Source organism: Brenneria uluponensis, assembly GCF_032395385.1.
Taxonomy (GTDB): Bacteria; Pseudomonadota; Gammaproteobacteria; order Enterobacterales; family Enterobacteriaceae; genus Prodigiosinella; species Prodigiosinella aquatilis.
The window spans coordinates 4,838,398-5,069,083 of record NZ_CP135917.1; the positions used below are offsets into that span (position 1 = coordinate 4,838,398).

Here is a 230,686-nt window from a genome sequence, read left to right on the forward strand (position 1 = left end):
GTCACGGGTGTAATCAGATTTGTTGGTCAACACGTCATGAATGGTGAAGGATTCGCTGCCCGGGATATAGCGCAGTTCAGTCCAGGTTTCCAGGTTGGATTTTTTAAAACTGTTTTCTTTCAGCAGACCACGCACCGTAATCTGATGCGGCGCCTTGTCGCTGACGTCCACGATCACTGTAGAAGCCGGCGTGTTCCCCGCGCGGCCATGCAGCGTGTAAATCATGCCATCGCTGGTAACCGGGTGACCCGTCCACTCATAGCCACAACGCACCATCATTTCGTTGAAGCCCTCCAGCCAGCCCAGTCCGTTACGACTTTCCAGATTGATAGTGTTGGGATTAACCACTTCATCCACCGGTGAATCCCAGCCCAGACGGATTTTTTTGCCAATCACATGCAATATATCCATGCCGCGGGTCGGGCTGAGAGTAATCTGCAACCCATTCGGGCTGGTGATGGTAATGATTTTACTGCCTTCCTGACGTCCGCCGTGCAGAACTGTTTGCTCAATGCTGAAGTGCTGATCCTTAATCTTCATGGCATCACTGTTGATATGCCAGTTGCCCTTTTCCACATTGGTTTTAGTATCCGTCAGCACAAAAGTCTGCGCTGAGAGTTGCCAGGAAACCAATGCCAGAGAAATACCCATTGCCAGTAATTTTTTCATCCCATGCGTCCTTTTTGCTGAATTGATTTAGCTTGTGGAAACCAAAGACTACAAATCAGCGCACTTTCAGAATGTGATTGCTATCACCAGACGAGTAACTGCTATTTTTCAAGCTATTATTTCAGATGGCAGTCACAGATTTGTTAGATATATTTAAGTTAATTGCAGCAGAATGGGATATAGATCGGCAAAAGCTGACGCGGATTCAGCTTTTCTATATTCTTCGCCTGATCATGTTTCGCAAGCTATGTATCTGTTCAGCATTTCATGTCGTTTTTTGTGGCAACTTCAGCAAAATGCGGAAGCAGATTATTTTGCCTTCACATTGCACCAATGTGACACAAGCGTTATGGTTGCGGTTTACTCATGTTTCACATTTTATTGACAATCGATGAACTTCTCTCTTTTTGGCCAAAAATTCACCCGCCATTCCGGCATCACTCAACTGATGGATGATCTGAATGATGGATTACGCACGCCCGGCGCCATCATGCTTGGCGGCGGGAATCCGGCACATATTCCAGCAATGGATGATTACTTTCAACACATCTGCCGCGACTTGCTGGCGGAAGGAAAATTAACCGAAGCCTTATGTAATTACGATGGACCACAAGGGAAAGATACGCTGCTGAATGCCCTGGCTGACATGCTGCGCGACGAACAAGGTTGGGACATTAAGCCGCAGAACATTGCCCTGACAAATGGCAGTCAAAGTGCATTTTTCTACTTGTTTAATCTGTTTGCCGGACGTGATGAAAATGGCGGTCTGCGCAAAGTGCTGTTTCCGCTGGCGCCGGAATACATCGGTTATGCAGATTCAGGGCTCGACGAAGACATGTTTGTCTCGGTACGTCCGCAGATTGAACACCTGCCGGAAGGACAATTCAAATACCATGTTGATTTCGAAAAGTTGCACATTACCGATGATATTGGCCTGATCTGCGTATCGCGGCCAACCAACCCTACCGGCAACGTGCTGACCGATGAGGAATTGCGGCATCTGGATAGCCTGGCTCGGCAGCATCAGATTCCACTGCTGATTGATAACGCTTATGGCGTACCGTTCCCCGGTATTATCTTCAGCGACGCTACACCGCTGTGGAATCCGAATATTATCCTGTGCATGAGCCTGTCCAAACTGGGCTTACCCGGCTCCCGTTGCGGCATTGTGATTGCTGCTGAAGCAGTGATTTCCGCCATTGGCAACATGAATGGCATCATCAGTCTGGCGCCCGGTTCGATTGGCCCGACGATTGCCCATGAAATGATTAAACGCGGCGATCTGCTGCGTCTGTCTGAAAATGTTATTCGCCCGTTCTATCAGCAACGCGTTCAGCAGACGATTAACATCATCCGCCGCTATCTGCCCGCCGAGCGTTGCCTGATTCATAAGCCAGAAGGGGCGATCTTTCTGTGGCTCTGGTTTAAGGATCTGCCCATCACCACCGAAGTGTTATACCAGCGACTGAAGCGGCGCGGTGTGTTGATGGTGCCGGGACACTACTTCTTTCCCGGTCTGGGACAGGAGTGGCCGCATGCTCACCAGTGCCTGCGCATGAACTACGTGCCGGAACCGGAAAAAATCGAGCAGGGGATTGCCATTCTGGCGGAGGAAGTGGAGCGGGCGCTGCGGGAAACAGCCGGGTAGTGCCCGAAAACGACGCCACCCTCCCGCGTTTCAGGCCGACGACAACCCCCACGCTGCCCTGCCAAGGCAGAAACGTGGGGTTGCGTTATAGCGATGCTTATCCTCTTCCTGCTACGCCCGCTTTTTCCAGTATCGCGTGCAGCAACACATTGGCGCCAGCCGTGACGTGTTCCGGCGAGGCGTACTCGATTTCGTTATGGCTGATACCGTCCTTGCAGGGGATGAAAATCATGCCGGTGGGTGCCAGCATACTCATATACACCGCATCGTGCCCGGCCCCGGAAACAATATCCTGATGGGAATAGCCTAACGCCTGTGCCGCGTTGCGCACCGCGTCCTTGCACTCAGCATGAAATGGTGCTGCCGGATAGTGGGAAACCTGCGTGATGCTGATATCCAGACCGGTTTCTGCCATCAGTTGGCGGGTGAAATGCTTCAATGCCGCATCCATCAGATCAACCTTCTCATCGTTGATATTGCGAAAATCGATAGAGAATTTCACGCTGCCGGGCACCACATTACGGCTGTTGGGGTACACCTGCACCATCCCAACCGTACCGCGGCCGTGTGGCGAAAAACGTTCCGCAATGGCAATCACTTCCTGCATGATGCGGGTAGAAACCTGTAGTGCATCTTTGCGCAACGCCATCGGCGTCGGCCCAGCGTGAGACTCCTGTCCAGTCACCACACAGTCATACCAACGGATGCCCAACACCGCCTGTACTACGCCGATGGTGATATTTTCATCTTCCAGAATCGGTCCCTGTTCAATGTGCGCTTCAAAATAGGCGCCGATCGGATGATCACCCGGCTCGTTTGGCCCGGCATAGCCAATTTTTTCCAGTTCTTCCCGCACGGTTTTGCCTTCGGTATCTACCGCGGCATAAGCGTGTTCCAGCGAGAAAATCCCGGCGAACACACCAGAACCCATCATCACCGGCACAAAACGGGAGCCTTCTTCATTCGTCCAGAACACCATTTCCACCGGCGCTTCGGTTTCAATCTGCTGGTCATTCAGGGTACGAATCACTTCCAGCGCCGACAGCACGCCAAAGTTACCGTCGAATTTCCCGCCGGTCGGCTGGGTATCAATATGACTGCCGGCCACAATCGGCGACAGCGTATTATTGCGGCCGGGGCGGCGCATAAAGACGTTACCGATTTTGTCTATCTCGACAGAAAGCCCGGCCGCCTGGCCCCAACTCACCACCAGATCGCGCCCCTGACGGTCAAGATCGGTTAACGTCAGGCGGCACACGCCGCCTTTCGGGGTCGCGCCAATCACCGCCAGATCCATCAGTGACTGCCAGAGACGCTCGCCATCAATCCGCAAATCCGAAGTGTTCACCTTGCTTGTTGTTGCTGATAGTACGTCGCTACTCATAACAAATTCCTCATCAGTGAAATGAAGCCTGTCGCTGTTCAAACCATTAACGCGATACACCTTGCGGCGCGTGAGCGCGCTCCCATACCGCCGTCGCGCTGAAATCTGGCCCGAATGCCGGGCGTTTGATGTAACGTCCGGCACCCTCTTTGGCGCGTAGATCGCCATCAACCCATACCACTACGCCCTGACTGACGGTATAGGCGGGAATGCCTTTCACCGTGCGTCCTTCAAACACATTGAAATCGTTTCTGGAGTGATGAGTTTTAGCAGACAGTGTCTTGCTGCCGTCAGGATCCCACAGCACCAGGTCAGCATCCGCGCCAACCGAAACACTGCCTTTGCGCGGATAGATGTTGAACAGCCGCGCCGTATTGGTGGAGGTAATCGCTACAAATTCGCTGGGCGTCAGGCGGCCGCTGTTTACCCCGGCATCCCAAATAACCGCCAGACGTTCTTCCACCCCGCCACAGCCGTTGGGGATCTTGGTGAAGTTGTCGCCGCCCGCCGCTTTCTGGCTGGCGCAGAAGGTACAGTGATCAGTGGCGGTGGTGTGCAACTGACCAGATTGCAGGCCGTGCCACAATACTTCCTGATGCGCTTTCGGCCGGAACGGCGGGCTCATCACATGCGCCGCCGCCTGGTTGAAATCCGGGTCGCGGTACACACTGTCATCAATCACCAGATGCCCGGCCAATACCTCGCCATACACACGCTGTCCGCGGGAACGGGCGCGGGCGATCGCTTCAGCTGACTCCATACAGGAAACGTGCACCACGTAAATCGGTATGCCCATCACATTGGCGATGGCGATGGCACGGTTGGCGGCTTCGCCTTCCACTTCCGGCGGTCGCGACAGCGGGTGTCCTTCCGGCCCGGTGATGCCGCGCTTGAGGATCTCCTGCTGCAACAGGTAAACCATTTCGCCGTTTTCAGCATGCACTGTCGGCATCGCCCCCAGTTCCAGTGAACGACGAAAGCTGTTCATCAGCGTTTCGTCATCACACATGATGGCGTTTTTGTAAGCCATAAAATGCTTGAAGCTGTTCACCCCTTCTTCCTGAACCAGCGTCCCCATATCCCGATGCACACTGTCGCCCCACCAGGTAATCGCCACATGAAAGCTGTAGTCGGACGCCGCCTTTTGCGCCCAACCGCGCCAGTCACGGTAGGCTTCCATCAGTGACTGCTGCGGATTGGGAATGACAAAGTCGATGATGGTGGTTGTCCCGCCCGCCAGCGCGGCGGCAGTACCACTGTAAAAATCATCGACGGTGGTGGTGCCCATAAACGGAAAATTCATGTGCGTGTGTGGATCGATACCACCCGGCATCACGTACAGACCGCTGGCATCCACCACCGCTGCACCGCTTGGCGCATCCCGACCCGCATCCTCGCCTACGGCCACGATAATGCCATCCACACACAGTACGTCGGCCCGGAACTGGCGGTCGGCATTCACGACGATGCCACCTTTAATCAACAGGTTGTGACTCATACTATTCTCCTTCATTTATGCGTGAAGACGAGACTCAAGCGTTGATCGCCGTGGTCGCCATCGGGTTATTGGGATGGGTGGTCCAGTTGGCGTACTCATCGCTCACCACCTTGCCGGTACGCACATCCACTTCACCCGGAGTCAAACTACGCAACGTAATGCAGTTCTCCACCGGGCAGATGGAGACGCACAAATTGCAGCCCACACAATCCTCTTCTCTCACCTCAAAATGGCGCCCGCCGTGTTTCATGCTGGTGATAGCCTGATGCGAAGTGTCTTCACAAGCCAGATGACAACGGCCACACTTGATACACAGCGACTGATCAATCACCGCTTTATCAACATGATTGAGATTGAGATAGCGCCAGTCGGTGACACTGCCGACCGCGCGGCCGCGGAAATCCTCCAGTGTGCGGTAGCCTTTCTCATCCATGTAATTGGACAGGCCGCTTATCATGTCGCGCACAATCGGAAAACCATGCACCATCACGGCGGTACACACCTGCACCGTGCCGCAGCCCAGCGCGATAAACTCCGCCGCATCGCGCCAGGTCGAAATGCCGCCAATGCCGGATATCGGCAATCCGGCCGTTTCCGCATCCCGGGCAATTTCCGCCACCATGTTGAGCGCAATCGGCTTCACCGCCGGGCCGCAATATCCACCGTGAGAACCTTTTCCGCCGGTATTGGGATGAATACTCATCGAATCGAGATCGACGCCCATCACCGAGTTGATGGTGTTAATCAGCGACACTGCATCCGCACCGCCGTGTCTGGCGGCTCGCGCCGGATAACGGATATCGTTGACATTTGGCGTCAGCTTGACGATCACCGGCAAGTGGCAATACTGCTTGCACCAACGGGTGACCATCTCGATATATTCCGGCACCTGCCCCACCGCCGCGCCCATGCCACGTTCACTCATGCCATGCGGGCAACCGAAGTTCAGCTCTATACCGTCGGCACCGGTGGCTTCCACCAACGGCAGGATGGTTTTCCACGCTGCCTCCTCGCACGGCACCATAATCGACACCACAATGGCGCGATCCGGCCAGTTGCGCTTAACGCGGGCAATTTCCTCCAGATTGACGTGCAGCGAACGATCGGTGATCAGCTCAATATTATTCAGGCCCAGCACTCGGCGATCAGCGCCGCGCAAGGTGCTATAACGCGGACCACTAACGTTAACCACATGCGGATCAAGCCCCAGGGTTTTCCACACCACACCACCCCAGCCAGCTTCAAATGCCCGTACCACGTTGTACTCTTTGTCGGTGGGCGGCGCGGACGCCAGCCAAAAAGGGTTTGGGCTTTTGATACCCAGAAAATTCGTGTTGAGATCAGCCATGAGAACGCTCCTGATTGGCCAGTGAAGGCGTATCATTAGCCGCTACCCGTCCGACGACGCTCAGCGCCAATGCTATGGATTTGGCGGCAATCTTGCCCTGGCGCACCGCGTCCACGGTAAGATCCAGTCCGTCCGCACAGCAGTCGCCCCCAGCCCAGACACCCGGTAACGAGGTACGTCCCTGATCGTCTACCAGGATGCGTCCACCTTTGAGCGCCACGGTCCTGCCTGCTGGCACTGCGTCATAAGTCTGGCCGATAGCTTTCAACACCATGTCGGCAGGCAATGTGAAGGTTTCACCACTCGCCACCAGCACACCGTTTTGCTGTTGCATCACCATAAAAGATACGCCGGTAACACAACCCTCTTCGCCATGAATTTCCTGTGGCGCAGACCAGTAACGCAACGTAACACCGCATGTTTTTGCCCACGCCTGTTCATAAGGTGACGCTTTCATCTCCGTTTCACCCCGGCGATACACTATCGTGACCTCGCGGGCACCGAGTTTTTTCGCCTGTACGGCGGCGTCCACCGCGGTCATGCCACCACCAATCACCACCACATTACGACCAACCGCCACCTGGCTGAAACTATCGGACTGACGCAGTTCGGCGATAAAATCTACCGCTTCACGCACACCCGCCAGCGCCGGCTCATCAATCCCCAGGGCGTTAACCCCCGCCAACCCCATACCCAGGAACACCGCGTCATAATCAGTACGCAGTTGCTCCAGCGTGAAGTCCTGCCCCAACCGTTGATTGAGCCGCAGTGCAATACCCCCGACTGACAACAGCCAGGCAATCTCTTGCTGGGCAAAATCATGGGTGGTTTTATAAGTCGCCAGACCGTATTCATTCAATCCACCCGGTTTGGGCTTGGCATCGAACACCACCACGTTATGACCGTTCACCGCCAAACGATGGGCGACAGTTAATCCGGCAGGCCCGGCCCCCACCACCGCTACGGTTTTGCCGCTGTCCGCCGCACGCACAAATAGCGGCTGGCCGGGATTGGCAAAATAGGTATCGGTAGCATGACGCTGCAACAAGCCGATCTGTACCGGCTTGCCATCCTGCGCATTACGCACACAAGCTTGTTCACACAAGGTTTCTGTCGGACAAACGCGAGCACACATTCCGCCCAGCACGTTCTCCTGCAAGATGGCTTCGGCAGCGCCACGCACGTTGTCCTGCGCGATACGGTGAATAAAGCTCGGTACATCAATATCGGCGGGACAGGCGCGGGTGCAGGGGGCGTCAAAGCAGTAGTAGCAACGTTCAGCCTCAATCACCGCCTGAATATGTGTCAGCGCTACAGTGCTGTCGCTGAAGCTACTCAGATAATCCGCCGGGGCCAGCCGACCGCGTTGTATGCCTGGCGCGTCCACGCCCACGGGAATCTGACCTTTCATCACTCAGCCTCCTCTGACGAGACAAAACCGGAGTAACGGAAGCGAAGTCGTGCCTTGTGGCGGTTAACATCGTCAATGCTGCCTTGTTTTCGATTGCTCATAGGTATCTCCTGAACAGGGCCGGAGCGAGGCGTCACCCTACCGCTCAAAAATCCTGACCGATTGGTTAAGTTTTCAGGGATAGAGATGCGATTTATGTGCCATTGTTGCCAATGGCCCAGATCACACAAAAAACAAGGGATTAACTGATCATAATTTTTCATGATGGCTGCGAATTCGTATCTTTTTGGTGCATTTCGCACCACCATTGATGCAAATATGTTCAATGGAAGGTAATTCATGGAGATAAACAGAGCTACCTTATGAAACTTTCGGATAAAAAGGAGACTAACAAAAAAATCTTTCCTTAAATGGCAAAAGTAAATTTTGTATTGTGCGAATTCTAAGAATAATGATCATCGAATGTCTATTGTGCAGAAACTTCTACCGGTGATGACTCAAAATCTGTCTTCCTACACCCCTAATCCAAATTATTTAGGGTATATTATAAAATAAATGTTTCATTTTATTTTATCTTAATTAAAAAAATAAACTTAGAGTTTAATACTTAAAAAATAGCAACAGTAAGATATAAAAAAATAAAATAATATTAACATTACAAGTAAATTGCATAAACATGAATAATAAATTAAAAATAAATTTATTATTTGTTAATAAAACCAATAAGTTAAATAAAAACCATGTCGTTTTATTGTAGCCAGATGTTGGGAAATTAATTTGTAACATAATAATGTATAGCCAAACCACATAAAATTAATTAATTATTTAACCTCTAAAGAAAAATGAGAATAAAATGAAAAAGTATGATGTTATCCTCATCGGAGGAGGAATTGCGGGGCTCATGTCGGCATATAAATTATGTGAAATAGGCCTGTCGGTTGCGTTGGTGGAAAACAAAAAAGTGTTTGCTAGCGGCCCTTCAACCCGCAATGAGGGATGGCTACACCGCGGTACATATCATGCAACATCAATTCTGAAAAGAGAGGAAGCTATACAAGTGGCTAAACGCTGCATATATGGCCATGAATATATTCGCCGTTTTGCACCAGAAGCAATAGGAGACGCAGATAAGCGACCACTGGCGCTGATTAAAGATGAGTCGCGTATTAATGAGGTTTTGTCACGTTGGAATGAAGCTGGTGTTTCATATAGCAACCTGACGCGCGCGCAAGCACAAAACCGCATCCCTGATGCAAATTTTAAAGAGACTGCAGCAATATTTGAAGTAGATGATGTCAGTTTAAACACTCGCTTACTGTATAGGAAATTAATACATCTCTCGTTGAAATCTGGCTGCGATTTTTACTTAGGCTATGATGTTGAAAGTATTAACGGGCAGGAAATCCTACTACGAGATACAGATGGTGAATTGCAACATGTTAGTGCAGAAAGAATTGTCTACTCTTCTGGAATAGGAGCAAAAGGACTATTCGAAAAACATCATGGCATCCATCTCCCCATTCGCTACTGGAAAAGTCATTTAATAATAACTCGCAGGTTATCAGACTTTGGTGTTTTTTATTTGGACGCGCATGAAGCAGCCTTAATGCATCACGGCAACAACAGCATAATAGGATTCAATGAAGACGCTCTTCTTTCAGAAAGTGCAGATTACAATGTAATTCCAGACAGATCTGAAAATATTCGAAAGGGAATAAAAAAATTATTCCCAGACTGGAATGACCCTGATGCTATTAATATTGCCTGCGTTAAGGTTGACCTGCAAAGACCTGAAAATACTAACCGATCGCTTAATGTGGCAATTTCTGAGCCTATACCGGGTCATATCCTGATATTACCGGGTAAAATGACCGAGGCTCCGTATCTGACAGATCTTCTTGTCTCTTATTTACATAATGCAATAGACAATAGGGTTGTATCTATGCGTCCTTGTGACAAATCAAATAGTCTGGAGAAAATAACTTAATGTTTCCTGAAATTTTTGACCAACTCCGGATAAATCATGGTTTTCTGACGTTAGCTCAGATAGCTCAACTTTGTGAGAGAGGAAATATTATATTCGACCCATTATCCACACTTATTTCAGTACATGCTAAAATAGGTACAGGTAACATTTTTTATCCTGGGGTAACAATCATAGGGTCAAGTGAATATGTAATGGAGATAGTTGATAATAATACCTTTCACAGCAACACACTCATTGAGTCATCATTAGGTCCAGTCTCTATAGGGTCAGAGAACCAATTTGGTGAAGGAGGAGTGACAATTAAAGCTAACCGAGATGATGCCATAATTAAAATAGGAAATCGGGGACGTTATCTTGGTGGAGTAGCGGTTTTTGGGGCGACGTTTCTAGGAAGCGGAAGTCAGATACTGGGTTCAATTACAGCAGATGGTTGCCGGCTTGAAGAAGGAAAAAGCTGGAGGGAATATGGGCCAAACGAAAGGGGGGGTTTGCTGAAAGGACACGGTCTTGCGAAAAATGTAACTGTCGGAACGGGAATGGTTATTAATGGTACGGGAACATTTACTGAATCTTTAACAGAGCCACAATCCAACTATCACCCGCTTATGAAACCAGCTCAATAGATACGGTTTTAGAGACTCCTTTATATATGTGGATTTATTATGGTATCGCAGCCGGGTTTATTCTCGGCTTTTATGATTTTTGGACAAAAAAAGCGATGGCCGATAATGGCATTTTTCCGGTTGTATTTTTTTCATCATTTTTTGGTGCTCTTTTCTGGGTGCCGGCATTCATCCCATTCACTTATGCTGGTATGCCTAGAATAAATATTGATGGCATTCATTTTCATGAACAGTTAATCATTTTTGTAAAAAGCACCATGATGACATTATCATGGGTTTTCGCTTACTTTTCTGTGAGGGAACTTCCCATGTCCTTTTCAGGTTCTGTCAGAGCTTCCGGCCCTCTCTGGACACTCGCGGGAGGATCATTGATTTTTGGAGAGTTCCTGACACCCATACAGCTCACTGCTGTAGTCCTATCTGTTATTTGTTATTACTTTCTTTCTCAGATAGGGAAAAAAGAAGGCATAAACACTCTCAGAAGCCTCCCAATGACAATGATGCTCATCGCAACTATTCTTTCTTCGTTCACTACAGTTTATGATAAATTTATCGTTCAACAAATGGGTATGTCAGTTTACACAGTTCAGGCATATAGCGCACTTCATCGTTTTATAATTGCAACAGCATTGCTTGTATTAAGTATCAAATTTAGGCAGGAGAAATATCATTGTAAATGGAGCCTGTATATACCTCTTGTTGGGTTATCATGGGTAATAGCTGAACTAGTCTATTTTTTTGCAATCTCAGATGCCAGTGCGAATGTGACATACTTATCAATTTTTCGAAGAATGAGTTTAGTTGTTGGTTTTATTCTTTCAGCTTTATTTATTGGGGAGAAGTATTTTTTAAAAAAACTTACAATAATTTTGCTTATCGTTTTTTCTGCTGTTCTATTGATATTTAAATTCTAAACTTTAAGGTTAGTGATTCGAAGTTATAGGATCGCTTTTTTAATAAGTAATTTTAAATGACAAATTTTTCTTAATGATCAATCTCCATAGCCCCATCTAATGATAAATAGATGGGGTGCCGTTAACCGAAAAGACTACCTATTACCCAACTTATACCAACGGAACAACGATGGCCCCAGATCTTCGTTTTCTAACGATTTTTCCAATTTATTTCTCAAACGCTAATTCTTAAACAACTGGTTACCACTATTACCTTGTCGCGCGACCAGGTTATCAATATTGTTATGTTATAACATTTAATTTCACTGTTGTTTTTAATGTATTGATCATTAGGGGTTTTAGATGAAAGGCAAGTTTAGCGCAGCATTAACAGTCATCGTTTTAGCTTCCGTTCACACCGGTGAAGCGATGGCGGCATCAACGCCGGTATTGAATGCGGTCGGGGTAGAAAATGAATACGCCGATGTAATTTCACAAATTGGTGGCAAATTTGTTCACGTCACGGCGATTGAAACCGATCCGAACACCGATCCGCATACGTTTGAAGCCAGTCCGAAAATTGCCGCCGAGATAGCCAATGCCGATCTGGTGGTAAAAAATGGGCTCGGTTATGATTCCTGGACGGATAAGTTTCTCTCTGCGGCGCCGAACAAAACGCGTCATGTGATTGACGTGCAACATCTGCTCGGTTTGCCGGATAACACACCAAATCCACACTTGTGGTACAAGCCGATTACCATGCCCGCCGTCGCGAAACAAATCGCTGCCAACCTCAGCGCATCAATGCCTGAACAAAAAGCCTACTTTGAGGCCAACGTTAAAAAATTCGATGCGTCTCTGAAACCCTGGTTCGCCGAACTTGCTGATTTCAAAGCCAAATATAAAGGCAGTGACGTCGCGGTAACCGAGCCGGTCGGCGACTATATGTTACAGGCCGCGGGGGCGCATATCGCTACACCATTTAACCTTGAAGCGGCCATCATGAACGGTACCGATCCGGCACCGCAGGATGTCACCGCACAAAATAATCTATTCAGCAGTCATAAACTTAAGGCCTTTGTTTATAACCAACAGGTTACCGATCCGCTAACCGCATCCTTTCTGAGTCTGGCCAAGAAAAATCACGTTCCGGTGGTCGGTGTATATGAAACCATGCCAACACCGGGTTATACCTATCAGTCGTGGATGATGGCGGAAACCAAAGCGCTGCGCCGTGCAGTGGCAGACCACGTCTCTACCGAAACCCTGCTGGCAAGTAAATAAGATGATACACGCAGGCGACAGCGTTCTGGCTGTCAATAACATCAGCGTTTCTTTCTCCACCAAAAATGTGCTGCAACAGGTAACCTTTAACCTTAAGGCCGGGGAGTTCTGCGGCCTTATTGGTTCTAATGGCTCAGGTAAAACGACGCTGCTACGTACTATTCTCGGCTTTCAACAAGCCAATGAAGGTAGCGTACACATCGATAATCTGACGGGCAGGCAAGGGATAAACGCTGTCGGTTACGTACCGCAGAAGATCTTGTTTGATGCCGAAATACCGCTGCGAGCCAGGGATTTAGTGACTCTGGGCCTCAATGGACATCAACTCGGTTTTGGCTTTCCATCCAGAAAGGTCAGGCAAAAAGTCGATGATATGTTGAAAGAGGTGGGTGCCGAGAGCTTTGCTGACCAACGCATCGGAAATCTTTCTGGTGGTCAGCAGCAGCGTGTGTTGATTGCCCACGCCTTGATTCGCTGTCCCCGGCTTTTATTGCTTGATGAACCTCTGGCTAATCTGGACATGCGCAGCGTGTCGGAGATTGTGGCGCTTTTGCGCCATCTTTGCGTCTCACATCAGGTCACGATACTGCTTTCCGCTCATGATATGAACCCGTTACTTTCCGCCATGGATAGCATCGTCTATTTAGCTAATGGTCGTGCGGCCAGCGGCAAAACTGACGATGTGGTACGTACCGATGTGCTCAGTGAGTTGTATGGCCATCATATTGAAGTGGTCCACGTTCTTGACCGGGTACTGGTGATTGCCGCTAACGGCGCGGCCGCGGCACAGACGGATCAACACTCGGCCGACTGCCATTCGAATGTCTAAATCCTAATGAATTCTTTAATGATGACCATTTTTGAACCGGGCTTTTTTTCCAGTCAACCGGTGCAAACCGCACTGATTATCGGTGGAGGCGCTGCGGTAGTCTCTGGCGTTGTCGGTGTGTTTACCGTGATACGTGGCCAGTCTTTTGCTGGTCACGCACTGGCAGATGTCAGCAGTGCCGGCGGCGCCCTCTCCTTCCTTCTGGGCATTAATCCGTTGGCCGGCCTGCTAGGTATGGCGCTTCTGGCCTCGATGGGGATGGAACTGGTCGATATGCGGCGCGCTCGCGAACGGGATTTAGTCACCGGTATTGTACTGGGCGCCGGTCTCGGCCTTTCGGCACTGTTTTTATATTTCGATGTCACCACCCACAGCACGACCGGTGCGGCAATCAGCGTGATGTTTGGTTCTATGTTTGCTATTCCCCCCTCGATTATTCCGCTGGCATTACTGGTGGGTCTTGGTGCGTTGGCTGTTACAGCCATTCTCTATCGCCCGTTGTTGCTGAGTTCTCTCGACGTTGAACTGGCTGAAATTCACGGCATAAAAACCCGGGTTATCGGGCTACTGTACCTGATCGTTCTCGCGCTGTCGGTGGCACTTTCCTCAATGACCGTCGGTGCCGTGTTATCAACCGCGTTACTGATAGGTCCTGCGGCTACGGCACTGCAACTGGCAAAACGCCCGGCTACCGCTATTTTGATGGCGATTATTATCGGACTGGCCGCAACCTGGGGCGGAATTCTGTTGGCTTACGATAGTTACTACTGGACGCCGGGACACGGCTGGCCGGTGAGTTTTTTTATTGTGGCGTTGATATTCATCCTCTATCTGATCTGTACGCACCTTAAAATCACTAAGGGGAATTAGACATGTTCTCCAGTTTTATGATCAATACCTGGATTGTGGTCACGTTGGTCGCCATTGTGGCCGGGGTTGTCGGATTTTTTGTCGTGCTTCGCGGCGCCTCTTTTGCCGCCCATGCCTTACCTCTCGGCACGTTTCCCGGCGCCGCGTTAGCCGGCCTGTTGGGCATCAATTCGTTTTTCGGCCTGGTAACTTTCGCCGGACTCGGCGTGGTCGGCATCAGCCAGTTGTCGAAAAAGGGTCGTCATGAGGTAGCCACCGCGCTGTCCCTGGTGATGCTCTTGAGTCTGGGAACGTTATTTTTAAGTATGAGCAGCCAATATTCCCAACAGGTTTACTCACTACTTTTTGGTGAAGTGCTTGGCGTAAGCACTGCTGAAATCACCCCCATTGCACTGTTAAGTCTGCTGGTGATCGGCGTGACCATAAAATTGTTCTCACCACTAGTATTAAGCTCAATTTCGCCGGAGCTGGCCGAGGTTAAAGGTGTGTCAGCGCGAAAAATGGAAATTTGGTTTTTGGCTATTCTGGCACTGGCGACAGCGATGTCACTGCCGGTGGTTGGCGCGCTACTGGTTTTTAGCTTAATGATTGCACCGTCGGCAGTAGCACGATCCCTGACCCATCGTCCGGTTCCAGCGGTCATTCTGTCTGTATCTATTTCGTTAGTGACGGTGTGGTTAGCCATCGCGCTGTCTTACGAAACCAACTGGCCGGTTGGCTTTTTCGTCGGAGGTTTTGGAGCGCTTTTTTATGGATTGTCACGGATATGGCGACGGTGGAGGTAATCCCGTTACGCCAGCCCGCAGATCCGAAACACACTGGTCAGCACATGGCGGGTGGCCCGTTCCTGAGCATCAGCCGAACGGGCGGCATCGCCCAGTACAGCGGCAATCTGAATGTCAAAATCAGCGTAGGTCTGGGTCATCGACCAAACAGAAAAAAAGAAATGTGGCGCATCCAACGGTTGCAACCGCCCATCAGCGATCCAGCGATCTAACACGGCGGATTTTTCCACCACCAGCCGCCGCAGCTCGGTTTGCAGCAAATGATGCACCATCGGTGCACCTTGCAGGATTTCATTGGCAAACAGTTTAGACGCCTCCGGGCGCTCAAAACTGAAGCGTATTTTCTGCCGTACATAGCGCTCAATCGCGGTTTTCGGATCGGCTTGTGGATGCAGGTCATCCAATGGAGACAACCAGTCATGCAGAATAGTATCCAGCACCGTGAGATAAAGCGTCTGTTTATTACCGAAGTAGTAATGTAGGTTGGCTTTGGGCAATCCGGCGGCTTCGGCAATCAGCGCCATCGTGGCCCCTTTGAAACCGAAACGGGCAAAAATACGCTCGGCCGCCAACCGGATGATCGCCTCATTATCCTGACGAATGCGGCCTTTTTCGACCTCTTCGACACTTTCCGGTAACAACCGGGATGAAACGGGTATCACATCGCGTTCCTCTGGCACCTTGCTTTTCCACATGACGTTTACCTGCCGTTTGTTGATGACTTTCGCCTTCCCTGGCGCTGTGGTTAATGAGGAATCGTGCTCATGCAATAAATTATTTCGCTGCCGCGTCCCACACCACATGACTCATGGCACTGTCGCCTGGGTCTTTCTTGATAACCGGGCTACCGCCGCCGCTGTTCAACAGCACATCCACCGTGCGGCGATAAGCCGCCGGATCAAGATAACCGATTTTAGGTGTGTTGGCATTGGTGATCAATTTAGCGACGTTTTCCATCTGACGTTGCTGCACCGCTACGGTAGCGGAACCGGAAGCATCTTGCGACACCACAATCTTCGCCGCTTCTTCCGGGTGATTCACCGCCTCATTCCAGCCTTTATAGGACGCTTTGAGGAATTTCGCCATTTTGGCCACGAACGCTTTATCTTTCAGATTCGGCCCCAGCACATACAGGCCGTCTTCCAATGTGGAGACACCCTCATCTTCATATGGGAAAGTCACCAAATCCTCTTTCTTCATGCCAGCGTCAATCAACTGCCAGTATTCGTTATAGTTCATGGTGGAAATACAGGCCGCCTGATTTTGCAATAACGGATCAACGTTAAAGCCCTGTTTCAGCACGTTGATATCGACACCGGGCTTGTAACCCAGCTTGTTCATCCAGTTGAAAAACGGATATTCGTTACCACCAAACCACACCCCGAGTGTTTTACCCTTCAGATCGGCTGGCGTAGTCACACCGCTGGATTTCCTGCACGTCAGCATCATGCCGGAACGGTCAAAAATCTGAGCGATATTCACCAGCGGAACACCCGCTTCTCGCGCCGCCAACGCGTCAGGCATCCAATCGACAATCACATCCGCCGATTTCCCGGCAATCACCTGCACCGGGGAAATATCGGTCCCTCCTGGTTTAATGGTGACATCCAGTCCTTCGTCTTTGTAATAGCCCTTGGCCTGTGCCACGTAATACCCGGCGAACTGGGCCTGCGGCAACCATTTAAGCTGGAGCGTCACCTTCTCGGCAGCCAACGCCTGAACGGTGAAAGTCAGGGACACTGCGGCCAGCAGCAGCCGGCGAAAAACAGAGTGTACTGTCATCTAATGACTCCTCGGGTTAAAGTGAACACCATAATTAATTAACATATTGATAATATTGTTTTTTATAGCAAAAACCTCTTACCGTCGTTATGACACGCCTCGTACCGAGGGGTGCCAGAAATTCATTCTCTTTTCCAGACGAACCAATAAGGCATACACCAGAGAACCCACTACCGACGCCACTACAATCGCCGCCCATACTACCGACATATGCATACGTGCGGCTTCAGTAGAAATACGGAACCCCAGCCCGGCGGTGGGAGAACCAAAAAATTCCGCCACAATCGCGCTGATCAGTGCCAGTGTGGCGTTAACCTTTAATGCGCCAAAAATAAACGGCATGGCTGCGGGCAGGCGCAGCATTAACAGGGTTCGGCGCGGACTGGCGGCATAGCAGTACATTAGCTCCCGTTCCAGCTTGCCGCTGGCCTGCAACCCCGCCAGCGTACTAACCAACGCCGGGAAGAACGTCACCAGCACAATCACCGCCGCTTTGGACGGCCAGTCAAAACCGAACCACATCACCGCAATCGGCGCCACGCCCACCAACGGAACCGTACTGGTGAGATTGGCCAACGGCAGCAAACCCCGTTGCAGGAATGGCAATCTATCGATCAACAGACCAACGACAATCCCCAGTCCACTGCCCAGCAGATAGCCAACCAGCACCGCTTTCAGCACCGTCTGCACCACATCGCCAGCCAGCAACGCCGCACTGTCATACAGCGCCTGTATGATATTGAACGGCGTCGGCAACAGTACCTGCGGCACAGCAAACACCGTCACCAGCAATTGCCAGAAATAGACCACCCACAAACCGAACAGGGTTGCCACGACACTGGCGGGCAATCGGAGATTAGCTATCGCCAGGCGCTGTACACTGACCATCGCCAGCAGTACCTGCGCGGCCAGGACTACCCAGTACGTCGCCCCGGTACTATCGACAGACATCAATAATCCGGCACTACTCAGTACCAGCACCATCAACACCACCAGCCGCCATAGCCTCGCAGAGTCAGACAGCGCCACCAGACAGGCCGCCAACAGCAACGACATTACCGCCAACAACGTCAATGAAGCTGGACCCGGCGCGGATCCCCATTGGCTGAACGCCAGCAGAATCATCAACACTGCGCTGACCAGCATGAAGGTGCCGGAAATCTGTTTTGCTTTCATCACGCCTCCTTACGTCGCCGCATCACCAGTCGCTCGGTCAGACTGACCAATGCGGTCAGCCCCAGCCCCAGCAACGACGCCATCACCAGTGCTGACCAAATCTGCACGGTGTTACCATAGTAAGAACCGGTCAGCAAACGAGCGCCCAACCCGGCCTGCGCCCCGGTTGGCAGTTCCGCCACCATCGTGCCCACCAGCCCACTGGCAATCGCCACCCGGAACGCCGGAAACAGGTACGGCAGCGAAGAAGGCAGCCGCACCAGCCAGAAAGTATCGATACGGCTGGCCGCATAAGTGTGTACCAGCTCCATTTCCATCTTTTGTGGCGCACGCAATCCCTGCACGGTGGCAATGGTGACCGGGAAAAAACACAGGTACATGGCGATGGTGGCTTTCGGCAATAACCCGGTAATGCCCATACTGCCGAGAATAATCAATACGATCGGAGCGATAGCCAGCACCGGCACCGTTTGTGACGCCACAATCCATGGCATCAGCGCTTTATCCAGCGTGCGGGAGTGCACGATACAGATGGCCAGTCCCAACCCCAGCAGTACGCCCATGACAAAACCGGTCAGTGCCGCACTGGCGGTCACCCAGGTGTGCAACAGTAAATTGCGTGGCGACGTGACCGGCCATTGGGTCGTACTGTTCCAGATATCGCTGATAATCTGGTCCGGTGTAGGCAGTACCGGCCGCGGCATCGAAAACGTAGCCATCACCAGATCACGCCAACTCCAGGCGCCTTTCGGCGCCAGCGTGCGTTCAATGGCCCCGGAGGCATTCAACCCTATCGCCAGCAGATACCAGCACAACAGTACCGCCACCACCACCACGCCGATGGGCAACGCGTGATAACGAAATACTTGCATGCGCAGGGACGTATTAGTGTTCATGATGTCCCTCGACCAGCGCCGCCCTCACCTCTTGCGCCAGCCGGATAAACTCCGGCGTATCGCGCAGCGACAGATCCCGCTCATGCGGCAGCGGCGAATCAATGATTTTGACAACCCGACCAGGGCGCGGGGTCATGATGACAATTTTGGTGGAGAGGTAGACCGCTTCCGCAATCGAGTGGGTGACAAACACGATAGTACGCTGTTCGGTGTACCACAGTTGTTGCAACTGCTGGTTGAGGTTATCCCGCGTCAGTTCATCCAGCGCGCCAAACGGTTCATCCATCATCAGGATTTTCGGTTCGAATCCCAGAGCACGGGCAATAGAGACTCGCTGCTGCATCCCACCCGAGAGTTGCCATGGATATTTCTTCTCAAAACCGGTCAAACCGACACGCGCCAGTTGTTCACGAGCAATGGCGTCACACAAGCCCGGCGGACGTCCCTGAATCTGCAATGGCAGCATCACATTGGCCAGTACCGTGCGCCACGGCAGCAACACCGGTGATTGAAAAACATACCCATAAGCACCGGCCTGACGCGCTTCAGACGGCGTCATATCGTTGACCAACAGGTCGCCGGAGGTTATCGGTTCCAGATCGGCGATGGTACGCAGCAGCGTGGTTTTACCGCAACCGGAAGGGCCGATGAAAGAGACGAACTCTCCCTGTCGAACGGTCAGGTTGATATCTTTTAACGCATGTACCGGTTGGTCCGTCGACGGGTAAATCACATTGGCATCGCGCACCACGATCGCGGGTCTGGCCGCCGCTATTGCAGGTTTAAGCGTCACAATGGAGGGTGCATCGGCATACATTAACTGACTCATTACGGTTATCCCCTTCATGTCATTTTTTGACCGAATGGTTAGGTTTCTTGCTATCACTTATGCCATTTCTATGCCAACGTTCATTTTTCACCCAAATCCATAAAAATAACGGACGTTAGCCACCATATAATTCTTTTTTATGGCTAAATTGGTGCAATTAACGACAAGTTTGCTTTTACATGGGGCAAGAAGGTGAGTGTTATTCCCGTACGAATGGGCTCCATGGATCCGACGGCGTCCAACAGCTGTCGATCCCCGCCTGCCGCGGGGATGACCACGGTGCTTCTGCCGTATCACTCCCGCAGAACAACGCAGACTACTTATCGATCATCAGGTCCGCCAACGCCGCATCAATGATCCCCAGACCTTGTTGAATTTCAGCGATGGTGACAGTACAGGGCGGGACGACATGCAAGCGGTTTTCCGCCACGAAGCCGAGCAAACCACGATCCAGCAGGCCTTTTTTCAGCTCCGCCATCAACGCCGCTGACAGTGGTGTTTTGCTGACAGGATCAGAAACCAGTTCCAGCGCATGGAAGACGCCTTTTCCCCGGACATCGCCGATGATGGCGTATTTATCAGCCAGCGTGTGCAATCCCTCCGCCAGCACGCCGTCACCCACCAGTGCGGCATTTTCCACCACATGTTCCTCTTCCATCGCGTCAATAGTGGCCACAATCGCCGCCATTGCCAGTGGATGGCCGGAGTAGGTCAGTCCACCGGGGAACAGCCGATCATCAAAAAAGTGGGCAATGCGTTCAGAAATAATGACCCCACCCGCCGGGACATAACCGGAGTTCACCCCTTTGGCAAAAGTAATCAAATCCGGTACCACGCCGTCATGCTGGAAAGTGAACCAGCGACCGGTGCGGCCAAAACCCGCCATCACCTCATCCATAATCAGCATGATGTTGAATTCCCGCGCCAGCGCCTCCACCCCTTGCAGATAACCAGCGGGCGGCACCAGAATTCCTGCGGTTCCCGGAATGGTTTCCAACAGGATGGCGGCAATGGTGTTTGGTCCTTCACACTCGATAATCCGCCGCAAATAATGTAGCGCCGCCGCACACTCCTGCTGCTCCGTGGTGGCCTGAAATTCACTGCGGTATAAATAAGGGGTAAAGAAATGGACATGGCCGCGAGAGTAGTCGTTTGGCAAACGACGCCAGTCGCCAGTCGCACCAATCGCGCTGCCGGTGTTGCCATGATAGGAACGGTAGCCAGAGAGAATTTTTTCTTTACCGGTAAACAACCGGGCCATGCGGATAGCATTCTCATTGGCATCAGCCCCGGCGTTGGTGAAAAACACCTTGCTGAAGTTTTCCGGTGCGTGCGACACAATGCGCTGCGCCGCTTCACCACGTGCCAGATTGGCGGTCGCCGGAGAAATAGTAGTCAGAATATCCGCCTGCGCTTTAATCGCCGCCACCACTTTTGGATGCTGGAAACCGATATTCACATTCACCAATTGACTACTGAAATCCAGATAAGAGCGGCCTTCATAATCCCACACTCGGCATCCTTCCCCACCTGCGATCACCAGCGGGTTCAACGCGCCCTGCGCCGACCAGGAGTGGAATACATACTGTCTATCCAGTTGACGCACTTCATCGTTGGATCGTACCTGTTTCAACGCCATCTTCTCGTCCTCCTCGTTATCCCGACACCCATAAATGCAGTGGTTATATTGCAGACTAGGAATAAACGCGACAGGAGCGATAGAGCCAGTTAGTGGGGATCGTTGAGCCAGATGGGTGTCACAACAATTTCCGCCAACTGGCCCTGTGCGAACGGTAAACCGGTCCGTAAAGTGAATTTAGCCATGGAAACAGCCACTACCGATAACCGGGCAGAGGCAAAATCAGTATGACGCCTCACAATCGGGGATGTCTGTACAGCACCAAGGGATGAGATAACGGCACGGAAAAATAACGACGGCCAGTTAACCGCACACGATGAGGAAGTTCTTTTATGCAGAATATTGTGTTTATTACCGGCGCGACGTCTGGGTTTGGTCGCGCCGCAGCGCATCACTTTGCCGCACAGGGTTGGTCATTGATCCTGACCGGGCGGCGTGAGGAGCGGCTCAAAGCACTGGCCGATGAACTTTCCACACAGGTGCCGACCCATATTGCCGTACTGGATGTACGCGATGCCCACGCAGTACAGACGCTAGTGGCTGGGCTGCCAAAAACCTTCAAAGCGGTGAAAACACTGGTGAACAACGCCGGGCTGGCACTGTCGCCACAACCCGCGCAGGCGGTAGCGCTGGAAGACTGGCACACCATGATCGATACCAACGTCACCGGGCTGGTCAACGTGACTCACGCGCTGCTGCCAACACTGATTAAAACCGGCAAAGGGGCCAGTATTATTAATATCGGCTCGATTGCCGGACAATGGCCCTATCCTGGCAGCCACGTGTATGGCGCGTCCAAAGCCTTTGTGAAACAGTTCAGCTATAACCTGCGCTGCGATCTGCAAGGCACGGGGGTGCGCGTTACCGACCTGGCCCCCGGCATTGCCGAAACCGAGTTCACGCTGGTACGCACCAAAGGCGATCAATCCGCATCGGATCGGTTGTACCACGGCACCACGCCACTGACGGCGGACGATATCGCTGAACAGATTTTTTATGTCGCCACACTGCCCGACCATATGAACATCAACCGCATTGAAGTAATGCCGGTGCGTCAGGCGTGGTCAGCATTCGCCATTGACCGCGATCCGGTGTAACTCACGTATTGATGTGTTATTCCCCGTGCAGACGAAGAACCCGTTAACCCGATAACATCCACATGGAGCATTATCCCTGGTTTCATAGGGATAATGCTCCATGTGGATATAAACCCAGAACGGCATACGTTCCGGTACATCTTTTGCTTGTTTTCCTGAAGATGATTCAGCACCAGGAGCGGAAGATGATCGATCACTGTCTGCATATTGATTTTGTGGCCAACCGAAGCCTGCAAGAACAGTTGCGTGAAACGCTGATTGCCTCGATTCTGGCTGGCGTATTTCCCGCCGATGAAGCACTGCCGTCGTGTCGTAAGTTGTCCTGTCAGTTGACTATTTCCCGCAATACCGTGGCGCTGGTGTATGAAAGTCTGCTCAACGATGGCTATCTGGTCAGCCGCCCCCGCAGCGGTTATTACCTGCATCCGGATTACCACCAACCGGAAAATTCTGCCGAAGCCTACGCACGTCAGGCGGCAACCAACGACACCCGGCAGGCACCAGAATGGGGCAAACGCCTGAATGTCAGCCCCAGCGACTTCCTGGCCATCATGAAACCGGCGCGGTGGATGGAGTATCCGTATCCCTTTATCTACGGTCAGCCCAATACCCAACTGTTTCCTATCGAACAGTGGCGCGACACGACTCGCCGGGTTACCGGCACCCACCGCGATCACCATTGGCTGTACGACAATATCGATCAGGACGTTTCACTGCTGGTTGAACAGATACGCAAACGCATTTTGCCTAAGCGCGGCATTATCGCCCGTGGTGACGAAATTCTGATTACACTCGGTTCGCAGAACGCGCTCTGTCTGTTGTCACAACTGTTGTTTAACCGTAACACCCGCGTCGCGGTAGAAAATCCGGTATTTCGCGAAGCGATAAACACCTTTTCCTTACAGGGCGCGCAGATTATTCCTCATACGCTGGACAGCGAAGGACTCTGCTTACATGAGATGTCCCGCAACTGCGACTATTTTTACGTGACGCCCAGCCATCAGGCGCCCACCGGTATCCGCATGAGCAACGAACGCCGCACTGCGCTGTTGGAACATGCCAGCCGCTACGATCAGATCATTATCGAGGATGATTACGATTCGGAAGCCAACTTTGACCCCTATCCACGCGCCGCGCTCAAGGCCAGCGATGTGCATAGTCGGGTGATTTATGTCAGTAGTCTGTCGAAATCGCTGTCGCCCGGCCTGCGGCTCGGTTATCTGGTGGCGCCATCGGAACTGATTGATGAACTGCGGGCACTGCGACGGCTGATGTATCGCCATCCGCCCACCAACATCCAGCATCAGATGGCGCACTTTCTGGCTCAGGGCTATTACGAAGCCTATCTGCATCGCTACCGGGAAGACTCCGCCCGCCGTTGGGACAGCCTGAATAACGCGCTCAATCACTGGTTACCGGAATGCCGCCGCATTGAAGGCAGTGAACATGCCAACGCCTTCTGGATCCGGGCCCCGGAAGATATCAACACTCAACAGTTGGCCTGGCGCGCCGCACATGCCGGTGTACTGATTGAACCGGGACAGGCGCATTTTCTTGGCTCACCGATGCCGGGGAACTATTTCCGGCTCGGCTTTCACGCCATCGATATGAAACAAATCGAACCCGGTATCGCCCGATTGGCACAAGCCTTTCACCAGACGGCATCATCCCGCGGACGATGACAGAAGAGAAACGCTTGCACACACGTTTGTTATCAACCGTGCGTGCAGGATGCGGAAGAACGCCCGTTTCAGGTTATCGCCATTTTACAGCGTATAACCCATCACCTGTCGCAGATAGGCACCGGCCCCCAACAGTCCCGGCTGCGGATGCGTGATCATAAATACCGGAATAGCCGCCAGATACGCCTTAAAACGCCCTTTATCTTCAAATGCCACGCGGAAACCGGAATTCTGAAAGAAGTCCATAAAGCGCGGCACAATACCTCCGGCGATATAAACTCCGCCAAAAGCGCCCAGCATTAAGGCCAGATTGCCGCCAAACCGCCCCAGCAAGACGCAGAATAGTGACAACACGCGACGACAATCCACGCAGCTGTTTTCCAACGCCCGCTCAACAATGATTTTTGGCGTCAGCGCGTCCGGCGTGCGGCCATCGATTTTGACAATCGCGCGATAGAGGTTCACCAGACCCGGCCCGGACAGCACCCGCTCAGCCGAGACATGCCCCAGATCTTGCCGCAGGATACACAGAATGGCGTCTTCCTCTTCACTATTGGGCGCGAAATCCGTATGCCCACCTTCACCGGGCAAGCTAATCCATTGCCCATTAACCGGCAACAGATGCGCCACCCCCAACCCCGTCCCGGCACCGTACACCGCCACCGGCTTGCCGGGCAGCGCCGCGTCGCCGCCCATTTGCAATACATCACCCTCGCCCAGCATCGGAATCGCCATGCTGACGGCAGTAAAATCATTGATGACATCCAGACAGTCAAAATCCAGATGTTGCTTCATTTCTGCAATGGAAAAAGCCCAGTTGTGATTAGTCATTTCCACCCAATCCCCGACCACCGGGCAGGCGATAGCGATACAACCGCTTTTAACCATGAGATCGCCATGCTCATCCAGAAAAAGCCGGATAACCGCCTCCAGGCTATCGTGATCCTGAACCGCATATTGTTTACTGTGAGAAATCTTGCCGTTGGCCAATTCACACAGGGCAAAACGCGCATTGGTTCCACCGACATCACCCACCAGCGCATACTGATACATAAATTACCCTCTCCGATTAAAGTGCCACCTGGCTCATGCGGGAATGAAGACAAAAACCGTGCCTGAATCTCATCATATTGTCAGGATCACTGGTCTACAGTGACTCCCCTTATACGCGTGGATTAACGCTCCGGCATATTTTTGTAGATATCGGGCCGCACAAATGTCCAGGCATAGTTTTCCCGATTAATCGGTTGATAGCCGACTTTCTGATACAACCAGGGAGCTGTCGAGGTCAGCAACAATTGGCGGCGCAAGCGTTGTAACTCTGGGTGTGCCAGAGTACAGAGCACCAGCCAACGACCTAACCCCTGGCCCTGAAATGCTGGCAGTACAAACACATCACACAGATAACCAAACGTGGCGAAATCCGTCACCATCCGCGCAAATCCAATCTGTTGCTTCTGCTGGTATAACCCAAAACACAGACTGTTTGCTATTGAAAGACAAACCGTATCCCGGTCGATTCCCGCCGCCCAACTGGATGTCGTCAAATAAGCGTGGATCATATCGCTGTCGAGTTGCTGTTTATCGGTTGAGATGTGGTAATTATCCTTCGTCCACAGTGGTGATGACGCCATAATGTTCCTCTGCCTTTTTAAAAAACATTCGTTGATACCGTGCCGCTTGAATGAGAAAAAATCAATGTTCCTTTGCCATGATCCTGCGTATCTTCATTACAGGATTACAGGCTGGGCGAATGCCGGCCAGAAAGAAAGACAATTCATCTGATTTCAAAAGGAGAAATGCGTGGAGATAACGATACCAGCCGAACTGATTCCTTCCGACCCTCGTTTCGGCTGTGGTCCCTCACTGATTCAGCTTGATGATTTAACCGTGCTGAAAGAAAAAGGCCCGCACTTGCTAGGCACCAGCCATCGTAAAGAGCCGGTTCGGGCGCTATGCCGGGAAATCCAGCAAGGTCTGCGGGATTACCTGTCGGTGCCTGATGATTACAGTGTCGTATTGGGTAACGGTGGCGCGACGGTGCTGTTCGATATGGTCGGGTTGGGGCTGGTTAAAACACGCATTATTCACCACGTTTGCGGCGAGTTCTCTGACAAATGGTTCAAAGCTTCCCATCGCATTCCGTGGATTCACGCGCAAGCACTTCGGGTGGATTATGGTCACGCCCATAGCCAGTTTGCTACTGATGGGGCTGATGTGGTGGCCTGCACGCTGAACGAAACCTCTACCGGCGTGATGAACACCGCACTACCACAAGTAAACGAACAGTGCCTGCTGGCAGTGGACGCCACCAGCGGCGCCGGCCAAATCTCCTGTGATCTGTCGAAGGTCGATGTGTTCTTTTTCTCGCCACAAAAAGTGTTTGCCAGTGAAGGCGGATTGTTTGTCGCCATTCTTTCGCCGAAAGCCAAAGCGCGGATCGCCGAGATCGCCGCTGATCCACAACGCTATATCCCGGTCTTTGCCGACTGGCGTAATGCCCTCAGCAACAGTGAACAGCAACAAACCTACAACACACCGGCGGTAGTGACGCTGTTTCTGTTTGCCGAACAGGTGAAGCGTATGAACGCCATCGGTTTTGCGGCGGTTCAACGTCAGGCCGCCGAAAAAGCGGAACATCTGTATCAGTGGGCGGCAAGCCGCGATGATTTATCCGCTTACGTCGCAGAGCCGGCTAACCGCTCCACTACCGTCGCCGCAATTGATGTGGCAGACCACATTTCAGTGGATAAACTGACCCGCTATCTCGATGCCCAGGGGCTGGTGCATGGTATTGAAGGCTATCGTGCCTTGGGTCGTAACCAGTTACGCATCGCCCTTTTCCACAACATCACGCTCGACGATGTGAAAAAACTCACCGCACTGATCGATTTTCTGATTGAGAGCGGAGAGTTTGAGCACGTGCAACAATAAGCCAACGCCGTCCGGGGGGTTTTATTTACCATGACCCTCGGTCGGTCATATCAGTGTTTACCGGTGCTGGCTCTGATGATCAATTGAGCCGGCAATTCATGGTACGGCTCAACGTCATCACCTTGCAGTACCGCCAACAGTTGTTCCCCTGCCAGTTTACCCATCGCTTCATAAGGTAGCGCGATAGTCGTTAACGGCGGCGAACACACCGCGGAAAGATTGCCGCCGCCAATGCTGGCAATCGCCAGTTGACTGGGAATGGCGATACCGCCGGCATGGCAGGCCATCATGCTGCCGCAGGCCACTTCATCGGTAGTGCAGATCAACACGTCAAGCTCCGGCCAGGTAATGCGAATCTCTGGCAGCAACTGATGTCCGGTGCTGAACGTTGGCGGATGGGGTGTGGTCACAACCCGGTGCGGTGACTGATTCATTCCCAACATTCCGCTATGCCAGCCATTCATGATCTGTTTGAAAATAGTGTTACTGATCTGGGTGCATAACAGCCCTATATGACGAAACCCCGTATCAGCCAACATTCGGATTAGCGCTTTGACGGCCTGGGCATAATCCACCCCGACACTGACTCCGATGGTCTCATGGTTGGCACCACCGACTTCCAGCACCGGCAAACCTGAATTGACCAGTAAGCGACGAGAATCCTCGGCGTTATCAAAATTGAAATGCACCATTGCCGCCGGGTTATAAGAGAGCAGCATCTCAATCAGTTGGCTCTCACCCGCGGAAGAGTGGTTGGCTTCCACCACCATCATGTTATAGCCATACGACTTTAACACCGCCTGCAACGCCCCCGATACGGCGGCACAACCGGGTATCGCAAACGAGGGAACCACCATGATAATCAGCCGAGAGGTTGCTGAAGCCAACCCACTTGCCGCAAGATTAGGAACGTATCCCAGCTCCGCGACGGCCGCTTCGATTTTTTCACGTAACGCGGGCGACACTTTTTCCGGTACCCGTAACGCACGGGATGCCGTCATGGCGCTCACGCCGACCAGACGGGCAATATCGGCCAGGGTACTTTTCCCCGTACTTCGCCGCCGTTTTTCTCTCATCGGTTCTCCTGTGTAAACACCCTGAATAACAACATGATGAAGCTTAAAGGGATTGCTTGCGCGACGCCATGTCAAACGCCACAAAAACCATCGCGGAGGGGCGTGAACGGCCTCTTGGCACTTTCAACGTGCTGAGCCTGTTCATCATTATTGCATTCGTAATGTTAGCGTTAACTTATTTTTTAACATTTTACAATGTTAGCGCTAACTTTGAGAAATGAATCACAGAAAAGGGACTATGTTATCCCCTACATTGGACCCGACAATCAACCGGTTATGAGGTGCTCATGCTTTCCCGCTGGCTTACACCTGAAAAAATCCATGTTGTGGAATCAGTTAACAACTGGCAGGAGGCAATACATCTTGTTGCGGCTCCACTGATGGCAGACAAATGTATTAACCCCGAATACATCGATGCAATTTTCACGTCTCACCAGCAGCAAGGGCCTTATTACGTTCTGGCTCCCGGTTTGGCAATGCCTCACGCCCGGCCAGAGCAAGGCGTATTAAGAAATGGGCTTTCCCTGTTACATATCAATCAGGGAATCAGTTTTGGAACACCAGACAACGACCCGGTGTATGTCGTGATCATGTTGTGTGCCATTTCAGGCAGTGAACACATCGCCATGATTACCCAGCTCGCTGAATTATTCAGCGATGAAACTCGCCTGCAAACATTAATTACCGCCAATACACCAGAAAGCATTCACACCCTATTGGCAAACTGCGATTGATAATAACGAGGAATAACATGAAAAAAATACTTATTGTCTGTGGCAATGGTCTTGGTAGTAGTTTTATTGTCGAGATGAATGTCAAAAAAATAATTATTGAATTAGGCAAAGAGGCCACTGTCAGCCATACCGATTTAACCTCAGCAAAAACGGAGAACGCCGATATTATTCTGGGTGCAAAAGATATTGTCGAACAAATACAAATACCTGGTGCAAAAATATTTGGTCTGACAAACTTATTGGACAATAACAGAATTAAAGAAATATTGTCTGAGCATCTATAACAACCGTCATTAAAAACAGATACCCGCCATCTTTCAGGTTGCAGGTGCGTTATCTTCATTACTTGGTTTCCGCCTTCCTGCATCTCAAGATCTATGCGGTATAATGGAGTCACATATGCTGCAATTTATTATGATGGATGTTCTCGGAACACCCGCAATATTAGTCGGTCTTTTTTCATTGCTGGGGTTAATACTCCAAAAGAAAGCGCTCTCCGATGTTATTTCCGGCACCCTCAAAACCGTTATGGGTTTTGTTATTCTCATCGCCGGCGCGAAGTTAATTGCAACCACGTTGAATATTTTCAGTCAGTTATTTGAACACTCTTTCAATATGCAGGGTGTCGTGCCAAATAATGACGTCATTGCCGCCCTGGCACAGGATAATTTCGGCACAGAAACCGCCATGATCATGGTTTTTGGCATGGCTGTTAATATCATTCTTGCGCGTATTACCCCGCTGAAATACATCTTCCTGACGGGTCACCACACGCTGTATATGGCAGCCTTGCTGGCCGTTATTCTCTCCACCGGAGGCATACATGGCGCGGGGCTAATTATCATTGGGTCACTGATCCTGGGTACCTTAATGGTGGTCAGTCCGGCAATCCTGCAACCGTTTACCCGTAAAATCACCCATTCGGATGATTTGGCACTAGGGCATTTTGGTTCAACCGGATATCTTCTCGCCGCGCTGGTGGGCAAAGTGGTAGGAAAAGGCAGCCCTTCCATTGAGGAGTTGAAAGTCCCGAAGACACTGAACTTTCTGCGTGACTCCTCTGTTGCCATTTCATTGACGATGATGATTCTGTTTATCGTTCTGGTGATCATCGCCGGAAAAGCGTTCACTGAAACGCAGGTAAGCAGCGGACAAAATTACATCGTCTTTGCCATTATCCAGTCCATTACCTTTGCCGCCGGTGTGTATATTATTCTGGCTGGCGTGCGGATGGTGATTTCAGAAATTGTTCCGGCATTCAAAGGGATTGCGGATAAACTGGTTAAAGACGCAAAACCGGCACTGGATTGCCCAACGGTATTTCCCTTCGCCCCCAACGCCGTCATTATTGGCTTTCTGTCCAGCTTTCTGGCCGGGTTAATCAGCATGTTTCTCTGCCCGCTATTTGGGCTTAGCGTCATTGTCCCCGGACTGGTACCCCACTTCTTTTGTGGTGCCACCGCAGGAGTTTACGGCAATATTACCGGTGGCCGACGTGGGGCGGTTATCGGCGCCTTTGCCCAGGGGTTACTGATTTCTTTCCTGCCAGCCATTTTATTACCCCTGATGGGAGAACTGGGATTTGCTGCCACCACCTTTGGTGATGCCGATTTCGGTATTGTCGGCATTATCCTCGGGAAAACCATTGCCTTTTTTCATTAAGCACGTTTCTCCTTCAGACCATCTCCTTGATCCCGTCATGCCTGCGCAAGCAGGCATTCATGATCCTTATATGAGTGATAACCGCTGCTAATAGCCATCAATGCATTAGAAACTTCTCATAAAGCGACAAATAAAATCGATCTTTAGTAAAAACTCGCTCTCTAATTGGTGCTAAGGTAAAAGCGCAATTGAATTATTAAGCGATAAAAATGCAAACATATGCATTTCTTATGGCTGAGTTAAGTCACTTTCAATTTAGTGAGGTTATCTATACCGTGCTAAGAATCCTGCGGACAGTGCCTGACATTAAAAAAAAGTCGGCGACTTCCCACACGCTGAAAGATGATATCTACGGTTTGGCGCTGGGTGTGCTATTTATTGCCGTCGGCCTGAATATGCTGAAACTTTCCGGCATGATTACCGGTGGCATCGCTGGTATTGCGTTGTTGATTTCCTATTTTATATCCCTGCCCATCAGCATTATTTTTATTATTGCCAATATTCCGTTCATGATTTTCTGTTATTTTTCGATGGGTAAGGGCTTTACGCTGAAAACCCTACTCGTCAATATCGCACTCAGTACCCTAACCCAGGCCATTCCTCATCTGATCGTCATCAACTATATCCATCCACTGTTTTCCGCGCTGGTCGGCGGAACATTCATCGGGATGGGGATTCTGTCTCTCGCCAGACATAATGCTTCTGTCGGCGGCACAGGCGCGATCACACTCTGGTTATATAAACGCTTCAATATCAATGCCGGGAAAACCCAGATGCTGCTGGATGTGCTGGTATTTCTGGTGTCACTGGCGAAAATGCCCTCTATGCTGCTGTTCTGGTCAGCCATCAGCGCACTGGCAATGAACGCCATGTTGATGAACTGGCATAAACCGGGACGCTATCAGGGAAATAGCGAAACATCGGAACAAGCAGGCAATAACCCGTCAGAAAATCTCAGTCAGCGTAAATAAACGATATCAGGCCATGTTATGGCTGGCACTTGCTCTTTCAGAAAGGCATAAAGCTTATCGATGTTAGATCTGCGAGGCGTATTTTCTGGCCATACCAGATAATAACCATCACCCGTACTAACTGCCTCATTAAAAGGCGCCATCAACACCCCTTGTTTTAGTGCCTGAAGGCTAAGCACAAGGTCACCCACCGATACACCATGTCCGCTGATGGCAGCCATATTTCCCTGTTCCAACGTGTCAAACACCATACCGCGATGAATATTGATCTTAAGTTCATCACCTGCTCTTTTTAACCAACGCCGCCAGTCTCTACGATCAGGCGAAGGATGAATTAATTCGCACTGATGAAGGTCAGATTTACTATTAAGTGTCAGGGTTGGCGAACATACCGGAATCAGCAACTCTTCAAATAGCCTGGCACTGATCGTGCCTTCACCAAAATGCCCATTCCCCAGCAAAATTGCACAATCATAAGGCTCGTTAGAAAAGTTGATCGTATCGAAGTCCATCCAGACACTGGAGATCTGGACATGAATAGATGAGTTTTCCTCACTAAACGCCGGTAAAATACCCAACAACCAGCGCATTGTTAGTGTGGAAGGGGCCTTTAACCGCAGATCACTGCTGTTACTACGGAAAATCTCACAAGCCTTCTCTAGCGTATGGAATCCTTCCCGCAGTTGTTGTGCCAATATTTTACCTGCTGTGGTTACTTCTACACGAGGCCCGATCCGTATAAAAAGCTGGCAGCCAAAATCTTCTTCCAGTGTTTTGATATGTCGACTGACTGCACTGGGAGTAATTGATAACACCTGCGCTGCCTGGGTAAAGGAAGAGTACCTTGCTGCCTGTTCGAAAGCCCTTAACGCATAAAGTGGAGGAAGCCTCCTGATCATGACAGACTCCAATAATGAGTTTTACTCACAGTAAACGACACTTTTTCCCGTTTTTCAACTTTATCACTTCCTCTGATAATTACCCTACATTGATAAATGTATTACTTAAGGAAAAAGAACGATGGAATTAAAAATTACCGTGGGCAAACTGCATCAACAGTCTGATATTCAGATGATCGCAAGAGATTATCTCCCAGGACAAACGCAAGAAGATTGGTCAATTAAAGCTTATAGTGAATTCAACAATATACTGAATAATGGTCATTTCCCTTGCCTGTTTGGCAGACATGCTTTTAAAAACACATCATTAATATTCACCTTTGTAACACAACAGAATCCGCAGTCAGACCTGATAAACAGTATGATGAATTATACGAAATTCGTCAGGGACGTTCCGGTTAAACAGCGTTTATATAGTCCTTTGGTATTATTTTTCGAAAAAAAAGATTTTCAGTGTCTGGCTCAAGAACATGCATTTGCATGGTCTCAGCTTCAGATGATTCACGATAACGATCCCGCCAACTGGCCGGATAACATACCATCAGAGCCGGATAATCATCTATGGTCATTTTGTTTTAATGGCATCGAACTCTTTATTAATATAAGTTGTCCACATCATCTAAAACTTAAAAGTCGTAATTTGGGTAGTCATATCGTTTTTATTATTAACCCGAGAAAAAACTTCGATATTCTTGCAAGTAACCAAGATGAAAAGGGTATAAAAGTCAGAAAACGAATCAGAAATCGAGTTTGCAATTATAACAACGGTATTGTGCCTGATGAATTGGGATTCTTTGGTAGTTCCCATAATTATGAATGGAGACAATATCAGTTGAACGAACCCGGTGATACTGTCTTGCAACGTTGCCCTCTCGTCATAAAACCCAAAAAAAATAACGAGGAGATCGCGTAATGAATATTCCACTACTGACACTGTATGTGATATCAATTTTTTTGCTAATCATTACTCCGGGCCCGGTTGTAGCGCTTATAATTAATACAACTTCTCGTTGTGGTCATCGGCGCGCCATTCTCACCAGCATTGGCACAAACTGGGCTTCTCTACTGTTAATCGCCATCGCAGCAATGGTCATTGCTGGCGTATTTTCGATCAGTAGAACATTTCTTAATATTATCAGCCTGACAGGTTGCTTATTTCTAGCCTACATTGCACTGCAATCTTTGTATCAGGATTTCAGAAAAAATAATACAACCGAAAACGCAATATCAGATTCAATTCCTTCTGAGCAGACCAACACCGGTTTTATTAAAGGGTTTTTGGTTGGTATATCTAATCCCAAAGATATTATTTTTTTCATCTCATTTTTTCCACAGTTCACCGGTATCACTCGCTCTTTCAGTATCAGTATGGTGGTACTTTCCAGTGTGTGGATAGTTATGGATTTCATGATATTACTTTTTTATATTTTCATCACAAAAGGGACATTTTTCAGCCGAAATAAAAGAAAGGTCTCTATAACGTCATCCATTTTTTTACTATTGATAGCGATAGCCGGTTTTACTTATACCAGTCATGAGCTGCTCTGCTAAAATGGACAACGTTAATTAGCCTCAATATCTTTTCACGGTATCCCTGAGGATTGCATTTTTAGTCCTGCTAATTTTTTGAGATCTCGTTTTTTGATCCCGGACTCAATTCAGTGTCACCCATAAATCAGGGTGCTTCGTCAGGACTGCAATTTCACCCGTCGTAAAAAAGGTCAGGATACCGAAGTACCTGACCTGATGATTGAAACTTCCAGATTTTGATCGCTAGAAAAGCTGCACAAGTAGCTTTTCTACACACCATCACCTCATAGTAACGAACTCTTCTGATGCCGTCGGGTGAATCGCTACGGTGTTATCGAAATCCTGTTTGGTCGCGCCCATTTTCACCGCCACCGCAAAACCTTGCAGCATTTCATCCATGCCAAAGCCGATACCGTGTATGCCGACAATCTTCTCTTCCGGCCCCACACATACCAGTTTCATACGACATGGCTGACGGTGTTGGGTCACGGCGGTATACATCGCCGTAAACGATGATTTGTACACCTTCACCTGATCGCCATACTGCTGGCGCGCCTGTGGCTCGGTCAGGCCTACGGTGCCAATCGGCGGGTGACTGAACACCACAGTCGGAACATTGGTGTAATCCAGATGCTCGTCCGGTTTGTTGTTAAACAGACGTTCAGAGAGACGACGACCTGCGGCAACAGCCACTGGCGTCAGTTCCACCGCGCCAGTATTGTCACCGACAGCATAGATGTTCTGCACATTGGTGTTCTGAAACTTATCCACCGTGATGTAGCCCTGTTCATCCAGCGCAACACCCGCCGCCGCCAGATTCAGCTTATCGGTAGCTGGCTCACGGCCAATCGCCCAGATCAGGCAATCCACTGTATGTTCTGCGCCATTTTCCAACTGTAGCGTCAGGCTGTCATCCGCGTTTTTCACCACCGCTTTGGGAATCGATTCGGTATACAGCGTCGGGCCTTCGGTGTTCATCACTTCCAGCAATGTATCAACAATCAGCGGATCAAACTGACGCAACGGCGCGTGCTTACGTACAAACAGGTGTGTTTCTGCACCCAGAGCATTCAGCACACCGGCAATTTCTACCGCGATATAACCAGCACCCACCACCGCTACGCGTTTCGGCAGCGCTTGCAGCTCAAAAAAACCATCCGAATCGATACCATATTCCACGCCAGGAATATTCGGATGGGTAGGACGTCCACCGGTTGCGATTAAAATATGCTCGGCGGTGATGCGTTCACCATTTACTTCTACGGTGTGTGCATCCACAAAGCGAGCGAACCCCTGAATCACATCAACACTATTTTTACCCAGCACATTGTCGTAAGACTGATGGATCCGGTCGATGTAGGCACTACGATTTTCAAGCAACCGATCCCAGTTGAAATGATTCACCGTCACGTCAAAACCGTAATCCGGGCCATACTGATGAATCGCTTCTGCTATTTGCGCAGCATGCCACATGATTTTCTTCGGCACACACCCGACATTAACGCAGGTGCCGCCCAGATATTTCGCTTCAATCAACGCACATTTCTTCCCATACATGGCCGCACGGTTAATCGAAGCAATACCGCCACTGCCGCCGCCAATGGAAAGGTAGTCGTAATGTTTAGTCATCAAGGGATCCTGCTTATGCAAATAAAAAGTTGCTTAGAGTGTAACGCCAGTGATCGCCTTCTCGCAAAGGCCACTTTTGTTATTGCTGAAATAGGGCAATGCTATCCGCTCCGATATTGAACACTGACAGACGTCGAATTTATGGTCATTTATTCAGGCACTACCCATTCCACCCGCGTATGGCCCGTACCGGCCGGTACCAACACCTGATGCAACCACGGCAGCACACTTTTCATTTGCGCTTCCAGTTTCCATGGCGGATTAATCACGATCATACCGGAGGCTGTCATACCGTGCCGATCGCTATCTGGCAGCACCGCCAGTTCAATTTGCAGGATGTTACGGATACCGCTGGCTTCCAGATCTTTCAGTAGCCGTTTGATATGCTGGCGCAGCACCACCGGGTACCATAACGCATATGTGCCAGTGGCGAAGCGTTTGTGCCCTTCTTTGATCCCTTCCACCACAGCCTGGTAATCGGTTTTCAGCTCATATGGCGGATCAATCAGAATAAAACCACGGCGCGACAGCGGCGGCAATTGGGAGCGCAGTTGCTGATAACCATCGGCCTTGATGACACGGGCGCGAGAATCTTTCTGAAACTCATTACGTAACAGCGGAAAATCACTGGAATGCAGCTCGGTGAGATGAATTTTGTCCTGCTCACGCAGTAACTGACGTGCAATCAGTGGTGAACCGGGGTAATAACGCAACTGACCGCTCGGATTATAAGTACGCACCACGTGCATATAGGGATCGAGCTCGGCGGGAATATCGTCACGCTGCCAGATTTTGGCAATCCCTTCCAGATATTCTCCAGTGCGCTCGGCATGTTCGCTTTTCAACTGGTAGCGTCCAGCACCCGCATGCGTATCCAGATACAGAAAGGGTTTTTCTTTTTCCTTCAGCGCAGTGATGATCAGGCTCTGAACGGTATGCTTCACGACATCGGCATGATTGCCAGCGTGAAAACTGTGACGGTAACTTAACATAGTGGTAATGGCTTTCCGATGACTTGATATAAACAAAACAGAGCCTGCGCGGTCCAGACTGCTGACGAACTCACGAACATACGTACACATCATTCTAATAAAACAAAAAATTCATTTTGAATCAATGCATTAACTACTAAGACAGAAAAGCATTATTGGCACAGTATAAACTGTCGGGTGCACAAAATAACCCGCCAATACCGATATACAGCGCTTTTCCTGAAGTTTTGCGCATTTCCCCGCATTCTAAGGTAAAAACCACCAAAAACATGTGCGGTGTTTCGTCACATGATGGAAGATGCTTTCGGGGTGGCTTTTCAGCCATTGATTTTCACAATCTTTGACCTCATCTTAGTGGTTAATCCGCAAGTTATGTCAGCCTTGTCAGTGACAGGACAAGGAATCATCAACGCTATTCAGGACTGCGCCATGACCAATCCATTACTTACCTCGTTTACCCTGCCGCCTTTCTCCCGGATAAAAACGGAAGATATTGTGCCTGCCATACAGGCCGCACTGGATGACTGCCGTCAGGCGGTGGAGCAGGTTGTCGCACAGTCAGGACCTTTTACCTGGGAAACCCTGTGCCAGCCACTGACTGCAAGTGATGACCGACTGGGACGCCTCTTTTCGCCCGTCAGTCACCTGAACTCGGTCAAAAACAGCCCCGAACTGCGCACTGCCTATGAACAGTGTCTGCCGTTACTCTCTGAATACAGTACCTGGGTAGGCCAGCACGCCGGGTTGTACCGTGCTTACCGCGACCTGCGCGACGGTACACACTACGCGGCACTCAGCGTGGCACAGAAAAAAACCGTGGATAACGCGTTACGCGACTTCGAACTGTCCGGTATCGCCCTGCCCGCCGACCAACAAAAGCGCTACGGTGAAATCACAGCACGTCTGTCCGAATTGGGGTCGCTCTACAGCAACAATGTGCTGGACGCCACTATGGGTTGGTCCAAATTGATCACCGATGTCAGCGAGCTGGAAGGATTGCCGGAAAGCGCGCTGGCAGCAGCCAAAGCGCTAGCGGAGAGCAAAGAACAGGATGGCTGGCTGCTGACGTTGGATATCCCCAGCTATCAGCCCATTATGATGTACTGCGCTAATCAGGCATTGCGTGAAGAGATGTACCGCGCTTACGCCACCCGCGCTTCCGATCAGGGGCCGCATGCCGGTAAGTGGGATAACAGTGAGGTCATGGCCGAGGAACTAGCGCTACGCCACGAACTGGCGCAACTGCTGGGTTTCGAGAGTTTTGCTCATAAATCCCTGGCCACCAAAATGGCGGAAACGCCACAGCAGGTTATCGACTTCCTGACCGATCTGGCCAAACGTGCCCGTCCCCAGGGGGAACAGGAATTGGCGCAACTGCTCGCTTTCGCCAAAGAACATTATGGTGTGGAAGAATTGCAGGCCTGGGACATCGCCTACTACAGCGAGCATCAAAAACAGCACCTTTATTCCATCAGTGACGAACAACTACGCCCTTACTTCCCTGAATCACGCGTACTAAAAGGGTTGTTTGAAGTCGTGAACCGCCTGTATGGCATCCGTGCCGAAGAGCGCATGGACATCGACGTATGGCATCCGGAAGTCCGCTTTTTCGATCTGTTTGATGAAAATGGTGAACTGCGTGGCAGCTTCTATCTCGACCTGTATGCCCGCGAAAACAAACGTGGTGGTGCCTGGATGGATGACTGTGTCGGTCGTCTGCGCAAAGACAACGGCGACATCCAGAAACCAGTGGCATACCTGACCTGCAACTTCAACCGCCCAGTTAACGGTAAACCAGCGCTGTTCACCCATAATGAAGTGACGACGCTGTTCCATGAATTCGGCCACGGGCTGCACCATATGCTGACTCAAATCGATACCGCTGGTGTCGCTGGCATCAACGGTGTGCCATGGGATGCGGTCGAGCTACCGAGTCAGTTTATGGAAAACTGGTGCTGGGAACCTGACGCGCTGGCATTCATCTCTGGTCATTACGAAACCGGAGAACCTCTGCCACAAGCGATGCTGGATAAAATGCTGGCGGCCAAAAACTATCAGGCTGCGCTATTCATCCTGCGTCAGTTGGAATTCGGCCTGTTTGATTTCCGCCTGCATACCGAATACGACCCGGCCAAAGGTGCCCGTATCCTGCCGACACTGGCCGAAATCAAGGCGCAGGTCGCCGTCGTACCCAGCCCAAGCTGGGGCCGTTTCCCGCACGCATTCAGCCACGTGTTTGCCGGTGGTTATGCTGCTGGTTATTACAGCTACCTGTGGGCAGATGTGCTGGCGGCTGATGCCTATTCCCGTTTTGAAGAGGAAGGTATTTTCAACCGCGCTACCGGCCAATCATTCCTGGATAACATCCTGTCTCGTGGTGGTTCGGAAGAACCGATGGAACTGTTTAAACGCTTCCGTGGTCGTGAACCGAAACTGGATGCCATGCTGCACCATTACGGCATTAAAGAGTGAAGATTGGCTTGTTGACCGAAGAGGGTGCCGACAACGGCCCTCTCAACGCATTAGCCGAGCGATGGGGATTAGTTGTCGATCCAAACGCCACAATAGCACTGGTGTTAACGCCACAACGGCTAGAGTTGCGCAAACTGGATGAACCAAAACTTGGGGCAATTTACGTCGATTTTGCCTCAGGAGCCATGACGCACCGCCGTCGCTTTGGCGGTGGCCGCGGCGAAGCGGTTGCCAAGGCGGTAGGGATCAAAAAGAATTACCTGCCGGATGTCGTGGACGCCACCGCCGGACTGGGGCGTGACGCGTTTATATTGGCATCACTGGGTTGCCGTGTGCGCATGGTCGAGCGTAACCCCGTCGTCGCCGCGCTGCTGGATGATGGTTTACAGCGCGGTTATCGGCATCCTGAGATTGGTGGCTGGTTACGTGAACGCCTGACGTTGATCCATGCTTCCAGCGTGACCGCACTGGCCGCCATCACCCCACCGCCTGACGTGGTGTATCTAGACCCAATGTTTCCTCACCGACAAAAAAGCGCGCTGGTGAAAAAAGAGATGCGAGTGTTCCAGACACTGGTCGGCACCGATGACGATGCTGATGCACTACTGGCGCCGGCGCTGGCGCTGGCGAAAAAACGCGTGGTGGTCAAACGCCCTGACTATGCCCCGCCGCTGGCCGGTATTCCGGCACAATCCGCGCTGGAAACCAAAAGCCACCGCTTTGATTTTTATCTGCCACAACCACCTCACCACGAGTGAGGTGACCACGTTTGATAACAAACATTCTGATGCCAACCCCTGCCCCCTTTTACAAGGGCAGGGGTAACACCATGATCTAAATCGGGTTAACGCCGCCCTTGAAAAAAGGGAGGAGGTCATAAATGGCAAAGCGACTAATTTAGTCAGATATCAGAGCGCACGTCGATAGGTCATAGCGGCGAAACCACTGGAATGACACCCAGCGCTGGTGGGCCAGGTATCCCGGGCTGAGGCACAACATTATCATCACACTCGTGACGATTATTTGTAGATCCCCACCGTCGGTGTACCACCCACATAAGCGTAACCGCGGTACATACCTTCACTGTTAAACGGCAAAGCAATATTGCCATAGCGGTCAACGGCAATCAGGCCACCGCTACCACCCAGCGCATGTATTTTTTCCATCACCACCCGCTCTGCTGCCTGCGGCAGTGGCATATTGCCGTATTCCATCAAAGCCGATACGTCATAGGCGGCCACCGTGCGCATAAAGACCTCACCGGTACCAGTACAGGAAACCGCGACAGTCTGGTTGTTAGCATAACAACCCGCGCCGATAATCGGTGAGTCGCCAACACGCCCCACTTGCTTATTGGTCATGCCGCCAGTCGATGTCGCCGCCGCCAGATTGCCCTCAGCATCCAGCGCCACCGCACCGACAGTGCCGAATTTGTGGTTGGGATCGATAGGTTCATCACTGCCTGACGCGCTTTGTCCATCATGATCCAGCACGACTTTGCCCGCGCCTTGCTGGGCATTCAGCAGTTGTTGATAGCGCTCTTCGGTAGAAAAGAATGCCGGTTCCACCATCTCCAACCCTTGCTCACGAGCAAAAGCTTCAGCACCAGCTGCGGTAAACATCACATGCGGACTGCGCTCCAGCACGGCCCGGGCCGCGAGTATCGGGTTACGAACATGACTGACACCAGTAATGGCACCAGCATCCAGTGTGCGACCATCCATCATGCTGGCATCCAGTTCATGCGTACCCGAATGGGTAAACACCGAACCTCTGCCGGCGTTAAATAACGGACACTCTTCCAGTAGACGAACCGCCTCCGTCACCGCGTCCAGCGCCGTACCACTTTGAGCCAGAATCTCCTGACCACGGCTGATAACCGCCAGCAGAGCCGCACGATAACGTTGTTCTTTATCATCGCTCATTGATGAGCGGGTCAGCGCCCCTGCGCCGCCGTGGATCACAATAACCGGTTTCATTGCATTTCTCTTTTTCAACAGATGAGATTATCGCCAAACGTTAATTCTGCGTGGTGGCCAGATAAGAAAAAGCACACAACAGGCTGATAATACCGACCATGGTCTGGCTGGTGTAAGTCACCGTAATCGCATCCTGACGCTGCACGCCGGGGATCAGGCAGAACAGATCCGCCAAAACTGGTTTGGCTACCATCATTTCCAGTTGATACGGTGCCTGTATGCGCGATGTTTTTTCCCGGTGCGCCTTCTGTACCGCTTGTGTGGCGGCGATACGGATAGCCTGGCGGGCCGCTTCCGGGCTGAGGGACTCTGCGGCAGTCTGGGAAATAGCCCGTTTCACGCACACATAATCCGCCGCCGGGTAATAATGTGAAATCCAGTGTTGCAGGGTGTCGTCACCGCTCACCAGCCACAGTGGGGTATTCAGCTCGGCCCCGGCAGCGGCATAAATATCGCTTTCGCCCATGATTTCGCCATTGATTTTTACCCGGTAGAAAGCACGGCCATTAATGGTGTGCGCCAACACACCAAATTCGCCGGCGGCACTGTGATAACCGATGAACATCAGGCCATCGAACGGCTGCTGTTGCAGCCCTTCCACCATGGATAATCCACGCGGTTTGCCCTGTACCAACCGGGCACGTGCATCGATATTCTCTGCACGCAGATTGGTCATCGCTCCATGGCTGTCGGCGACCACCACTTCGGTGGCACCACCGGCAAACGAGCCGTCAATGGCAGCGTTCACTTCTTGTTCCATCAGCCCGCGAGCGAGCTGATATTCCGGATTGCCGGGGCTGCATTGCTCCGGACGCATCACACCGGCAATACCTTCAATATCCGCTGAAATAAAGACTCTCATGACTCGTTCCTTAATCGGGAAAAACCTGTACCAGACGATCCAGCACCTGCGTCAGTGTGGGCCGATAATGTCCGCGAAAACCCGTCACCGCTTCTGCCTGTAGCATGGCATCCAGCACGGCATGTTCAGTCGCATCGGCGGCGGCACTCAGTAAGGGTTCAAGCCGGGCATCATCCGGTGGTTGTGGTATCGATCGGGTAGAAAAAGCCACCGCGATATCACCGGAACCGTGGCCCCAATAGCTACCGAGCCGGCCCAGTCCGGCCCCGGCGCGTTTGGCAATGCGGCTGAGCTGACGCGCATCGAGTGGTGCGTCAGTCGCCATAATAATGATGATCGATCCAGCATCCCGCTGCGGTGTCAGCGCTGGCAGCAGCGGCGCGATAACATCTCCGGCCTGTACACCGTCCAGTGTCAAGGCGGAGAGCGTGCCGAAGTTCGCCAGAACCAGCACGCCCAGCGTGGCGTCAAGATCCGGAATCAGGCGTGACGCAGTACCGATGCCACCTTTCAAGCCGAAGCAGCTCATACCGCGACCAGCACCGACGCTGCCGCGTGCAAACGTTGCAGCAGCATTATTCAATGCGGACTGCGCCATTGATTCCGTCACCGCCAGGGCCTGAATATCGTTCAGCCAACCGTCGTTGCACTCCAGCGCCAGTGGATTAACGGTGGGCAGTTCACGGCCCAGTTCCGAGTTTTTATGAATAGCATCCCGCACCAGCGTGGTAAACAGCGTGCCAACCGACAACGTATTGCCGAGTAGAATAGGAGTTTGCAACTGGCCCAATTCTTCAATCTGTATCAAGCCCACTGGTTTGGCAAAACCGTTGAGTACCGCCGCGCCGCAAGGCAACGGTTGAAGAAACAGATTATCGCCGGACGGAACAATGGCGGTGACACCAGTCTGAATCCCGCCATCCGCCAACGTAACATGACCAACACGCACCCCGGCAACATCGCTGATACTGTTGCCCGGCCCGCTGATACCTCGCGGGGAACCCAGTCGGCGCTCATCGCGCCAGCGTCGCAGCAGTGGAGCCAGTCGTGCCTGTTGGTAGCAAGTCATGTCGATATCTCAGCTTTTCAGTTTTGGATCCAGCGTATCACGCAGCGCATCACCCAGCAGGTTGAACGCCAACACGGTGAAGAAAATCGCCAGACCGGGGAATACGCTGACATGCCACTGTCCGGCCATCATCGAACTGCGGCTCATGGCCAGAATGTTGCCCCATTCCGGCACATCCGGTTCCGGGCCGAGGCCGATAAAACTCAGGCTGGCCGCCGTGATGATGCTGGTGCCAATACGCATGGTGAAATAGACGATCACATTGGACAACGTACCCGGCAAAATATGACGCAACAGGATAATACGATCCGGCGCACCGGCGCAGCGTACGGCCTCCACATAGGCGGCTTGTTTGAGCGACAATGTGGAAGCGCGCACAATACGGGCAAATACCGGTACGCTGAATACCGCCACCGCAATAATCACGTTATTCAGACCTGGCCCGAGGATGGCGACCACCGCAATCGCCAGCAGCATGCCGGGAAAAGCGAATAGCACGTCCGCACCACGCATGATCAACATATCCGCCCAACGGCCGTAGTAGCCGGCCAGCAGACCGAGCACAATGCCCACCAGCATACCCAACGTGACAGAGAAAATACCGATATACAGCGAAATCCGCGCGCCATAAATGATACGACTCAGCACATCGCGCCCCAGATCATCGGTCCCCATCCAGTGGCTGAAAGACGGTGGTGAGGAGAGCGCCATCCAGTCCGAGTCCATCGGGTTATAAGGTGCCAACCAGGGCGCAAAAATCGCCATCAAGACCAGCAGCAGAATAAATCCACCGGAAACCAGCGCCGTCGGATTGCGAATAAAGGCGTGAAAAAAATCGCTCCACGGTGAACGGATAGAGCTTTCGTCAAGAGATACCGCCACAGCGGGCTCAGCAGGAAGATTCATCGCAGCTCCTAACGTAAGCGAATTGCCGGATTGACCACCGCATACAGCAGGTCTACCAGCAGATTAATAAAAATGAACTCAAACACAAATAACATCACCAGCGCCTGAATAACCGGCTGGTCTTGTGTTTTGATTGATTCGATCAGTAACCAGCCGAGTCCCGGCCAGTTGAATACACTTTCCACCACAATCGAACCACCGAGCAGAAAACCAAACTGCAACCCCAGCATGGTGATCACCGGAATCAACGCATTACGCATCACGTGTTTCCAGGTCACCAACCGGTTGCGCAACCCTTTAGCGCGGGCAGTACGCACATAGTCTTCTTGTGTCACTTCCAGAAAGGCGGAGCGGGTGAAACGAGCCATCACAGCCGCCACCGAGGCACCCAGCGTCAACGCGGGCAGAATAATGTCCGATGGGCGGTTGTAACCGCTGACAGAGAACACCCCAAACGGCATGGCAACAAACTGAATCAGCAGCAAGCCGAGCCAGAACGGCGGCATGGAAATCCCGCCTACCGCCATACTCATTAGCGACCAATCCTGCCATTTCCCGCGTTTAAGAGCGGACACCACACCAATCAGCAGACCGAGCACCACCGACCAGGCGAACCCGGCCAGGGCCAGCCACATCGTGGGCATAAAGCCCTTTTCGATCACGCTCAGCACCGGTTGCTGGGTACGATAAGTGACACCCAGATCCCCATGCGCCATACCGCTCAGCCAGTGGATATATTGCTCTGGCAGCGGGTCATTCAGCCCCAGATGTACACGGGCCGCTTCCACCGCTTCAATCGGCGCATCAGGCCCGGCGTAAGTTCGTGCCGGATCTCCCGGCAACAGTTTTATAAAACCGAACACCAACAGGGAGACCACCAGTAACACCGGGATCATTTCCAGCAAACGTCGGACAAAATAAGCAAACATGGCGTTCTCCCTGCGTGATTACTTGAACTCAGCCTGATCGAAGACCAGCGAACCGTCTGCCAGCATGTAAACGCCAGACAGGTTTTTCACTTTACCCACCAGATTGTCCGGTACACCCAGGAATACGATCGGGGCATCTTTCCAGATCAACTTCTGAGCATCGGCGTACGCTGCGGCACGTTTGCTAGCATCAGCGGTAGCCAGTCCGGCCATGATGTCTTTATCCACCGCCGGATTGCTGTAGTAAGACACATTGTAGGCTTTCGGCACCCAGGACTCGGTGGCAAACAGCGGACGCAACGCCCAGTCAGCATCACCGGTAGAAGGCGACCAGCCACCGTAATACATATCAAACGCCGCATCCTTCGGATCCTTCACGCCCCACAGTTTTTCGTTACGGGAGCCAGAATCCATCGGCGTGACCGTTACCTTGATCCCTACCTGCGCCAGTTGCTGTTTGAAGAACTGAGCACTACGCACGTAGTCAGTACGGTTAGTAGTCCACAGGTTCAGCTCCAGTCCCTTGGCATAACCCGCTTCTTTCAGCAATTCTTTCGCTTTGGCCGGGTTATAGGTGTAGTTGGGAGTATGCTGGCTGCTGAAGAACTGGACTCGTGGGGCCATCGCCGAAGACGCTGGCAACCCCATACCGGCAAAACCGACTTTCAGCCAGATGTTACGGTTGATAGCGTAGTTTAATGCCTGGCGTACGCGGACATCTTTCAGCGGGGTGTGTTGGGTATTAAGCGCCAGATAGAACAGATAGATACTGGGATCGCGTTGAATCGCCAGCTTGCTGTCATCGCGTACGGCGCTAACCAGATCAGACGGCAGCGGGTAGATCGCATCCGACTGGCCGGATTTCAATGATGCCACACGGGTAGAGTCTTCCGGACTGGGATAGAAGGTCACGCTGTCTACTTTCGGCCAGCCTTTCTGCCAATAGTGGTTGTACTTCACCAACTTCACGTCTTTGCCCTGTTGCCACTCTTCAAACTTGAACGGTCCGGTTCCTACCGGATGCACGCGCAGTTGAGCTTCATCCGGATACTGCTTCAGTGACGCCGGGCTATGCATAACAGCGGACGGATGTGCCAACGTGTTGATAAACGCACCGAATGACTGATTGAGATCGATTTTCACCTCGGTAGGAGAAAGCACCGTCACACTTTTAATCATCTTGAACAGGCTGTTGCGCTTCAGACCTTTGGTCTGATCAGCCAGGCGATCCAGGTTGACTTTCACCGCCTCGGCGTTAAACGGTGTGCCGTCCTGAAAGGTCACATCTTTACGCAGCGTAATGGTAAACTCGGTAGCATCAGCGTTACCGGTATAGCTTGTTGCCAGGCACGGTATCAGTTTCATCTGGCTATCAAACTGGAACAGCCGCTCGAAAATACCACTTTGCACGGAGTAACTCAGGGTATCGGACGTATCATGTGGGTCGAGTCCGGTGATATCAGCGTACATGGAAATACGAAGATCTTGCGCCTGGGATGCAGCCACCAGACACAATGACAGCCCGAGGGCGACGGCGGATCGGCTAAATAGTAGCTTCATGGTGTCTCTCCTGTAATGTTATGACGTCGTGTTATGCTGTAATATGTTGTTTTATTTATACAATAAATTGCTTACTTCAACTTACGGTCTCGCTTTCGCTCACCCAGTGGTGCGGGGCGACCTGCCGATAGCGAGTTTTTTCCACCACTTCGCCAATCTTACGCAGCGGTGAGGGAATTTCACTGTCATCCAACTGACGCTCATAACGCCGGGTAGGATCCGCCACGGGCACGGAAGCCAGCAGGCGACGGGTATATGAATGCTGTGGGTTGTTAAATACCGACTGGCGCGGCCCGATTTCCACAATCTGTCCGAGGTACATTACCGCCACCCGATTGGCGATGCGTTCAACCACTGCCATGTCATGGGAGATAAAAATCCATGACACGCCGGTTTTCTGTTGCAGCTCCATCATCAGATTGACTACCTGGGCTTGAATGGAAACATCCAATGCCGAGACGGCCTCATCAGCGATGATTATCTGTGGTTGTAGCGCCATAGCGCGGGCAATGGCGATGCGCTGACGCTGACCGCCGGAGAATTCATGCGGGTAGCGACGAGCATGTTCCGGTTGCAGACCGACACTTTTCAGCAACGCCTGTACCTGAGGCGTGGCTTCCTCCAGTGATTTCACCAGCCCGTGCAGCAATAAGGGTTCGGCAATGGTGAAACCCACCGTCAGACGCGGGTTAAGCGAGGCATACGGGTCCTGAAATACCATCTGCATTTTGCGACGCAACGGCTGGAACGCCCGGTCTTTTATGTCGGCAATTTCCTTCCCCTGGAACAACAAACTTTCACTCTCACTGTCTACCAACCGCAGCAATGCCCGGCCAGTGGTGGATTTGCCACAGCCACTTTCGCCGACAATCGCCAACGTTTCCCCCGGCCAGACGGTAAAATCGATCTGTTCCACCGCGTGCACCCGATGGGTGACCGTGGACAGGATGCCAGTGCTTACCGGGTAATAAACTTTCAGTCCGTGGACATCCAGTAGCGGTGGGGTGTCATACTGTGCGGTGATATGATCCTGCTCCGGTTCCGGGTTCTCTTGGCCCAGCAGCGGAAAACGTCGTGGCCACGCATTGTCTTGCATATCCCCCAGGCGAGGCACCGCAGCCAGCAGCGCCTGAGTATAGGCATGCTGTGGGCGCTTAAAAATGGCTTCCACACTTCCCTGCTCGACCACTTCCCCCTGATACATCACCACCACCCGGTCGGCAATTTCTGCCACCACGCCCATATCGTGGGTGATAAACAGCACAGACATGTCGCCCTGCTGTTGTAGATCGCGCAGGATTTGCAGAATGCGGGCCTGTACGGTGACATCCAATGCCGTGGTGGGTTCGTCGGCAATCAATAACTGCGGATCGCAAACCAGCGCCTGCGCAATCATCACCCGCTGACGCATACCACCGGAAAGTGAGTGCGGATAGCTGTCCATCACCCGGTCAACATCCGCAATGCGGACTTTGTGCAGCAACTCGCGGGCTTTTTTATCCGCACTGGCGGCATCACATATCTGGTGGTCGAGTAGCGCTTCGGTGATCTGATCGCCCACTTTCAGCACCGGATTGAGCGAGGTCATCGGCTCCTGAAAAATCATCGACATTTCCCGTCCGCGCAACTGGCGACGAGATTCACTACTCAGATTCAGCAGTGCATGCCGCTGGTTGTCGCGGGCGGTAAAGTGAATATCGCCATGCTCAATCTTGGCAGCCTCAGCCAGCAGTCCCATCACTGTCAGGGAAGTGACAGATTTGCCCGAGCCGCTTTCACCCACTACCGCGACCACTTCACCTTTGTTAACGGTAAAAGAGACATCTTTTAATGCCAGGTGCTTACCGGAACGGCCACTGAAGCTGACGCTCAGGTTTTTGATTTCCAGCACCGGGCGAGGTGCATTCCCGGATGCTGTGGCGGCTACCGGTTCAGTTTGCGTGATATCCGTCATCGTCACTCCGGTTGTGTTGCTCATAGCCAGATACGGCCAAGGTTATAGGTTAGGTATGGCGAACTGTCGGCCGCCAGCCAGATAGGGCCATCCAGATCCACGTGTTCAGCGCAAATAGCCACGGGTAACGCCGCTTCCATCGCCAGCGATGAACCCAACATGCAGCCCATCATCAAACGCAGACCATGCTGTTTGGCTTCTTCCACCATAGCCAGCGCTTCCGTCAGACCACCGCACTTATCCAGCTTGATGTTGATCATGTCATAGCGGCCACGCAGCCCGGCAATATCGCCCCGGTGATGGCAGCTTTCATCGGCGCATACGGGGATGGCGTGAGCGAAATCCGCCAGTGCGGCATCGTTACCGGCAGGCAGGGGTTGTTCCACCATCGCTACATGGTAAGCCGCCAGCGATTTCAGTAATGAATCGAGATCCAAACCGCTCCAGGCCTCATTGGCATCGACAATCAGCGTGGCATTGGGCGCCGCCTGCCGAATCGCCGCCACTTTTTCGAGAATCAGATCACGATCAAGTTTGATTTTCAGCAGCAGCGCGCCACGGGATACCGCATCCTGCGCCATACTCGCCATGTTTGATAGCGTATCGAGACTTAAGGTTTCGGCCGTGATCACTGATTGCGGTGGCTGAATGTTCAGGTATTGCCACAGTGTCTGTTTGCTCAGTGCCGCATTCAGTCGCCACAAAGCGCAGTCCAGTGCATTACGTGCCGAGCCTGGCGGTAACAGGCGTTGCAGGTCATCGATCGTGATACCGTTCTCTACCGCCTGGCGTACTGCTTGCAGCTGCTGGCTGACGCTCTCGGCGGTTTCCTGGTAATGCGCAGTCGGTGTACATTCACCACGTCCGATAAAACCACGTTCTTCCAGCGTAACCCGTATTACCGTCACGGCAGTACGAGTACCACGGGAGATGGAAAAAGGTCGGGCCAGCGGCAGTTCTACCGTTTCAATCTGCATCTGTCGCATCAGCTTATCCCCGGTCTCTCAGCAGTGCGGCGATGTCGTCAATACCAAAACGTATCGGGTCAGTGGCCGGGACACCAAACTGCTGGCTGAGCTGGTCACAGTAATCACGCGCTTCCTGCTCATTGTGGCCGGACGTATTGATGGCAAAACCAGCCAGTTGGACGTCAGGGTTAGTTACCCGTGCGGCTCGCAGGTTGGCTTCTACGCAATCATCCAGACTGACCATCGGCTGATGCGGCAAATGACGCATATGAGGACGGCCCATTTCATGGCACATCACCAGCCAGTGCGGCTGCGCACCGTGAATCAGACCAGTGCTGACACCCGCATAAGACGGGTGAAACAACGAACCCTGTCCTTCGACGATATCCCAGTGATCATCGTCGTTGGCTGGAGACAACGCTTCGGCGGCACCGGCAATAAAATCGGCGATCACCGCATCAATGGCGATACCGTCACCCGCGACCAGAACACCCGTCTGACCGGTAGCGCGGAAATCCGCCTTCATGCCTAACGCACGCATGGCCGCTTCCAGTGCCAGTGAGGTATACATTTTGCCGACGGAGCAATCTGTACCGACCGTCAGTACGCGTTTACCGCTGCGTTTTTTACCGCTACCCACGGTAAGCTCCGGCCGCATGTGGCGAATATCAAACAACTGTACCTGATGCTGATCAGCCAGTTCCTGTAAACCCGGTACGTCAGTCAGGCGCTGATGCAGACCATTGGCGACATTCATACCGGCGGTGATAGCTTCACATACGGTGGCGATCCAGTGCTGAGGAAGAAATCCGCCAGCATTAGCCGTACCCAGGACCAGTGTTTTGGCACCGTGGGCGACAGCGGCCTGAATATCCAGATCGTCCAACCCTAGTGACACAGTGCTGCCCGGCAAACGCAATTGCCCGACACACTGTTCAGGGCGCCAGGAATAAATGCCACGTGCCGTTTTTACCGCTAGCGGATCAGTCACGTCACCAAGGAAAAGCAGGTAAGGTTGAGGAATCAGCATAATGTCTTAATCCGTGATCAAATGAGATTGATAAGACTATTCCACGATGCATCTATACTGACGAATACTTGTTTATGAGTGGGGTATAACCTTGGGCTATACCATATAAACAACTTAACTTATTGTTAAATAATAATTTAATGGGATTATATAACACCAAGTAAATGATGGTGATGCCATAACCATACGTTAATGTTATAGCTGTAAAATCGGATTAAAACAGCGATCAAACCAATATACCCACTAGTTTGAAAGATGGCGGGTTTACGCAGCCCTGATGACTGACATCAATAAAAAACCGTATTAAGCCATGGTGATAAGGTGGATGATATTTAGCAATGCCACTAGCAGCGCGGTAGCCACAATAGCTAACGTAAAAAAACGCGCCATGTGAATGGTCAGCCCGGAGCAAGGATGGTTGGTATGCAGGATAAAACGCAATCGCAGTGCGGACCAGATGTACATGACAAGAGTAACCAGTAGCAGCAGTATACCGGCGACCAGCATGACCATCTGATTTTTCATCGATCCGGCTTTCAGCAGCAATACGCTATTCACCAGCATCAGGAATGCGGTGCGGGACCATGCCAGCCCAGTACGTTCAGGCTGTAGACCCGGATCCCGGGGTGCAGTCAGGTTGTTCACCATTCACCTTGCCTTAAATCAGTAAAATGACCAGTGCCAACATCACCGAAATACCGATAATGCAGCTGGCGATAATAATCAACATCCGGGTATAGGGCAGACTTTTTCCGGTACGCATCGCCAATTCATTGGAAACCCAGCGACGATAGGCCATAAATGCCAGTAGCGCCGAGACAAACGAAAGAAAAATAGCCACACTTTCCCGTACCATTAACGGTGCCAGATTGAGCGCAAACTGATCGATAGCCACTGCGCCAGCCAGAAATGCCATCGCAGTACGGATCCATGCCAGAAAAGTACGTTCATTCGCCAGGGAAAATCGATAATCCGGCGTACTGCCCTGCTGTTGCCAGGGGATTTTCTTGGGCGATATTCTGGTAGTCTGCGGGGAATCACTCATGGTGTTATCGGCAAGCCTGATAGTAGACGATGCGGGCATTCTACACATCATGAACGCGGCGCTCCACAACCGACAGCAATACCCTATGTAACATGGTTGCATAAATTTTCATCTGTCTTGCCGGTAGGCATAGCGCAATGAAGGCCGTATAATGCGCGCCAGTCAATAAACCAGCCGGAGATGAGCCATGCGCCCTGCAGGCCGAAGTGCACAACAAATACGTCCCCTCAAATTAACCCGCAATTACACAAAACATGCCGAAGGTTCGGTGTTGGTGGAATTTGGCGATACCAAAGTCCTGTGTAATGCGACGGTAGAGGAAGGCGTCCCGCGCTTCCTGAAAGGACAGGGACAAGGCTGGGTGACCGCCGAATATGGCATGTTGCCACGCGCAACTCACAGCCGTAATGCCCGTGAAGCGGCAAAAGGCAAACAAGGTGGCCGCACCCTGGAAATCCAGCGTCTGATCGCCCGTTCTCTGCGTGCGGCTATTGATCTCAAACTTCTGGGCGAGTACACCATCACGCTGGATTGTGACGTCCTGCAAGCCGACGGCGGTACCCGCACGGCATCCATTACTGGTGCCTGTGTCGCCTTGGCCGATGCCCTCAATGGTCTGGTTGCCAGCGGTCGGCTTAAGAAAAACCCGCTGAAAGGCATGGTCGCCGCCGTATCGGTGGGAATTGTTAACGGCGAAGCGGTGTGTGACCTGGAATACGTGGAAGATTCAGTCGCTGAAACCGATATGAATGTGGTGATGACAGAAGATGGTCGCATGATTGAAGTACAGGGTACGGCAGAAGGTGAACCTTTCAGCCACGAGGAGCTGTTGTCATTGCTGGCGCTGGCGCGAGGCGGAATTGAAACCATCGTTCAGGCGCAGAAAGCGGCATTAGCCTAATCATTTTCTTAAAGCGACCTCGACGGTCGCTTTTTTATGGCCCTATAATTTTGCACCATCACAAGGAGATGCATTCATGAAAACCTATCAACGCCAGTTTATTGAATTTGCGCTCAACAAGCAGGTATTAAAATTCGGCGAATTTACCCTGAAGTCAGGGCGTACCAGCCCCTATTTCTTTAATGCCGGACTATTCAATACCGGCCGTGATCTGGCGTTACTGGGCCGTTTTTATGCCGCTGCACTGATGGATTCCGGCATTGAGTTTGATGTGCTGTTCGGGCCGGCATACAAAGGCATTCCTATTGCCACCACCACAGCCGTGGCACTGGCTGAACATCATGACCGGGATTTGCCTTACTGTTTTAACCGCAAGGAAGCCAAAGAACACGGTGAAGGGGGCAATTTGGTCGGCAGTCCGTTAGCCGGTCGCATCATGTTGGTAGATGACGTGATTACTGCTGGCACCGCCATTCGTGAATCCATGGAGATCATCGCTGCGCAGGGCGCTACATTGGCAGGGGTATTAATTGCGCTGGACCGTCAGGAACGTGGCCGCGGTGACATTTCCGCTATTCAGGAAGTGGAACGCGACTATCACTGCAAAGTGATTTCCATCATTACCCTGAAGGAATTAATTGCCTATCTAACGGAAAAACCGGAAATGGCCGACCATCTAACCGCTGTGCAGGCGTATCGCGATCAATACGGCGTATAGCAAAACGAAAGCACATAAGCGATAGTCATCAACGGCGCGATAATCATTGACGACAAGCGCCCGATTCAAACCATTCCAGACATAAAGCTAACACATCTGAGTGGCCAGCAATGGCCAGCGAAGGTCGAATTCCTGTGTGGGAAGGTAGCGAAATTCAGAACGGGTATAACGAGAAAGCATACCTTCACAGAAGGCCAGCAACTGACTTGCCAACAGAGTTTCGTCATGCTTGAAAGCCTGTCCACCACGCAATTTATGCTCACGCAAGACCTGTTTTATCTGTGATTCGATACGATCAAACAGCTGGTTAATCCGCCCTTGCAAGCGATCTTGTTCAAACATCAGCGCATGACCAGTAAGAATGCGGGTCAATCCCGGATTTTTTTCTGCAAACCCCAGAATAAGCAGCAATATCAAACGCAGACGGTTAAATGTGTCTTTTTCATCCTGCAGAATCAGGTTGATACGGGTAGTCAGACTGTTTTCAATAAATTCAATCAGGCTGTCAAACATCCGTGTTTTGCTGGGAAAATGCCGGTACAGTGCCGCTTCAGAAACCCCTACATTAGCGGCCAACTTCGCAGTGGTAATACGCTGACTCCCATCACTGGATTCCAGCATTTGCGCCAACACCTGCAAAATTTCCTCGCGACGATTCCCTTTCTTATTTTCTTTCTCTGCCATGTATGAAAGACCCTTGATAAAAAAGTTAACTGACAAACATCAAGTAACGCCACAGTCGCGAAATACGCTGTGGCTTATATTTTTTGAGAGGTAGAGCGCTAACTACACGTCAGTTTCGGCCAGAATGACCAAAACCACCGTCGCCTCGTTCACTGCTGACAAAATCATTAACCAAGTTAAACTCAGCCTGAACTACCGGTACAAACACCAGTTGTGCAATACGTTCGCCTGGTTCAATGGTGAACAACTGCTTACCACGGTTCCAGACTGATACCATCAGTTGACCCTGATAATCGGAATCTATCAGACCCACCAGATTACCCAATACCACACCGTGCTTATGGCCCAACCCGGAACGCGGTAGAACAACCGCCGCCAGCGTCGGATCACCGATATGAATAGCCAAACCGGTTGGCACCAGCGTTGTCTCGCCCGCGCCCAGTTCGATAGCGTTGTCCAGACAGGCGCGCAAATCCAGGCCCGCAGACCCTGGCGTCGCATAAGTAGGCAATGGGAACTGTTGCCCAATACGTGAGTCAAGAATTTTTACGTCGATTTTTTTCATCATAACGGCTGACAATCTCGTCAATTAGCTGTTGACCCAACAGGCGCTTATTGCACTGCGGCAATAGCTTGTCCCCACCGAGCCAGAAAAGATGTAACGCATTGGTTTCCGTATTAAAACCATGACCGGAAAGAGAAACATCGTTTGCACAGATGAGGTCCAGATTCTTACGGACCAGCTTCTGCCGCGCGTATTCTTCCACATTACAGGTTTCAGCAGCAAACCCGACAACATAAGGACGATTTTTATTCATCGCGGCAACATCAGCGATAATATCTGGATTCTTTATCAGGGTAACAGTCATTTCATCACCCTGTTTTTTGATTTTTTCATCCGCCACGGTTTTGGCCCGGTAATCGGCGACCGCCGCGCAACCGATGACAATATGCTGCTGAGGTGCGGCCATCATTACGGCCTGATGCATTTCCAACGCACCGATGACATCAATCCGCCGGACATTGCCGGGAGTTGGTATAGCTACCGGCCCCGCGATCAGCGTAACGTTGGCACCCCGTGCCGCTGCCGCCTGAGCAATGGCAAAACCCATTTTCCCGGAACTGTGGTTGCTGATGAAACGTACCGGGTCAAGCGCTTCACGCGTTGGTCCCGCCGTGATCATAATATTGAGGTGTTGCAGATCGTTGACACAAGAAAAAAACTGCTGCGCCCGCGCCACAATATCCAGCGTGTCGATCATCCTGCCTAGACCGACATCACCACACGCCTGGCTTCCACTGTCAGGTCCCCACTGTTGGACACCGCGTTCTGCCAACTTGCATAGGTTCTCCTGCGTTGGCACAGCACGGTACATCTGTTGATTCATCGCCGGAACCACAACTATCGGTGCTGATGTCGCCAGACACGCGGTGGTTAATAAATCATTAGCCATACCCGCAGCAAGACGTGCAATCAGATCTGCAGAAGCTGGCGCCAGAATCACCAAATCTGCCCATTTTCCCAGCTCGATATGACCCATTGCGGCTTCCGCCCCAGGATCCAGTAAATTATCAGCAACCGGATGACCGGACACGGCTTGCAGGGTTAGCGGTGTAATAAAAGCTTTGGCCGCCGGCGTCATTACCACCCGCACTTCAGCCCCGTTATCACGTAAACGCCGTACCAAATCCGGGCATTTGTAGGCGGCAATCCCCCCACTGATACCCAATACGATATGTTTGCCGGAAAGTCCATGCAGACGGGAAGAATCTGTCATCGTTATATCCGCTTGTCAGCCGAAAGAAGCGGTATTTTACCATAAGCATTCTGGGATCTGACCGTTGTACTGGATTTTCCCATTATGAGTTTATGTTTGATATGGTGCGAGGCCATATTTACCCCGCACCATATGGATTACCGGCAACGTTCAAAGGCTGGTAAATGGTTATTGTGGGAGGCATCACGCAGTTTTTGAAAAACGGCGACGATGTTCTGGTGGGAAGCGACGGCAGGAATTAACGATTTATCATAGAGATCCCGATTGGCAATCTCTGCATCAACCCCCATTTGACAGGCTTCCCGCAACGTAGCCGGTACCGTGTTTTTCAGGCTGGCATCACCAAGCAGCGTATTGGGCGGGATCGGAAGATCATAGGTTTGCATGAGGTTTTTCAGCATACGCTCATGATTGCGTTCCGCCTTGATAATGTTTCTGAAAGGCATTACCTGACCAAATTTATCGATAACCGCCGCATAAAAGGCTTCAGCGTGATATTCATCGTGCAACGCCGAGAGCAATGCGTCCTGCGCCGGCTTGTCGAGCACGGGTCGTGCCTGAAGTGTTCCGACAGGCAAAGCAGCAGCAAATAACAACATACCGATACAGCAGACTCTTTTCATCATCGCTTTCTCCTGTTGTCAGATCTGAGTCATCATCACCTTAAACCTCCGAAGGGGGATGATCTCCATCAAAGCTTAGCCAGCTTTGGCATAGCCGTAATGCAAAACTGCGGGAGGCTTCGCAGCATTGTGATCACGACATCGCCCAGGGCCATCGTGGATGGGATGATAGCGGCACGATACAGCCAAGGAGAGTGGCAATGGAATGGGATAAAGGAAATGCGCCGCGTGAAAAGCTGGTTAACTTGGGTGCAGGTGCATTAAGTGATGTTGAGCTGCTGGCGATATTCCTGCGCACCGGCCGACCCGGAATGAACGTGATGCAATTGTCGGAAGGTCTGCTGGTGCAATTTGGTTCGCTGTATCATCTGATGACGGCAGATCGAGAAAGGTTCTGTTCCGTCCGGGGCGTCGGCATTTCAAAATATACTCAGTTGCAGGCAGTAGCTGAGTTGGCTCGGCGGCTATTTTCCTCACATCTGGCCAGGGAAGATGCCATGCTCAGTTCAGAAGTTACACTGCAATATTTGCAATTGCTGCTAGCGCATCAGGAACGGGAAATTTTCCTGGTCATGTTTTTAGACAATCAGCATCGTGTTATTCGCCATCAGGAAATGTTTGCTGGTACTATTAACGCCGTAGAGGTGCATCCGAGGGAAATTGTGCGCGAAGCGCTGAAGTCCAACGCTGCCGCGCTGATACTGGCGCATAACCATCCTTCGGGAAAAGCCGAGCCTAGTCAGGCTGACCGCGCGATTACCGAACAGATCATCAAAGCGTGTTTGTTATTGGAGATTCGCGTGCTTGATCATCTGATTATTGGCCGTGGAGAATATATCTCTTTTGCCGAGCGCGGGTGGATTTGAAAGATATTTCCACGATCCGGGGGGATCTTTAGCTGTTCGGGACTTGAGCGCTTACGCTTCAAAGCGTATACTACGCCACCTTTGAGAATCTTGGGTGTGGCGTCAAGAGCCTATGTCAGCAGGTTTACCTGATGACAGAGTCTTTTCAGTGAAGTTTGCTGAGATGGGCTCTAAAGCCTGACGAGGCGGCCAACACCCTCTACGAAGCTCGAGCTGATTTGATTTTTGGAGATATAGACATGTCCCGAGTCTGCCAAGTTACTGGCAAGCGTCCGGTGAGCGGTAATAACCGTTCCCACGCACTGAATGCGACCAAACGCCGTTTTCTGCCAAACCTGCACTCACACCGTTTTTGGGTTGAAGATGAGAAGCGTTTTGTAACGCTCCGTGTATCTGCTAAAGGTATGCGTGTTATTGACAAGAAGGGCATTGAAGCGGTTTTGGCCGATCTTCGTGCCCGTGGTGAAAAGTATTAAGGAACTGAATCATGGCTAAAGGTGTTCGCGAGAAGATCAAGCTGGTTTCTTCTGCTGGTACTGGTCACTACTATACCACTACGAAGAACAAGCGTACCAAGCCGGAAAAACTGGAACTGAAGAAGTTTGATCCGGTTATCCGTCAGCACGTTCTCTACAAAGAAGCTAAAATCAAGTAATTTTAGTGTATTACCAAAAACCCGGCTTCGGCCGGGTTTTTTTATATCCATAGCCGGAACGCTTCACGGGGGGAAACATGCCTGAATTGCCAGAGGTTGAAACCAGTCGCCGGGGAATTTCCCCCTATCTTGTCGGTCATACCATTCTCTATGCGGAAGTACGTAATACCCGCCTGCGCTGGCCTGTTTCCCCGGAAATTCTGTCGCTGAGTGATAAACAGGTACTAAGTGTACAGCGCCGTGCCAAATATCTGCTGATTGAACTCGACAGTGGCTGGATGATTGTGCATCTTGGTATGTCCGGCAGCCTGCGGGTCTTACCAGAATATACCGAGCCTGGTAAGCACGACCATGTCGACCTGGTTATGGATAGCGGTAAGGTATTGCGCTATACGGACCCTCGACGCTTTGGCGCCTGGCTGTGGAGCAATGACCCGGAAAACAGTTCAGTGCTGGCACATCTGGGGCCTGAGCCATTAAGCGACGATTTTTCCGGCGATTACCTGCTTACAAAATCCCGCGGGAAGAAAACGCCCATCAAACTATGGATTATGGATAATAAACAGGTAGTAGGTGTGGGTAATATCTACGCCAGTGAATCCCTGTTCAGCGCGGGTATTTTACCTGACAGACCGGTAGGCTCACTGACAGAAAATGAAGCCCATTTGCTGGTAACGATGATCAAGAATGTATTGCAGCGATCCATTGAGCAAGGTGGCACTACGCTGCGGGACTTTCTTCAATCGGATGGTAAGCCGGGCTATTTTGCTCAGGAATTGCAAGTTTATGGCCGCGCCGGAGAGCCTTGCCGACATTGTGGTACGCCGATAGAAACCACCCGACAAGGACAACGCAGCACCTTCTTCTGTCGTCGTTGTCAGCAATAACACAGTTGGCCGTTATCCCGTGACAGTCTGAAATATGGCTGTGGCACGTTTAAGCCAGCTTCTCACGCAGGGCGTTGTTGATTATATCTGGCAGGAAATGGGAAACATCACCACCGTGCCTGGCGACCTCTTTCACCAAAGAGGAAGAAATAAACGACCACTGTTCTGATGGCATCAGAAAAATGCTTTCCAGGGTTGGCATCAGGTGGGTATTCATCTTGGCCAACTGTAGCTCATATTCGAAATCCGATACCGCCCTCAGACCTCTCACCAAAATGGTAGCTTGTTGCTGTTGTGCGAAGTGCGCCATCAATTCACTGAAACCGATGACCTCGACATTAGGTAAATGCTGTGTCACCGCCTGCGCCAGTACCACACGTTCATCCAGCGTAAACAGCGTATTTTTACTCGGACTGGCGGCGATCGCCAAAATCAGGCGGTCAAACATACGTGACGCTCGTGTCAGTAAATCCAGATGACCGTTAGTAAACGGGTCAAACGTTCCGGGATAAATCGCTTTAATCGTCATGATGTTTGTTATGCTGGTTATTCATAGCCCATAAGCCAGTATATTTGTTAAACGTGTACTGCGCATTGATTATTGCCAGCAACAATCCCCGCTTGCCATCAAGAAACCCGGCGCGCAGCAACCAGGTTTTCACAAAAGCGCTCAACGTATGGGTAAAAATAGCCATATAACTGCAACGTTTCCCTTGCTGAAAGCGTTCTTTAGCCCAGCTTTCCGCATAACTAAGCTGTTTTTTCTGGAAGACAAAAAAGTCGCGGCACGTCAGATGCTCTAGATCCCCCTGCAGCGATGTCACCTGGGCTGAACCATAGTCGAGGGATTCATGTACTGTATTATCGTTATAGCGGTAATGGCTGGGATAGAGCCGAATAACCTCATCGGGATACCAGCCACTATGACGCATGAAACGTCCCAGAAACAGGTTACGCCGGGCACAACGATAAACCGTTTTATCGTCAGCGGTGGCAAGTACCTTTTCAATCGACTGACGTAAATCCGGCGTGACCCGCTCGTCGGTATCAATCATGAAAATATAGTCGCCACTGGCGTAATTCTGAGCATCCTGACGTTGTTTGCCAAATCCCAGCCACGTATCGTGCTGATAAACATTGGCCCCGTACTGGCGGGCAATCTCAATGGTATTGTCGGTGCTGCCTGAATCCAGTACCACAATTTCATCAGCCCATGCTACAGAAGAAAGGCAGTCCGCCAACAAGTCTGCGGCATTGTGGCTGATCAGGACGACAGACAGACGTTTATTGCTCATTATTGGCTCCGCTGAGGCAGGTAAGGCTCAAGAAGCGTAAGGAGACTTCGCAACGCCCCCTGATTTTTGTGCAATACATCCGCGGCATGATGGCCGTAATACATCCGATAATCATCATCCGACAGCAGATTGGTGACTTGTTCTATCAGTGAAGCCGTGTCCTTTACCGTAATCAGCCCATCGGACTGCTGTAAACGAGCGCAAATGTCCTTGAAGTTAAAAATATGTGGCCCCATCAGTACAGGAATAGCATGTGCTGCCGGCTCCAGTGGGTTATGCCCACCTCGCTCAACCAGACTCCCACCGACAAACGCGACATCGGCAATACCGTAAAGCAACATCAGCTCTCCCATAGAATCACCAATAACGACATGGGTTGTCGCTGGAGGAATAGCGCCGGTACTACGCAAGGTGTATTCCAGCCCGGCTTTTTTCACGATACTTTTCGCATCATCAAAACGCTCAGGGTGGCGAGGGACCAAGATCAGCAACAGTCCAGGGAAGGTTTTCAGTAATTCACAATGAGCCTCAATGATGATTTTTTCTTCGCCTTCATGAGTGCTGGCTGCGATCCATACCGGGCGTTGGGAAGCCCACTGACGGCGTAAGGTAGCGGCTCTGGCTGCCAGTTCTGGTGTGACGGAAATATCAAATTTCAAGCTACCAGTGACATTCATCTGAGATCGTTTCAGACCCAGGTCTATGAAACGTGCGCCATCTTCTGCATTCTGCACGGCAATTAACGTGATACGTCGCAGCAGCACTCGCATGAATTTACCCAGTTTTTTATAACCAGCCGCTGAACGCGCGGATAAACGGGCATTAGCAATGATCAGAGGAATTTTCCGCTGGTGCAGCGCCGTAATCATATTTGGCCACAGCTCGGTTTCCATCACGATAACCAGTCGGGGTTGTACATGTTTGATAAAACGCGCCATGGCGCCAGGCAGATCATAGGGAAGATAAACGTGGTAAACATCTTTACCAAACGCCGACATCGCGCGTTCGGAACCGGTGGGCGTCATGGTGGTTACGGTAATGGGCAAATCAGGATAACGGTAACGTAGTGCGCGCACCAATGGTACCGCAGCCAGGGTTTCCCCCACTGAAACAGAGTGCAGCAGTATACCCGCCGGTTCTACCTTATCTTTGTAGAAACCGTAACGCTCACCCCAGCGTTTACGGTAGGCAGGAATTTTGCGGCCCCGGAGCCAAAGACGTACCCAGATCAACGGCTGGATAAGGTAAAGAAGAAATGTATACAACGATTGTAACATAATCATCTATATTTATAGTTTGAGATAGCGAATTCTATATATTTACAGCGGCTAAATCTATCATTTTAAACTGTGCTTAAGGTAATAGCGGATTTTACTAAAAAAACAAGTAATTGAAAGCATCGACGATTCAGAATAATAAACATAATTCAGCATGACCGTGGTATGAAGGTATGCCTTTTTACCTCCTAAAAAAAGGTCACATCGATTTCTGAACAAAAGGAAGAATATAATCTTCATATTAAAGTTAATAACATTTAAAATCTATTTAAACCAACTCAACATATTAATTACAGACTGATTGTTATTTCATGCGATACAACAGTATTTTCTTATTTCAGCCAGTAAGGCTAGACAGTTCAGATTGCCAATTGTCACGAAAAAATAGGCAAACCATCAATAAACAACATTCATATTCATTGAATCCGAAATGTCGTTGAAAAGGTGATTTGACAACACTTTGTACAGGATTATTCGATACTGTTCATGTATTATGTGCGCCTTACGATTAAGATTAATCAGATTAAGGTATAAAAGATGTTAGAAACATCTTTAAATATATTACATACCGAGTCCTCATGTGGATGGGGTGGTCAGGAAATCCGTATTCTCACCGAGTCGCAGGGAATGATGAAACGTGGCCATCAAGTCACCATTCTTTGCTGTGTTCATTCCAATATTTACCGCGAAGCACAGAGCCGGGGAATCCCGGTTGTCGGGCTACCGATTGAAAAAAAACGCCTTGTGGCGTTGTTTGCCATACGTCATTGGTTAAAGCGGCACGGTAGTGAATTCGACATCATTAACACCCATAGTTCCACCGATGCCTGGTTGGTGGCGGTAGCGAGCCTGACATTGGGGATGAAACAGACACCCCCAATGGTAAGAACGCGGCATGTTTCCACCGATATCAATAACTCATTTACTACGCGCTGGCTCTATCTGCGGGCGACCCGTCATATTGCGACGACCGGGGAGCGTTTACGCCAACAGTTGCACACTGATAATCACTATCCACTGGATCATATGACGTCGGTTCCCACCGGTATCGACCTTGCCTACTATCGCCCGACCGACAAACGCGCCGCCTGTCAGACTATCGGGGTACCAAACCAACCTACACTGGGCATTCTGGCTACCATGCGTTCATGGAAAGGACACGCTTACCTGTTGGAAGCATGGAAAAAATTGTCTGAGGACTATCCACAGTGGCAGTTATTGATGGTCGGTGATGGTCCCCAACGTGCGGCACTGGAACAGCAGGTATCACAGATGGGTATGACCGGACGCATTGTTTTTCTCGGTAATCGTGATGATGTGCCTGATTGTCTAAATTGTATGGATTTATTCGTTTTACCCTCTTATGGCAATGAGGGCGTTCCGCAAAGCATCATGCAGGCCATGGCGTGTGGCCTGCCGGTTGTTTCCACCACGGTAGGTGCAATAGATGAAGCGGTGGTCAATGGAGAAACCGGTTTTCTGATCGAGCCCAAAAACGTTGAGCAACTCTATGAAAAATTGGCGCTCCTGATGGGAGATGATGCGTTGCGCACTCGGTTTAGTGAGGCAGCATTGCAACGTGCTGGCTCTTGTTTTGGCGCAGATATCATGCTTGACAGGATGACGACCATTTTTCACGCCAACCTGAAATCACGTAAACACCAATGAGTAAGTTTTCTGCTCGGTTACGTATTTTCCCTCGAGGACTGCTGCAACTGCTTAAAAAGCCGTGGCGCCGCCCGCCGACACACGTCAGAAGCATTCTAATTGCCCATAATTTATTGTTGGGCGATACCGTGATGCTGACGCCGCTGCTAAGTAAGCTGCGACAGAACTATCCCGATGCACGAATTGTTTTACTGTGTAAACTGCCGTTCATGGAGGTTTATCAGTTGAACCCTTATCGGATTGAGGTTCAAGTTTACGATCCTGCATCGGCAGACTCTGTGAGCAAAATTATACAAAGCGGTCCTTATGATCTGGCGATTATCCCAGGGGACAACCGTTACAGTTGGCTGGCTCTGGCGGCGGGAAGTCGCTGGATTGTTGCCCACTCTCCGGCCAAGCGTAACGCGAAATCCTGGCCGGTAAACGAGGCGCACCCGTATCCGATAACACCGATGGCATGGAGTGATGCCGTAGCCGGACTGACAGAGGGTGTCATGCCCATCCCGTCGTCCTGGCCAATACCTGAGACCGATTTTCCAATACCAACAACCCCTTATGTGGTTTTGCATGTCGGTGCCAGCAACCCTACCCGTTTCTGGCCGCCTGAACGTTGGATGGCATTGGCTGGCTGGCTGGTTGAACAAGGTTATCTTCCGGTGTGGAGCGGTGGTAAAAACGAGCAGCATATTGTCAACACCATCGACCCGGATGATCGCTATACAAATTATGTCGGCCAGCTTTCTCTATCGCAGTTACTGGCATTACTGGCAAACTCGCACGGGTTGATTTGTGCCGATACGGGCGTCGCCCACGTAGCAAAATGGGTAAATACGCCGACACTGACGCTGTATGGCCCCGGTAATCCCATTGCTTTTGGCCCCGGCGTGTTTTGGCAAAGGAACATCATCATTGCCACCGGGTTTAATCCTATTGCCTGCCGTGACCAGAAAACCTTGTTTGCCCGACCGTTACCTTGGTTGGAACGTTGCAACCGAAGTGATAATACCTGCAAGAATTTCCAGGATGGTTATTCTGCATGCATGAAAAATATCAGCCTTAATGATGTTCAAACTGCTTTCATCAATTTGTTGAGAAAAAACTAATGTCCCAGTTATCCTTTCACCCACGAACTAACAGTAATTCAATAATATATTTTTTAATTGCATTCACTATATTCATCAATCCATTACTTGAAGCGCCAAAGAATATTGCCATGGTGCTAACATTACTGGTTGTCATTTATTATGGGATTACTGAGAAAAAGGCCCGTATCTGGTCTGGGTGGGATCTGTTTTTTGCGCTGTATGTTATTGCCTATGTGGTTGCGGCTCCTTTTTCGGCCTACCACACTGATCCGACAGCATTAACCGACATTGCACGTTACATGGTTTTCGGCTGGGTTATTTACCGAGCTGATTTTAATGAACGACAAAATTTAGGGTTAGTATTTTGGGCAGTATTTGGGACATTCATCGGACTGATTTACGGTGCCTGGGATCACTACTATCTGGGCAATGGTCAATACTGGACATTGAATTCAGTCGGCCATGTCAACCACGCCGCCATTTATAATGCCATTATTTGTGGGATGGCAATAACGGTATTATTTACCTATTGGTCTAGATTTACCGCGGGTAAACGTACACTCTGGCTGGCAATGCTGGCACTCAGCCTGGTGTACGTGACCTTTGGTGAAAGCCGGGCAACGTTTGGCGCAATTATTGCCGTCGTGCTGGCATTAAGCATCGGGTTTGCCAGGAGAGGAAAACGTTTTCTACTCTTGCCGATATTCTTCATTATTGGGTTTGTGGGAATCGCGCTATTAAGTAACGCTCGGGTGATAGTTAAACAGGAAAACAATGCCCATGCAGATAATATTCTGAGCTATCGGGCTACTATCTGGCGTTCAGCAATTAACAGTATTGAACAGCACCCACTATTTGGGGTTGGAAAAGATAATTTCCACTATATTGATATCAAATGGGGCGACAAAACTCCCATATTCAATAATATTTCTCATGCCCATAATCTCTATATTAATGTCCTTGCTGAAAGCGGCATTTGGGGATTTTTCTGGGTATTTGGATTATTAGGCGCAATGGGCATGACATTATTACGCTATTTACCCAAAAAGAATGCACCATTGGCGAGCTGGAATTCCTGGGGAATCACGTGCTCAGCATTAGTCATTACACTGGTCGTCGGGCTGGTAAATACGCCATTTCATCATGAAACTGGAAATTTAACGATGTTATGTTTTGCGTTATGGATTAATCAATATCGTCAGGATAAGCAACGTTTTATTTAATAAGCATAAAACTCTGCGGAGTGAACAATGCTTAGCCAAGGGACCATGATATGGAGGAGACGTGGAATGAGGCCGCTCTATGGGGCCTTATCTCCATGTTTCCTCCAATAATCGGCTTATGTGAACCGTACTACCCCAGAATGATTTTTTATATCAACTGCTGATAGAGATTGAGCATATTTTCACTCAGAAAGTCGAGATCATACTTCCCGACTTGCTCTCTGGCACAATTCCCCATCTCGGTAAAATCACCATCGCAGGACTGAATAACCGCCTGCCGAAGTGCCGCATAATCCAGCGCATCACAGACAAATCCATTTTTTCCCGGCTGGATAAACTCTTTGCCACCACACTGCTGAGAGGTTATCACGCCAAGCCCACTGGCCATGGCTTCCAGCACCACATTAGGAAACGGATCGTACAATGTTGGCAGCAGCAACATATCCGCCGCACCATAGTAAGGACGGGTATCTGGTTGCATACCCATGAAATGTACCCGGTCTGCAACCCGTAACTGCCTGGCAAGCTTCTGATAGTGACGACGGTGCTTATCTTTGCCAACCACGATCAGATGTGGTGAATGTCGGGAAGAAATATTAATGGCATGAATGGCGCCAGCCAATCCTTTACGCTCAAACCCTGAACCGACAAACAGCATAACGGGCACATTATCCGCAATCCCAAACTGCTGACGAACGGCACACCGGTAAGTCGCCTTTAATCCTGGTGTAAAGGTCGAGGTATTCACCCCGTTATAAATCAAATGGATTTTTTCAGCCGGGACAGAGAAATAATGGCGAATTTCATCGGCAACCATCTGAGAATTACAGATGACGGCTTTCAGTGCCGGATGCTGGTACATCGCCTGTTCCTGCGCCAGGATGTAACGATGGAAACCAGACCACCACAGAAATTTCCGCTGTACAGGACTAAGTATGCGGGAACGCTGGGTCAGCCAGGATTGATGAACGCCATCCCCCGCACGGTAAATATGGCAACCGGGAATGCGTTCATGGCTTTGTACCAGATCAAACTCGGCAAAATGTTGCTGAGCGGCGTTGGCAAAAGCGCGTTCACGTTGTATCCGGCCAGTAATCCGCGGATTACAGATGATAATATTACGATTAGCCTGCTCACTACCTTCCCAACTGCGGGTGATCACGCTGACATCCAGGACTTTATGATTGCTCAGCGCATCCAGTGCTCGGGAAACAAAGCGCTCGGCACCACCATCAGGACGGTATTTCTGCCGCACAATCGCCAGCTTCATCCTTGCGCCTCCAGCAGTGCGGAATCGATGGCGAGCAATACCTGCTGTACGCCAATTTGCTGTAGACAATCACTGACCTTGCTGCCGCCACAACCGTCTTTCCCGCACGGCCGGCAGGGATGATGGTCGGATACCACTACCCGATTAACGGTCATCCAGGGCGCCCATTCAGTGTCACCGCTGGGGCCAAACAACGCGACAACCGGCGTTTGCATGGCTGACGCGATATGCATCGGCACCGAGTCGACACCCAGCAGCAATTGTGCCTTGCCGATCAGGCTGGCGAGTTGCTTGAGGCTGAGTTGGCCGGAGAGATCCAGCACCGGATAAGTCAGTTGGGACTTGATATCAGCAATCATCGTCATTTCATTATCAGCGGGAGATGCACTGAGTACGATCGTATGTCCTCGTTCACACAAGGTGTTGATGGTTGCCGCCATCGCACTGCTTTTCCAGCATTTAAACAGCCAACGGGAAGTGGGATGCACCACAATGAACGATTGTCCTTGCCACTGCTGCGCCCGGAGCTTTTGTTCCAGTGCCTGGTCGGCTTCGTCGCCAGGTATGAGCTGCAAACGCCGTTCTTCTCCTTCCGGCTGAATCCCCAGTACCCGCAACGTATCAAGATGGGATTCCACTGTATGACGGCGAGCGACACGGGGGACGCGATACTGAAAGGTTTTCTTCCAGAATGACAATTTGTCGCGCCTGGTGTTACAAAATGTGACACCCAGTGGGATACCCGCCACGCGGGCAATCCAGAAACCACGCATACTTTCCGTCAAATGAATAATCGCGTCATACCGTTGCTGACGCAGTGTTTTCAGTAATGCCCATTCTTTGGCTATCTGCTTGAACGGACCTAGTTTCTTCCACTTTTTGTCCACCGTGTACAGGTGATCAATATCTGGATGCAACGCCAGCATTTCTGCGGTTTCGGCAAAAACCAGCGCATCAATCTGGGCATCCGGATAACGCTTGCGCAAAATAGAGAACAGTGGCGATGTCAGCAGCACATCACCATGGTGGCGGAATTTGGTAATAAGGATTCGCTTTAATTCAACCTTATTCGATGACGTCACAATAAAACCGCCTCATTCAGTCAGTAAAGATACGCAGTGCTGATAAACATCGGCTGCGTGGAGATCCGCCAGATTGCGACTATTTTCCGGGCGGCAGATCTGCTGATTGTTACCATAACCACCAATCAGCCCAGGGTCAGTCGGACCATACAGCGTGATGTTGGGACGATCCAGCGCAGCCGCCAAGTGGCTCAGCCCTGTATCTACAGAGACGACAGCTCGCGCGCCTGCCAGCATCGTCGCCACCTGCTCCAAGCTCAGCCGAGGCAAAACATCCACATACGCGAACCCTTCCGCCAGCCGTCGTGCGCGCTGATACTCATGTTCCGCGCCCCACGGCAGTTTGATACGCAATCCGCTGGGTTGTAGCAACGCTATCAATTCACGCCAGTGTGACTCCGGCCAGTGCTTTTCGTCGCGGGTGGTGGCGTGCAGGAAAACCAGATACTGGCCGGCATCCGTCGGCAGGGAAGAAAGAAATCGCGAAGCGATAGCATAATCACCAGTTTCTGTCGGTCGACGATAATTCAAACTGACAGCAAACAGCTCACGGATACGCTCTACCGCGTGTTGTTGCCGGTCAATAAAGTGACGATATTGGTAAAACCAGCTGGCAAGCGGTTCTCGGGCACTTTTCCAGTCCAGCCCATGCTTATTACCCCGCGCCAGACGAGTGACCAGCCCCGCGCTTTTAATCAGCCCTTGAGCATCGATCACCGTATCGTAACGTTTTTCTCGCAGTTGCTGCTTGAAATCCGCTCGTTCCTGACGGATAGCGGCACTGAACCAGTTCTTGCGCCAGCGCCGCAGCGCCACCGGGATAACCCGATCAACGGCAGGATGCCAGGCTGGGATCTGGGCAAAACCTTCTTCTACCACCCAGTCGAACTGAATGCCGGGAATCACCTGCATCGCATCCGTTAAGGCCGGCAGCGTATGCAGAACATCCCCCATCGAGGAAGTTTTAACAATTAACACCCTCATGCCTTTTCCCCGAGCGAGGGCAGATAACGGGCTAATGCTTCCAGCACCCGTTCTGGCTGGATATCAATCAGGCTCTGATGATAACCCTGTTCGGCATCACCCTTGCGTACCCGGTGATAACCGCTAATCAAGCGAATCACCTCCGCCTGATGCGACAACGGCGGAGTAAAATCAGGGCTACTGGGCCCGTACAACGCCACCAGTGGCCGATTCAGCGCCGCCGTCACATGCATTAATCCGGAATCATTACTGACGACGGCATGACAGGCGGCAATCAACACCACCGCCTGATCCAGCGACGTTTTCCCAGCCAGGTTAATACAATATTCCTGGGCGGTATCCGTCAGTGACTGACAAATATCCTCACCCGCCTGATGGTCATTGGCGGATCCGAACAACGCCACCTGAAATCCCCGGTCAATCAGCGTTTGCGCCAGCGCACCGTAATGATAATGCGGCCAGCGTTTGGCCGGGCCAAATTCAGCACCAGGGCAAAAACCGACCAACGGACGAATGTCAGGCAGATTAAAGATAGACGTCACCTCCGCAATCTCTTCATCACCAACCCGCAATTGCGGCCACAGTAATGGTTGCGGCACGTCACTGGCAGCGCGGATTCTCTCCCTGTCATAAGCCAACGCCACATAACGTTGAACCATCAGTGGAAAGGCGGCTTTATTCAGCACCCGCAGATCGTTAAGCAGACCATAGCGCATCTCTCCGCGCCAGCCGATTCGCCGGGGAATAGCAGCGAAAAAAGGCACCAGTGCGGATTTTAATGAGTTAGGTAACACATAGGCGCAATCGTAGTGGGTATGGCGCAGTGAGGCACCTAAACGGTAGCGCTCACCCAACGCCAACGCCCCATGTCCCAATGGCATCGACAGTGCCTGGTGAACCTCAGGCATCCGCGCCAATAATGGACGGCACCAGTCCGGTGCCATCACGTCAATGATGGCATCCGGATGTTCGGCTTTCAGGGTGCGGTAAAGACTGTGCGACATCATCATGTCGCCGACCCAGGAAGGTCCGATAACCAGAATTTTCATACCGTTGGCGATTCCTTACGGCAAGCGAGATTACGCGCTGCGGTTCAGCCAGGCCATATAGTCGGCTACACCTTCTGCCACCGTTTTGAACGGTTTATCGTAACCGGCCGCACGTAGTTTGGTTAAATCCGCCTGAGTATAAGCCTGATAACGGCCTTTCAATTTTTCCGGGAAGGGAATGTATTCCACGCTACCTTTTTTGTGGAAATCCAGTACCGCATCAGCCACGGCCCGGAAAGATTCGGCACGACCGGTACCACAGTTGAAAATACCGGAAACGCCGTGCTGCCAAAACCACAGATTGACCGCCGCGACATCGCCCACATAGACGAAATCGCGTTGAAAGTTTTCACTGCCGGAAAACAGCTTCGGGTTCTCACCCTGATTAATCTGGTTGTTCAGATGAAACGCGACACTGGCCATGCTGCCTTTATGCCCTTCACGTGGACCATAAACGTTGAAATAACGGAAACCACAAATCGGGGAATCAGCCTGCGGCAGAATATCACGCACATACTGGTCGAACAGGAACTTGGAATAGCCATAAACATTCAACGGCTGTTCATACTGGCGCTCTTCAACAAAATGGTCATTGCGTCCACCGTAGGTCGCGGCGGAAGAGGCATACAGAAACGGGATGCCACGTTCCATACAGTAATGCAACACGTCTTTGGAATACTGATAGTTGTTATCCATCATGTATTTACCATCCCACTCGGTGGTGGACGAGCAGGCGCCTTCATGGAAGACGGCATCAATATCACCCAGATCATCACCCGCCATGATATTGGCGATAAAATCTTCTTTATCCATATAATCGGTGATATCCAGATCAACCAGATTGACGAATTTGGTGCCATCTTTCAGGTTATCGACCACCAGAATATCCCGATGACCAGCGTCATTCAGGGCCTTAACGATATTGCTGCCAATGAAACCGGCACCGCCAGTAACGATAATCATGGGAATTACCCTTGTTAAACTTGCTGGTAGAGCACCACGCCCTACACTGTCTATGATGGCTATAATAGCATTTCATTTTGCTGCAAGCAGCCCGGCGTTACTTTCTCTTGCTTTACCTCATACAACGCACTATCTCTCTCGTGACCCAGTTTGCATTTTTCCAATCCCTCACCCGTCAGAATAGTGTTTTTCCATTACTTTATGACCTAAATGAAAACGGGCTATTCCTGGGAGAATAATTACTTATGCCATCCTCTTTCTATCAACAAATTACCGCGCAATTAATGGCCGCCCGCACCGAAGGGCTGTTCAAAGAAGAACGCATCATCACCTCCGCCCAGCAGGCAAAAATTACCGTGGCAGACAGCGGTGAAGTCATCAACTTTTGCGCTAACAATTATCTGGGTCTTGCCAATCACCCCGCGTTGATTGACGCAGCGAAAACCGGGTTGGACAGCCACGGCTTTGGTATGGCGTCAGTGCGTTTTATCTGCGGCACACAGGATATCCACAAAACACTGGAGCATCGTCTGGCGACATTTCTGGGTATGGAGGACGCCATCCTCTATTCTTCCTGCTTTGATGCCAATGGCGGATTATTCGAAACACTGATGGGGCCGGAAGATGCCATTGTTTCCGACGCCCTGAACCACGCCTCCATCATCGACGGAATCCGACTGTCCAAAGCTCGCCGTTACCGCTATGCCAACAACGACATGAACCAGTTGGAAGCCCGACTACAACAAGCAAGAGCAGATGGTGCCCGGCATATCATGATTGCCACTGATGGCGTGTTTTCCATGGATGGCGTGATCGCTAATCTGCGCAGTATCTGCGATTTGGCGGATCGCTATGATGCGTTAGTGATGGTAGATGATTCCCATGCGGTCGGGTTTGTGGGGGAACGAGGTCGCGGTACCCATGAATACTGCCAGGTTATGGACCGGGTCGACATCATTACCGGTACTCTGGGGAAAGCCCTCGGGGGTGCATCCGGCGGCTATACGGCTGGACGTCGTGAAGTTATCGAATGGCTACGCCAGCGTTCACGGCCTTATCTATTCTCCAATTCGCTGGCGCCAGCTATTGTCGCAGCATCTATCAAGGTATTGGAACTGCTAGAGGAAGGACAGGAATTGCGCCAGCGTTTGTGGCAGAACGCCAGCCTGTTTCGCCAGAAGATGACTGCCGCTGGCTTTACATTGGCAGGAGCCGATCACGCCATTATTCCGGTGATGCTGGGTGAGGCCCAGTTAGCGCAGGATTTTACCGCGGCACTGCAACACGAAGGTATTTATGTTACCGGCTTCTTCTATCCGGTGGTTCCCAATGGACAGGCTCGCATCCGTACCCAGATGTCTGCGGCCCATACGCCACAACAAATTGAGCAGGCAGTGGATGCGTTTATCCGGGTGGGTACACGTCTGGGTGTGATTAACTGAGAGAATAATCATCATGAAAGCATTGGCGAAACTACAGCCGGAACCGGGAATATGGATGACGGACGTCCCTAAACCGGAACCGGGACATAACGATGTGATGATCAAAATCCGCAAAACCGCCATCTGCGGTACGGATGTGCATATTTATAACTGGGATGAATGGTCGCAGAAAACCATCCCGGTCCCGATGGTGGTAGGTCATGAATATGTCGGCGAAATTGTGGCTATCGGGCAGGAAGTGGATGGTTTTCACATTGGCGATCGAGTCTCCGGAGAGGGACATATCACCTGCGGTTACTGCCGTAACTGCCGGGCCGGACGTCGCCATCTGTGTCGTAACACCATCGGTGTGGGCGTTAATCGTCCGGGTGCATTTGCTGAGTATCTGGTCATTCCGGCGTATAACGCTTTTCGTATTCCAGATAATATTCCCGATGATATTGCCGCCATTTTTGATCCTCTGGGTAACGCGGTACATACCGCACTGTCATTCAACCTGGTGGGAGAAGACGTACTGATTTCCGGTGCCGGACCGATTGGTGTCATGGCCGCCGCGATTTGCCGTCATGTCGGTGCTCGTCATGTGGTAATAACTGATGTGAATGACTACCGACTGGGGCTGGCCCGTCAGATGGGTGTCAGCCGGGCAGTGAATGTTGAACGTGAAAAACTGACTGATGTGATGCAGGAACTGGGTATGTCGGAAGGGTTTGACGTCGGTCTGGAAATGTCTGGTGCACCGACAGCGTTTCGCACCATGCTATCGGTAATGAACCATGGTGGTCACATCGCCATGCTGGGCATTCCGCCACAGGCCATGTCGGTAGACTGGAGTGAAATTATTTTCAAAGGGTTGATGATAAAAGGTGTTTATGGCCGTGAGATGTTTGAAACCTGGTACAAAATGTCCGCGCTGATTCAGTCAGGACTGGATCTCTCACCCATCATTACCCACCGTTTTACCATTGATGAGTTCCAACAAGGCTTTGATGTGATGCGCTCCGGCCAGTCCGGGAAGGTTCTCCTTAACTGGGATTAACGTTGATGAACGCCAACCGGGCTGCTGCACGAAGTAGCCCGGGAAATTTATTCCAGCCAGGTTTGCCAGCGCTGTTTGATATAGGTTCCCACATCACTTTGGCCGATGCCTTCTTCCAGCTGTCTGAAGACTTTTGCCTGCGATACCGGTGATAGCGGCCGTTTGACATAGCATTGTCTCACCGGGTGGAATACCGACTTCGACGCAGTGATAATCGGCATCGGCTCATAATACCGTTCCGATTCGTTCAGCAACTGGCTTGGCCGCACCAGCACGATATCTGCTGGCAATGTTGGCAACATCTGCTGCAAAACACGAATGGTCGCAGGACGCGGATGACCGATGGCAATTGCGGAGCCGCGACGCCGGGCAATATCAATCGCACGCATAAACTGGCGGCGGATATCCGCCTCATTCTGCGTATCATCCAGAAAGACGTTACGTTTAATCACCTTGATGCCCGTACCTTGTGCAGCGCGGCTGGCCTGGCTGTTGCCAATGGTCATGCTGTCCAGGAAATAGAGTTGATACGCGGTCATGGCCTGCATCACTTTTTGCATCCCTGACAGGCTGGACGTCATGGCGCTGCCCATATGATTGTTCAAACCAACCGCGTAAGGGACATGGTTAACCGCTTCCCGCAGAATACGTTGAATCTCTGCACTGCTCATATCGGGACGGAGCGTATCTCGCTCCAGAGGTTGCCGACTTATTGGTTCCATTGGCAGATGAATCAAAACTTCCCGCCCTTGACGGTGAGCTTCAATCGCCATCTTGCGGGCATAAGGCGCGTTGGGCAGAATCGCGATAGAAACAGCCGTTGGCATGGCCAGCACCTGGTTTTCGTTATGCGGTCGGTAACCGAAATCATCAATGACGATAGACAGTTTTCCCGCCCAAACGGGCTGAGCCAGCAAACAGATGCAAATAAAAGACACAACGCGTGAGGCTAGCGGATTCAAGGAGTTACCTTCCTAACCATGGGAGTGGGTTTACCGCCCGCCCTTGGCGTCGAATTTCAAAATAAAGCGCAGGCTGACTTTGCCCACCACTGGTACCAACCAGCGCAATCGGCTGACCGGCCTTGACCTGCTCACCCACCTTCACCAACGCACTCTGGTTATAACCGTAAAGGCTCATATCGCCTTTGCCGTGATCAATCACGACAACCAACCCGTATCCCTGCAACCAATCAGCCATCAGCACACTGCCAGCAGCAATAGCTTTTACCTCGGTTCCTTCTGCGGCGGCAATCACCAACCCTTTCCAACGCAGCTCACCCCGGAGTGGTTCGCCGAAATGGTGCAACATACTGCCCCGTACCGGCCATATCGCCTGACCCGCCGGTTTACCCAACCCACCGATACGCGCCATAAGAGAACGTTCGCTTTCAGTGGGTTTGTAGCTGGAGCCACTGCGCTTGGCCTGTTGCTCTTTTTCCCTGACACGGGCAGCTTCTCTGGCCTCCCGCTCCTCGCGTGCCTTTGCTTCCCGCGCTGCACGGGCTATCTGGTCGCGCAGACGGATTTCATTCTGCCGGAGTTCAGTTAGCTGCTGCTGGTCTTTTTTCAGAGAAGTTTCCAGACTACCCAACGTTTTTTGACGCTCACTTCTCGCCTGCTCCAGTGTTTTCTGTTGCTGCTGTTGGTTACCAAGAAGATCTTTTTGCTGCAACTGCTTCTGTTCCAACTCCTGCTTTTCGTCCGCCAGTTTCGTCCGCGTCTGTTGCAGGTCAGTAATGGATTGCTGGCGAGCTTTATTCAGATAGTCAAAGTACGCCAGTATGCGTTCACTTCGCTGACTTTCTGCGCCGCTGAGAATCAGTTGAAAGGCGCTGTGTTGGCCCTGCCGGAATGCGGCGTCCAGTTGTTGCGCCAGGATATGTTCCTGGGTCTTCTGCTGTGCCTGCAGTTTGGTAATAGAAGCATTCAGTGCGCTGATATCTTTATTCAGACCTTCCAGCGTATGGCGGGTTTCACGTAATTGACGAGAGCTGTAAGCAATGGACTGTTCCTGCTTTTTCAACTGTTCCAGCAGGGCGCTACGTTGTTGTTGCTGTTGTTTAACGCTTTTCTCTTTTTCGGCAATGTTTTGCTGAATCGACTTGAGCTGTTGTTGATTATCTTTACTCCAGCCACTGCATGGAAGTAATAATACGCCAACGCAAAGCGCACTGGCGCAATGGATTAGCAACTTATTACACCCTGTTGCTCGCAACTGTACACAGAACGCTTCTTTACTCATGACGAAAGATTATTCCACGATGAACAGCAGCTTACCAGTTGTCTCGCTCTGGATTTCTATTTCCATACGTGACAAGCCTTTTCCGTAGTGAGGTGCATCCACCAGACTTCAGACACATCAATAATAGATAAATGGGAGGGTCTACGCATAAAATGAGCCATCTGGCCGGTTTTATGCCAGTGTTTTATGTCTTGCGCCGCAGATTCAGTATGCGATGTTGGCTTACTGGCTGTAATTGCGGTATCGCGCAGGTATACTCAGAAACCTTATATTTGTTGCTTAACTAAATTTCCGGAGTCGTTACACCCCATGCAAGATATTATGCCATTCATTAGCAAGCACTCAATCTTGGTCCTGGCCTGGGTTGGCCTGCTGGTTGCCGTCATTGTGCTTACTGTGAAAAGTAGCCTTTCCAAGGTAAAAGAGGTGGTTCGTGGTGAAGCGATCCAACTGATTAACAAAGAAGATGCGATTGTGGTCGATATTCGCAATCGTGATGACTATCGTCGCGGGCACATTGCCAATGCGATTAACCTGATCCCCAACGACATTAAAAGCGGCAATCTGGGTGAGCTGGAAAAACATAAGTCTCAGCCAATCATTGTGGTCTGCGCCAATGGCCTGTCCTCCCGAGAATCGGCGGAAAACCTGCTCAAGGCGGGTTTTGTACGCGCGATGACGCTCAAGGATGGATTGACCGGCTGGAGTGGTGAAAACCTTCCGTTGGTGCGCGGTAAGCAATGATGTATGACAGCCAGGTAAAGGCTATATGCAGGACTAGACTATAACAATAGGTTGGCGTCTACTCCCTGTATCTGTATAGGGTGAAGCACGTCAAGGAAATCTAACAAAGGGTATTATTTAACATGTCTGAACAAAACAACGTCGAAATGAACTTCCAGATCCAGCGTATTTATACCAAGGATATCTCTTTTGAAGCACCAAAAGCGCCTGCCGTATTCCAACAAGAATGGCAACCGGAAGTAAAACTGGATTTGGATACCACTTCAAGCCAATTGGCTGACGATGTTTATGAAGTTGTGCTGCGCGTAACCGTTACCGCCAGCCTTGGCGAAGAAACCGCGTTTCTGTGTGAAGTTCAACAGGGCGGCATTTTCACCGTTGAAGGACTGGAAGGTACTCAACTGGCGCACTGTCTGGGAGCTTACTGCCCGAATCTCTTATTCCCTTACGCACGCGAATGTATCACCAGCCTGGTGTCCCGCGGGACTTTCCCACAACTAAATTTGGCACCGGTCAACTTCGACGCACTGTTCATGAACTATCTGCAACAACAGACAGACGATGAAAGTGCGGCACCGTCTCTGGATGCCTGATGAACGCTGTTGAAGCTTCCATGACCGTGATTGGTGCCGGTTCCTACGGCACCGCTCTGGCTATTACACTGGCCCGTAATGGCCACCGGGTTGTGCTCTGGGGGCACGATCCGGCGCACATTCACGCCTTGCAAACCGCTCGCTGTAATCAGGCGTTTCTGCCGGATGTTCCCTTTCCTGATTCGTTGCAACTGGAAACCGATCTGACTCGTGCCCTGGCGGCCAGCCGCAATATTCTGGTTGTGGTACCGAGCCACGTGTTCGCTGACGTGCTGCGTCAAATTAAGCCGCACTTACGTGCCGATGCGCGCGTGGTATGGGCAACAAAAGGACTGGAGGCGGAAACGGGTCGTTTGTTGCAGGATGTTGCACGTGAAGCGCTGGGAAACGATATTCCACTGGCTGTCGTATCCGGGCCAACTTTCGCCAAAGAGCTGGCCGCGGGGTTACCGACAGCGATAGCACTGGCGGCAACAGATCGTGAATTTGCTGATGATCTGCAACTGTTGCTGCACTGCGGCAAAAGTTTCCGGGTCTATAGCAATCCTGATTTTATTGGTGTACAGCTGGGGGGCGCGGTAAAAAACGTGATCGCCATCGGTGCCGGGATGTCAGATGGCATGGGGTTTGGCGCCAATGCCCGTACGGCGTTGATTACCCGTGGTTTGGCAGAAATGACCCGATTGGGTGTCGCATTGGGCGCCGATCCCACCACCTTTATGGGAATGGCCGGACTCGGTGATCTGGTATTGACCTGTACCGATAATCAATCGCGCAACCGCCGCTTTGGCATGATGTTGGGACAAGGCATGGATGTGGATAGTGCCCAGGCCCAGATAGGTCAGGTGGTTGAAGGTTATCGGAATACCAAAGAAGTGATGGCGCTCGCCCAACGTTATAACGTAGAAATGCCGATTACCGAGCAACTCTGGCAAGTTTTATACTGCGGTAAAGACGCTCGTGAAGCCGCGCTGAGTTTACTGGGACGAGCCAGTAAAGATGAAAGTCCCCATGTATAACACGACAACACTGATGGGCTTCCGCGAGATGGCCCAATAGTATTTCTACCTGAGCGTAAGTAACCGATTAGCGTGGGATGTAGGGTATTTCAGAGGGTTGATGCAATGTCACATGAAGAACTGGAACTGGTCTGGCGAAACATTAAGGATGAAGCCCGTTGTTTAGCTGACTGTGAACCTATGCTGGCAAGCTTTTTTCATGCCACCTTGTTAAAGCATGAAAATCTGGGAAATGCCTTGAGCTATATGCTGGCAAATAAGCTGGCAAACGCTATTATGCCGGCCATTGCCATCCGTGAAGTAGTGGAAGAGGCATACCATGCAAACCCATCAATGATCATGTCCGCAGCCCGGGATATTCAGGCAGTATGTCTGCGTGACCCGGCGGTAGATAAATATTCCACCCCATTGCTGTACCTGAAAGGCTTTCATGCCTTACAGGCCTACCGTATCGGCCATTGGTTATGGAAGCAGGATCGTCAGGCATTGGCCATCTATTTCCAGAATCAGATTTCCGTGTCATTTGGCGTAGATATCCATCCGGCAGCCCATATCGGTTGTGGCATCATGCTGGATCACGCCACCGGCATCGTGATTGGTGAAACGGCTGTGGTGGAAAATGATGTTTCCATTCTTCAGTCCGTTACCCTCGGTGGTACAGGTAAAACCAGCGGTGACCGTCATCCCAAGATCAGAGAAGGTGTCATGATCGGTGCTGGCGCCAAGGTTCTGGGAAATATTGAGGTGGGTCGCGGCGCCAAAATTGGCGCAGGTTCGGTGGTATTGCAGCCGGTTCCGCCCCACACCACCGTCGCAGGCGTCCCGGCCCGTATCGTCGGCCGTCCAGACAGCGATAAACCCGCCATGGATATGGATCAGTATTTCAACGGCACCAATCGTAGCTTCGAATACGGTGATGGTATTTAATCCAACGACCGATTAAGTCTGTTTTTCTATCTGACCATCCGAAACCGGGTGGTTTTTATTTTAAAGTTAAAAACCCTTCTTAAAAAACCAGGAGTCAGATCATCTGTCGAATTTCAGTCCTGGGGGCTATTACCTTTGGCGTCAGTAAACGACCAACGGCTGTCTTTTCAGGCGAAATGCATTCCCGACACTTATAACAGCGACAGTGTGTTTTTTACCTGGCTGTGCTGGCAGTTTTGACCGTTCACATGCCGATTACCCGAACGCAAGTGAACAAGTGGTTTAAATTAGTACAAATGTAAACCATGTTGGCTGAAATTCATGCGGTAAAGTCTATTACAATAGCGCCTTATACTCGGTGTTATTAAGTGAGTCACGCTTGTGCCATTACTGATTCTTACTACCATTCTATGGGCTTTTTCATTCAGTCTGATAGGTGAATATCTTGCCGGTCATGTGGATAGCTGGTTCTCCGTGCTGATGCGTGTTGGTCTGGCCGCATTGGTCTTTCTGCCTTTTCTGCGCTGGCGCGGATATCAGCCTAAAGTCATTGGGTTATATCTGTTAGTGGGCGCATGTCAGCTCGGCATTATGTATCTGTTTGTATTCCAGGCTTATCTCTACCTGTCAGTACCGGAGTTTCTGCTATTCACCGTGATGACCCCCCTTTATGTCACGCTGATTTACGATCTGCTGGGGCGTCAGCGTCTGCGCTGGGGCTACGCACTGAGCGCCCTGCTGGCGGTACTGGGCGCGGCGGTGATCCGCTACGATAGCGTCAATGGACAATTCTGGTGGGGATTGTTGCTGGTACAGGCGGCGAATATCTTTTTTGCAATGGGACAGGTGGGCTACAAACGTCTGATGGAAGTCTACCCCATGCCGCAGCACAGTGCATTTTCCTGGTTTTATCTCGGTGCGCTGGCGGTTTCCGTGGTGGCCTGGTTACTGTTTGGTAATCCCCATAAACTCCCCACCACATCATTGCAGTGGGGTGTGCTGATTTGGTTGGGCATTGGAGCATCTGGCCTGGGATATTTCATGTGGAACTATGGTGCGACACAAGTGGATGCCGGCACGCTCGGCATTATGAATAACTTTCATGTCCCGGCCGGGCTGCTGGTGAACTTTGCCATCTGGCAGGAACAGCCTCACTGGCCGAGATTTATCGTTGGTGCCGCTATCATCATATCTTCGTTATGGGTACACCGGCGCTGGGTCGTGAAGCGTCCCGCACAAACGGCAGATGCTCACAGGCATGCTGACGCGCGGAACGAATAAACGCCTCGATAACCGGTTGGCGCTGCTCGCCATCGCGTACAGCGGCGTACAATCGGCTCCATAAACCTTCTCCCAGGGTTTTGGTCACAATCAAACCCTGGCGTTCAAAACTTTCCACTACCCAATGTGGTAGCGCAGCAATCCCCATGCGAGCCGACACCATCTGAATCAGCAATAACGTATTATCAACACTTTTCAGCGACGGGCTGACACCAGCCGGTTGCAAGAAATGACGCCAGATATCCAGCCGCTGCCGCTGTACCGGGTAAATCATCAGCGTTTCCTGACTCAAATCTTCCGGCACAATGCGCTCTTTCGCCACCAACGGATGATCCGGAGCAAGCACCAGACGGACCTCAAAATCAAATAACGGCGCATAGAACAAACCACTGCGCGGCAAAATATCAGAGGTCATCACCAGATCCAGTTCCCCCTGTTGCAGGGCCGGTTGCGGATCAAAAGTCACACCGGATTTGAAATCCATCACCACCTGCGGCCAGCTCTGATGAAAATTTTCCAGCGCCGGGGTCAACCATTGAATACAACTATGGCATTCAATCGCCAGGCGCAATGTAGTCTGATGCGGCTCATGACAAGCTTGAAGCGCTTGCTGTATCTGCGGCAATACCTGCTCGGCCAGTTGCAGCAGAATTTCACCCTGAGGCGTAAACCGTAGCGGCTGACTCTTACGGACGAATAACCGAAATCCTAAACGTTGCTCCAAATCGCTGAACTGATGCGACAGAGCGGATTGCGTTTGATGAAGCTGTGCGGCGGCAGCGGCTAACGATCCCGTATTGTGCAGAGCCTGTAGCGTCCGTAAGTGTTTAAATTCGATCATGAGAGTCCTTCACAGTGACAGTGAATAAATTGCGCTTGTGCTTAATACACTACCTGCGGATTATAGATGTGTAAACATCTGGACGGCTAAATGGGAATCCAAGCATGACAATTTTAAATCACACCCTCGGTTTTCCACGCGTAGGGCTGCGTCGTGAACTGAAAAAAGCGCAAGAAAGCTATTGGGCAGGCAATACCACTCAGGAATCATTACTGGCAGTTGGCCGCGACCTGCGCGCCCGCCATTGGCAACAACAGAAAGACGCCGGTGTCGACCTGCTGCCAGTCGGCGATTTCGCCTGGTACGATCATGTACTGACCACCAGCCTACTGCTGGGTAATGTACCAGCCCGTCATCAGAATGCCGATGGTTCCGTGGATTTGGATACGCTGTTCCGCATTGGCCGGGGCCGTGCACCGACCGGAGAACCCGCCGCCGCCGCAGAAATGACCAAATGGTTCAATACCAACTATCACTACATGGTGCCTGAATTCACCAAAGGGCAGCAGTTCAAACTGACCTGGACACAACTGCTGGATGAAGTAGACGAAGCGCTGGCGCTGGGCCACAAGGTGAAGCCGGTGCTACTGGGACCGGTTACCTACCTGTGGCTGGGTAAAGTGAAAGGTGAGTCATTTGACCGCCTGACACTGCTGAAAGACATCCTGCCGGTTTACCAACAGGTGCTGGCTGAACTGGCGAAACGCGGTATCGACTGGGTACAGATCGATGAGCCTGCGCTGGTGCTGGAACTGGAAGCCGACTGGCTGGCTGCATTCAAGCCGGCTTACGACACCCTGCAAGGTCAGGTGAAACTGCTGCTGACCACCTACTTTGACAGCATCAGCCAGAATCTGGCGACCATCAAGACACTGCCGGTACAAGGGCTGCATGTCGACCTGGTACATGGCAAAGACGACATCGCCGCACTCAATAACCAGTTACCCGCCGACTGGCTGCTCTCTTTAGGAGTTATCAATGGCCGTAATGTATGGCGAGCCGACCTGAACAACTGGTTTGATCACCTGCAACCGCTGGTGGGTAAACGCGCGCTTTGGCTGGGCAGCTCCTGCTCACTGCTGCACAGTCCGATCGACCTCAGCGTGGAAACCCGTCTGGATGATGAAGTGAAAAGCTGGTTCGCGTTTGCCCTGCAAAAATGTCAGGAACTGGCGCTGCTGACCAACGCGTTGAACAGCGGTAACGGTCAGGAACTTGTCGCCTACAGCGCTCCTATTCGCGCCCGCCGCACTTCTCAGCGGGTGAACAATGCGGACGTGGCAAAACGTCTGGCGGCCATCGTGCCACAGGATAGTCAGCGTCTGAGTGCTTATCCGGTACGCGCCAGCGCACAACGTGCTCGCTTCAATTTACCGGCATGGCCGACTACCACCATCGGTTCTTTCCCGCAAACCACGGAAATCCGCAGCCTGCGCCTGGACTTTAAACAAGGTCATCTGGATAGTCAGAATTACCATATTGGTATTGCAGAACATATCAAGCAGGCGATAGCGGAACAGGAACGTCTGGATCTGGATGTACTGGTGCATGGTGAAGCCGAGCGTAACGATATGGTGGAATACTTCGGCGAGCATCTGGATGGCTTTGTGTTTACCCAGAATGGCTGGGTACAAAGTTATGGTTCCCGTTGTGTGAAACCACCGGTGATTATCGGCGATATCAGCCGCCCTGAACCGATTACCGTTGAGTGGGCGAAGTATGCACAATCGTTGACCGACAAACCGGTGAAGGGAATGTTGACCGGCCCGGTCACTATCCTGTGCTGGTCTTTCCCGCGTGAAGATGTCAGCCGTGAAACCATCGCCAAACAGATTGCGTTGGCGCTACGAGATGAAGTGGCGGATTTGGAAAGCGCTGGTATCGGTATCATTCAAATTGATGAACCGGCTCTGCGCGAAGGGCTGCCACTGCATCGCTCTGACTGGAAAGCCTATCTGGAATGGGCGGTAGAAGCCTTCCGTTTAAATGCAGCAGTAGCGAAAGACGACACGCAGATTCACACACATATGTGTTACTGCGAATTCAACGACATCATGGATTCCATCGCCGCGCTGGATGCGGACGTGATTACCATTGAAACCTCGCGTTCCGATATGGAGTTACTGGAGTCATTTGAAGAATTCGAGTATCCGAACGAAATCGGGCCGGGTGTATATGATATCCACTCGCCGAACGTCCCGAGTGTGGCCTGGATTGAAGCGCTGCTGCGTAAAGCGGCACAGCGTATTCCCGCCGAGCGTTTGTGGGTAAACCCGGACTGTGGCCTGAAAACCCGTGGCTGGCCAGAAACCCGTCAATCACTGGCTAACATGGTGGAAGCAGCTAAACACCTGCGCGAAGCACAGGCCTGATGCTGGATATGAGCCGGTGATCATGAGTGGGTGCATCAGGTGCAAAGGAAAGGGAATGCATGCGATAGTCACCAAAGGAATCCAGTAGGACAACCGCTCATTATCACCACTGAATAGAACGGGGAGACGTTTGTCTCCCCGTTCTATTGCCGGGATAGTTCGACGTTAACTGAGACGGTGAAACGCCAGACCGCTACCTCGAATACCGAAATATACCTGTCGTCGTTCAACATGCAGGAAAGCGGAATGTATGATTCCGCTTTTCAGAAAGCTATCAAATCACATTATAACGCGAAAACCATTCCAGCATGCGCTGCCAGCCATCCTGTGCTGATTCGGCATGATAACTGGGGCGGTAGTCAGCATAAAACGCGTGACCCGCATCCGGATAAACGATTATCTCAGCATTCGCATTGGCCGCTCGCAACGCCTGACGCATCGTCTCTACCTGTTCCAGCGGAATACTGTCATCCTGCGCCCCATAAAGGCCAAGCACTGGCGCCGCCAGATCTTTGGCGATATCCACCGGATGGTCCGGGTTATTCAGCGTTTTATTACCGGTCATCTTGCCATACCAGGCAACAGCCGCCTTCAACTGTGGATTGTGGGCGGCGTACAGCCAACAGATGCGTCCACCCCAACAAAAACCGGTAATACCCAGTCGGCTGGCGTCACCACCATGTTTAATCGCCCAGTTGGCGGTATGGTCCAGATCAGCCATCACCTGGCTATCTGGCACATTGCTGACCAGACCCGTGATCAATTGCTGAATATCGGTATACTGCTGCGCATCCCCCTGACGAAAATAGAGTTCAGGCGCAATCGCCAGATACCCCTGTTTCGCCAGACGGCGGCATACATCGCGGATATGTTCGTGGACGCCAAAAATCTCCTGTACTACCAGCACCACGGCAAACGGACCCGTTTTGTCAGCCGGTTTGGCGATATAAGCCGGTAAAGCATCGCCTTGTGAAGGAATAGTGGTTTCCCCGGCAGTGATACCCACGGTATCCGTTATTATCGCGGAAGAAGCCAGCGGTGTGACGGCGGGGGTAAATCCACTCGCTGTCGATACAGGGATAATCAGTTCATCTGTTTTCATGGCACTTTCCTTAAATTAAACCGGGTGATTTCAAGCTTAATACAAATTCTTTCCACGCTTAAAGAATGTACAGCCAAGCGGTGTTGATTCATTATAGGAATAATGCGATTTATCATTCGCTGTCTTACCGGGAAAGTCATGCGGTACTGCTGGAAAAACCATTTACAGCGATCGGAAACCATTAATAACGTGATTTAAATAACATTACTAGTGCAAATAAAAGGTCGTTACTTTTTAACAAACGACTTATATCACTAAAAACAACAATATCTTGCGCTAGGATCAGATCGGTACCCCGACGTTAATAAATTGCCTGGGAGGCGATGATGTCTGCATCTGATGTGTTTCACCTCGGTTTGACGAAAAATGATTTACAGGGAGCAACGCTGGCGATTGTTCCCGGTGATCCGGGACGGGTGGAAAAAATTGCCCAACTGATGGATAACCCGGTATTCCTGGCGTCACAGCGTGAGTTTACCTCCTGGCGAGCCGAGCTGGCCGGGAAAGCCGTCATGGTGTGCTCCACCGGAATTGGCGGCCCCTCCACATCCATCGCCGTGGAAGAACTGGCTCAATTAGGTATTCGTACCTTTTTACGAGTCGGTACGACAGGGGCCATCCAGCCACATATTGCCGTGGGTGATGTGCTGGTTACCACGGCGGCAGTACGTCTTGATGGTGCCAGCCTGCATTTTGCTCCGCTGGAATTCCCGGCGGTGGCGGATTTCACCTGTACCTCGGCACTGGTGGAGGCGGCTCAAGAGGCAGGAACCACGTTACACATAGGTATCACCGCATCTTCAGATACTTTCTATCCGGGACAAGAGCGCTACGATACGTTTTCAGGCCGTGTGGTACGTCGCTTTCAGGGCTCAATGGCCGAGTGGCAGAGCATGGGCGTGCTGAACTATGAAATGGAGTCCGCCACGTTGTTAACCATGTGTGCCAGTCAGGGGCTGCGTGCGGGTATGGTGGCGGGGGTTATTGTTAACCGCGCTCAACAGGAGATTCCTGATACAGCGACCATGAAACTGGCAGAAACTGCGTCGGTGAATGTGGTACTGGCCGCAGCCAGTAAACTGCTGGCATGATCCGTTACTGATGATACGATAAGCACCGGGCTAGCATAACGCTAGCCTTGATGATCCAATCTCCCTGATTTTTTTACCGACGCCCCGTATTGTGCGTGGCCGTTTTCGATAACGCCAAGGAGAGATATGACTGCACCAACATTGCTCCACCCTTCTTTGCTTCCACTTAAAGGCGGAATCAATTTCCGCGATTTGGGCGGTAATCGTACCGCCGATGGTCGCTTCATTCGCCACGGAAAACTATTTCGCTCCGGTTCATTAGATTTACTCAGCGAAAGTGATTGTACACATCTGGCCGGCGTTCCGGTGGCTCACGTTATCGACTACCGCGACCCGGATGAAGCGGCACTCCGACCAGATATCTTATGGTCTGGCGCGACTTATCATCCCGCGCCCGCCAATCCGATATGCCACCAAGTGACCGCCAATCTGGAGTCGCTCGGTCAGGAAACCCTGGCAGCGTTTGATTCCCGTGGATTTATGCTGGAGCTATACCGGCATCTGCCGTTTAATAATCCGGCCTACCATCATTTGGTGAAGCTGCTGCAACAGCCGGAGGAAGGCGCACTGGTACAGCATTGTGCCGTAGGAAAGGATCGCACGGGCATAGGGTCCGCACTGGTACTATTCGCTTTGGGGGCTGACGAACAAACGGTACTGGAAGATTACCTGCTGACCGAAACCACCCTGATGCCATTTCGCCAGCAGTTGTTGGAAGAACTGTCCCAGACAATGAATGAAGAAGCGCTGAAGCAGTTCTCGTTTGTGTTATCGACACAAGAGGAATTTCTGGCTACCGCATTGAATGCAATCCGTGTTCGACATGGCTCAATAGACAGCTGGCTGGAACAGGATTATGGGCTGGATCAGCAAGCACGCGAGGTATTGCAGGATAAGTATCTTATCTAGCATGTGCCCAATCAGATGCTGGCGGTGACATTGAACACCCACCGTTGTGAAAGTGTAGAAATTCCGCCACATAGCCTGCCGCCAAATACCCGTAATCAGGCAATCAATCGCACCAATAATCTCGGGCGCTCAGATTGGTTACGGGTTCGGTCAATATTTGGATTGGCACACTCGTCACTTGTTGCGTCAATATCACGACATCATCGCCTTACCACTCATGACCCGTTTTTGACCGCTTAATGAGCACAGATTGCCGCTCACTCATCTTACCTCTTCGTGCTCTTCGGGCCCGTTGTATGTTAGCTCCAGGTAAATCCTGGAGATAATAATTATGCAACATGCGATTACGTTCGTTATTGCGACCCTTTGTATCCTAGTGATTTGTTATCGTCTGTACGGTGTCTTTTTTGTACGTAAGGTGCTGCAAGCGGATGATAATGAGGTCACGCCTTCTCATGTGTTTGAAGATGGTAAGAATTATGTCCCGACAAAAAAATGGGTGAATTTTGGTAGTCACTTCGCCGCCATTGCCGCAGCAGGCCCGTTGGTGGGACCGGTGCTGGCAGCGCAGTTCGGCTATTTGCCTGGTTTTTTATGGCTGTTGATTGGCTGTGTGGTAGGCGGTGCCGTACACGATACGGTGGTGTTGTTTGCCTCCATGAAACATCAGGGGAAATCCCTGTCTGAAGTCGCAAAATCTGAGCTGGGCCCGGTTGCCGGTTGGTGTACTGGTCTGGCAATGCTGTTCATCATCACCATTACCATGGCAGGCTTATCGATGGTGGTGGTACATGCGCTGGAACGTAACCCCTGGGGCACGTTCGCGGTGTTCATGACCATCCCTATTGCCATCGGTGTCGGGCTGTGGGAACGGGTGACTGGCAGCATGAAAGGCGCCACCTGGGTCGGTATCGCGGCCATCATGGCGTGCGTTATCGCTGGCCCCTATATCCAGAACTCGGCATTTGGTGAATGGCTGATGCTGAAATCTGAAACCGTCAGTGTAGTTTTGCCGATATACGCCTTCTTTGCCACGGCGTTGCCAGTGTGGATGTTGTTAACCCCGCGCGGTTATCTCTCCAGCTTTATGAAAATCGGTGTCTTCGGCGCGCTGGTGGTTGGTGTGGTGTTTATTAACCCGGAAATCCAGTTCCCGGCGGTAACCCAGTTTATCCACGGCGGTGGCCCGGTTCTGTCTGGCCCGGTATGGCCGTTTATCTCCATTACCATTGCCTGTGGCGCGATTTCCGGCTTCCATGCGTTTATCGGTTCCGGTACGACACCGAAACAGATTGATAAATGGAGCGATATCCTACCAGTCGGTTTTGGTGCCATGCTAGCGGAATGCGTGGTCGGAGTAATGGCGTTAATCGCCGCTACCGCCCTGCATCCGGCAGATTATTTTGCCATCAACTCATCGGCGGCATCCTGGCAGGCACTGGGGATGAACGTGGTGAATTTGCCGATGCTGAGTCAGGAAATCGGTCTGGATCTGTATGGTCGTACCGGCGGCGCGGTAACGCTGGCGGTAGGGATGACCGATATTTTCATTCGTGTGCCTTGGTTCAGCCATCTGGCCTCGTATTTCTTCCAGTTTGTGGTGATGTTCGAAGCGGTATTTATCCTGACGGCTGTCGATTCCGGTACCCGTGTCGCTCGTTACCTGTTGCAGGATTTTCTGGGCGACCTGTGGGCACCGCTGAAACGGACTGACTGGCTGCCGGGCGCCATTGGCTGTAGCATTCTGGCCTGTGCACTATGGGGTTATCTGCTGAACTCCGGTGATATCAACTCGGTATGGGCACTGTTCGGGGTATCTAACCAGTTGATGGCCTCTGTCGGGTTGATTATCGGTGCCACCATTATCCTGCGTCTGGCAACCAAACGTATCTATATGCTGACCTGTGTGATTCCGCTAGCGTATCTGTTTGTCACCGTAAACTACGCGGGTTACTGGATGGTGAAGTACGTTTACTTCAATCCACAAGCCAAAGGCTACAACCTGTTTAACGGCTCCATCTCTATCATTATGCTGGTACTGGGCATGGTGATTCTGATTTCCGCACTGAAGAAATGGCGCGAACTGCTGAGCCGCCCGCAGACGGAACTGAGCAGCCCGGTCACCGCCAATATGTAAGCTGATCAGAATATCCATCCATAAAAAAAGCCGATCAGAATATCCGATCGGCTTTTTCATATCCGGTCAATTCAGCCGGTTCCCCGGTCTGAATACGTTATAAGTTAACCAGTGTTCCGCATACCGGCAGCCACACCGGCAATAGTAACCATCAGCGCCAGTTCCACTTCCGGCTCCGGCTGTTCCTGCTGACGAGAACGGTGCAACAGCTCTGCCTGAAGCACATTCAGCGGGTCAGTGTAAACATTACGCAACGCAATAGACTCGGCAATCCATGGCAAGTCAGCCATCAGATGATCGTCATTGGCGATAGTCAGCACCACGTTGATATCCGCCGCCAGCTGTTCACGCAGTTTTTTACCCAATGGCCACAGTTTTTCCTCCACCAGGCGCTGGTCGTAGTATTCCGCCAGCCACAAATCCGCTTTGGCAAAGACCATTTCCAGCATACCAATGCGGGTGGAGAAGAACGGCCAGTCGCGGCACATGGTTTCCAACTGATCCTGCCCGCCGTCTTCAATCACTTTCTGCAATGCCGCACCGGCGCCAAGCCAGGCAGGCAACATCAGGCGGTTCTGCGTCCAGGCGAAAATCCACGGAATGGCGCGTAAACTTTCAACCCCACCGTCGGGACGACGCTTGGCCGGGCGAGAGCCCAGCGGCAATTTACCTAGCTCCAGTTCCGGTGTCGCCGCCCGGAAATACGGTACAAAATCCGGATTATCCCGTACATAACTACGGTACATATCACAGGAAACGCGGGATAACTCATCCATGACATGGTGCCACTCTTTTTTCGGCTCCGGCGGCGGCAGCAAGTTGGCTTCCAGAATGGCGCCAGTATACAGCGCCAGGCTGCTGATAGTGACTTCCGGCAAACCGAACTTGAAGCGGATCATCTCGCCCTGCTCCGTTACTCGCAGGCCCCCTTTCAGGCTTCCTGGCGGTTGAGACAACAACGCCGCATGCGCCGGTGCGCCGCCGCGGCCAATAGAGCCGCCACGACCATGGAACAAGGTCAGCGCTATGCCAACTTTCTCGCAGGTTTTGATCAAGGCGTCCTGCGCACGATATTGCGCCCAGGAGGCAGCCATTCCTCCGGCATCTTTGGCGGAATCGGAATAACCGATCATCACCATCTGTTTGCCCTGAATAAAACCGCGATACCAGTCAATATTCAGCAACTGCGTCATGACACTGTCAGCGTTGTTAAGATCGTCCAACGTTTCAAACAACGGCGCCACCGGCAGAGCGAACGGGCAACCCGCTTCTTTCAACAGCAGATGCACCGCCAGCACGTCAGACGGTGTACGCGCCATGGAGATCACATAGGCGGCGATGGAACCTTGCGGGGTTTCCGCGATAACGTTGCAGGTTTCCAGCACCTCCTGCGTTTCGGCACTCGGTTTCCACTGATGTGGCAGCAGCGGGCGTTTTGAACTGAGCTCACGAATCAAGAACGCCTGCTTGTCAGACTCGGACCAGCTTTCATAGTCACCCAGTCCCAGATAACGAGTGATTTCCGCCAGCGCATCAGTATGGCGGGTACTTTCCTGACGCACGTCAATCCGCACCAGCGGGACACCAAAACAACGCACACGGCGTAAAGTATCCAGTAATTGACCGTCGGCGATAATGCCCATGCCACAGGCATGCAGAGACTGGAAACAAGCGTAGAGCGGTTCCCATAACTGGTCATTGGTAACCAACAGGTCCTGCGGTCTTGCCCGTTGTTCACCCCTCAGCCGCGCCTCCAGATAATTAAGCGTATTAGTCAACTGGGTACGCAGATTCTTCATGACCGCCCGGTAAGGTTCCTTCTCACTCTCTCCGCCAGCTAACTGTTGTAGCTCCGGCGTACACTGTGTCATGGATAATTCGGAAACCAGGAACTGGATATCACGCAGAAACAGATCCGCCGCCTTCCAGCGGCTGAGCAACAGTACATGGCGAGTGATTGCTGACGTAACGTTTGGATTGCCATCACGATCACCGCCCATCCATGACGTAAAGCGCACGGGAACGGAATCAACCGGTAAGCGATAACCAAACGACTGTTCCAACTGTTCGTCTAACTCACGCAAAAACGCGGGAACACCTTCCCACAGACTATTTTCCACGACCGCAAAACCCCATTTGGCTTCATCCACCGGTGTAGGGCGAATTTTACGGATTTCATCCGTATGCCAGGATTGGGCAATCAGTTGCCGCAGACGACGCATAATCTGATGGCGCTCATAATCAGCCAGATCGTTGTGATCCAGTTGCTTGAGGCAGGTGTTCACTTCTACCAACTTATGAATCAGGGTGCGACGGGTAATTTCTGTCGGGTGCGCAGTGAGAACCAGCTCAATGGAGAGTGACTCCACCGCATCACGGATATTTTGCTCCGTCAATTTGTCGCAGTCTTTCAGTCGCTGAAAGACTTTTGCCAGATTTTCCGGGTTACTGACCGCTTCACCATGGGGCGAGATACTATGATATTGCTCAGCGGTGTTAGCCAGACTCAAAAACTGGCTAAATGCGCGAGCGACTGGCAACAGTTCGTCATTAGACAGATTTTGCAGTGTCGTCAGCAGTTCTTTCCGATGCTTTTCACTGCCGGCACGGGATGACTTCGATAACTTTCGGATTGTTTCAACACGCTCAAGAATGTTTTCTCCCAATGCATCCTTAATCGTATCTCCGAGCAGTTTGCCAAGCATACTGACATTGCTTCGCATTGCGGAATATTGTTCGTTCATATTTACCCTGACCCATCTCTCGTTATTTTGTAAATTTATTACACTCACAAAAAGTGTGGTTGCTGTCTTTTATCTAGCCACGCCCAGCCGTATTCGTCAATTAACGTTCATTACTCTTACAGTTGTACCTTTTTCTAGGGCATAAAGGCAATTTGTGAAATTTAATTACAAAAGCTTGCATATAAGCGAAGCTTATTATTGTGTGATAGTGATCATGTTTTTGGCCTGCACGGTGGCAGGCCGGAAAGTGGTTCAGTGCTGACAGAAATGTTGAATTAACTGGGCAATCAGCGAACGTGTCGGCTGGATAAACGCGGTATCAAGGTATTCATCCGGCTGATGCGCTTGATTGATGGAACCGGGCCCCAGCACTAACGTTGGGCACATCGTCTGAATAAACGGGGCTTCAGTACAATAGTTGACCACTTCGGTCGGCACTCCCAGCAGTTTTTCCACCACTTGCGACAATGGGTGTTCAGCAGCACATTCGTAACCTGGAATCGGTGGATGCAGTTCACTGACGGTTAAACGCCCTGGCCAGCGCTCACTCACCGGGGCCAGCGCCTCGGTAACCAGCCCGTTAACATCGTTCAATGCCATACCCGGCAGTGGCCGAATATCCATGTGCAAATCACAGCAGGCGCAAATACGGTTGGAAGCATCACCACCGTGGATATGACCAAAATTCATGGTGGGGTAAGGAATATGGAATGCTGGATTGTGATAGCGCTCCTGCAATGTATTGCGCAACACCATCAGATGAGAAATCGCTTCATGCATCAGTTCAATGGCGTTAACCCCCCGCGACGGATCACTAGAGTGGCCGGATTGCCCCTGAACACGAACAGCTTTGGACATATGGCCTTTATGAGCACGCACCGGTTTCAATGACGTCGGCTCCCCGATAATGGCGCAGTCCGGACGCACCAGGGCAGATTCAGAGAAATACTTTGCTCCTGCCATGGTCGTTTCTTCATCCGCCGTAGCGAGAATATATAAAGGTTTGGTCAGCGTTGCCGGGTCAATATCCCGAATGGTATCCAGAATAAAAGCAAAGAAGCCTTTCATATCTGCCGTACCCAACCCGTATAACTTATTATCGTGTTCGGTCAAGGTGAAAGGATCTCGCGTCCAACGACCATCATCAAACGGAACGGTGTCGGTATGCCCGGCCAGCAGGAGGCCGCCAGAGCCTTCCCCGATACGGGCTAACAGATTAAATTTACGATTCGTACCAGGAACCGGCTGAACGTCAACATGGAACCCCAAATCGGTAAACCAGCCGGCTAGCAAATTGATTAAGGTTTCATTACTTTGATCCAGGGCACGATCGGTCGCGCTGATGGATGGAGTAGCGATCAATGCCCGGTACAGCTCAATAAAAGGGGGTAAACTCATCTTCACTGTTGACAGCCTCTGGTTAGGATAGTATCAATATTCATGCATTTATTTTGAATAAAAATACAATAATGCTGGGTAAAAAGATATCATAAGGTTCGGTGCCGTAAAACGCACCGGACGGGTGATTTACCCGGCTTCGTGGGTGAGCAGCGTGGCTGCGCTGATGAACCCTGCTACCTGTTTCACTGAACAAGCAAGAAGGTATACGGATCCCATGCTGAATACGTTGATAGTTGGTGCAAGTGGTTATACCGGCGCAGAGCTGGCACTGTACCTGAACCGTCACCCACAGATGAACATAACCGCTTTAGCGGTTTCAGCGCAAAGTGTAGATGCAGGAAAATTGATTTCCGATCTTCATCCCCAGCTTAAAGGCATTGTTGACTTGCCCGTGCAACCCCTGATCAGCGTTGCCGACGCAGCCAAAGGTGTCGACGTGGTTTTTCTGGCCACCGACCATAAAGTCAGTCACGATTTGGCACCGCAGTTTCTGGACGCTGGCTGTACAGTCTTTGATCTCTCCGGTGCTTACCGGGTACAAGACGCTGAATTTTACCGCCGTTATTACAGTTTCGAACATCAGCATACCGACTGGCTGGCTAAAGCCGTGTACGGACTGGCGGAATGGCAGTCGGAACACATCAAGCAGGCCCAGCTGATCGCTGTACCGGGTTGTTACCCCACCGCCGCCCAATTGGCATTAAAGCCATTGGTTGAAGCACGCCTGCTGAACAGCGATCAATGGCCGGTCATCAATGCTACCAGTGGTGTGAGCGGCGCCGGACGTAAGGCCAGCATGACCAACAGTTTTTGCGAAGTCAGCCTGCATGCTTATGGTATTTTTAACCATCGTCATCACCCAGAAATTGAAAACCATCTGGGAATCCCGATAATTTTCACACCGCATCTGGGTAATTTCCCGCGCGGAATACTGGAGACGATCACCTGTCGTTTGCAACCGGGCGTGACCGCGCAGGATATCGCCGAGGCCTATCATAATGCCTATCACGACAAGCCGTTGGTTCGCCTGTATGCTCAGGGCGTTCCGGCTCTGAAGTCCGTGGTAGGGTTACCCTTCTGTGACATTGGTTTCTCCGTACAGAATGAACATTTGATTGTTGTGGCGACCGAAGATAACCTGCTGAAAGGCGCGGCAGCACAAGCCGTACAGTGCATGAATATTCGTTTCGGATTCCCGGAAACCCAATCTTTACTCTGATAACCCCTTAGAGGCGCAAAGACCCCATGAACCCGTTAATTATCAAGCTAGGTGGCGTATTACTGGATAGCGAAGAGGCGCTGGAACGCCTGTTCACCGCGCTGGTTCAGTATCGTCAACAACATCAACGTCCGTTGGTTATCGTCCACGGCGGAGGATGTCTGGTTGACGATCTGATGAAAAAATTGTCGTTACCCACGGTGAAGAAAAATGGTCTGCGCGTCACACCCGCCGATCAGATCGATATTATCACTGGCGCACTAGCCGGTTCCGCCAATAAAACCCTACTGGCATGGGCAAAAAAACATGATATTAATGCTGTCGGATTGTGTCTGGCGGATGGCGGCAGTACCGAGGTAACCCAGTTGGATGAAGCGCTGGGTTATGTGGGCAAAGCCCAGGCTGGTTCTCCCATGCTATTAAACACACTACTGGCGTCAGGCTATCTGCCAATAGTCAGTTCTATTGGTATTACCGCACAAGGTGACCTGATGAACGTCAACGCTGATCAGGCGGCTACCGCAGTGGCGGAAACACTGGGTGCAGACCTGATATTGCTGTCAGATGTCAGCGGTATTCTGGACGGTAAAGGCCAGCGCATCGCAGAAATGACGGCGCAGAAAGCGGAACAGCTCATCACGCAGGGTATTATTACTGACGGCATGATCGTCAAAGTCAATGCCGCACTGGATGCCGCCCGCACGCTGGGCCGCCCGGTGGATATTGCTAGTTGGCGCCATGCCGATCAGCTACCGGCGCTGTTCAACGGCGAACCTATCGGCACTCGCATTGTGGGGTAATAACGACAGCAGCATCCGTTATCCCGTTGCGGGAAGGGCGGTACAGAAAACGCATTATGGAAGCGGGTCAGATCATCATACGGATGGGATTCTACCCGCATTTATTTGAATACCGGGAGTAATGTTATGGCTTTGTGGGGTGGTCGGTTTAGTCAGGCAGCAGATCAGCGTTTTAAACAGTTCAACGACTCACTGCGGTTTGATTATCGTCTGGCAGAACAAGACATCGTAGGTTCCATCGGCTGGTCCAAAGCGCTGGTTACCGTTAATGTACTGAGTGCGCAAGAACAACAACAGTTGGAACAAGCGCTAAATACACTGCTGAAAGAAGTACAGGCCGATCCGGAAGCGATTCTGCAAAGCGATGCCGAGGATATTCACAGTTGGGTGGAACAGCGCCTGATCGAAAAAGTGGGTAATCTGGGTAAAAAATTGCATACCGGACGCAGCCGTAACGATCAGGTAGCCACCGATCTGAAGCTATGGTGTAAAACGCAAATCAATGAATTGATTCAGACTATTCGCCATCTGCGCCAGGCGTTGGTCGTTACGGCAGACGCTAACCAGGATGCGGTAATGCCCGGTTATACTCACATGCAACGCGCCCAACCGGTAACCTTTGCACACTGGTGTCTGGCTTATCATGAGATGCTGGCACGAGATGAAAGTCGGCTGGAAGACACGTTGAAACGTCTGGATGTCAGCCCGTTAGGGTGTGGGGCGCTGGCGGGAACCGCTTATTCCATCGACCGTGAACAACTGGCTGGCTGGCTGGGCTTTGCGTCCGCGACCCGTAACAGTCTGGATACCGTTTCCGATCGCGATCATGTACTGGAACTGCTGGCCAATGCGTCTATCGGCATGGTGCATCTGTCACGCTTCGCCGAAGACCTGATTTTCTTCAACAGCGGTGAAGCAGCCTTTGTTGAGCTTTCAGACCGCGTCACGTCCGGTTCTTCCCTGATGCCACAGAAGAAAAATCCAGACGCCCTGGAATTGATTCGGGGTAAATGTGGCCGAGTGCAAGGTGCCCTGACCGGCATGATGATGACGCTGAAAGGGCTGCCACTGGCGTACAATAAGGATATGCAGGAAGACAAAGAAGGCCTGTTTGATGCACTGGATACCTGGCATGATTGTCTGATGATGGCGGCACTGGTGCTGGAAGGCATTCAGATCAGGCGCCCACGTTGTCAGGATGCGGCAGAGCAAGGCTATGCCAATGCCACAGAACTGGCCGACTATCTGGTTGCCAAAGGTGTGCCGTTCCGTGAAGCACACCATATTGTTGGCGAAATTGTCGTCGAAGCCATCCGTCAAGGCAACGCGCTGGAAGCACTGTCTCTCACTGATTTACAGAAATTCAGTGCGGTAATTGCCGAAGACGTTTATCCCATTTTGTCATTACAGTCCTGCCTGGATAAACGTACTGCTCAGGGCGGCGTTTCCCCTCAGCAGGTAGCGAAAGCCATCGCTGAGGCAAAACAGCGTCTGGCCTGAATATTGTAAACACTGTGTCGAATATGATTTAGATACCGGATTACAAGCGACGAACTCCAGCTTACGCAAAGATGATGGGAGCAATAAACGTCGTAGTAACTTCAAGGCATAGCATGTGCTATGCCTTTCACCTTTCAATCACCATAAAACGACACGTTGCGTCGTTATTCTTCGTCATCATCCCGCAATGGCACAATCAACATATCGATGTGAACGGTATTGATCAGTTGGCGCGCAGATGACATCAGTTTGCTCCAGAAATCCTGATGGTGACCGCACAACACCAGATCCACACCGTATTTCCGAATAGCATCCACTAATACTTGTCCTAAATCACCGCTACCACTCAGCGTTTCAGTAATCGGATAACCTGCATTCTGGGACAGATCTCGCAGTGCATTCTGCGTTTCTTCAGAAATACGCTGTTGCATATCGCCCAAATTGACATCAATCAACCCGGTATAAAGATCGGAGTAATTCACATCTACATGAATTAACGAAACTTTAGCATCATACGGCCTTGCCATTGAAACAGCTTTTTCCACTAACACCTTGCTTTCCGGTGACAGATCAACAGCGATAAGAATGTGTTTGTAAGCCATAATAAGCTCCTTCCGTAAAGACTAATTAGTGAGTCAGCAGATATTTATCCTGCCAATCTGATAATTAATGGCGATCTGTAGATTAGCACCCTTGAAGAAGAGGGATATGTTCAGCAGATCACAACGCGGTATATTCCACATCTAACAGGCAAAAATCCAATAACCTCTACTAAATATCTTGAAGTTATGGTCTGTACAAGCCGATAAAAAAAGCATCAACGTAAAACTACGCCCTTTCTTTAATGAGTGTAGTTTAAAAGTGGCATTTTTTGTGTCCAAAAATTCGGCACGGAATCACAGAGAATAGCGATGTTTTTTTTCATCAAATAACGACATCAAGGCGACGTTATAGTAAAAAAAGTGGATTCCTCTTCTACAATAAAGATTGAGGGGAGGTCTGTCATTCCGGCAAGCCACCTTGAAAAAGGAAAGCAGGGGTGAAGAAGACATAAAGGGCTTTCGTCGCGATATTCCATATCCGACCGACCGCCCGATAAAATCGCGTGAATAACGTGTGGCATAAATATTCTCAGCTGGCTGTTACCGTGATCCGGCAGCATCCAACACGCTGATGAATAACAAACCGGGAGGGGAAGCATGATGAGTACATTGGCGCTTTTCTGGGCTTTATGTGTCGTCTGTATCATCAATATGGCGCGATATTATTCTTCATTACGCGTACTACTGCTGATACTGCGGGACTGTGATCCACTCCTGTATCAATACGTAGATGGAGGCGGTTTCTTTACCTCTCACGGTCAACCAAGCAAGCAAATCCGGCTGGTACGTTATATCTACACCCAACGCTACATTGAACATCACGATCCAGAATTTATCCGCCGCTGCGAACGGGTCCGCGGCCAGTTTCTGCTGACCACCGCGCTTTGCGGACTGGTGATAGTTAGCTTGATTGCCATGTTAATCTGGTATTGATATTGGCATGTCTGGAGGAGGGAAATGCGGGAGTGTCTTTTTGGTAACCTGAAAGTAAAAGGCGACCTTTACAGGGTCGCCTTTCTTATTCTTCATGGCAAGCACATGGGTTAAATCAGTTTCAACATCAACCAATAGATCACACCAGAAAGTACCAACGATACCGGCAGCGTGAAGACCCACGCCAGCAGGATATTTTTCACAGTCCTGCTCTGCACTCCGCCACCATCAACAATCATGGTTCCCGCCACGGCGGAAGAAAGAACGTGAGTGGTCGATACCGGCATCCCGGTATAGCTGGCAATACCAATCGACAATGCGGCGGTTACCTGTGCGGCAAGCCCCTGCGCATACGTCATGCCTTTCTTGCCAATCTTCTCACCGATAGTCGTGGCTACACGTTTCCAGCCCACCATCGTACCCAGTGACAGCGCCATCGCCACAGCGACAATGATCCAAACCGGTGCATATTCGACCGTTTTCAGCAAATCCTTACGCAAATTGCTCAACAAGTGCTGATCTTCTAACGAAGTTTCCGGCAACTTGATGGTGCGATCAATAGAATCAGAAATACACATCAGCAAACGACGCACTTGAGCACGACTGTCGCCAGAGAGCTCATCGTAGCTTTTCAGATTACCCAGCAGACGCATTGTGTGGTCAATTGCCGTCATCACGCGGGAACTATCACAATGAAACCCCGGCAGACCGTTGCCTGGAATGGTTTCATTCGGTGACGGAATCAGCGGTTCCGAGAGAGCAATCACGTGCGCCAACTCGGCCCCATGAGACTGGTAATATTCCTGCAGGTTAAACACGGCATCACGGGTGCGGCTAATATCATAGCCAGAAGCATTCAGATTGACGACGAATCCAGCCGGCGCCACACCAATCAGCACCAACATGATAAGACCAATACCTTTCTGACCATCGTTCGCACCGTGGGAAAAACTCACCCCCACGGCAGACAGAATCAGCGCAGTACGAGTCCAGAACGGTGGCTTCCGTTTACCATCCTGTTTTTCGCGTTCGGCAGGCGTCATGTGAATGCGCAGCCGCTTTTTATTGCCACTCCAGTAGCGACGCAACAGATACACCAACAATCCAGCCATCACCAGGCCAACAATCGGAGAAAGGATCAACGACAGGAAAATACTGATCATTTTCGGAATGTTGAGCGCATCCACTACCGAAGTATCCGTCAGCAACGCATTGGTTAAACCAATACCGATGATGGAACCGATCAGTGTATGAGAACTGGAGGCCGGCAGACCGAAATACCAGGTCCCCAGGTTCCAGATAATCGCCGCCAGCAGCATGGAAAATACCATCACCAGACCGTGGACAGAACTGACATTCAGCAACAAATCCGTGGGAAGCAGGTGAACAATCGCATACGCGACGCTAAGCCCACCCAGTAGTACACCAAAGAAGTTAAATACCCCGGCCATCACAACAGCAAGCTGTGCACGCATAGCGCGGGTATAGATAACGGTAGCGACCGCATTGGCTGTATCGTGGAAGCCATTAATCGCTTCATAGATCAATACAAACAACAAAGCCAGTATCAACATCAGACCGGTATGAAAATCAATGCCGGCAAATAAATGTAGCATAAGCGTTAGGCCATTAGGTGGTCATGAACGCGGCGCATTATCGGCGACAAGCAGGGGTATGGAAAAGCGAAATATGACATTATTTTGACTTACTCTACGTTAACCTTTTGCAGATATGGTATTTAATCAATAAAAATCAATGCATTAAATATTATTACCAAATTATATATTTTTTTACACTGGTCAGAGCATGCCGCGAACACTACAATTTGCCGCCCTGAAAGGCCATCAGGTTGCAGGCCGGGCCGTTATTTATTACCGGGAGAACAAGCGTGGAACAGTTTGACGTAGTGGTTATCGGTGCCGGTGCCGCCGGGCTTTTCTGTGCCGCACAGGCCGGTCAACGTGGACTACGAGTGCTACTGGTGGATAATGGTAAAAAACCCGGGCGTAAAATATTAATGTCCGGCGGCGGGCGCTGCAACTTCACCAATGTACACACCGAACCGGCTGCTTACCTGTCCCACAATCCCCATTTCTGCAAATCTGCGCTGGCACGCTACACCCAGTGGGATTTTATCGATCTGGTGAACCGCCATGGCATCGCGTACCACGAGAAAACGCTGGGACAATTGTTCTGCGATGATTCGGCACAGCAGATTGTCGATATGCTGATGAAAGAGTGTGAATACGGCAATGTCACCCTGCGGTTGCGTAGCGAAGTGTTATCGGTAGAGAAACAACAACAGTTTCAGGTTCAGCTCACACAAGAGATGGTGCAGACACCGGCGCTGGTGATTGCCAGCGGTGGACTTTCCATGCCAGGGCTTGGTGCCTCGCCGTTTGGTTATCAGTTGGCCCAGCAGTTTGGCATCAACGTACTCCCCACCCGGGCCGCACTGGTGCCCTTTACGTTGCATAAACCGCTGCTGGAACAGTTGCAAACCCTCTCTGGCGTTTCGGTACCCGCCATCGTGACAGCCGAAAACGGCACCAGCTTTCGCGAGAATATTCTGTTTACTCACCGCGGCCTCTCTGGTCCGGCGATCCTTCAGCTTTCCAGTTACTGGCAGGCGGGAGAGTTCGTCACCATCAACCTGCTTCCCAACATCGATCTGGCGGCGCGTATCAATGCTGAACGACTTGCACACCCCAATCAAAGCCTGAAAAACACGCTGGCACAGTGGCTACCCAAGCGGCTGGTGGAATGCCTGCAAACGCTGGAACAACTGCCGGATATCACCCTGAAGCAGCTTAATCCTGCCCAGCAGACACAATTGGAGAACGCGCTACAACGTTGGCGGGTTCAACCCAACGGCACCGAGGGTTATCGCACGGCAGAAGTGACACTGGGTGGTGTGGACACACGGGAGCTGTCCTCCAAAACCATGGTAGCCAACAAGGTTCCGGGACTTTATTTTATCGGCGAAGTGGTGGACGTCACCGGCTGGCTCGGCGGCTACAACTTCCAGTGGGCCTGGAGTTCAGCCTGGGCCTGCGCACAGGCGCTGGGGTGATTATACAAGGACAATACGTTAGATTTTCTGTGGGAACACAATATCAGTTGTTGGCATATTAACTGATCATTTTTTTGGTAATCACTTAATAGTAGCAATCGCTATAACTATGGAAAGATAAAAAAATAAAAATAGAGGATTAAAAATACATCTAATGATGGACAAAGGTTTGATTTATTCAACAACGCCAATAATGCCTTGAGAGATAATGCATTAATCTGTTTAATGTCATTGGGTGAGAATAGATCACGAGTAAAAAAGATGAACGTTAACCAGACACTCAGCCCCGATCTGGACGAGTGGATCAATGCGCAAAATCCTATCGTTTCTATGTCTAAAGAGTATCCAGCGGGCCACAACATTACCCTGCATCAACATAGCCGTGGACAACTGGTTTATGGCTGCTCCGGGATGATGGAACTGCGAACCCGAGATGAGTATTGGATGCTTCCTCCCCTTCGTGGCGTCTGGATACCGCCACAGGTGGATCATGCCATGGTCGCCCGAACTTCAGTATCTTTGCGTACTCTTTATGTCAATATCAAGGCGTTTTCTATTGCCTTGCCGCTTCATCCAATGGGCATTAATGTGTCACCTCTATTACGAGAGTTGCTCGCTCAAGCCTCAAAATTTCATTTAAATTATCCACCAGAAAGTTTTGAATCACGTTTACTTTCATTAACTTTGGAGGAAATGCAACGTTCAGCCGAGAATGGTCTTCGATTACCCATGGGTCGAGACAAACGGCTACGCAGCATCTGTGATGCGCTTTTTGCGCATCCAGGAGATCCACGTTCCTTATCCGAGTGGGCAAATGAGGTTGGTGCAACAACTCGGACACTCACGCGATTATTTCAAAATGAGACGGGAATGCCATTTGTTCATTGGCGCCAGCAGTTACGTATTGTCGATGCAATTCCAAGGCTCATTGCAGGCGAACGCATTAGCCAAATTGCCTATAGTTTAGGCTACAACTCCCAGGGGGCTTTTACCGTGATGTTTAAGCGAGTGACGGGCAAAGTACCCAGTGATTATTTTAGTTGATAAGTCCGATTCGACAATAAACCTGTCTCATTCAAAAGAAACTAAAAATAGTTAATCCATATACTGTTCTGATTAATGAAAATTAATTGGGGAACAGATGAAAACCTCTCGAGTGGCAACGATAAACCAATACCTTTTGTTAGTAATCATATCCACTTTTCTACAAGGTTCCTCTTTCGTAAGCACCAAGATAGTTATGAGCGATGTCCCACCACTCTGGACAGCCTCTGCTCGTTTCTTTGTTGCGGCTCTAACGTTATGCCCTTTTGTCTTTTTACTGATGCGCCGCCAACAACTAAAGTTACGTGATCTACCTTGGGTACAGCTTTTCTTAATCGGCTCGTTACAGACAACGGGCGTTATGGCATTCCTGAACATTGGATTACTGTCTACGTCTCCCTCTACTGCTGCAATTTTAATGGCAAGCAATCCCTTGTTAGTCGTCCCGCTGGCATGGATTTTTCTGGGTGAGCGATCATCAATGCTGGCGTTGGTTGGATTACTTATCGCTTTTATCGGCGTGATAATCTGTATCGGTATCAGCCATTCCGGAAACGGTATTAACTATGGTGACGGGCTGGTCATGTTGGCATCAGGGTGTTGGGCGTGCTCCACGGTGCTCAATAAAAAGTTTGATTTTACCCTTTCACCATGGATAGTAACATTCTGGCAGATGTTGCTTGGAGCCTTGGTTTTGGCAATTGTTGCCATAGTAAGTAAACAACATCCCGCACTGCCTTCCACGCCTTATAAATGGGGAATGTTTTTTTGGTTGGCCATCCCGGCGTCAACAGGAGCAATGGGATTATGGTTCGCGGCTCTGAAAATTGGCGGTTCTGTACAAACCAGCGGTTTTTTGTTCCTGTGCCCATTATTTGCTGCATTAATCGCTTTCGCGTTGACACGGCAAACCCCAGCGCTGCACGAAGTTATTGGTGGCGTACTAATTGGCGTTGGACTGTATATTATGTCTCGCTGGCGATATGCCAGCGAGAAAGAGGGGGCCAAACAGAAAAAAGCATTAGAGGAAATAAACGATTAACAGCGTTCCACAATCATAGCGATACCTTGTCCTACGCCGATACACATCGTACACAGTGCAAATCGGCCACCAATACGATGAAGCTGATTAACAGCCGTTCCAATGAGTCTGGCACCACTCATGCCAAGAGGATGTCCTAATGCAATGGCTCCGCCATTAGGATTGATCCTTGAGTCCTGAACATCCAATTTCAGCTCATTGATGACCGCTAATGCCTGCGCTGCAAATGCCTCGTTTATCTCCAGCACATCCATCTCCTGGAGTGTTAACCCTGCAAGCTTCAAGACGTTGTGAACGGCAGGTACAGGTCCCATTCCCATAATCCGAGGTTCCACGCCGGAACAGGCGCTGGCCACAATGCGTGCGCGCGGTTTCAAATTATGCCTGATCAACCCTTCTTGCGAGGTAAGCAGTAATGCAGCGGAACCATCATTTACACCTGACGCATTACCCGCTGTGACAGTGCCATGACTTTTGTGAAATGGCGCAGCTAAACGTTGCAGGTTTTCTATCGTGGAAACTCGAGGATGCTCATCACTGTTTACTAGCCGGGGAAGCCCTTATAGTAGGCTTTCCAGTGGATGATTTTGAACTTTTACTTTGCCTCGGTATACCAGAATATAGTCAGGAAGATAGTGATATGATCCTGATAGCAGCCAACGAGTTATTTAACAAAACCTATCGACGCGGTTATAAGCAAAGTTTTGTGGAATATCCATTACCGCAACTCCTGTGCTGAACGTTCAAAACGCACAGCCTCTTTGCGAAGCAATTCAGCCGCTTCTTTACCTGACAGTCCATTTTTTTGAATATGAATAGCCAGTGCTTCGAGGCGGATAGAAACAGAAAAATGCTGATCGGAGCGCTCATCCATACGGGCCTGATTCAGTAATGGAAGAGAACCTTTTGCACTAATATCTGTCTTTCTGGTTTCTATATTCCTCATGGTCATATCCTTTTTCAGGTAATACGAATCCCTGCCCGGTAAGTGCATTAATTCAGGGTCCATTGATTACCTAATAAATGGGTGAGAATTCCGACTTATTAGGCGTATTAATTGGAACGGTTCCACACATGCCCCCCTGAATTAAACAAGGATGTTCCTTCAACGAAGCGACGAATATTTTTAATAGGAAGCTACATTACTGCCTTTTCTTCTGATGATCAGTTGGTCCAGACATGACCGCCATAATTACTTGTTAAACATACCTTTGGGCGGTACCCAGCGACAGATACCGGTTTTACATTGTTCTCTCCCATTCGCAACTGTCCATAAATAGGCAGTTGCAAATAGGTGCCGGGATGTTTCACCACGCCCGGCGCGTGGTTTCCCTGGTGTTGTTATTCAGCTCAAACTTGCGCCGATCCCGCTGATAGACGGTGGACGCTAACGCCAGGTTTGTCTGGATTCGTGTTTGCAGCGACAGATATTTGATGACGGAGTTAATGCTGCTAATGAATGCGTAGTAGCATGTCTGGCTCATGCATTCGGTAGAGACGCTTTCCGCTGCTACGGCACCCATAGCGGTGGTGGCATGCAACACGTAAGTACGGTCATGTTGGCATCACGCCGCCGTGAATTCCCATTGCAAAAGCAAATAGCATTGGCTTGTGTAGAAACCCTTCTTTAAATAGCGTTAATGCTTCATTAACTACGCCAGAATGATAGATTTCTATTTCTGAAGTAACATTATTAATTGTTATGTCATGCGCTAACTTTCGGGCCAGAGAAGGGGATTAATAAATGGTTTGTCGCCATGATTAACGGAGCCACAATTAAAAGAGGCTATTTCTGGTTTAAGAACCAAATGATTCCATGCCTGTTCAATAGAGGAGGTTTTAGGAAGATTAAGTCCTGAAATACTTAAATTCATGATGATGTCGCAACGTGAACGAATGCGCTCTACAATATCCTTCCAGATTTTAAATTCATAACTTGGTTTTCCTTCAATATTACGAGCATGGACATGTGCAACAGAAGCCCCCGCTAGCCAACATTGATAAACCGACTCCGTAATTTCATCGGGAGAATAAGGAACTGAAGGATTTTTGCTGCGGGGCGTTATACCACCATTCACAGCTGCCGTGATGATAAATTTTTTCATGGTAAAATGACGATTCTGAAATTTGATGGTAGTTACAGCTTTACATAATTATGTAAAAAAATTTTTATAGAATAGGACACATATTGTTGATATCAGGAAATTTACATGATGAAAGCACCATATTTAGGTGAGCATGGTGGTTTTTTGTACAGATTATGTTAATGGCTTAAACGATAACGTCAGGCGCCAGAGCCTGATGATCGGTATGCTCGATCTTATTCCCGGAGAAACAATCCTTTATTCAATTAATAACAGAACAACCATTCTTTATTCATCATCCATGGCGTCACTTTCCTCAGAACATGTGCAGGTCATCGTCCATTCGGACAGAGGAAGTCAATATGCAAATCATCAGTATTGCGACGCACCGAAAGATAACAGTTTACGCTGTTCGATGAACGGGGAAGGCAGCAGTTATGACAATGCGGTAATGGAAAACTCAGTGAACTATAAAATGGCGGCATAATTTAGGTGAAAATAGTTTCAGGGACAGCTCACATTCTGCTTTTGAGCATGCCATACTATGAGTAGCACACAACATTCCAATACCAAACCCAGTCATTTGCATCAGTGTTAACAAACTAAATATCGGTAATCGTAGGCTCTCAGGTTCGTTTTGTACTCGCGAAATGAGGTTCACTTTTGCTAGGCCATCGCCGATTCCAGCCCAGATAATAAAAAACTGCGGTGAAGCGGGCCTTATCGGCCCGCATGTAATAACTCACTTTTCTACTTTTGCTAATTCTGTTTCTACTATTTTCTCAAACTGATCATAAGGAACATAACCTGACAGCAGGGTGTCGCCGATCAGTATTGCCGGTGTTCCCTGAATCCTCAGTTTATTGGCCAGGGCGAGATTCGTTTTGATGGTTTCCAGACTTCTTTTGCTTGGTTCATTGACCGTCACGCCCACAGTCTTCTCGGCAGCTTTAATACTGGCGTCATCGTGATAACCCTTTTTGGCCATTAAGCGGTCGTTAAAGGCAAGGAAGCGATCCGGCTGTGTCTCCCATACGGTAAGCGCATCCCTGGCCGAGGTAAGCGAACTTGCGGCACGAAACGGCAAAAATTTAAACACCACTTCCACCTCCGGATGCGCCTTTATAATCTTCTCCATATACGGATCGAACTGCTTGCAGTACGGGCAGTTATAATCAGTAAATAGCACCAGTGTCAGTTTGGGTTTGCTGGCGCCAATATGTGGAGAGCCAGAATCATTGTAGAGAGCATCTTTATTCTGGCTGATAATCTGCTTCACTTCGTTCTGTTGTTGTTGCTCAGCCTGCTGGTTATAGGCGTCAGCTGCCTGCGCCAAGATGCTCGGGTTCTCTATCAGGGTTTCTTTGATTAGCACTTTGATTCTGGCTTCCTGTGCTGGCGTAAAAGGTGGCGCAGCCCAGAGAGGGGTGGAGATCAGCATTAAAGCAATGGCGAGTTTTTTCATTAACGTATTCCTTTAGCCGCATTCAGCGTTTTTAATAAATTTTCACTGTCGAGAAGAGGTGGTAGCACAACACCGTCCGGTTTACCCGGACCGTAAATCTGGTTGAAAGGTACCGCTACTCTTCCGCGACGTTTGAGAAAGTCGGTGATTTCTTTCGCAGGTTTTGTCCAGTCTCCACGAAGAGCCACTACGTCATCCTGTTGCAAAGCCTGACGGACATCTTCACGATCCAGCACCCGGAGTTCATTAACTTTACAGGTGATACACCAGTCAGCGGTGACATCGATAAACACACGCTTATGATTCATCAGCGCCTGATTAATTGCCTCTTCACTCAACGGTTGCCAGGCAATTTTTTCCCTGGCCTCTGTTTGGGATACACCTGAACCGGAAACGATAAGTGATTTGGTCAGATAACCACTCATAAACATCACAAGAAGCAACGCGATGTAAAACATCCGGGCATAGTTTTGGGTTTTCTTGCCGATAAGGATCGCGGTAAGTAACACCATAAATACCGCAATCATAATGACGATGTCAGCGCCGACATAGACATTTATCAAACTCAGCAACCACAAGCATGAACCGAACATCATAAGGCCAAGACCGGTGCGTAACCAGTTCATCCAGCGTCCTGGTCCGGGTAGCCACATCGCCATTGCCGGCCACAATGCCACCAGCAACCAGGGGAAACTCATTCCGAGCCCCAGCGCCAAAAACACGACCCACAGCTGCGTCAAGGGAGCTGCGAGTGCAAACGCTACCGCCGTTCCCAAAAATGGTGCCGAACAAGGCGTGGCGAGCAGTGTTGCAAAAACCCCCTCACAGAAGTTACCGGCGATGCCGCGTCCACCCACTGTGGCCAAACGGCTATTTAAGGCAGAAGGCAGGGCGAAATAAAAAACATCAAACAAGTTTAGGCTAAAGAGGAAAGTAATGAGCACCATGAAGGCAATAAACCACGGACTTTGAAACTGTAGGCCCCATCCGATAACCGAGTGACTTAAACGTAACGAGGTCATCAGTAGCGCCAACGCCATAAATGAGACCATGATTCCGGCGGCAGTGGAGAGAAACCTGATACGTATATTGCCTCGTACACGGTTATCCGCATGCAGTACCGAGCCGAGTTTCATACCCAGCACCGGCAGCACACAAGGCATCAGATTCAGGATCAACCCACCGGCAAGCGCCATGAGTAGAATGTTCCAGAAAGGCAGTACATTCCCCATCTGCGCTCGAGCGATTAAGGTTTTACTGTGTTGCGCCATATCCTGATCGGCAATGACCAGTGACAGGCTTTGCCCGGTCAGATCAGGTGGTGTGTCACCCCACGCATCAGTCACCGGAACCGTCACCTTCAGGTGATGTCCGTTAATATCGGTCACCGGTTTGCCCAGGCTGGCATCGCTTAGAGAATCCAGAAACACTTCCGGGGCTTTCCATCCGCGAGGGTTTTCCGCCGTAATGAGCAGCTTCCCATTGGTATAGGACGCTTTCACATCACTCATCATGCCACTTTGGCTGGGAACCCGGCCCATCGCGCGAGTAAAATCATCATCAAACGACTTATCATTCGGCAAAGACAAGTCAAGGCGGAATGGATAGTCAGTCAGAATACAGACGTTACTGCATGTTGGAAGCGTCAGTGTACCCGCAAGAACGGTGAGATTTTTCTCCGTCATGACCATCGGGATAGTAACGTGGTCATGGTATCCCTGAGTCGTTAACCCTGAAATATCGGAACGCGTCGGAACCGGCCAGAACCATTTGGCAGTAAGGTGATCCTGCCAGCTGATTTTTGGCGCCACACCACCATCACCAGGGGATCGCCAGTAGGTTTTCCAACCAGGCGCCAGTCTGACGTCAAGCAAAACACGTAGGTCGCTCTTTGACGTATCAGCGCGCACGCGTACCTGTGCATGGCTGTTCTGCGCATTCTGTAACCAGCCGGTATCCGCCGCCTGCGCAGCGGATATGCTGAACAACAACAGGAGAAAAAATCTCCTGATAAAAATGTACATAATTAATCTCCGTAAATGAGTAGTTCAGAACCGTCAGAAACGGTCTGTCATTCACGGAAAACGCAATTTTTAAGGTGTATTCGCAAAACCGGTGGCGGATGTTCACGCTCCGGTGGATAAGAGGTTAGTTGTTTTATTGGCTGGATGAAAAAAGCGAGGAAAGCCAGCAAACTCCCCAAAAAAAGGAGCGGACTCTCAAAAAAGAGTGGTTGTGTCATCAGCAGTGAATGAGCGCTCAACTGACAGGGGGAAACGGGCGCTATCTTGTCTGACTGGTCTGCAAGCGTCACCATCTCATGCGCATGGCTAAGGTACAAAGAATGCTGGTTAGCAATACGCTGCGCCATGCAGGCGAGGAGGATGATACCGGCCAGCACAAGAAAACCTTTTCCGATCTGATGACGTTTATGCATAGCGATATCTCTTACTACAGACCGGATGTATCGTAAAGGAACATAGTCAAATTACAAGAAGACATAGTGTAAGGATCTGTTTTACATTTCATCCATGCGGGAATGACAGCCGGCATAAACAACAGAGAAATAATAGATAAACGCGCAACGCCTGATTTAAAAAAAACCGGGATTACCTGGGAAACAAACCTTTATTCAACTAGTAACAGAAAATCTATTCTTTGTTCATCATGCATGGCGTAGCCTTTCTCACCCTATGCGCACGCATCAGCATCCGAGGACAAATCATGACATTCAAGTGCAGGGCATTAGCAGGAATATTGCTGGCTTCTTTGCCTTTTGTGGCCGCACAGGCTGAGTCGTCACCATGGACATTGGAAAAAGTCGTTGAGGTCAGCCGCCATGGTGTCAGGCCGCCGACAGAGGGCAACGCCAAAGCCATTCAGGAAGGCACTGGACGTAAATGGCCCACCTGGCTGACCCCCTTTGGCGAACTGACAGGGCACGGCTACGCCGCTGCGGTACTGAAAGGTCAATACGAAGGGAATTATCTACGCCAGCATGGATTACTCAAACCAGGGTGTCCATCACCGGGAGAAGTCTTTGTCTGGTCCAGCCCATTACAGCGCACACAGGAAACCGCGCATGCGCTGATGGATGGTGTATTTCCGGGCTGTGGCGTCATGATTCATGCCACAACCAGTGAAAAACAGGACACGCTGTTTCATGCGGAAAAAGCGGGGCTGAGTGTTGATCCGGCCAAAGTACGTGCCGATCTGATGAAAGCGATGGACGGCAAAACGGCGAAACAGATTCAATCCGCACTGAAACCGGAGATTGATCGCCTGCAACAGGCGCTATGTCTGCCGGATAAGCCCTGCCCGGCATTTACCTCGCCATGGAAACTGCATGAAAATAAAAAGGGCAACATCGCGCTGCGTGGCCCCGACGTATTAGCCAATATGGCGGAAACCATTCGTCTGGCCTACAGCAACAATATGCCACTGAGTCAGGTTGCTTTCGGCAATGTACATAATGCCGCAGATGTTGGTGCCCTGATGCCGTTACTGACCACCAATTACGATTTCACCAATGATCTGCCTTATGTGGCGCGCCGCGGCGGATCGACATTGATGAACCAGATTGTCCTGGCGCTTGAACCAGGTAAACAAACCGGCGAACCGCCACAAGCGGCCTGGCTGCTATATGTAGCCCATGATACCAATATCGCCAAACTGCGTACCATGCTGGGCTTTACCTGGAAAATGGCCAACTACCCGCGTGGCAACATTCCACCCGCTGGCAGCCTGATTTTTGAACGCTGGCGCAATAATCAATCCGGACAGCGTTTCCTGCGCATCTATTTTCAGGCGCAGTCACTGGATCAGATTCGCTCACTGACACCGCTGGATAGCACTCATCCACCGCTGCGTACCGAATTCCAGATGCCGGGTTGCCACCTGACAGACGTCGGCACGCTGTGTCCGTATCTTTCGACTATCAAGCGCATCAACGCATCTATCGATCCCACCGCGCTACTTGCTGTGCATTACACGATGTAACCTGAAACCGGCTTTCAGACCATTGACAAACCTATGTACGGCGTCAAAACGGTGATAATGGGAGAGAAGAGTAAAGCATCCGCGCCAGTGATGGCGCGGCTTGAGCTTACAAGGAAGCACTTGCCCCATCTTTACGATCTCCTCATTATCGCCGCGATACACACTTTGCCATGAAGCTCCGGGCCGGTTTCCGGCCCTTTTCCCATCGCTAACACATGAACCGTTATTGCCGTTTCCATAACACCACCACGACAGCCAACAGAGTCAGTCCGATGGCAAACACTGCAACCAGTGACCAACCGCCATGCATCCAGGCAGCCATCGCACCAGTGGAGCCCAACGCGCCCCCTAGGAACATCCCCCCCATAAACAACGTGTTGATTCTGCCTCTGGCCGCCTCCCGCAGGCCGTAAATCACATGCTGATGGGCAACGAGCGCACTTTGTACCCCCAGGTCCAGCAAAATGACCCCGACAATCAGACCGGTGACGGAAGTCCAGATACTAAAAACACCCCATGACAACAACGTCAGCAGCACCCCAGCGATAATCACGGGTCGGCTCCCTACACGGTCGGCCATGCGTCCGGCAAACGGCGCAGCAGTAATACCCGCGACACCGATCACACCAAATAGTCCGGCCACCGCCGCACCCAGAGGATGGCTACCCACGCTGAGATACAGCGCCAACACACTCCAGAATGCACTGAACGAGGCAAACAACACGCCCTGAACAAAAGTCGCTTTGCGCAACGCACGTTCTTCCCGCCATAGTGTCAGCAGGGAACGCATCAGCGTGACGTAACGAACAGATTGTTCGGGCACGCAAGCAGGCAACATTCTGGCCATGAATGCGCCACCGGCCAGTGCCAGCGGCACACTCAGCCAGAACATCATCCGCCAGCCAGCCGCGTCAGCAACCAATCCAGCCACGGTACGGCTCAGCAGAATACCGCTCAACAAGCCACTCATCACCGTACCCACCACCGCTCCTCGTTGGCCAACACCACTCATTGAGGCGGCAACCGGTATAATCTGCTGAGCAGCGGTGGCACCACATCCAATCAGCACCGAGACTATCAATAATAGCGGCGCGGACGGTGACAGCGCTGCCAACGCGGACGCCAGCGCCAGCAATAGAAATTGCCAGACAATCAACCGACGCCGATCAAATTTATCCCCCAGCGGCACCAACAACAGTAATCCCAGCGCATAACCCAACTGGGTAGCGGTGGGAATCAACGCTATAGCACGACTGCCGGGGAAACTGGCCGTCATCACTTCCAGCATGGGTTGGTTGTAATAAATATTGGCAACGGAAATGCCACTGGCCGCTGCCATGGCAAAAATAAGTGGTTTACCGAGCGCGGATGACGTCCGAACGTCTGTTCCACTGAGTAATGTGCGCATGATGATACTCATCTGGTTAATGACTACCGAAAGTGGCAGACCTGTCAGACAAAGCATAAGGAGATAGACTTCATCCCGGTAGAAAGGAAAACAACATAGCATCTATTCCATAATGGAATAGATGCTACTTATTCAGTCCAAACCCGACAACACACCGGTCACGCTACCTGCGACAAAATCAGTGAAGGCTCTGGCCCGGGCAGATGTCAACCGACCACCCGGATACACCGCCCACAAATCCATCGTCCCAATGTGCCAGTCATCCAACGCAGTAACAACGCGTCCATCGGCCAGTTCCGGCGCAAACATCCATTCAGAAGCCACCGCCAGACCGTCACCCGCCAGCACCGCTGTCCGCACACCCTCGGCAGCAGAAACCCTGATTCGGCCAGCAAGGGTAACCCAACGCTGCGTATTACCACGACTGAACTGCCAACGGCTGGGAGTATCAGCTTGCAAGTAAACCACGGCATCATGACTCGTCACTTCATCTGGCGAATGCGGTGTACCGTGCGTGGAAAAGTACTCAGGTGTCGCCAGCAACCGCATCGAACAAGTATCGATTCTACGGGCTGTTAGCCCGGAATCTTTCAATGCTCCCAGGCGCAGCGAAATGTCAATGCCTTCGGCAATCAGGTCTACTGGGCGATCATCCAAAATCATGTCCACCTTAAGATGTGGGTGCGCAGACATAAACTCATGCAAATGCGGCATGATATGCAACCGGGCAAACGTCACCGGCGCGCAAATGCGTAAACGTCCAGACAACTGCGTACCACCATGGCGCACGCGGTCTTCCGCCTCCCGGATCATATTGATGGCTGGCGCAATATGTTTATAGAACTGCTGTCCCGCTTCGGTTGGCGTCAGTCCACGGGTAGAGCGCAGCAATAAGGTTACTGAAAGCTGCCGTTCAAGCTGCATGATGGCTTTAGAGATCGCCGGTTGGCCAATCCCCAGACGTTTGGATGCTGCAGAGAACGACCCACATTCAAAGACACAAACAAACGTTTCCAACGTACCCAAACGATCCATTTTTCACCTTTTATCAACAAATAATCATCAACCACACAATAAATGGTTACTTTTTATTCTTCTTAAGTCTCTCTTAATGGTATGTGGCTAGCATGCAGCTATCACATTCAGAGAGATAGCTCTATGACCGTTAACGCACCGTACCATTTATTCTGGGCTGACAACGCTACTCGTCAGGAAACCTGTCGTAAATTCATCCAGCATGAATATCAACGGGAGTTCGATGCGGTGATCCCTCACTTTCTGCCTTATCTGCTGGGTATGACCCAGGCGGACGGCACGCTGGTGGCTGCTTGTGGCATTAAGCCGGCCACAGAAGGGAAACTTTACCTGGAGAGCTATCTGGATGCACCAATCGAAGACGTCGCGCACCAGCAAAAAGGCATAGAGATTTACCGCAGCGGATTGGTGGAAATCGGTAATTTCGCCACCATTAATGGCAGCAGTAATGCCCGTATCATGTTTGCGGCGCTGTGCCTGGTATTAAACCAAAGCCACTTTCGGCACATCGCATTCACCGGCACCCGAAAGTTGCGCAATATCTTTTCACGCCTGAGTCTGTCTCCGATTGAACTGATGGAGGCCAGACCAGAGCAACTGGATGATGCAACCTGCTGGGGCAGCTATTACACCCAGCATCCACAAGTCATGATGGGCGATCTGATCCATGGTCATGAAGTGTTAAGTAAAAACAGTTTATTACTTTCACTTTTTGATTCGATTCCCTCGTTTCCCTTCAACACTCAGGAATTGAAACATGACGCTTTTTGCCGCAATTAAACACTGGGCCACGACGTCCCCTGAACGCATCGCATTAAATAACGGCGAACAGCAACTAACTTACCGCCAGTTGAATGAGAAAATTAATAATCTGGCGCAGTTATTTACGCAACAAGGCATCACCCGCCTCGCCCTGCAACTGGATAACAGCATCGAATGGGCACTGGTGGATTTAGCCTGCCTGAAGGCGGGAATTATCATCATTCCGATGCCGCTATTTTTCAGCCAGGAGCAGCAGACATGGTTGTTGGAAAACAGCGGTGCCGACGCGCTGATTGGTGCGGAACGATCCGGCTGGGAAGCGACACCTATTGGTAGACTGCCCTTGTACCGATATCAACCACAGCAGGTGCCGGCAGTACCGGCCGGCACCGCTAAAATCACCTACACCTCCGGCACCACGGGTCAACCCAAAGGCGTCTGTCTGAGTCTGCGTGGAATGGAACGCACCAGTCAGTCACTGGCCGAGCGTATTGACCATCTTCCGCTTCATCGCCACCTGACCCTGTTACCTTTCGCCACCTTGCTGGAAAACATCACCGGGTTGTACGTTCCGCTGCTGCTAGGTGCGGAAAGCGTCATTCTTCCACTGCATCAGGTGGGGTTTACGGGTTCCAGCCAGTTCTCCATTGATATTCTGGCGCAGGTATTGAGCCAGTGGCGTCCTCACAGTCTGGTACTGGTGCCCGAATTACTACGATTATTAACCAGCCTGGCAGGCAAAAATCGGGAATGTGTTTCCTCACTGTGTTTCGTCGCCGTAGGTGGGGGCAAAGTAGCTCCTGACCTGCTACAGCTAGCCCGTCAAGAGGGTATTCCGGTTTATGAAGGCTACGGATTATCCGAGTGTGGCTCTGTCGTTTCTCTCAATATTCCCGGTGATGATCAGCCTGGCAGCACCGGACGTCCGCTGCCTCACTGTGAAATCTCGTTCTCCGCGCAACATGAAATTCAGGTAAAAGGCGCGTCCATGCTGGGTTATCTCGGCGGTGATACCGTGCCGGAGAGCATTGCCACTGGTGATCTCGGCCGGCTGGATGACGCTGGTTTTCTGCATGTTGACGGACGTCTGAAAAATGTACAGATCAATGCATTCGGGCGCAATTTTTCACCGGAATGGATCGAGACTGAAGCCATGCTGTATTCCGCCATTTCCCATTTGGTGGTATTCGGTGATGGCCTGCCCGTCAATGTGGCGCTGGTACATCCTGTCCCCGGCAAAGAAAAAGATCTCTCAACCCAAATCGATACACTAAATGAAAAACTGCCGGATTATGCTCGTATCCACCATTTTATTGTCACCAACTTATCCAACTCTGCTTTGATGACCAGTAATGGCCGCCTGCGTCGTGCTGCTATTTATTTACGGTTTCAGGAGCAAATTCAACGTGCTATTCAGGAGTAAGACATGGGTTTCTATCAACAATTACAAACCAGTACGGCTTCATCGCAGCAGAAAATGATGTCCGCCCCGGTCATTGAAGCGTGTCGTTACGGCAATATCACCCGTGAAATGTATATCGCTTTCCTGACCCAGGCTTATCACCACGTCAGTCATACCGTACCGCTGTTGATGGCGGCAGGTAGCCGATTGCCCATGAGTTATGAATGGGTGCTCAGCGCCATCGCTGAATATATTGACGAAGAGTACGGCCATCAGGAGTGGATCCTGGATGATATCCAGGCCTGTGGCGGGGATGCGCAAGCGGTACGTCACGGTCATCCTCATCTCTCGATTGAATTAATGCTTTCTTTTCTTTATGACCGCATCAATCGCGGTAACCCGATGAGTATTTTCGGCATGGTACACGTTCTGGAAGGAACCAGCGTCAATATCGCCACCAGCGTCGCCGAACAACTGGAGCAAGGTCTGAAATTACCGGCCAGCGCCATGAGCTACCTGCGTTCTCACGGTTCACTGGATCAGGAACATCTGAAGTTTTTCGCCTCGCTAATGGATAAGGTCAGCGAGCCACATGATCAGGAAGCCATCGTTCATTCCGCGCATGTTGTTTATCAACTGTATGGTGACATGTTGCGCAGCCTGACGGAGCGCTAACTCATGGATCTCAAAGACAAACGCATCATGCTGACCGGCGCCAGCGGTGGTATCGGTCAGGCATTGGCTCATGCGCTGGCCGCCAAAGGAGCGAAGCTTTATCTGGTTGGTCGCCATGAGCAAGCACTGCTGACCCTGCAAAGCCAGTTACCGGAACCCAATCACCATAATATTCTGCTGGCGGACCTCTGTGACGAACAGGATCGTAACGCACTGGCGGAGTGTTTCCCCGCCCCCACGCGGCTGGATATATTGATTAACAATGCTGGTACATCCACCTTCAGCCTGTTTGAACATCAACGGCATGAAGACATCCAGCACCACATCGCCCTGAATGTGGAAGGGCCGATGCTACTGACCCAATCCATGCTCAATAGCATGAGCTCGCCGGGTATTATCATGAACATTGGTTCAGCGATGGGTGGCATCGGTTACCCCGGCTACAGCGTCTATTGCGCGACCAAATTCGCTTTACACGGCTTTAGCGAAGCGCTCCACCGTGAGCTCTCGCCACAGGGAATCAACGTGCTGTACCTGGCCCCTCGGGCTACAGACACCCCACTAAACTCCCCCGCCGTTAACGCCATGAATAAAGAACTGGGCAACAAAAGCGATCGTCCTGAATGGGTGGCGGCACAGATTGTTACAGCTCTGGAGAAAGAGGCCGTACGACGCTGGCTTGGTTGGCCGGAAAAGTTTTTCGTCAAACTGAACGCACTACTGCCATCACTGGTGGATGGCGCCATTATTCGTCAACTTCCGATCATTCGCCGTTACGCTCGCGGCAAGCATAAATAGAGATAATGTATTGCATGAAAAAATTATTTATCTCCGCCTGTCTGCTGGTGCCAGGTCTGGCCCATGCAAGTGGCTCACTGCCGGACATTCAGAAACAGTGGGCGATATGCGAGTATAGAACCCTCAGCTCCCAGCAAGACAATTGCTTTTCCACACTGGGATCAAGAGTACAAAGCCTGGTGAGTAGCCAGCCGACAAATGCCAAATATCTAATCTGGTCCGCGATTGTAGACAGCAGTTGGGCTGGCACCAAAGGCGGTTTAGGTGCGCTGAGTTTGGTCAAAAAAGCCAAGGGTGCTCTGGAAAAAGCAATCGCCCTTGATCCTAACGCATTGGAAGGTTCAGCTTATACCAGTCTGGGGGTCTTGTATTATCGGGTGCCGGGTTGGCCGATTGGCTTCGGTGATGACAAAAAAGCGGAACAATATCTGCAAACCGCGCTGAAAATGAACCCGAGTGGTATTGATCCCAACTATTTCTATGGTGACTACTTGCTCAAACAGGGACATAAAAAAGAAGCAAAACAGTACCTTACTATTGCACTGGCAGCGGCTCCCCGCGCGGGAAGAGAAATTGCCGATCAAGGGCGTAAAGACGATATTCAGAAAGATTTGGCGCTGCTTAAAAAATAGCGATGATACATCAGGGCATCGGCCATTCATGGCTGGTGTCCCGTTGAAAGAGAATGCAGCCAGTCCCCATCCATGTATTCCTTCTCGGCAGGTTCCGCGGCTTTGATTTCGGTATTGGTCAGAGGAGTCGTTATACGGGCCATCGTAGTTATACGGCGTGGTATAACTAAACCTTCCGGCTGTAAACGGGTGATACTGATAGATAACAGGCAATAAAAAACCCGCCAATCCAAGCTGGATGCGGGTTTCTTTGTACTTTCCGGCGATATCCGTCTATTCCAGATGCCTGCCGAAAGTCGATTTGGTCGGTGAGAGAGGATTCGAACCTCCGACCCCTTCGTCCCGAACGAAGTGCGCTACCAGGCTGCGCCACTCACCGAATGCGGGGCGCATCTTACTGCTACCTCTGAAAGGCGTCAATCCCTTTTTAGCGAAAGCCACAACGCGGCAGCTAAAGTGCCTGAATCACCAATAATCAGCGCTATCAGCATGCTATGCCAGTGATTTTCATCAAAGTGTTGGCTTCGCTTATCCTGCTTGGATCTATTATTGCCACCGCTAGCTAATGTATCGACATCTGTGGGTCTGGCTCGAGGATATCTATCACCAAGAATCACATCTTCATATACTGAGCATGGCGCTTAAATGATCAGCACTACCTCATGAGGCATGATTTTAGCGCACTCGCTGTTTTTTGGGTCAATTCCTTTGTAAAAATGTCATTTTATACCCTGTTGTATGAGCCAGTTAATGAACCGCACAATTTCAGGATGATACAAAAACTCCCGAATCCTTTGCGCTCTTTTCACACCAATCCCTTGAAATTGCTGCCACTCTTCTGTTGTCCGACGTTGTAGCTGCTGCCATGAGCGTTCATCCAATGCCTTCAAGGCAGCCCGGGGGACAGGGATCCCTAACGCCTGTAACCACAGTTGTAGTGGCTGTTGTCGGGTCAATTGGAACCGCTGGTAAATCCTGGCTGCCTGTTTCTCACCAACGCCAGCAAAGCTGCCAATCTGTTGCTGACTCAATGTCAACCATGACAGAATATCCGGCAGTTTCCCCTGTTGCATGAAACGCCGCCACATACCGTTACTTACACCTTTAATGTTCAAGCCGAAGTTCCCGCTTAACCAGACGAGACGAGACAGGAACTGCGATTGACAGACAAGACTCCACTGAAAACAGCTAAAATCATTGAACAGTGATTGTTCTGGAGCCTCAACAGGCTGACGCACCGAACTCCGCCAAACGACCTTGTCCAACCGGGGAATACCTTGTCCCGCCAAACTGATACTCACTTGATCGCCCGGTAATACATCCCATTGTTGCCAGCGGGATACCGAACCCACGTTCACACGGCTGACAGATTTATCATCCAGGTGTAGTGGCTCAAGATTCAGCACGACCGTTATTTTCCCGGTGCGGCCAATCTCGAAATCGACACCATTTACATTCGTAACTTGGCTGACCAACGGATATTTCCAGGCAATTGCCCAGTCAGCAGGGGTATTCTGCCAGTAACGGCCTTGTGGTTCCTTCTCCTGACGGATTACGACACCATCGGTGACAAAAGGCAGCGGTGCCCGATACCAGTTATCACGCCATGTTTCCGCCTCGGACAACATTGATATTGCATGGGTATATTCTGCTGTCAGGCCGAAGCCCATCTGCCGTAGTTGCATAAGACGTTGCGGCATGGCATCTGGCCCATCAGGCCATTCCCAAATAAAAATCCCTATTTGCGATAACACTGCGGAAGGCTGTTTGCGACGCATTTCACCGGCCACAATCGAGCGGGCATTAATACCACCGGCTTGGGATTGTCGGTGTTCCTTCACCTGAAGGTACAATTCTCCCTGTAGCACCAGCGACTTCTGGGTATCCCCTATCTGCTGTGGAACCGAAGGCATTTGCCGCACTTTCTCCGTCCAGTCTTCCCCTTTAAGCCCATTACCCCGACTAACGGCAGAGACCAGCCTTCCCTGGGCATAAACCAATGTCACCGCTACACCGTCTATCTTGGGCTGAATCCATAAATTATCGTGCTGCGCTATCCACTGTCGAAGCTCATTAACCTCCGTGAGTTTTTTCAAACCCGTATGAGCAACCGGATGTGACTTTTTACCATCATCCGGCAGGTGAACAGGAAAAGGTACGGCTTGTGGTTGAAAACAGCCTTGCCACACCGCCAGTTTTTTTCGCAGTTGATCATAAATCTCATCGTCCACCAGACTTTGGCCCGATTCATAGTAGGCTTTATCCCAGTGCGCCAGTTGCTGCTCCAGTATCTCAATTTCATGGTTGGCTTGCGTTGACGCCCAATCAGGACACGGCATTGAAGCCATGGCAGACAGATTGAGCAAACCAGTCAGCAAGGTAGTAACCATCCAATATCCATATTTCATCTTTCCCTCTCCCAGGCTGGATAACCGATGGCAGTAAAACGCAATCTGTAAAAAGGAACGAGCGGACCATAAGTAAAATGCAAAAGGGTTCGCAAAGTAGACAACGGGTTTATGAAACAGAAAAAAAGATTGGGAAAAAGTACGCAGCAAACCGAGACAAGGCTTGGTGGCTGGGGTTTCAGGTGACATAAGCTACAGACATACAGCAGGAATGGTTACATAACGCGACTGACGGCAGCACGATGTGTATAATACGATTAAGAGTCTTTCCATCAGACACTGGCACAACTACCACTGCTATTTGGAAATAGAGGCGATACAGGCGTTTTGCTGCATCGATTATCTCAACCACCGTAACCGTAATAGAAACATTCACTATGGTCCAAGGCACGTTATATATTGTTTCCGCACCCAGTGGGGCCGGGAAATCCAGTTTGATCCAGGCATTATTAAAAACACAGCCGTTGTACGATACGCAGGTATCGATTTCACATACTACCCGGGCGAAACGGCCAGGTGAGAATAACGGTGAACATTATTTCTTCGTTTCGACCGATGAGTTCAAACGGATGATCGAGAATAATGATTTTCTGGAGTACGCTGAAGTTTTCGGCAATTATTACGGTACATCTCGCGTTACTATTGAACAAATTCTGTCAACCGGCGTCGATATTTTTCTCGATATAGACTGGCAAGGTGCACAGCAAATCCGCACCAAGATGCCGATGGCCCGTAGCATCTTTATTCTTCCTCCATCTAAAGAAGAATTGGAACGCCGCTTACGTGGCCGCGGCCAAGACAGCGAAGACGTCATTGCCCGCCGCATGGCTCAAGCGGTTGCGGAAATGAACCATTACGCCGAATACGATTATTTAATTGTGAATGATGATTTCAATCTGGCCCTGATGGATTTGAAAACCATTATTCGCGCCGAACGCTTGCATTTGAGTCGGCAGAAAGTACGGCATGGCGCTTTAATCACCAAACTATTGGCAGACTGACGACACTTTCAGTATGATGCCCAGTCATTTTATTTCCTGTGGAGTAGCACATTATGGCACGCGTAACTGTTCAAGACGCTGTAGAGAAAATTGGTAACCGTTTTGACCTGGTGTTGGTCGCTGCTCGTCGCGCCCGTCAGCTTCAGATCGGTGGCAAAGATCCGCTGGTACCAGAAGAAAACGACAAATACACGGTTATCTCACTGCGCGAAATCGAAGAAGGATTGATCACCGCTCAGATTCTGGATACCCGTGAACGTCAGGAACAGCAAGAGCATGAAGCCGCAGAAATTCAGGCGGTTACCGCAATTGCTGAAGGTCGTCGTTAATTACAGAACGAGTCGCCCTTGTATCTGTTTGAAAGCCTTAATCTGCTGATTCAGCGTTATCTGCCAAAAGAGCAGATAAAACGTCTCCAGCAGGCTTATCTTGTTGCTCGTGATGCTCACGAGGGACAGACTCGCTCCAGCGGTGAGCCCTACATCACCCACCCTGTCGCTGTTGCTTGTATTCTTGCTGAGATGCGTCTCGATTACGAAACATTGATGGCAGCGCTGTTGCACGATGTAATTGAAGACACCCCCGCCACTTATCAGGACATGGAACAGCTCTTTGGCAAGAGTGTTGCTGAACTGGTGGAGGGCGTCTCCAAGCTCGACAAGCTGAAATTCCGCGACAAGAAAGAAGCTCAGGCAGAAAACTTCCGCAAAATGATCATGGCGATGGTGCAGGATATCCGCGTCATTTTGATCAAACTGGCTGACCGAACCCACAATATGCGCACACTGGGCGCCCTACGTCCCGACAAGCGTCGCCGTATTGCCCGTGAAACGCTGGAAATCTATAGCCCTCTGGCCCACCGTCTCGGTATTCACCACCTGAAAATCGAACTGGAAGAGCTGGGATTCGAAGCGCTTTATCCTAATCGTTACCGCGTGATTAAAGAGGTCGTCAAGGCCGCCCGTGGTAACCGTAAGGAGATGATCCAGAAAATTCTTGCCGAGATTGAAGGACGCCTGACAGAAGCGGGTATCACCTGCCGCGTCAGTGGGCGGGAAAAACACCTTTATTCTATCTACTGCAAGATGCATCTGAAAGAACAGCGCTTCCATTCAATTATGGATATTTACGCCTTTCGGGTAATCGTAAAAGAAGTCGATACCTGTTATCGCGTATTGGGTCAGGTGCATAGCCTATACAAACCCCGACCTGGCCGGGTGAAAGACTATATTGCCATTCCCAAAGCCAACGGCTATCAGTCACTACATACATCATTGATCGGGCCGCATGGCGTCCCCGTCGAGGTACAAATCCGCACCGAGGATATGGACCAGATGGCAGAAATGGGTGTCGCAGCACACTGGGCCTATAAAGAAGGTGAAAGCAGCAGTACCACGGCACAGGTTCGCGCCCAACGTTGGATGCAGAGTCTGCTGGAACTACAGCAAAGTGCAGGTAGCTCGTTTGAATTTATTGAAAGTGTGAAATCCGATTTATTTCCAGATGAAATTTACGTGTTCACACCCGAAGGCCGTATTGTTGAATTACCCGCGGGTGCTACTCCGGTAGATTTCGCTTATGTCGTGCATACCGATATCGGTCATGCCTGCGTGGGTGCCCGAGTCGATCGTCAACCCTATCCGTTGTCACAGGCACTGGCCAGCGGGCAAACCGTTGAAATCATTACTGCTCCAGGCGCGAGACCAAATGCGGCCTGGCTGAATTTTGTCGTCAGTTCCAAAGCACGGGCTAAAATCCGTCAGATGCTCAAAAACCTTAAGCGTGATGATTCCGTCAGTCTGGGCCGTCGTCTGCTGAGTCACGCGTTAGGCAATGGGCGCAAGCTTTCCGATGTTCCCGAAACGAATATCCAGCGTGAACTGGAAAGAATGAAGCTGCCTTCACTTGACGATCTGCTGGCAGAAATCGGACTGGGTAACGCCATGAGTGTCGTAGTGGCGAAGAACCTGTTGGAAGAGCATTCGGAACTGAACGATGCCGGGATCCGCAAACTGCCAATTAAGGGTGCGGATGGCGTACTGGTGACGTTCGCCAAGTGCTGTCGTCCTATTCCGGGGGATCCGATCATTGCCCACGTCAGCCCAGGTAAAGGATTGGTCATTCACCATGAATCCTGCCGTAATATTCGTGGTTACCAGAAAGAACCCGAGAAATTTATGGCCGTAGAATGGGACAAAGTGACCGAACAGGAATTCATGACGGAAATCAAGGTGGACATGTTCAACCATCAGGGTGCGCTGGCCAACCTGACAGCCGCTATCAACGCCGAAAATTCCAACATCCAGAGTATTAATACGGAAGAACGGGATGGCCGGGTATATAGCGCCTTTATCCGTCTCACCGCGCGCGACCGTATTCATCTTGCGAACATCATGCGTAAAATCCGCGTGATGCCCGATGTGATTAAAGTTAACCGTAACCGAAATTAACCTGTTATGACCTCAGAACGTTATGCGCGCATCCGAGAAATGCCCAACCACCAGCCTGATCTGGCGGTATGTATGGAGCCGGTGCATAGACCACATAATGTTTCAGCCTTTATCCGTATCGCTGATGCCGTTGGCGTACACCTGACGCATACGGCATGGCCGACCAACCGCATTTCTGCCAAAACAATAGACTTTCGTTATGTCGATTACACCTGCCCAACGTGCAACTTGCTAAGTCAGAGAAAGACCAGCATATCCTCCGCTCGGGCTGAAAAAGAGCAACAGCGACTGTTATTTGAAAGCGATTATCCGGTTTTAGCCTGCGTGGCGAAACGCAAAGGATTTCCGCGACCGTATATTGGCCATCACGGTCAGGTCATTGCCGACTCGCCTTGGTCAGCCATACAATCGACGAGGCAATAATGCACGGCCGCCTGCTGAACGCCCAACCGCTGAGCACCCTTGCCGGCGTAGGAGCAACCCAGGCGGCGAAACTTGCCCGTATCGGCCTGGAAACAGTAGAAGATCTGTTACTTCACTTACCGTTACGCTATGAAGACCACACTCATCTTTATCTCATCAATGACCTGCTGCCGGGTATTTATGCCACGGTAGAGGGTGAGATATTACGTTGTGATGTGACTTTTGGTCGCCGCCGAATGCTGACCTGCCAGATCAGCGATGGTAGTGGCATGCTGACATTGCGTTTTTTCAACTTCAATGCGGCAATGAAAAATAGCCTGTCACCAGGACAACGGGTGCAGGCTTATGGTGAAATTCGACGCGGTAAACTTGGTGCCGAAATCATTCACCCCGAATACCGGGTTCAGGGTGATAACACACCAGTAGAATTGCAGGAAACCTTGACGCCGGTGTATCCCACCACCGACGGTATTCGTCAGGCCACGCTGCGCAAACTGACGGATCAGGCACTCTCACTGCTGGATACCAACCCGATTGACGAGCTACTGCCGCAGGAGCTCAGTCACACGCTTATCAGCTTGTCCGATGCACTGCGCATATTGCACCGACCACCGCCAGACATGCAATTAAGCGAACTGGAGCAAGGCAAGCATCCGGCTCAGCAGCGATTAATAATGGAAGAACTGCTGGCCCACAATCTGAGTATGCTGGCGGTACGCGCAGGTGCGCAACGCCACCAGGCATTACCACTACCGCCCGATAACAGCCTCAAGCTACGTCTGTTAGCCGCCTTGCCATTCACACCCACTCAGGCACAGGAACGGGTGGTGGCAGAAATAGAAAACGATATGAGCCGGCCATTCCCGATGATGAGACTGGTTCAGGGGGACGTCGGTTCTGGCAAAACCCTGGTCGCGGCCCTCGCCGCGCTAAGAGCGATTACCCACGGTAAGCAGGTGGCGCTGATGGCCCCGACCGAACTTCTGGCAGAACAGCATGCCAATAATTTCCGCCACTGGTTTGCACCATTGGGTATTGAGGTAGGTTGGCTGGCGGGTAAACAGAAAGGTAAAGCTCGGCAAAACCAACAGGATGCCATTGCCAGCGGTCAGGTTTCCATGGTGGTGGGAACGCACGCGATCTTCCAGCAACAGGTGCAGTTTAACGGACTGGCACTGGTAATTATTGATGAACAGCACCGTTTCGGCGTGCATCAGCGGCTGGCATTGTGGGAGAAAGGTGAAGAGCAAGGATTCCATCCTCATCAACTCATCATGACCGCTACACCCATTCCGCGCACGCTGGCAATGACAGCTTACGCTGATCTGGATACGTCGATCATTGATGAGCTACCTCCCGGCCGGACACCAGTGACCACCGTGGCAATTCCTGATTCCCGACGCAGCGACATTGTTCGACGAGTTGAACATGCCTGCCAGCAGGAAGGTCGCCAGGCCTATTGGGTTTGTACGTTGATTGAAGAATCCGAACTGCTGGAAGCGCAAGCAGCAGAAGCCACCTGCCAGGGGCTGCGGGAAGCGCTTCCCGGACTGACTATCGGACTCGTGCATGGCCGAATGAAGGCACAGGAAAAACAGGATGTCATGGCGGATTTTAAGCAAGGCAACATCCAACTGTTGGTGGCCACGACAGTAATCGAAGTAGGGGTCGATGTTCCTAATGCCAGCCTGATGATTATCGAAAACCCGGAACGACTGGGACTGGCACAACTTCATCAGTTGCGGGGACGTGTAGGTCGTGGGGCCATCGCGTCTCATTGCGTCCTGCTTTACAAATCACCGCTGAGCAAAACGGCCCAAAAGCGCTTGCAGGTACTACGCGACAGCAACGATGGTTTTGTGATTGCACAACGGGATTTGGAAATCCGTGGCCCCGGCGAACTTCTGGGTACCCGGCAAACCGGTAACACCGAATTCAAAGTAGCTGATTTACTGCGCGATCAGGCATTGATCCCTCAGGTACAACGGACCGCACGACATATCCACGAAAACTATCCCGAACACGCCAAAGCGCTAGTCGAACGCTGGCTGCCAGAACGAACGCGTTATACCAACGCGTAAACACGCTCTCGTTAACGGCCGTCGCTATCCCTATTAATTATAATGAAATTGTTGACTCCCTTCCTTTCAAGATAGAAACGCTGTTCCGCAAACGATTGCTTTTGTGAAGCAGATCATTAAAATGCGCTTTTTGTCGTTCAGGAGTGCCAGACGCCATGAGTACCACCACCACCGAGCATCTTCAGGCAGAATCAACCGCCGCAACCCAGCACAGTGAACTGATTTACCGTCTGGATGACCGGCCTCCTTTGCCGCAAACCTTATTTGCTGCCTGCCAGCATCTGCTGGCGATGTTTGTAGCCGTGATTACACCCGCATTGCTGATTTGTCAGGCACTTGGTTTACCCGCACAGGATACCCAGCACATTATCAGTATGTCGTTGTTCGCTTCCGGTCTGGCCTCCATTTTACAAATCAAAACCTGGGGACCGGTAGGTTCTGGCCTGCTATCAATCCAGGGCACCAGCTTTAACTTTGTTACCCCGCTGATTATGGGGGGAATGGCGCTGAAAAATGGCGGAGCGGATGTGCCCACCATGATGGCAGCCCTGTTCGGTACGCTGATGGTGGCATCTTGCACCGAAATTCTGCTTTCCCGCGTACTGCATCTGGCACGCCGCATCATTACCCCGTTGGTTTCCGGCATTGTAGTAATGATTATCGGTCTGTCACTGATTCAGGTCGGCCTGACGTCTATCGGGGGTGGCTTTGCCGCCATGAGCAATCACACATTTGGTGCTCCCAAAAATCTGTTACTGGCGGCCATTGTGCTACTGGTGATCATTCTGCTTAATCGCCAGCGCAACCCATATCTGCGTGTTGCATCGCTGGTTATTGCTATGGCTGTAGGCTATATCGTGGCCTGGCTGATGGGGATGTTGCCTGCCGCCGCACCCGCTGGCCAGAGCACACTCATTATGGTGCCAACGCCACTCTATTACGGCCTGGGTTTCGACTGGAACCTGTTGATTCCATTGATGCTGATATTCATGGTGACATCACTGGAAACCATCGGCGATATTACCGCCACCTCCGACGTATCAGAACAACCGGTAAACGGCCCACTGTATATGAAGCGGCTGAAAGGCGGCGTATTGGCCAATGGACTGAACTCCATGCTTTCCGCCGTATTCAACACCTTTCCCAACTCCTGTTTCGGGCAAAATAACGGGGTTATCCAGCTCACCGGTGTCGCCAGTCGCTATGTCGGTTTTGTTGTTGCACTGATGTTGATCGTCTTGGGACTGTTTCCGGCAGTGAGCGGCTTTGTGCAGCATATTCCAGAGCCGGTACTTGGCGGAGCAACCATTGTCATGTTTGGTACTATCGCCGCTTCTGGGGTACGCATTGTCTCTCGTGAACCACTGAACCGTCGCGCCATTATGATTATTGCACTGTCGCTGGCAGTCGGTCTCGGCGTATCTCAGCAACCATTGATTTTGCAATTTGCACCAGACTGGCTGAAAACCCTACTCTCTTCGGGTATCGCCGCTGGGGGAATCACCGCCATCGCGCTGAATCTGGTGTTCCCGCACGAGAAAGAATAAGCGCCAGCTTCCAGAAATTTTTCATCTAACATTATAATAAGGGTCGATGATGCAACATCGACCCCTATTTATTGTCTGTAAGATGATTATCTATTGAGCCTACCGGGTAATTACGGCATAAAGCATATATATACCTGACGACTGGCATGGACTTACGCAATGAAATTTATCGGGAAATTGTTTCTCACTCTGCTGTTATTGGCCTTGTTGTTACTGGTGGTGTTCTACGTATTAATGCAAACCGCGTGGGGAGCAAACTGGGTCACCAAGTGGGTGAATCAGCACACCGAGTACCAATTATCATTAGGCAAAATCGATCATAATTGGTCTTCTCCCAGCCATATTCTGTTGCAGGATGTGATTTTTGGTCATAAAAATCAGCCAGCTACAATAGTCGCAAAACAGATCTCCATCGGACTAAGTATCCGCCAGATTACTGACCCCAGTCACATTACCAGCCTGCAACTGAAAGGCGGAACCCTCAATCTGGATCAGACCAAAATCACACTGCCAATCGATGCCGATACGCTACAACTAAGCGATATGGCACTACATGCACAGGATAGCAACTGGCAATTGAATGGACAGCAGATAAACGGCGGTATTATGCCGTGGAAACCGGAAACCGGTTACTTGCTGGGTAAAAAAGCCAACTTTCAGCTCAGTGCCCGCTCTTTGATACTGAACAACATTCCGGCCAGTCAGGTACTGGTGCAGGGAGAAATCAATGGCAATCAGTTGGCACTGAACAACTTTGGTGCGAATGTCGCCCGAGGTGAACTCACTGGCAATGCTATTCGTACCGAAGATGGCAGCTGGCAGATCAACAATTTGCGACTTAGCAATGTGCGTTTTCAAACTAACCAGACACTGGCTGATTTCTGGCAGCCCCTGACTCAGCTTCCAGCACTGACAGTTAACCGTTTTGATCTTATTGGCGCCCGTATGGAAGGGAAAAACTGGGCCTTTAACGATTTGGATGTCACCTTGCAGAATGTAACATTCAAACAGAACGACTGGCAGAGTGAGGACGGTTCGCTGTCGTTCAACGCCACTGACATCATCAATGGCCAAATGCATTTGGTCGACCCCATTGTCAGCCTGGATCTATCCCCGCAAGGGCTGGCAATCAAGCAATTTTCTACTCGCTGGGAAGGTGGGCTATTGCGTACTGACGGCACCTGGCAGCGTAGTAACCACCGGTTGGATTTAAATGAATTTATTGTAGCGGGTATGGAGTATACCTTGCCTAGCGATTGGCGCCAGCGCTGGCAACAGGCATTACCTTCCTGGTTGTCGGAAGTGTTTGTTAAAAAGTTTTCCGCCAACCGTAACCTGCTGATTGATATCAACCCGGATTTCCCATTCCAGCTTACCGCACTGGATGGCTTTGGTAACAACCTGCTGCTGGCGCGCGATCATCAATTGGGAATATGGGGTGGATCACTGAACCTTAATGCCAGTGATGCCACATTCAACAAGATAGATGTCCGCCACCCGTCATTGGTACTGAATGCCAATAATAACCAAATCACACTCACCGATTTGAGCGCGTTTACCCAGACCGGACTGCTGGAAGCCAAAGGTATTATCAATCAGCAACCGACCCGGAATTTTACGCTGGAGTTAAATGGCAAGGCCGTTAATTTTGGCATTCTCTCCCATTGGGGATGGACAACACCGCCTGCGCTACCGGCAGGTGATAGCAATTTTCAGTTGCACCTGACAGGCAAACTGGACGCCAGCATGCCATTGAAACCTACACTAAATGGCATGTTACAAGGAATGGATGGAAAAGGACTCCCGATCCGACAGGAAATGCGTCAAGGTACCGTCTTAGAAAACACACCGACAGAACAAAACAATAACCAACAATAAAGCTATCACCAATTGAGTGACGCTGAGTTGGTTGATTTTCACTGCCAAGTGGATTCCGGTAATCGCTGGGGGATCCACTTGGTTATAACATATTGATTAAAATGATTTTATTGTGAAAATAATCATCGGGTAATAAAAGATTGAGCATTTGCTTTAACGAATGGCTGAGCCCCCTTCCTCCAGCGGCTCATCCGGCATCGCGGGTAACACGATGTAAACCCCTTGGAAAAGAGCACCTTTGTTCTCGTTTCCAAATAGTTCAACATCCAACTGTACCCGTGCCTTGCGCCCTCTGGCCAGCCGATCCAGATTGCCACTCAGTGACCCCAGATCAGCGACAGCACTTGGCCTGCCAGTTACCGGGGTACTATAACGGATATGCGCGTCTGCCAGAATAATGGTCCCCCCCAGTTGTCTCTCACGTAGTAACAGCCAGATCAATCCCCACCCCGTCAGGGTTGCCAGTGAAAACATACTGCCAGCAAATAGCGTTTGATGCGGATTCTGATTACCAACCTCCGGCATGGTGGTAATGAATTTCTGCCCGGTATACTGACTGATGCGCACACCCATTTTTTCACTTAACGGAATATGTTCATACCAGGCCTGCTGCAACTGACCGCACCAATCGGGACGGTGCAAAATATCATCCAGTGTCTCCACCGGTTTAATCATCAGAAAGTGGCGCACTGGTGTAGTCAATGGTGTCGTAATTTCGCCCTGATTGATAAATCCCAGTTTGGCAAAAAAATCCACAGCATCCTCACGAGCGCTACACACGACACGCTTAACCCCTTCCTGACGCGCCACCGACTCCAGCGCCATTGCCATCAACGTCCCCAGACCTTTACGGCGTACTCCCGGATGAACAGCCAGAAAACGGATGGAAGCCTCATTGTCAGCATTAATAGACAGTCGTCCCACCGCTACCAGTTGCCCTTGCTCATCAACAATCGTCTGATGATGCGCTAGCGCGTCATAAGCATCACGCTCAGATCCCAGTGGCTGATGCAACGGTTTACGCAACATTTCCCAGCGAAATTGATAGTAAGCATCAAGATTTTCGGCGCTTTCAGGCACTCTCAGGTGATACATAGACACAGCCTCGCTAAACAAAGAATTTCTACATCTGGCCTAAACCTGTAACCAGAAGGTTACTGGTCCATCATTCACCAGCGCGACTTTCATATCTGCAGCAAAACGACCAGTTTCGGTAGCAATACCACGCTCACGGCATTGCCCGATAAAATACTGATACAGGCGGTTCGCCTCATCCGGCGATGCCCCACGGGAGAAACTGGGGCGCATCCCCTTTTGCGTATCCGCTGCCAACGTAAATTGAGAAACTACCAGCAAACTACCGCCAGCCTGTTGAACATTCAGGTTCATCTTGTCATTTTTATCGCTGAAAATGCGATAACCAGCGACTCGCTCACAAAGTCGGGCCGCCTTTTTTTCATCATCCCCTTGTTCAACAGCCAGTAACACCAACAATCCCGAATCAATTTCACCAACCACCGATTCATCAACCGTAACACTGGCACCCGATACCCGCTGAATTAACGCGATCATAGAAACGTTGCAACTCCTGTTTAAAATACCTGAACGGCAGCGCATACTTCCGCGCAGGCAGCAGAATCAACAATATGAGCTATTTACTAAAAACGTTATATTTTTGGGCAAAAAAATCAGGGATTACCTTTCGGTCACTCACCAGTATCGACTGAATGCCAAGTTCAGAAGCCGCCGTCACATTAGCAATATTATCATCAAAGAAAATAGCATTATCCGCTGTGGCAGCTTCCTGGCGCAGTACATGGTGGTAAATATCCGCTTCTGGTTTGCGAAATCCGATTTCCTGAGAAAGGTACAGATGATCTACGGCTTGTTGTATTTGCGGATATTGAGTTGGCCAGAAATCACAATGCAAGCGGTTGGTATTGGAAAGGATGACCACCCGGTGCCCTTCCTGACGCAAACGCTGCATAATCTCCAATACTTCAGCTCGCAGAGAAACAAATATCGCTTGCCACCCCGTCGAGAACTGTTCAAAACTAAGGCTAATACCCACTTCATAACACACGCGAGATGCGAATTCCTCATCACTGATCTCGCCACGCTCATGCCGCTCAAAGGTGTCCCCCATAACGAAACGTTCGCGTAACATTGCTAGCGGTACGTTACCAAGATGGCTCCACACACCGAAAACCCGATTAAAATCAATGTCGATGATGACATTGCCCAAATCAAATATATACAGCATGTTTCCTCCCGATTTAACCATAGATTCTCACTTTAGTGGGAAAAATCAGAACTGAACAGCATAGATGATCAAGATAATAATGAGATTGAAAATGGTGCAACATACAGAGAACTAACTGAATAAAGAAAAAAGGCCCCAAAATGGGGCCTTCTGGCGAAGCAAAATAAGATGATTAGTCTTCTTTTGTGGTGCGATTAGCGCGACGGCGATCGTTTTCCGTCAAATGACGTTTGCGAAGACGGATGGAGTGCGGAGTCACTTCCACCAGTTCGTCATCATCAATAAATTCAAGCGCCTGTTCCAGAGACATTTTAATCGCCGGTACCAGTGTCGTGGCTTCGTCAGTACCGGAAGCACGCATGTTGGTCAGCTTCTTACCCGTCAGGCAGTTCACTGTCAGGTCGTTAGAGCGGGTGTGAATACCGATGATCTGGCCTTCATACACTTCAGCACCATGGCCCAGGAACAATTTACCGCGATCCTGCAAGCTGTATAGCGCATAAGCAACGGCTTTACCCTGCCCATTGGAGATCAATACGCCATTCTGACGCTGGCCAATTTCCCCCGGACGCACATCATCATAATGGCTAAAGGTGGAATACAGTAGACCCGTACCCGACGTCATGGTCATAAAGTCGGTACGGAAACCGATCAATCCACGGCTTGGAATCACGTAGTCCAGACGCACACGGCCTTTGCCATCAGGGATCATGTCTCGCATGTCACCTTTACGTATACCCATGGCTTCCATCACCGAGCCCTGATTCTGCTCTTCGATGTCCAACGTCACTTGCTCAAATGGCTCCTGACGACGACCATCAATAGTACGGAAGATAACTTTCGGACGGGATACCGCCAGTTCAAAACCTTCGCGACGCATATTTTCAATCAATACAGACAGATGCAGCTCACCACGGCCTGAAACACGGAATGCATCTGGATCTTCTGTTTCTTCCACGCGCAGTGCTACGTTATGCACCAGCTCTTTGCGAAGACGGTCCAGAATCTGACGTGAAGTCACAAACTTACCTTCTTTTCCGCAGAACGGTGAAGTATTGACGCAGAAGAACATGGTTACTGTCGGTTCGTCTACCGTTAACGGTGGCAGCGCTTCAACAGTAGAAGTATCGCAGATGGTGTCGGAAATATTCAATTCACCCAGGCCGGTAACCGCCACAATGTCGCCCGCTTCTGCCAGCGTACTTTCAATACGTAGCAGACCCATATGACCAAGTACCTGACCCACTTTACCGTTACGTACTTTGCCCTGGCTGTCGACAATACTAACCTGCTGGTTTGGTTTCACCACACCACGCGAGATACGACCGATACCGATAACACCAACATAGTTGTTGTAATCTAACTGGGATATCTGCATCTGGAACGGGCCGTTGAGGTCGACTTTAGGTGCTTCAACGTATTTTACGATGGCTTCAAACAGCGGAGTCATGTCGTCCGCCATATCATTATGATCCAGACCCGAAACACCGTTCAGTGCGGATGTATAAACAATCGGGAAATCCAGTTGCTCATCAGTCGCGCCAAGGTTAACAAACAGGTCAAAAACCTGATCGACAACCCAATCTGGACGCGCGCCCGGGCGGTCAACCTTGTTGATCACCACAATGGGTTTCAGGCCATAGGCAAAAGCTTTCTGAGTCACGAAACGCGTCTGCGGCATCGGGCCGTCCATCGCGTCCACCAGCAGCAGAACCGAATCAACCATGGACATCACGCGCTCAACTTCACCGCCGAAATCGGCGTGACCTGGCGTATCCACAATATTAATACGGTAGTTATTCCAGTTGATGGCGGTATTTTTAGCGAGGATAGTAATTCCACGCTCTTTTTCCAAATCATTGGAGTCCATGACACGTTCGGTGGGATCATTACGATCATCACCCAACGTACCGGACTGTTGCAGCAACTTATCGACCAGGGTGGTTTTCCCATGGTCAACGTGCGCAATAATAGCGATGTTACGCAAATTTTCGATCACAGCTTTGCCTCAGGCATTTTAGAAATAGCGCGCTATTGTACACGTATTAATCGAGGGACTAAACAGGATCACAAACATCTACCCTAAACAACCTGCCGTTGCCGGGTTTGTGATCACTTTCACGGTGCAATTACGCTACAAACGAGTTGTAACGCACCAAAATAGAGCATCAAGTTTAAAACAAAGCTCCATTTTGGTGCATTACACTATAATAGTGCAAAGGGGTATGACACAAAAAGCCAGCAGGAATGCCCTTTAGCACGAATTAAAAAAGTTGGCACACTTTTAGCTTTAGTTTACTCACGGTAACAACATCATTCCACAACGATATTCGTTCCACGACGATAAATGACACAATCGGGAGAACCAAGTATGTCTGCAGAAAATGTTTTGACGATGCTGAATGAACATGAAGTGAAGTTTGTTGATCTTCGCTTCACTGATACCAAAGGTAAGGAACAGCACGTCACTATTCCAGCACATCAAGTCAATGCTGACTTTTTTGAAGACGGCAAAATGTTTGATGGTTCTTCGATTGGTGGCTGGAAAGGTATCAACGAATCAGACATGGTATTAATGCCCGATCCGACTACTGCAGTTCTGGATCCTTTCTTCGAAGAAACCACACTGAACATCCGTTGCGACATTCTGGAACCAGCCACAATGCAGGGCTACGATCGCGACCCGCGTTCTATCTCTAAACGCGCCGAAGATTTCCTGCGCTCTTCTGGTATCGCGGATACCGTACTGTTCGGGCCTGAGCCGGAATTTTTCCTGTTTGACGATGTCCGTTTCGGCAGCAGCATTTCTGGTTCACACGTATCTATCGATGACATCGAAGCAGCGTGGAATAGCAGCAAACAATATGAAGGTGGCAACAAAGGCCATCGTCCGTCAGTAAAAGGTGGTTACTTCCCGGTTCCACCAGTAGATTCATCACAGGATCTCCGTTCGACCATGTGTCTGACCATGGAACAGATGGGCCTGGTTGTTGAAGCTCATCACCATGAAGTAGCGACTGCCGGTCAGAACGAAATAGCCACCCGCTTCAATAGTATGACCAAAAAAGCTGACGAAATTCAGATTTACAAATATGTCGTACATAACGTAGCTCACGTGTTTGGTAAAACGGCAACCTTCATGCCAAAACCAATGTTCGGTGACAACGGCTCAGGTATGCATTGCCATATGTCTCTGTCCAAAGACGGTGCCAACCTGTTCTCTGGTGATAAATACGGCGGTCTGTCTGAAACAGCGTTGTACTACATCGGTGGTATCATTAAACACGCGAAAGCCATTAATGCCTTGACCAACCCAACGACCAACTCTTACAAGCGTCTGGTCCCAGGGTATGAAGCACCGGTCATGCTGGCCTACTCAGCCCGTAACCGCTCTGCTTCGATTCGTATTCCAGTCGTTTCCAGCCCGAAAGCACGCCGTATCGAGGTCCGTTTCCCGGATCCTGCTGCCAACCCGTATCTGGCCTTCGCAGCTCTGCTGATGGCTGGCCTGGACGGTATCATCAACAAAATCCATCCTGGTGATGCCATGGATAAGAATCTGTATGATTTACCGGCAGAAGAAGCGAAAGAAATCCCAACTGTAGCGGGTTCACTGGAAGAAGCACTAAATGCGCTGAATGCCGACCGTGAGTTCCTGACCCGCGGTGGCGTGTTCACTGAAGACTCAATTGATGCTTACATCGAATTGCGTAAATCAGAGGACGACCGTGTTCGTATGACACCACATCCGGTCGAATTCGAACTGTACTACAGCGTTTAATAATCACGCGTCGACGGCAGGAGAGATACGATGATGTTTAAGCTGCCGTCACACAAAATTTTTATGTTTTGTTTTTGTTGCCGTGGAAACTTTTCAGCCCATCTTCGGATGGGTTTTTTTCTCCACCGGCGTCATATTGTCGCCACATAATATCTATCATTCAGAACATAATGCACTGACATAGTGCGGGAGTCTGCGTTATGGCAACAGGCACGCTGCCCGATGCTGGGCAGATCCTCAATTCTTTGATTAACAGTATTTTACTGCTGGATAAAGATCTGGCAATTCACTACTCCAACCCAGCGGCACAGCAACTTTTAGCGCAAAGTTCCCGAAAGCTGTCAGGGACACCGCTGCCGGAGCTACTAGGTTATTTCTCGCTGAATCTCGACCTGATGCGCGAAAGCCTCGACTCAGGACAGGGCTTTACCGATAACGAAGTTACCATCGTGGTAGATGGTAAGGCTCATATCATGTCGCTCACGGCCCAACGGATACAGAATAATTTCATCCTGTTGGAAATGGCGCCAATGGACAACCAACGTCGTCTAAGCCAGGAGCAACTACAACACGCCCAGCAACAAGCGGCTCGCGATCTGGTGAGAGGCCTGGCGCATGAGATCAAAAACCCACTTGGTGGGTTACGCGGGGCAGCACAGTTACTTTCCAAAGCACTGCCAGATCCTGAGTTGAGGGAATATACCAAAGTCATCATTGAGCAAGCAGATCGTCTGCGTAATCTGGTAGACCGGTTATTAGGACCACAACAACCTGGCTTGCACGTTACGCAGAGCATTCATCAGGTTGCCGAACGCGTATTCCAACTGGTATCTCTGGAAAAAGCAGACAATGTTACGCTGGTCAGGGATTACGACCCGAGCCTGCCAGAACTGACACATGACCCGGATCAAATTGAGCAGGTATTACTTAACATTACCCGCAATGCACTACAGGCTCTGGGGGAAGAAGGCGGCACCATCACTATCCGTACCCGGACTGCATTTCAATTGACGCTACATGGTGTGCGTTATCGTCTGGCAGCCCGTATTGATATTGAAGATGATGGCCCAGGTGTTCCGGCTCAACTACAGGATACGCTGTTCTATCCTATGGTTAGTGGGCGGGAAGGAGGAACCGGCCTGGGATTGTCGATAGCCCGGAATCTTATCGATCAACATTCCGGTAAAATTGAATTCAACAGTTGGCCAGGTCATACCGAGTTTTCGGTTTATCTGCCCATTCGCCAGTGAGGTTCATGATGCAACGAGGGATAGTCTGGATTGTCGATGACGATAGCTCCATCCGTTGGGTGCTTGAACGCGCACTGACCGGCGCAGGTTTAACATGCGCCACCTTTGATAATGGGAATCAAGCCTTAAGTGCACTGGCAACCCAAACACCGGATGTCCTGCTTTCCGATATCCGCATGCCCGGCATGGATGGTCTGGCATTGCTTCAGCAGATAAAGCAACGCCATCCGATGCTGCCGGTCATTATCATGACTGCACATTCCGATCTTGATGCGGCAGTCAGCGCCTATCAGCAAGGTGCGTTTGATTATCTACCCAAACCTTTTGATATTGATGAAGCTGTCGCGCTGGTGGAGAGGGCCATCAGCCACTACATGGAACAACAACAACCCGTTCGTAGTCAGCCCATTAGCGGACCAACAGCAGATATTATCGGCGAAGCTCCGGCCATGCAGGATGTATTTCGTATTATTGGCCGCCTTTCCCGATCATCTATCAGCGTTCTGATTAATGGTGAGTCAGGAACCGGTAAAGAACTGGTCGCTCACGCGCTGCATCGCCATAGCCCTCGCACCAAGGCTCCATTTATTGCTCTGAACATGGCCGCTATCCCTAAAGATCTCATTGAATCTGAGCTTTTTGGTCATGAAAAAGGCGCGTTTACTGGCGCCAACCAGATTCGGCAAGGTCGTTTTGAGCAGGCTGATGGTGGGACACTGTTTCTCGACGAAATTGGTGACATGCCACTGGATGTACAGACCCGTCTACTGCGCGTACTGGCCGATGGACAATTCTATCGCGTTGGAGGTTACGCCGCTGTAAAGGTGGATGTCCGCATTATTGCCGCCACCCACCAAAATCTGGAGTTGCGGGTACAGGAAGGCAAGTTCCGTGAGGATCTATTCCACCGTTTAAATGTTATTCGTGTCCATTTACCTCCATTGCGCGAACGCCGGGAAGATATTCCCCGGCTAGCCCGCTATTTCCTGCAAGCCACAGCCAAGGAGCTTGGTGTTGAGCCTAAAAATCTTCATCCGGAAACAGAAGCAGCGCTGACCCGCTTACCCTGGGGGGGTAACGTGCGCCAGTTGGAGAATACCTGTCGCTGGCTTACCGTTATGGCTGCTGGCCAAGAAGTCTTGATTCAGGATCTGCCGCCAGAATTATTTGAAACTACCGCGCCAGATTCCACTGTGCATGTGTTACCTGATAGTTGGGCCACGTTGTTGGCACAATGGGCTGACAGGGCATTACGTTCCGGTCATCAAAACCTGTTGGCAGAAGCCCAACCTGAAATGGAGAGAACGCTGCTAACCACCGCACTGCGTCATACTCAAGGTCACAAACAGGAAGCGGCTCGTTTGTTGGGATGGGGTCGAAACACTCTCACCCGGAAACTCAAAGAGCTGGGAATGGAATGACCATTATTGCCACGTTTTATTGTGCCAAAATGAATCAGTTCAACTGGTGATAAAAAGTACAATACAACGCACGAAATTGTTGGTAATTTGTACTTTACATGGTTCATACCCGCAGTATGATCGTGTCGCTGACAGGAGAGGGGAACCATGCTGGAATCACTTATTCACATAGTGACACATGGCGCAGAAATCAGCAGTACGGTAGGCAATACACCGGAAACTGCCATTGCTGCTGTTCTATGTGCCGCGCTGATCAATTTCTTTAGCTAGCAGACAAGTAAGTTAAGGATATAACGTAAAAACAGCCTTTAGCGGCTGTTTTTTGTTTTAAATAACCCGAGAAAATTGCTGCGTTCGCATCTTGTTACGCAGATAAGTATCAAAGCACATACAGATATTGCGGATCAGCAACCGTCCTCTCGCCGTAACAGTGATACCTTGTTCCTGGATTTCTACCAAGCCATCTTCCGCCATGGGTGCCAACAAACGTAAATCGTCAGCAAAATAGGTACTAAAATTGATACCGAACTCTGTTTCAATGACTGCATAACTCAACTGGAAATTGCAAATCAGCGTTTTAATCACATCACGACGGATACAATCGTCTCGGGTCAATGTCAAACCACGCCACAGCGCATTACCCGTCTGTTTCACTTGTGAATAGTAGAGCTTCAGCTCTTTCTGGTTCTGAGCATAACTATCGCCCATCATGCTAATAGCCGAAACTCCCATGCCAAGCAAGTCGGTATTCCCCTGCGTGGTATAACCCTGAAAATTACGGTGTAGTACGCCTTCCCGCTGGGCAATTGCTAATTCATCGTCTGGTCGGGCAAAGTGATCCATACCGATGAACTGGTAGCCTGAGCTGGTCAGGGTTTCTATGGTTTGCTGAAGAATATCCAACTTCTGCTCAGCACTGGGCAGATCAGATTCTTTAATTTTACGTTGAGCAGCAAATAAGTCCGGTAGATGCGCATAATTAAAAACACTGAGTCGGTGTGGATTCAGTTCGATAACACGCAGTAACGTAAAAGCAAAACTTTCTGGAGTTTGTTTAGGTAATCCGTAAATCAAATCAATATTGGTGGAAGAAAAACCCAACGCTTTGGCTCGATTGATTAGGGCAAAAATAAAGGACTCATCCTGCTCACGGTTCACCAACCGCTGAACATCCTTATTGAAATCCTGAACGCCCATACTCAGGCGATTAAAACCTTCGCTATACAGATGATCCAGAATATCCAGTTCAATTTCACGTGGATCAATTTCCAGCGATATTTCTGCCTGCTCAGAAAATGCAAATTGCTCTCTCAGCAATCCCATCAGCCTGCTAATCTGATTTTTATTCAGATAAGTTGGTGTGCCTCCGCCCCAGTGCATCTGTGTAACCGTGCGGCCAGCAAACAACTTCGCACGATGTCGGATTTCTTGTTCCAATACATCCAGATACTCATCTGCTTTATGCAACTGGCGAGTCACTAGTTTATTGCAACCGCAGAAATAACACAGACGATGGCAAAAAGGGATGTGCAGATACAGTGACAATGGCCGTTGAGGATAACGCTTAGTGGCTCGTTGAAAAGCGGATTCATCGTAACTTTCGCTAAATTCCAGCGCCGTGGGATATGAGGTGTAGCGTGGCCCAGAATAATTATATTTTTGTATCAGGGCCAAATCCCAGTCAATCGTCTGCTCAAACATACAGCTCACTCCTTTCGGTATCGTTTACTGCGCGATTGTCTTTGCGGCATTAACCGCCGTTTGGAAAAAACTGCCGCATGCAGCCGATGTTTCCGTTTTGACAGGCACCACAGTTTAACTAACAGACTCAGCAAAAAACATGTAGTCAGAAAGGTTATAAGTAGAAATAGTCCTTTTATCATTAATTATCTTTCGGGTTATTACGCTTAAGTAGCTGAAGCATATCCTCTTCCGGCTCCTCTTCGTCGTCATCCCCTAGCTCAATCCCTAATAGCTCCATCAATATGTCGATGCGGTCCAGTTTCTCATCAACCCAGGATTGATCTTTCGCGCTGAGTGTTTCACCTTTTTCCAAACGATCCAGCAGATCATCCAGACGCGAATCATTTTCCAACATGCCTAATTCTTCTTCCGGAGAAAGCTTCTCCAACTTTTCAGCCTTTGGTGCTACCACCTTCATTGGTGCAGCAGTATTGGCAATTAACGATACCGGTTTTTTGCTGCCAATGCGTGGATCGACTATCTTACTCTGACCAGATGATTTGCTGGCGTTACTACCTTCCTGAGTACGGTTACCAGAAGTATGACCTCGATGCTTTTTCTGGCGCTTACGTTCGCGGGCTTCGATATTCAATTCTTCACGACTTTTTCTCTTTATTTTTGGCTTGGTGGATTTATCACCCGGCCCTTTAACTGGCTGTTTCATAGCTTCGCTCTCAAATTCTGAAATACATATAATGTAGGAGATTGCGGCGGAATCTAGCAGAAAGTGTATCAATAAAACAGTATTCAACTTCATTGAAGATACTTTTCTTCTCTCAACTCATTTCACCTACTGGCGTAAATGAACCAGTACGGATAAACACCGTCTTTTATTGTCAGTTACAGGTATAATCTTCACCTATTATTGATCCAGACAGAGACGAAGATTGTGACCCACCAATATAACTACCATGTGACCCGTTTCGTCATCAGTGCCCCTGATATCCGCCATCTGCCCGCCGATAGCGGTATTGAAGTCGCCTTTGCTGGACGCTCAAATGCCGGTAAGTCCAGTGCACTCAACACATTAACCAATCAGAAAAACCTGGCCCGTACCAGCAAAACCCCAGGTCGGACTCAATTGATTAATCTATTTGAAGTAACCGAAGATGTGCGCCTGGTCGATCTACCCGGTTACGGCTATGCCGAAGTGCCGGAAGAAATGAAACGAAAATGGCAGAACGCTCTGGGTGAATATCTGCAAAAGCGTAACTGCCTGAAGGGATTAGTGGTATTGATGGATATCCGCCACCCACTGAAAGATCTCGATCAACAAATGCTGGAGTGGGCTGCTACTGTCCATCTTCCGGTTTTAGTGTTACTGACCAAAGCCGATAAACTGGCTTCTGGAGCCCGCAAATCACAGTTAACAATGGTACGAGAAGCCGTATTGCCGTTTATGAGCGATATCCAAGTGGAAACTTTCTCTTCCCTGAAGAAAACAGGTGTAGATAAATTACGTGAGAAATTAGATAGCTGGTTCAGCACATTGGACTCTGCGACAGAAGAAATACCAGCCGAATAATACTGATTGTTGCCAGTAGATGGCGTTAGCGACATTTTCTGGCAAAAGGCGATAGCATCTGCATCTACTACATTACCACTATCGCCCGCTATTCCACATAATTCCCATAAAAAACGCCCCGGTCAGAAAACTGACCGGGGCGGCTAACATTCAGCCAAATCCGATTACGTGAAGTAAAAGGTCTGAAAGATAGAACATCTTACCTCTGTACCCTACGCCTCTAACTCTACCCTATTTTTTCACTGGAACAAAGGATTTTTTGTTGTTTAATTTCATAAAAAGTGACTACCATTTAAACAAAACCAAACTTGATCACACTATCCTGTAGCTTAATTACATAAAGACCACATTTTTACGATGTAACCGTTTAATACAAAACTATACAAGAAGCAATGCTGTACGCTTTGTCATCAAGCTCTGTATAAACAAACAACATCAGCAATGCAGGTTAATGCGCCTGATCCCAGTTTTGACCAGTACCAACAGCTACCAGCAACGGCACGTCTAATTGCATACTCCCTTCCATCAGCGCTTTAATTTGCTGCCTGGCCACGTCCAATACGGAATCATGCACCTCAAAAACCAGTTCATCATGGACCTGCATTATCATTTTGATTAACGGTTCTTCCTGCTGCTGTAACCAATCGTCAATCGCGATCATCGCTTTTTTAATAATATCCGCAGCGGTCCCTTGCATAGGCGCGTTAATCGCCGCTCGTTCAGCCGCTTTACGGCCCATAGCGTTACGGGAGTGAATATCCGGTAAATAGAGACGTCGACCGTCCAGCGTCGACACATATCCTTGTGCGGCCGCCTGCTGACGTGTCCGTTCCATATAATGCTGTACACCTGGATAACGCTCGAAGTAAAGATCCATGTAACGCTGAGATTCTTTACGCGGAATATTTAGCTGGCGCGATAACCCAAAGGCACTCATACCATAAATCAAACCAAAGTTAATTGCCTTGGCACTTCGCCGCTGTTCGCTGGTGACATTATCAAGTGGGATACCGAACACCTCAGAGGCCGTTGCGCGGTGAATATCCTTACCTTCTGCAAATGCTTTAAGTAATCCAGCATCCTTAGAAAGGTGCGCCATAATCCGCAACTCAATCTGCGAGTAGTCCGCCGCCATAATGCTGTATCCTTTCGGCGCAATAAATGCCTGACGAATACGACGACCTTCATCATTACGGACTGGAATATTCTGCAAGTTAGGGTCACTGGAAGACAAACGTCCCGTTGCTGTTACTGCCTGATGATAAGAGGTATGTACTCGTTTAGTTAGCGGGTTAATCATCAACGGTAATTTATCGGTATAAGTGGATTTCAGTTTTGCCAGCCCACGATGTTCCAAAAGAAGCTTTGGCAAAGGGTAGTCCAGCGCTAACTCAGCCAACACTTCTTCATTGGTGGAAGGTGCGCCCTTCGGGGTTTTTTTGATAACCGGCAGTTGCAGTTTTTCATAAAGAATAGCGCCTAATTGTTTGGGGGAAGATAAATTAAATTCCTCTCCTGCAAGCTCATACGCTTTCACTTCCAACTCCGCCAGGCGTTGTGTCAGTTCCCGCGAATGCTCTGCCAGAATAGTGGTATCAATCAGCACCCCAGTGCGTTCCATCCGGGATAACACCGGCACCAGTGGCATATCTATATCCTGAAAAACTTTGCGCAATTCAGGTTGTTGCTTCAGCTGTTCCCATAGTTTCTGGTGCAGATGCAAAGTGACGTCAGCATCCTCAGCAGCATAGGGTGCAGCCTGTTCCAATGCAATCTGATTGAAAGTTAGCTGGTTTTTCCCTTTTCCGGCAACTTCTTCAAAACTAATAGTTTTGTGGTTCAAATAACGCGCAGACAGGCTGTCCATATCATGACGGCCAGCAACACTATCCAACACATAGGATTCCAGCATGGTATCAAAAGCAATACCGCGTAGCTCAATACCATGGCGCATCATCACACCCTTATCAAACTTTAGATTCTGACCAATCTTCAGTAAGCTGGCATCTTCCAGCAGCGGTTTGAGTGCGGCCAATACCTTTGTACGATCGAGCTGTTCAGGTGCATCCAGATAGTCGTGAGCCAAGGGCAGATATGCAGCCTCACCCGGTTTAATCGCGAATGACATCCCTACCAGGTTAGCGGCAAGGGTGTCCAGGCTGTCTGTTTCCGTATCAAAAGCAAACACCTCAGAGCTCTTTAAACGCGTTATCCAGTCCTGTAAGGTTTTTTCATCCAGAATAGTGACGTAATTGTCTCGAGACAGAACGCTTACTTTTTCTTCTTGCGTCTTTTCTTCCATCTTTTTTATTACTGCCGGCACGGCCTGGTTGCTTTTTTTATCCTGTAACCATGTTCCGGATTCAATATCAATTAACCAACGCTTAAACTCGTAATGACCAAACAGATCTCTCAGTTCAACAACATTTGGCTCATTAACAGTTAATTGATCGCAATTCAATTCAAGTTCAACATCCGTTTTGATAGTGGCCAATTTATAGGAGAGATAGGCGATCTCTTTGTGCTGTTCCAGCTTGGCCGCTATGGTTTTCGCCCCACGAAAAGACAAACCAGCAATTTTATCCAGATTTTCATACAGTGAATCCAATCCGCCCAATCCTTGTAACAACGCCTGCGCGGTCTTTTCACCGATCCCGGGTACGCCAGGAATGTTATCGGAAGAGTCTCCCATCAGGGCAAGAAAATCGATAATCAACTCTGGAGGAATACCATATTTATTGCACACTTCTTCAGGACCAAGAATACTATTGGTCATCGTATTGATCAGCGTGATATTGGATGTAACCAACTGAGCCATATCTTTATCACCGGTACTAATCAATACCGGTATACCGGCTCGTTCTGCTTGTAAAGAAAGAGTGCCGATAACATCATCTGCCTCTACACCAGAAACCACCAACAAAGGTAACCCCATTGCCGTCACCATACGGTGTAAAGGCTCTATCTGTTCGCGCAGATCGTCTGGCATCGGAGGACGGTGAGATTTGTAATCTTCAAATAGTTCATCACGAAACGTTTTACCTTTAGCATCAAACACCACCGCCACATGGCTGGGATGATACTGGAGTAATAAGCTTCGCAGCATGTTAAGTACACCATACATCGCCCCAGTAGGTTCACCTGCGCTATTGGTTAACGGGGGAAAAGCATGATAAGCACGATATAAATAGGATGAACCATCCACCAGAATCAAAGGGTTTTCAGTAATCTGAGCCATAATTTGTAGCGATCATTGTTTTTTGTCATGGGGTTAAGCATGCCATAGGTGACGGCAAGAAACGAATGTTAACGCGTTATTGTGAAGATTTTTGCATAATACTTCGCAAATCAAAGCTGTGGATAAGTTTGTGAATAGAAAATGAGTAAATAATTTCACAGTACATTATTAGTTCTAGTTATATTAATTAATGATTTAAAATCAATAAATTAAAAACAATACTCAGATTACGTGTGAGGGAATTATTTTTGTGGATATATATATAAAATCAAATAGACAGATGTGAATAAAAATGTTTTTTGGATATAACTGCGGTGTTAAAAATAAATAACGGCCATACCAGGTTCAACGGTGTGACCGTTATAATTAAGATTATTTTTTGGTGAGCAAATATTTCACTACATCGGCATATTGCTTCACGTAAATATCCATTGAACTGGTATCCAGCCCGTCATTTTTTATCATGTATTTGCCATTAACAAATATGGATGGGACACCACGTAGCTGTAAATCTGCGGCCGCTTTTTCCTGTTGGACAACCAAAGATTTCACCACAAAGCTATTTAATGCACTGTCATACTCTTCCCCTGTTACACCGGCATCGATGAAAACCTGACGAATATCTTCCGGCTTCTCTACGGTTTGAGTTTTTTGAACAGCATCAAACATCAGTGGGCTAATCTTATCCTCTATACCCAAGGCAATAGCAACAGCCCAGGCTTTAGTCAATTCTTTTCCTAAAGGCCCTAGAAAATCAACGTGGTATCTAGTGATTTTGATACCGGCTGGCAGCTCTTTTTGTATTGCATCAGGAATATGATAAATCCGAGCAAACTGATAACAATGCGGACAATAAAACGAAAAAAACTCCAGAACCTGCGGCTCCTGAGTTTCCGGCCTATCCAGCGTAACATATTGCTTGCCATTACTAAAATCAGCAGCTGATGCACTAAATGCCATTATGACACCAATCAGTAAAAGCCATATTTTCTTCATATCAGTTTTCTCTCTATTTAATAACTTCAGTACATCGTCATCAGTTGCAAAGGTGGTTCCTGCAACAGTTTAACCTGCTCAGTAAAGGTAATTACCTGTTTTGACCAAAAATCAGCGTCCTTCATCCACGGAAAGCTCCGGGGAAAAGCAGGATCTAGCCAACGACGGGCCACCCAGGCCAAATAATGAACCATTCGCATCGCTCGTAATGGCTCAATAAGCGCAAGTTCTGTTTCATCAAAAGACGCAAATTCGCTATAAGCCTCTAGCAGAATATCCAACTGAATACGCTGTTCACGACGTTCACCATGCAAGAGCATCCATAGATCCTGAATGGCCGGTCCATTTCGTGCATCATCAAGATCCACAAACAATGGCCCATCGCGCCATAGAATATTTCCTGGATGGCAGTCTCCATGCAGACGCTTGGCTACCCAGTCAGTACGCCAGTACCGCTTTACCTCATTGATTAAACGATCGGTCGCCAGCAGAAACACGTCACGCAGAGCAGCTGGAATAAGAGGGCATTGTGCCAACGTATTACGTGGTTCATACAAATATTCATCCAAACCAATAGTCGGACGTACTTTAAACAGTGATTTATTCCCGATTTGATGGATACGCCCTAAATAACGACCAACGCCTTCCAGTTGCTCATCATTATCCATTTCGTATTGCCGCCCACCAATGCTTGGAAAAACCGTAAAAAAGAAGCCTTCATGTTCATTAAGCATCTTTTCCTGCAAAGACAATGGTGCAACAACAGGGATGTCATCCTCAGCTAACTCACAAGCGAATGCATGCTCTTCAGTAATTTGCTCAGCCTTCCAGCGTTGAGGGCGGTAAAACTTCACAACGTACCGTTTTCTGTTCTCATCGCTGAATTGGTATACTCTGTTTTCATAGCTATTTAGCGCGGTTAAACCAGAGTCAACTCGCACCCCAACAGACCACAACGCATCCATGATCAAATCAGGAGATAGTGTCTGAAAATTAAAAACTGAATCGCTTATCACTGCCATTTTAGGGGACTCAACTCCGATCAATAAACAAAATGGGATAAATACCCCGATATATCAATCCTTAATAACGCCACGGGCTCGCAGTAATGCCGTTTTGAAATCAGCCTCATAATCCTTCTGCAAACCAGGAATAGGCTGCGTTTCGTTCGTGTCACGCATCTTTAAATGATAAATAAGGATATCATCAGTGAGATCGCTAAGCGCCCCCTCAAACCCGGCTTCATGTGCAAGTTTTTGTAAAAATTGCACAAGATTCATATCCGGCTCTTTTTGCCAGGCCGGATGCAACAATTCGATTAACTCATTTACACGATGACATTTCATAGTGGACTCCTGAAGATTAAACCGTCAAAAATAGTAAGTCTTAGTAGTATGAAGAAAGCACTTGGCCTTTAGCCATACTTTTTCGAAAATAACACATCATTTACTTATAGGCTGAGCAACATGATCACAGGTGTCATTCTGGCCGGGGGCCAGGCAATCCGCATGGGGGGGAAAGACAAAGGGCTAATGGAGCTTGATGGCAAACCTTTGTATCAACTTGTTCTCTCTCGATTAGCACCGCAAGTTGATAAAATAATTATCAACGCTAATCGTAATCAGGTTATTTATCAGCAAAGCGGGTATCCGGTTGTCAATGATATAAACAAAAATTATGCAGGTCCTTTGGCCGGTGTACTGACTGGCTTGGTAACAGTGAAAACGGAGTGGGTGATATTTGTCCCTTGTGACGTTCCGGCTTTACCACTGGATTTGGTCTCACGCCTTTGGCAAGGTCGTGGAGATAAAAAAGCAGCCTATGCAACTGATGGCAACCGTGCGCACCCTACATTACTGCTAATCCATACCAATCTCGCATCAGCCCTTGATGAATATCTGGCAAAGGGTGATCGTAAGTTAATGTTGTTCCTTAATAAAATAGACGCCCAATCTGTTTCTTTTTCTGATCAGCCTCAGGCTTTTCGTAATTTCAATACCACCGATGACCTGCAACTGTGGCATAAGGATCGTTATGATATTTAAACATCCTCCGTTATTGGCTTTTGCTGCTTACAGTGGCACGGGGAAGACAACGCTGCTTAAACAACTTATCCCATTGCTGAAAAACTCAGGTATACGTGTGGGCCTTATTAAACACACTCATCATAATATGGACATCGATACCCCGGGAAAAGATAGCTATGAATTGCGTAAAGCAGGAGCAGAGCAAACGCTCGTCGCCAATACCGAGCGCTGGGCATTAATGACAGAAACACCGAAACAACAAGAACCAGATCTACATTATCTAGCCAGTCGAATGGATACATCAACGTTGGATTTGATTCTGGTTGAGGGTTTCAAACAAGAGAAGATAGACAAAATAGTTCTGTTTCGCCGTGCAATAAATCGATCTTTTACCGATATTATCGATAGTTTTACTCTCGCGGTAGCCAGTGACGAAAAACTGAATACCACGCTCCCTCTGCTTGATATTAACCAGCCAACACATATTGCCAGTTTTATTTCCCACTGGCTTGAAGCAAAAAAGAATAATTAACACTAAAACCCACAATATCCACTGAAGGTTTGCCGTTATTTGATACTGACCCGGCGACAGCATGCTGGGCAGATATCCCACCGCGCATGCCGGCTGCATCAACACTACCAACGTGAAAAAGCCCTCTGCTTTCACAGAGGGCTTCGTCTTGTTGAATGCCTGGCAGTTCCCTACTCTCACATGGGGAGACCCCACACTACCATCGGCGCTACGGCGTTTCACTGCTGAGTTCGGCATGGGGTCAGGTGGGACCACCGCGCTATCGCCGCCAGGCAAATTCTGTTTCATTCCGACCGTCACACTTCCGCGCAACCATCAGAACCAATCTCGGAACATCACTGAAAATATATCGTCTCTCTTCCAAAACACCTTCGGTGTTGTAAGGTTAAGCCTCTCGGGTCATTAGTACTGGTCAGCTCAACGCATCGCTGCGCTTACACACCCAGCCTATCAACGTCTTCGTCTTAAACGTCCCTTCAGGGGCCTTTAAGGCCCAGGGAAGACTCATCTCGGGGCAAGTTTCCCGCTTAGATGCTTTCAGCGGTTATCTCTTCCGCACGTAGCTACCGGGCAATGCAATTGGCATCACAACCCGTACACCAGTGGTGCGTTCACTCCGGTCCTCTCGTACTAGGAGCAACCCCCCTCAATCTTCCAACGCCCACGGCAGATAGGGACCGAACTGTCTCACGACGTTCTAAACCCAGCTCGCGTACCACTTTAAATGGCGAACAGCCATACCCTTGGGACCTACTTCAGCCCCAGGATGTGATGAGCCGACATCGAGGTGCCAAACACCGCCGTCGATATGAACTCTTGGGCGGTATCAGCCTGTTATCCCCGGAGTACCTTTTATCCGTTGAGCGATGGCCCTTCCATTCAGAACCACCGGATCACTAAGACCTGCTTTCGCACCTGCTCGAGCCGTCACTCTCGCAGTCAAGCTAGCTTATGCCTTTGCACTAACCTCCTGATGTCCGACCAGGATTAGCTAACCTTCGTACTCCTCCGTTACTCTTTGGGAGGAGACCGCCCCAGTCAAACTACCCACCAGACACTGTCCGCAACCCGGTTCACGGGCCCACGTTAGAACATCAAACATTAAAGGGTGGTATTTCAAGGTTGGCTCCACGCAGACTGGCGTCCACGCTTCAAAGCCTCCCACCTATCCTACACATCAAGGCTCAAGGTTCAGTGTCAAGCTATAGTAAAGGTTCACGGGGTCTTTCCGTCTTGCCGCGGGTACACTGCATCTTCACAGCGAGTTCAATTTCACTGAGTCTCGGGTGGAGACAGCCTGGCCATCATTACGCCATTCGTGCAGGTCGGAACTTACCCGACAAGGAATTTCGCTACCTTAGGACCGTTATAGTTACGGCCGCCGTTTACCGGGGCTTCGATCAAGAGCTTCGCCTTGCGGCTTACCCCATCAATTAACCTTCCGGCACCGGGCAGGCGTCACACCGTATACGTCCACTTTCGTGTTTGCACAGTGCTGTGTTTTTAGTAAACAGTTGCAGCCAGCTGGTATCTGCGACTGCGCAACGCTCCATCCGCAAGGGACTTCACCTCGCACAGCGTGCCTTCTCCCGAAGTTACGGCACCATTTTGCCTAGTTCCTTCACCCGAGTTCTCTCAAGCGCCTGAGTATTCTCTACCTGACCACCTGTGTCGGTTTGGGGTACGATTCGATGTTACCTGGAGCTTAGGGGCTTTTCCTGGAAGCGTGGCATTTGTCACTTCGACACCGTAGTGCCTCGTCATCACGCCTCGGCGTTGACAGCGCTCCGGATTTGCCTGGAGCACCCACCTACACGCTTAAACCGGGACAACCGTCGCCCGGCCAACATAGCCTTCTCCGTCCCCCCTTCGCAGTAACACCCAGTACAGGAATATTAACCTGTTTCCCATCGACTACGCCTTTCGGCCTCGCCTTAGGGGTCGACTCACCCTGCCCCGATTAACGTTGGACAGGAACCCTTGGTCTTCCGGCGTGCGGGTTTTTCACCCGCATTATCGTTACTTATGTCAGCATTCGCACTTCTGATACCTCCAGCAATCCTCACAGACCACCTTCAACGGCTTACAGAACGCTCCCCTACCCAACGGACATATCCTTAAGTCAACTCGACGTAATGAACGCTTTGACGTCGCGGCGCTCCGTCAATCGGTTTTCGCATAATTGTCTTAAGTGATATGTCCGCTGCCGCAGCTTCGGTGCATGGTTTAGCCCCGTTACATCTTCCGCGCAGGCCGACTCGACCAGTGAGCTATTACGCTTTCTTTAAATGATGGCTGCTTCTAAGCCAACATCCTGGCTGTCTGGGCCTTCCCACATCGTTTCCCACTTAACCATGACTTTGGGACCTTAGCTGGCGGTCTGGGTTGTTTCCCTCTTCACGACGGACGTTAGCACCCGCCGTGTGTCTCCCGTGATAACATTCTTCGGTATTCGTAGTTTGCATCGAGTTGGTAAGCCGGGATGGCCCCCTAGTCGAAACAGTGCTCTACCCCCGAAGATGACTTCACGAGGCGCTACCTAAATAGCTTTCGGGGAGAACCAGCTATCTCCCGGTTTGATTGGCCTTTCACCCCCAGCCACAAGTCATCCGCTAATTTTTCAACATTAGTCGGTTCGGTCCTCCAGTTAGTGTTACCCAACCTTCAACCTGCCCATGGCTAGATCACCGGGTTTCGGGTCTATACCTTGCAACTTGACGCCCAGTTAAGACTCGGTTTCCCTGCGGCTCCCCTATTCGGTTAACCTTGCTACAAAATATAAGTCGCTGACCCATTATACAAAAGGTACGCAGTCACCCCACCCCAAAGCACTCACCGCTTGTCTTGTGTGTTGGGCGTCGCAAAAGACGCGCCGCCACCGCGATGCTGCTGTTGCGGTGCCTTCATCACCAGAGAATGCTTTGGTGGTGGGGCTCCCACTGCTTGTACGTACACGGTTTCAGGTTCTGTTTCACTCCCCTCGCCGGGGTTCTTTTCGCCTTTCCCTCACGGTACTGGTTCACTATCGGTCAGTCAGGAGTATTTAGCCTTGGAGGATGGTCCCCCCATCTTCAGACAGGATATCTCGTGTCCCGCCCTACTCGTCGAACTCACAGCAAGCGCATCTTTGTGTACGGGACTATCACCCTGTACCGTGCGACTTTCCAGACGCTTCCACTGATGCACAAACTGATTCTGGTTCTGGGCTCTTCCCCGTTCGCTCGCCGCTACTGGGGGAATCTCGGTTGATTTCTTTTCCTCGGGGTACTGAGATGTTTCAGTTCCCCCGGTTCGCCTCATGTCACTATGGATTCATGACATGATAGTGTGTCGAAACACACTGGGTTTCCCCATTCGGGTATCGTCGGGTATAACGGTTCATATCACCTTGCCGACGCTTTTCGCAGATTAGCACGCCCTTCATCGCCTCTGACTGCCTAGGCATCCACCGTGTACGCTTAGTCGCTTAACCTCACAACCCGAAGGTGTCTTTTTCAAAAGAGCAAGACCACCTCGCGCTGCGATTATTTGAGAGACTCTGATACAGCCAACTCCCGCCATCAAGGCAGGTTTCGCTGTATCGTTTCAATTTTCAGCTTGTTCCAGATTGTTAAAGAGCAAATAACATAAACCTGACTATCGCTAATCAGCTTTAGGTTATCGTTGACCGTGCCTTTCACCCACTGTCATTTTTGGCGTCCCCTAGGGGATTCGAACCCCTGTTACCGCCGTGAAAGGGCGGTGTCCTAGGCCTCTAGACGAAGGGGACACATCATGTCGGCTTCGCTGACGCGCGCTCTGTTTTCATCAGACAATCTGTGTGAGCACTTCACACAACGGCTATCTTTGGTAAGGAGGTGATCCAACCGCAGGTTCCCCTACGGTTACCTTGTTACGACTTCACCCCAGTCATGAATCACAAAGTGGTAAGCGCCCTCCCGAAGGTTAAGCTACCTACTTCTTTTGCAACCCACTCCCATGGTGTGACGGGCGGTGTGTACAAGGCCCGGGAACGTATTCACCGTAGCATTCTGATCTACGATTACTAGCGATTCCGACTTCATGGAGTCGAGTTGCAGACTCCAATCCGGACTACGACGCACTTTATGAGGTCCGCTTGCCCTCGCGAGTTCGCTTCTCTTTGTATGCGCCATTGTAGCACGTGTGTAGCCCTACTCGTAAGGGCCATGATGACTTGACGTCATCCCCACCTTCCTCCGGTTTATCACCGGCAGTCTCCCTTGAGTTCCCGCCATTACGCGCTGGCAACAAAGGATAAGGGTTGCGCTCGTTGCGGGACTTAACCCAACATTTCACAACACGAGCTGACGACAGCCATGCAGCACCTGTCTCTCAGTTCCCGAAGGCACAAGTCTGTCTCCAGTCTCTTCTGAGGATGTCAAGAGTAGGTAAGGTTCTTCGCGTTGCATCGAATTAAACCACATGCTCCACCGCTTGTGCGGGCCCCCGTCAATTCATTTGAGTTTTAACCTTGCGGCCGTACTCCCCAGGCGGTCGACTTAACGCGTTAGCTCCGAAAGCCACGGCTCAAGGCCACAACCTTCAAGTCGACATCGTTTACAGCGTGGACTACCAGGGTATCTAATCCTGTTTGCTCCCCACGCTTTCGCACCTGAGCGTCAGTCTTCGTCCAGGGGGCCGCCTTCGCCACCGGTATTCCTCCAGATCTCTACGCATTTCACCGCTACACCTGGAATTCTACCCCCCTCTACGAGACTCTAGTCTGTCAGTTTTGAATGCAGTTCCCAGGTTAAGCCCGGGGATTTCACATCCAACTTAACAGACCGCCTGCGTGCGCTTTACGCCCAGTCATTCCGATTAACGCTTGCACCCTCCGTATTACCGCGGCTGCTGGCACGGAGTTAGCCGGTGCTTCTTCTGCGGGTAACGTCAATGAAACACTCTATTAAAGCGCTCCCCTTCCTCCCCGCTGAAAGTACTTTACAACCCGAAGGCCTTCTTCATACACGCGGCATGGCTGCATCAGGGTTTCCCCCATTGTGCAATATTCCCCACTGCTGCCTCCCGTAGGAGTCTGGACCGTGTCTCAGTTCCAGTGTGGCTGGTCATCCTCTCAGACCAGCTAGAGATCGTCGCCTAGGTGAGCCATTACCTCACCTACCAGCTAATCCCATCTGGGTTCATCCAATGGCGTGAGGCCCGAAGGTCCCCCACTTTGGTCTTGCGACGTCATGCGGTATTAGCTACCGTTTCCAGTAGTTATCCCCCTCCATCAGGCAGATCCCCAGACATTACTCACCCGTCCGCCGCTCGCCGGCGGGGAAGCAAGCTTCCCCCCGCTGCCGCTCGACTTGCATGTGTTAGGCCTGCCGCCAGCGTTCAATCTGAGCCATGATCAAACTCTTCAATTTAAGATTTGTTTGATATGCTTCCGAAGAAGCGATGCTCAAAGAATTTATAACTGTTTATTCGTAATGAATTTACTGTCAGTCACTCTTCAAGTCTTTTCGTATTGATTACGATAGGGTCCTGTGAGTGCCCACACAGATTGTCTGATTATATTGTTAAAGAGCGTTCGCCGCGGCACCGCCGCTGACGTGAGGTCGCGTATACTACGCTATCCTCTTGCAGAGTCAACGAATAATTCGTTTTTCCCGGCCTGACTCTGCGTTGTGTTGTTCACCAGCGCCGGGTCAGTGGAGGCGCATTATAGGCACTTCTCCTGGCCTGACAAGGGGTAATTGCAAAAAAAATCACAAGTGCGTTTTTTTTCACCGATACGCGGGAATAAACCACGTTATGCTGATCTTTTCAGTGCTTATAGCGGAGTATATGAGGAGAATGACTTACCGTTTACCAACGGATTCTCGAACTATCAATTCTGGTGTAAGAACCAGGACATTCGGCTCAGTATCAGGATGTTCCAACCGATGTAGTAGCGTATCTATCGCCAGTTCACCCAGCTCATCCTTTGGCTGATGAATCGTCGTCAAAGGCGGTGACATATAACGGGCCAGTTCAATATCATCATATCCTACGACAGACATATCATCAGGAACAGAGAGCCCCGCCTGATACAAAGCATGGTAAACACCAACAGCCATTGCATCATTACTGGTAAATACGGCATCAGGTCGATCTTTTAACAACAGCAGTTTCTGCATAGCGCGAAAGCCAGTTTCGAACTCAAAATCACCAACTACCACATAATCATCAAAAACGGATAATCCTGCCTGATTCATCGCATTGCGATACCCCACAAGTCGGTTATAGGCGGTTGTCTTATCTTGTGGCCCGGCAATGCAGGCTATTTTCTGGTAGCCTTGCGAAATAAGATAGTTTGTTGCCATCTCTCCACCCTGTAGAGAGTTGTCCTTAATGACGTCACTGCTCCCTTCAAAAGGTGCCCAATCCATCATCACTGTAGGTATTGACGGGTAGCGGCGAAGAATATCCGGTGACGGCATATGACTTTCAGTGCACATAAGCAGTAATCCATCGACCCGCTTTTGTAGCAATGTTTCCAAACTGCGGCTCATGCGGTCATGATCACCTTCGGTATTACATAGAATCAGACTATATCCGCGTTCATAACAACAACGCTCTACGCCACGCACTACTTCAGCATAAAACGGGTTGCTACTGGCGGTGAGTAACATTCCGATAGTTCTGGTCTGATTGATCTTAAGGCTGCGAGCCACCGCCGACGGCGCATAATTCAACTGATCGACCACATTCATCACTTTGTTACGAATTGCATCGCTGACAAAGCGATTGTTATTGATAACGTGGGAAACTGTTGAAGTCGAGACCCCAGCAAGACGGGCAACATCTTTCATTGTGGTCAAAGATCACCCCTGTGCTTGCAAGAAAGCATCGATCTCTTCACGCCATGGTACTGAAGGTTGTGCGCCATAACGCGTCACGGCAATAGCGGCGGCAGCATGAGCAAACCTCACTGCAGTCGCCATCGGCTGTTTTTCCAGTAACGCAGTCACCAACGCACCGTTGAACGTATCACCAGCGGCGATAGTATCAACCGCTTTCACGCGAAAACCAGGAATACGTTGTCCCAGCCCCTGTTCGCTCAACCAGACGCCACGACTTCCTAATGTGATTAGTACCGTTTTAATACCTTTATCGTGCAATACCCGGGCAGCTCGCTGAGCGTCTTCTTCCGTTTCGACAGCAACACCAGTCAGGATCTGCGCTTCAGTTTCATTAGGCGTAATAATATCCACCAGCGATAACAACTCGTCTGGAAGATGACAGGCAGGCGCGGGGTTAAGAATAACCTGCGTTCCCTGTTCATGTGCCAGCCTGGCAGCGGCAGTAACGGTTTCCAACGGAGATTCCAACTGCATTAACAACGCCGATGCATCAATGATTTTTTGCTGATACAACTTGAGGTACGCTGGTGTGACGGCAGCGTTGGCTCCGGCATGAATACCGATCATATTCTCAGCTTCGCCATTAACGAAAATCAGCGCGACACCTGTCGTCTCTCCAGATATCTTTTCTACGGCAGAAACATCAATATTGTCGCTGGCAAGCTGCTGACGAATGCGAGTACCCATATCATCATCACCCACGCAGGCAATAAAAGAGATAACTGCTCCACTGCGTCCGGCAGCTACAGCCTGATTGGCGCCTTTACCACCAAATGCCACACCATATTGCTTACCGATCACCGTTTCACCCGGCCGGGGAAACTGCTCGAGATTCAGAATATGGTCCGCATTGATACTGCCCAATACTACCAGCTTGCCTGATTTCATTACGTAAAACCCCAAAGTTAATCGTGTGCCACTCAATCAGAGTGGCACACAGCACCGCTTTTTATTATTTGGTAACCAGTTTCAGATCAACAGGAATGATGGCCTGTACTTTTTCGCCTTTCAGCACTCTATCCGCAGTTTCAACGCCGATCACGCCGATCTGATCCGGACGTTGAGCTACCGTCGCCGCCATTTTGCCACTTTCAACCGCTTTAATGCCGTCTGCTGTACCGTCAAAGCCAACAACCATGACGCCATTTTTACCCGCAATCTGCAACGCACGAATTGCACCCAATGCCATTTCGTCATTCTGAGCAAATACAGCTTGTACATCAGGATGTGCCGTCAGCAAGTTCTGCATTACGTTCAGACCTTTGGTACGGTCGAAGTCAGCTGGTTGGCTGGCCAGAATGACAAACTTGTTTTTCTCGGCTGATTTCATAAAGCCAGCACCACGTTCACGTGCGGCAGAAGTCCCGGCAAGACCTTCCAATTGAATAACTTTGGCACCTTTGCCCAGTTTTCTAGCGATAAAATCACCAGCAATTTTACCGCCGAATGTGTTATCAGAAGCGACATGACTCACGACTTCACCACTGGCAGCAACGCGGTCTAGTGTTATCACTGGAATTTTGGCCTTATTAGCCATTTTAACGGCGTTACCCACAGCGTCAGAATCAGTCGGGTTGATCAGTAACACTTTGGTACCACGCACGGTTAAATCCTGTACGTTGGCCAGTTCTTTGGCTGGATTGTTTTGAGAGTCCAGTACAACCAGGTTATAACCCAGTTTATCCGCTTCTTTTTGCGCTCCGTCCTTCAATGAAACAAAGAAAGGGTTATTTAACGTAGAAATCACCAGGGCAATAGTATCCTTTGCCATAGCGTTGGTACTGACCGTAGCACTCAGAGCAATAGCGGAAACTAGAGTAGCAAGCTTCTTTAAATTCATATCTCAATTCCTGTGTGAATGAAGGTTATTTACTGCTTTTGTTATCTACCAAAACCGCCAGCAAAATAACGACTGCCTTGACGATCATCTGATAGTAAGAAGAAACACCTAATAGATTTAGTCCGTTATTCAAAAAACCTAAAATCAGGGCACCAATTAAGGTTCCAAATACACGCCCTTTACCACCAGACAAACTGGTACCACCCAGCACAACCGCTGCAATGGCGTCCAGCTCATAACCCGTCCCTGCCGTTGGCTGAGCCGAAGACAAACGGGCAACTTCGATAATACCCGCCAGCGCCGATAACAGACCGCACAATGAATAGACGACAATTTTAACCTTGTCGACACTGATCCCTGAAAGACGGGTCGCCGCTTCATTACCACCCAACGCATAGATATAACGCCCAATGCGGGTATGGTGCAGCATGTACCAGGCAGCAAGGAAGACCACCGCCATAATCCAGATTGGCGTAGGTACACCTAAAGGACGCCCGATGCCAAACCAACCTAACGCATCTGCTTGCGCAGAAAAACCGGTATTAATAGGACTTCCGCTGGTATACACCATGGTGACACCACGCAGCAGCATCATCATCACCAGCGTAGCGATAAACGCCTGAACCCGACCTTTGGCGACAATAACTCCGGTACCGGCACCAATCACTGCCCCGAGTGCCAGCGCACTGAATATAGCAACCAGCGCATTGATTTCCATCCCGACAATTGAAGCGGCAACAGCGCCAGTCAGCGCCAATAGCGAACCGACTGAAAGATCAATACCCGATGTCAGGATAACCAGCGTCATTCCCACAGCCATGATGGCGTTAACAGAAGTTTGCTGCAGAATATTGAACAGATTATTCAGCGTAAAAAAATTGGGACTCATCGAGGAAACCACAGCGATAAGAATCAACAGGGCAATCAACGATTTTTGTTCCAGCAGCCACTCTTTGCTGAACCAGCTTTTTGCTGTAACAGATTGGGAATTCATATGTGATTTACTCCTGCTTTGCGCCGTATTGCTTACCAACGGCCGCAGCCATCAGCGTTTCCTGGGTAGCTTGCTCAATCGGGAATTCACCGCTCAGGCAGCCTTCATGCATAACAATAATGCGATCGCTAATACCTAAAATTTCAGGCATTTCCGATGACACCAGAATGATACTCAGCCCTTCTTGTTTGAATTGATTGATTAGCTGATAGATTTCCTTCTTTGCCCCAACATCCACACCGCGGGTAGGTTCATCAAGGATCAATACTTTCGGTCGCGTCATCAAACCACGGGCAATGGCGACCTTCTGCTGGTTACCACCGGACAACAGACCGATAGTCTGCTCCATTGTCGGCGTACGAATATTGAACATCCGGATAAAATCACTGACTGCCTGTTGTTCCTTGGCATGCTTGAGTGAACCACCTTTTCGGCTGAAGTAACGTAATGCCGTCAACGACATATTCTCTTTCACCGACATGCCTAACACCAAGCCATCACGTTTGCGGTCTTCAGAAATGTAGACTATTCCATTTACCAACCCATCTTGTGGCGAATGGGTAATAATTTCACGCCCATCAAGGAACACAGAACCGTGGGTACGGGGTAATGCGCCATAGAGAATTTTCATCAACTCGGTACGGCCGGCACCCATCAATCCCGCTACACCAAGAATTTCACCTTTACGTAGCGAAAAGCTTACATTTTTTGCGCCGGGACCAGAAAGCTCAGTCATCTGCAAGCGCACGTCACCGGGTGCCTGATCAAGCCGCGGATATTGATCTTCCAACTTGCGGCCCACCATCATTTCGATAAGAGCGTCTTCCTGTAAATCATTGACCGGGCTCTCACCGATAAACTGACCGTCACGGAATACCGTGACGTCGTCGCAGATTTCAAAGATTTCTTTCAGGCGATGAGAGATGTAAACAATGCCGCAACCATGGGACTGAAGCTCTTTAATCACTTTGAACAAGGAGGCCGTTTCAGTATCCGTCAACGCATCGGTCGGTTCATCCATAATGATGACTTTGGATTCGAAGCTTAATACCTTGGCAATCTCCACCATTTGTTGCTCACCAATGGAGAGATCTCCCACCAGACGACGGCTGTCATAACGCAGATTAAGACGCTGAAGCAGTTTATTTGCCTCAGCATACATCTGCGGCCAGTCGATACGACCAAAACGATTAGTAAATTCACGACCCAAAAAAATATTTTCTGCAATCGTCAGTTGGGGAATCAGGTTTAACTCCTGATGGATAATCCCTATACCCGCTTCCTGAGATGCTTTCGGGCCGCTGAAATCCACTTCCTTGCCCAAGAAATGAATACTACCCGCATCTTTACGATAGATACCGGTTAGTACTTTCATCATGGTGGACTTACCGGCGCCATTTTCTCCCACCAACGCCATTACTTTACCGGGATAGACATTCAGGGCTGCGCCTGAAAGAGCCTTCACACCGGGGAAGGTTTTGGTGATGCCTTGCAATTGCAGTAAAGGTTGCATCTATGCCTCAGAACGTTACGCCAGCACAAAGGATCACATTCGCATAGGGAGAGCACTCTCCGCTGCGAATAATAGCCCGGCTTTTCCCACTTTGTTTTTTAAAATCTTCATGACTTATGTAATGCAATGAAATTAAGTTTCCCTGGTGTAGCTCAAGTTGTTTCAAATGATTAAGCAGTGCGTCATGGAGTTGTGGATTTTTCTCGATAATTTCTTCGGCCAGAATGGCCGCCTCAACCTGCATCTCTGTTGTTACCACTTCAAGTATCTGCAAAAAAGTAGGTACATTGTGGGTTAATGCCAGATCGATACGGGTCGTCATTTCCGGAATGGGTAACCCCGCATCCCCAATCACAATTTGATCGGTATGCCCGAGCCGGGAAATAACAGAAGAAACTTCGGAATTTAGCAACGCACCTTTTTTCATATTCTATATCCTAACAGCGAAACGTTTCGCTTCCAGGATAGTGTAAAAAAACATCGCCAGAAGGCAACGATAATATTATCAAAATGTGATCATCATCGAAACGTTTCGCTTGTTCAACAAAAGTAAGAACCGGAGTGTCTGAATATGAAAAGTAATGCGTTAATCGTCTGGTAAGCAGTAAGACTGGTAATCATGGATTAATAAAATAACCGTGCCGGGGATGGCACGGTTCACGCAAATAGGGGGCATTCACATCATTTTTACGTTCGACTCACTTGTCATATCTCCACCTGAATGCCCAGCTCAATCAATCGGTTAGGTGGTATTTCAAATTGATCAGCAGCACGTAGCGCATTACGGCTCAGCATCATGAACAATTTACCACGCAAGCGCAGATACCATGGACGTTTCCCCATGCTCAGCGATTCATTAGACAGGAAAAAAGTGGTTTCCATCATTTGACAGGTTAAACCATCTTGCCAGCAACGGTGGAAGACCTCTTCCACATTGGGTGTTTCACGCCAACCGTAACTGGCAATCACACGCCAGAATGAGGCGGATAGCTGTTCCACTGATACCCGTTTGGCATTATGTACATAAGGTGCATCTTCCGTCCTGATGGTCATCAATACTACGCGTTCATGTAATATCTTGTTATGTTTCAGGTTATGCAACAGTGCAAAAGGAATCACATGAGTAGCGCGGGAAAGATAGACAGCGGTTCCTGGCACGCGCACTGGCGGATTCTTCTCCAGTGAAACAATCATCGCATCCAGTGAGTTTCCATGCTCATGAATACGACGCAACAAGCCAAAGCGTTCGCTTTTCCAGGTCGTCATGATGATAAACATCACCAATCCCAACGTCAGAGGTAGCCAACCACCGGAAACAATCTTGCTCATATTAGCCAGGAACATGGGCAAATCGATCATCAATAATACGACAAGCAACAACCACACCAGATAGCGATACCAGTGCCAGTTTTTGATTGCCACGGTACAGGAAAGAATACTGGTCAACACCATCGTACCCGTCACCGCGATACCATATGCGGCCGCCAGATTACTGGAGTGTTCAAAGCTGACAATCACAATGACCACAGCGATATATAACAACCAGTTAACTGCCGGAATATAAATCTGCCCGGATTCCATGTCAGAGGTATGAACAATACGCATTGGCGGTAAATAGCCAAGTCGAACCGCCTGACGAGTTAAGGAAAACACGCCGGAAATCACTGCCTGAGATGCAATGATGGTTGCCAAGGTTGCCAGAATCAATAACGGTATCAATGCCCAGTCAGGTGCCAGAAGGAAAAATGGGTTTTTGATGGCATCAGGGTCTTTCAGCAGCAACGCCCCTTGCCCGAAATAATTCAACACTAGTGAAGGCAGCACCGCCGAAAACCAGGCAATACGAATGGGTAATTTACCAAAGTGTCCCATATCGGCATAAAGGGCTTCCACCCCGGTAATAGCAAGTACCACGGCACCAAGCGCGAAAAAAGCCACCAACTTATATTCAATAAAAAAGTTAATCGCCCATTTAGGATTCAGCGCCCGTAACACTTCCGGATTGGCGATAACACCGCGGGCACCAAGAATCCCCAGAGACAAAAACCACAGTAACATCACCGGGGCAAACAATTTTCCCACGCTTCCAGTCCCATGTTTCTGAATCATAAACAACAATGTCAGTACAACAACGGAAATGGGGATAATGTAAGAATCCAGAGAAGGGGCAGCAATATCCAGACCTTCAATCGCTGACAGCACTGAAATAGCCGGTGTAATAACAACCTCTCCATAAAAAAAACTGCCACCGATCAAGCCCATGATCACTAGCACAGAGGTCATTCGATCTGATGTGTTTCGCCCGGCGAGAGACATTAACGTCAGTATGCCACCTTCACCCGCATTATCCGCACGCATCACATAGGTGAGATATTTCAGGGACACGACCAGAATCAAAAGCCAAAAAATCAGAGAGAGAAAACCGAATACGGAATCAGGTTCAACCCCAAAACCAAACTGTCCGGACAGACACTCTCGAAGCGTATACAGAGGGCTGGTACCAATATCACCATAGACCACCCCAATCGCAGCCAGCGTTATTGCCGGAAGTGAACGTTTATGTTCAGAACTCATAAACCTTGTCTTCTGTTATTAATTTATTAACGAATCGGACCATTCCTGGTTGCACTAGCCCGAAAACGCACAGTATGCACAAATCGCCGCAAAAACCTATTTTTTAAATTACCGTTTGCCTATTTGGTAAGGAACCTTTATTGATTAACGTCACTAACAGTGCCAATAATCAACAAACAGAGTATGAGTAAAAAGTAGTCTTTTGACGTTTATTTTTGCACTTCCTGGCTGCAACACACGGGAACGATGGATTAATTATGATACAGCCCACAGCACTGGCTGATAGAATTGCTCGACTCAGCCACGCCCTTGAACACGGTCTTTATGAACGGCAGCACGCCATTCGTCTATGCCTTCTGGCTGCGCTAAGCGGCGAGAGCGTCTTTTTATTAGGCCCTCCCGGGATAGCAAAGAGTCTGATAGCCAGGCGTCTTAAATATGCCTTTAAACACGCTATTGCCTTTGAATATCTGATGACTCGCTTCTCTACACCAGAAGAAGTATTCGGTCCGCTATCTATTCAGGCATTGAAAGATGAAGGACGCTATCAGCGTTTGACGACCGGTTATCTGCCGGAAGCTGAAATCGTATTTCTGGATGAAATATGGAAAGCGGGCCCCGCCATTCTGAACACCTTGCTAACAGCAATAAATGAACGCCGTTTTCGCAATGGTAATAGTGAAGATCCCATTCCTATGCGTTTATTGGTTACCGCATCCAATGAATTACCTGAAGCCGACAGCAGCCTGGAAGCATTGTATGACCGCATGCTCATCCGCCTGTGGCTTGATCGGGTGCAGGACAAACATAATTTCCTCGCATTACTCACCAGCAACAGTAATGACAACGAAAATCCGGTCAGCGCTGGGCTTAGCGTCAGCGATGAAGAATACCACCAATGGCAGTCCGATATCGATAACATCCCCTTACCGGGGATTTGTTTTGAGCTGATTTACCAGTTGCGACAACAACTGGAAACGCAGGAAAACGCCCCTTATATCTCTGATCGGCGATGGAAAAAAGCAATTCGCCTGTTGAAGGCCTGTGCCTTTTTCAGTGGTCGTGAATCAATTACATCTGTGGATATCATCCTGCTGAAAGACTGTTTATGGCACGATCTTGACTCACTCCATCTGGTGGAGCAACAGTTAGAGTTGTTGATGACTGAACAATCCTATCAACAACGGACATTGCTGTTCCGGTTGCAGCAATTAAATGCAAAGCGTCAGCAATATCAACAACAACAGAGTGAGTTGCAGGCATTCAGAGTTGAAAAACAAGGTTCTTTCTTTGGCAGAACAGCACATTACACGCTACCGGATACCATAACAACGCCGACACTCACGTTGGTACTGCAAAAACCGTTGATTATCAAGGATCACACTGTAACCCATGTGATTATAGACAGAGAAAAACTAACCAGTTGGTTGCAAAAAGGTGGTGAAATCCGCGGTAAACTGAATAACGTAGGGTTTAGTCAGCAGTTGGATATGCTGGTGGACGAACATCAGTATCTGATCATCAGGGATATCAGCTTGCAAAGTTCAATTTTATCGCTACCAGATAAAATAAATTGTACTCTGCCGGAAGATATCGCTCAGGAATACGAAACGCTGAAAATTCAATTACAGGAACAACGGCGACTATTTGAACGACATCAACCTTGTTTGTTTGTCCCTCAAGAGTGGTTGGCAAAGATTGAAGAAAGTCTGCAACAGGTCAATGAACAGATAGAACAGTCACAACGGGAGTAAAAACAATGCTGACGCTGGAATCTTTAGAGATGCTATTGTCCATTGATGAAAACGATCTGTTGGATGATCTCATTGCCACACTGCTGGCTACGCCTCAGTTTGTGATGTATTTCGAAAAGTATCCTCGTCTGAAAAAAGCACTATTGAACGATCTTCCAATGTGGAAGAATAACCTCAAACAGCGGTTGCGCAGCACTCAGACGCCTCCAGATCTGGAAAAAGAGTTCAATTGTTATCAAAACACTCGGTTAGCCAGCAGCCAGACATTTCAAGCCAGTCTACCGAAAATAATGTCCATGCTGAACACGGTAGATTCACCGTTTTTCTCTCCAGCAGATAAACTGATTAACACACCCGAACGCCAGATTGAACAAAAAATAACCAGCGGTTTGCACTCTTTATTTATGCAGCGATGGCATGTCAGCCTGACATTGCAAACACTGACTCTGCACCAGCAGATAATGGAACAGGAACGGGATAATCTGCTGGATGAACTACAGCGGCGTTTAACTCTGAGCGGAGCGCTAGAACCCATTCTGGCTGAAAATGAAACCGCCGCGGGTCGATTGTGGGATCTCAGTGCCAGTAAGCTGATAAAAACCGATCTCAAAGCGCTGCTGGATATTGGCAACTTCCTGAAACAACAGCCAGAACTACAACGTTTGGCGGAAAGACTGGGTCGCAGCCAGGAAACCAAATCCATCCTGAGTCACGATGCGCAAAAAGAGGAATTCCGAGTGATGGTTCGGGAACTCGCCACCCTACCCGAACAGGTGAACGGCATTCATCAGAGCGACGATATTCTGCGGCTATTACCCACCGAACTCTCCACCGTGGGTATCGACGAACTGGAATACGAATTTTACCGGCGACTTCTGGAACACCAACTGTTGACCTATCGCCTGCAGGGTGAAAACTGGCGTGAAAAAATAGTAGAACGACCCGTAATCCATCAACAGAATGAACAACAACCTCGAGGACCATTTATCGTCTGTGTCGATACCTCTGGTTCTATGGGGGGATTTAACGAACGCTGCGCAAAAGCATTTTGTCTGGCTTTGATGAGAGTGGCTCTGGCGGATAATCGCCGTTGTTATATTATGTTGTTCTCTAACGAGATAATAAGTTACGAATTGACTTCAGCAGACGGAATTGAACAGGTAATTCGTTTTCTTAATCAAACATTTCGCGGCGGTACCGATCTGACGAACTGTATAACAACACTAATGGATAAAATGAACGATTCATCATGGCGGGATGCCGATGCCGTCATTATTTCTGATTTTATTGCTCAGAGATTGCCTGACGATGTCATCAATAAAGTCAGACGCCGCCAGCAACAACTTCATCACCGTTTCCACGCTGTCGCGATGTCCGATCACGGTAAGCCTGGAATATTACGGATATTCGATCATATCTGGCGCTTCGATACCGGCTTGAAAAGCCGTCTTTTGCGTCGTTTCCATCATGAAAAAAAATAATTCGTTGTTTATTACTTATAAACAAGTTTTAGTATTTCTTGTGCTTATTGTTTAATGGATTCATTCTTTCTTTAAAGAAAAAAAATTATTCGCTATAAACATTGATCAATCATACTGTAAGCAGTAAATGCACCCAACAGTGAGTAAAGAGTCTATTTCATGGCCGACACTTATTCCCTTGATGACCTTGATCGCGGCATTCTTAGTGTATTAATGGATAATGCCCGAACACCTTATGCCGAACTGGCAAAGCAGTTTGCCGTCAGCCCGGGAACCATTCACGTACGAGTAGAAAAGATGAAACAGGCCGGTATCATTATAGGTACCCGACTTGATGTGAACCCTAAACAACTGGGGTACGACGTGTGCTGTTTCATCGGCATTATCCTGAAAAGTGCCAAGGACTATCCTTCAGCGCTGGAAAAACTGAACAATCTGGAAGAAGTGGTAGAGGCTTATTACACCACGGGTCATTACAGCATCTTTATTAAGGTTATGTGCCGTTCCATCGACGCCTTACAACATGTACTTATCAACAAGATCCAAACAATTGATGAAATTCAGTCCACGGAAACACTGATCTCACTACAGAACCCGATCATGCGCACCATTGCTCCTTGATACTTTATTCTTATCCCCCGATTGTCCACAGGTAGATCCCACAAAAATCACAGCGTACAATGTCCCGTCTTTAATCAGGTGAGATCATGTATGACTGACATAACCCTTATCAGCGGCAGTACACTCGGTAGTGCGGAGTATGTAGCCGAACATTTGGAAGAGTTATTGAAAAAAAAGGGGTTTTCCACCGTTATGCTACATGGGCCTGATCTGAATGAAATTCCGGACAACGGTTTGTGGTTGGTTGTCACATCGACTCATGGTGCAGGTGATATCCCTGATAACTTACAGCCGCTGTTTGAAGCACTGGAAGAACAAAAACCCGATCTGTCCCAGGTTCGTTTTGGTGCCATTGGTATAGGCAGTAAAGAATATGACGCATTCTGCGGTGCGATAATCACCGTTGATCATCTATTACAGGATCGAGGCGCAAAAAGGATCGGTGATCTCCTGATGATCGACATAACCCAACATGAAATTCCGGAAGATCCCGCAGAAGAATGGTTGGGATCATGGGTTAATTTACTCAGATAGCTTATTTATACAGCAGTTAACTGTGGATAAAACACTTAATAAGCGGGGTAAAACCCGTAGTTATCCCAATAACAACGTTAGATTGTTTTTTAATCTGTGCATAACTATAGGTTTAGATCCCAGCTTATACTGTCTGGGATCACCGATCATTCACAACTAGTGATCAACAGTAATCGATTGATCTCATTAAAGGATCATGGCTTATCCACAGAACATGTCGATCCTAATAAGAGATCTAATAAGAAGATCTTTAAATAAAAAGATCTTTCTTTAATTACACGACGATCCAACACATTTGGTCATTGGCATAAACTTGAGTAGAATCCTTCACCCAAGGTTAGTAACGATCATTCGCAACCACTCGAGGTGTAGTACCATGTTTTATCCAGATCCTTTTGACGTCATCGTGATCGGTGGTGGTCATGCAGGCACTGAAGCCGCCATGGCCTCGGCCCGTATGGGACGTCAAACCCTCTTACTGACACACAATATTGATACGCTGGGACAGATGTCCTGTAACCCGGCTATCGGCGGTATAGGGAAAGGTCATCTGGTAAAAGAACTTGATGCCATGGGTGGACTGATGGCTAAAGCCATCGATCAAGCAGGTATTCAGTTTAGGATACTAAACATCAGTAAAGGTCCTGCAGTACGAGCTACTCGTGCACAAGCCGATCGGGTTCTTTATCGCCAAGCAGTGCGTACTGCACTGGAAAACCAGCCAAATCTGATGATCTTCCAGCAGGCAGTTGACGATCTGATTGTGGAAAATGATCAGGTTGTAGGAGCCATTACCCAGATGGGATTGAAGTTCCGTGCCAAAGCCGTAGTGCTGACGGTAGGAACATTTCTGGACGGTAAAATACATATTGGTCTGGATAACTACAGCGGTGGTAGAGCTGGCGATCCACCATCCATTCCATTAGCCCACCGTTTACGTGAATTACCGTTGCGAGTCGGACGTTTAAAAACCGGTACTCCACCACGCATAGATGCCCGGACTATTGATTTCAGTGTATTGACGCAACAGCACGGTGATAACCCGATGCCTGTTTTTTCCTTTCTGGGAGATCCTGGCCAGCATCCGGCACAGATGCCTTGTTATATCACCCACACCAATGAGCGCACTCATGAGGTGATCCGCAATAATTTGGATCGTAGTCCAATGTACACTGGCGTCATCGCGGGGATCGGGCCACGCTATTGCCCATCCATTGAAGACAAGGTGATGCGTTTTGCCGATCGTAATACCCACCAGATATTTCTTGAACCAGAAGGGTTGAGCAGCAATGAAATCTACCCTAACGGCATTTCTACCAGCCTACCATTTGACATACAGTGGCAGATTGTCCGTTCCATGCAAGGGATGGAGAATGCCCGTATTGTTCGTCCTGGTTATGCTATTGAGTATGATTTTTTTGATCCTCGCGATTTAAAACCGACACTGGAAAATAAATTTATTCACGGTCTTTTCTTTGCCGGTCAGATCAACGGGACAACCGGTTACGAAGAAGCTGCTGCGCAGGGAATGCTGGCTGGATTGAATGCTGCTCGTCTGGCATTTGATCAGGAAGGGTGGACACCTCGACGCGATCAAGCTTACATCGGTGTTTTAGTTGATGATCTCTGCACATTGGGAACCAAAGAACCTTACCGCATGTTTACTTCGCGGGCTGAATATCGTCTGATGCTGCGCGAAGACAATGCTGACCTACGGTTGACGGAAATTGGTCGTCAATTGGGTATGGTGGATAATGTTCGTTGGGCCGCATTCAACGAGAAGTTGGAAAATATTGAGAAGGAACGGCAGCGCCTGCGTGATATTCATGTTCATCCGTTGTCAGAGAATCGTGATCAGATTAATTCCTTACTGAAAACACCACTTTCTCGAGAAGCCAGCGGTGAAGAGCTACTGCGCCGTCCGGAAATTAACTACGCTATGTTGACCGGGTTACCGATGTTCGCCCCTGCACTAACCGATGATAAAGCGGCAGAGCAGGTAGAAATTCAGGTGAAATATGAAGGGTATATTGCCCGTCAACAGGATGAAGTTGAAAAACAACTCCGCAATGAAAATGCGCTATTGCCCGCAGGACTGGATTATCAGCAGGTAACCGGATTATCAAATGAGGTTATTATAAAGTTGAATGATCATAAACCGGGTTCCATTGGCCAGGCATCGCGTATTTCTGGTATTACACCAGCTGCAATCTCAATTTTACTGGTTTGGCTGAAAAAACAGGGGATGCTGCGCCGCAGTGCCTGATAGTCGTTTTTAGCAAAATAGCCCGTAAATCTAGCTGTGGAGATACAGCTAGATTGTATTAATAACGTGATATTCAGGATTATCTTGTGCTTAACAAACTCAATAGCCTGTTAGATACCGCTGGTATTTCCCTGACCGATCAACAAAAAAATAAGCTTATTCAGTATGTTGAGCTCCTGCATAAATGGAATAAGGCTTATAATCTGACTTCAGTCCGTGATCCTGAGCAAATGTTGATTCGTCATATCATGGATAGTCTGGTGATAGAAAAACATCTCCAGGGACAGAATTTTATTGATGTGGGAACAGGACCGGGTTTACCGGGCATACCGTTAGCCATTATTCGTCCATATTCACATTTCACCTTACTTGATAGTCTGGGAAAACGGGTGCGTTTTCTGCGTCAGGCTCAGCATGAGTTACATCTCGATAATATTGAGCCGGTACAGAGCCGTGTGGAAGACTTTTCGGCAGCCCCTCCTTTTGATGGGGTGATAAGCCGTGCATTTGCTTCTTTGAAGGATATGGTTAACTGGTGTGATCATTTACCTTCCCGTCCTGAAGGTCGTTTTTATGCACTGAAGGGAACGGTTCCTCAAGATGAGCTGGATGCCTTACCTGAAGGCATTATCCCGGAAATCATTATTCCACTTTTTGTGCCTGAGTTGGTTGGAGAACGTCACTTGGTGATTCTTAAACGGAACTAATTTTGTTTTTCATCAGAAAATTATAACTATTTGTAACGTTCTCAAACTGATAAATCTGAATGAAATAATCATTAAACTAATGAAATATATTCACCAAATTTTTACAAACGTGATGTATACCTGGTGATTAATGTATTCGGCAGTGGTGTTTTTTTTACCGTATTTCGATTTTAACCACCGTGCAATTCATTGAGGGATGTTAAAAACATGATAAAAAAATATCCACAATGTCAATAGATGGTTTGAGTGCTGTATTGTAAGTGTTTTGTTGGTGTTTTATTTTATCTTATTGAAATTAAAAAAGATAAATAGCTATTTTTGCTAAAGACAAAAAAAACTCTGATCGGATATAAAAAGACCTGTTTTGTTTTATGTGAGTGATATCACATATTGGCAGCATGTTAACATTCATTTCACTATTGATGTGTTAACCGGATAGTTCGCGGAAATAAGGCTTAGGAAATAAATTTAAATAATTGTTCACCTTTTCGCTACTTATTGATTGAATTCGATGGGCTGACCCGTATAATTTGCACGTTTTTTGCTGCTTGACTCGGTGCATTAAAGGCAGTGTTATACGTCATTCAGTAAACTCTGAGAAAGGTACGGAGAGGGCACGCGTCATGTCTGTATCCCTTTACAGTGGAAAGTTAGCGCTGTGGTCACTTTTAATACAATTGGTGACTTTTTTAGTGTTAAGCGCGATTTTCAGTGTGGTTAGCCTGGAAGCCGCAGCTTCTGCGCTCGGTGGGGGATTGGCAGCCTGGTTACCGAATATGTTGTTTATGCTGTTTGCCTTGCGTCATCAGACACATAAACCATCGGAAGGACGCGTTGCCTGGTCATTTGCTTTGGGTGAAGCGCTGAAAGTGCTATTCACCATTGCATTGTTGGTGGTGGCGTTAGGCGGGTTCCATGCGGCATTTTTCCCGCTTGGCCTGACGTATTTATCAATGCTGGTCATGCAGATTGTGGCACCAGCCGTCATTAACCGTTACCGTAGTTAACAACAAAAGGGTAAGGGACATCATGTCTGCATCAGGAGAAATCTCTACTCCGCAAGAGTATATCAGTCACCATCTTGTACATTTACAGGTGGGGACGGGGTTCTGGTCGATTAACATCGATTCGATGTTTTTCTCTGTGCTTCTTGGAATACTCTTTCTGGTTATCTTTCGTAAAGTTGCTAAAAACCCCACCAGTGGTGTGCCGGGTAAACTGCAGGCTGCAGTGGAACTGATCGTTGGTTTTGTAGATAGCAATGTACGCGATATGTTCCATGGCAAAAGTAAGCTTATTGCTCCGTTGGCGCTCACCGTCTTCGTCTGGGTTTTCCTGATGAATCTGATGGATCTGTTGCCTATCGATCTGCTGCCGTATATTGGTGAGCATGTTTTGGGACTGCCTGCATTACGTGTGGTACCTTCCGCGGACGTGAACATTACACTTTCCATGGCGTTAGGGGTTTTCATCCTGATTCTGTTCTACAGCATCAAGATGAAAGGCATTGGTGGATTTGTTAAAGAATTGACCATGCAGCCGTTCAATCACCCTGTGTTTATTCCTATCAACCTGATTCTTGAAGGTGTTAGCCTGCTGTCAAAACCGATTTCTTTAGGTTTGCGACTGTTTGGCAACATGTATGCGGGTGAGTTGATCTTCATCCTGATTGCCGGCCTGCTGCCGTGGTGGTCTCAGTGGATATTAAATGTGCCTTGGGCCATTTTCCACATTCTGATCATTTCGCTTCAGGCTTTTATTTTCATGGTTCTGACGGTTGTTTATCTTTCGATGGCATCTGAAGAGCATTAATTTTCTTTCAACACTACAAACGTTTTAATTGAAAAAAACTGGAGACTGTCATGGAAAACCTGAGTGTGGATCTGCTGTACATGGCTGCCGCTTTAATGATGGGTTTGGCGGCTATCGGTGCTGCGATCGGTATCGGCATTCTGGGTGGTAAATTTTTGGAAGGTGCTGCTCGTCAGCCTGACCTGATTCCTCTGCTGCGGACACAGTTCTTTATCGTTATGGGTCTGGTGGATGCTATCCCGATGATTGCTGTTGGTCTGGGTCTGTATGTGATGTTTGCCGTAGCTTAAGCAAGATTTATTGCCATGGTGAAAAACATCAAGTTATTTAACTAAGAAGAGGCATTGTGCTGTGAATCTTAACGCTACAATCCTCGGCCAGGCCATTGCATTTGTTCTGTTTGTTTGGTTCTGCATGAAGTATATATGGCCGCCGATTATGGATGCCATTGAGAAACGTCAGAAAGAAATTGCTGACGGTCTGGCTTCTGCTGAACGAGCCAAAAAAGATCTGAACTTAGCGCAGGCCAATGCGACCGATCAATTAAAGAAAGCCAAAGCGGAAGCGCTAGTCATTGTTGAGCAGGCTAATAAGCAGCGTGCTCAGATTATGGACAATGCTAAAGTTGAAGCGGAAGCGGAGCGTAACAAAATTGTGGCACAAGCGCAGGCTGAAATTGACGCCGAGCGCAAACGTGCCTACGAAGAGTTACGTAAGCACGTTGCTATGTTGGCTATTGCCGGTGCCGAGAAAATTATTGAACGTTCCGTGGATGAAGCTGCTAACAGCGACATCGTTGATAAACTTGTCGCCGAACTGTAAGGAGGGAGGGGCTGATGTCTGAATTTGTCACAGTAGCTCGCCCCTACGCCAAAGCAGCTTTTGACTTTGCCGTTGAAAGCCAGTCAGTTGACCACTGGCAACAAATGCTGACATTTGTTGCTGAAGTCGCGCGTAATGAACACATTGCTGAGTTACTTTCTGGAGCCGTTGCGCCCCAGACTATGGCGAAGACATTCATTGCCGTATGTGGTGACGAGCTGGATGATGCGTGCCAGAACCTGATTAGGGTGATGGCTGAAAACGGGCGTTTGTCAGTGCTTTCCGAAGTGCTGGCTCAATTTGTTCAACATCGGGCTGAGCTGGAATCGACGGTAGATGTCGATGTCATTTCTGCTGCAGCGTTAAATGAACAGCAGTTATCCAAGATAGCTGCAGCGATGGAACAACGTCTGTCACGTAAAGTTAAGCTGAATTGCAAAATTGATAAGTCTGTTATAGCTGGCGTAATTATTCGCGCTGGCGATATGGTGATAGATGGCAGTATTCGTGGCCGTCTTGAACGTTTGACAGACGTCTTGCAGTCTTAAGGGGACTGGAGCATGCAACTGAATTCCACCGAAATCAGTGAACTGATCAAGCAGCGAATTGCTCAGTTCAATGTAGTGAGCGAAGCTCACAATGAAGGTACCATTGTTTCCGTCAGTGATGGGATCATTCATGTAAACGGTCTTGCTGATGTGATGCAGGGGGAGATGATTTCCCTGCCTGGCAACCGTTATGCGATTGCACTTAACCTGGAGCGAGACTCTGTTGGTGCGGTCGTTATGGGTCCGTATGAGGATCTGGCCGAAGGTAATAAAGTAAAATGTACCGGTCGTATTCTGGAAGTACCGGTTGGCCGTGGCCTGCTGGGTCGTGTTGTCAATACGCTGGGCGCACCGATTGATGGTAAAGGCCCGGTTGAACACGATGGTTTTTCTGCGGTTGAAGCGATTGCGCCTGGCGTTATCGATCGTCAATCCGTTGATCAGCCCGTCCAGACCGGTTACAAGTCCGTTGATGCCATGATTCCAATTGGTCGTGGCCAGCGTGAGTTGGTTATCGGTGACCGTCAGACTGGTAAAACCGCACTGGCGATTGATACGATTATCAACCAGCGTGATTCGGGTATTAAGTGTATTTATGTCGCTATCGGACAGAAAGCGTCTACCATCTCCAACGTGGTACGCAAGCTGGAAGAGCATGATGCACTGTCAAATACCATTGTTGTCGTGGCCACGGCGTCCGAGTCTGCTGCACTACAATATCTGGCGCCATACGCCGGTTGCGCAATGGGTGAATATTTCCGTGACCGCGGTGAAGATGCACTGATTATTTATGATGACCTGTCCAAGCAGGCCGTTGCTTATCGTCAAATATCCCTGTTGCTTCGTCGTCCGCCTGGTCGTGAAGCGTACCCTGGGGATGTTTTCTACCTTCACTCCCGTCTGCTGGAACGAGCTGCGCGCGTGAATGTTGATTACGTCGAGGCCTTTACCAAAGGTGAAGTGAAGGGGAAAACGGGGTCTTTGACCGCTCTGCCGATCATCGAAACTCAGGCGGGTGACGTTTCGGCGTTTGTTCCGACCAACGTAATTTCTATTACTGATGGCCAGATCTTCCTGGAATCCAACCTGTTTAACGCTGGTATCCGTCCGGCAGTTAACCCAGGCATCTCCGTGTCCCGTGTGGGTGGTGCAGCTCAGACCAAGATCATGAAGAAACTGTCTGGTGGTATCCGTACCGCACTGGCTCAGTATCGTGAATTGGCGGCATTCTCCCAGTTTGCTTCTGACCTGGATGATGCCACGCGTAAGCAGTTGAATCATGGTCAGAAAGTGACTGAACTTCTGAAGCAGAAACAGTATGCACCGATGTCTGTTGCAATGCAGTCGCTGGTACTGTTTTCCGCCGAACGTGGTTATCTGGAAGACGTTGAACTGGCGAAAGTTGGCGGTTTTGAAGCGTCGCTGTTGGCCTATGCCAATCGTGAGCATGGCGATCTTCTGCAACAACTCAGCCAGACTGGCGCTTATAACGATGAGATCGAGGATAAATTCAAGACTATCCTTGATACCTTTAAGGCAACCCAGTCCTGGTAACGCCCCGTGGCCTGCCTTATGGCAGGTCGCTAGGCATTGAGGAGAAGCTAAAATGGCCGGCGCAAAAGAGATACGTAGTAAGATCGGAAGCGTCCAAAATACGCAGAAGATCACTAAAGCGATGGAAATGGTTGCTGCTTCCAAAATGCGTAAATCGCAGGATCGTATGGCGGCCAGCCGTCCTTATGCAGAAACTATACGCAAAGTGATCGGTCACCTTGCGTTGGGAAATTTGGAATACAAGCACCCGTACCTGGAAGAACGTGAAGTAAAGCATGTTGGGTATCTGGTGGTGTCTACTGACCGTGGCTTGTGTGGTGGTTTGAATATTAATTTGTTCAAAAAACTGCTGGCTGAAATGAAAGCATGGAGTGATAAAGGCGTTGAGAGTGATTTGGCGCTGATTGGCTCTAAAGGTATGTCTTTCTTTGGTTCAGTAGGTGGAAACATTGTTGCTCAGGTTACCGGTATGGGAGATAACCCTACCCTGTCTGAATTGATCGGTCCGGTAAAAGTTATGCTGCAAGCCTACGACGAAGGTCGTCTGGACAAACTGTATATCGTGGGTAACAAATTCATCAATACCATGTCTCAGGTTCCACAAGTTGTTCAGTTGCTGCCGCTGCCACCTGCAGAGGATGGCGAACTGAAAAAGAAATCCTGGGATTATTTGTATGAACCCGATCCTAAGTCGCTGCTGGATACCCTGTTGCGTCGTTATGTGGAATCTCAGGTTTATCAGGGTGTCGTAGAAAATCTGGCCAGTGAGCAGGCCGCGCGAATGGTAGCGATGAAGGCCGCAACCGATAATGGCGGCAGCCTGATCAAAGAGCTGCAGTTGGTGTACAACAAGGCTCGTCAGGCCAGCATCACTCAGGAACTCACCGAGATCGTCGGGGGAGCCTCCGCGGTTTAAGCTAGGTTTACGAATTACGTAGAGGATTCAAGATGGCTACTGGAAAGATTATCCAGGTAATCGGCGCCGTGGTGGACGTCGAGTTCCCCCAAGACGCGGTACCAAAAGTGTACAATGCGCTTGAGGTAGAAAACGGTTCCTCCAAGCTGGTGCTGGAAGTACAGCAACAGTTAGGCGGCGGCGTTATTCGTTGTATTGCAATGGGTTCTTCCGACGGTCTACGCCGTGGTTTGGTTGTGACCGACCTGGAGCACCCGATCGAAGTACCGGTAGGTAAATCGACGCTTGGCCGTATCATGAACGTACTGGGCGAGCCCGTCGACATGAAAGGCGATATCGGTGAAGAAGAGCGTTGGGCTATTCACCGTCCTGCACCAAGTTATGAAGAATTAGCTAACTCACAAGATCTGCTGGAAACCGGTATCAAGGTTATGGATCTGATCTGTCCGTTCGCCAAGGGCGGTAAAGTGGGTCTGTTCGGTGGTGCGGGTGTTGGTAAAACTGTAAACATGATGGAGTTGATCCGTAACATCGCGATCGAGCACTCCGGTTATTCTGTGTTTGCAGGTGTGGGCGAACGTACCCGTGAAGGTAACGATTTCTACCACGAAATGACCGAGTCCAATGTTATCGACAAAGTTTCACTTGTGTATGGCCAGATGAATGAGCCGCCGGGTAACCGCCTGCGTGTAGCATTGACCGGTCTGACCATGGCTGAAAAGTTCCGTGAAGAAGGTCGTGACGTACTGCTGTTCATTGATAACATCTATCGTTACACCTTGGCCGGTACAGAAGTTTCTGCACTGTTGGGTCGTATGCCTTCAGCGGTAGGTTATCAGCCGACTCTGGCGGAAGAAATGGGCGTTCTGCAAGAACGTATCACGTCTACCAGAACGGGTTCTATTACCTCCGTACAGGCCGTTTACGTCCCTGCGGATGACTTGACTGACCCATCGCCAGCAACCACCTTTGCTCACTTGGATGCAACTGTGGTACTGAGCCGTAATATCGCCTCTCTGGGGATTTACCCGGCCGTTGATCCGTTGGATTCAACCAGTCGTCAGTTGGATCCGCTGGTTGTTGGGCAGGAACACTATGATGTAGCGCGTGGCGTGCAGTCTATTCTGCAACGTTATCAGGAACTGAAGGATATCATTGCGATTCTGGGTATGGATGAGCTGTCAGAAGATGACAAGCTGGTGGTATCCCGCGCACGTAAAATCCAGCGCTTCCTGTCTCAACCGTTCTTTGTGGCTGAAGTCTTCACTGGTTCTCCAGGTAAGTTCGTATCGCTGAAAGACACCATTCGTGGTTTCAAAGGCATTATGGCTGGCGACTACGACCACCTGCCAGAGCAGGCGTTCTACATGGTTGGCACCATTGAAGAAGCAGTGGAAAAAGCCAAGAAACTGTAACGTTCTGAGAGGAGGGTGATATGGCTGCTATGACTTACCATCTGGATGTCGTTAGTGCAGAACAGGCAATGTTCTCCGGTCTGGTAGAAAAAATCCAGGTGACCGGTAGCGAAGGTGAACTGGGGATTTATCCTGGTCACGCTCCCCTGCTTACGGCTATTAATCCCGGTATGGTGCGTATTGTTAAACAGCACGGCAGTGAAGAGTATATCTACTTGTCCGGAGGTATCCTTGAGGTGCAACCGAATATGGTCACTGTTTTGTCTGATACGGCCATTCGTGGGAAGGATCTTGATGAAGCGCGGGCATTGGAAGCGAAACGTAAAGCGGAAGAGCATATCCGTGATTCACATGGTGATGTGGATTATGCTCAAGCCTCTGCCGAGCTGACGAAAGCTATTGCTAAACTGCGCGTTATTGAGCTGACCAGAAAAGCGATGTAACAGCTTCAGTTGTTAAAAAGGCCAGTTGGTTTTTACCGGCTGGCCTTTTTTATGTTCACCATTATTGCTTGATTATTCCCGCAGGATGCCCAATGTCGGGCATCCTTTGAGAGTGTGTTATTTTTTCTTCAGAAAATCACCCAGCTGTAAATTGCCTTTTGCATCACGCGTGAATGTTTGTGGTACGACAATGGATTTATAGGCGGCAGTAGTGATTTCTTTCCCTTTATTGTTGACCGAGTGGTTGTCTTTGATGAAGTAGTTACTGGAATCTACACGACCAACGACGGCGTCGTCGTATTTACCCGCTGACGTGCGCAGGGATACATTATTTTTAAATATTCCCTGTTTTTCCGGACCATAGTACGGGCTTGGGCGGAAGATAAAGTTAAAGCGTTGGTTATCAAGTGCAATGTTATTCTCAACAACTAGCGCACCTGGGTTAAAGTTGTCGGTAAAGCCATCCAGATGATTGCCAATGGCAATGCTGTTTTTAATCTGATGTGCAACCGGCTGACCTTCCCCTCCCAGTTTGAAACCGTTGCTGGTGTTGTTGAGTGCAATAGAATTCTCGATCACCACAACCCCGTTCGGACCATCCTCAATTTTGTTGAACAGGTCAAACCCATCATCAATATTGTCATGAGAGAAGGCACCACGGATCACATTACCTTCACCAACGCGCATTTTTACTGCAAAGCCATCTGCGTTGATTTTACCTGGATCCTGATTGCTGTAGGATTCTGAATTCAAAATCAGGTTATGGCTGGCCCACAAAGGTTTTCCCACCTTTCCTGTTGATGAAACCTGAATTCCGGTGTCGTCGCAATTGTGTGCCACCACGCGATCTATGCGGTTGTAACTGCCTTCGATACGGAAGCTTTTCTCAGTAATTTCAACACCTTTTACAATCCAGTAGCTAGCGTTGAGATTGAGTCCATGGATAACGCTCTTACCTTCAACTGCAACCAGATGTTTTGGCGCTTTGGCGGTACCGCTGGCGGTTACCGGAATTTCGGTCGCAGCGTAATCCCCAGGCATTAACCACAACGTACCGCCCGCAGGTAATGCACTGATGGCTGTCGTGATATCCAGTGGTGCTTTTTTGCTACCATTGTTGGTTGATTTCCCCTCAGGAGAAACATACAAATTTTTGGCATCCGCAAAGGTCACTTTTTCTACACTGAAACTCGCTTCCTGTGATGATTTATCTTTACCGTCACCTGGTGTGTAGACCAGTTTGAACTCTGTTTTCGGCGCTGTCAGCTTCGCTGGCAGGCTGAACATTTCACCGGCTTTGATAGCGTGTGCTTTGCCAAGCTCCTTGCCATTCTGATACACGGCCAGTGTACCGTTGTAGTTCACTCTGGCCTGGACCAGATAGTTGTCGTGAACGGAAAGGGTTGAAGAAGCCACTTGCAACAATGGTGCGAAACTTTCTGCTTTAAAGGCGGGTGATAATTTTGTATGCGCTGGACTGGTGGTCAGGCTGGCATTATTAATGGTGACTTTTGCATTACGTGAAGCGAAGAAACCGACATAGTAATGCTTTTTATCCTGTTGGGTGACCAGATCAGCACCTTTAACGGTTTTTGTTACCCATTGATCACTGTCTTTAGGTGCATAAGAAGTGATAAAGCCATCGTCAGTCCGTTCCAGTTTCAAGCGGAATGTTGGGGTTTGTTCCAGATTAATTTTTTCCTGATAGCTACTTTTGCTAATTTTAGCGCCAATATTACCCCACGGCTGTATCACGCCATTACGTGAAATAGCCTGTATTTTTACTTCAGTTTTGGCATTTTTGGCCTTTTTATCCTGGGTCATGATGGCATTCATCACCATGTTTGAGGCTGCCGGAAACTCCTCATATCCCACTTTCAGTGGATTCTGCCGAGGCACACCTAAAATATCCCGTACTAGTATCCCTGCACCTTCCTGTGCAGCTGGTCTGGCCTTTGTCTCAGGACCAAACTGATCAACCGTAACGTCAGATTGCAGCGTGAAATTTACATTGGCTGGTAGTTCAGTATAGAAAAACGTTAATCCATCATGGGTGTTGGCTATTTTCCCCCCCCGGCTTTCAATGGTAATTGGCGCGGATAAATCGGCTTTATCTGTTGAAGTAAGTTTTTTGCCGTTGATGGTAACGTCATTAACCCCGATTTTTTCAGGTAAAACGTTGGAGGAGAAATTCACATCAGTGGACTGCCCGAATGCGATGCTGTGCCAGACCAGTGGTGCTGTCTGAGGAGCAGCAAAAGAAGGCGTACTCCCCATCAATAAAAATGAATTAAGGGCTACAGTAATGAGCCCGGAAACAGCGTATTTCATATTTTCCCCATCATTATTTGTTATTGGTCGGCGCATTATTACAAAAAATGAAACACTGTTTCTTTTGTGTGGCTCACAAAGTGGATGCGGTTTTTTACCAAAAGTTTCCGTTTCGTGACTTAATCCGTAAATGAAACAGGCAGTTTGGCGGGGAGCATAAAAATTAACGCGGGAGTATCATCATACTTACCCAAACAGCCCCAGTTTGAGTACACTTCCATTCATCTGAATTTAACGCCTAGAATCCCGTTGGACAGGTATTTTTCGCTGAAAAATATGTAGTATTCCAGCGTGATAACGGGTTTACTTTTGTCTGTCGCCATAATGGCGACATCTCTTGGTTTTTAGTCAGGATGCCTATGTCAAACAGTGCTATGAGTGTGGTTATCCTTGCCGCTGGCAAGGGAACCCGCATGTATTCCGATCTTCCTAAAGTGCTTCACCCGCTGGCGGGTAAACCCATGGTTCAGCATATTATTGATGCAGCAATGAAAATTGGTGCCAGAAATATGCATCTGGTTTATGGACACGGTGGCGATCTACTGAAGGAAGCGCTGTCTGATTTATCGTTGAACTGGGTATTACAGGCTGAACAGCTAGGCACCGGTCATGCTATGCAACAGGCCGCACCCTGGTTTGCCGACGATGAAGATATCCTGATGCTGTATGGTGATGTGCCGCTGATTTCTCCGGCTACATTACAGCGCCTGTTACAGGCAAAACCGTTGGGTGGGATTGGTTTATTGACGGTGAAGGTTAATGATCCTACCGGTTATGGTCGCATCGTGCGTAAAAATGGCGAAGTCGTCGGTATTATTGAACACAAAGATGCCAGTGAGGAACAGCGGCAAATATCCGAGATCAATACCGGCATCCTGGTAGCAAATGGTCAGGATCTGAAACGCTGGTTGAGCCAACTTACCAACGATAACGTGCAGGGCGAGTATTACCTCACGGATATTATCGCCATGGCAGTACAGGAAGGCCATCGTGTTATGGCTGTTCATCCCGATAGCCAGAGTGAAGTAGAAGGGGTGAATAACCGCTTGCAACTCGCCACGCTGGAGCGTGTCTATCAGCAGGAACAGGCGAAAAAACTGTTGCTGGCCGGGGTGACGCTACGCGATCCTGCTCGTTTTGATCTGCGAGGGGAGTTGAAACACGGTCGTGATGTCACTATTGATACCAATGTCATTTTTGAAGGTGAGGTGACGTTGGGCTGTCGAGTCAAAATTGGCGCGGGTTGTGTAATAAAAAACAGTGTGATTGGTGACGACTGTGAGATCAGTCCATACTCGGTAGTAGAAGATGCTGTACTTGAAGCGAAGTGCACTATTGGGCCTTTTGCCCGTTTACGTCCAGGGGCCGAGCTGGCGGAAGGTGCTCATGTAGGTAACTTTGTCGAGCTGAAGAAAGCCCGTTTGGGGAAAGGCTCCAAAGCGGGTCACTTAAGCTATCTGGGTGATGCTGACATTGGTGCTGGCGTAAATATTGGTGCCGGAACCATTACCTGCAATTACGATGGTGCAAATAAGCATAAAACCATTATCGGTGATGATGTGTTTGTTGGTTCTGATACTCAATTGGTGGCGCCGGTTAGCGTAGCCAAAGGTGCCACGATAGGTGCTGGTACCACCATTACCCGGAATGTTGGTGAGAATGAGTTGGTTATCAGTCGGGTGAAGCAACAACATATCGCTGGTTGGGTGCGCCCGGTAAAGAAAAAATAACCGAGTCGATGGCTGTGAATACCTCATCGGTTTTGTTATCGGCTTGCTCTTTTGTCATCCCCGTGATGTCGGGGATCCATTCTGGCAGCGCTGACAATCTTTGATGCATTCCCATACTTGCTGAGGACAGGCGTTAAAACGGCAGCAATAACCAACTAAACAACGTTTTGATATAAAGACGGTTTTGTTCTGTGTTTTATCGATAGAACACAGGACAAAACATAATAATCCCCAACTCTACAAGGCTCGGGGAACCCGGAAAAAACCGGAATAATCAGGTCAGAGACATCTCTGGTGACACAATATGTCACTTCTATAGGAATACAACAGATGTGTGGAATAGTAGGCGCTGTTGCACAGCGTGATATTGCAGAAATACTGCTGGAAGGGCTACGCCGTCTGGAATACCGCGGTTATGATTCGGCTGGTCTGGCAGTCGTGGACAATGATGGTCATATGACCCGTTTACGCCGTTTGGGCAAGGTACAGATTCTGGCTCAGGCAGCCGATGAACATCCGTTGCACGGTGGTACTGGAATTGCTCATACGCGTTGGGCTACACATGGTGAGCCTTCGGAAGATAACGCCCATCCTCATGTTTCTGGATACATTACCGTAGTGCATAACGGTATTATCGAAAATCACGAACCGTTACGTGAACTGCTGGTTAAACGTGGTTATCGGTTTGCTTCAGAAACCGACACTGAAGTCGTGGCGCATCTGGTTCACTGGGAACAGCAGCAAAGTGGGGGTTCACTGGTAGACGTGGTGAAGCGTGTTATTCCTCAGTTGCGTGGCGCGTACGGAATGGTGTTGTTGGATAGCCGTGATCCCAGCGTGATGGTGGCCGCCCGTTCCGGCAGTCCGTTAGTGGTTGGTCTTGGTGTCGGGGAAAACTTTATCGCCTCCGACCAACTGGCATTATTGCCGGTGACTCGTCGTTTTATCTTCCTGGAAGAGGGGGACGTGGCTGAAATTACTCGTCGCACCGTGCATATTTTCGATAAGCAAGGTCAGGATGTTAAACGCGAAGAGATTGAATCCAGCGTGCAATACGATGCCGGTGACAAGGGAACTTACCGTCACTACATGCAAAAAGAGATCTACGAACAACCGATGGCTATTAAAAATACCCTGGAGGGGCGTTTCAGCCACGGCGAGATCAATCTGTCCGAATTAGGGCCAAAAGCGGATGAACTGCTGGCGAAAGTTCAGCATATTCAAATTATTGCCTGCGGTACGTCTTACAATTCCGGTATGGTTTCCCGTTACTGGTTTGAAGCGTTGGCGGGAGTGCCTTGTGATGTGGAAATCGCTTCTGAATTCCGTTACCGCAAACCGGCAGTACGCGCTAATAGCCTGATGATTACGCTGTCTCAGTCTGGTGAAACAGCCGATACCCTCGCGGCATTACGTATGTCCAAAGAGTTGGGTTACCTCGGTTCATTGGCGATTTGTAATGTTGCGGGTTCTTCACTGGTGCGTGAATCCGATCTGGCGTTAATGACCAAAGCCGGTGTGGAAATCGGTGTGGCATCAACCAAAGCTTTCACCACGCAACTGACGGTACTGCTGATGCTGGTGGCGAGTATTGGCCATTTGCGCGGTATGGATGCGAAAATCGAGCACGATATTGTTCATGCTTTGCAGGCATTGCCAGCACGTATAGAGCAGATGCTGTCGCAGGACAAACTGATCGAATCGCTGGCGGAGGGTTTTTCTGACAAGCATCATGCCTTGTTCCTGGGGCGTGGCGATCAGTATCCGATTGCAATGGAAGGCGCGCTGAAGCTTAAAGAGATCTCTTATATCCATGCAGAAGCCTATGCGGCGGGCGAGTTGAAACATGGCCCGCTGGCGCTGATTGATGCTGATATGCCGGTGGTAGTGGTGGCTCCCAATAACGAGCTGTTGGAAAAGTTGAAGTCCAATATTGAAGAAGTGCGGGCGCGTGGCGGTGAATTATATGTATTTGCCGATGAAGCCGCTGGTTTCACTTCTGATAGCGAGATGATGAAGCTTATCAAACTGCCTCATGTTGAAGATGTTATTGCGCCGATCTTCTATACCGTTCCACTACAACTGCTGGCTTATCATGTAGCACTGATTAAAGGCACTGATGTGGATCAGCCACGTAATTTGGCAAAATCTGTCACGGTAGAGTAAGTGTAGTAATAAGCTAGTCAGGTTTGTGGAATGACAACATAGTTGTTAACTGGAAAATCCGGTTATGCTGTTCAAAAAGCATACCGGGTTTTTTTATGCCTAAATCGAAATAGTCACTGTCAGAGACGGTGATTGTTTCCCTGATTAGACAAGGGAGAGAGCTTGGAGACGGAACGTATTATCAACTGTGGATAATACGCCACGAAATGCCCTTTTCTGAGAGATCTCAAACGGGATTACGATGAAGTAAGATGTGAGCCATGCCAGGGATCATCGCGACGTTCATCCGGCATTTCGGCGGTGTCGGCAATGTTAAAATGCGATTTAAACCCATTATGATTTCTTGATTCCCCTACCATTGCATGAGAAGTGGGTACGGCAGCCATAGCGCCGATGGAAATAAAAAGGAAAAAAACGGCGGTGATGGTCTCTGAGATTTTCATCCTGTCTCGGGCTCCCCACTGTTGCGTTGTATCGGATGACAGGAGCATTTTGCCTGTGCTAGCGTCATGTTCTGTCAGTGGGTTTTAAAGCTGAGGGGCTCTGTATGTCCGTTTACGTCTAATGTGACAATGCGCTGCCTATTTGTAATTGATGTAACTCTGAGCAAGAGTATGCTCATCTGCCAGGATTTCAAATGTCATCTACGGTATGCCTCTACTGGGCATACAATCATTTTTAGGTCTGTTAGACATCAACGCTCAATCGACATGCCTGCACGTCATAGCCGACTTTACTCGCAAGGTGTGGCAATGGATTCGGGTGAACAAAGGCGATTGATGGGTCATCACGACGATGCTAATAAATTTCGATTTCTCAGCTAATGAGAAGAGACAAATTCTGACGCAAAATGCGCAGGTGGTACCGCAAAGTTCTCCCGCATCCGTTTTGTCTCTTCGGCTGGGGGCAACCCGAATAAGCGTTTAAATTCGCGATTAAACTGCGAAGGACTTTCATAACCCACAGATCGGCTTGCTACTGCCGCTGTGACGCCTTGTCGTACCATCATCAGTCGGGCCTGATGCAGACGTGTCGATTTCACGTACTGCATGGGTGATGTGCGAGTTATAGCCTTAAAGTGGCTATGAAAGGTCGGCACACTCATTCCTGCTTCGTCAGCCAGTTGGCTCAGACTAAGGGGAGTTGAGTAGGTGGCATGAATACGGCGTAACGCTTTGCCTATTTTGCCGAATTGCCCATGCATTGCCAACGCTGCACGCATGGCATTACCCTGAGCGCCGGTGAGAATGCGGTAATAGAGTTCACGCAGTAATGCCGGTCCAAGTATAACTGCACCGGGTGATTTGCTCATTGCTTCGAGGAAGTGCAACACAGAGGTTCTCAGCTCGTCATCCATTGGGCTGGACATCATGCTTTCGGGGGTCGCCGCTGGTTGCGCCACATTGTACCTTTCTATCTGTATCAGCAATTCGGCCGCCAGCTGGAAATCAAGATGTAAATAGATAGCCAGTAACGGATGCTCTGGTGATGCATCGGTTTCCATTACGAAGGGCACCGGCACTGAGACGGCAAGATAATGCTGCTCGTCATAAACGTAAGTTTTATCCCCAAAATAGCCTCGTTTCGAACCCTGACACACAATAACAATACCCGGATCGTAAAGCACAGGGGTGCGCGCCAGAGGATGATCCGAGCGAAGGAAACGTACGCCGGGAAGAGCGGTCAGGTTGTAACCTTCCTGTGGCGCCAATGCCATAAGCAAGCTGACCATGTGTTGCTGATCTGAAACAAGGCCGGAGAGCGCTATCGTTTGATCCCTCATGAAACCACCATCATATAATTAGGCAATAAATAGAGAATATATGGTCTAAAAAAAGACCATGATAGCGAATATTATGCACACCCCTCTTAGTTAACGGGAGTTTTTATGACATCATCCAAGATTATTTTTATCACTGGCGTCAGCAGCGGTTTTGGTCGTGCATTAGCTCAGGAAGCGTTAAGCAGTGGTCATCGCGTCGTGGGAACCGTGCGCAGTGCATCGGCAAAGGCGTCTTTTGAAGCGATCGAACCTTCACGTGCCTTTGCCCGTATTCTTGATGTGACAGACTTCACGTCGATTGGCGGGGTGGTTGCCGAGATTGAAGACACCATCGGTCAGGTTGACGTGCTGGTCAATAATGCAGGTTATGGCCATGAAGGCGTGATGGAAGAGTCTACGCTGGACGAAATGAAACGACAGTTCGACGTAAACGTATTTGGTGCGGTAGCGATGATCAAAGCTTTGCTGCCTTATATGCGTGAACGCCGCCGCGGGCATATTCTCAATATCACGTCGATGGGCGGATTCATTACCATGCCCGGTATTGCTTATTACTGCGGCAGCAAGTTCGCGCTGGAAGGGATTTCTGAAGCATTAGGTAAGGAGCTCAAACCTTTTGGTATTACTGTGACCGCTGTCGCGCCAGGGTCTTTCCGTACCGATTGGGCAGGGCGGTCAATGGTCAGGACGCCTCGAACAATCCCTGATTATGACCCGATATTCGACCCAATTCGTCAGGCTCGGGAGGAGAAAAATGGCAAGCAGCTAGGTGATCCTGCCAGAGCTGCGCGTGCCATGCTGGCAATAATTAATAGTGATGCGCCACCGACACATTTACTATTGGGAAGTGATGCTCTCGGCCTGGTGCGAGATAAACTAAAAGCTTATGCAGCCGAAATTGAGGCTTGGGAAGAGCTAACGCGTTCAACTGACGGTTAGTAAATTTTTCCTACAGTTGTTTTTAGTGATTATCCTATTGATATATATAAATATATTTATTAAGCATTATGATGCATGAATGCGGAAAAGCACCTGCAATTTGAAAGATGCTGGGTATATAACATCCGTCCGATGGTTCCCAGAAAATAGGGTAACTACCGGACGGATTTTTTATGGTGTGAACTTATATGGGGTAAGACGTCTGGTGCATAACGGATTTTGGTTCGGCGAGTTCGAGTTTGTCTTTTGGCGGCATCAATACGTCATTGATTTTTCATCGCTGGAAATAACGTTTTATGAGAGCTGGATAAAAACGGCTCTCCACATTAACGAGAGCGGAGTTAAGTAGTAAAAGCCGTGTGTTATGCGGCTTTATTGAATACCAGATGTACGGTACTGTAAAAAAAAATTTATCGTCACAGTGAGCCTTTTCATTGTGTTCCTCCCTGAATAATGGGGCCACAACCTGATTCTTGTTGCTGTTATTGCATAATCAGATTCCACATAACCTCATGTATTGGCTTGTTTGTCATAAAACTGTAATATAACGTACATTTTAATGTCACTTAATTGTCCTATTTTCCCTCCTGCAAACTACACTCTGATTAACAAAGCTCCGGGTCTACACTTTTAAAGTATTATCCCACAGGAGGGATTATGAAACTGATGCGTACTACTGTTGCCAGTATTGTTGCGGCAAGCGTTTCTTTGATGACTGTTTCCGCTTTTGCTGCTGATCTCACCGGCGCAGGTGCGACATTCCCCGCTCCGGTTTACACGAAATGGGCTGATTCATATCAAAAAGAAACCGGCAACAAAATAAACTACCAAGGAATTGGTTCTTCAGGCGGTGTAAAACAAATCGTTGCAAAAACCGTGGATTTCGGTGCGTCTGATGCGCCGCTGAAAGATGAAAAGCTGGCTCAGGAAGGTCTGTTCCAATTCCCGACTGTGATTGGCGGTATTGTCCTGGCGGTTAATGTGCAGGGCGTGAAAAAAGGTGAATTGACGCTGGATGGTAAAACCCTGGGTGATATCTATCTGGGCAAAATTAAAAAATGGAATGATCCAGCAATTGCCAAACTGAACCCGAAAGCGAAGCTGCCGGACCAGGATATCGCGGTTGTCCGTCGTGCTGATGGTTCTGGCACGTCTTATGTGTTTACCAGCTACTTGTCAAAAGTAAGCCCTGAGTGGAAAGAGAAGGTGGGTGCAGGCAACACAGTTAACTGGCCGACCGGTCTGGGTGGTAAAGGTAATGATGGTGTCGCGGCGTTTGTTCAGCGTCTGCCAGGTGCTATTGGTTATGTAGAATACGCTTATGCCAAACAGAACAAGCTGGTTTACACCAAACTGATTTCTGCTGATGGCAAGGTTGTGAACCCGACTGAAGTGTCATTCAGTAACGCGGCCAAAGGTATTGACTGGAGCAAGTCTTTCGCTCAGGACCTGACTAACCAGAAGGGGGCGGATGTATGGCCAATTACCTCCACTACCTTTATCCTGTTGCATAAAGTACAAACCAAACCTACACAGGGTAAAGAAGTGATGAAGTTCTTTGACTGGGCGTATGACCATGGTGGCAAAGAAGCCAACGCGCTGGATTACGCTACTCTGCCAAAAGAAGTGGTTGCTCAGGTTCGCGCAGCATGGAAAACTCAGATTAAAGACGAAAGCGGTAAATCGATTTATTAATTGAGTTGGTCAATCGTTATTTGCTGGTAATCGTGAGGCGGATAATCCGGAAACGGGGGATCCGCCTCCGAAATTCATAGGGGTTACCCCTATTATTTTGAGAAGAGAGTCGTATGGCTGAATATAAGCCAGCTATTACCCCGCCAGGAAAACATGGAGATGTCATTTTCGGTGTGCTGGTAAGGCTGTCTGCGTTGCTAACGTTATTGTTGTTGGGGGGCATCATTGTTTCCCTGATTATCGCATCCTGGCCGAGCATACAGAAGTTCGGTTTTTCGTTTTTGTGGACAAAGGAATGGGATGCACCTGCCGAGCAATTTGGTGCGTTGGTTCCGATCTACGGCACTATTGTCACTTCGCTGATTGCCTTGATTATTGCGATTCCGATCAGTTTTGGTATCGCCCTGTTTTTGACCGAGCTGGCGCCCAACTGGTTAAAACGTCCGTTGGGTATCGCTATTGAATTGTTGGCCGCTATCCCCAGTATCGTTTACGGCATGTGGGGCTTATTTGTTTTTGCACCGTTGTTTGCCAAATATTTCCAGCAGCCGGTGGGATATGTGCTTTCCGATATTCCGTTTATAGGTGTGCTGTTTTCCGGCCCGGCCTTCGGTATTGGTATTCTGGCTGCTGGTGTGATTCTGGCAATCATGGTTATTCCCTATATTGCTGCCGTGATGCGTGATGTGTTTGAGCAAACACCAGTGATGATGAAGGAGTCGGCTTACGGGATCGGTTGTACTACCTGGGAAGTGATTTGGCGTATTGTACTGCCGTTTACCAAAAATGGTGTGATTGGCGGTGTGATGCTGGGTCTGGGACGTGCGCTGGGAGAAACGATGGCAGTGACGTTTATCATTGGTAACACCTACCAGCTGAATAGCCCGTCGCTGTATATGCCGGGAAACAGTATTACTTCTGCGTTGGCGAATGAATTTGCAGAGGCTGATCCTGGTGTACATACCGCAGCGCTGATGGAGCTAGGCCTGATCCTGTTTGTCATTACCTTTATTGTTCTGGCGTGCTCAAAATTGATGATCATGCGTCTGGCGAAAAATGAAGGAGTACATTGATGACGGCAATCAGCATTGGGAACGAAGCAGAGCTTATCCGCATGCGTCGCAAAATGCAGGCCTGGCGGCGTCAGAAAAATCGTATCGCCTTATGTTTATCGATGCTGACGATGGCATTTGGGTTGTTCTGGTTGGTTTGGATCCTGTTTTCCACGATCACCAAAGGTATTGACGGCATGTCACTGTCGCTGTTTACCGAAATGACGCCGCCTCCCAACTCACCGGGTGGTGGTTTGGCCAACGCTATTGCGGGCAGTGGTCTACTGATTTTTTGGGCGACATTTCTGGGAACGCCACTGGGTATCATGGCGGGCATTTATTTGGCGGAATATGGCCGTAAATCGCTGATTGCAGAAGTTATTCGTTTTATTAATGATATTTTGCTATCGGCACCGTCCATTGTTGTAGGGTTGTTTGTTTATAGTCTCGTGGTTACCAGAATGGAGCATTTTTCCGGCTGGGCAGGGGTTATCGCGCTGGCATTATTACAGATACCGATTGTTATCCGCACCACGGAAAATATGCTCAAACTGGTACCAGATAGCCTGCGTGAAGCTGCCTATGCTCTGGGTACACCCAAATGGAAAATGATTTCTGCAATTACGTTAAAAGCGTCTGTCTCAGGAATTATTACCGGCATTCTACTGGCTGTTGCTCGTATCGCCGGGGAAACGGCACCGTTGCTGTTCACTTCGTTATCCAACCAGTTCTGGAACACGGATTTAATGCATCCGATTGCCAACCTGCCGGTGACTATCTTCAAGTTTGCCATGAGTCCGTTCGCAGAGTGGCAACAGCTGGCTTGGGCAGGTGTACTGTTGATTACTGTGTGTGTGCTATTTCTGAATATCCTGGCACGTGTAGTGTTTGCTGAGAAGAAACATTGATAATTAAAAGTGTTGCGTAGCAGCACCGGCTAGAAGAGAGAAGTCTTGATGAGTATGGCTACTGAGACATCCACCAGCAAAATCCAGGTGCGCGATCTGAATTTTTATTACGGGAAATTCCATGCGCTGAAAAACATTACGCTGGATATCGCCCAAAATCAGGTTACTGCGTTCATCGGCCCATCGGGATGTGGCAAGTCCACGTTGCTGCGAACCATGAATAAAATGTACCAGCTTTACCCAGAGCAACATGCTGAGGGAGATATTCTGCTGGATGGTAATAACATCTTGACGGATAAGCAGGATATCGCATTGTTGCGTGCCAAGGTGGGCATGGTATTCCAGAAACCGACACCGTTCCCGATGTCGATTTATGACAATATTGCGTTTGGGGTGCGCTTGTTTGAAAAGCTGTCCCGCCCGGATATGGATGAGCGCGTACAGTGGGCGCTGACCAAGGCGGCATTGTGGCAGGAAACCAAAGATAAACTGCACCAGAGTGGTTACAGTCTGTCTGGAGGACAACAGCAACGTTTGTGTATCGCTCGCGGTATTGCTATCCGCCCTGAAGTTCTGCTGCTGGATGAACCTTGCTCGGCATTGGATCCTATTTCCACTGGCAGAATCGAAGAACTGATTTCAGAGCTTAAGAAAGATTATACCGTGGTGATCGTGACGCATAACATGCAGCAGGCTGCGCGTTGTTCCGATTATACGGCGTTTATGTATCTGGGTGAGCTGATCGAGTTCAGCGATACCGACACCCTGTTTACCGCGCCACGGCAGAAAAAGACCGAAGACTATATTACCGGTCGCTACGGTTGATTACGGGAGTATCATGGAAAATCTTAATCTGAATAAACATATTTCCGGTCAGTTTAATGCCGAACTGGAGAACATCCGCACTCAGGTCTTGAGCATGGGGGGACTGGTTGAACAGCAACTGACTGACGCCATTACTGCGATGCACAATCAGGACTCAGAACTGGCGACGCGGGTTATTGAAGGTGATTCCAAAGTTAACCTGATGGAAGTGACGATTGATGAAGCTTGTGTGCGCATTATCGCCAAGCGTCAACCCACGGCCAGCGATTTGCGCTTGGTGATGGCGATCATCAAAACTATTTCGGAGCTGGAACGCATCGGTGACGTGGCGGATAAAATTTGCCGCACCGCGCTGGAAAAATTTTCCCACCAGCATCAACCGTTGCTGGTGAGTCTGGAGTCTCTGGGCCGTCACACGGTGCAGATGCTGCATGATGTGCTGGATGCTTTTGCCCGTATGGATCTGGATGAAGCCATCCGTATCTACCGGGAAGATAAAAAAGTCGATAAGGAATACGAGGGTATTGTGCGTCAGTTAATGACTCACATGATGGAAGATTCCCGTACCATTCCAAGTGTACTGACCGCACTGTTTTGCGCCCGTTCTATCGAGCGCATCGGTGATCGCTGTCAGAATATCTGTGAATTTATCTTCTACTTCGTGAAAGGTCAGGATGTTCGCCATATGGGTGGCGATGCTCTGGAAAAACTTCTGATCGCGAGTGACGCCAAAAAAGCGAAGTAATGTTATTTCGCTGAGTTTGATAACAAAGTGCATATAGCGGTGATAATGGGGAGATCGTAAAGGCGCTGCAAGTATATTATTGTCAGCTTCAGCCGCACCATCTCTGGCATGGATGTTTGACTTGTCTCTCCCATTATCATCGTTTTGACTCCGCGGTTTATCGTCTGACGCTCTGCTTGCAGAGCGTTTTTTATCGGGATCCCCAATAAGTCTGACTCCTTCGGGGCCTCCTTTCTGAACTGGAATTATTTAGAGTACAGGTAAGGTTAATAACCGTGATAATAAAGCTGTATTGATACCAATAATTATGATTGGAGTCATGACCAAAGAGTTTATTGTGCAGCACAAATTGCGGAAGAACCCATTAAACGGTGTTATTGACAGTGAGTCTTGGTCAGAAAAATTTTACCTGCTCATGGGGCCGGCGAGCAACACGCTGATCGGCAGTTACAAACTCAATACGACCAGTACCACCGCTCCCGACCCCAAACCTACTTTACTTACAAACCTAACATTAGCGTTTTAAGTTTTAAATAAGTGTTTGATGACACCGTTTATTGTCTCCGATAGTCGTTTGTAGTCAATCTTATCCTCGTTGGCCCTGGTGACTACATGTTGAGATAATCCACTGAAAATTAAAGCTATAATATCCATCTTTCCCCTCAACTTTCGGAATTCCTCCGCGTTGCTGGTGTTTGACCTTTTAATCAATTGCTCGTCAAATTGTGCAGCGATATTTTTATGCGATAATTGAAGCAATTTAGCAACGCTCGGATTACGTGCCGCCTCGGCAACAATTTCTAGCCATAATCCTACAAAATCAGGGGAAGTATGATGCTCAATCATTCTTTCGGTTTGCCTGGTCAGAGAATCAACCAACGCTTCATCGGGTGGAGCAGCGGCGATGTCATTCACGAGTTCCAGTAGCGTGTGTTCCTGCTGCGCCACCAGTGCTTCAACAATCGCTTCTTTGTTAGCAAAATGATAGTAGATATGCCCTGGGCTCATGCCAGCAGCTTTAGAGATTTTGGCTATGCTGCAACCATGAAAACCCTCTTTCCGGAAGCAATTTGCCGCTGCGTCTAGCACCTGTTTTCTGCGTTCCTTGGTTTTCTCCCGAACTTCATCGTCCTGGGGGTTACTCATGGATTTCTCCTGTTCAGTAATTCTTGCAGGTTTTAAATTAGTATGAATATACTAGAATGAATATTCAACCTAATAAGGGGTGATAGTAATGTTTGCTTCTCTTCGCCCTGTTTGGACAAGTTTAACCATATTACTAATGCTGACACTCTCACTGGACACGATCACTCTCTGCATCCCCTCAGGGACGGTTTTCACGAGGAGTGTAACGTTAACGTTAAGAGAATTAAATGTCACGCTCACTTCAAAGCTTCATGGCCCACAACATCTCATTGAGTAGCTGAAATAAAGCATCAGATCAGGGGGATTTCAAAAATGCTTATTCCACAAGGATAGCATGGTCAATGTGGGGCACACTGTACAAGATCAATCTCACATTTTGCCAAGACAAGCTAGCGAGAGTGTGATGGTTTCTTTACTACGGTCGGTAAGGCATCTCCTACCCCAAAGCCGTAAGTCGGTCATTGGGGACTATGCCTACCGCAACCGTATTGGTGATTTTTGATATTCCACGGTTTAACGTTTTGATTGCGAGTTGGTTCAGTAAAGAGAAAAAACGCATTAATAAAGTAGAACATCCCGAAGGCCTGACGAAGCAATGTGCGTTGGGCTCGCAAGCATAATTCTCGCGATTAAATCAAAAAGTTATTGAGTTAATGTTGGGGAGATTAATCAGTGGTAAAACGCAAAAAAGTCGCAGCGGAAGAAACTCGCGAGCAGATCCTTGACGCTGCCGAGCAATGTTTCCGAGATGTGGGAGTGGCGCGCACTACACTACAGATGATCGCTGTACGGGCCGGTTGTACCCGTGGGGCCATATACTGGCATTTTACTGAAAAACAAGATCTTTTACGAGAGATCATAAACAGGGTGCCTCTGTTGCTGTTTAGCCAGTTGGAGAGGATATGCGTGGCCGCTAAACCTGTAGCTGAGTTACATCGTTGCCTCACTCGCAATTTGGAGGATATTCAAAACGACAGGCATCTACGTAATGTGGTCGAGATTATGATCTTCAGAGGTGAATGCTCTGAAGAAACAAACAATGCATTCTTAGCGGGGAAAGAGGGTGACAATAAGTTTTTGCAACTGCTGGTCAGTATTTTCGATTCTGGTAAAGCGCGGGGAGAGATTAAAACTACCATCCCGACGAAGACGCTGGCTTGTCTGACGTTCTTCGTTTTCACCGGTGCGCTGAAGTCTTGCATTTTGGTGCCGCCGGACTGTTGGGCGGTCCAGGAAGGTCAATCTGTACTACAATTTGTATTCGATATTGCCCATGAAAATACTAAGACATGTCATCGCGGTAATGTTGGATAAAAGCGATTTATCCATTAACCGGGTGATGCTTTCTTTTGTGCCCATCTACCTTCAACCCACAGGCAGGTTCCGTTTGTGTACGTTATAAGCGAGTGACGGGCTGGCATGATGCCGATGAGATAATAAGCGAAGCTGTTTTCGGCGTAAGGCAAAAAGGTTCGTTTATTCGATTGTTGGGCCCAGTGCGGCTTCGCTTTTACGACCGAAACGCCGCTGGTGGACATGTGGACATTTTTCAACGTTTCTTCCCGTTGCTGGATCAGTGCCGTGTTTGCTGTCAATTTCGCGCGACGGTCATTTCGTTTTACCTGCCATCCAATGACATTTTAAGTCGCTTCTCAAGCCGATCATCCTGTTTTTTGTTCGCGCCATATGACGACTCTGGCTCTACAAACGATCAGGGGTTGAAGGTCCGCAATTGTCATTTCTGCAGTCATCTTTGGCCACTATAAAAGGCGATGTGGATGACGTTACTGCGCCAATTCACCAAGGTTTTTTTACATTTTGTAACTATTTTTTTTGTGCTTCGACACTTATTGACGCAACATGATGTTGCACTCAACTTAGAATAACCATTCTAATTTATTTGGGATAATATGTTTATTATGCGGTATACATTATCAGTACTTTTTCTGAGCATGCTGCTGATCGCCTGCGATCGTTCTACCAACAACGGGGCGCCAGCAGCACCGGTGCCTCATGTTAGCGTTGTAACGCTTAAAACCCAGCCCATAACCTTGTTCGCAAGTCTGCCCGGCCGCACAACCGCGGTACGCAGCGCTGAAGTGCGGCCGCAAGTGGATGGCATTATTCTTAAACGACTGTTTACCGGAGGTACCGAGGTCAAGGCCGGTCAACAGCTGTATCAGATCGATCCCGCCAGCTATCAGGCCGCTTATGACAAAGCGGTAGCGACTTATATTAACGCCGAATCAGTGGTCAAGCGCTACAAGCCACTCGCCGCCGCCCACGCAGTGAGCGCACAGACTTATGACGACGCGGTGGCTACCGCCTCCGAAGCCAAAGCCGATGTGCAAACCGCGCGCGTGAATCTGGAATACACTAAGGTTCGTGCACCGATATCCGGACGTATCGGTCGTTCACTCTTTACCGAGGGTGCCCTGGTCACCAATGGTCAGAGTAGCTATCTCACCACCATCTCCCAGCTTGATCCTATCTATGTCGATGTCAGTGAGTCATCACTGGATCTGCTGCGCCTGCGGCGCGCGCTGAGTGAGGGAAAGCTAAAAGCCCCGAGCAACCATGAGGCTGCGGTGCGACTTATGCTTGAAGATGGCAGCAGTTATAGCCAGGAAGGACGGTTAGATTTCTCCGAAGTGACCGTGGACGAAGGCACTGGCTCGGTTACGCTGCGCGCCACCTTCCCTAACCCACATCATGTCCTGCTTCCCGGCATGTTCGTCCATGCCCGTCTGGTGCAAGGCGTTCAGGAAGAGGGCATTCTGGCACCTCAAGAGGCCATTGGCCATGACATTAAGGGCCGTCCTTATGCCTATGTAGTCAAAACTGACAACACTGTCGAGCAACGTTATATCACTACAGGTGAGATGAGCAATGGTCAGTGGCAGGTCACCAGTGGCCTCAGTGCTGGTGAAAAAGTGGTCACTGAAGGCATCCAGAATATCCATACCGGCATGAAAGTTTCCTCCAGTGAGCAGAGCCAAACGGATGATTCCAATACCGTCCAATTATCCATGACCGATCCGTCGGCGCAATAAGGGGCTATTGATGTCAAAGTTCTTTATCGAACGCCCAATTTTCGCCTGGGTGATCGCCATTGTAGTGATGCTGGCAGGGGTGCTCTCTATCCTCGATCTTCCGATCAACCAGTACCCAAACATCGCGCCGCCGGCGATTCAGGTGTCGGTAACCTATCCAGGGGCTAGCGCCGAGACAGTACAAAAAACGGTAGTACAGGTGATAGAGCAGCAGCTCAACGGTATCGACAACCTGCGCTACATTGAATCCAACAGCAGCAGCGATGGCAGCGCTAGCATTATTGTTACCTTCGATCAGGGCACTGATCCGGATATCGCTCAGGTACAGGTGCAGAACAAGGTGTCCCTGGCGGAATCGCAGTTGCCGACCGAAGCCACAGAACAGGGTATCCGGGTAGCGAAATACCAGTCCAACTTCATGATGGTCGTTAGCTTGATTTCCACTGACGGTAAAATGACTGACGCTGACTTAGGCAACCTTTTGGTCTCCAAACTGGAAGATCCCATCGTGCGTACCAAGGGGGTGGGCGACTTTCTGGTTATGGGGGCGGAATACGCCATGCGTATCTGGCTGGACCCGGCCAAACTGTATAAGTATTCATTGGTACCAAGCGACATTAGCACCGCTATTTCTCAGCAAAACGTCCAGGTGTCTTCAGGCAAACTGGGTGGTTTACCGACAGTGGCAAATGCTAAATTCAGCGCCACCATTATTGGCAAAACCCGGCTGGAAACGGTTCAGCAATTCCAAAATATCTTGCTGAAGGTCAACAGCGACGGTTCACAGGTGCGGCTCAAGGATGTTGCGACGGTCGATCTCGGACCGGAAAGCTACAGCATTTCTTCCACTTTTGACGGCAAGCCTTCCACCGGTATTGCGCTGCGTCTCGCGAGCGGGGCTAACTTGCTCGACACCGCTAATGCAGTGCGCGCTACCCTTACTGGCCTTGAGTCTTCTTTGCCGGAAGGCGTGAAGATTGAATTTCCATACGATACTTCGCCGGTGGTCAGCGCTTCCATTGAGGAAGTGGTTAAGACGTTATTGGAAGCCATTGTGTTAGTGTTCATGGTGATGCTGCTGTTCTTGCAGAATCTGCGTGCCACGTTGGTCACCACCATGGTGGTGCCGGTTGTGCTGCTCGGCACTTTCGGCATACTGTTTGCCTGCGGTTACTCTATCAACACACTCACCATGTTCGGTATGGTGCTGGCAATAGGCTTGCTGGTAGATGATGCCATAGTGGTAGTGGAAAACGTTGAACGCGTAATGCACGCTGAGAAATTGGGGCCGAAGGAAGCCACTATCAAATCGATGCAGCAGATTCAGGGGGCCCTATTCGGCATCGCCATGGTGCTGTCGGCGGTATTGGTGCCGATGGCGTTCTTCAGTGGCTCTACTGGTATTATCTACCGCCAGTTCTCCATAACCATCGTATCGGCGATGGCGCTGTCTGTGTTGATGGCGTTGATTTTTACCCCAGCACTGTGCGCCACGATACTCAAACCATCGGCCGGTGAACGATCAACCACCGGCTTCTCCGGTGCTTTTAACCGCATGTTTGATCGCGGGACAGTGAATTATACCCGCGGTGTCGGCCATGTCATCAGTAAGCGCTCACTGTTCCTACTACTGTATTTGATTATCGTCGGGACTACCGGCTACCTATTTACTCGCGTGCCGACGACATTTCTACCCGATGAAGACCAGGCTACCTTGATGCTCCAGGTTAGCCTTCCAGCCAATGCTTCTGCCGAACGCACTCAGCAAGTTGTGCAAAAGGTCAAGGACTATCTGCTGACCGATGAGAAGGATATCGTCAGCTCGGTATTTGCTGCCAACGGCTTTAGCTTCGCCGGTCGCGGTCAGAACACGGCTATGGCCTTCGTGCGTCTCAAAGACTGGAGCGAGCGCCCCAAAGCCAGCCAAAGCGTTCAGGCACTGGCAGGACGCATCATGCATCATTTCGCTACATTGAAACAGGCTCAGGTCATTGCACTCGTGCCACCGGCGGTGATGGAGCTCGGTAACGCCACTGGCTTTGACTTTTATCTTCAGGACGCTAACAGCCAAGGGCATGAGGCACTGGTGGCCGCGATGAATCAGTTCTTATCGCTGGCCCGTCAGGATCCTCGGTTGTCCATGGTTCGCCACAATGGTATGGCGGATGAGCCGCAATATAACCTGGTGATCGATGACGAGCGAGCTCGTGCGCTTGGGCTTAGCCTGGAGGATATCAATGACACACTGTCCACCGCCTGGGGATCCAGCTATGTTAACCAGTTCATGTACCAGGGACGAGTCAAGGACGTCTATCTACAAGGTAAAGCTACTTCGCGTGTTACGCCGGAGGATCTCAATCAGTGGTACTTCCGTAACAGTAGCAACCAGATGGTGCCGTACTCGGCGTTCGGTAGCGGTAAATGGGGCTATGGTTCGCCTCGCTTTGAGCGTTTCAACGGTCTGTCGGCGGTAGAAATCATGGGGTCGCCTGCGGCTGGCTACAGTTCTGGCGACGCGGTGAAAGCGGTGGATGAAATTGCCGCCAAACTGCCTAAAGGTTTCCGTGTCCAATGGCATGGCTTGTCCTATGAGGAGCAGAGTGCCGGTTCTCAGACTACCGCGCTATATACTCTTTCGGTGCTGATGGTGTTTCTGTGTCTGGCTGCGCTGTATGAGAGCTGGTCGATTCCGTTCTCGGTATTGTTGGTTGTACCGCTTGGGGTACTCGGTACCATCGGCGCGGTGTTGCTGCGCGGGCTGTCTAATGATGTATTTTTCCAGGTGGGTCTGCTGACCACCGTCGGACTTGCGGCCAAGAACGCCATTCTGATCGTCGAATTCGCTAAGGAATTACATGAGCGGGACGGCAAAGATATCGTCGAGGCCGCTATTGATGCTGCACGTCTGCGTATCCGGCCCATCATCATGACGTCAATGGCATTCGTGCTCGGGGTACTACCGCTGACCATTTCCCACGGCGCAGGCGCCGGCAGTCAGCACTCGATCGGCACCGCTGTTGCTGGTGGTATGATCACCGCTACCTTCCTGGCCATTTTCTTTGTACCGATGTTTTATGTTGTCGTGGTGCGTCTGTTTGCCCGCCGACGGACCAAAACGCCGGCCACCGAGGTGCAACAACATGATTGATTACAGTAAGACATACGTGCGGAACGCGATGATCCCGGCACTTCTGGCACTGACTATTACCGGTTGCAGCCTGCAGCCTGAATATAAACGACCAGCGCTACCGGTCACTAACCACTATTGGGAAAGTACTATCAATGGCGGCACTAGCGCGTCGGATTTAGGTTGGCGGCAATTTTTTACCGAGCCAGAGTTGCGTCAACTGATCCAGTTGGCGCTAGACAATAATCGCGACTTACGGGTGGCCGCGCTGAATGTCGAAAGCGACCAAGCCCAATTTCGCGTCGAGCGCGCAGCACTCATGCCGACAGTGAGTGCTGGAGCCGATATGACCTCGGCGCACGTGCCAGGTAATCTGTACAGCACCAAGAGCACCGGACCGGCGACCTATCAACAGTATGAGGCCAATCTGGGCGTGACATCATGGGAGCTGGACTTCTTCGGCCGAGTGCGTAGCTTGCGCGACCAGGCGCTGGAAACCTATCTGTCCACAGAGGCAACGGCCAAAGCCACGCGTATCAGTCTGATGGCAGAGGTCGCTTCAGACTATATGACGTTATGCGCCGACAGCGATTTGCTGCGCCTGGCGCACCAGACCGTCGATAGCCAACGTGCCTCCTATGATCTGACCAAGAAGGGCTATGACAGTGGAACCAGCACCGAGCAGGATTTGGCGCAGGCCGAAACCACCGTCAGAAGTGCTGAAGCCGATGTGGCGCAATATACCAGGCAGGTGCGTCAGGACGCCGACGCGCTGCGGTTATTGCTGGGAACCGAATTGCCCGCAGGCCTGGTGAAACAGGCACGGCTGGACCGTGACTGGCACTTCCCGGATCTGCCAGTCGGCCTGCCGTCGGAGCTGTTGACCCGCCGGCCGGATATCGTCGCTGCCGAACATACCCTTAAAGCGGCCAATGCCAATATCGGCGCGGCGCGTGCGGCGTTCTTCCCTACCATTAGCCTGACGGCGTCCGGCGGCTCGGCCTCGTCGAGCCTGGGTCATCTGCTGGAAGGCGGCACCGCGGCCTGGTCGTTTGCGCCCAGTATCAGCGTGCCGATTTTTGACGGCGGCAAGAACCGCGCCAATCTGGATATTGCCAAGGTATCAGAGCGGATCGATGTGGCCAACTATGAGAAGACTATTCAGACAGCGTTCAAGGAGGTTTCAGACGCGCTGGCCGGACGGGCTACCTATCAGGATGAGTTGACCGCACGAATTCAGGATACCAACGCTAACCAGCGTAACTACGATATGTCACAGATGCGTTTTCGCGCTGGCGTGGACAATTACCTGAATGTGCTGGTTGCCCAACGTTCGCTCTACCAGGCCCAACAGAGCCAAATCACTACCCGACTCAACGAACTGAATCAGCAGATTACGCTGTATAAGGTGCTGGGTGGAGGCTGGAAAGCAAACTAAGAACTCTGTGCACAACTCGGCGTCGGCTACGATTAGGCCGGCGCCGCCACGTCTTTCATATTACAAAGGATTGTCGGCTGTGATTAACGTTGTGTAATAAAGAGAAAATAATAGGTTAACCATCGTTCAGGTCGAATTTCTCTGGTCATTTCATATAATATTCTCTAAATAATTCAACTTACAAAACTAATAACATTCTATTGCTTTTAAATAGTGCATTTTACTGTTTAAGGTGCACTGCAATTGTACTTTTATCGGAAAGTAATTCTTATATCAATTAAACTGAGATTTAATTTTTTACGCGGAGTTGATAAATAAAGCATGCCGCGACTATGGTTTCTTATTTTGAGAAACCTATTGCCTAAAATCAGTAAGGATATAAATCATTGATTGGCTTCAGTCTTGCAACCCATAGGGTATGGCTTATTCATTGATGGTACGGAGAATAACATGACTGGCTCCCTGGCAAGACAAATAAGGAAATATACTTTATTATCCGCATTACTGATGGGCTTTGCTGCATACAGCTATGCGGGAAAACAGAATGATACTTTAGTTTATGCCTCGGACAGTGAGGTGGATAATGTTAGCCCTTATCATAATAACCTGCGAGAAGGTGTAATTATTTCCCACCTGGTATGGGATACGCTGATTTATCGTGATCCTAAAACCGGTAAATATCTTCCCGAATTGGCTTCATCATGGAAATGGGAATCCCCCGTAACATTGGTCCTGCATTTACGTAAAGGCGTTAAATTCCATAACGGTGATGACTTTACGGCTGACGATGTCGTTTATACATTCAATAATATAGCGGGTGATAATACTGCCTCGGTTATGCCACAGAGTGTTGACTGGATTAAAAACACCGAGAAAATTGATGATTACACGGTAAAACTCCACCTTAAAAAACCCTTCCCGGCGGCACTGGAATATCTGTCTGGTCCAACACCTATCTATCCTGCTAAATATTATCAACGGGTTAAATTATCTGGTTTCAGTAAAGCGCCTGTTGGCACTGGCCCCTATAAAATTACCAAAGTGATACCGGGGCAAGGCATCACGATGGAAAAGAATACCCAGTACTTTAAGGACAGCCCGGTTGGGCAACCCAAAATCGGCAAACTGGTATTTGTGGCAATCAGCGATCCGGAAACCCGGCTGGCTCAACTGATGACCGGACAGGTTGACTGGATCTGGCGGGTGCCTGCCGACCAGATGGCTTCGCTGGCGGCCATGCCTAACATCACAGTGAAGAGCGGCGAAACCATGCGAGTCGGTTTTCTGGCGTTGAATATTCACGCTAACGGACCAGAAGGCAAGCCTTTCAAGGATCTGCGCGTCCGTCAGGCGGTGAACTATGCCATTAACCGCAAGGCTATTGTCGATAATCTGGTGCGCGGCGGCAGTCGGCCCGTTTATTCCGCCTGTTTCTATGCGCAAACCGCGTGTAACACCAGCGATGTCATTAAGTATGAATACAACCCGGAAAAAGCCCGGCAACTACTGGCAGAAGCGGGATATCCCCATGGTTTTGATACGGATATCTGGGCCTATCGTGATCGGGACTACGTCGAGGCGATCATTGGCGATTTACTCAAGGTAGGTATCCGCGCCAGGCTGCATTATGTGAAATATACGGTACTGGCGGCGGATCTGATTTCTGGCAAGGCACCGATGGCGATGCGTACCTGGGGCTCTTTTTCCATCAACGACGCTTCGGCCTTTACCTCGCCATTTTTTGGCGGCAAAGGTGACGATATCTGGAAGGATGCCGAACTGACCAGCATGCTGGAAAAAGCTGATGAAACTATCGATCCGCAGCAGCGCAGCGCCATGTATGCGAAGGCGCTGGGCCGAATTTCCTCCCAGGCTTATCTGGCGCCTCTGTTCTCCTATTCGACAAATTATGCGTATACCGCCGATCTGAACTTTGATAGCTGGCCGGATGAACTACCACGTTTTGTGATGTCCAGCTGGAAGTAAAACGCAACCGGGGATCGGTATCGATTCCCGCAGGTATCTGATGAGAATAAGGAACTGTTCATGATTCTCTATATCTTACATCGGCTTCTGGTTGCGCTGGCGGTGTTGCTTACCGTCGCGGTGGTCAGTTTCTCTCTTTTACACCTTTCTGGCGATTTGGCGGCAGCTATTGCCGGCCCGGACGCATCTTCTGAAGTGGTGGAGCGTATTCGTGTGCAATACGGATTGGATCAACCGTTAACCACGCAGTTTATACACTGGATGTGGGCGGCGTTGCATCTCGATTTCGGACGCTCTTTCTATTTTGAAAATACGGTCATGGAACTGATTGAGCAGAGGATGCCCATCACACTCAAGCTCGGTGTGGTTTCTCTGTTGCTTGCACTGGTGGTGGCGATCCCTCTGGGTGTGCTGGCCGCGGTGTTCCGTGATACCTGGGTCGACAGATGTTCCATTTTCATTTCTGTGATCGGTCAGGCGATGCCGAATTTCTGGTTTGCTCTGATCCTCATCCTGGTGTTTGCCGTTGGGCTGAAATGGCTGCCTGTGGCGGGGAACAGCAGTTGGCGGAATTTTGTCTTACCGGCGGTAGCACTGGGATATTACGCCATGCCATCGCTGATGCGTCTGACGCGCTCTGGCATGTTGGATGTGTTGGGCGCGGATTATATCCGTACGGCGCGGGCAAAAGGGCTGAGTTCATTCAAGGTTATCGTTAAACATGGTTTACGTAATGCCATCATTCCGGTGGTGGCACTGGCGACGGTTGAACTGGGTTTTATGTTGGGGGGATCGGTGGTGATTGAATCTATCTTCGCACTACAAGGGCTGGGGCAACTGGCTTGGGACTCTATTTCCCGTAACGATTTTCCAGTGGTGCAGGCCATTGTGTTGATTATTTCCGTGTTTTATATCGGGCTGACATTTTTGGCGGATGTCCTTAATGCGGCGTTAGATCCGCGTTTACGAACTCAATAAGGAGCTTCCATGAAAACGTCTGCAACGCTGGCTAACACAGCATCGGTCATTACGCCGGGATTGTCTCCTGAACCTACTCTCTGGCGGCGGTGGTTAAGACGTCTGCTTGGGCACCATAGTATGACGCTGGGCCTGATTATTATTGGGACCATTGTACTGGCGGCTATTTTTGCCCCCTTGATCGCGCAGCACGATCCCTATGCTCAGGATGTCAGTCAGCGTCTGATTCCACCGATATGGCATGAAAAAGGGAGTTGGGAACATGTACTGGGAACGGACAAGCTGGGGCGTGATTACCTGAGTCGCTTGCTGTACGGGGCACGGGTTTCTCTCACTATCGGTTTGATTGCCGTTGTTGTCTCCGGGTTTATCGGTGTGACGTTGGGCATTCTCGCTGGGTATTTGGGTGGGCGGGTTGATGCGGTAGTGAGCTATATCCTTACGGTTCGTCTGTCTATGCCGCTAATACTGGTGGCACTGGCTACCGCTTCACTGGTGGGAGGATCGGTAAAAGTCGTGATTCTGCTGCTGGGATTATTGCTGTGGGATCGTTTCCTGATTGTTTCTCGGTCTGTCACCCGACAGTTGCGTGAGGCCGAGTTTATTGCTGCCGCCAAAACGCTGGGGGCGTCTTCGTTGTTCATCATGCTATGCGAAATTCTGCCCAACTTGCTTGGTCCGCTGACGGTGGTGGCCACACTGGAGATTGCTCATGCGATTCTGCTGGAGGCAACGCTTTCATTCCTTGGATTGGGTGTGCAGCCACCGATGCCGTCGTGGGGACTCATGATCGCCGAAGGCAAGGCATATATGTTCTTTCAGCCCTGGGTGATTCTGATTCCTGGGGTTGTACTGGCGGTCCTGGTGCTGGGAATTAATCTGGTGGGAGACGGCCTGCGCGATATCACCGCGCTGGATGGACGTAACTGAGGACATGCTTATGAATAGTGACATTTTGCTGGATGTGAAAAACCTGCGGGTCGATCTGCCAACACCGCGAGGAACGTTGCATGCTGTTCGCGGCCTCGATTTTACGGTAAACCGTGGTGAGATGCTGTGTCTGGTTGGTGAGTCGGGATGCGGGAAATCCATGACCTCGCTGGCGTTAATGGATCTCCTTCCCCGCAAAGCGGCGCGATCCGCCGATTATATCCGTTTTAAGGGAATGGAATTACAGGCGCTGAAAAAACGCGACATCACGGCGCTGCGCGGCGATCAGATGTCGATGATTTTTCAGGAGCCGATGACATCGCTGAATCCCTCTTTTACGCTGGGTAATCAGCTATGCGAAACGCTGCGGGCGCATCGCAAGGTCTCGTTGACGGTGGCCCGGGACAGAGCGGTCTATCTGATGGAGCGGGCTGGCATTCCAATGGCGTCTGCTCGTTTGAATCAGTATCCACATCAACTTTCCGGTGGCTTGCGGCAACGTATCATGATTGCGATGGCGCTGATGTGCGAACCGGATTTGATTATCGCCGATGAGCCGACCACCGCGCTGGATGTGACAATTCAGGCGCAGATTCTGCGTATGTTGCGCGAACTACAGCAGGAGCTTGGCACTGCGGTGATTTTTATCACCCATGATCTGGGTGTGGTGGCGCGGATTGCTGATCGGGTTGCGGTGATGTATGCAGGACAGATTGTTGAAACCGCACCGGTTATGGCGCTGTTTAACCATCCACAGCACCCATACACCAAAGCGCTGCTTGATTGTATTCCGGTGCAGGGCAAAACCGTACCAGGCCAGCCGTTGAAGGCGATACCTGGCGTGGTTCCCAGTCTGGTCGGTGTGCAACAGGGGTGCGCATTCAGTAATCGCTGTTCCCATTGTTGCGAGGCATGTCATCAGGAGACGCCTTATGTTCAGGTGACACCTCATCATGAGGTTCGCTGCGTTCAGGCGTTAACGTCGGCGGAGGTGGCATGAACAGTCAAGCGACCCAACACGTCGGTATGAATCATGATTCGCCACTTTCTACGCTGCCAACGCACATTCCGGGCAATGATGATATTGCGCTGGAGTTGTGTGCGCTAACCCGCGTTTTCCGGTTGAATCGCGGTCTGTTTTCTCGGCAGGGAGAAATCCGGGCTGTGGATAATGTTTCTTTGCGGGTTCGTCGTGGGGAAACACTGGGTCTGGTGGGGGAATCTGGGTGTGGAAAAAGCACGTTGGCTAAAATGCTGCTGGGATTGCTTCACCCGACATCCGGCAATGTGCTGATAGAAGGCCGCGAGATTGATGCCGGGAACCGTAAGGAGATGACCTCCCACATACAGCCTATCTTTCAGGACCCTTATTCATCCCTTAATCCGCGGCGAACCGTTGCGGATATTGTGGAAGTCGCGCTGCGTCTTCATCGTATCGGTACCGCGGATGAACGAAAAAAACAGGTCAGGGAGATGCTGGATGTGGTGGGGATGCCAGCCCGGACGCACAGTCAGTACCCAGGTCAGCTTTCCGGCGGACAGCGCCAGCGAGTGGCGATCGCCCGGGCGCTAATTATGCGGCCCGACATTTTGATCTGCGATGAACCGACATCCGCGCTGGATGTTTCTGTTCAGGCTCAAATTCTGAATCTGCTTCTGGCGCTTAAACAGGAGTTTGGTCTTACTTACCTGCTTATCAGCCACAATCTGTCGGTGGTGGAACATCTGGTTGATCATGTGGCGGTGATGCAGCGGGGATCCATTATTGAACAGGGAACACGTGAGCAGATTTTTCACTCACCGAAGCACCCTTACACGCGAACGTTGCTGGCTTCTGTGCTGACGCCAGAGCCGGGGCTGGGTATTCCCGATATTGAACCCTATTAACTAAACCAGACACGAATAATGTGGCGATAACGATAGCATGCCGAAGGAACCGGCGGAGACAGACAGGTCGCGATTCCACTGGGACGGATGCTTACCTTGATGAATATATCGATAAAAAAGGACCGGTTGACGATGACGCGTGAAGAAACCATACAAGCGACAGTGGATTATTTTGGTTCAGGAAAATTCCGGGAAACGCTGGCGCGCAGAGTGGCTTTCCGAACGGAAAGCCAGAATCCCGACGCCGGGCCTATTCTGATGTCCTACCTGACGGATGAGATGATGCCGGTGTTGCAGGCGATGTCATTCGAATGTCTGATTGTGGAAAATCCGGTCAGCAAGAGCAGTCCTTTTTTACTCGCGCGGCGAATTGAGCCGCTGGCTGAATTGACGCTGTTGACCTACGGTCATGGTGATGTGGTCCTGGGATATGATGAACAATGGCGGGATGGATTATTGCCCTGGGAAATCGTTCAGAACGGTAACGTCTGGTATGGGCGTGGAACGGCTGATAATAAAGGTCAGCATACTATCAATCTGGCGGCGCTGGAGCAGGTATTGAAAGCACGACATGGCCAATTGGGTTACAACGTGAAAATTATTCTGGAAATGGGTGAAGAAGTCGGTTCTCCAGGACTGAATGAAATTTGTGAGCGGTATCGTGACTGGTTGAGCGCTGATTTGTTTATTGCTTCGGATGGCCCACGGGTCAGTGCTTTCCGACCAACGCTGTTTCTGGGATCCCGTGGGGTGTTTAACTTTGACCTGAAACTGAATTTACGTGATGGGGCACACCATTCAGGTAACTGGGGGGGGTTGCTGAGCAACCCGGGGATTCGACTGGCGCATGCCATCGCCTGTTTGGTGGATGATCATGGCCGCATTCTGATACCGGGTCTGCGTCCGCCCGTTCTCTCGGATAACTTACGCCGGATGCTAGCAGATATCGAACTGTGTAGCGGGCCGATGGACCCGGCCATTGACTCCCGCTGGGGAGAGCCTGGTTTGACAGCCGCCGAGAAGCTCTATGGCTGGAATACACTGGATATACTGGCATTTGTGACCGGGAATCCCGATAAGCCAGCGCACGCTATTCCGCCACAGGCCAAAGCACATTGCCATATGCGTTATGTGGTGGGGAGTGATGTGGGGAATTTTACGCAGCATATTCGTCGACACCTTGATGCCAATGGCTTTGAGGATGTGGAAATCATGAATGATGTCAACTGCTACAAGGCAACCCGGCTGGATCTCTGCGACCCGTGGGTTGAATGGGGCGTGATGTCGATGACGCATTCGGTTGGTACCACGGTGGCGGTATTGCCTAATTTTGGCGGCGGACTGCCCAATGCCTGTTTTTCAGAAACATTAGGATTACCGACATTGTGGGTTCCACACTCCTATCCCGCCTGTTCACAGCATGCACCAAACGAACATATTCTGGCTGATATCACGCTTGAGGCGCTCAAAATCATGACGGGCCTGTTCTGGGATCTAACTGAACAGGGTGCTGATATCGTCAGGATGCGTTTACCAATGCAAGCCGCCCGGTTAGGAGAATAATGCTGATCACCTCCGTACTTTTTGTGTCTTCAGGTACGGAGAATCAGAGAAAGCGGATGACGCTATCGTTAAACACCGGCGGAGGCGCTAATGCATAGCAATGAAATTCGTTATTTTATGGCCGTGGCGAGTACCGGTTCGCTGAGTGCCGCCAGCCAGCAGTTGTTTGTCGCTATTTCAGCTATCAGCAGGCAAATCCAGCGGTTGGAAGCTCGCATAGGGGCTCCCTTATTCGAACGGCATGCCCGGGGCATGGTTCTCAACGATGCCGGACATATCCTGGAGAATCATGTACGCCGCAGCGTTGCGGACATGGAGCTGGCCATTGCTGAAATTGAGGGACTGAAGTCGTCCCGTCAGACGACCATTCGCGTTGTTTGTACTGACGGAATAGCCTTCAACCTTCTGCCGACAATGATGGCGAAATTCCGACAACAGTATACCAAGGTCAATTTTGTGCTGACGGTAGGCAACGCCAGGCAGGTTCCTGATCTGGTTCGCAATGGGGAGTGTGATGTGGCGTTGAAGTTTAGTCTGGCGCCGGAGCATGGTGTTAAGGTCATCGCTTCATTTTCTGCTCCGTTTATGGCAGTTATGAAGGCGGATCATCCGCTGGCTTCCCGTGATTTTCAAATGGCCGATCTGAATGCTTTCCCGGTCGTACTACCCGATCAGACGGCGACGGTCCGACAACTGTTTGATCTTTCCTGTCGCATGAGTGGTGTTTTCATTGATCCGGTGTTTACCTGCAATCACTTTTCAACCCTGTATGCTTTTTTGCTCAATACACCACAGGCTATCGCCATATGCAGCCATTTCTCGGTGTTATATAGCGCCCGGCGTGATGGTTTACAGGTGAAGTCGGTCAATATGGAACCACTGGGTCAACGAACCTTGCAAATCCAGGCTGAGGTCAACAAGCCGGCAACGGGAGTGCTCAACCATTTTTTTGATTTTTTACACCAGGAGCTGGTGAGTCAGGATGCGTTGTTTCGACAGGATTATCACTTTCAACACTGATGGTGCAGCGTTGACATAAATATCGTTTACTGGCGTTGTGAGATTTAGAAGGAGATATGGCGCAATGTTCGCGAAATCTGATGCTGTACTTTCCGCTATCGGGCAGCGAATGGGTAGACACCCATTCGCTGCCCGATACGTTTTGTATCCGATAGATTTCAAAAGGATGGCTGGGTATCAGCCATTACGGAAGATATAGCTATAAGCGCTCAGGGCGGGGGCTCCTCCCAGATGTGCATAGAGCACTTTCGATCCTGTCGGGAACTCCCCATTACGGATCATATCAATCATGCCCTGCATGGATTTGCCTTCATACACCGGGTCGGTCATTACACCTTCCATGCGAGCGCATAAACGTATGGCTTCCAGCGTTCCCTCATTGGGCAGGCCATATTCAGGCCCACCATAGCGGGTATCAAGCACAATATCCTCTTCGGTAATTTCGCGACCCAATTCAACCAGACTCGCCGTATTCTGCGCAATTCTCAGAATTTGTTTTCTGGTCTTTTCTGGTTTTGCCGACGCATCAATTCCAATAACGTTGCGTGAACGGCCATCAGCGGCAAACCCAACCACCATCCCAGCCTGGGTACTGCCGGTGACTGAGCACACAACAATGTAGTCAAATTTGAAGCCTAGTGCTTTTTCCTGCTGGCGGACTTCTTCCGCAAAACCCACGAAGCCCAAACCACCGTAAGGATGTTCAGAACATCCAGCCGGAATGGGGAACGGTTTACCCCCATTTTGTGCCGCTTCTTCCATGGCGTTTTTCCAGCTTTTCCGGATGCCAATATCAAAACCGGCGGCGTCCAGACGAACATCGGCGCCCATGATGCGCGATAATTCAATATTACCCACGCGGTCATAAACAGCGTCGGTATAATTAACCCAGTTTTCTTGCACTAATATACATTTCATTCCCAAATGAGCGGCAACCGCCGCGACTTGTCGCGTCTGATTCGATTGAATACCGCCGATAGAAACCAACGTATCACAACCTTGTTCTAATGCTTCAGGAATAAGATATTCCAGTTTGCGCGTTTTATTCCCGCCAAATGCCAGACCACTATTACAATCTTCACGTTTGGCATATATTTCTACATCCCCACCTAAATATTCGCTGAGCCTTTTCATTGAGGTAATAGGGGATGGCCCAAAAGTTAATGGATAACGTGGAAATTTCTCCAGATTCATAATCATGCTCCGGTAAATAATGAATGAAAGTGGTCGCAGGTTGTCAATATTTCACTGGAAAATACCGTCATCCCATGCCGATAATATTACCGGTAATGAATTGAATTTAAATTGCTAAATACCTTTATATTTTTTATTTAAATTGCAGTAAAAAGAAAAAATAATTGAGGTTATTTCAATAAAAACAAAAAAACGAAATAAAATTACACTCTGAGTCATTAGCTATGGCGGCGACCTCCGGACGAGAACCTTCCCTGTATTTTCCGCTTCAGAATGTCAATTGTGTTGTGGAAAGCACCTCTCTGAGCCCGATAAAGGAGCGGATCTGGCGGACACCGGGCAGGAAAAGCAATTGTTCAGCATGAAGGCGATTAAAGCTTTGATTGTCTTTGGTCCTGATCATCAAAATATAATCAAATTCACCCGTAACCACATGACACTCCATGCAACCGCTGATCTTCTGTACGGCGGTTTCAAAATCCTCAAATGAACTAGGTGTTGAACGATCCAGCACGACACCGATCAATACTACCAGACCAGCGTTGAGTGCTTGTGGGTTGAGCAAGGCGACGAAATGCTTTATCAAGCCAATCTGTTTAAGCCGCTCAACGCGTCTTAGACAGGCTGGCGGACTAAGGTTGACCTTTTCTGCCAACGCGACATTTGATATGGAAGAGTCTGCCTGCAACAGTCGGAGAATAGCGGTATCAAAGCGATCCAGTTCGTAAGATTTCCGCTCTTCTGCTGGAGGTGTAACGTTCGGGGATTTGGCTTTCATTATATGGTTTTCTCACTAACGCAGGTGATGGGTCGACACAAGTGTTGCATCGTCATCAGGTCACTCAACAATATTCCAGCCTCTTTCACGCCACTGCTGTGGTAATTCATTCATGTCATCAAACATGGTGACCAGTGGATGGTGAATCGGGGTATTGTGCGGATCGGCACAGTAGTAAAATACGGGAATACCCGCTGCAATCCCGGCTTGGGTGCCAGCGACAGAATCTTCCACCAGAACGCAACGTTCTATTGCAACGTTCATTTGTTTTGCCGCGTGATAAAGCAGCGCCGGATCGGGTTTCCATTTACCAATGTCGTAGCCGCTGTAGAGCTGCGTGCCGAAAAAATCCAGCAGTTGGGTTAACCCCAGTGAATGTTGCATTTTACTGACCGGACCATTGGAAACCACGGCAGTTGGCACTACCAGTGTTTGCAGTAATTCGCGTACGCCGGGGATGGGTTGCAGGGATTCTTCGAATAATCGGGCCACTTCCTGACGATAGTGACGTTCGAGATCTTTCGGTGAAGCGTCGTGGAGATCATATTGCTGGCTGACGCGGGAGACGATGTCGCTCAGGTTTGTACCTTTAAAGGTTTTAATCATGGTATCCAGCGATAACTGAACACCATACGGTACAAAAATATTTACATAGGCCTGACAGCATAACCCTTCGCTATCTACCAGCGTGCCATCACAATCAAACAAAACACATTCAACCGAGAGCATGAAACATCCTTATTGGTGAGATGAATTATGTCTGACACTTTAACCCAGCAGTAGAATATTGCGATATCTCCATCATACTTTAAGTCGCGGTTGCGTTGAGCGGAGTAAATAATTCATATGAATTTCTTATGAATTAAAAAAAATCAGTGAACGGCGTTAACTGGTTCACATTTTGTTATAGGATACCTGATAATTATCTTTTCTTTCTTTAGGTCATTAATAATGGATAAACCTCAATCTGACCTTGCTGTGAGGCAAGGCCTGTTGGAACGTGTGTTTAAATTAAAACAGCACGATACAACGGCACGTACTGAAATTATTGCCGGATTCACCACCTTCCTGACAATGGTCTACATCGTATTTGTTAACCCACAGATCCTCGGAATTGCCGGGATGGATACCAGAGCGGTGTTCGTTACCACCTGTCTGATTGCCGCATTTGGTAGTATTTTCATGGGATTGCTGGCTAATCTGCCAGTAGCATTGGCGCCCGCGATGGGGTTGAATGCTTTTTTTGCCTTCGTGGTCGTTAAGGCGATGGGGTTGCCATGGCAGGTAGCGATGGGGGCTGTTTTCTGGGGCGCCATCGGTTTCCTTATCCTGACGATTTTACAGATCCGTTACTGGATGATAGCCAATATTCCTCAGAGTCTGCGGCTGGGTATCGCCAGTGGTATCGGTTTATTTATTGCCATGATGGGGCTGAAGAATGCCGGGATTATTGTACCGAACCCGGAAACACTGGTGAGTGTCGGTCAACTGACGTCTCACAGTGTATTGCTGGGGGCGTTGGGTTTTTTCATCATTGTGGTGTTGGCTTCCCGAAATATTCACGCGGCAGTGCTGATATCCATCGTTGTGACCACGACTATTGGCCTGCTGCTGGGTGATGTGAAGATGGCCGGCGTATTTTCCATGCCGCCGAGCGTGGGGAATGTGGTGGGCCAGGTTGATTTGGCCGGATCGCTGAATTTAGGGTTGTCGGGCGTTATCTTCACATTTATGTTGATTAACCTGTTCGACTCCTCCGGCACATTGATTGGTGTGACAGACAAAGCGGGGCTGGTTGATGCGCGCGGCAAGTTCCCGCGTATGAAGCAAGCTCTGTTTGTAGACAGCATCAGTTCCGTTGTCGGTTCCTTTATCGGTACATCTTCTGTCACTGCCTATATTGAAAGCTCTTCCGGTGTATCTGTGGGGGGGCGTACCGGTCTGACCGCCGTTGTTGTCGGCTTGTTGTTCCTGCTGGTCATGTTCCTTTCACCATTAGCCAGCATGGTGCCTGCTTATGCGGCTGCGGGGGCGTTGATTTATGTCGGTGTGTTAATGACGTCGAGCCTGTCACGAGTGAAGTGGGACGATCTGACTGAAGCGGTACCGGCGTTTATTACTGCGATAATGATGCCATTCAGTTTTTCTATCACCGAAGGTATTGCATTAGGCTTTATCTCTTACTGTGTGATGAAGTTGGCAACGGGCCGCTGGCGCGATATCAGCCCATGCGTGATCGTGGTTGCCATACTGTTCCTGTTAAAAATTATTTTTATCGACGCTCATTAATCATGCGGCCCGCTCCGGGGATATCCCGGAGCGTTTCCTTTCTCTTCATTATTTCACCCAATCGGTCCAAATTTATTAATTCCGTTTTGTTGTGTTGGTGAAAAGCCACGTTTACTACAATGCAAATAAGGAAGTTACTTTTTCCGCCGAGTGGCTGGTCAGCTTCATATAGCGCCGGGATTGACGTTGTTGCTGTATGATTTCACCGGATTTTCTCATGCCACAAGCTGAAGTGTAGTTCCAGAGAACTAGCCGGTTCAGTGTAGGTGTATGTGCACAGGCCCACGCCAGATAATCATCAATATCACTAATGACTTCGACCTCCGGAACATGTTTGGATCGCAGTCGGCCTGAAGCCGGATGAAGTTTTAGCGACTCCGGTTCTCCTTTGTTGATACCGGGAATTTTCAAGATCGATTGACGGATGGTGCACAGTTGAGTGGCCGCTTCCAGCGGGTCAAGCTGCGCATCAATCCAGGCTTTTTCTGCGTGGGTCTGTATTTTCTGATTTGACCATATATGGACGATTTCAACATCCATGCCGACTTTACCTTCTTCACTCAGAAGGATAGCGATGGTATTACCAGCATACCCGAAGCTGAAATCGGGAAGATGGGGATCAATAAAACAAGGTCTTCCGTTGGGGGAGACCATCATAGGTGGGAGAACGGGATAGCCAAAGAAATAGAACATCATCTCTGCTAGAAGCGCTCTGCTTTTCAGATATCGTTCTCGGCGTTTCACGGAAAAGCCTTGTGTTGATGAGATGAGATCATCCGACAGTCGCTGTAGATCGGGCAAAGCCTCCGTGCTGGTCCACCTGACGAAATGACAGGCCATATTCACTCCATGATGACAAGAAACATAATCGTTTTAGGTTGAATCGGTGATATATAAATCACTACAGACTCATATTATCAGACTAAAATATGAACTAAAGAAAAATTGGTGGATAAATCGGCGATAATTATCTTTTCCCGATTTGAATACATCAAAACAGATTTTTAATTGAAACTAATTTTATTTTTTATCGACACGAAATAATCGTCTGGCTTTTTGCCAGCGGTATTCACTAACAGTAGCACTTATAAATAAATGAGTGCACTCGACAAAGGGACAGGCATTATGTCCGCAAAAGCCTTCCTGGTTCCGCGGACTGGCTGTTCAGAACAAATGTATTCCCGCGTTATCCTGAGCTGATTGCTGCTGCTTTTTGTCGATCTGCTGATGCAGGTTCTGTGAAGTAACCAACTAGAGGGCTGAAGTCGGACACACTGGCACAAGGCGCATTGTCACATTGATGGCACAGCACAATGTGCTTACCTTAGCATTTTTAATTATCTTCAGGCGCGGGAAAAAATGCGTTTTGTCCAGTGTCGTTCGCGTTCCACTGACATGAGCTAATGCACACGCGATTTCACACGTTCGGCAACCGATGCATTTCCCTGCGCCTGCAATGACAAAATGATTTACGGCAGGTGCTCTTCTCGTGATGAGTTAAACGTGGAAGCCAGTGATGTCGCTGGCTCTTGTGCCTCGGCTGTGTCTAATCCCATGGTTTTAATCATTCCCAAGGCGGCTTTGCGCCCATCAGCAATGGCGGTTACCACCAAATCGGCCCCGCGTACGACATCACCGCCCGCAAAAACCCGGGGATGATTGGTCTGGCAAGGGAATTGTCCCTGTGCGGGAGCGGTGATATATCCCCGTTTGTTCAATTGTATCTGTGCGGCTTCCAGCCAGGGCATGCTGTGAGCCTGAAAACCAAACGCTGTGATGATAGCATCCGTAGGCTGAATAAACTCCGAACCTGCTATTGGGCATGGACGCCGCCGTCCGCTGGCGTCAGGTTCGCCAAGTTCAGTGCGGATCAAACTGATGCCGCAGACCTCACCTTGCTGATTCAGGCAGATTTTCTGTGGCTGGACATTGAACATAAATTCCACCCCTTCCTCGCGGGAGTTTTTCACTTCTTTCTTCGAGCCAGGCATATTGGCTTCATCGCGGCGATAGGCACAGGTAACAGATTCAGCGCCTTGTCGGATAGCGGTGCGCAGGCAATCCATAGCCGTATCACCCCCCCCTAGTACCAGCACGCGTTTTCCCGCCATGGAAATGTAGGGTTCATGCTCCAGTTCCGGCAATCCCATGACCCGTTTAGTGTTGGCAATCAGGAAGGGCAATGCGTCATACACGCCAGGGGCATCTTCATTTTCCAGACCAGCCGTCATCGAGCGATAGGTCCCGACGCCCAGAAATACCGTGTCGAATTCCTCCAGTAGCTGCGCCAGGGAAATATCTTTTCCCACTTCAGTGTTAAGGCGGAATTCGATGCCCATTTCACTGAAAATGGCACGGCGCTGTACCAGAACGTCTTTATCCAGTTTGAAAGGAGGGATCCCGAATGTTAGCAGGCCACCAATTTCCGGGTGGCGATCAAACACTACCGCCTGCACTCCATTACGAATAAGTACATCGGCACACGCCAGCCCAGCAGGGCCGGCACCAACGATCGCCGCACGTTTTCCAGTGGGGATGACATGGGTTAAGTCAGGTCTCCATCCCATCTTCAGCGCTGTGTCGGTGATGTATCGTTCAATATTGCCTACGGTGACGGCGCCATACTCTTTGCCTAGCGTGCAGGCACCTTCACATAACCTATCCTGTGGACAAACACGACCGCATATTTCCGGCAAACTACTGGTGCTATGGGAAAGCTCTGCCGCTTCGAAAATTCGCCCCTCTTTTGCTAACCGCAGCAGGGTGGGAATCTGGTTATGCAATGGGCAAGTCCATTCGCAGATGGAGTGTTTGCCGCAGACAAGGCAGCGTCCGGCCTGATCTTTGGTCTGGTCGGGCGTAAAGCCGTAATAGATTTCTTTGAACGTGGATACCCTTTCGTTCAGCGGTTTTTTTGGGGCGTCAAGGCGTGGCCAGTCTTTTCTTTTCTCCAGTGGATGACAGGTCGTCTGGTTCAGTATTGACGTAGCCCTTTGCCCGTCTGGCGCAGCACGTAGTGCCATGTCCCGTTGTTTCTCGCGACGTCGCGCCTCAAGTGAGCTCTCACTAACCAGATGCAGGGCATTCGTCGGACAGGCTTCCACACAGGCCTGTCCCTCTGGACGGTCAATGCAAAGATCGCACTTATAGGCATGCTCGATTCCCTGGGGCGAATCTGTCACCATGGACATGGCGCCAAACGGACAGGCCAGTACACAGGTTTTACAGCCAATGCATTTGTCCTGAATGAGCTGGATGCTATCATTTTTTTTCACCAGCGCCTGGGTAGGGCAGACTGCGGCACAAGGGGCATCCTCACAATGACGGCAGGTTACGGCAGAACGGAGTTCTGGCGTGTTAAATACCTTGATGCGTGGCTTAAATGTGTCGGCGTTATTTGGGTAGCGGTTGTTGTTATGTGAAATAACACAGGCAATTTCACAGGCTCTACAGCCAATACAATCCTTCGCATTTGCGATAACAAACCTGTTCATATCGTCTCCTGACATGGATAGCGTTACAAGGAAGCAGAGCGGTGTGACAAGAACACGACTGTTTTCACACCCTATATAATACCCGTCATCTCTCAAGCTGCAGGGACGTTGATGGCGCTCAATGGCTCGGCCCATCATTGGACCTCGCCCTTTTGAGGCTGCGGTAAGCGGCGTTCAAATCCGCCCTCGACAGATTTGGTCATCCGAATCACTTATCAAAGTAAGCTCATCGGGATCCCGTCACTTTCTGTCTTCCTGCGACTCGACATCTCTTAGGTATAGTATGGTGCATATAAGTGTGTACTTACTTCTGTTTTGCGACCTCTCTGCCTGTCATTTCTGATTTTTAGTCTGGTCACCCAGAAGTTATTTCTGGAAGGGGGTGGCACGGATCTCGTCAGGAGAAAATACAACAATCCCTCCATTTATTGATTTTTATCCTAGCGGCTCTGTATGCGAACGATCTTGATATAGGACAGGTAATATGAGGGGAAAATAACCAAAACTGTTCGTGCAATTAACCCAATGAGGCCGTTTCAAGGGCAGAAAAGAGGGATAACCCATCATTCTCGTGGTGCTGTAATTTTTAATGATGAAATAAGTGGTTACTTATCTTAACAATAATCATAATAGCCGCGGTTATCAGGCAGTTATGTCTGATAGTGGGGAAACCGTTGTTTCAAAACATAAAACAGCAGCATTTTATTAATGGACTAGTGATGAGTAAAAAAAACCTTCTTTATTCTTTTTTTATATCAGTAACGTTACTGAGCGGATGCGCGACAGAATCTTCACATACCGTTGAAGTGCCGAAGGTGTCGTCTTTCAACACCCCGTATCAGGGAATACGTAGTCCCATTTCCGTGGGTAAATTTGAGAATCGCTCTAACTATATGAATGGCATTTTCTCTGACGGTGTTGACCGTTTGGGGAACCAATCGAAAACCATTCTGGTGAGTCACTTACAGCAAAGTGGTCGTTTTAATGTGCTCGATCGCACCAATATGGATGAGCTGAAAACCGAAGCTGGTATCAAAGGGCAAGCCCAGACCTTGAAAGGTGCAAACTATGTCATCACCGGCGATGTTACCGAGTTTGGCCGTAAAGAAGTGGGCGACCATCAATTATGGGGCATTTTGGGTCGAGGGAAATCACAGATTGCCTATGCAAAAACCACGTTGAACGTTGTTAACGTTCAGACGTCGGAAGTGGTGTACTCCGTACAAGGCGCCGGTGAATATACCTTGTCGAACCGTGAAATCATTGGTTTTGGCGGCACAGCAAGCTATGACTCTACGTTAAACGGTAAAGTTCTGGATTTGGCGATCCGTGAAGCTGTAAACAATCTGGTTGCTGGTATTGAAAGCGGTGCATGGCACCCGGCAAACTAATGGAATAGGAAAACAGGAATGCTATTTAATAAGAAAACAGTTTTGTTATTGACGATATCGGCATTGGCAGGTTGTGCTTCTGCGCCTAAAACAATATATAGCTGGGATAATTATCAGTCTACTCTTTATCAATATTATCAACAAGATAAAGCTAGCCCTGAAGAACAGATCGCGTCGCTTAATAAGTCGCTGGACATTGCTAAAGCCAAGAATAAACCTGTTCCGCCAGGATTACATGCCCAACTGGGGCTGCTGTATGCCAAAACCGGCAATACAGGAAATGCGCGTCAGCAGTTTGAAGCTGAAAAAACGCAGTTTCCAGAATCAGCACCTTTTATGGATTTTCTGTTGAGCAAAAAATAAGGGAAAAAGTAAATGAAGCGTTTTTTAGCATTAGTCAGCCTTGCGGGTGTTTTGGTGCTGACAGGTTGCGCAAAACCTGTTTCTTATGATTACACCGCATTTAAGCAGAGCAAACCAAAGTCTATTCTGGTATTGCCTCCACTCAATCACTCTCCTGATATCAATGCCGGTGCCAGTTTCCTGACGCAAGTAACCTATCCGTTGGCGGAATCTGGCTATTATGTGCTGCCGATTGCGGTCGTTGATGAAACGTTCAAACAGAATGGATTAATGACTGCACAGGATATTCAGGCGGTTAATGTTTCCCGACTTCATCAGATTTTTGGTGCTGATGCAGCATTATATTTGGATATTACCGATTACGGATCTAAATACCGGGTGATTGACAGTGAAACACGGGTGACAGCCAACGCTCGCCTTGTTGACTTAAGAACGGGTAAAGCGTTATGGAAAGGTACAGCAACCGCCTCCACCAACGAGGATCAGTCAAATTCTAATAACGGAATTATCGGGTTACTGGTACAAGCTGCTATTAACCAAGTAGCCAATACAATAACCGACAAAGGCCATGATATTGCCGGCATCACTAGTGCCAGGCTGCTGACTGCCGGTGGCCCTGGGCATATTCTTTATGGGCCGCGTTCCCCTTTGTATGGTAAAGATGCCAGTAAAGATGTCAGGTAAGTTATCGTCATAGTGCTTTTATTTTTATCCAAACCGCGCATGTTTACATGGGCGGTTTTTTTACGTCGTGAATCACTTCACTGCTGTTCCTGTATTTGCTGTCATTTCTCAATGGAGAAATGACAGGTTTGTGGATGGTATTTGTAATTCTTAATACTTTCACTATCATTTAATTAGTATTAATTATTAATGAGTTACCATCTATTGCGGCCATTTCGGTAAATGAATTGAAGTAAATACGTAAAAATTCTTACCTATTTAAACAATTATCCTGATTGCGTTTTGTTGAATTTTTTATTACAGAGAGATTGTTGCGTATTTGTTGAAAAACAACTTGTTACCCTTTTAAGGCGAAAAGCGATAGCAGATATGGGGGTTCTTAATATTTAACTAAGAAATTAAGGTTATGCTCACACTCCATGACAGTTGTGTGCGGAATCTTATTGATAAGTCATCACTCTGCCATCAACTGATGTTGTACTTGAGGAGTCATATCTTTATTTATTCTGACTTGCTAACCAGTAATAAACGTGGCTGGTTTCATTATCGCGATAAAACCGTAAAAAAGTATTGCCAGCCTTTAATTAAACTCAAGAGTGAATTTCTGAAATGGCCGATTTTTTACCTTTTTCCCGTCCTTCGTTAGGTGAAGAGGAACTCGCCGCAGTTGAACAGGTTCTGCGATCCGGATGGATTACCACTGGCCCTAAAAACCAGGAACTTGAACAACAATTTTGCACTCTGACGGGGGCCAAACATGCAATTGCCGTCAGTTCTGCTACTGGTGGAATGCACGTTACCCTGATGGCGCTAGGTATTTCTGCGGGTGATGAAGTGATTACCCCTTCGCTCACCTGGGTTTCCACCTTAAATATGATCGTTCTTCTCGGTGCTGAGCCAGTGATGGTGGATGTTGACCGGGATACATTAATGGTGACACCTGAAGTTATTGAAGCCGCCATCACGCCACGTACCAAAGCCATTATACCGGTGCATTATGCCGGTGCGCCGGCGGATATCGATGCTATTCGGGATATCGGGCGTCGTCACGGTATCCCGGTGATTGAGGATGCGGCCCATGCTTGCGGCACTTACTATCGTGGGCAGCATGTTGGTCATGATGGTACCGCGATTTTTTCTTTCCATGCCATCAAGAATATGACCTGTGCCGAAGGCGGAATGGTGGTAACCGATGACGATGAGCTGGCAAGTCGCATTCGCAGCCTTAAATTTCATGGTCTGGCCGTGGACGCCTTTGATCGAATGGTTCAGGGGCGGGCACCGCAGGCGGAAGTGATTTCCCCGGGATTCAAATACAATCTGCCGGATATCAATGCTGCCATTGCGCTGGTTCAACTGCATAAGTTGCCGGTACTTAATGCTCGCCGTGAAGCGTTGGCACAGCGTTATTTGCAAAAACTGGCCGCATTGCCATTCCAGCCATTGGCACAACCGACATGGCCGCATCAGCATGCCTGGCATCTGTTTATCATCCGGGTGGATGAAGAACGCTGTGGCATTAGCCGCGATGCACTAATGCAGGAACTGAAAGCGCGCAATATTGGCACGGGTCTGCATTTCCGTGCTGCACATACCCAAAAGTATTATCGCGAACGTTTTCCTGATGTTCATCTTCCTAATACGGACTGGAATTCAGCGCGCATTTGCTCACTGCCACTGTTCCCGGATATGACAGACGCGGATGTAGACCGCGTGATAGAAGCATTAACAGTATTAGCGGAGAACAAACATGGCAGGAGCTGAAAAAATAAAGAAAGTGTCCGTGGTTATTCCGGTTTTCAATGAACAGGAAAGTCTGCCGGAGCTTATCCGGCGCACCACGGCGGCCTGCGATTTACTGGGCACCGATTATGAAATTTTGCTGGTGGATGATGGTAGCAGTGATGATTCTACCGAATTAATGACTGCCGCGGCGCAGGCTACCGATAGTCATATTGTTGCCGTGGTGCTGAACCGTAACTATGGTCAGCATTCGGCAATTATGGCGGGTTTCAGCCATGTTAGCGGTGACCTGATCATCACGCTGGATGCCGATTTGCAAAATCCACCGGAAGAGATCCCCCGGTTGGTGCAAACGGCCAATGAAGGCTACGACGTGGTGGGGACTATCCGCCAGAACCGTCAGGACAGCATGTTCCGTAAATTGGCGTCCCGGCTGATCAACCAGTTGATTCAGCGCACCACCGGTAAGGCCATGAGCGATTACGGTTGTATGCTGCGCGCCTATCGCCGCCATATTGTTGATGCCATGCTGCATTGCCATGAGCGCAGCACCTTCATTCCGATTCTGGCCAATACTTTTGCCCGCCGAACGACCGAGATCACCGTTCAGCATGCCGAACGAGAATTCGGTGATTCCAAATACAGCTTCATGAAGCTGATTAATCTGATGTATGACCTGGTGACTTGCCTCACTACCACACCACTGCGTTTGCTAAGTCTGGTGGGTAGTGTGATTGCCATTTCCGGCTTTACGCTGGCGTTACTCCTGATTGTACTTCGTATTTTTTTTGGTTCGGTATGGGCTGCCGAGGGCGTGTTCACGCTATTTGCCGTGCTGTTTACATTCATCGGTGCTCAGTTTGTCGCTATGGGCCTGTTGGGGGAATATATCGGCCGCATTTATAACGATGTCCGCGCTCGCCCTCGCTACTTTATTCAACATATTGTCAGTAATGATCGCCAACTTTCTCATCAGGATAATGAAGAATGAATACAGTTGTTTTTGCTTACCATGATATCGGCTGCGTGGGTATTCGCGCGTTAGTGGCGGCGGGTTATAGCATCAAGGCTATTTTTACCCATCCCGATAGCCCTACTGAGAATCACTTTTTCGGTTCTGTTGCTCGCACGGCAGCGGAATTCGGCATTCCCGTTTTTGCGCCGGATGATGTTAATCACCCGTTGTGGGTTGAGCGTGTGGCAGCGATGTCGCCGGATGTTATTTTCTCGTTCTATTATCGTAATTTGCTCAGTGACGATATTTTGCAGTGTGCCCATCAGGGCGCTTTTAACCTGCATGGTTCACTATTGCCGCGTTACCGTGGTCGGGCACCGCTGAACTGGGTACTGGTGAATGGGGAAACGGAAACCGGTGTGACGTTACACCGTATGGTATCCCAGGCTGATGCGGGCAATATTGTTGCTCAGCAACGTATCGCCATCGACGAAAAAGATACGGCGTTGAGCTTGCATGGAAAAGTGCGGGATGCCGCCGGACAATTGCTGGCAGCGGCTTTACCGGGCATCGCTTCCGGCCATTTCAGTGAAACGCCACAAAACGAGCATGAAGCGACGACGGTTGGCCGTCGTACGCCGGAAGATGGCCGTATCCGATGGGAACAGCCAGCGAAAACTACGTATAACCTGATACGCGCCGTAACTGAGCCGTGGCCGGGCGCATTCAGTTATGTGGGTACCACGAAATTCATTATTTGGCAGGCCGCTGTGCGTGCTGATTTCCCGGCAGCCAATCCGGGGACGGTACTGAGTACGTCTCCGCTGGTGATTGCCTGTGGCAATGATGCGCTGGAAGTGATTACCGGTCAGGGCGATAACGGGATCTACCTACAGGGTTCGCAGTTGGCGGAAAGCCTGGGTCTGGTGACCGGTGCCATCCTCAATAATGCGCCCGTAATTAGTATGAAACGCCGTACCCGGGTGTTGATTCTGGGGGTTAATGGTTTTATCGGTAACCACCTTACCGAGCGGCTGTTGCAGGAAGATGGGTACGAAATCTTTGGGTTGGACATCAGCTCTGATGCGATCGCCCGCTTCCTGGATAATCCCCGTTTCCATTTTGTGGAAGGCGACATCAGTATTCATTCCGAGTGGATTGAATACCACATTAAAAAATGCGACGTTGTGCTGCCGCTGGTGGCGATTGCCACGCCTATCGAGTACACCCGCAACCCGCTGCGCGTCTTTGAGCTGGATTTTGAAGAAAACCTGAAAATCATCCGCGACTGCGTGAAATATAAAAAACGCATTATTTTCCCGTCCACGTCTGAAGTCTATGGCATGTGTACCGATCCGATGTTTGATGAAGATAATTCCAACCTGATTGTCGGGCCTATCAATAAACAGCGTTGGATTTATTCGGTATCTAAACAGTTGCTGGACCGTGTTATCTGGGCTTATGGCGAAAAAGAAGCGCTGCGCTTTACGTTGTTCCGTCCGTTCAACTGGATGGGGCCGCGGCTGGATAATCTGAATGCGGCGCGTATCGGAAGTTCTCGCGCCATCACGCAGTTGATCCTGAATCTGGTGGAAGGTTCTCCCATTAAGTTGGTTGATGGCGGGAAACAGAAACGCTGCTTCACCGATATCAAAGATGGTGTGGAAGCGCTGTTCCGTATCATTGAAAACCGGGATGGGGTTTGTGATGGGCAGATCATCAATATTGGCAACCCGGACAATGAAGCCAGCATCCGTCAATTGGCGGAAATGTTGCTTAAGTGCTTTGAAGCACATCCGCTGCGTAATCAGTTTCCGCCGTTTGCCGGTTTCCGTGAAGTCGAAAGCAGCAGCTATTACGGTAAAGGCTATCAGGATGTGGAGCATCGTAAGCCCTCCATCCGTAACGCAAAACGCCTGTTGCAGTGGGAGCCTACCATCGACATGGAACTGACGGTGGCGGATACGCTGGATTTCTTCCTCAACACGGTTGAGCAGGCGGGAACGGCTGAATGAGAAAAGTGGGGTTAAGGATTGACGTTGATACCTGGCGTGGGACGCGGGTGGGGGTTCCTCGCCTGCTGACGTCACTGGAGACTCATGGTGTCAGGGCCAGCTTTTTCTTCAGTTTGGGCCCCGATAACATGGGCCGCCATTTATGGCGTCTGATTCGACCGGTATTTCTGTGGAAAATGCTGCGTTCACACGCAGCATCCCTGTACGGCTGGGATATTCTGCTGGCCGGTACGGCCTGGCCCGGCCGAGTGATTAGTCGCGGCCTGGCCGGACAAATCAGCGCCGCCACGCAACGTCATGAGGTTGGGTTACACGCCTGGGATCATTTTGCCTGGCAAACCTGGGCCGGTGTGTGGGATCGGGCCAAAATGAAACAGCAAATCCAACTGGCGTATGACGCGCTGTCTGAGATTACCCACCAACCCGTGATGTGTTCGGCGGTGGCGGGCTGGCGGGCCGATCAGAACGTGGTCGAAGCCAAACAGGCGTTCCCATTTCATTACAACAGTGATTGTCGTGGCACCGCGCCGTTCCGGCCGTTGCTGGATGATGGTTCTACCGGTACCGTACAGATTCCGGTTACGCTGCCTACCTGGGATGAAGCCATCGGCCGGGAAACCAATGCTGATGATTTTAACCGCTACATTCTTGATCGGATCAAGCAGGATGAAGGCACACCGGTCTATACCATTCACGCTGAGGTGGAAGGTATTTTGATGAACGGAAAGTTTGACGAGTTGTTGACGATGGCTAAACAAGAAGGCATTCAGTTCTGCCCGTTAAGTGAGTTATTGCCCGCCGACCTTGCTACGTTGCCGTTGGGCCGTATTGTCCGTGGTACGCTTGCGGGACGTGACGGATGGTTGGGATGCCAGCAGTCAGTGGGAGACGCATACTGATGAAACAGGCTGGACAGGCCATCATGTGGCTGGGATTGTTGGCGCTCTATTACCTGATTCCGCTTAATGGCCGTTTTCTATGGCAACCGGATGAAACCCGCTATGCAGAGATCAGTCGTGAAATGCTGGCTAGCGGAAATTGGGTGGTGCCCCATTTTCTTGGCCTGCGCTATTTCGAAAAACCCGTGGCGGGTTACTGGATTAATAATCTGAGTCAGTGGTTGTTTGGCGACAGCAATTTTGCGGTACGTTTTGGTTCGGTGTTTTCCATCCTGCTAACCGCCGGGCTGGTGTATTGGCTGACGCTACGCCTGTGGCAGCAACGTAGAACCGCTTTTCTGGCGGTGATAATTTATCTGAGTAGTCTGCTGGTTTACGGCATTGGCACTTACGCTGTGCTGGACCCGATGATTGCCCTGTGGCTGACCGCTGGCATGTGCAGCTTCTGGCTGGCAGCGCAGGCGACAACCCGCAGCGGCAAGATAAACGGTTATCTGCTGCTGGGCGTGGTATGCGGCATGGGGTTTATGACCAAAGGATTTCTGGCGCTGGCGGTGCCGGTAATCGCGGTGTTGCCGTGGGTGACTCAGCAACGGCGCTGGAAAGAGGTGCTGCTGTTTGGGCCGTTGGCGATCATCAGTGCACTGGTCATTTCCTTGCCCTGGGTGCTGGCGATAGCTAAACACGAGCCGGATTACTGGCACTATTTCTTTTGGGTGGAGCATATTCAACGTTTTGCCGAGAAAAATGCCCAGCATAAGGCACCTTTTTGGTATTACCTGCCGATCTTGTTTGCCGGTACACTGCCGTGGATGGCGTTATTGCCTTCGTCACTGCTGAATGGCTGGCGTTCGCGACGACAGGACAGTGGCGCTTTTTATTTGTTGGGTTGGGTTGTGATGCCATTGCTGTTTTTCAGCATCGCCAAGGGTAAATTGCCCACTTATATCCTGCCTTGTTTTGCTCCGTTGGCCATGTTGATGGCACGACGGGTTACTACTCTGGTGCAACATCGGATACTGACCGTGAATGGCTGGATTAACCTGTTATTCGGTGTCGTCTGTGCGCTGGTGGTAGTGCTGGTTTTATCCCCGTGGGGATTCTCACATCGTCCGCTTTATCAGCATGATGAGCTGATGAAGGTGGTGTTGGCGGCTGGCGCATTCCTGTTTTGGGGCGTGGTCGGTGCACTGACGTTGCGTCGATCTGCGCAGCGCTGGTATTGGGCGGTGTTGTGTCCGTTGGGTGTGGCATTGACAGTCGGTATGGTTATTCCACAGCGGGTGTCCGAAACCAAAAATCCGCAGATTTTTGTGCAGGAGGTTCAGCCTCAGCTGGCCCAGAGCCGCTATATTCTGTCGGACAGTACCGGTATAGCATCGGCGATTGCCTGGGAAACCAAACGTAGCGATATCACCATGTTTAATAATCAGGGTGAGCTGGAGTACGGGTTGTCTTATCCTGACGCAAAATCCCGTTTTGTGGATCAAAGCCATTTTGCGGATTGGCTGGCGACACATCGTCGTGACGGTAATGTGGCGTTGATACTGAAGTTTTCCTCAGCGAATGATCCGGTTTCGGGTGTGCCGAAAGCCGATTTCACGTACCGTCAAGGGCGGATGGTATTGCTATGGTATCGTCAGCAGTGATCGACTATGTACTGATTGTGGTGGTGAGCCTGCTGAGTTGCGCCGGTCAGCTTAGCCAGAAGCAGGCTGCCTGTGGGCAACACACGGGTTCCCATCATCGACATATTTTGTTGTGGATGGGGATCAGTATCCTGTTGCTGGGGCTGGCGATGCTGCTGTGGTTGGTGGTATTGCAACGGGTACCGGTTGGCATTGCTTATCCCATGTTGAGTTTGAACTTCATTCTGGTTGCTCTGGCGGCTCATGTCCTGTGGCGTGAAGCCATTAGTTGGCGTCAAATAGTGGGAATTGTATTCATTGTCGCCGGGATAGTCCTGATGGGAGGCAACGCATGAAAGGCTATAGCTGGGCGATGCTGAGTGTGTTGTTGGTAAGTACAGCGCAATTGCTGATGAAATGGGGTATGTCGCAACTGCCGCCGATGACAGAACCGCTGCTGTTTGTCATGTCGCTTTGGAGGGCATTGCCTGCCGTCTCCGTGGTGTTCGTTGGTCTGGTTGCTTATGCGCTTTCCATGTTGTGCTGGTTTAATGCGTTGCGTTTTTTACCGCTCAGCCGGGTTTATCCGTTATTAAGCCTGAGTTATGTTCTGGTGTGGCTATTGGCGGTGATCCTGCCGGTTTTCTCCGACCGGTTCAGCCCCGGTAAACTGGCAGCCATTGGATTGATTCTGGTGGGCGTCTGGCTGGTGTGCGGAAAACCGGATAATCAGGACCATCATGCAGGTTAAGCCGGTTGGCCTAACCTGTGTATTATCGGTTGCCGTTGCTGGGTCGGATAAAAATACCGGGGCCAGTAACCGGCCTTATGGTCTGGCGATATGGCCAGCCGACATGGAAACCGCACGGTCACACATGTAACCGATCACATCCGGGTCATGGCTCACCAGTACCATGGTCAGCGCATCCTGCTGTTTCAGATCGTTAAGCAGATTTAGAATCTCCGCCTGCACCGACATATCCAGTGCCGACGTTGGTTCATCCAGCAGTAGTATTCTGGGTTGTAGCAATAAGGCTCTGACTATCGCCACGCGCTGACGTTGCCCGCCCGAAAGCTGGTGCGGGTAGCGGTTCATCATGGCTGAATCCAGGCCAACATGGCGCAGTCCGGCTGCAATACGATCATCAATATCCTGTATTTTTAGTAATTTCAGTGGTTCGGATAAGGTTCGACGCAGCCGGTGTTTGGGGTGCAATGACGCATAAGGATCCTGAAATACCATCTGCACATCACGCCGCAAGCTGCCGGTAAACGGGCGCCCGGGCTGAACCTGATGCCCTGCCAGTGTCATTTTACCCTGCCAGTGGGCGTTAAGACCGGCCAGTACCCACAGTAGTGACGATTTACCGCATCCGGAAGGTCCTACCAGACCAAAGCATTCACCGGGTTCTACCGTCAGACTGACATCATGTACCACGGTGCGTAGTTCATAGCCCTGTTTATGCGCGACACTAACAGCCTGCAAATCAATCATGCTCATTTGCCGCCGCCTCCAGCGCCACCCGATCCAGAGTCGGCAACGGTTGGCCGCGTACCGCTTTGCTGGGACGACAGGCCCACAACGTTCGGGTATAGGGATGCGTCGCTTCAGACAGTTTTTCTGCTGGCAGCGCATCCACCAATTGCCCCTTATACATCACCAGTACCCGTTCACACTGTTCGGATACCTGCTGTAAATCATGGCTTATCAACAGCAATCCCATTCTCCGTTCTTCCACCAGAGTACGGATCAGTGCCAGTACCTGATCACGCATGGCATGATCCAGTGCGGAAGTGGGTTCATCGGCGATCAACAATACGGGGTCGGCAATCAGGGCGATCGCCAGCATGACCCGTTGTCCCATGCCCCCCGATAGCTGATGAGGATAGCGCCGCATAAGCTGAATGGGTTGGGGAAGTCCTACGGAATGCAGTATATCGCTTACCTTTTCACGTCGCTGCCGACTATTCAGCGAGGTATGCAGGATTAACGGCTCTTCCACCTGCCAGCCGATGGTCCGGGCGGGGTTCAGCGCATATTTGGGGTCCTGCATCACCATGGCGATTTGTTGACCGCGTAACCGACTCCATTGCCGTTCGTTTAAATGGCTCAATTCCTGCCCTTTAAAGTGCAAGCGTTCAGCCTTGGTACGTAATGGTGCCGGGAGAAGCCCCATTAATGCGCGGGCGCTGAGCGATTTTCCAGAGCCAGATTCCCCCACCAGCGCAACCCGCTCCTGCCCGAGAGTGAAGGAGATATTTTTCACCAGCTCATTGCCATCAGGCAGCGTGATGGATAAATGCCGTGCGTCTATCAACGGGATGTCAGTTGTTGTCATTACGGGTATCCAGTCGGTCTCTCAGACCATCGCCAGTCAGGTTAAAGGCCAGACTGGCCAGTAAAATAGCCATGCCGGGCGCGGCAGCTACCCACCACTGATCAAAAATGACTTTTCCACCTTCAGCCACCATCGATCCCCATTCTGCGGTTGGCGGTGCGACTCCCATCCCCAGAAAGCCGAGTCCGGCGGCGGCAAGAATAATCCCGCCCAGGCTCAGGGCAGCACGTACCACAGCGCCGGGCATGCAGAGCGGCAGAATATGCCCAAACATTAAACGCAACCCGGTAATTCCCTGCATGCGAGCGGCGGCCAGATAATCACTGCGGCGTAATGCGAGAGTTTCTGCCCGTGATTGACGGGCGAAAGGCGGCCAACTGGTTAGCGCCAGCGCCAGTGCGCCATTCATCAGCCCGGGACCCAGTACCGACACCAGCGCGAGAGCGATCACCAGATTGGGTAGTGACATGGCGATATCGGTAACGCGCATTAATATGCGCTCAGTCCAGCCGCCCACATAACCGGCAGTAATACCGATCAACATGCCAATCGGTATGGTAAGAATCAGGATCAGAATAACCAGCACCAGCGTTGGTCGGGCGCCATAAATCACCCGTGATAACAGGTCGCGACCAAAACCATCGGTTCCCAGCCAGTGTTGCGTGGAAGGTGGCAACAACCGCGCCGTTATCGTTTGCATATCAGGATCAAACGGCGCCAGCCACGGGGCCAGGAGGGCGACCAACACCAGAATGGCCACCAGTGTTGTGCCCATCGCCAGTGTATTGATCCGCCTGACCGGTTTAGTGACAGATAAATGTTGTGTCATCGTGTTCTCGGATCGGTTAAATACGTCAACGCATCCGCCAGCGCGTTCAGTAAAATGAATAAAGTCCCAATCATCAATGTCGCACCAAGAATCGCGGGCGTATCCGCCGCGAACAGGGCATTGGTCAGATAGCGGCCGACGCCAGGCCAGGCAAACACCGTTTCCGTCAATACCGACCCCTCCAGCAGACTGGTATAGGCAATCACCAACACCGTAATCAATGTACCCCGTACATTAGGCAATACATGCCGGATCAATATGCGCCAGCGACCAGCGCCTTTTGCCCGCGCCAGCACCACATACTCTTTATTGCTTTCTTCCAGTAATGCCGCCCGCAACAAACGGGTAATACTCGCCATCGATAACAGGCCAAGCACCGCAACCGGTAACCACAGATGGGCGATGGCATTGCGGAACATGTCACTGTCGCCTGACAACCAGGCATCAACCAACACCAGCCCGGTATGCGGCTCCAGCGAATAAATCCAGATGTCATCCAGCCGGCCCGGCCCAGCTGACCAGTGAAGCACCGCATAAAACAGGAGTAATCCCAGTAATCCCAGCCAGAAAACCGGTACGGAAAAGCCCAGCAATGAAATCAATCGGACCAGATTATCAAGCACGCTCCCCGGTTTTAAGGCCGCCAGCAGTGCCAGTATGATCCCACCTGTTGCGCCGACCAAAATGGCGCAGGTCGCCAGCTCAAAGGTGGCCGGGAAGGTGCGTAGCAAATCACTGAAAACCGGCTGAGTGGTGATACGTGAAATCCCCATGTCACCCTGTGCGAGGTGCGCCAGGTAATGCCAGAATTGCATGATGACAGGCTGATCCAGCCCCAGACTGTGCCTGGCCTGAGCGTAAGTGGATTCGCTGGCATGATCGCCCGCCAGTTGCAGCACCGGATCGATCGGGGACAAGTGGGACAGGGTAAATGTGAACGCCAGTAACCCCAGCATCGTCACTATCAACGAGATAATGCCGGTCAGTAACCGGCTGGCACGCTGTTTAAACCATCGGATAAACCCGGCATAAACTGCATCTGACGCCATTACTTCGTAACCTGGTTGTAGTAAACCATGTCAGGGTTGATTCCCTGAATGTAGCCTTTCAGATTTGCACGCACGGCAATCAGATTTTTAGCCTGTAAACCAATCACATAAGGTGATGATTTCATGATTTCCCGCTGAAGTTTCTGATAGATTGCCACCCGTTTTTGCGGATCGCTTTCTGCCGTGGCAGCGATAGTTTGTCGGGTCAGTTCCGGGATCTGCCAGTTAGCGCGCCAGGCCAGTGTTTTACCGCCTTCCGGGCTGGAAGCAAAAGCAGCCGCGTTGGTGTTCGGGTCAAAATAATCCGCGCCCCAGGAGGTCATGGTCGCCTGGTAATCATGTGATTTTATTTTCGTTGAGACTTCTGAACTGATGCCGGGAATCAACTCGATTTTCACTCCACCTTTGGCAAAACTGGCCTGTAAGGCTTGCGCAATATCAATGTAAGGCGGCTGGTTACTCACAATCAGCGGGAAGCTGACATTTTTCAGACCGGCTTTGTCCAGAATTTCGCGGGCTTTCTGCGGGTTATATTGATAGGGCGTGTCATTGATGGCTCCAAGAAAGCCTTTCGGCAGAAAGGACTGATGAACCTGAAACTGTCCTTTCAGCAAACTATCGGCAATACCATGGTAATCAAACAGATACCTTGACGCTTCCCAGAGCGCCGGATTACCTGTTAATGCATTGGCCTTGGTATTGAACAATATGTAATAGACCGATGCCATGGGGATGGCGAGGGCTTTAACACCGGGTTTGTTTTTCAGCGCTGAAATCTGATCGGCACCCAGGTTACGGGCAATGTCTGCATCACCTTGTTCCAGCAGTAAACGGCGGGTTGCTGGCTCGGGAACGTTTTTAATCAGTATGTTTTGCAGTTTTGGCGCACCGGCCGGAGATCCCGGATTGGCGCGCAGCAACAGCACTTCATGGGGTATATATCTCGTAATCTGGAATGGGCCGCTGCCAGCGGAATGGCTACCTAGCCATTGGTGGCCGAAATCATTTTTTTCCTGATGCGCCAGCACGGTTTTTTCATCAACAATAGAGGCTACCGGTGCGGAGAGCAGACTGAGCACATAGGCCGGGCTGACATTGGCGGACCAGCTTATTTTAACTTGATTATCAGTAACTTTTTTTAAAAAACCCTCAACATTCTGCGGATCCCAACCCAGCTGTGCCAGAATAAAAGAGGGTGCCAGATTGAGCTTGATCACGCGTGCCAGCGAAAAAATCACATCTTCCGGCCGTACTGCATTTCCGCTGGAAAACGTGGCACCTTTACGCAGGGTAAAAGTCAGGCTGCGGTTATCACTGCCGGCCTGCCAACTTTCTGCCAGCGTGGGCTTCAGGTCGGTTGGATTGGTGGGATCTGACTGTACCAGCCGTTGATAAAGGTTGGTAAACGCCTGAACGGTGGTCAGTTCAAAGCCCTGGGCGGGGTCGAAGCTGCTGGCATCATCAATGGACTGGGCGATAACCAGTGTATCCTTGGGTGTGGCGGCCTGAGCTGAGAACCCAAACGCAACAGCCAGTACAAGCGATGTGAGAGTGAATGATTTCATAATTTACTCTGTGTTATTGAATTCTGGTGATTTTACGGTAG

Annotated in this window: 201 protein-coding genes, 2 tRNA genes, 3 rRNA genes and 4 pseudogenes (1 of these 210 cut by a window edge); 113 read left to right on the forward strand and 97 right to left on the reverse strand. The window is 49.9% G+C overall.

Going from position 1 to position 230,686, the window contains the following annotated elements:
- Positions 1-669: the 5' portion of an aldose 1-epimerase family protein gene (locus RS889_RS22545; protein WP_315708762.1), read on the reverse strand. 540 nt of this gene lie to the left of the window's left edge; 669 of the gene's 1,209 nt are visible here — the first part of the coding sequence; its start codon is at positions 667-669; the stop codon falls past the left edge of the window.
- A gap of 391 nt (positions 670-1,060) precedes the next feature.
- Between RS889_RS22545 and RS889_RS22550 the strand changes: the two genes are divergently transcribed.
- The gene (locus RS889_RS22550) at positions 1,061-2,317 is read left to right on the forward strand and encodes a valine--pyruvate transaminase (RefSeq protein ID WP_315708763.1); all 1,257 of its coding nucleotides are present in this window, start codon (positions 1,061-1,063) and stop codon (positions 2,315-2,317) included.
- Positions 2,318-2,414: 97 nt separating this feature from the next.
- Here the strand turns inward: RS889_RS22550 and RS889_RS22555 are convergent, their stop codons facing one another.
- The 4 genes from RS889_RS22555 to RS889_RS22570 are packed head-to-tail and all read right to left on the reverse strand — an operon-like array spanning position 2,415 to position 7,958.
- Positions 2,415-3,701: a Zn-dependent hydrolase gene (locus RS889_RS22555; RefSeq protein WP_315708764.1), complete on the reverse strand. Its 1,287-nt coding sequence runs from the start codon at positions 3,699-3,701 to the stop codon at positions 2,415-2,417.
- A 46-nt stretch (positions 3,702-3,747) separates the two neighbouring features.
- Positions 3,748-5,199, reverse strand: a complete 1,452-nt coding sequence (gene hydA, locus RS889_RS22560; protein WP_315708765.1) for a dihydropyrimidinase — start codon at positions 5,197-5,199, stop codon at positions 3,748-3,750.
- Between the two features lie 34 nt (positions 5,200-5,233).
- Positions 5,234-6,547 carry an NAD-dependent dihydropyrimidine dehydrogenase subunit PreA gene (preA, locus tag RS889_RS22565; RefSeq protein ID WP_315708766.1) on the reverse strand — a complete coding sequence of 438 codons (1,314 nt, stop codon included), beginning with the start codon at positions 6,545-6,547 and terminating at the stop codon, positions 5,234-5,236.
- Positions 6,540-7,958 (reverse strand): NAD(P)-dependent oxidoreductase, encoded by a 1,419-nt coding sequence (locus tag RS889_RS22570; RefSeq protein WP_315708767.1) that lies wholly within the window; start codon positions 7,956-7,958, stop codon positions 6,540-6,542. Before RS889_RS22570 ends, preA begins: the two co-directional genes overlap by 8 nt.
- 853 nt (positions 7,959-8,811) lie before the next feature.
- On the opposite strand from RS889_RS22570, the gene RS889_RS22575 reads away from it, so the two are divergent.
- The 7 genes from RS889_RS22575 to RS889_RS22605 all read left to right on the forward strand — a co-directional run bounded on the left by RS889_RS22575 (position 8,812) and on the right by RS889_RS22605 (position 15,229).
- Positions 8,812-9,945, forward strand: a complete 1,134-nt coding sequence (locus RS889_RS22575) for an NAD(P)/FAD-dependent oxidoreductase (RefSeq protein WP_315708768.1) — start codon at positions 8,812-8,814, stop codon at positions 9,943-9,945.
- A complete protein-coding gene (locus tag RS889_RS22580; RefSeq protein WP_315708769.1) occupies positions 9,945-10,568 on the forward strand; it encodes a hypothetical protein in 624 nt (207 codons plus the stop codon). The genes RS889_RS22575 and RS889_RS22580 overlap by 1 nt, the downstream gene beginning before the upstream one ends.
- Before the next feature lie 26 nt (positions 10,569-10,594).
- Positions 10,595-11,482: an EamA family transporter gene (locus tag RS889_RS22585; RefSeq protein WP_315708770.1), complete on the forward strand. Its 888-nt coding sequence runs from the start codon at positions 10,595-10,597 to the stop codon at positions 11,480-11,482.
- Positions 11,483-11,824: 342 nt separating this feature from the next.
- A complete protein-coding gene (locus RS889_RS22590; protein ID WP_315708771.1) occupies positions 11,825-12,745 on the forward strand; it encodes a metal ABC transporter solute-binding protein, Zn/Mn family in 921 nt (306 codons plus the stop codon).
- Position 12,746: 1 nt separating this feature from the next.
- On the forward strand, positions 12,747-13,574 hold the full coding sequence (locus tag RS889_RS22595; protein WP_315708772.1) for a metal ABC transporter ATP-binding protein: 828 nt from the start codon (positions 12,747-12,749) through the stop codon (positions 13,572-13,574).
- An 18-nt stretch (positions 13,575-13,592) separates the two neighbouring features.
- The gene (locus RS889_RS22600) at positions 13,593-14,444 is read left to right on the forward strand and encodes a metal ABC transporter permease (protein WP_315708773.1); all 852 of its coding nucleotides are present in this window, start codon (positions 13,593-13,595) and stop codon (positions 14,442-14,444) included.
- A gap of 2 nt (positions 14,445-14,446) precedes the next feature.
- Complete coding sequence (locus RS889_RS22605; protein ID WP_315708774.1) at positions 14,447-15,229, forward strand: metal ABC transporter permease; 783 nt, start codon at positions 14,447-14,449, stop codon at positions 15,227-15,229.
- Between the two features lie 5 nt (positions 15,230-15,234).
- Here the strand turns inward: RS889_RS22605 and RS889_RS22610 are convergent, their stop codons facing one another.
- The 6 genes from RS889_RS22610 to RS889_RS22635 all read right to left on the reverse strand — a co-directional run bounded on the left by RS889_RS22610 (position 15,235) and on the right by RS889_RS22635 (position 21,551).
- The gene (locus tag RS889_RS22610; protein ID WP_021013915.1) at positions 15,235-15,924 is read right to left on the reverse strand and encodes a TetR/AcrR family transcriptional regulator; all 690 of its coding nucleotides are present in this window, start codon (positions 15,922-15,924) and stop codon (positions 15,235-15,237) included.
- A 79-nt stretch (positions 15,925-16,003) separates the two neighbouring features.
- Complete coding sequence (locus tag RS889_RS22615) at positions 16,004-17,011, reverse strand: ABC transporter substrate-binding protein (protein ID WP_315708775.1); 1,008 nt, start codon at positions 17,009-17,011, stop codon at positions 16,004-16,006.
- 87 nt (positions 17,012-17,098) lie between these two features.
- Positions 17,099-18,187 (reverse strand): ABC transporter permease, encoded by a 1,089-nt coding sequence (locus tag RS889_RS22620; RefSeq protein WP_315708776.1) that lies wholly within the window; start codon positions 18,185-18,187, stop codon positions 17,099-17,101.
- Positions 18,187-19,083 carry an ABC transporter permease gene (locus RS889_RS22625; protein WP_021013912.1) on the reverse strand — a complete coding sequence of 299 codons (897 nt, stop codon included), beginning with the start codon at positions 19,081-19,083 and terminating at the stop codon, positions 18,187-18,189. The genes RS889_RS22620 and RS889_RS22625 overlap by 1 nt, the downstream gene beginning before the upstream one ends.
- Positions 19,073-19,912, reverse strand: coding sequence for an ABC transporter ATP-binding protein (locus tag RS889_RS22630; protein WP_315708777.1), 840 nt, complete (start codon positions 19,910-19,912; stop codon positions 19,073-19,075). Before RS889_RS22630 ends, RS889_RS22625 begins: the two co-directional genes overlap by 11 nt.
- Positions 19,913-20,228: 316 nt before the next feature.
- Complete coding sequence (locus tag RS889_RS22635) at positions 20,229-21,551, reverse strand: aspartate aminotransferase family protein (protein ID WP_315708778.1); 1,323 nt, start codon at positions 21,549-21,551, stop codon at positions 20,229-20,231.
- 332 nt (positions 21,552-21,883) lie between these two features.
- On the opposite strand from RS889_RS22635, the gene RS889_RS22640 reads away from it, so the two are divergent.
- Positions 21,884-22,648, forward strand: a complete 765-nt coding sequence (locus RS889_RS22640; protein WP_315708779.1) for an SDR family NAD(P)-dependent oxidoreductase — start codon at positions 21,884-21,886, stop codon at positions 22,646-22,648.
- 185 nt (positions 22,649-22,833) lie between these two features.
- Positions 22,834-24,330, forward strand: coding sequence for a MocR-like pyridoxine biosynthesis transcription factor PdxR (gene pdxR / locus RS889_RS22645; RefSeq protein WP_315708780.1), 1,497 nt, complete (start codon positions 22,834-22,836; stop codon positions 24,328-24,330).
- Positions 24,331-24,414: 84 nt separating this feature from the next.
- Here the strand turns inward: pdxR and glk are convergent, their stop codons facing one another.
- Both glk and RS889_RS22655 read right to left on the reverse strand, forming a co-directional pair.
- Positions 24,415-25,383, reverse strand: a complete 969-nt coding sequence (glk, locus tag RS889_RS22650) for a glucokinase (protein WP_315708781.1) — start codon at positions 25,381-25,383, stop codon at positions 24,415-24,417.
- A 122-nt stretch (positions 25,384-25,505) separates the two neighbouring features.
- On the reverse strand, positions 25,506-25,964 hold the full coding sequence (locus RS889_RS22655; protein WP_315708782.1) for a GNAT family N-acetyltransferase: 459 nt from the start codon (positions 25,962-25,964) through the stop codon (positions 25,506-25,508).
- A 169-nt stretch (positions 25,965-26,133) separates the two neighbouring features.
- On the opposite strand from RS889_RS22655, the gene RS889_RS22660 reads away from it, so the two are divergent.
- Positions 26,134-27,264: an aminotransferase class V-fold PLP-dependent enzyme gene (locus tag RS889_RS22660; protein WP_315708783.1), complete on the forward strand. Its 1,131-nt coding sequence runs from the start codon at positions 26,134-26,136 to the stop codon at positions 27,262-27,264.
- A gap of 50 nt (positions 27,265-27,314) precedes the next feature.
- Here the strand turns inward: RS889_RS22660 and RS889_RS22665 are convergent, their stop codons facing one another.
- Positions 27,315-28,340 (reverse strand): LacI family DNA-binding transcriptional regulator, encoded by a 1,026-nt coding sequence (locus RS889_RS22665; protein ID WP_315708784.1) that lies wholly within the window; start codon positions 28,338-28,340, stop codon positions 27,315-27,317.
- A gap of 287 nt (positions 28,341-28,627) precedes the next feature.
- Between RS889_RS22665 and RS889_RS22670 the strand changes: the two genes are divergently transcribed.
- From RS889_RS22670 to RS889_RS22685, 4 genes are all read left to right on the forward strand, one after another.
- Positions 28,628-29,074: a PTS sugar transporter subunit IIA gene (locus tag RS889_RS22670; protein WP_315708785.1), complete on the forward strand. Its 447-nt coding sequence runs from the start codon at positions 28,628-28,630 to the stop codon at positions 29,072-29,074.
- Between the two features lie 17 nt (positions 29,075-29,091).
- Positions 29,092-29,358: a PTS sugar transporter subunit IIB gene (locus tag RS889_RS22675; protein ID WP_315708786.1), complete on the forward strand. Its 267-nt coding sequence runs from the start codon at positions 29,092-29,094 to the stop codon at positions 29,356-29,358.
- Positions 29,359-29,473: 115 nt separating this feature from the next.
- Complete coding sequence (gene ulaA, locus RS889_RS22680; protein WP_315708787.1) at positions 29,474-30,736, forward strand: PTS ascorbate transporter subunit IIC; 1,263 nt, start codon at positions 29,474-29,476, stop codon at positions 30,734-30,736.
- A 296-nt stretch (positions 30,737-31,032) separates the two neighbouring features.
- Complete coding sequence (locus RS889_RS22685) at positions 31,033-31,707, forward strand: YitT family protein (RefSeq protein ID WP_315708788.1); 675 nt, start codon at positions 31,033-31,035, stop codon at positions 31,705-31,707.
- Here the strand turns inward: RS889_RS22685 and RS889_RS22690 are convergent.
- Positions 31,695-32,606, reverse strand: a complete 912-nt coding sequence (locus RS889_RS22690; RefSeq protein WP_315708789.1) for a LysR substrate-binding domain-containing protein — start codon at positions 32,604-32,606, stop codon at positions 31,695-31,697. The genes RS889_RS22685 and RS889_RS22690 overlap by 13 nt on opposite strands.
- Before the next feature lie 121 nt (positions 32,607-32,727).
- Between RS889_RS22690 and RS889_RS22695 the strand changes: the two genes are divergently transcribed.
- The gene (locus tag RS889_RS22695; protein WP_315708790.1) at positions 32,728-33,519 is read left to right on the forward strand and encodes a YqcI/YcgG family protein; all 792 of its coding nucleotides are present in this window, start codon (positions 32,728-32,730) and stop codon (positions 33,517-33,519) included.
- A complete protein-coding gene (locus RS889_RS22700; RefSeq protein WP_315708791.1) occupies positions 33,519-34,157 on the forward strand; it encodes a LysE family translocator in 639 nt (212 codons plus the stop codon). Before RS889_RS22695 ends, RS889_RS22700 begins: the two co-directional genes overlap by 1 nt.
- Before the next feature lie 258 nt (positions 34,158-34,415).
- Here RS889_RS22700 and gorA read toward each other — a convergent pair whose 3' ends face one another.
- Both gorA and RS889_RS22710 read right to left on the reverse strand, forming a co-directional pair.
- Entirely contained in the window at positions 34,416-35,765 is a 1,350-nt protein-coding gene (gene gorA, locus RS889_RS22705; protein ID WP_315708792.1) for a glutathione-disulfide reductase, read from the reverse strand.
- Between the two features lie 149 nt (positions 35,766-35,914).
- Positions 35,915-36,757: a 23S rRNA (adenine(2030)-N(6))-methyltransferase RlmJ gene (locus RS889_RS22710; protein WP_290181162.1), complete on the reverse strand. Its 843-nt coding sequence runs from the start codon at positions 36,755-36,757 to the stop codon at positions 35,915-35,917.
- A gap of 429 nt (positions 36,758-37,186) precedes the next feature.
- Here RS889_RS22710 and prlC point away from each other — a divergent pair, with 429 nt between their 5' ends.
- Together prlC and rsmJ are read left to right on the forward strand one after the other, a co-directional pair.
- Positions 37,187-39,229 (forward strand): oligopeptidase A, encoded by a 2,043-nt coding sequence (prlC, locus tag RS889_RS22715; RefSeq protein WP_037381022.1) that lies wholly within the window; start codon positions 37,187-37,189, stop codon positions 39,227-39,229.
- Positions 39,226-39,987 (forward strand): 16S rRNA (guanine(1516)-N(2))-methyltransferase RsmJ, encoded by a 762-nt coding sequence (rsmJ, locus tag RS889_RS22720; RefSeq protein ID WP_021013893.1) that lies wholly within the window; start codon positions 39,226-39,228, stop codon positions 39,985-39,987. Before prlC ends, rsmJ begins: the two co-directional genes overlap by 4 nt.
- A 261-nt stretch (positions 39,988-40,248) precedes the next feature.
- On the opposite strand, the gene RS889_RS22725 is transcribed toward rsmJ, so the two are convergent.
- The 11 genes from RS889_RS22725 to RS889_RS22775 all read right to left on the reverse strand — a co-directional run bounded on the left by RS889_RS22725 (position 40,249) and on the right by RS889_RS22775 (position 51,531).
- A complete protein-coding gene (locus RS889_RS22725) occupies positions 40,249-41,208 on the reverse strand; it encodes an isoaspartyl peptidase/L-asparaginase family protein (RefSeq protein ID WP_315708793.1) in 960 nt (319 codons plus the stop codon).
- A 40-nt stretch (positions 41,209-41,248) separates the two neighbouring features.
- Positions 41,249-42,070, reverse strand: a complete 822-nt coding sequence (locus tag RS889_RS22730; protein WP_315708794.1) for a M55 family metallopeptidase — start codon at positions 42,068-42,070, stop codon at positions 41,249-41,251.
- A 10-nt stretch (positions 42,071-42,080) separates the two neighbouring features.
- A complete protein-coding gene (locus RS889_RS22735; RefSeq protein WP_315708795.1) occupies positions 42,081-43,139 on the reverse strand; it encodes a DmpA family aminopeptidase in 1,059 nt (352 codons plus the stop codon).
- Between the two features lie 9 nt (positions 43,140-43,148).
- The gene (locus RS889_RS22740; protein ID WP_021013889.1) at positions 43,149-44,045 is read right to left on the reverse strand and encodes an ABC transporter permease subunit; all 897 of its coding nucleotides are present in this window, start codon (positions 44,043-44,045) and stop codon (positions 43,149-43,151) included.
- A gap of 8 nt (positions 44,046-44,053) precedes the next feature.
- Positions 44,054-44,974 (reverse strand): ABC transporter permease, encoded by a 921-nt coding sequence (locus tag RS889_RS22745; RefSeq protein WP_315708796.1) that lies wholly within the window; start codon positions 44,972-44,974, stop codon positions 44,054-44,056.
- An 18-nt stretch (positions 44,975-44,992) separates the two neighbouring features.
- Complete coding sequence (locus RS889_RS22750; RefSeq protein WP_315708797.1) at positions 44,993-46,534, reverse strand: glutathione ABC transporter substrate-binding protein; 1,542 nt, start codon at positions 46,532-46,534, stop codon at positions 44,993-44,995.
- A 76-nt stretch (positions 46,535-46,610) separates the two neighbouring features.
- Positions 46,611-48,488 (reverse strand): ABC transporter ATP-binding protein, encoded by a 1,878-nt coding sequence (locus RS889_RS22755; protein ID WP_315708798.1) that lies wholly within the window; start codon positions 48,486-48,488, stop codon positions 46,611-46,613.
- Positions 48,489-48,508: 20 nt separating this feature from the next.
- Positions 48,509-49,474, reverse strand: coding sequence for an N-acetyl-D-Glu racemase DgcA (gene dgcA, locus RS889_RS22760; RefSeq protein WP_315708799.1), 966 nt, complete (start codon positions 49,472-49,474; stop codon positions 48,509-48,511).
- Positions 49,475-49,478: 4 nt separating this feature from the next.
- Positions 49,479-50,486, reverse strand: a complete 1,008-nt coding sequence (dgcN, locus tag RS889_RS22765; protein ID WP_315708800.1) for an N-acetyltransferase DgcN — start codon at positions 50,484-50,486, stop codon at positions 49,479-49,481.
- A gap of 303 nt (positions 50,487-50,789) precedes the next feature.
- Positions 50,790-51,134 carry a DUF202 domain-containing protein gene (locus RS889_RS22770; RefSeq protein ID WP_315708801.1) on the reverse strand — a complete coding sequence of 115 codons (345 nt, stop codon included), beginning with the start codon at positions 51,132-51,134 and terminating at the stop codon, positions 50,790-50,792.
- A 10-nt stretch (positions 51,135-51,144) separates the two neighbouring features.
- Positions 51,145-51,531, reverse strand: coding sequence for a YidH family protein (locus RS889_RS22775; RefSeq protein WP_315711166.1), 387 nt, complete (start codon positions 51,529-51,531; stop codon positions 51,145-51,147).
- 187 nt (positions 51,532-51,718) lie between these two features.
- On the opposite strand from RS889_RS22775, the gene rph reads away from it, so the two are divergent.
- Both rph and pyrE read left to right on the forward strand, forming a co-directional pair.
- Positions 51,719-52,432, forward strand: a complete 714-nt coding sequence (gene rph / locus RS889_RS22780) for a ribonuclease PH (RefSeq protein WP_290181152.1) — start codon at positions 51,719-51,721, stop codon at positions 52,430-52,432.
- 76 nt (positions 52,433-52,508) lie between these two features.
- On the forward strand, positions 52,509-53,150 hold the full coding sequence (pyrE, locus tag RS889_RS22785) for an orotate phosphoribosyltransferase (RefSeq protein ID WP_021013880.1): 642 nt from the start codon (positions 52,509-52,511) through the stop codon (positions 53,148-53,150).
- 87 nt (positions 53,151-53,237) lie between these two features.
- Here the strand turns inward: pyrE and slmA are convergent, their stop codons facing one another.
- From slmA to RS889_RS22805, 4 genes are all read right to left on the reverse strand, one after another.
- Complete coding sequence (slmA, locus tag RS889_RS22790) at positions 53,238-53,834, reverse strand: nucleoid occlusion factor SlmA (RefSeq protein ID WP_021013879.1); 597 nt, start codon at positions 53,832-53,834, stop codon at positions 53,238-53,240.
- Between the two features lie 109 nt (positions 53,835-53,943).
- Positions 53,944-54,402 (reverse strand): dUTP diphosphatase, encoded by a 459-nt coding sequence (gene dut, locus RS889_RS22795; RefSeq protein ID WP_021013878.1) that lies wholly within the window; start codon positions 54,400-54,402, stop codon positions 53,944-53,946.
- Positions 54,371-55,612 (reverse strand): bifunctional phosphopantothenoylcysteine decarboxylase/phosphopantothenate--cysteine ligase CoaBC, encoded by a 1,242-nt coding sequence (gene coaBC, locus RS889_RS22800; RefSeq protein WP_315708802.1) that lies wholly within the window; start codon positions 55,610-55,612, stop codon positions 54,371-54,373. The genes dut and coaBC overlap by 32 nt, the downstream gene beginning before the upstream one ends.
- A gap of 137 nt (positions 55,613-55,749) precedes the next feature.
- Positions 55,750-56,238, reverse strand: coding sequence for a ferritin-like domain-containing protein (locus RS889_RS22805; protein WP_315708803.1), 489 nt, complete (start codon positions 56,236-56,238; stop codon positions 55,750-55,752).
- A gap of 197 nt (positions 56,239-56,435) precedes the next feature.
- On the opposite strand from RS889_RS22805, the gene radC reads away from it, so the two are divergent.
- The 4 genes from radC to mutM all read left to right on the forward strand — a co-directional run bounded on the left by radC (position 56,436) and on the right by mutM (position 58,643).
- On the forward strand, positions 56,436-57,101 hold the full coding sequence (gene radC / locus RS889_RS22810) for a RadC family protein (protein ID WP_315708804.1): 666 nt from the start codon (positions 56,436-56,438) through the stop codon (positions 57,099-57,101).
- Positions 57,102-57,340: 239 nt separating this feature from the next.
- Positions 57,341-57,577 (forward strand): 50S ribosomal protein L28, encoded by a 237-nt coding sequence (gene rpmB / locus RS889_RS22815; protein ID WP_021013874.1) that lies wholly within the window; start codon positions 57,341-57,343, stop codon positions 57,575-57,577.
- Between the two features lie 11 nt (positions 57,578-57,588).
- A complete protein-coding gene (rpmG, locus tag RS889_RS22820; protein ID WP_021013873.1) occupies positions 57,589-57,756 on the forward strand; it encodes a 50S ribosomal protein L33 in 168 nt (55 codons plus the stop codon).
- 77 nt (positions 57,757-57,833) lie between these two features.
- Complete coding sequence (gene mutM, locus RS889_RS22825; RefSeq protein WP_315708805.1) at positions 57,834-58,643, forward strand: bifunctional DNA-formamidopyrimidine glycosylase/DNA-(apurinic or apyrimidinic site) lyase; 810 nt, start codon at positions 57,834-57,836, stop codon at positions 58,641-58,643.
- Positions 58,644-58,692: 49 nt separating this feature from the next.
- Here mutM and coaD read toward each other — a convergent pair whose 3' ends face one another.
- The 3 genes from coaD to waaA are packed head-to-tail and all read right to left on the reverse strand — an operon-like array spanning position 58,693 to position 61,215.
- Complete coding sequence (gene coaD / locus RS889_RS22830) at positions 58,693-59,172, reverse strand: pantetheine-phosphate adenylyltransferase (RefSeq protein ID WP_315708806.1); 480 nt, start codon at positions 59,170-59,172, stop codon at positions 58,693-58,695.
- A complete protein-coding gene (locus tag RS889_RS22835) occupies positions 59,162-59,938 on the reverse strand; it encodes a glycosyltransferase family 2 protein (protein ID WP_425475097.1) in 777 nt (258 codons plus the stop codon). The genes coaD and RS889_RS22835 overlap by 11 nt, the downstream gene beginning before the upstream one ends.
- A complete protein-coding gene (gene waaA, locus RS889_RS22840) occupies positions 59,938-61,215 on the reverse strand; it encodes a lipid IV(A) 3-deoxy-D-manno-octulosonic acid transferase (RefSeq protein ID WP_315711169.1) in 1,278 nt (425 codons plus the stop codon). Before waaA ends, RS889_RS22835 begins: the two co-directional genes overlap by 1 nt.
- A gap of 537 nt (positions 61,216-61,752) precedes the next feature.
- On the opposite strand from waaA, the gene RS889_RS22845 reads away from it, so the two are divergent.
- The 3 genes from RS889_RS22845 to RS889_RS22855 all read left to right on the forward strand — a co-directional run bounded on the left by RS889_RS22845 (position 61,753) and on the right by RS889_RS22855 (position 65,191).
- Positions 61,753-62,883 (forward strand): glycosyltransferase family 4 protein, encoded by a 1,131-nt coding sequence (locus RS889_RS22845; protein WP_315708807.1) that lies wholly within the window; start codon positions 61,753-61,755, stop codon positions 62,881-62,883.
- Entirely contained in the window at positions 62,880-63,986 is a 1,107-nt protein-coding gene (locus tag RS889_RS22850; RefSeq protein WP_315708808.1) for a glycosyltransferase family 9 protein, read from the forward strand. The genes RS889_RS22845 and RS889_RS22850 overlap by 4 nt, the downstream gene beginning before the upstream one ends.
- 110 nt (positions 63,987-64,096) lie before the next feature.
- Positions 64,097-65,191 carry an O-antigen ligase family protein gene (locus RS889_RS22855; RefSeq protein ID WP_315708809.1) on the forward strand — a complete coding sequence of 365 codons (1,095 nt, stop codon included), beginning with the start codon at positions 64,097-64,099 and terminating at the stop codon, positions 65,189-65,191.
- A gap of 148 nt (positions 65,192-65,339) precedes the next feature.
- On the opposite strand, the gene RS889_RS22860 is transcribed toward RS889_RS22855, so the two are convergent.
- From RS889_RS22860 to rfaD, 5 genes are read right to left on the reverse strand one after another with little or no spacing between them, the layout of a single operon-like run.
- A complete protein-coding gene (locus tag RS889_RS22860; RefSeq protein WP_315708810.1) occupies positions 65,340-66,461 on the reverse strand; it encodes a glycosyltransferase family 4 protein in 1,122 nt (373 codons plus the stop codon).
- Positions 66,458-67,543 (reverse strand): putative lipopolysaccharide heptosyltransferase III, encoded by a 1,086-nt coding sequence (rfaQ, locus tag RS889_RS22865; protein ID WP_315708811.1) that lies wholly within the window; start codon positions 67,541-67,543, stop codon positions 66,458-66,460. The genes RS889_RS22860 and rfaQ overlap by 4 nt, the downstream gene beginning before the upstream one ends.
- Positions 67,544-67,555: 12 nt before the next feature.
- Positions 67,556-68,527 carry a lipopolysaccharide heptosyltransferase RfaC gene (rfaC, locus tag RS889_RS22870; protein WP_315708812.1) on the reverse strand — a complete coding sequence of 324 codons (972 nt, stop codon included), beginning with the start codon at positions 68,525-68,527 and terminating at the stop codon, positions 67,556-67,558.
- Entirely contained in the window at positions 68,524-69,576 is a 1,053-nt protein-coding gene (gene rfaF / locus RS889_RS22875) for an ADP-heptose--LPS heptosyltransferase RfaF (RefSeq protein WP_315708813.1), read from the reverse strand. Before rfaF ends, rfaC begins: the two co-directional genes overlap by 4 nt.
- A gap of 30 nt (positions 69,577-69,606) precedes the next feature.
- Positions 69,607-70,539 carry an ADP-glyceromanno-heptose 6-epimerase gene (gene rfaD, locus RS889_RS22880; RefSeq protein WP_315708814.1) on the reverse strand — a complete coding sequence of 311 codons (933 nt, stop codon included), beginning with the start codon at positions 70,537-70,539 and terminating at the stop codon, positions 69,607-69,609.
- 245 nt (positions 70,540-70,784) lie between these two features.
- Here rfaD and RS889_RS22885 point away from each other — a divergent pair, with 245 nt between their 5' ends.
- Both RS889_RS22885 and tdh read left to right on the forward strand, forming a co-directional pair.
- The gene (locus tag RS889_RS22885) at positions 70,785-71,981 is read left to right on the forward strand and encodes a glycine C-acetyltransferase (protein WP_315708815.1); all 1,197 of its coding nucleotides are present in this window, start codon (positions 70,785-70,787) and stop codon (positions 71,979-71,981) included.
- Positions 71,982-71,994: 13 nt separating this feature from the next.
- Complete coding sequence (gene tdh, locus RS889_RS22890; protein WP_021013859.1) at positions 71,995-73,020, forward strand: L-threonine 3-dehydrogenase; 1,026 nt, start codon at positions 71,995-71,997, stop codon at positions 73,018-73,020.
- Between the two features lie 47 nt (positions 73,021-73,067).
- On the opposite strand, the gene RS889_RS22895 is transcribed toward tdh, so the two are convergent.
- Entirely contained in the window at positions 73,068-73,982 is a 915-nt protein-coding gene (locus RS889_RS22895) for a divergent polysaccharide deacetylase family protein (RefSeq protein WP_425475098.1), read from the reverse strand.
- 4 nt (positions 73,983-73,986) lie between these two features.
- Positions 73,987-75,264: a murein hydrolase activator EnvC gene (gene envC / locus RS889_RS22900; protein WP_315708816.1), complete on the reverse strand. Its 1,278-nt coding sequence runs from the start codon at positions 75,262-75,264 to the stop codon at positions 73,987-73,989.
- Between the two features lie 309 nt (positions 75,265-75,573).
- Between envC and RS889_RS22905 the strand changes: the two genes are divergently transcribed.
- From RS889_RS22905 to RS889_RS22930, 5 genes are all read left to right on the forward strand, one after another.
- Positions 75,574-76,008 carry a rhodanese-like domain-containing protein gene (locus tag RS889_RS22905; RefSeq protein WP_021013856.1) on the forward strand — a complete coding sequence of 145 codons (435 nt, stop codon included), beginning with the start codon at positions 75,574-75,576 and terminating at the stop codon, positions 76,006-76,008.
- Between the two features lie 122 nt (positions 76,009-76,130).
- Positions 76,131-76,601 (forward strand): protein-export chaperone SecB, encoded by a 471-nt coding sequence (gene secB / locus RS889_RS22910; protein WP_290181131.1) that lies wholly within the window; start codon positions 76,131-76,133, stop codon positions 76,599-76,601.
- Positions 76,601-77,620 carry an NAD(P)H-dependent glycerol-3-phosphate dehydrogenase gene (gene gpsA / locus RS889_RS22915; RefSeq protein ID WP_021013854.1) on the forward strand — a complete coding sequence of 340 codons (1,020 nt, stop codon included), beginning with the start codon at positions 76,601-76,603 and terminating at the stop codon, positions 77,618-77,620. The genes secB and gpsA overlap by 1 nt, the downstream gene beginning before the upstream one ends.
- A 105-nt stretch (positions 77,621-77,725) precedes the next feature.
- Positions 77,726-78,547: a serine O-acetyltransferase gene (gene cysE / locus RS889_RS22920; RefSeq protein WP_021013853.1), complete on the forward strand. Its 822-nt coding sequence runs from the start codon at positions 77,726-77,728 to the stop codon at positions 78,545-78,547.
- 381 nt (positions 78,548-78,928) lie between these two features.
- On the forward strand, positions 78,929-79,828 hold the full coding sequence (locus tag RS889_RS22930; RefSeq protein WP_021013852.1) for a carboxylate/amino acid/amine transporter: 900 nt from the start codon (positions 78,929-78,931) through the stop codon (positions 79,826-79,828).
- Here the strand turns inward: RS889_RS22930 and metR are convergent.
- Complete coding sequence (gene metR, locus RS889_RS22935) at positions 79,734-80,669, reverse strand: HTH-type transcriptional regulator MetR (protein WP_290181128.1); 936 nt, start codon at positions 80,667-80,669, stop codon at positions 79,734-79,736. The genes RS889_RS22930 and metR overlap by 95 nt on opposite strands.
- 104 nt (positions 80,670-80,773) lie before the next feature.
- On the opposite strand from metR, the gene metE reads away from it, so the two are divergent.
- Positions 80,774-83,041, forward strand: a complete 2,268-nt coding sequence (metE, locus tag RS889_RS22940) for a 5-methyltetrahydropteroyltriglutamate--homocysteine S-methyltransferase (RefSeq protein WP_315708817.1) — start codon at positions 80,774-80,776, stop codon at positions 83,039-83,041.
- A gap of 274 nt (positions 83,042-83,315) precedes the next feature.
- Here metE and RS889_RS22945 read toward each other — a convergent pair whose 3' ends face one another.
- A complete protein-coding gene (locus RS889_RS22945) occupies positions 83,316-84,143 on the reverse strand; it encodes a dienelactone hydrolase family protein (RefSeq protein WP_315708818.1) in 828 nt (275 codons plus the stop codon).
- 326 nt (positions 84,144-84,469) lie between these two features.
- On the opposite strand from RS889_RS22945, the gene udp reads away from it, so the two are divergent.
- From udp to RS889_RS22960, 3 genes are all read left to right on the forward strand, one after another.
- Positions 84,470-85,234 carry a uridine phosphorylase gene (udp, locus tag RS889_RS22950; RefSeq protein WP_021013839.1) on the forward strand — a complete coding sequence of 255 codons (765 nt, stop codon included), beginning with the start codon at positions 84,470-84,472 and terminating at the stop codon, positions 85,232-85,234.
- A gap of 126 nt (positions 85,235-85,360) precedes the next feature.
- Positions 85,361-86,143, forward strand: a complete 783-nt coding sequence (locus RS889_RS22955) for a tyrosine-protein phosphatase (protein WP_315708819.1) — start codon at positions 85,361-85,363, stop codon at positions 86,141-86,143.
- 331 nt (positions 86,144-86,474) lie between these two features.
- Positions 86,475-88,280 (forward strand): carbon starvation CstA family protein, encoded by a 1,806-nt coding sequence (locus RS889_RS22960; RefSeq protein ID WP_021013837.1) that lies wholly within the window; start codon positions 86,475-86,477, stop codon positions 88,278-88,280.
- 104 nt (positions 88,281-88,384) lie between these two features.
- Here RS889_RS22960 and ppc read toward each other — a convergent pair whose 3' ends face one another.
- Together ppc and argE are read right to left on the reverse strand one after the other, a co-directional pair.
- Positions 88,385-91,024 carry a phosphoenolpyruvate carboxylase gene (ppc, locus tag RS889_RS22965; protein ID WP_021013836.1) on the reverse strand — a complete coding sequence of 880 codons (2,640 nt, stop codon included), beginning with the start codon at positions 91,022-91,024 and terminating at the stop codon, positions 88,385-88,387.
- A gap of 252 nt (positions 91,025-91,276) precedes the next feature.
- Entirely contained in the window at positions 91,277-92,428 is a 1,152-nt protein-coding gene (argE, locus tag RS889_RS22970) for an acetylornithine deacetylase (RefSeq protein ID WP_315708820.1), read from the reverse strand.
- Between the two features lie 211 nt (positions 92,429-92,639).
- Between argE and argC the strand changes: the two genes are divergently transcribed.
- The 3 genes from argC (at position 92,640) to argH (ending at position 95,944) form a co-directional block, all read left to right on the forward strand.
- Entirely contained in the window at positions 92,640-93,644 is a 1,005-nt protein-coding gene (gene argC, locus RS889_RS22975; protein ID WP_315708821.1) for an N-acetyl-gamma-glutamyl-phosphate reductase, read from the forward strand.
- A gap of 26 nt (positions 93,645-93,670) precedes the next feature.
- Complete coding sequence (argB, locus tag RS889_RS22980; RefSeq protein WP_021013833.1) at positions 93,671-94,444, forward strand: acetylglutamate kinase; 774 nt, start codon at positions 93,671-93,673, stop codon at positions 94,442-94,444.
- Between the two features lie 126 nt (positions 94,445-94,570).
- A complete protein-coding gene (gene argH / locus RS889_RS22985) occupies positions 94,571-95,944 on the forward strand; it encodes an argininosuccinate lyase (RefSeq protein ID WP_315708822.1) in 1,374 nt (457 codons plus the stop codon).
- Between the two features lie 164 nt (positions 95,945-96,108).
- Here the strand turns inward: argH and uspA are convergent, their stop codons facing one another.
- Positions 96,109-96,546: a universal stress protein UspA gene (gene uspA, locus RS889_RS22990; protein WP_021013831.1), complete on the reverse strand. Its 438-nt coding sequence runs from the start codon at positions 96,544-96,546 to the stop codon at positions 96,109-96,111.
- Positions 96,547-97,143: 597 nt separating this feature from the next.
- Here uspA and uspB point away from each other — a divergent pair.
- Positions 97,144-97,479, forward strand: a complete 336-nt coding sequence (gene uspB, locus RS889_RS22995) for a universal stress protein UspB (protein WP_021013830.1) — start codon at positions 97,144-97,146, stop codon at positions 97,477-97,479.
- Positions 97,480-97,589: 110 nt separating this feature from the next.
- Here uspB and pitA read toward each other — a convergent pair whose 3' ends face one another.
- The gene (gene pitA, locus RS889_RS23000; RefSeq protein WP_315708823.1) at positions 97,590-99,095 is read right to left on the reverse strand and encodes an inorganic phosphate transporter PitA; all 1,506 of its coding nucleotides are present in this window, start codon (positions 99,093-99,095) and stop codon (positions 97,590-97,592) included.
- Positions 99,096-99,367: 272 nt separating this feature from the next.
- Between pitA and RS889_RS23005 the strand changes: the two genes are divergently transcribed.
- The 3 genes from RS889_RS23005 to RS889_RS23015 all read left to right on the forward strand — a co-directional run bounded on the left by RS889_RS23005 (position 99,368) and on the right by RS889_RS23015 (position 102,638).
- Positions 99,368-100,552, forward strand: a complete 1,185-nt coding sequence (locus tag RS889_RS23005; protein WP_315708824.1) for a BaiN/RdsA family NAD(P)/FAD-dependent oxidoreductase — start codon at positions 99,368-99,370, stop codon at positions 100,550-100,552.
- A gap of 261 nt (positions 100,553-100,813) precedes the next feature.
- Positions 100,814-101,596 (forward strand): AraC family transcriptional regulator, encoded by a 783-nt coding sequence (locus RS889_RS23010; RefSeq protein WP_315708825.1) that lies wholly within the window; start codon positions 100,814-100,816, stop codon positions 101,594-101,596.
- A 97-nt stretch (positions 101,597-101,693) separates the two neighbouring features.
- Complete coding sequence (locus RS889_RS23015) at positions 101,694-102,638, forward strand: DMT family transporter (protein ID WP_315708826.1); 945 nt, start codon at positions 101,694-101,696, stop codon at positions 102,636-102,638.
- Here the strand turns inward: RS889_RS23015 and RS889_RS23020 are convergent.
- The 4 genes and pseudogenes from RS889_RS23020 to RS889_RS23035 all read right to left on the reverse strand — a co-directional run.
- Positions 102,635-103,186, reverse strand: a pseudogene (locus tag RS889_RS23020) (thiolase family protein); the annotation flags it as partial. The gene RS889_RS23015 and the pseudogene RS889_RS23020 overlap by 4 nt on opposite strands.
- A 170-nt stretch (positions 103,187-103,356) precedes the next feature.
- The gene (locus RS889_RS23025; RefSeq protein WP_315711172.1) at positions 103,357-103,584 is read right to left on the reverse strand and encodes a DUF2732 family protein; all 228 of its coding nucleotides are present in this window, start codon (positions 103,582-103,584) and stop codon (positions 103,357-103,359) included.
- A gap of 361 nt (positions 103,585-103,945) precedes the next feature.
- A complete protein-coding gene (locus RS889_RS23030) occupies positions 103,946-104,182 on the reverse strand; it encodes a hypothetical protein (protein ID WP_315708827.1) in 237 nt (78 codons plus the stop codon).
- Positions 104,183-104,192: 10 nt separating this feature from the next.
- Positions 104,193-104,743, reverse strand: a pseudogene (locus RS889_RS23035) (beta-keto acid cleavage family enzyme).
- Positions 104,744-104,939: 196 nt separating this feature from the next.
- Between RS889_RS23035 and RS889_RS23040 the strand changes: the two are divergent.
- Positions 104,940-105,209, forward strand: a complete 270-nt coding sequence (locus tag RS889_RS23040) for a hypothetical protein (RefSeq protein WP_315708829.1) — start codon at positions 104,940-104,942, stop codon at positions 105,207-105,209.
- 69 nt (positions 105,210-105,278) lie between these two features.
- Here RS889_RS23040 and RS889_RS23045 read toward each other — a convergent pair.
- The 4 genes and pseudogenes from RS889_RS23045 to RS889_RS23060 all read right to left on the reverse strand — a co-directional run.
- Positions 105,279-105,422: pseudogene (locus tag RS889_RS23045) on the reverse strand (MFS transporter); the annotation flags it as partial.
- Positions 105,423-105,464: 42 nt separating this feature from the next.
- Positions 105,465-106,187: a DsbA family protein gene (locus RS889_RS23050; protein WP_315708830.1), complete on the reverse strand. Its 723-nt coding sequence runs from the start codon at positions 106,185-106,187 to the stop codon at positions 105,465-105,467.
- Positions 106,187-108,211 (reverse strand): protein-disulfide reductase DsbD family protein, encoded by a 2,025-nt coding sequence (locus tag RS889_RS23055; RefSeq protein ID WP_315708831.1) that lies wholly within the window; start codon positions 108,209-108,211, stop codon positions 106,187-106,189. The genes RS889_RS23050 and RS889_RS23055 overlap by 1 nt, the downstream gene beginning before the upstream one ends.
- A 47-nt stretch (positions 108,212-108,258) precedes the next feature.
- Positions 108,259-108,624, reverse strand: coding sequence for a copper resistance protein (locus RS889_RS23060; protein ID WP_290181109.1), 366 nt, complete (start codon positions 108,622-108,624; stop codon positions 108,259-108,261).
- Between the two features lie 287 nt (positions 108,625-108,911).
- On the opposite strand from RS889_RS23060, the gene RS889_RS23065 reads away from it, so the two are divergent.
- Complete coding sequence (locus RS889_RS23065) at positions 108,912-110,186, forward strand: histidine-type phosphatase (RefSeq protein ID WP_315708832.1); 1,275 nt, start codon at positions 108,912-108,914, stop codon at positions 110,184-110,186.
- A 223-nt stretch (positions 110,187-110,409) separates the two neighbouring features.
- On the opposite strand, the gene RS889_RS23070 is transcribed toward RS889_RS23065, so the two are convergent.
- Positions 110,410-111,594, reverse strand: coding sequence for an MFS transporter (locus tag RS889_RS23070; protein ID WP_315711174.1), 1,185 nt, complete (start codon positions 111,592-111,594; stop codon positions 110,410-110,412).
- A 132-nt stretch (positions 111,595-111,726) separates the two neighbouring features.
- Complete coding sequence (locus RS889_RS23075) at positions 111,727-112,629, reverse strand: LysR family transcriptional regulator (protein ID WP_315708833.1); 903 nt, start codon at positions 112,627-112,629, stop codon at positions 111,727-111,729.
- A gap of 123 nt (positions 112,630-112,752) precedes the next feature.
- Here RS889_RS23075 and RS889_RS23080 point away from each other — a divergent pair, with 123 nt between their 5' ends.
- The 5 genes from RS889_RS23080 to RS889_RS23100 are packed head-to-tail and all read left to right on the forward strand — an operon-like array spanning position 112,753 to position 116,898.
- Positions 112,753-113,409, forward strand: coding sequence for a thermostable hemolysin (locus tag RS889_RS23080; RefSeq protein WP_315708834.1), 657 nt, complete (start codon positions 112,753-112,755; stop codon positions 113,407-113,409).
- Positions 113,387-114,814 carry an AMP-binding protein gene (locus RS889_RS23085; protein WP_315708835.1) on the forward strand — a complete coding sequence of 476 codons (1,428 nt, stop codon included), beginning with the start codon at positions 113,387-113,389 and terminating at the stop codon, positions 114,812-114,814. Before RS889_RS23080 ends, RS889_RS23085 begins: the two co-directional genes overlap by 23 nt.
- 3 nt (positions 114,815-114,817) lie before the next feature.
- The gene (locus RS889_RS23090; RefSeq protein WP_021013812.1) at positions 114,818-115,468 is read left to right on the forward strand and encodes an iron-containing redox enzyme family protein; all 651 of its coding nucleotides are present in this window, start codon (positions 114,818-114,820) and stop codon (positions 115,466-115,468) included.
- A 3-nt stretch (positions 115,469-115,471) separates the two neighbouring features.
- A complete protein-coding gene (locus RS889_RS23095) occupies positions 115,472-116,266 on the forward strand; it encodes an SDR family oxidoreductase (protein ID WP_315708836.1) in 795 nt (264 codons plus the stop codon).
- A 5-nt stretch (positions 116,267-116,271) separates the two neighbouring features.
- Entirely contained in the window at positions 116,272-116,898 is a 627-nt protein-coding gene (locus tag RS889_RS23100) for a tetratricopeptide repeat protein (RefSeq protein ID WP_425475099.1), read from the forward strand.
- Positions 116,899-117,200: 302 nt separating this feature from the next.
- Here the strand turns inward: RS889_RS23100 and RS889_RS23105 are convergent.
- Both RS889_RS23105 and ligB read right to left on the reverse strand, forming a co-directional pair.
- Positions 117,201-117,277 (reverse strand) — tRNA-Pro (locus RS889_RS23105).
- Between the two features lie 340 nt (positions 117,278-117,617).
- A complete protein-coding gene (gene ligB, locus RS889_RS23110) occupies positions 117,618-119,306 on the reverse strand; it encodes an NAD-dependent DNA ligase LigB (protein WP_425475100.1) in 1,689 nt (562 codons plus the stop codon).
- A gap of 377 nt (positions 119,307-119,683) precedes the next feature.
- On the opposite strand from ligB, the gene gmk reads away from it, so the two are divergent.
- The 7 genes from gmk to RS889_RS23145 all read left to right on the forward strand — a co-directional run bounded on the left by gmk (position 119,684) and on the right by RS889_RS23145 (position 128,686).
- On the forward strand, positions 119,684-120,307 hold the full coding sequence (gmk, locus tag RS889_RS23115) for a guanylate kinase (protein ID WP_021013807.1): 624 nt from the start codon (positions 119,684-119,686) through the stop codon (positions 120,305-120,307).
- Positions 120,308-120,360: 53 nt separating this feature from the next.
- Positions 120,361-120,636, forward strand: coding sequence for a DNA-directed RNA polymerase subunit omega (gene rpoZ / locus RS889_RS23120; RefSeq protein ID WP_021013806.1), 276 nt, complete (start codon positions 120,361-120,363; stop codon positions 120,634-120,636).
- Positions 120,637-120,654: 18 nt separating this feature from the next.
- Positions 120,655-122,757: a bifunctional GTP diphosphokinase/guanosine-3',5'-bis pyrophosphate 3'-pyrophosphohydrolase gene (gene spoT / locus RS889_RS23125; protein ID WP_021013805.1), complete on the forward strand. Its 2,103-nt coding sequence runs from the start codon at positions 120,655-120,657 to the stop codon at positions 122,755-122,757.
- Positions 122,758-122,763: 6 nt separating this feature from the next.
- The gene (locus RS889_RS23130; RefSeq protein ID WP_315708838.1) at positions 122,764-123,180 is read left to right on the forward strand and encodes an RNA methyltransferase; all 417 of its coding nucleotides are present in this window, start codon (positions 122,764-122,766) and stop codon (positions 123,178-123,180) included.
- The gene (recG, locus tag RS889_RS23135) at positions 123,180-125,261 is read left to right on the forward strand and encodes an ATP-dependent DNA helicase RecG (protein WP_315708839.1); all 2,082 of its coding nucleotides are present in this window, start codon (positions 123,180-123,182) and stop codon (positions 125,259-125,261) included. The genes RS889_RS23130 and recG overlap by 1 nt, the downstream gene beginning before the upstream one ends.
- A 155-nt stretch (positions 125,262-125,416) precedes the next feature.
- A complete protein-coding gene (locus RS889_RS23140) occupies positions 125,417-126,808 on the forward strand; it encodes a nucleobase:cation symporter-2 family protein (RefSeq protein WP_315708840.1) in 1,392 nt (463 codons plus the stop codon).
- Positions 126,809-126,967: 159 nt separating this feature from the next.
- A complete protein-coding gene (locus RS889_RS23145; RefSeq protein ID WP_315708841.1) occupies positions 126,968-128,686 on the forward strand; it encodes an AsmA family protein in 1,719 nt (572 codons plus the stop codon).
- A gap of 153 nt (positions 128,687-128,839) precedes the next feature.
- On the opposite strand, the gene fabY is transcribed toward RS889_RS23145, so the two are convergent.
- The 4 genes from fabY to typA all read right to left on the reverse strand — a co-directional run bounded on the left by fabY (position 128,840) and on the right by typA (position 132,948).
- Positions 128,840-129,781 carry a fatty acid biosynthesis protein FabY gene (fabY, locus tag RS889_RS23150; RefSeq protein ID WP_021013800.1) on the reverse strand — a complete coding sequence of 314 codons (942 nt, stop codon included), beginning with the start codon at positions 129,779-129,781 and terminating at the stop codon, positions 128,840-128,842.
- Between the two features lie 39 nt (positions 129,782-129,820).
- Entirely contained in the window at positions 129,821-130,258 is a 438-nt protein-coding gene (gene dtd / locus RS889_RS23155) for a D-aminoacyl-tRNA deacylase (RefSeq protein ID WP_021013799.1), read from the reverse strand.
- A 79-nt stretch (positions 130,259-130,337) separates the two neighbouring features.
- Entirely contained in the window at positions 130,338-130,949 is a 612-nt protein-coding gene (gene yihX, locus RS889_RS23160) for a glucose-1-phosphatase (RefSeq protein ID WP_315708842.1), read from the reverse strand.
- A gap of 172 nt (positions 130,950-131,121) precedes the next feature.
- Positions 131,122-132,948, reverse strand: a complete 1,827-nt coding sequence (gene typA / locus RS889_RS23165; protein WP_021013797.1) for a ribosome-dependent GTPase TypA — start codon at positions 132,946-132,948, stop codon at positions 131,122-131,124.
- A gap of 372 nt (positions 132,949-133,320) precedes the next feature.
- Here typA and glnA point away from each other — a divergent pair, with 372 nt between their 5' ends.
- From glnA to RS889_RS23185, 4 genes are all read left to right on the forward strand, one after another.
- A complete protein-coding gene (gene glnA, locus RS889_RS23170) occupies positions 133,321-134,730 on the forward strand; it encodes a glutamate--ammonia ligase (RefSeq protein WP_021013796.1) in 1,410 nt (469 codons plus the stop codon).
- 200 nt (positions 134,731-134,930) lie between these two features.
- Entirely contained in the window at positions 134,931-135,980 is a 1,050-nt protein-coding gene (gene glnL, locus RS889_RS23175; protein WP_021013795.1) for a nitrogen regulation protein NR(II), read from the forward strand.
- An 8-nt stretch (positions 135,981-135,988) separates the two neighbouring features.
- A complete protein-coding gene (gene glnG, locus RS889_RS23180) occupies positions 135,989-137,401 on the forward strand; it encodes a nitrogen regulation protein NR(I) (protein ID WP_021013794.1) in 1,413 nt (470 codons plus the stop codon).
- Between the two features lie 147 nt (positions 137,402-137,548).
- Complete coding sequence (locus RS889_RS23185) at positions 137,549-137,671, forward strand: YshB family small membrane protein (protein ID WP_021013793.1); 123 nt, start codon at positions 137,549-137,551, stop codon at positions 137,669-137,671.
- Between the two features lie 57 nt (positions 137,672-137,728).
- Here RS889_RS23185 and hemN read toward each other — a convergent pair whose 3' ends face one another.
- Entirely contained in the window at positions 137,729-139,102 is a 1,374-nt protein-coding gene (hemN, locus tag RS889_RS23190; RefSeq protein WP_315708843.1) for an oxygen-independent coproporphyrinogen III oxidase, read from the reverse strand.
- Positions 139,103-139,283: 181 nt separating this feature from the next.
- A complete protein-coding gene (gene yihI / locus RS889_RS23195) occupies positions 139,284-139,808 on the reverse strand; it encodes a Der GTPase-activating protein YihI (protein ID WP_021013791.1) in 525 nt (174 codons plus the stop codon).
- A gap of 225 nt (positions 139,809-140,033) precedes the next feature.
- Here yihI and yihA point away from each other — a divergent pair, with 225 nt between their 5' ends.
- On the forward strand, positions 140,034-140,669 hold the full coding sequence (gene yihA / locus RS889_RS23200) for a ribosome biogenesis GTP-binding protein YihA/YsxC (RefSeq protein WP_021013790.1): 636 nt from the start codon (positions 140,034-140,036) through the stop codon (positions 140,667-140,669).
- A gap of 150 nt (positions 140,670-140,819) precedes the next feature.
- On the opposite strand, the gene spfP is transcribed toward yihA, so the two are convergent.
- The 5 genes from spfP to RS889_RS23220 form a co-directional block, all read right to left on the reverse strand.
- Positions 140,820-140,867, reverse strand: coding sequence for a small protein SpfP (spfP, locus tag RS889_RS23935; protein ID WP_071892919.1), 48 nt, complete (start codon positions 140,865-140,867; stop codon positions 140,820-140,822).
- Between the two features lie 250 nt (positions 140,868-141,117).
- The gene (gene polA / locus RS889_RS23205; protein WP_315708844.1) at positions 141,118-143,907 is read right to left on the reverse strand and encodes a DNA polymerase I; all 2,790 of its coding nucleotides are present in this window, start codon (positions 143,905-143,907) and stop codon (positions 141,118-141,120) included.
- A 372-nt stretch (positions 143,908-144,279) separates the two neighbouring features.
- Complete coding sequence (gene dsbA, locus RS889_RS23210; protein WP_315708845.1) at positions 144,280-144,903, reverse strand: thiol:disulfide interchange protein DsbA; 624 nt, start codon at positions 144,901-144,903, stop codon at positions 144,280-144,282.
- A gap of 26 nt (positions 144,904-144,929) precedes the next feature.
- On the reverse strand, positions 144,930-145,916 hold the full coding sequence (locus RS889_RS23215) for a serine/threonine protein kinase (protein WP_037380986.1): 987 nt from the start codon (positions 145,914-145,916) through the stop codon (positions 144,930-144,932).
- Positions 145,917-145,979: 63 nt separating this feature from the next.
- Positions 145,980-146,249 carry a YihD family protein gene (locus RS889_RS23220; RefSeq protein WP_021013786.1) on the reverse strand — a complete coding sequence of 90 codons (270 nt, stop codon included), beginning with the start codon at positions 146,247-146,249 and terminating at the stop codon, positions 145,980-145,982.
- Between the two features lie 120 nt (positions 146,250-146,369).
- Between RS889_RS23220 and mobA the strand changes: the two genes are divergently transcribed.
- Together mobA and mobB are read left to right on the forward strand one after the other, a co-directional pair.
- Positions 146,370-146,948, forward strand: coding sequence for a molybdenum cofactor guanylyltransferase MobA (gene mobA, locus RS889_RS23225; protein WP_315708846.1), 579 nt, complete (start codon positions 146,370-146,372; stop codon positions 146,946-146,948).
- Positions 146,938-147,462 carry a molybdopterin-guanine dinucleotide biosynthesis protein MobB gene (gene mobB, locus RS889_RS23230; RefSeq protein WP_315708847.1) on the forward strand — a complete coding sequence of 175 codons (525 nt, stop codon included), beginning with the start codon at positions 146,938-146,940 and terminating at the stop codon, positions 147,460-147,462. The genes mobA and mobB overlap by 11 nt, the downstream gene beginning before the upstream one ends.
- A gap of 157 nt (positions 147,463-147,619) precedes the next feature.
- Here the strand turns inward: mobB and rrf are convergent.
- The 11 genes from rrf to kup form a co-directional block, all read right to left on the reverse strand.
- A 5S ribosomal RNA gene (rrf, locus tag RS889_RS23235) occupies positions 147,620-147,735 on the reverse strand.
- Between the two features lie 108 nt (positions 147,736-147,843).
- Positions 147,844-150,934: ribosomal RNA gene (locus RS889_RS23240) — 23S ribosomal RNA — on the reverse strand.
- A 221-nt stretch (positions 150,935-151,155) separates the two neighbouring features.
- Positions 151,156-151,231: transfer RNA gene (locus RS889_RS23245), tRNA-Glu, on the reverse strand.
- A gap of 81 nt (positions 151,232-151,312) precedes the next feature.
- Positions 151,313-152,855 (reverse strand): 16S ribosomal RNA (locus tag RS889_RS23250).
- Together the 16S, 23S and 5S rRNA genes with 1 tRNA gene alongside form the textbook arrangement of a ribosomal RNA operon.
- 435 nt (positions 152,856-153,290) lie before the next feature.
- Positions 153,291-154,292, reverse strand: a complete 1,002-nt coding sequence (gene rbsR / locus RS889_RS23255; protein WP_425475101.1) for a ribose operon transcriptional repressor RbsR — start codon at positions 154,290-154,292, stop codon at positions 153,291-153,293.
- Positions 154,293-154,295: 3 nt separating this feature from the next.
- Complete coding sequence (rbsK, locus tag RS889_RS23260; RefSeq protein ID WP_315708848.1) at positions 154,296-155,222, reverse strand: ribokinase; 927 nt, start codon at positions 155,220-155,222, stop codon at positions 154,296-154,298.
- A 64-nt stretch (positions 155,223-155,286) separates the two neighbouring features.
- Positions 155,287-156,174 (reverse strand): ribose ABC transporter substrate-binding protein RbsB, encoded by an 888-nt coding sequence (gene rbsB, locus RS889_RS23265; RefSeq protein WP_021013781.1) that lies wholly within the window; start codon positions 156,172-156,174, stop codon positions 155,287-155,289.
- Positions 156,175-156,199: 25 nt separating this feature from the next.
- Positions 156,200-157,168 (reverse strand): ribose ABC transporter permease, encoded by a 969-nt coding sequence (gene rbsC / locus RS889_RS23270; protein ID WP_021013780.1) that lies wholly within the window; start codon positions 157,166-157,168, stop codon positions 156,200-156,202.
- A gap of 7 nt (positions 157,169-157,175) precedes the next feature.
- Complete coding sequence (rbsA, locus tag RS889_RS23275) at positions 157,176-158,681, reverse strand: ribose ABC transporter ATP-binding protein RbsA (RefSeq protein WP_315708849.1); 1,506 nt, start codon at positions 158,679-158,681, stop codon at positions 157,176-157,178.
- Positions 158,682-158,688: 7 nt separating this feature from the next.
- Complete coding sequence (rbsD, locus tag RS889_RS23280) at positions 158,689-159,108, reverse strand: D-ribose pyranase (RefSeq protein ID WP_021013778.1); 420 nt, start codon at positions 159,106-159,108, stop codon at positions 158,689-158,691.
- 278 nt (positions 159,109-159,386) lie between these two features.
- A complete protein-coding gene (gene kup / locus RS889_RS23285; RefSeq protein WP_021013777.1) occupies positions 159,387-161,255 on the reverse strand; it encodes a low affinity potassium transporter Kup in 1,869 nt (622 codons plus the stop codon).
- A 257-nt stretch (positions 161,256-161,512) separates the two neighbouring features.
- On the opposite strand from kup, the gene ravA reads away from it, so the two are divergent.
- From ravA to RS889_RS23360, 15 genes are all read left to right on the forward strand, one after another.
- A complete protein-coding gene (gene ravA / locus RS889_RS23290; RefSeq protein WP_315708850.1) occupies positions 161,513-163,009 on the forward strand; it encodes an ATPase RavA in 1,497 nt (498 codons plus the stop codon).
- Positions 163,010-163,014: 5 nt separating this feature from the next.
- Positions 163,015-164,490 carry an ATPase RavA stimulator ViaA gene (gene viaA, locus RS889_RS23295; protein WP_315708851.1) on the forward strand — a complete coding sequence of 492 codons (1,476 nt, stop codon included), beginning with the start codon at positions 163,015-163,017 and terminating at the stop codon, positions 164,488-164,490.
- A gap of 159 nt (positions 164,491-164,649) precedes the next feature.
- Positions 164,650-165,111: a transcriptional regulator AsnC gene (gene asnC / locus RS889_RS23300; RefSeq protein WP_021013774.1), complete on the forward strand. Its 462-nt coding sequence runs from the start codon at positions 164,650-164,652 to the stop codon at positions 165,109-165,111.
- Positions 165,112-165,201: 90 nt separating this feature from the next.
- Entirely contained in the window at positions 165,202-165,645 is a 444-nt protein-coding gene (gene mioC / locus RS889_RS23305) for an FMN-binding protein MioC (protein ID WP_315708852.1), read from the forward strand.
- 376 nt (positions 165,646-166,021) lie between these two features.
- Entirely contained in the window at positions 166,022-167,911 is a 1,890-nt protein-coding gene (gene mnmG / locus RS889_RS23310) for a tRNA uridine-5-carboxymethylaminomethyl(34) synthesis enzyme MnmG (protein WP_315708853.1), read from the forward strand.
- 86 nt (positions 167,912-167,997) lie between these two features.
- On the forward strand, positions 167,998-168,618 hold the full coding sequence (gene rsmG / locus RS889_RS23315; protein WP_315708854.1) for a 16S rRNA (guanine(527)-N(7))-methyltransferase RsmG: 621 nt from the start codon (positions 167,998-168,000) through the stop codon (positions 168,616-168,618).
- Positions 168,619-169,241: 623 nt separating this feature from the next.
- Positions 169,242-169,625 carry a F0F1 ATP synthase subunit I gene (gene atpI, locus RS889_RS23320; protein ID WP_021013770.1) on the forward strand — a complete coding sequence of 128 codons (384 nt, stop codon included), beginning with the start codon at positions 169,242-169,244 and terminating at the stop codon, positions 169,623-169,625.
- A 22-nt stretch (positions 169,626-169,647) separates the two neighbouring features.
- Positions 169,648-170,430, forward strand: a complete 783-nt coding sequence (gene atpB / locus RS889_RS23325) for a F0F1 ATP synthase subunit A (protein WP_021013769.1) — start codon at positions 169,648-169,650, stop codon at positions 170,428-170,430.
- 50 nt (positions 170,431-170,480) lie between these two features.
- Positions 170,481-170,720: a F0F1 ATP synthase subunit C gene (gene atpE, locus RS889_RS23330; protein WP_005976545.1), complete on the forward strand. Its 240-nt coding sequence runs from the start codon at positions 170,481-170,483 to the stop codon at positions 170,718-170,720.
- A gap of 61 nt (positions 170,721-170,781) precedes the next feature.
- Positions 170,782-171,252 (forward strand): F0F1 ATP synthase subunit B, encoded by a 471-nt coding sequence (atpF, locus tag RS889_RS23335; protein ID WP_021013768.1) that lies wholly within the window; start codon positions 170,782-170,784, stop codon positions 171,250-171,252.
- Positions 171,253-171,266: 14 nt separating this feature from the next.
- Entirely contained in the window at positions 171,267-171,800 is a 534-nt protein-coding gene (atpH, locus tag RS889_RS23340; RefSeq protein WP_021013767.1) for a F0F1 ATP synthase subunit delta, read from the forward strand.
- A gap of 12 nt (positions 171,801-171,812) precedes the next feature.
- Positions 171,813-173,354, forward strand: a complete 1,542-nt coding sequence (gene atpA / locus RS889_RS23345) for a F0F1 ATP synthase subunit alpha (RefSeq protein ID WP_021013766.1) — start codon at positions 171,813-171,815, stop codon at positions 173,352-173,354.
- Positions 173,355-173,406: 52 nt separating this feature from the next.
- Positions 173,407-174,270: a F0F1 ATP synthase subunit gamma gene (gene atpG / locus RS889_RS23350; RefSeq protein WP_021013765.1), complete on the forward strand. Its 864-nt coding sequence runs from the start codon at positions 173,407-173,409 to the stop codon at positions 174,268-174,270.
- 32 nt (positions 174,271-174,302) lie between these two features.
- The gene (atpD, locus tag RS889_RS23355; protein ID WP_021013764.1) at positions 174,303-175,685 is read left to right on the forward strand and encodes a F0F1 ATP synthase subunit beta; all 1,383 of its coding nucleotides are present in this window, start codon (positions 174,303-174,305) and stop codon (positions 175,683-175,685) included.
- A gap of 29 nt (positions 175,686-175,714) precedes the next feature.
- Positions 175,715-176,128, forward strand: coding sequence for a F0F1 ATP synthase subunit epsilon (locus tag RS889_RS23360; RefSeq protein WP_162300159.1), 414 nt, complete (start codon positions 175,715-175,717; stop codon positions 176,126-176,128).
- 117 nt (positions 176,129-176,245) lie between these two features.
- Here RS889_RS23360 and RS889_RS23365 read toward each other — a convergent pair whose 3' ends face one another.
- The gene (locus RS889_RS23365) at positions 176,246-178,459 is read right to left on the reverse strand and encodes a right-handed parallel beta-helix repeat-containing protein (protein WP_315708859.1); all 2,214 of its coding nucleotides are present in this window, start codon (positions 178,457-178,459) and stop codon (positions 176,246-176,248) included.
- Between the two features lie 359 nt (positions 178,460-178,818).
- On the opposite strand from RS889_RS23365, the gene glmU reads away from it, so the two are divergent.
- Both glmU and glmS read left to right on the forward strand, forming a co-directional pair.
- The gene (glmU, locus tag RS889_RS23370; RefSeq protein WP_315708860.1) at positions 178,819-180,189 is read left to right on the forward strand and encodes a bifunctional UDP-N-acetylglucosamine diphosphorylase/glucosamine-1-phosphate N-acetyltransferase GlmU; all 1,371 of its coding nucleotides are present in this window, start codon (positions 178,819-178,821) and stop codon (positions 180,187-180,189) included.
- 330 nt (positions 180,190-180,519) lie between these two features.
- On the forward strand, positions 180,520-182,355 hold the full coding sequence (gene glmS / locus RS889_RS23375; protein ID WP_315708861.1) for a glutamine--fructose-6-phosphate transaminase (isomerizing): 1,836 nt from the start codon (positions 180,520-180,522) through the stop codon (positions 182,353-182,355).
- 236 nt (positions 182,356-182,591) lie between these two features.
- Here the strand turns inward: glmS and RS889_RS23380 are convergent, their stop codons facing one another.
- Together RS889_RS23380 and RS889_RS23385 are read right to left on the reverse strand one after the other, a co-directional pair.
- Entirely contained in the window at positions 182,592-182,798 is a 207-nt protein-coding gene (locus tag RS889_RS23380; RefSeq protein ID WP_021013759.1) for a hypothetical protein, read from the reverse strand.
- A gap of 377 nt (positions 182,799-183,175) precedes the next feature.
- Entirely contained in the window at positions 183,176-184,087 is a 912-nt protein-coding gene (locus tag RS889_RS23385; RefSeq protein ID WP_315711177.1) for an AraC family transcriptional regulator, read from the reverse strand.
- 156 nt (positions 184,088-184,243) lie between these two features.
- Here RS889_RS23385 and RS889_RS23390 point away from each other — a divergent pair, with 156 nt between their 5' ends.
- The 6 genes from RS889_RS23390 (at position 184,244) to phoU (ending at position 190,302) form a co-directional block, all read left to right on the forward strand.
- Positions 184,244-185,077, forward strand: coding sequence for an oxidoreductase (locus RS889_RS23390; RefSeq protein WP_315708862.1), 834 nt, complete (start codon positions 184,244-184,246; stop codon positions 185,075-185,077).
- A gap of 657 nt (positions 185,078-185,734) precedes the next feature.
- A complete protein-coding gene (gene pstS / locus RS889_RS23395; RefSeq protein ID WP_315708863.1) occupies positions 185,735-186,772 on the forward strand; it encodes a phosphate ABC transporter substrate-binding protein PstS in 1,038 nt (345 codons plus the stop codon).
- Positions 186,773-186,885: 113 nt separating this feature from the next.
- The gene (gene pstC, locus RS889_RS23400) at positions 186,886-187,845 is read left to right on the forward strand and encodes a phosphate ABC transporter permease PstC (RefSeq protein WP_021013739.1); all 960 of its coding nucleotides are present in this window, start codon (positions 186,886-186,888) and stop codon (positions 187,843-187,845) included.
- Positions 187,845-188,732 (forward strand): phosphate ABC transporter permease PstA, encoded by an 888-nt coding sequence (pstA, locus tag RS889_RS23405; RefSeq protein ID WP_021013738.1) that lies wholly within the window; start codon positions 187,845-187,847, stop codon positions 188,730-188,732. Before pstC ends, pstA begins: the two co-directional genes overlap by 1 nt.
- Before the next feature lie 48 nt (positions 188,733-188,780).
- Positions 188,781-189,557, forward strand: coding sequence for a phosphate ABC transporter ATP-binding protein PstB (gene pstB / locus RS889_RS23410; protein ID WP_290181068.1), 777 nt, complete (start codon positions 188,781-188,783; stop codon positions 189,555-189,557).
- A gap of 13 nt (positions 189,558-189,570) precedes the next feature.
- A complete protein-coding gene (gene phoU / locus RS889_RS23415) occupies positions 189,571-190,302 on the forward strand; it encodes a phosphate signaling complex protein PhoU (RefSeq protein ID WP_021013736.1) in 732 nt (243 codons plus the stop codon).
- A gap of 522 nt (positions 190,303-190,824) precedes the next feature.
- On the opposite strand, the gene RS889_RS23420 is transcribed toward phoU, so the two are convergent.
- The gene (locus RS889_RS23420; RefSeq protein ID WP_315708864.1) at positions 190,825-191,448 is read right to left on the reverse strand and encodes a TetR/AcrR family transcriptional regulator; all 624 of its coding nucleotides are present in this window, start codon (positions 191,446-191,448) and stop codon (positions 190,825-190,827) included.
- Between the two features lie 470 nt (positions 191,449-191,918).
- Between RS889_RS23420 and RS889_RS23425 the strand changes: the two genes are divergently transcribed.
- The 12 genes from RS889_RS23425 (at position 191,919) to RS889_RS23480 (ending at position 207,430) form a co-directional block, all read left to right on the forward strand.
- On the forward strand, positions 191,919-192,068 hold the full coding sequence (locus tag RS889_RS23425) for a hypothetical protein (protein ID WP_315708865.1): 150 nt from the start codon (positions 191,919-191,921) through the stop codon (positions 192,066-192,068).
- Positions 192,069-192,120: 52 nt separating this feature from the next.
- Entirely contained in the window at positions 192,121-192,762 is a 642-nt protein-coding gene (locus tag RS889_RS23430) for a TetR/AcrR family transcriptional regulator (protein WP_315708866.1), read from the forward strand.
- 605 nt (positions 192,763-193,367) lie between these two features.
- Positions 193,368-194,501 (forward strand): efflux RND transporter periplasmic adaptor subunit, encoded by a 1,134-nt coding sequence (locus RS889_RS23435; RefSeq protein WP_315708867.1) that lies wholly within the window; start codon positions 193,368-193,370, stop codon positions 194,499-194,501.
- Positions 194,502-194,511: 10 nt separating this feature from the next.
- The gene (locus RS889_RS23440; RefSeq protein WP_315708868.1) at positions 194,512-197,649 is read left to right on the forward strand and encodes an efflux RND transporter permease subunit; all 3,138 of its coding nucleotides are present in this window, start codon (positions 194,512-194,514) and stop codon (positions 197,647-197,649) included.
- On the forward strand, positions 197,642-199,066 hold the full coding sequence (locus RS889_RS23445) for an efflux transporter outer membrane subunit (protein ID WP_315708869.1): 1,425 nt from the start codon (positions 197,642-197,644) through the stop codon (positions 199,064-199,066). The genes RS889_RS23440 and RS889_RS23445 overlap by 8 nt, the downstream gene beginning before the upstream one ends.
- A gap of 450 nt (positions 199,067-199,516) precedes the next feature.
- The gene (locus tag RS889_RS23450) at positions 199,517-201,052 is read left to right on the forward strand and encodes an ABC transporter substrate-binding protein (protein WP_315708870.1); all 1,536 of its coding nucleotides are present in this window, start codon (positions 199,517-199,519) and stop codon (positions 201,050-201,052) included.
- Positions 201,053-201,112: 60 nt separating this feature from the next.
- On the forward strand, positions 201,113-202,030 hold the full coding sequence (locus RS889_RS23455; protein WP_021013728.1) for an ABC transporter permease: 918 nt from the start codon (positions 201,113-201,115) through the stop codon (positions 202,028-202,030).
- A 9-nt stretch (positions 202,031-202,039) separates the two neighbouring features.
- Complete coding sequence (locus RS889_RS23460) at positions 202,040-202,960, forward strand: ABC transporter permease (RefSeq protein WP_315708871.1); 921 nt, start codon at positions 202,040-202,042, stop codon at positions 202,958-202,960.
- Positions 202,961-202,970: 10 nt separating this feature from the next.
- Positions 202,971-203,960 (forward strand): ABC transporter ATP-binding protein, encoded by a 990-nt coding sequence (locus tag RS889_RS23465; protein ID WP_315708872.1) that lies wholly within the window; start codon positions 202,971-202,973, stop codon positions 203,958-203,960.
- 26 nt (positions 203,961-203,986) lie between these two features.
- Positions 203,987-204,847 carry an ATP-binding cassette domain-containing protein gene (locus RS889_RS23470; RefSeq protein ID WP_037380975.1) on the forward strand — a complete coding sequence of 287 codons (861 nt, stop codon included), beginning with the start codon at positions 203,987-203,989 and terminating at the stop codon, positions 204,845-204,847.
- Positions 204,848-204,979: 132 nt separating this feature from the next.
- On the forward strand, positions 204,980-206,410 hold the full coding sequence (locus RS889_RS23475) for a M20 family metallopeptidase (protein WP_315708873.1): 1,431 nt from the start codon (positions 204,980-204,982) through the stop codon (positions 206,408-206,410).
- 90 nt (positions 206,411-206,500) lie between these two features.
- The gene (locus RS889_RS23480) at positions 206,501-207,430 is read left to right on the forward strand and encodes a LysR family transcriptional regulator (RefSeq protein WP_315708874.1); all 930 of its coding nucleotides are present in this window, start codon (positions 206,501-206,503) and stop codon (positions 207,428-207,430) included.
- Between the two features lie 177 nt (positions 207,431-207,607).
- Here RS889_RS23480 and RS889_RS23485 read toward each other — a convergent pair whose 3' ends face one another.
- From RS889_RS23485 to yieH, 3 genes are all read right to left on the reverse strand, one after another.
- Positions 207,608-208,624: a 1-aminocyclopropane-1-carboxylate deaminase gene (locus RS889_RS23485; protein WP_315708875.1), complete on the reverse strand. Its 1,017-nt coding sequence runs from the start codon at positions 208,622-208,624 to the stop codon at positions 207,608-207,610.
- Positions 208,625-208,892: 268 nt separating this feature from the next.
- Positions 208,893-209,402, reverse strand: a complete 510-nt coding sequence (locus tag RS889_RS23490) for an Lrp/AsnC family transcriptional regulator (protein ID WP_315708876.1) — start codon at positions 209,400-209,402, stop codon at positions 208,893-208,895.
- 60 nt (positions 209,403-209,462) lie between these two features.
- Entirely contained in the window at positions 209,463-210,131 is a 669-nt protein-coding gene (yieH, locus tag RS889_RS23495; RefSeq protein ID WP_315708877.1) for a 6-phosphogluconate phosphatase, read from the reverse strand.
- A 222-nt stretch (positions 210,132-210,353) separates the two neighbouring features.
- Between yieH and RS889_RS23500 the strand changes: the two genes are divergently transcribed.
- Positions 210,354-211,691 carry an NCS2 family permease gene (locus tag RS889_RS23500; protein ID WP_021013719.1) on the forward strand — a complete coding sequence of 446 codons (1,338 nt, stop codon included), beginning with the start codon at positions 210,354-210,356 and terminating at the stop codon, positions 211,689-211,691.
- A 114-nt stretch (positions 211,692-211,805) separates the two neighbouring features.
- Here RS889_RS23500 and RS889_RS23505 read toward each other — a convergent pair whose 3' ends face one another.
- From RS889_RS23505 to aegA, 3 genes and pseudogenes are all read right to left on the reverse strand, one after another.
- The gene (locus tag RS889_RS23505) at positions 211,806-212,531 is read right to left on the reverse strand and encodes a 4'-phosphopantetheinyl transferase family protein (protein ID WP_315708878.1); all 726 of its coding nucleotides are present in this window, start codon (positions 212,529-212,531) and stop codon (positions 211,806-211,808) included.
- Positions 212,532-212,940: 409 nt separating this feature from the next.
- Positions 212,941-213,185 (reverse strand): annotated as a pseudogene (locus tag RS889_RS23925) (4Fe-4S dicluster domain-containing protein); the annotation flags it as partial.
- Positions 213,161-215,185 (reverse strand): formate-dependent uric acid utilization protein AegA, encoded by a 2,025-nt coding sequence (aegA, locus tag RS889_RS23510; RefSeq protein ID WP_315708879.1) that lies wholly within the window; start codon positions 215,183-215,185, stop codon positions 213,161-213,163. The gene aegA and the pseudogene RS889_RS23925, both read right to left, overlap by 25 nt.
- Before the next feature lie 719 nt (positions 215,186-215,904).
- On the opposite strand from aegA, the gene RS889_RS23515 reads away from it, so the two are divergent.
- The 10 genes from RS889_RS23515 to arnF all read left to right on the forward strand — a co-directional run bounded on the left by RS889_RS23515 (position 215,905) and on the right by arnF (position 225,614).
- Positions 215,905-216,576, forward strand: coding sequence for a CsgG/HfaB family protein (locus tag RS889_RS23515; protein ID WP_021013716.1), 672 nt, complete (start codon positions 215,905-215,907; stop codon positions 216,574-216,576).
- Between the two features lie 18 nt (positions 216,577-216,594).
- Positions 216,595-216,939, forward strand: coding sequence for a DUF4810 domain-containing protein (locus tag RS889_RS23520; RefSeq protein ID WP_315708880.1), 345 nt, complete (start codon positions 216,595-216,597; stop codon positions 216,937-216,939).
- Positions 216,940-216,951: 12 nt separating this feature from the next.
- Positions 216,952-217,623, forward strand: a complete 672-nt coding sequence (locus RS889_RS23525) for a DUF799 domain-containing protein (RefSeq protein ID WP_315708881.1) — start codon at positions 216,952-216,954, stop codon at positions 217,621-217,623.
- A 609-nt stretch (positions 217,624-218,232) separates the two neighbouring features.
- The gene (gene arnB, locus RS889_RS23530; RefSeq protein ID WP_315708882.1) at positions 218,233-219,387 is read left to right on the forward strand and encodes a UDP-4-amino-4-deoxy-L-arabinose aminotransferase; all 1,155 of its coding nucleotides are present in this window, start codon (positions 218,233-218,235) and stop codon (positions 219,385-219,387) included.
- Positions 219,374-220,357, forward strand: coding sequence for an undecaprenyl-phosphate 4-deoxy-4-formamido-L-arabinose transferase (arnC, locus tag RS889_RS23535; RefSeq protein ID WP_021013712.1), 984 nt, complete (start codon positions 219,374-219,376; stop codon positions 220,355-220,357). The genes arnB and arnC overlap by 14 nt, the downstream gene beginning before the upstream one ends.
- The gene (arnA, locus tag RS889_RS23540) at positions 220,354-222,336 is read left to right on the forward strand and encodes a bifunctional UDP-4-amino-4-deoxy-L-arabinose formyltransferase/UDP-glucuronic acid oxidase ArnA (protein WP_315708883.1); all 1,983 of its coding nucleotides are present in this window, start codon (positions 220,354-220,356) and stop codon (positions 222,334-222,336) included. Before arnC ends, arnA begins: the two co-directional genes overlap by 4 nt.
- Positions 222,333-223,235: a 4-deoxy-4-formamido-L-arabinose-phosphoundecaprenol deformylase gene (arnD, locus tag RS889_RS23545; protein WP_290181043.1), complete on the forward strand. Its 903-nt coding sequence runs from the start codon at positions 222,333-222,335 to the stop codon at positions 223,233-223,235. Before arnA ends, arnD begins: the two co-directional genes overlap by 4 nt.
- Positions 223,235-224,884, forward strand: coding sequence for a lipid IV(A) 4-amino-4-deoxy-L-arabinosyltransferase (gene arnT / locus RS889_RS23550; RefSeq protein WP_021013709.1), 1,650 nt, complete (start codon positions 223,235-223,237; stop codon positions 224,882-224,884). The genes arnD and arnT overlap by 1 nt, the downstream gene beginning before the upstream one ends.
- Entirely contained in the window at positions 224,866-225,219 is a 354-nt protein-coding gene (gene arnE, locus RS889_RS23555) for a 4-amino-4-deoxy-L-arabinose-phosphoundecaprenol flippase subunit ArnE (protein WP_021013708.1), read from the forward strand. The genes arnT and arnE overlap by 19 nt, the downstream gene beginning before the upstream one ends.
- Positions 225,216-225,614 carry a 4-amino-4-deoxy-L-arabinose-phosphoundecaprenol flippase subunit ArnF gene (gene arnF / locus RS889_RS23560; RefSeq protein ID WP_021013707.1) on the forward strand — a complete coding sequence of 133 codons (399 nt, stop codon included), beginning with the start codon at positions 225,216-225,218 and terminating at the stop codon, positions 225,612-225,614. The genes arnE and arnF overlap by 4 nt, the downstream gene beginning before the upstream one ends.
- 75 nt (positions 225,615-225,689) lie before the next feature.
- On the opposite strand, the gene RS889_RS23565 is transcribed toward arnF, so the two are convergent.
- Genes RS889_RS23565 through RS889_RS23585 form a run of 5 tightly spaced genes read right to left on the reverse strand, consistent with a single transcriptional unit; the run spans position 225,690 to position 230,645 of the window.
- Positions 225,690-226,358 (reverse strand): ABC transporter ATP-binding protein, encoded by a 669-nt coding sequence (locus tag RS889_RS23565; RefSeq protein WP_315711180.1) that lies wholly within the window; start codon positions 226,356-226,358, stop codon positions 225,690-225,692.
- A complete protein-coding gene (locus RS889_RS23570; protein WP_315708884.1) occupies positions 226,351-227,202 on the reverse strand; it encodes an ABC transporter ATP-binding protein in 852 nt (283 codons plus the stop codon). Before RS889_RS23570 ends, RS889_RS23565 begins: the two co-directional genes overlap by 8 nt.
- Positions 227,189-228,031: an ABC transporter permease gene (locus tag RS889_RS23575; RefSeq protein ID WP_290181038.1), complete on the reverse strand. Its 843-nt coding sequence runs from the start codon at positions 228,029-228,031 to the stop codon at positions 227,189-227,191. The genes RS889_RS23570 and RS889_RS23575 overlap by 14 nt, the downstream gene beginning before the upstream one ends.
- Positions 228,028-229,080, reverse strand: coding sequence for an ABC transporter permease (locus RS889_RS23580; RefSeq protein ID WP_315708885.1), 1,053 nt, complete (start codon positions 229,078-229,080; stop codon positions 228,028-228,030). Before RS889_RS23580 ends, RS889_RS23575 begins: the two co-directional genes overlap by 4 nt.
- Complete coding sequence (locus RS889_RS23585) at positions 229,080-230,645, reverse strand: ABC transporter substrate-binding protein (RefSeq protein ID WP_315708886.1); 1,566 nt, start codon at positions 230,643-230,645, stop codon at positions 229,080-229,082. Before RS889_RS23585 ends, RS889_RS23580 begins: the two co-directional genes overlap by 1 nt.
- Positions 230,646-230,686: the final 41 nt, after the last annotated feature.

Excerpts from the sequence above, each read along its gene's own strand:
- RS889_RS22550 (WP_315708763.1), top strand. The coding sequence starts at position 1,061 with ATGAACTTCTCTCTTTTTGGCCAAAAATTCACCCGCCATTCCGGCATC.
- RS889_RS22555 (WP_315708764.1), bottom strand. The coding sequence starts at position 3,701 with ATGAGTAGCGACGTACTATCAGCAACAACAAGCAAGGTGAACACTTCG.
- hydA (WP_315708765.1), bottom strand. The coding sequence starts at position 5,199 with ATGAGTCACAACCTGTTGATTAAAGGTGGCATCGTCGTGAATGCCGAC.
- preA (WP_315708766.1), bottom strand. The coding sequence starts at position 6,547 with ATGGCTGATCTCAACACGAATTTTCTGGGTATCAAAAGCCCAAACCCT.
- RS889_RS22570 (WP_315708767.1), bottom strand. The coding sequence starts at position 7,958 with ATGAAAGGTCAGATTCCCGTGGGCGTGGACGCGCCAGGCATACAACGC.
- RS889_RS22575 (WP_315708768.1), top strand. The coding sequence starts at position 8,812 with ATGAAAAAGTATGATGTTATCCTCATCGGAGGAGGAATTGCGGGGCTC.
- RS889_RS22580 (WP_315708769.1), top strand. The coding sequence starts at position 9,945 with ATGTTTCCTGAAATTTTTGACCAACTCCGGATAAATCATGGTTTTCTG.
- RS889_RS22585 (WP_315708770.1), top strand. The coding sequence starts at position 10,595 with ATGTGGATTTATTATGGTATCGCAGCCGGGTTTATTCTCGGCTTTTAT.
- RS889_RS22590 (WP_315708771.1), top strand. The coding sequence starts at position 11,825 with ATGAAAGGCAAGTTTAGCGCAGCATTAACAGTCATCGTTTTAGCTTCC.
- RS889_RS22595 (WP_315708772.1), top strand. The coding sequence starts at position 12,747 with ATGATACACGCAGGCGACAGCGTTCTGGCTGTCAATAACATCAGCGTT.
- RS889_RS22600 (WP_315708773.1), top strand. The coding sequence starts at position 13,593 with ATGATGACCATTTTTGAACCGGGCTTTTTTTCCAGTCAACCGGTGCAA.
- RS889_RS22605 (WP_315708774.1), top strand. The coding sequence starts at position 14,447 with ATGTTCTCCAGTTTTATGATCAATACCTGGATTGTGGTCACGTTGGTC.
- RS889_RS22610 (WP_021013915.1), bottom strand. The coding sequence starts at position 15,924 with ATGTGGAAAAGCAAGGTGCCAGAGGAACGCGATGTGATACCCGTTTCA.
- RS889_RS22615 (WP_315708775.1), bottom strand. The coding sequence starts at position 17,011 with ATGACAGTACACTCTGTTTTTCGCCGGCTGCTGCTGGCCGCAGTGTCC.
- RS889_RS22620 (WP_315708776.1), bottom strand. The coding sequence starts at position 18,187 with ATGAAAGCAAAACAGATTTCCGGCACCTTCATGCTGGTCAGCGCAGTG.
- RS889_RS22625 (WP_021013912.1), bottom strand. The coding sequence starts at position 19,083 with ATGAACACTAATACGTCCCTGCGCATGCAAGTATTTCGTTATCACGCG.
- RS889_RS22630 (WP_315708777.1), bottom strand. The coding sequence starts at position 19,912 with ATGAGTCAGTTAATGTATGCCGATGCACCCTCCATTGTGACGCTTAAA.
- RS889_RS22635 (WP_315708778.1), bottom strand. The coding sequence starts at position 21,551 with ATGGCGTTGAAACAGGTACGATCCAACGATGAAGTGCGTCAACTGGAT.
- RS889_RS22640 (WP_315708779.1), top strand. The coding sequence starts at position 21,884 with ATGCAGAATATTGTGTTTATTACCGGCGCGACGTCTGGGTTTGGTCGC.
- pdxR (WP_315708780.1), top strand. The coding sequence starts at position 22,834 with ATGATCGATCACTGTCTGCATATTGATTTTGTGGCCAACCGAAGCCTG.
- glk (WP_315708781.1), bottom strand. The coding sequence starts at position 25,383 with ATGTATCAGTATGCGCTGGTGGGTGATGTCGGTGGAACCAATGCGCGT.
- RS889_RS22655 (WP_315708782.1), bottom strand. The coding sequence starts at position 25,964 with ATGGCGTCATCACCACTGTGGACGAAGGATAATTACCACATCTCAACC.
- RS889_RS22665 (WP_315708784.1), bottom strand. The coding sequence starts at position 28,340 with ATGAGAGAAAAACGGCGGCGAAGTACGGGGAAAAGTACCCTGGCCGAT.
- RS889_RS22670 (WP_315708785.1), top strand. The coding sequence starts at position 28,628 with ATGCTTTCCCGCTGGCTTACACCTGAAAAAATCCATGTTGTGGAATCA.
- RS889_RS22675 (WP_315708786.1), top strand. The coding sequence starts at position 29,092 with ATGAAAAAAATACTTATTGTCTGTGGCAATGGTCTTGGTAGTAGTTTT.
- ulaA (WP_315708787.1), top strand. The coding sequence starts at position 29,474 with ATGCTGCAATTTATTATGATGGATGTTCTCGGAACACCCGCAATATTA.
- RS889_RS22690 (WP_315708789.1), bottom strand. The coding sequence starts at position 32,606 with ATGATCAGGAGGCTTCCTCCACTTTATGCGTTAAGGGCTTTCGAACAG.
- RS889_RS22695 (WP_315708790.1), top strand. The coding sequence starts at position 32,728 with ATGGAATTAAAAATTACCGTGGGCAAACTGCATCAACAGTCTGATATT.
- RS889_RS22700 (WP_315708791.1), top strand. The coding sequence starts at position 33,519 with ATGAATATTCCACTACTGACACTGTATGTGATATCAATTTTTTTGCTA.
- gorA (WP_315708792.1), bottom strand. The coding sequence starts at position 35,765 with ATGACTAAACATTACGACTACCTTTCCATTGGCGGCGGCAGTGGCGGT.
- RS889_RS22710 (WP_290181162.1), bottom strand. The coding sequence starts at position 36,757 with ATGTTAAGTTACCGTCACAGTTTTCACGCTGGCAATCATGCCGATGTC.
- prlC (WP_037381022.1), top strand. The coding sequence starts at position 37,187 with ATGACCAATCCATTACTTACCTCGTTTACCCTGCCGCCTTTCTCCCGG.
- RS889_RS22725 (WP_315708793.1), bottom strand. The coding sequence starts at position 41,208 with ATGAAACCGGTTATTGTGATCCACGGCGGCGCAGGGGCGCTGACCCGC.
- RS889_RS22730 (WP_315708794.1), bottom strand. The coding sequence starts at position 42,070 with ATGAGAGTCTTTATTTCAGCGGATATTGAAGGTATTGCCGGTGTGATG.
- RS889_RS22735 (WP_315708795.1), bottom strand. The coding sequence starts at position 43,139 with ATGACTTGCTACCAACAGGCACGACTGGCTCCACTGCTGCGACGCTGG.
- RS889_RS22740 (WP_021013889.1), bottom strand. The coding sequence starts at position 44,045 with ATGAATCTTCCTGCTGAGCCCGCTGTGGCGGTATCTCTTGACGAAAGC.
- RS889_RS22745 (WP_315708796.1), bottom strand. The coding sequence starts at position 44,974 with ATGTTTGCTTATTTTGTCCGACGTTTGCTGGAAATGATCCCGGTGTTA.
- RS889_RS22750 (WP_315708797.1), bottom strand. The coding sequence starts at position 46,534 with ATGAAGCTACTATTTAGCCGATCCGCCGTCGCCCTCGGGCTGTCATTG.
- RS889_RS22755 (WP_315708798.1), bottom strand. The coding sequence starts at position 48,488 with ATGACGGATATCACGCAAACTGAACCGGTAGCCGCCACAGCATCCGGG.
- dgcA (WP_315708799.1), bottom strand. The coding sequence starts at position 49,474 with ATGCGACAGATGCAGATTGAAACGGTAGAACTGCCGCTGGCCCGACCT.
- dgcN (WP_315708800.1), bottom strand. The coding sequence starts at position 50,486 with ATGCTGATTCCTCAACCTTACCTGCTTTTCCTTGGTGACGTGACTGAT.
- RS889_RS22770 (WP_315708801.1), bottom strand. The coding sequence starts at position 51,134 with ATGGTGAACAACCTGACTGCACCCCGGGATCCGGGTCTACAGCCTGAA.
- RS889_RS22775 (WP_315711166.1), bottom strand. The coding sequence starts at position 51,531 with ATGAGTGATTCCCCGCAGACTACCAGAATATCGCCCAAGAAAATCCCC.
- rph (WP_290181152.1), top strand. The coding sequence starts at position 51,719 with ATGCGCCCTGCAGGCCGAAGTGCACAACAAATACGTCCCCTCAAATTA.
- pyrE (WP_021013880.1), top strand. The coding sequence starts at position 52,509 with ATGAAAACCTATCAACGCCAGTTTATTGAATTTGCGCTCAACAAGCAG.
- slmA (WP_021013879.1), bottom strand. The coding sequence starts at position 53,834 with ATGGCAGAGAAAGAAAATAAGAAAGGGAATCGTCGCGAGGAAATTTTG.
- dut (WP_021013878.1), bottom strand. The coding sequence starts at position 54,402 with ATGATGAAAAAAATCGACGTAAAAATTCTTGACTCACGTATTGGGCAA.
- coaBC (WP_315708802.1), bottom strand. The coding sequence starts at position 55,612 with ATGACAGATTCTTCCCGTCTGCATGGACTTTCCGGCAAACATATCGTA.
- RS889_RS22805 (WP_315708803.1), bottom strand. The coding sequence starts at position 56,238 with ATGATGAAAAGAGTCTGCTGTATCGGTATGTTGTTATTTGCTGCTGCT.
- radC (WP_315708804.1), top strand. The coding sequence starts at position 56,436 with ATGGAATGGGATAAAGGAAATGCGCCGCGTGAAAAGCTGGTTAACTTG.
- rpmB (WP_021013874.1), top strand. The coding sequence starts at position 57,341 with ATGTCCCGAGTCTGCCAAGTTACTGGCAAGCGTCCGGTGAGCGGTAAT.
- rpmG (WP_021013873.1), top strand. The coding sequence starts at position 57,589 with ATGGCTAAAGGTGTTCGCGAGAAGATCAAGCTGGTTTCTTCTGCTGGT.
- mutM (WP_315708805.1), top strand. The coding sequence starts at position 57,834 with ATGCCTGAATTGCCAGAGGTTGAAACCAGTCGCCGGGGAATTTCCCCC.
- coaD (WP_315708806.1), bottom strand. The coding sequence starts at position 59,172 with ATGACGATTAAAGCGATTTATCCCGGAACGTTTGACCCGTTTACTAAC.
- RS889_RS22835 (WP_425475097.1), bottom strand. The coding sequence starts at position 59,938 with ATGAGCAATAAACGTCTGTCTGTCGTCCTGATCAGCCACAATGCCGCA.
- waaA (WP_315711169.1), bottom strand. The coding sequence starts at position 61,215 with ATGTTACAATCGTTGTATACATTTCTTCTTTACCTTATCCAGCCGTTG.
- RS889_RS22845 (WP_315708807.1), top strand. The coding sequence starts at position 61,753 with ATGTTAGAAACATCTTTAAATATATTACATACCGAGTCCTCATGTGGA.
- RS889_RS22850 (WP_315708808.1), top strand. The coding sequence starts at position 62,880 with ATGAGTAAGTTTTCTGCTCGGTTACGTATTTTCCCTCGAGGACTGCTG.
- RS889_RS22855 (WP_315708809.1), top strand. The coding sequence starts at position 64,097 with ATGGTGCTAACATTACTGGTTGTCATTTATTATGGGATTACTGAGAAA.
- RS889_RS22860 (WP_315708810.1), bottom strand. The coding sequence starts at position 66,461 with ATGAAGCTGGCGATTGTGCGGCAGAAATACCGTCCTGATGGTGGTGCC.
- rfaC (WP_315708812.1), bottom strand. The coding sequence starts at position 68,527 with ATGAGGGTGTTAATTGTTAAAACTTCCTCGATGGGGGATGTTCTGCAT.
- rfaF (WP_315708813.1), bottom strand. The coding sequence starts at position 69,576 with ATGAAAATTCTGGTTATCGGACCTTCCTGGGTCGGCGACATGATGATG.
- rfaD (WP_315708814.1), bottom strand. The coding sequence starts at position 70,539 with ATGATTATCGTTACTGGCGGTGCCGGTTTCATTGGCAGCAATATCGTT.
- RS889_RS22885 (WP_315708815.1), top strand. The coding sequence starts at position 70,785 with ATGCCATCCTCTTTCTATCAACAAATTACCGCGCAATTAATGGCCGCC.
- tdh (WP_021013859.1), top strand. The coding sequence starts at position 71,995 with ATGAAAGCATTGGCGAAACTACAGCCGGAACCGGGAATATGGATGACG.
- envC (WP_315708816.1), bottom strand. The coding sequence starts at position 75,264 with ATGAGTAAAGAAGCGTTCTGTGTACAGTTGCGAGCAACAGGGTGTAAT.
- RS889_RS22905 (WP_021013856.1), top strand. The coding sequence starts at position 75,574 with ATGCAAGATATTATGCCATTCATTAGCAAGCACTCAATCTTGGTCCTG.
- secB (WP_290181131.1), top strand. The coding sequence starts at position 76,131 with ATGTCTGAACAAAACAACGTCGAAATGAACTTCCAGATCCAGCGTATT.
- gpsA (WP_021013854.1), top strand. The coding sequence starts at position 76,601 with ATGAACGCTGTTGAAGCTTCCATGACCGTGATTGGTGCCGGTTCCTAC.
- cysE (WP_021013853.1), top strand. The coding sequence starts at position 77,726 with ATGTCACATGAAGAACTGGAACTGGTCTGGCGAAACATTAAGGATGAA.
- metR (WP_290181128.1), bottom strand. The coding sequence starts at position 80,669 with ATGATCGAATTTAAACACTTACGGACGCTACAGGCTCTGCACAATACG.
- metE (WP_315708817.1), top strand. The coding sequence starts at position 80,774 with ATGACAATTTTAAATCACACCCTCGGTTTTCCACGCGTAGGGCTGCGT.
- RS889_RS22945 (WP_315708818.1), bottom strand. The coding sequence starts at position 84,143 with ATGAAAACAGATGAACTGATTATCCCTGTATCGACAGCGAGTGGATTT.
- udp (WP_021013839.1), top strand. The coding sequence starts at position 84,470 with ATGTCTGCATCTGATGTGTTTCACCTCGGTTTGACGAAAAATGATTTA.
- RS889_RS22955 (WP_315708819.1), top strand. The coding sequence starts at position 85,361 with ATGACTGCACCAACATTGCTCCACCCTTCTTTGCTTCCACTTAAAGGC.
- RS889_RS22960 (WP_021013837.1), top strand. The coding sequence starts at position 86,475 with ATGCAACATGCGATTACGTTCGTTATTGCGACCCTTTGTATCCTAGTG.
- ppc (WP_021013836.1), bottom strand. The coding sequence starts at position 91,024 with ATGAACGAACAATATTCCGCAATGCGAAGCAATGTCAGTATGCTTGGC.
- argC (WP_315708821.1), top strand. The coding sequence starts at position 92,640 with ATGCTGAATACGTTGATAGTTGGTGCAAGTGGTTATACCGGCGCAGAG.
- argB (WP_021013833.1), top strand. The coding sequence starts at position 93,671 with ATGAACCCGTTAATTATCAAGCTAGGTGGCGTATTACTGGATAGCGAA.
- argH (WP_315708822.1), top strand. The coding sequence starts at position 94,571 with ATGGCTTTGTGGGGTGGTCGGTTTAGTCAGGCAGCAGATCAGCGTTTT.
- uspA (WP_021013831.1), bottom strand. The coding sequence starts at position 96,546 with ATGGCTTACAAACACATTCTTATCGCTGTTGATCTGTCACCGGAAAGC.
- uspB (WP_021013830.1), top strand. The coding sequence starts at position 97,144 with ATGATGAGTACATTGGCGCTTTTCTGGGCTTTATGTGTCGTCTGTATC.
- pitA (WP_315708823.1), bottom strand. The coding sequence starts at position 99,095 with ATGCTACATTTATTTGCCGGCATTGATTTTCATACCGGTCTGATGTTG.
- RS889_RS23010 (WP_315708825.1), top strand. The coding sequence starts at position 100,814 with ATGAACGTTAACCAGACACTCAGCCCCGATCTGGACGAGTGGATCAAT.
- RS889_RS23015 (WP_315708826.1), top strand. The coding sequence starts at position 101,694 with ATGAAAACCTCTCGAGTGGCAACGATAAACCAATACCTTTTGTTAGTA.
- RS889_RS23025 (WP_315711172.1), bottom strand. The coding sequence starts at position 103,584 with ATGAGGAATATAGAAACCAGAAAGACAGATATTAGTGCAAAAGGTTCT.
- RS889_RS23040 (WP_315708829.1), top strand. The coding sequence starts at position 104,940 with ATGATCGGTATGCTCGATCTTATTCCCGGAGAAACAATCCTTTATTCA.
- RS889_RS23050 (WP_315708830.1), bottom strand. The coding sequence starts at position 106,187 with ATGAAAAAACTCGCCATTGCTTTAATGCTGATCTCCACCCCTCTCTGG.
- RS889_RS23055 (WP_315708831.1), bottom strand. The coding sequence starts at position 108,211 with ATGTACATTTTTATCAGGAGATTTTTTCTCCTGTTGTTGTTCAGCATA.
- RS889_RS23060 (WP_290181109.1), bottom strand. The coding sequence starts at position 108,624 with ATGCATAAACGTCATCAGATCGGAAAAGGTTTTCTTGTGCTGGCCGGT.
- RS889_RS23065 (WP_315708832.1), top strand. The coding sequence starts at position 108,912 with ATGACATTCAAGTGCAGGGCATTAGCAGGAATATTGCTGGCTTCTTTG.
- RS889_RS23070 (WP_315711174.1), bottom strand. The coding sequence starts at position 111,594 with ATGCGCACATTACTCAGTGGAACAGACGTTCGGACGTCATCCGCGCTC.
- RS889_RS23075 (WP_315708833.1), bottom strand. The coding sequence starts at position 112,629 with ATGGATCGTTTGGGTACGTTGGAAACGTTTGTTTGTGTCTTTGAATGT.
- RS889_RS23080 (WP_315708834.1), top strand. The coding sequence starts at position 112,753 with ATGACCGTTAACGCACCGTACCATTTATTCTGGGCTGACAACGCTACT.
- RS889_RS23085 (WP_315708835.1), top strand. The coding sequence starts at position 113,387 with ATGACGCTTTTTGCCGCAATTAAACACTGGGCCACGACGTCCCCTGAA.
- RS889_RS23090 (WP_021013812.1), top strand. The coding sequence starts at position 114,818 with ATGGGTTTCTATCAACAATTACAAACCAGTACGGCTTCATCGCAGCAG.
- RS889_RS23095 (WP_315708836.1), top strand. The coding sequence starts at position 115,472 with ATGGATCTCAAAGACAAACGCATCATGCTGACCGGCGCCAGCGGTGGT.
- RS889_RS23100 (WP_425475099.1), top strand. The coding sequence starts at position 116,272 with ATGTATTGCATGAAAAAATTATTTATCTCCGCCTGTCTGCTGGTGCCA.
- ligB (WP_425475100.1), bottom strand. The coding sequence starts at position 119,306 with ATGAAATATGGATATTGGATGGTTACTACCTTGCTGACTGGTTTGCTC.
- gmk (WP_021013807.1), top strand. The coding sequence starts at position 119,684 with ATGGTCCAAGGCACGTTATATATTGTTTCCGCACCCAGTGGGGCCGGG.
- rpoZ (WP_021013806.1), top strand. The coding sequence starts at position 120,361 with ATGGCACGCGTAACTGTTCAAGACGCTGTAGAGAAAATTGGTAACCGT.
- RS889_RS23130 (WP_315708838.1), top strand. The coding sequence starts at position 122,764 with ATGACCTCAGAACGTTATGCGCGCATCCGAGAAATGCCCAACCACCAG.
- recG (WP_315708839.1), top strand. The coding sequence starts at position 123,180 with ATGCACGGCCGCCTGCTGAACGCCCAACCGCTGAGCACCCTTGCCGGC.
- RS889_RS23140 (WP_315708840.1), top strand. The coding sequence starts at position 125,417 with ATGAGTACCACCACCACCGAGCATCTTCAGGCAGAATCAACCGCCGCA.
- RS889_RS23145 (WP_315708841.1), top strand. The coding sequence starts at position 126,968 with ATGAAATTTATCGGGAAATTGTTTCTCACTCTGCTGTTATTGGCCTTG.
- fabY (WP_021013800.1), bottom strand. The coding sequence starts at position 129,781 with ATGTATCACCTGAGAGTGCCTGAAAGCGCCGAAAATCTTGATGCTTAC.
- dtd (WP_021013799.1), bottom strand. The coding sequence starts at position 130,258 with ATGATCGCGTTAATTCAGCGGGTATCGGGTGCCAGTGTTACGGTTGAT.
- yihX (WP_315708842.1), bottom strand. The coding sequence starts at position 130,949 with ATGCTGTATATATTTGATTTGGGCAATGTCATCATCGACATTGATTTT.
- glnA (WP_021013796.1), top strand. The coding sequence starts at position 133,321 with ATGTCTGCAGAAAATGTTTTGACGATGCTGAATGAACATGAAGTGAAG.
- glnL (WP_021013795.1), top strand. The coding sequence starts at position 134,931 with ATGGCAACAGGCACGCTGCCCGATGCTGGGCAGATCCTCAATTCTTTG.
- glnG (WP_021013794.1), top strand. The coding sequence starts at position 135,989 with ATGCAACGAGGGATAGTCTGGATTGTCGATGACGATAGCTCCATCCGT.
- RS889_RS23185 (WP_021013793.1), top strand. The coding sequence starts at position 137,549 with ATGCTGGAATCACTTATTCACATAGTGACACATGGCGCAGAAATCAGC.
- hemN (WP_315708843.1), bottom strand. The coding sequence starts at position 139,102 with ATGTTTGAGCAGACGATTGACTGGGATTTGGCCCTGATACAAAAATAT.
- yihI (WP_021013791.1), bottom strand. The coding sequence starts at position 139,808 with ATGAAACAGCCAGTTAAAGGGCCGGGTGATAAATCCACCAAGCCAAAA.
- polA (WP_315708844.1), bottom strand. The coding sequence starts at position 143,907 with ATGGCTCAGATTACTGAAAACCCTTTGATTCTGGTGGATGGTTCATCC.
- dsbA (WP_315708845.1), bottom strand. The coding sequence starts at position 144,903 with ATGAAGAAAATATGGCTTTTACTGATTGGTGTCATAATGGCATTTAGT.
- RS889_RS23220 (WP_021013786.1), bottom strand. The coding sequence starts at position 146,249 with ATGAAATGTCATCGTGTAAATGAGTTAATCGAATTGTTGCATCCGGCC.
- mobA (WP_315708846.1), top strand. The coding sequence starts at position 146,370 with ATGATCACAGGTGTCATTCTGGCCGGGGGCCAGGCAATCCGCATGGGG.
- mobB (WP_315708847.1), top strand. The coding sequence starts at position 146,938 with ATGATATTTAAACATCCTCCGTTATTGGCTTTTGCTGCTTACAGTGGC.
- rbsK (WP_315708848.1), bottom strand. The coding sequence starts at position 155,222 with ATGAAATCAGGCAAGCTGGTAGTATTGGGCAGTATCAATGCGGACCAT.
- rbsB (WP_021013781.1), bottom strand. The coding sequence starts at position 156,174 with ATGAATTTAAAGAAGCTTGCTACTCTAGTTTCCGCTATTGCTCTGAGT.
- rbsC (WP_021013780.1), bottom strand. The coding sequence starts at position 157,168 with ATGAATTCCCAATCTGTTACAGCAAAAAGCTGGTTCAGCAAAGAGTGG.
- rbsA (WP_315708849.1), bottom strand. The coding sequence starts at position 158,681 with ATGCAACCTTTACTGCAATTGCAAGGCATCACCAAAACCTTCCCCGGT.
- rbsD (WP_021013778.1), bottom strand. The coding sequence starts at position 159,108 with ATGAAAAAAGGTGCGTTGCTAAATTCCGAAGTTTCTTCTGTTATTTCC.
- kup (WP_021013777.1), bottom strand. The coding sequence starts at position 161,255 with ATGAGTTCTGAACATAAACGTTCACTTCCGGCAATAACGCTGGCTGCG.
- ravA (WP_315708850.1), top strand. The coding sequence starts at position 161,513 with ATGATACAGCCCACAGCACTGGCTGATAGAATTGCTCGACTCAGCCAC.
- viaA (WP_315708851.1), top strand. The coding sequence starts at position 163,015 with ATGCTGACGCTGGAATCTTTAGAGATGCTATTGTCCATTGATGAAAAC.
- asnC (WP_021013774.1), top strand. The coding sequence starts at position 164,650 with ATGGCCGACACTTATTCCCTTGATGACCTTGATCGCGGCATTCTTAGT.
- mioC (WP_315708852.1), top strand. The coding sequence starts at position 165,202 with ATGACTGACATAACCCTTATCAGCGGCAGTACACTCGGTAGTGCGGAG.
- mnmG (WP_315708853.1), top strand. The coding sequence starts at position 166,022 with ATGTTTTATCCAGATCCTTTTGACGTCATCGTGATCGGTGGTGGTCAT.
- atpI (WP_021013770.1), top strand. The coding sequence starts at position 169,242 with ATGTCTGTATCCCTTTACAGTGGAAAGTTAGCGCTGTGGTCACTTTTA.
- atpB (WP_021013769.1), top strand. The coding sequence starts at position 169,648 with ATGTCTGCATCAGGAGAAATCTCTACTCCGCAAGAGTATATCAGTCAC.
- atpE (WP_005976545.1), top strand. The coding sequence starts at position 170,481 with ATGGAAAACCTGAGTGTGGATCTGCTGTACATGGCTGCCGCTTTAATG.
- atpH (WP_021013767.1), top strand. The coding sequence starts at position 171,267 with ATGTCTGAATTTGTCACAGTAGCTCGCCCCTACGCCAAAGCAGCTTTT.
- atpA (WP_021013766.1), top strand. The coding sequence starts at position 171,813 with ATGCAACTGAATTCCACCGAAATCAGTGAACTGATCAAGCAGCGAATT.
- atpG (WP_021013765.1), top strand. The coding sequence starts at position 173,407 with ATGGCCGGCGCAAAAGAGATACGTAGTAAGATCGGAAGCGTCCAAAAT.
- atpD (WP_021013764.1), top strand. The coding sequence starts at position 174,303 with ATGGCTACTGGAAAGATTATCCAGGTAATCGGCGCCGTGGTGGACGTC.
- RS889_RS23360 (WP_162300159.1), top strand. The coding sequence starts at position 175,715 with ATGACTTACCATCTGGATGTCGTTAGTGCAGAACAGGCAATGTTCTCC.
- RS889_RS23365 (WP_315708859.1), bottom strand. The coding sequence starts at position 178,459 with ATGAAATACGCTGTTTCCGGGCTCATTACTGTAGCCCTTAATTCATTT.
- glmU (WP_315708860.1), top strand. The coding sequence starts at position 178,819 with ATGTCAAACAGTGCTATGAGTGTGGTTATCCTTGCCGCTGGCAAGGGA.
- glmS (WP_315708861.1), top strand. The coding sequence starts at position 180,520 with ATGTGTGGAATAGTAGGCGCTGTTGCACAGCGTGATATTGCAGAAATA.
- RS889_RS23380 (WP_021013759.1), bottom strand. The coding sequence starts at position 182,798 with ATGAAAATCTCAGAGACCATCACCGCCGTTTTTTTCCTTTTTATTTCC.
- RS889_RS23385 (WP_315711177.1), bottom strand. The coding sequence starts at position 184,087 with ATGGTCAGCTTGCTTATGGCATTGGCGCCACAGGAAGGTTACAACCTG.
- RS889_RS23390 (WP_315708862.1), top strand. The coding sequence starts at position 184,244 with ATGACATCATCCAAGATTATTTTTATCACTGGCGTCAGCAGCGGTTTT.
- pstS (WP_315708863.1), top strand. The coding sequence starts at position 185,735 with ATGAAACTGATGCGTACTACTGTTGCCAGTATTGTTGCGGCAAGCGTT.
- pstC (WP_021013739.1), top strand. The coding sequence starts at position 186,886 with ATGGCTGAATATAAGCCAGCTATTACCCCGCCAGGAAAACATGGAGAT.
- pstA (WP_021013738.1), top strand. The coding sequence starts at position 187,845 with ATGACGGCAATCAGCATTGGGAACGAAGCAGAGCTTATCCGCATGCGT.
- pstB (WP_290181068.1), top strand. The coding sequence starts at position 188,781 with ATGAGTATGGCTACTGAGACATCCACCAGCAAAATCCAGGTGCGCGAT.
- phoU (WP_021013736.1), top strand. The coding sequence starts at position 189,571 with ATGGAAAATCTTAATCTGAATAAACATATTTCCGGTCAGTTTAATGCC.
- RS889_RS23420 (WP_315708864.1), bottom strand. The coding sequence starts at position 191,448 with ATGAGTAACCCCCAGGACGATGAAGTTCGGGAGAAAACCAAGGAACGC.
- RS889_RS23425 (WP_315708865.1), top strand. The coding sequence starts at position 191,919 with ATGCCTACCGCAACCGTATTGGTGATTTTTGATATTCCACGGTTTAAC.
- RS889_RS23435 (WP_315708867.1), top strand. The coding sequence starts at position 193,368 with ATGCGGTATACATTATCAGTACTTTTTCTGAGCATGCTGCTGATCGCC.
- RS889_RS23440 (WP_315708868.1), top strand. The coding sequence starts at position 194,512 with ATGTCAAAGTTCTTTATCGAACGCCCAATTTTCGCCTGGGTGATCGCC.
- RS889_RS23445 (WP_315708869.1), top strand. The coding sequence starts at position 197,642 with ATGATTGATTACAGTAAGACATACGTGCGGAACGCGATGATCCCGGCA.
- RS889_RS23450 (WP_315708870.1), top strand. The coding sequence starts at position 199,517 with ATGACTGGCTCCCTGGCAAGACAAATAAGGAAATATACTTTATTATCC.
- RS889_RS23455 (WP_021013728.1), top strand. The coding sequence starts at position 201,113 with ATGATTCTCTATATCTTACATCGGCTTCTGGTTGCGCTGGCGGTGTTG.
- RS889_RS23460 (WP_315708871.1), top strand. The coding sequence starts at position 202,040 with ATGAAAACGTCTGCAACGCTGGCTAACACAGCATCGGTCATTACGCCG.
- RS889_RS23465 (WP_315708872.1), top strand. The coding sequence starts at position 202,971 with ATGAATAGTGACATTTTGCTGGATGTGAAAAACCTGCGGGTCGATCTG.
- RS889_RS23470 (WP_037380975.1), top strand. The coding sequence starts at position 203,987 with ATGAATCATGATTCGCCACTTTCTACGCTGCCAACGCACATTCCGGGC.
- RS889_RS23475 (WP_315708873.1), top strand. The coding sequence starts at position 204,980 with ATGACGCGTGAAGAAACCATACAAGCGACAGTGGATTATTTTGGTTCA.
- RS889_RS23480 (WP_315708874.1), top strand. The coding sequence starts at position 206,501 with ATGCATAGCAATGAAATTCGTTATTTTATGGCCGTGGCGAGTACCGGT.
- RS889_RS23485 (WP_315708875.1), bottom strand. The coding sequence starts at position 208,624 with ATGAATCTGGAGAAATTTCCACGTTATCCATTAACTTTTGGGCCATCC.
- RS889_RS23490 (WP_315708876.1), bottom strand. The coding sequence starts at position 209,402 with ATGAAAGCCAAATCCCCGAACGTTACACCTCCAGCAGAAGAGCGGAAA.
- yieH (WP_315708877.1), bottom strand. The coding sequence starts at position 210,131 with ATGCTCTCGGTTGAATGTGTTTTGTTTGATTGTGATGGCACGCTGGTA.
- RS889_RS23500 (WP_021013719.1), top strand. The coding sequence starts at position 210,354 with ATGGATAAACCTCAATCTGACCTTGCTGTGAGGCAAGGCCTGTTGGAA.
- RS889_RS23505 (WP_315708878.1), bottom strand. The coding sequence starts at position 212,531 with ATGGCCTGTCATTTCGTCAGGTGGACCAGCACGGAGGCTTTGCCCGAT.
- aegA (WP_315708879.1), bottom strand. The coding sequence starts at position 215,185 with ATGAACAGGTTTGTTATCGCAAATGCGAAGGATTGTATTGGCTGTAGA.
- RS889_RS23515 (WP_021013716.1), top strand. The coding sequence starts at position 215,905 with ATGAGTAAAAAAAACCTTCTTTATTCTTTTTTTATATCAGTAACGTTA.
- RS889_RS23520 (WP_315708880.1), top strand. The coding sequence starts at position 216,595 with ATGCTATTTAATAAGAAAACAGTTTTGTTATTGACGATATCGGCATTG.
- RS889_RS23525 (WP_315708881.1), top strand. The coding sequence starts at position 216,952 with ATGAAGCGTTTTTTAGCATTAGTCAGCCTTGCGGGTGTTTTGGTGCTG.
- arnB (WP_315708882.1), top strand. The coding sequence starts at position 218,233 with ATGGCCGATTTTTTACCTTTTTCCCGTCCTTCGTTAGGTGAAGAGGAA.
- arnC (WP_021013712.1), top strand. The coding sequence starts at position 219,374 with ATGGCAGGAGCTGAAAAAATAAAGAAAGTGTCCGTGGTTATTCCGGTT.
- arnA (WP_315708883.1), top strand. The coding sequence starts at position 220,354 with ATGAATACAGTTGTTTTTGCTTACCATGATATCGGCTGCGTGGGTATT.
- arnD (WP_290181043.1), top strand. The coding sequence starts at position 222,333 with ATGAGAAAAGTGGGGTTAAGGATTGACGTTGATACCTGGCGTGGGACG.
- arnT (WP_021013709.1), top strand. The coding sequence starts at position 223,235 with ATGAAACAGGCTGGACAGGCCATCATGTGGCTGGGATTGTTGGCGCTC.
- arnE (WP_021013708.1), top strand. The coding sequence starts at position 224,866 with ATGGTATCGTCAGCAGTGATCGACTATGTACTGATTGTGGTGGTGAGC.
- arnF (WP_021013707.1), top strand. The coding sequence starts at position 225,216 with ATGAAAGGCTATAGCTGGGCGATGCTGAGTGTGTTGTTGGTAAGTACA.
- RS889_RS23565 (WP_315711180.1), bottom strand. The coding sequence starts at position 226,358 with ATGATTGATTTGCAGGCTGTTAGTGTCGCGCATAAACAGGGCTATGAA.
- RS889_RS23570 (WP_315708884.1), bottom strand. The coding sequence starts at position 227,202 with ATGACAACAACTGACATCCCGTTGATAGACGCACGGCATTTATCCATC.
- RS889_RS23575 (WP_290181038.1), bottom strand. The coding sequence starts at position 228,031 with ATGACACAACATTTATCTGTCACTAAACCGGTCAGGCGGATCAATACA.
- RS889_RS23580 (WP_315708885.1), bottom strand. The coding sequence starts at position 229,080 with ATGGCGTCAGATGCAGTTTATGCCGGGTTTATCCGATGGTTTAAACAG.
- RS889_RS23585 (WP_315708886.1), bottom strand. The coding sequence starts at position 230,645 with ATGAAATCATTCACTCTCACATCGCTTGTACTGGCTGTTGCGTTTGGG.